Raw genomic sequence first — 225,964 nt, forward strand, 5'->3', positions numbered from 1 at the left:
GACCCGGAGATGCTCCTGCTAGCCTGCACCAAGATCGGCGTAGCACCGGGCGAAGTCCTGTTCGTTGGCGACGACCTGCGCGACATCGAGTCCGGCCGCGCCGCCGGCTGCAAGACCGCCGCGGTCACCTACGGCTACATCCACCCCGACGACAACCCGCGCAACTGGGGCGCCGACGTGGTGGTGGATCATCCACTGGAGCTGCGCACGGTCCTCGATCGCGCCCTGTGCAGCTGCTGACGCACCAGCACCCGATACCTGGCCAACTCAGCGGCCATCCGTTTTATTGACGCTCGCAGCCAAGGCCTGCAGCGCTGCAAGGAGTTTTCCATGTTCGACTACCAAGCCCGCCCCGACCTGCTGCAAGGCCGTGTGATTCTGGTGACCGGTGCCGGCCGCGGCATCGGTGCCGCCGCCGCCAAGGCCTTCGCCGCCCATGGCGCTACCGTGCTGCTGCTGGGCAAGACCGAAGCCAACCTCAGCGCGGTCTACGACGAGATCGAAGCAGCCGGGCATCCGCAGGCCGCGGTCATTCCGTTCAATCTGGAAACCGCCTTGCCGCACCAGTACGACGAACTGGCGGCGATGCTGGAAAGCGAGTTCGGCCATGTCGACGGCGTGCTGCACAACGCCGCCATCGTCGGCCCGCGCACGCCGCTGGAGCAGCTCTCCGGCGACAACTTCATGCGGGTCATGCAGATCAACGTCAACGCCATGTTCATGCTCACCAGCACCCTGCTGCCCCTGCTCAAACTCTCCGAAGACGCCTCGGTGGTCTTTACCTCCAGCAGTGTCGGTCGCAAGGGGCGCGCCTACTGGGGCGCCTACGGCGTATCCAAGTTCGCCACCGAAGGCCTGATGCAGACGCTGGCCGACGAAGTCGACGGCATCAGCAACGTACGCTCCAACAGCATCAATCCAGGCGCCACGCGCACCTCCATGCGCGCCATGGCCTATCCCGGCGAGAACCCGCAGAACAACCCGGAGCCGGAGGCGATCATGCCGGCCTACCTGTACCTGATGGGCCCTGACAGCAAGGGCGTCAACGGCCAAGCCTTCGACGCCCAGTAAGGTCTGTCAGCGATTCGCCGGTTTTCCGGCGAGTCGACCCGACGGGCGGCATCAGATTGCCATCAGCGCGCCAACTAACCGGCAAGGCGTTGCCACCAAAGCCCGAAAAAACGCCACAAGCAGCTGATATGAAAGGCTTTTAATTAGTTGGCACGAAACTCGCTCAACCACCTTCGTCAAAGCGCACCAGCGCCAGAGGTTGAGCACCATGGTCCCGAAGAATCAGTCCAACACCATCGATTTCGATGCAGCCAAGCTGCAACGTCTTGGCTACGCCAGCCGTGCCCAGCAAACGCTGAAGCCGGTCAGCCTGGTCCAGCTGCGTCAGCAACTGAGCCTGCAACTGCAGACGTCGCTCGAGGTCGATCGCATCCTCGGCCTGTTCTTCAAGGAAGTGCAGCGCCTGGTGCCGCTGAACAACCTGAGCTACCAGCTGATCGGTGGCGACCTGCGCCTGGACCTCGGCGAGCGCGCCAACCATTCGGCGGGCTACCGCCTGAGCCACGAAGGTGAGTACCTCGGCGAGCTGATCTTTCGTCGCAACCAGCGTTTCAGCGAAGACGAACTCGGCCAACTGGAGTCGCTGCTCGGCAGTCTGCTGTTCCCGCTGCGTAATGCCCTGCTCTACCGCGCTGCCCTGCAGACCGCCCTGCGCGATCCGCTGACCGACACCGGCAACCGCATCGCCATGAACCAGGCCCTGCAGCGCGAAGTCGACCTGGCCAAGCGCAACCTGCAGCCGTTGTCGGTGCTGATGCTCGACATCGACCACTTCAAGCGCATCAACGACACCCACGGCCACGTCACCGGCGACGAAGTGCTCAAGGCCGTGGCCAACGCGCTGAAGAAAAGCCTGCGCAACATCGACATGGTGTTCCGCTACGGCGGTGAAGAGTTCATGGTGCTGCTCTCCAACACCAACCGCGAAGCCGCGAGCATGGTTGGCGAGCGCCTGCGCATGGCCGTTCTGGAGCTGCAGTACCTGATCGAAGGCCGCGCCGTCGACCTGTCGATCAGCCTCGGCTGCGCCACCCTGCTCGCCGGCGAGTCGGTGGACAGCCTGCAACGCCGCGCCGACAGCGCCCTCTACGTATCCAAGCGCGAAGGCCGCAACCGTCTGTCCATGGCTGGCTGATGGTCGCGCCATAAAAAAGGGGCTCTTTCGAGCCCCTTTTTCGTTTCTGCGGATCAGCGCTTGCGGCCAAACCCCGGACGCTGGCCATCGCCACCTGCCGGACGCTTGCCCGTCGACTTGCCCGGACGCTCGGCGATACCGACAGCCGGACGCGGCTTGCGTGCCGGGCGATCGGCCAGCTCCACTGCCGGGCGCGGCGCGCGCTTCTTGCCACCTTCGGCCGGGCGCTCGCCCGCCGGACGGCCACGACCACTTTCGCGGCGCTCGGCCGGATCGCGACGCCCATCACGCGGGGCGCGCTCGGTGGAGTCCTTGCGCGGACCCCGTTGCGGACGCTCGGCGGAATCCTGACGCGGGCTGCGCTGCGGGCGCTCGCCGCCCTCGGCACGCGGCGCACGACTCGGACGCGGCGCTTCGCCCGCCTCGCCGACCGGACGCAACACGCGCTTGGGGCGCTCGCCCTTGCCCAGCGGCTTGGCCGACTTGCGCTGCAGGCGATCGAGCTTGTCGCGCAGTTTGTCCTTCATTGCCGGCAGGGCGACCGGCTTGAGGCCGACCTCTTCGCTGAGGATGTCGACTTCGCGCTGGCCCATTTCACGCCAGCGCCCCATCGGCAGGTCGGAGGTCATGAACACCGGGCCGAAACGCACGCGTTTCAGGCGGCTGACCACCAGGCCCTGGGATTCCCACAGGCGACGCACTTCGCGGTTGCGGCCTTCCATCACCACGCAGTGGTACCAGTGGTTGAAGCCTTCGCCGCCGGGCGCTTCCTTGATATCGGTGAACTTGGCCGGGCCGTCTTCAAGCATCACGCCGGCCTTGAGCTGTTCGATCATTTCTTCGGTGACTTCGCCGCGCACACGCACCGCGTACTCGCGGTCCATCTCGTAGGACGGGTGCATCAGGCGGTTAGCCAGTTCACCGTCGGTGGTGAACAGCAGCAGGCCAGTGGTGTTGATGTCGAGGCGGCCGATGTTGATCCAGCGCCCTTCCTTCGGCCGCGGCAGGCGGTCGAAGATGGTCGGCCGGCCATCCGGGTCGTCACGGGTGCAGATCTCACCCTCGGGCTTGTTGTAGATCAGCACGCGGCGGACGTTTTCCGCCAGCTCTTCGCGCTTGAGCAGACGCCCGTCGACGCTGATCGCGTCGTGCAGGTCGACCCGTGCACCGAGGGTGGCGACGGCGCCGTTGACCTTTACGCGGCCCTGGCTGATCCACTGTTCGATATCGCGACGCGAGGCCTGCCCCATACGGGCGAGGACTTTCTGCAGCTTTTCGCCGCTTGGCGGAATCGTTTCGCTGTCGACTTCTGACTCATTCATGCTCGGCACCTCCCGGTGTGTCTATTGATGAGCGGCGTCAGGCCCGGAACGTACCGGCCCACGCCAAAAGGGTCGCGCATCATACGCGGATCGCCTGACCCACGCACGTAAACAGGTTCTTAGCCTAGCGTGATTTACGCCGCCCGGTGGCCTGCAGTGCCAACAGGCGCAGATCCGCCTCGGCCAGCAGGACACGCCGCTCGTCCTTGCCAAGCTTCTTCCAGGCCTTTATCTCGCGCTTGCTACGCCCGCAACCGACACAGATGTCATCACTGAAGCGGCACACCTTGATGCACGGATCCTTCTCGCTCATGGCAGATCAACTCCTGGCGAGTGACGGCTCAGTGGCGGTCGAATTCGGCATCCGTGTCCGGGGCTTCCATCGCCTCGGCTTCGTCTTCCGGCTCGGGCAGGTCGTCGAAGTCGGTCTTCAGGCCCTGCTCCATGGAATCGAGTTCGGCCAGCAGACTGCGGAAGCTGGTTTCGTCACGCGCCTCGCCAGGCTCACCCGGCTCGCCCTGGGCATCGGCCAACGCCTGCAGGTGCGCCGGCACCGGGGCATCGTCTTCCAGGGCCAGCACCGGCTCCGGTTCCAGCTCGCGCAGTGCAGCCAGGGTCGGCAGCTCGTCGAGGTTCTTCAGGTTGAAATGGTCGAGGAACTGGCGGGTGGTGGCGAACATCGCCGGCTTGCCCGGTACGTCGCGGTAACCGACCACGCGAATCCACTCGCGCTCCATCAGCGTCTTGACGATCTGGCTGTTGACCGCCACGCCGCGGATGTCCTCGATCTCGCCACGGGTGATCGGCTGGCGGTAGGCGATCAGCGCCAGGGTTTCCAGCATCGCCCGCGAATAGCGTTGCGGGCGCTCTTCCCACAGGCGCCCGACCCACGGCGCGAAGCGCTCGCGGACCTGCAGGCGGTAGCCGGACGCCACCTCCTTCAGCTCGAAGGCGCGCCCCTCGCAGGACGCAGCGAGAATGCTCAGGGCATCGCGGATGCGCGCCAGCTCGGGCCGCTCGTTTTCCTCGAACAGCTCGCTGATGCGCTCCAGCGACTGCGGCTTGCCGGAGGCCAGGAGGAAGGCTTCGAGCAGAGGGGCCAGGTCTTTCGGGTCGTTCAGGTTCATTTATTCCGCTCGCGCACGCACGTGGATCGGGGCGAACGCCTCGTTCTGCACCAGCTCCACCAGGGATTCCTTGATCAACTCCAGCACGGCCATGAACGTCACCACCACACCCAAACGCCCTTCGCTGGCGCTGAACAGCTCGACGAACGGCACGAAGGCGCCGCCCTTGAGGCGCTCCAGCACCTCGCTCATGCGTTCGCGGGTGGACAACGCCTCGCGCGTCACCTGGTGGCTCTCGAACATGTCGGCGCGGCGCAGCACTTCGGCCATCGACAGCAACAGTTCTTCCAGGCTGACATCCGGCAGCAGCTTGCGCGCCCGTGCCTCCGGGGCATCGAGCTTGGGCACGGTGAGGTCACGACCGACCCGCGGCAGGATATCCAGGCCTGCGGCCGCTGCCTTGTAACGCTCGTACTCCTGCAGGCGGCGGATCAGCTCGGCGCGCGGGTCACCCTCTTCCTCCTCGGCATCAGCCGAGCGCGGCAGGAGCATGCGCGACTTGATCTCGGCGAGCATCGCCGCCATCACCAGATACTCGGCGGCCAGCTCCAGGCGCACCGACTTCATCAGCTCGACGTAGCCCATGTACTGCTTGGTGATTTCCGCCACCGGGATGTCGAGGATGTCGATGTTCTGCTTGCGAATCAGGTAGAGCAGCAGGTCCAGCGGACCCTCGAAGGCCTCGAGGAAAACCTCCAGCGCGTCCGGCGGGATGTACAGATCGAGCGGCAGCTCGGTGACTGCCTGGCCGTAGACCAGGGCGAAGGGCAGTTCCTGCTGGGCACCCGCCTGGGCATCGACGACCGCCTCGCTCATGCCGCGCCTGCCGAAAAGGGCGAAGGATCTCCGCAACCGACGCGGATCACCTCGGGCTCGCCGTCGGCCAGGTTGACCACCGTCGAGGCCTCGATGCCGCCGTAACCGCCATCAATGATCAGATCGACGTGGTGTTCGAGCACCTGACGCATTTCGTACGGGTCGTTCATCGGCAGGTCTTCACCCGGCAGGATCAGGCTCACGCTCATCAGCGGCTCGCCCAGCTGCTCGGCCAGCGCCAACGCCACCGGGTGCGCCGGCACGCGCAGGCCGATGGTGCGGCGCTTGGGGTGCAGGAGCATGCGCGGCACTTCGCGGGTGGCGCTGAGAATGAAAGTGTAGGAGCCCGGTGTGTGCGCCTTGAGGATGCGGAACGCGGCAGTGTCGACCTTGGCGAACAGGCCGATCTGCGAGAGGTCGCTGCACACCAGGGTGAAGTTGTGCTTGTCGTCGAGCTGGCGCAGACGGCGAATGCGCTCCACCGCGCTCTTGTCACCGATCAGGCAGCCGATGGCGTACGAGGAGTCGGTCGGGTAGACGATCACGCCACCACTGCGGACGATCTCCACGGCCTGCTTGATCAACCGCGGTTGCGGGTTTTCCGGGTGAACCTGGAAGAACTGACTCATGACCTCTCCCTGCTCAGAGGGCAGAATGGCTGTGGACATGGCTGAAACGCTCCCACAAAGGTGGCAGGTCCTCGGGTAACGGCCGGTACATGCCCAGCTCCGACCAATCCCCCGGCGCATGGAAATCGCTGCCGACGCTTGCCAGCAGGCCGAACTCGCGCGCCAGGATCGCCAGCCCGCCGACCTGCTCGGCCGGCTGCAACCCATTTACCACTTCCAGCGCCTGGCCACCTGCCGCGATGAAATCGGCAACCAGTCGACGACGTTTGCTGCGGGTGAAATCGTACTGCCAGGGATGCGCCAGGCTGATCCAGGCCCGCGACTCGCGCAGCGTGCCAACGGTCTGTTCCAGGGTCGGCCAGTGCTGCTTGACGTCCCCCAGCTTGCCCGAGCCGAGCCATTTGCGGAACGCCTCGGCGTGATCGCGCACATACCCGGCGCGCACCAGGAACTCGGCGAAGTGCGGGCGGGCCGGCGCGTTGCCGCTGTCGCCCAATGCCTGCTGGATGGCGCGCGCGCCGTCCAGTGCACCGGGCATGCCCTTGGCTTCCAGACGCCGCGAGATTTCCTCGGCACGCAGCCAGCGCCCCTGGTGCAGGTCGGCGATCGCCGCTTGCAGCGCCGGGGCATCTGCAGCGAAAGCATAGCCAAGCACATGGATGGTCGCCCCACCCCAGGTGCAGGACAGCTCGATGCCGTTGACCAGGCGCATGCCCAGCTCGTCGGCGGTGCGACGTGCCTCGTCGAGGCCTTCGAGGGTGTCATGATCGGTCAGCGCCAACAGCTCGACACCCCGCTCGTGGGCGCGCGCAACCACCACGGCCGGGGCGAGAACCCCGTCCGATGCGGTGCTGTGGCAGTGCAGATCAACTTTCATGACGCTGCTTTCGCTGGGAATGATGTTTGTTATTATGCCGTGACATCCCGCTTCTGGCTGCCGCCGTGAAACAATTCATCGACTTCATCCCGCTCATCCTGTTCTTCATCGTTTACAAGCTCGACCCCCGCCCTCTCTCCATCGCCGGCCACAGCTTCGAACTCGGCGGCATCTTCAGTGCCACCGCCGTGCTGATCATCAGCTCGGTGCTGGTCTACGGCGCCATGCTGGTGCTGCAGCGCAAACTGGAAAAAGGCCAATGGTTGACCCTCATTGCCTGCCTGTTGTTCGGCGGCATGACCCTGGCCTTCCACAGCGAGACCTTCCTCAAGTGGAAGGCGCCGGTGGTCAACTGGCTGTTTGCCCTGGCCTTCGCCGGCAGCCACTTCATCGGCGACAAGGTGCTGATTCAGCGCGTCATGGGCCACGCAGTGAGCCTGCCGCAGCAGATCTGGACACGACTGAACATCGCCTGGATCGTGTTCTTCATCTTCAGTGGCTGCGCCAACCTGTTCGTCGCCTTCACCTTTCACGACATCTGGGTCGACTTCAAGGTGTTCGGCAGCCTCGGCATGACCGTGCTGTTCCTGGTCGCCCAGGGTGTCTATCTGGCGCGCCACATGCACGACGACGTCCCCCAGCAAAGCAAGGAATGACATGCTCTACGCCATCATCGCCAGCGACGTTGTCGACTCGCTGGAAAAACGCCTCGGTAGCCGCCCCGCACACCTCGCCCGCCTGGAACAGCTGAAAAGCGAAGGCCGCCTGATCCTCGCCGGCCCACACCCGGCCGTGGACAGCAACGACCCAGGCCCGGCCGGCTTTTCCGGCAGCCTGATCGTCGCCGAATTCGACTCACTGGCCGCGGCACAAAGCTGGGCCGATGCCGATCCGTACCGCGCCGCCGGCGTCTACGCCGAGGTACGGGTGAAACCGTTCAAACACGTTCTGCCCTGATCTGCCGCTAACAACAAACAGGAAACCGGAGTTCCTCTATGCGCACAGGCTCGTTGTCGTTGCTCCTCGCTACGCTGCTGTTCACCACCGGGCTTCACGCTGAAGAAGAGACCTCCACACCGACACCTGCGGCGCCCGTAGCAGCACCGCAGGTCAGCGCGCCAGCGCCGGTAGCGGCCGAGCCCGTGCAGAGCGCGCCACGCGAAGACCTCGCGCAGGCTGAGGAACAGGGCAGCGCGCAGCTCAGCCGCCTGCGTCAGGAAAACCAGCGCCTCAAGCTGCAGCTCAAGCAAGCGCTGGCCCAGCAGCCACCGCGCCTGCTCAGCGAGCAGCAGATGTGGTTCGCCATCGGTGCCGGCACCACCCTGCTGGCATTCCTCATCGGCATCTTCTCCGGCGGGCGCCGCAACAAGCGCCAGAGCCAGTGGGCCTGATCGACGACCATGAGCGAACTGCTGCTGATCGACGATGACCAGGAACTCTGCGAACTGCTGAGCAGCTGGCTGCAGCAGGAAGGCTTCCAGGTCATCGCCAGCCATGACGGCGTGAGCGCCCGGGCCAACCTGGCCAAACACACGCCGGCAGCGGTGATTCTCGACGTGATGCTGCCCGACGGCAGTGGCCTGGAACTGCTCAAGCAGTTGCGCGGCGAACACCCGGACCTGCCCGTGCTGATGCTCTCGGCCCGCGGCGAGCCGCTGGACCGCATCCTCGGCCTGGAGCTCGGCGCCGACGACTACCTGGCCAAGCCCTGCGACCCGCGCGAGCTCACCGCCCGCCTGCGTGCCGTACTGCGCCGCAGCGTGGCACCGACACCGTCGAGCCGCGTCGAACTGGGCGACCTCAGTTTCAGCCAGGCCCGCGGCGTGGCCACCATCGGCGAGCATGAGATCAGCCTGACGCTCTCGGAAAGTCGCGTTCTGGAAGCGCTGCTGCAGCAACCGGGCGAACCGGTCGACAAGCAGGTACTGGCGCAACTGGCCTTGGGCCGCAAGCTGACCCTTTACGATCGCAGCCTGGACATGCACGTGAGCAACCTGCGGCGCAAACTCGGCAACCACGGCGACGGCCGTCCACGCATCGTCGCCCTGCGCAGCCGCGGCTACTACTACAGCACCTGAAACCGGCAAGCCTGCCGCGACATAGCGCGTTTCGCAACGCGATGCCGCAGCCAGCGGCGCCAGCTCTTTACCCAGCCTTTACCGACGCCTGACAGCACTTGACCTTGCCCTCCCTAGACTGAGCTCATCCGGTAACCCACCGGTTTCGAGACAAGGAGATAGACCATGCGCAAGACCCTCATCGCTCTGCTTCTCGCCAGCGCCCTGCCGACCCTCGCCATGGCCGCACCGGGTGACGATCATCGTGGCCGCGACTGCAACAAAGGCCCGCATGGCGAACACCCGCGTGGCGGCAAGATGTTCGACGGCCTGAATCTGACCCCTGAACAACGCGAGAAAGTCGGCAAACTGATGCGCGAGCACAAGGACGACCCGCGCGAGATCACCCGCAAGTACCTGGATAAACTCCCCGAAGCCGAGAAGGCGGCCATGAAGAAAGAGCTGGAAACCGCTCGCCTGGAACACGACAAGGCCTTCAACGCCATCCTCACGCCGGAACAGCAGAAGGTGTTCGCCGAGCACAAGCAGAACATGGAAAAACGCCGCGCCGAACGTGAAGAGTTCGAAGCCTGGAAGGCCCAGCGCGACCAGAAAGCCCAGTAACCCGCCGTCACCAGAACCCGGCCCGCTCAGGCGCGCCGGGTTTTGCTCATTCGAGGAAAGCCCATGCGTTCTCTGTTCTGGCGCATCTTCGCCAGCTTCTGGCTGGCCATCGCCCTGGTCGCCGGGCTGTCCATCCTGCTCGGCCACGCGCTGAACCAGGACACCTGGATCCTCAGCCACCACCCGGCCGTGGAGGGCCTACCGGAAAAGTGGGCGCAACGCTACGAACAGAAGGGTCAGGGCGCCGCCCAGCAGTTGCTGGAGATGCGCAAGCGCCGTTTCCACCTCGACACCCAAGTGCTCGGCGACAACGGCGAACCACTGGTACAGGGCACGTTTCCACCGCGAGCCGCCGCCTTCGAGGCACGCCAGAACAACGAGAAGCGCCTGCCCTGGCGGCGCATGACCACCGAATACACCAGCCCGACCACCGACGAAACCTACCTGTTCATCTACCGCATTCCGCACCCGGAACTGGCCGAATGGCACCGCGACAGCCTGCTCTGGCCGCTCAGTGCGCTGGGCATCGCCCTGGTGGTGCTGACCCTGCTCAGCGTGCTGCTGACACTCTCCATCACCCGCCCGCTGGGACGCTTGCGCAGTGCGGTGCATGACCTCGGCCAGACCGCCTACCAACAGCACAGCCTGGATCAGCTGTCCGGGCGCGGTGATGAGTTTGGCGTGCTGGCCCGCGACTTCAACCGCATGGGTGCGCGCCTGCAGGACCTGATCGGCAGCCAGCGCCAGTTGCTGCGCGATGTCTCCCACGAGCTGCGCTCGCCCCTGGCGCGCCTGCGCATCGCCCTGGCGTTGGCTGAACGCGCAGGCCCGGAAGAACGCGAAAAGCTCTGGCCGCGCCTGTCGCAGGAATGTGATCGCCTGGAAAACCTGATCAGCGAGATTCTCGCTCTCGCCCGCCTGGATGCCGACCCCGGCGCGCCCAGCCCCATCGACCTGCCCAACCTGCTGGTCAACCTGAAGAGCGACGCGACCCTGAGCGATCCGCAGCAGCAGGTGCACATCCACCTGAATGCCTCGCCGTCGCCGCTGCAAGGCTGGCCGGACATGCTCGCCCGCGCGCTGGACAACCTGCTGCGCAATGCCCTGCGCTTCAACCCGCCGGGCCAGCCGATCGACCTGCAGGTCAGCGAGCAGCCGGGCTGGCTGCGCATCAGCGTGCGCGACCACGGCCCCGGCGTGCCGGTGCAGTTGCTGGAGAAGCTTGGTGAACCGTTCTACCGCGTGCCCGGGCAGAGCGCCGCCGGGCATGGCCTGGGGCTGGCCATCACGCGGCGCGCAGTGGAGCGGCATGGCGGGCGACTGCTACTGGCCAATCACCCGCAGGGCGGCTTCATCGCCACCCTCGAACTGCCACAAGGCAACGCGCTGAAGGATTAAATCCTTCAGCGCGGCCAGTCGCTGACGAAATCAGCCGTGGCCAGCGGCAACGGCTGGCGCCGCTCGCCTTCCACCTGGCCGAGGTAGATGAAACCGACGATGCGCTCGTTGTCGGCCAACCCCAGCCCAGCCATGACGTGCGCGTCGTAGGCCAGATCGCCCGTGCGCCAGATGGCGCCCAGGCCCTGAGCATGCGCCGCAAGGACGATGCCGTGGGCCGCGCAGGCTGCCGCGAGCAATTGTTCCTCGGCCGGCACCTTGAAGTGGTCATGCAGGTGAGCGATGGCCACCACCAGCAACGGCGCCCGCTGCGGCATGCCACGCGCCTTGCTCAGCGCCTCGGGCTTGGCGTCCGGATTGCCAGCCAGCAGCGCAGCGGCGAACAGCTCGCCCAACTGCGCGCGCCCTTCACCTTCGACACAGAGAAAACGCCAAGGCCGCAATTGGCCGTGATCAGGCGCGCGCAGGGCGGCGCGGAACAGCAGCTCACGCTGTGCGGCATCGGGTGCCGGCGCATGCAGGCGCGCTACGGACACACGGTTGAGTAGCAGGTCGAGGGCTTGCATTGGCCATCTCCACGGGAACAGGCAGGCATTCTAGTGCCCGGCTCCGCGGTTTTGGCAAAAAATGCCGCACGCAGACGCTATTCAAGGGAGCGGCCAGCGCAGGTAGAATGCCCGGCCGGTCGATGCTGCTCCGCCGGCAGGCAACTGCCAATGGCGCATCAAGAACAGGCGCCAGCGCGTTGCGCGCCGAGCCCACCTAGACTCAGCTCTTCACCTTGCGGAAATTTTCTTAATGTCTGTGCCGACCCTGCGCATCATCGCGTTCATCAACGGCATCTTCCTGATCACCCTGGCCATCAGCATGATGGTCCCGATCGTCACCCTGCTGGTCTTCGAGCGCCCGCAGGACATCAACTCCTTCCTCTGGTCGAGCCTGATCACCTTCATCGCCGGCCTGGCCATGGTGATCCAGGGCCGCCCGCAGAATTCGCAGCTGCGCCCGCGCGACATGTACATGCTCACCGTGTCGAGCTGGGTACTGGTGTCGATATTTGCCGCCCTGCCCTTCGTCTTCACCCAGCACGTCAGCTACACCGACGCCTACTTCGAGAGCATGTCGGGCATCACCGCCACCGGCGCGACCATCTTCACCGGCCTGGACAGCATGTCGCCGGGCATCCTCATGTGGCGCTCGCTGCTGCACTGGCTCGGCGGCATCGGCTTCATCGCCATGGCCGTGGCGATCCTGCCGATGCTGCGCATCGGCGGCATGCGCCTGTTCCAGACCGAATCCTCGGATCGCTCGGACAAGGTCATGCCGCGCTCGCACATGGTCGCCAAGTACATGGTGGTGGCCTATGTCGGCATCAGCAGCCTGGCGGTGCTGGCCTTCTGGCTGGCCGGGATGAACCTGTTCGACGCGATCAACCACGCCATGTCGGCGATCTCCACCGGCGGTTTCTCCACCTCCGACGCCTCGCTGGCCAAGTGGCAGCAGCCGGCGGTGCACTGGGTCGCGGTGGTGGTGATGATCCTTGGTAGCCTGCCGTTCGTACTCTATGTCTCGACTCTGCGCGGCAACTACAAGGCGCTGATCCGCGACGAGCAGGTGCGCGGCTTCATTTTCATCCTGCTGGCCTGCTGGCTGGCGCTGGGCACCTGGTACTGGGCGACGACCAACCTGCACTGGCTCGACGCCGTGCGCCACGTGGCGGTAAACACCACCTCGGTGCTCACCACCACCGGCTTCGCCCTCGGCGATTACACCCTGTGGGGCGGTTTCGCCGGCATGCTGTTCTTCTACCTGGGCTTCATCGGCGGCTGCTCGGGCTCGACTGCCGGCGGGCTGAAGATCTTCCGTTTCCAGGTCGCCTACATCCTGCTCAAGGCCAACCTGCAGCAGCTGGTGCATCCGCGCGCGGTGATCAAGCAGCAGTACAACCGCCACCGCCTGGACGAGGACATCGTCCGCTCGATCCTGACCTTCTCGTTCTTCTTCACCATCACCATCGCCACCCTGGCGCTGGCCCTGACCCTCTGTGGGCTGGACTGGATCACCGCGCTGTCCGGCGCGGCCAGCACGGTCTCCGGCGTAGGGCCGGGCATGGGCCCGATCATCGGCCCGGCCGGCAACTTCTCCAGCCTGCCAGACGCGGCCAAGTGGCTGCTGACCTGCGGCATGCTGCTGGGGCGGTTGGAAATCCTCACCGTATTGGTGCTGTTGCTACCCGCCTTCTGGCGCCACTGAGAAAAAGCCGCTCGGACCTACTGCGCACACCCCAGTCGCGTGCGGGCAGTGCTCGCAATGCTCATGGACAGACAGTCCACTGCGCTTGCTGCGCGCTGGCCGCACGCGACTGAGGCGCGCTCGCTACGGTCGGAGCGGCTTTTTCGGCGCAGGAAACGATCGCTCCCTACAACTTCGCGCGGTACTCGCCCGGCGTGCTGTCGAACCAGCGGCGGAACGCGCGGAAGAAGTTGCTCGGGTCGGCGAAGCCCAGCAGGTAGGCAATCTCCAGCAGGGTCAGGTTCGGCTGGGCGAGGTACTGCCCGGCGAGCTCGCGACGGGTGTCGTCGAGCAGGTGCTGGTAGCTGGTGCCCTCATCCTGCAGGCGGCGCTGCAGGGTGCGCTCGGACAACAGCAGCGCCTGGGCCACCGCTTCGCGCTTGGGCTCGCCTTGGGGCAGCAGGCGGCACAGCACCTGGCGCACCTGGTGGGTCACGCGGCTGTCGGAGAAACGCGCCAGGTATTCGCCGGCAAAACGGTCGTGCAGCTGCGCCAGTGCCTCGTTGGCGGAAGGCAGCGGAGCGTCGAGATCGGCGCGGTCGAAGATCATCCCGTAGCGCTCGGCATTGAAGCGCAGCGGCGCCTGGAACACATCGCGATACGGCTGCAGGTTCTCCGGCGGCGGCCCCTGGAAAGTGACCTCGCGAACGCGGATCGGCTTGCCGGTGAGCCAGCGGCAGAACGCCAGGGTATAGGCCAGGGAAGCCTCGGAGCTCTGCCGCGCCGGTGGCAGTTGGTCGCCATGGATGGCGAAGATCAGCTCGTAGCCATCCAGCGTGGGATGAAAGCTCAGGTCCGAGCCCTCGCCGATGATGCGCTGATAGCGCACCAGGCGGGTGAAGCCCTCCTGCAGATTGCGACTGGACATCAGCGCGTAGCCGACCACGTGGAACGCCATGGGCCGAACCGACAGGCGCGCCATGTTCAGGCCGATGGCCGGGTCGCCGGACGCCTCCACAGCGCAGCGCCACAGGCGGGTCATGCCGTCCTGCGGGAAGCGCGCCTCCGGATCGTCGAGGGCGGCGTAATCGAGGCCCAGCTTGGCAAAGATGGCGCGGCAGTCGACGCCGCCCAGCTCCAGAGCCTGGACGATGCTGGAAGCCCAGCTGGAGGATGTGGTGCGTTCGCTCATGGGCGTCTTCTTGTTGTGGTGAATCACGGGCAGGCGGGCCAAGGATACTAACCCACGGCAAAAGATGACAGACCGCACAGGAATGCGGGTTGTGGCCTGCCAGCACGGCTCGCCAAGGGCGAAATGCCGGATAAATGACACCAACATGTCCGAACGTCGGTTTTACGCCTCTCTCCCGAACCAGCCCGGCAAACGAAGTGTCACAAGAGTCCTGTTCAATGAATCGTGCGCGCCCTTCAGCGCTCACCAGAGGATGACACCATGCCCGTTTCGACCATTCAGCCTGTGACCACCTCCCACGCCACCAAGCAAATCGAGCGTCCCGTTAGCAAGCCGTTCGACAATGGCGGCCATATATTCCGCGGCGTACGCACTGATCGCGGCGGCGACTGGCGCACCGGCGGCACGCTCTCCGGTGGTGGCCGTTGAGCCCTGCAGCACCGCGCTAGCGCAGCACCCCGCCTATCCGCGCAGCTGCAGGCGTCCTGCCTGTAGCGCGTGGAGCCTCACCGCCCCCCTCTCCCTATACCTGCCAACAGCCGACCCTGATCGTCAGCCGGTCTCTCCTTGCGCGCCAATCTGCGCATAGTGGAGACAGTCGCCGCGTGCCATTCACGGCCAATTTCGTGCGCCCAAGGATACTAATCTGGCGCCGTATGCCACTGGCCGCCACGGACCGCCGTCCTACACTGAGCGCGACAATGACAGGAGGTACGCCATGAGCGCCGAAACCACCGAACGCTTCAACAGCTTTGCCGAGTTCTACCCCTACTACCTGCAGGAGCACAGCAACGACGTGTGCCGCCGCCTGCACTACGTGGGTAGCCTGCTGGTCCTCAGCATCTTCGCTTACGCCGTGGTCACCCAGCAGTGGCTGTGGCTGCTGGCCATGCCGCTTGCCGGCTACGGCTTCGCCTGGGTCGGCCACTTCATCTTCGAGAAGAACAAGCCCGCGACCTTCCAGTACCCGCTGTACAGCCTGATGGGCGACTGGGTGATGCTCAAGGACGCCTTTACCGGGCGCATTCGCTTCTAAGCCCTTGCGACCGGCTGCACGTCGGCCATAGGCATTGGCAGTGGCCTCAGGGCGCTAGAAATCTGCCTTGCCCGGCTTGCAAGCTCGCATCCCTATGCAGTCCCGATACATAACAAGAGGACGCCTGATGAACGCTCACGCTCGCTTCACCCATATGGAAGACGGCAGCGCCGAGGACTGGGCCATCATCGCCCAGGATTTCGCCGCCTACGCCAAGCAGTTGCCGGACCGCATCCTCGCTCACCTCAAGTTGCTCGACGGCGACTTCGGTGGCTTTCCAGTGGACCGCCTGACCCATTCCCTGCAGACCGCCACCCTCGCCCACCGCGACGGCCAGGACGAGGAATACGTGATCTGCGCGCTGCTGCACGACATCGGCGATACCCTGGGCAGCTATAACCACCCCGATATCGCCGCGGCCATCCTCAAGCCCTTCGTCAGCGCCGACAACCTGTGGATGGTGGAGAAGCACGGCATCTTCCAGGGCTACTACTTCTTCCATCACCTGGGCATGGATCGGCACCTGCGCGAGCAGTTCAAGGACCACCCGCAGTTCCAGCGCACCATCGAATTCTGCGCCCGCTACGACGCCGCGGCATTCGACCCGCAGGCCGAAACGCTGCCGCTGGCATTCTTCGAGCCCATGCTGCGCCGCGTGTTCGCCCAGCCCAAGCAGTCGATCTACAAGGCCGCCATGGAGCGCCAGGCCAGTTGATCCATCCGTGATTCCTCGCCGTTCGGCGGTCGTGCTTGGCCGCCGACGGTGCCCGTGGTTATGATCCCCCACCCGCCAAGGCATTGGCTCAGGTCTTGCAGACCGTCCAGGCGCTCAGCAGAAGCGCCAGATAAACATCAGGGATCGCTCCAATTCAATGAAGTCCGCCGCTCAGGAACCATCCAGGGTTCAGCCTGCTCCGTTGCTGCGTGAGTACTACTCGCGCGTTCTGGCCTATATCGCCACTGCCGCCAGCATCGCCGCCGGAACCTATTCCCAGCACTTCAGCTACGACATTCTGTGGCTGGTGCCCTACGCCCTCCTCTACCCGCACCTGGCCTACCACCTGGGCAACCGTTTCAAGCGCGATCATCCAGAGAAGACCGGCCTGGTGCTGCTGTTCATCGACGCCGCGCACGCCGGCATCGCCGCGGTGATGATGGGCTTCTCGGTAGTGCCGGGGCTGATGTGCCTGCTGATCTTGAGTTTCAGCGCGATGATCTCCGGCGGCCTGCGCCAGGTCGGCCTGGCCCTACTGATCGCCGCCGGCGGCATGGCCCTGACCACCGCCCTGGTGCATCCGCCGGTGCGCGCGGCGACGCCGATCCTGGTCTCGCTGGTGAGCATCCTGCTGAGCATTCTCTACATCGGCATCACCGCCTACTTCGTCCACGAGCAGGGCAAGCGCCTGGCCCTGGCCCGCGGCGAGATAAAGAAGGAACAGGAAAAGGCCGCGCGCCTGGCGCGCAACCTGGCCAAGTATCTGTCGCCGCAGGTCTGGGAAATGATCTTCAGCGGCAAGCGCACCGTGCGCCTGGAAACCCAGCGCAAGAAGCTCACCGTGTTCTTCTCCGACATCAAGGGCTTCACCGAGCTGTCCGAAGAGCTGGAAGCCGAGCAGCTCACCGACCTGCTCAACACCTACCTCACGGAAATGTCGAAGATCGCCCTCAAGTACGGCGGCACCATCGACAAGTTCGTCGGCGACAGCGTGATGATTTTCTTCGGCGACCCGACCACCCAGGGTGCCAAGAAGGACGCGGTGAACGCCGTGTCCATGGCCATCGCCATGCGCAAGCACATGAAGGTCCTGCGCCAGCAATGGCGCGCCCAGGGCATCACCAAGCCGCTGGAAATCCGCATGGGCCTCAACACCGGCTACTGCACGGTGGGCAACTTCGGCGCCGACACGCGCATGGACTACACCATCATCGGCCGCGAAGTGAACCTGGCCAGCCGCCTGGAAAGCTCCTCCGAGGCCGGCGAAGTGCTGATCTCCCACGAGACCTACTCGCTGGTGAAGGACGTGATCATGTGCCGCGACAAGGGCCAGATCGCGGTCAAGGGCTTCAGTCGCCCGGTGCAGATCTACCAGGTGGTCGACTTCCGTCGCGACCTGGGCGCCAAGTCCAGCTACGTCGAACACGAGCTGCCCGGCTTCTCCATGTACCTGGATACCACCGGCATCCAGAACTACGACAAGGAAAAGGTCATCCAGGCGCTCAACCAGGCCGCCGAGAAACTGCGCGACAAGGTCATCCTCTAGCAGCGAAGACAGCGAAACGAAGAAGCCGCCGAAAGGCGGCTTCTTCGTCTGCGGCGTCGCGTACTACACCTGCAGTGCAGGGGCCGCGCCGACCGCCACCAGCTCGCCATCGAGCAATGGCTGGCGAGCGAGGAACTCCAGCGCCGAGGCGCGCCAGGATTGCCGCGCTGCGCGCTCTGCGCATACCGCGCGATCCAGCTGCAATGCTGCCAGGCACGCCCGGCCCAGCTCCTTGTCCATCACCCCGGTCACACCCGGCTCCAGCACATCCAGTGGTCCGGCCACCGGAAATGCCGCCACCGGCGTACCGCAGGCCAGTGCCTCGAGCATGACCAGGCCGTAGGTGTCGGTACGCGAAGGAAACACCAGCACGCTGGCGGCGGCGAAAGACTGCGCCAGAACCTCGCCCTGCTGGTAGCCGAGGAATTGCACCTGCGGATAGTCCTGCTGCAGCTGCGCGCGCTGCGGGCCATCACCAACCACGCGCTTGACGCCCGGCAGGTCGAGGTCGAGGAACGCCGGCAGGTTCTTCTCCGCCGCCAGACGCCCGACATAGAGGAATACCGGCGCGCTCGGCGCCACGCCGCGAACATGGAACAGCCCGCCATCCACGCCCTTGCGCCACACCTGCACGCGGCGCACGCCCTGGCTGACGAACTCGTCGCGCATGCGCTCGGTGCTCACCAGCACCGCCTGGCTGGCGCGGTGGAACGCCCGCAGGAAGGCATACCCCCAGCTCAGCGGAATCGCCGGCCAGCGGGTGTTCACGTACTCCGGAAAGCGCGTGTGGATGGCACTGGAAAACGCCAGACCGCGGCGTTTCAGCCAGCGCCGGGCGGCCCAGCCGAGCGGCCCCTCGGTGGCCAGATGCACGCAGTCGGGGCGAAAGCCGCGGATCGCCGGGCCCACGCGCCACAAGTCCCAGGCCAGCGGGATCTCCGGGTAGCTGGGACATGGCAGGCTGCGAAAATCCACCGGTGACAGCAGCTTCACCTGATGGCCGAGGCCGCGCAGTTCGTCGATCAGCGCCTGCAGGCTGGTGACCACACCGTTGACCTGCGGGTGCCAGGCATCGCTGACGATGAGAATCCTCATGCAGCCTGGCCCACGCGAGCCAGCTGCTCTTCGCGCGCCTGTTCCTCGGCCAGGCGGAACAGCTGGATGCTGCCGTCCAGGTGTTCGATCAGCGCCGAGCAGGACTCCACCCAGTCGCCGCAGTTGAGGTACTCGACCTCGCCGACCTTGCGGATCTCGGCGTGGTGGATGTGCCCGCAGACCACACCGTCGAAGCCCCGGCGCGTGCACTCGTGGGCGATGGCTTCCTCGAAATCGCTGATGAAGCTGACCGCCGTCTTGACCTTGTGCTTGAGGTACGCCGACAGCGACCAGTAGCCGTAGCCATAACGCTCGCGCCAGTGGTTGAGCCAACGGTTGAGCACCAGGGTGAAGCCGTAGGCCGAGTCGCCGAGAAACGCTAGCCAGCGGTGATAGCGGGTGATCACGTCGAACTGATCGCCGTGGATCACCAGCAGCTTGCGACCATCGGCGGTGACGTGCTCCGCTTCGTCGACCAGCTGGATGTTGCCAAGGATCAGCTTCGAGTAGCGGCGCAGGAATTCGTCGTGGTTGCCGGTGACGTAGATCACCTCGGTGCCGCGCTTGCTCATGGTCAGCAGGCGGCGGATGACGTTGGTGTGCGCCTGCGGCCAGTAGATGCCGCCGCGCAGTTTCCAGCCATCGATGATGTCGCCGACCAGGTACACACGGTCGGCCTGGTAGCGCTTGAGAAAGCCCGACAGGCGCTCGGCCTGGCAATCGCGCGTGCCCAGGTGCACGTCGGAAATCCACAGGGTGCGAACACGTTGCTTGCGGCTGGGTGTGCTGCGCTCGGCGATGCTCATCGTTTGCCTCCGGCTCTGTTTTGCCGAGCTTGCGCGCCAGCGGTGACGCGTTTGTGACAGCCTCGCGTCGATCCGATGACAGCCCACCCACCGTCATGCGCGGTGTAGACTGCAGCCCTTGCCTCCGGAGCCCGCCATGCACTCGGTCCTCTCTCTGCGCCACTACAGCCAGGAAATCGCCCACAGCCACGACCACGCGCAGCTGGTGTTTGGCCTGTCCGGGCGGCTGGATTTCGAGGTCGCGGGGCGCGGTTGCCAGGTGTTCAACCAGAACCTCGCGGTGGTTCCGCCTGCCGCGCACCACGCCTGCGCCAGCGTGGCCGGCAGCCAATGCCTGGTGCTCGACGTGCCCTCCGATGACTGGCTGCGCCAGCGCCTGGGCGCTCACGCCGATGCCAGCCGGCGCCTGCTCGACCGCCCGGGCAGCCTGCTGCTGAATGCCGCGCAGAGCCAGTTGGTCAACTGGCTGGCGGCGAGCCCGATCAACGACGAGGTGATCGCCCAGCAAGGTGCGGCCCTGCTGCTCGCCAGCCTGAGCACCAGCCCGGCGCCGCTGCCGCGGGAGCGCCTGCACCTGCCGACGCTGGACGCCCATATCGACCGCCACTGCGCCCATCCGCTGCAGGTCGCGGACCTGGCGCGGGTCTGCGGTCTGTCGGTGGCGCGCTTCCACGCCTGCTTCCTCGAACAGACCGGGCAAACGCCGATGGACTACGTGCGGGCGCGCCGCCTGCGCCTGGGCCGCGAGCTGCTGCTGGCCAGCGATCTGGCGGTCGGCGAAGTCGCCAGCCGCGTCGGCTATGCCTCGCAGAGCGCCTTCACCGCAGCCCTGTCGCGCGAGCTGGGCAGCACCCCGCGTCAGCTGCGCCGCGAGTTGCGCGACAAACACCGCGAGTAGCGCGACAGACCGCGCGAGGGTGGCCTGCCTAGACTCGCTCGGTACTCAGGAGCTCACTATGCACACCATCGAATGGCAGGACTTCGAGCGCGTCGAATTGCGCGTCGGCACCCTGCTCAGCGCCCGCCTCAACGAGAAGGCGAACAAGCCGGCCTACGTCCTCGAAGTCGATCTCGGCGAACTCGGGGTGAAAACCTCCAGCGCCCAGCTCACCGCCCACTACACAGCTGAACAGCTGCTCGGCCGCCAGGTGCTCTGCGTCTGCAACTTCGCCCCCAAGCACGTGGCCGGCGTGCGCTCCGAGGTGCTGGTCACCGGCGTCTACGACAGCGACAACCGGGTGGTCCTGGCCAGCTTCGACCACCCGCTGCCCAACGGCGCACGCCTGGCATGAACCGGCGTTCGGCACTCTTCGCCCTGCACCTGGGCGCCGTCCTCTTCGGCCTTTCCGGGATCTTCGGCAAGCTGGCGCTGGCCGCACCGATCGTGATCGTCTTCGGCCGCGCGCTGTTCGCCGTGGCCGCCCTCGGCGTGTTTTCCCGCACCGGGGACAACGACCAGCGCCCCAGCCGCATGCGCCTGCTGGCCCTGGCAGGTGCCGGCCTGCTGCTCGGTGGCCACTGGTGGAGCTTCTTCATCGCGGTGAAGGTCGCCGGCGTAGCGGTGGCGACCCTCGGCTTCGCCAGCTTCCCGGCCTTCACCGTGCTGCTCGAAGGGCTGCTGTTCAAGGAGAAGATTCGTCGCAGCGAATTCGCGGTAATCGCTCTGGTCTGCCTCGGGCTGATCCTGGTTACCCCGCATTTCGACTTCGGCAGCGAAGCGACCGTCGGCCTCGGCTGGGCGATTCTCTCCGGCCTGCTGTTCGCCCTGGTGTCGGTGTCCAACCGCGCCACCACGCGCGGCCTGAACCCGGCGCAGGCGGCACTGTGGCAGAACGTCAGCATCCTGCTGTGCAGCCTGCCCTTCGCCTGGAGCCTGCTGCCGGATGTACGCGCCTTGGACTGGCTGTGGATCGGCCTGCTCGGCCTGCTCTGCACGGCGCTGGCACACAGCCTGTTCGTCGCCAGCCTGCGCGTGCTCAATGCACGCAGCGCCTCGGTGGTGTTCGCCCTGGAGCCGGTCTACGGGATCGCCTTCGCCTGGTGGATATTCAATGAACAGCCGGGCCTGCGCATGCTCGTCGGCGGCGCGCTGATCCTTCTGGCGACGGTGATTTCCGCACGCCTGAGCAAACACAGCCCGAGCGTCGACGACCTCAGTTGACGCCGTAGCCGCGCCCGCTCAGGCGGGCACCGGGTGCGCAGCTCAGCGGTCGTTGTGGCCGAGATCGCGCGCCGGGTCGATCAGGTCGCGCACGCGCTGCTTGAGCACCTTGGCTTCGGGAAAACCGCCATCGGCCTTGCGCTCCCACACCTGCACACCGTCACAGGTGATGCGGAACAGCCCGCCGCTGGCCGGCTCGAGGCTGACCTTGCCCAGCTCGTCGCTGAACGTACTGAGCAGCTCCTGGGCCAGCCAGGCAGCGCGCAGCAGCCACTGGCACTGCGTGCAATAGCTGATCACCACTTCGGGTTTGTCGGACATGCTGGGCGTCTCCTCTGTGTCGCGCGCTGCGGATGATAGCGCCGCACAAACGAAAACGCCGCGGCATCGGCCGCGGCGTTCGTCGTGGTGCAGCGGTCAGGCGATCTGCGCGAGCAACTCCCGCGCACGGGCCTTCTCGTGCTCGTCACCCTCGCTGATCAGCTCGTTGAGGATGTCGCAGGCACTGCCGATGTCGCCCTGGTCGATGTAGGCCAACGCCATGTTCAGCGTCACCAGGTGCTCACGGTTACCCGCCAGGTGTTCCAGGTCGGCCTTGAGCGGTTGCTCGGCGAAGGCGTCGACGAACTCCTCGTTGAGCAGCTCCTCGCCGAACGGGCTGGACTCGTGATGTGCCAGCTCCTCGACCTCCGGCAGCTCGCGCAGGTTGGAGCGGAACGCCGGGTCGAATGCCGGCGGCGTGATGACCTTGCCGCGTACCGGCGGAACATCCTGCTTGAACGGGCTGACCAGGTCCCAGTCGGCATCCAGCGACAGGTCGTCGAGGTTGAGCTGGAAATCGTCCGCCACCACTTCACTGGCTGGCGCGGCAGGTTCGTCGAGTTGCAACACCGCATCGGCCAGCGGCTCGACGGGCTCGGCTACCGGCTGCACGTGGCTGTAGCGCGCGCGGATCTGCTCAATCTGCACCGGATTGGCACCCAGCTCGCGGGCACGCTGCTCCTCGTCGGCGAATCCCGTGGCATCCCCCAGCTCGCCCAGCACCTCGAGCAGACGCAGGCGCAGATCCAGGCGAGCCGGCTCGTGCTCGATGGCCTTGCGCAAGGCATTGCGCGCCTCGCCGAAGCGGCCGTAGGCGATATAGATGTTGGCGCCTTCCAGGGCGTCCGAGCTGAACGTCGGCGTGCGCGGCATCAGCGGGGCCGATGCACTGGCGACAACCGGCGCCACGGGCTCGGGTTGTACGGCAGCGACGGCCGGCGGTTGCGCCACGACCGCGGTCACGGGCTGGTGTACTGGCTCGGCAGGTGCCACGACAACCTGGCGCCGACCGCGCAGGAAGAACCCGGCCAGCAGACCCAGCAGCAGCGCCAGCCCACCCAACCACAGCGACCAGTTGCCGAACGAGGATCCAGCGGTCGGCGGAGCAGCGTCGCTGGCAGTTGCCGACGGCGTCGCCACTGCCTGGGCTTCTTCTGCGGGCACGACCGCGGCAGGCGCGCTGGCCGGCGGCGCCTCATTGATCAGCGGCTCCACCGGCACGGCAGCCTGGCGCTGCTGTTCGAGCTGGGCGCTGATGGCTGCCAGTTGCTCGTCCTTCTCCGCCATCTGCGTTTGCAGTTGCAGCAACTGCGCCTGCAGATCGCCGATCAGGGTCTGCAGTTGCTGGTTCTCGGCGCCCTGGCTGGCCACCTGCAGATCCAGCTCGCGCTGGGTCGCCTGCAGTTGCTGGGTTCCCGGCGTTTCCTGCGGTGCGGGCGCGGCGGGCGCAGAGACACTCTGCTCGGCGGCAACCGCTGCCTGTACCGTACCGCCGCCGGCAACGGCGCTGTCCGGCAGCAGCAGGTCGGCATTGGCTTGCAGGCGATTGCGATCACCGCCGCTGAATGCCTGCGGGTTGAGGGCATGAATATCGGCCATCAGCGCATCACGCGATGCCGTGCTGCCGGCTGCCTGCAGGCGCCCGGCAATGGTCCACAGGCTGTCGCCGCTGCGCACCTGATAACGCTGACCGCTGCTGGCGCTCGGCATCGGACGCGGCTGCGCGGGCTGGGCCGCAGGTGCACTCTGGCGCACGGGCGCCTGCAACTGCTCGTTGGACGCCGCCACGGCGGTGTACGCGGCCGAGCCCGGCGGATCGATGAGCAACGTGTACTCGCGCAGCAGATTGCCACCCGGGCGGCTCAGCTCAACGATGAAATTCAGATAAGGCTCACGCACCGGCTTGCTCGACACCACACGAATCAGCTGCTTGCCGTTGCGCATGATCGGCGAGAAGCGCAGATCGTTGAGAAACATGAAGCGGTCGACCCCGGAACGCTCGAAGTCCTCGCTGGAGGCCAGCCGCACACGGATCTCGTCCGCCGTCAGGTCACTGGCCTGGATCAGCTCGATATCGGCTTCCAGTGGTTGGTTGAGTGCAGAGTGCAGGCTGATGTCGCCCAGGCCCAGCGCCGGCGCCATGCCGGAATACAGCGCGGACCCTGAGGCCAGCGTCAGCAGAATATGACGAAAACGAGCCATTGGCCCTCCCCCGGAATGTCCGGTACGCGTGAGTAGTCAGCAGTCTCGCGACAGCGAGTATCCCTGGCATGAGAACGACGCGTGATGCATCTCGGGAGGGCTTTCCCTGTCGACCCGGTATCGTTTCGCTCGTCCTTTCTGCAGCCGTATCGGGTACGACAGGCAAAAAAGGCAAAGGCATATAGCCAGCATATGAGAGCGTCAGAAAAATGCCAACCAGCTCTCACTAAATAAACGACGGAGGGAGGCGTCGGAAAACCGTTATGGGTCAATCCACTAGGTCAATCTTTCTCGAGATTGCAGAGAATCTGCGCATGCACCTGCTGGCACCGCTGGATGTCGGCATCGCTGATGCCTTCGAACAGTTCCCTGCGCAAGCCCTGGGCGATGCTCTCGATCTGCTCGATCAGCGGTCGCGCCTGGGGGCTGAGGACAACCTTCTTGGCCCGGCGATCTTCCGGTACGGCCTGGCGCTGTACCAGGCCCTGGGCTTCCAGTCCGTCGAGCAGGCGTGCCAGGGTCGGGCCCTCGACACCCACGGTTTTCGCCAGCTCGCGCTGCGTGGGTGCTTCTTCCAGCAGGGCCAGGTGCAGCAGCACCAGCCAGCGTGCCTGGGACAGCCCCAGGCCAGAGAGGCGGCGATCCAGCTCGGCGCGCCAGGCGCGGGACAACTGGGCCAGCTGCATGCCAAAACTGTGTTGCGCGAACATTTGCATGGGTACGTATGACCGTTTGCTTGGCTTTTCGCTGCGGCTTGCCTTCCCCACTCTCGGGCAAACAGCAGAAAAACCTAATTATTAGTCACCTAACCATAACCCGTACCCCTGCATCCGCCAACCCCGCCGTTACCATTTGACGTACTGGTCCTCGACGAAGCCCCAGAGATTGTCGATCCCCACCGGCGCTCGGCCCGGCGGCCGCAAGGTGCCCTGGAAACAACCGAACACCTGCTTGAAGTTGCTGGCCAGCACGACGAGGTTGAGGTGCTCGCGGTGCAGGCCGTGGCCACGGAAACTCAGCTCGACCTGGCCGTCGCCAGAGTGGATCTGCCAGGGCTGCAGCGGCAGGTCGCGGTCGAACTGGAACTGCACGCCGCCGACCGGCAGCAGTTCGCCATCGAGCCAGTAGCAGTTCTCGCTGAAACTGGTTTCGTTGACCCCGCAGGACAGGTTCAGGCCGACGCGCAGCCCCGCCACTTCGCCAGACAGGCACGCCCAGTTCCAGTGCGTCTCCGGGCGCATGTAGCCCGCCGACCAGTCGTGGTGGGCGAAGGCACCGATCTCCCCCAGGTCGAAATCGCCCAGCGCGCTGCGCACCGAACCCTGGCAGCGCACGCCGGCGACCTTCTGCGCGTAGACCCAGCCATTGACCGCCGTGGGCGTGCAGATGTGCATGGGCTGAAAGGCCGGTTGCTGCTCGGAGAACTGCGCATCGATCCGCGTGCCGTCATCCAGTTCCACCAGCAGATGCTTATCGCGCGTCGCGCGGTGGTTCTCCAGGCGCAGCAGGTTGCCGCCGCTGCGCAGCTCGCAGACGCCCTCGTCCGGCTCCTGGCAAAAACGGCTGCCGAAACCCAGCGGCATGCGCACCTGGCGCTCGATCATGCGTCCGCTCGCCGGGTGGAACAGGTAAACGAAGCCGACACTCAGCAGGCTCAGGTTGGCCAGCGCGCAGCCGCCGATCAGCTCATCGCTGACCAGGCCGAAATACTGGAACTGATGAAAGCGCCGCCACTTGGCCAGCGCACCAAGGCGTCGCCCCATGGGCGAGCGAAAGTCGAAGTCGCGGTAGTTCACCTGCCGCGGCGCGGCGGGAAAGATGCCGTAGTGCGGCTGACCGTTGGCCTGAATCAGTGACTCCATGAGGCGACCGCTCCTTAGCTGGGGAGCGGCGATGCTAGCACCCGCGCGTCACGCGCCAGCACGCCATACGCGCCAAAAATGCGGCCTTGCCGTGCCGCTCGCGCAGGTGCGGGTCAGACCTCGAACTCGGCCTGTAGCGCGGCTCGCACGCAATGCAGCACGCCATCGTCGACCCGGCCAACGAAAGCCTCGGCGATGGCCGATACGGGCGGCAGTTCGCCTTCGCCGTCGAGGAAGGCATCCTGAATCTCGCCGAGCAGATCCTCGGGCAAATCCAGTGCCTGCTCCAGGCTCAGGTGTTGGCGGCCGATGGCTTCGGCCAGCAGGCTGTAGACGTTCTTCTCGGTGCATTTGAGCTGTGCGGCGATCTGCAGCGGCGTCATCCCGGCACGGGCCAGGCTGACCAGCTCGTGGCGCAGGTCGACCACTGCCGCTTCGCTGCGCGCACCGTTGAGCACCTCGAGAAACGCCTCGCCATAACGCTCCAGCTTGCGCGCGCCAACGCCGCTGACCTGGGCCATGTCGCTCATCGAGGCCGGCTTGCTGCGCAGCATTTCCAGCAACGTGGCGTCCGGGAAGATCACGTAGGGCGGTACGCTGTGCTCTTCGGCCAGCTTGCGCCGCAGCGTGCGCAGGGCTTCCCACTGCTCGCGCTCGTCCTGACGCACCAGTTGGCTGGCGCTGCTGCCGGAGGCCTTGATCGCCTGCTGCGGTTTCAGGTCGCGGCGCAGCTCCAGGCTGACCTCGCCACGCAACAGCGGCCGGCAACTGTCGGACAGGCGCAGGCCGCCGTAGCCGTCGAGGTCGACATCGGCCAGGCCACGCGCCACCAGCTGGCGGAACAGCGTGCGCCAGTCGCCTTCGCTGAGTGCCTTGCCCATGCCGAACACCGCCAGGTGCTGGTGCCCGGAAGCACGAATCTTGTCGTTCTCGCGGCCGAGCAGCACATCGACCAGATGACCGACGCCATAGCGCTGGCCGCTGCGGTAGATTGCCGACAAGCCCTGTCGCGCCGGCTCGGTGGCGTCCCAGGTCTGCACGCCGTCGACGCAGTTGTCGCAGTGGCCGCACGGGTTGGGCAGGTCTTCGTCGAAATAGGCCAGCAGCGCCTGGCGTCGGCAGCGGGTTTCCTCGCACAGGGCGAGCATGGCATCGAGCTTGTGCTGCTCGACGCGCTTGTGGCGCTCGTCGCCCTCGGAACTGGCCAGCATCTGCTTGAGGAAAATCATGTCCTGCAAGCCATACGCCATCCAGGCATCGGCCGGTAGGCCATCACGACCGGCGCGGCCGGTTTCCTGGTAATAGGCTTCCAGCGATTTGGGCAGGTCGAGGTGGGCGACGAAGCGCACGTTGGGCTTGTCGATGCCCATGCCGAAGGCGATGGTCGCGACCATGATCAGACCTTCCTCGTTGAGGAAGCGTTTCTGGTTATAGGCCCGCAGCTCGCTGGGCAGGCCGGCGTGGTACGGCAGCGCCGGGAAGCCCTGCTCGCTGAGGAAGCCGGCGACCTCCTCGACCTTCTTGCGCGACAGGCAATAGACGATGCCGGCATCGCCCTTGCGCTGGGCGAGGAACGCCAGCAACTGCTTGCGCGGCTGATCCTTGGGCACGATGCGGTAGAAGATGTTCGGCCGGTCGAAGCTGGAGAGGAAACGCTCGGCATTCTGCAGGTGCAGGCGCTGGACGATCTCCTCGCGGGTGCGCATGTCCGCCGTGGCGGTCAGGGCGATACGCGGCACTTGGGGGAACAGCTCGGCCAGCTGGCCCAGCTGCAGGTATTCGGGGCGGAAATCGTGGCCCCATTGCGAGACGCAGTGCGCCTCGTCGATGGCGAACAGGCCGACCTGCACGCGCTGCAGGAAATCCAGCATGCGCGGCTGCACCAGGCGCTCGGGCGCCACGTAGAGGAACTTGATCTCACCGCGACGAATGCGCTCGGCGATGCTGCGCTGCGCCTCGGCATCCAGCGTGGAGTTCAGCGCCACCGCGGCCACGCCGAGTTCGTCGAGCGTGGCGACCTGGTCGTCCATCAGCGCGATCAGCGGCGACACCACCACGGTCAGACCGTCACGCAGCAGGCCCGGTACCTGGAAGCACAGCGACTTGCCGCCGCCGGTGGGCATCAGCACCAGCGCATCGTCCCCCGACGCCACGCGCTCGATGATCGCGGCCTGGTTGCCGCGGAAGGCGTCGTAGCCAAAAACGTCTTTGAGGATGCGTTGAGCCTGGTCGAGCATGCGGGTCTCCGTTTGCAGCGGCGCAGTATACGCGAGCACCGGTCCGAATAAGTCCAACGCCTGTCGCCCTGCGCAAAGCACCGCGGCAAACGGCCGCCACACAGCGCGGGCCGTGCTTTTGCCGGCGCAGGGGGCTAGAATCCGCTCTGATCTTTCCTCAAGGTAGTCCGCAATGTCCTTTGCCGAGCAACTGTCCCGCCTGCAAGCTTTCCTCGATGCCGATGAACTGCACGAGGAGGCCCTGGACTACGTCGCCGCCCACGGCTACCTGACCGCCCTGGCCATCTGCCCCGAGCAGGTTCCCGAGCGCGAGTGGATCGACGCCCTGTTCGCCGAGCCGCCGCACTACCGCAGTGACGCCGAGCGCGAGGAGATCGAAGCCACCCTGATCCAGCTCAAGGCCCACATCGGTCGTCAGCTGGCCAGCGACGACGAGCCGGAATTCCCCTGCGACGTCGACCTCGGTGAAGATCCGGACGACTCCGACCTGCGCGGCTGGTGCATCGGCTTCATGGAAGGCGTGTTCCTGCGCGAAGAAATCTGGTTCGTAGACGCCGAAGACGAAGTCAGCGAGCTGCTGCTGCCGATCATGGTCGGCTCGGGTCTGTTCGACGAACAGCCGGAGTTCACTGAAATCGCCCGCGACCGCGATCTCGTCGACACCATGATCGACCAGATCCCCGAAATCCTCACCGCACTGTTCCTGCTCTGCCAGGCGCCGGAAGAGAAGCCGGCACTGCTCAAGCCGCGCCACCACTAACACCCTGTCGAGACGTGCTCGCACTCGCCCGCACCGCGTCGAAAGCAGCCTCGCAGCGCTCGCTCGCACCACGTGAACCGCGTACTGCAGGCTGTCGCTTGCACAGCGGCGCTGCGCCGAAGGGCACCGCGCCGAGCAGCGAGGCCAAGTACTGATGGCGCACCGTGACATTCGCCGCAGCCGCCATCGCAGCGTGCGCTACCTGCTGCTCGCAGTCGGCTGGCTCAGCGTGGCGCTCGGGGTGATCGGTATTTTCGTCCCAGTGCTGCCCACCACGCCCTTTCTTCTGCTCGCCGCCGCCTGCTTCGTGCGCAGCTCCGAACGCTTCTACCACTGGCTGGTGGACCACCCGCGCCTCGGCCCGTGGATCCGCGATTACCTCGAAGGCAACGGCATTCCGCTCAAGGGCAAGGTCTACGCGATCGTCAGCATGTGGCTGAGCATCGGCGTGTCCTGCTACCTGGTACCGATGCCCTGGGCGCGTGGTTTCATGTTGACCAGTGCGGTGCTGGTGAGCCTCTATATCCTGCGTCAGAAAACCCTCCCGCCGCGCTGAAAAAATACCTCACCAGAACGCCTGGAAATCCGGCAGCCCGGACAGACGCCGCCTAGACTTTGCGCACTTCCCACGAAGATCTCGCCATGCAGCGACGGCAGTGCACTCACGGATGGTCAGCGCGCCTGCCGGCAACCCGGCACGTGGCCGGCTTGCTGTTGTTTTCACTGATCGTGCTGGGCGCCGCCCAGGCCAACTGGGACTTCGACCAGATCCTGCAGAACGCGGAAAAGCGCTACGGCAACCTCGGCCTCGGCAAAGGTCGCATCGAGGCCTGGCGCGAGCTGATCGACAGCAGCGACACACTCGCCGAACGCGACAAGCTGGTCACCGTGAACCGCTTCTTCAACCGTCAACTGCGCTTCTCCGCCGACCAGCAGAACTGGCAGCAGGAGGACTACTGGGCGACGCCGATCGAGGCGCTGCTCAAGGGCGCGGGCGACTGCGAGGACTACTCGGTCGCCAAGTACTTCACCCTGCGCCGGCTGGGCATTCCCAGCGAGAAGCTGCGCATCACCTACGTCAAGGCACTGCGCTACAACCAGGCGCACATGGTGCTGACCTATTACGCCGAGCCGGGTGCACCGCCGCTGGTGCTGGACAACCTGATCGGCGAGATCCGCCCCGCCGCCGAGCGCAAGGACCTGCTGCCGGTTTACTCATTCAACGCCGAAGGCCTGTACCTGCCGGGCTCGGTGAGCAAGAAGAGCGATGCCAAGAAGCTCTCACGCTGGCAGGAATTGATGAAGAAGATGCGCGCCGAAGGCTTTGCCATCGACGAGGGTTGAGGAGAACGCTATGTCTCTTTTGAAACAGCTGTTCCTGGCCATCTGCCTGTTCCTGGTCGTGGCCTTCACCGGCAGCTTCATCGCCGGCATGGAAACCTCGCGCGAGCAGATGCTCAGCCAGTTGCGCTCCCATGCCCAGGACGCCGCCACCGCGCTGGGCCTGTCGATGACGCCGCACGTCGACGATCCGGCGATGCTCGAGTTGATGGTCAGCTCGATCTTCGACAGCGGCTATTTCGCCACCATCCGCGTGGTGCGCATCCCCGATGAAAAGATCATCGTCGAACGCAACACCAGCGCGGCGGCCGACAATGTGCCGGCCTGGTTCGTCAGGCTGGTCAACCTCGAGCCGCAAGGTGGTGATGCACTGATCATGCGCGGCTGGGACCAGGCCGCTCGCGTTGAAGTGCTCAGCCATCCCCAGTTCGCCCTGGCCAAGCTCTGGGACGGCGCCATCGGCAGCCTGCTCTGGCTGTTGCTCTGCGGCCTGGTCAGCGCGGTGCTTGGCGGCTGGCTGCTGCGCACGCAGCTGCAACCCCTGGACAAGATGGTGCAGCAGGCCCAGGCCATCACCCGGCGCGAATTCCTCACCCTGCCCCGCGTACCGCGCACACCGGAACTGCGCCGCGTGGTCACGGCCATGAATCAGATGGTCGAGAAGCTCAAGGCGTTGTTCGCCGAGGAAGCGGCCCGCAGCGAAAAACTGCGCGAGGAGGCCTACCAGGACAGCCTCACCGGCCTCGGCAACCGGCGCCTGTTCGACATCAAACTGGCCAACCAGCTGACAGTGAGCGAACAGCACACTGCCGGCTACCTGATCTTCCTGCGGGTCAACGACCTCGGCGGGCTCAACCAGCGTCTGGGCAGCCAGCGCACCGACACCCTGATCCTCGGCATCGGCGAACTGCTGCAGCGCCTGCTGGAACAGCGTGGCACGCCGGACTGGACCGCCTCGCGCAGCCGCGGCGGCGAATTCACCCTGCTCGCACCAGGCCTGGTTGGCGAGGACGCCGACCGCCTTGCCAGCGAGCTCATCGAGGGCCTGGAAAGCCTGCGTCAGACCGGCGCCAGCGATTGCACACCGGTCGCCCACCTGGGCATCGCCGCCTTCAGACCGGGCGAACACGCGGGTGCGGTAATCAGCCGTGCCGATCAGGCCCTGGCGCAGGCGCAGAGCACACCCGGCAAGTCGTGGGAACGTCTGGACGACTTCAATGCCCTCCCCGGCCAGGGCCTGCACGACTGGCGCCAATGGATCGATGCGGCGCTCAGCCAGAGCAAGCTGCAGCTGTACTTTCAGCCGGTGGCGCAATGCGCGGATGTTCAGCACATCCTGCACCGCAAGGTGCTCGCGCGCCTGCTCGACCCACAGGGCGACGCAATCGCCGCTGGGCGCTTCCTGCCCTGGATCGAACGCCTGGGCTGGGCCTCGCGCCTGGACCTGGCGATGCTCGAACACAGCCTGGCGCACCTGGCCGAACACCCGCATCCACTGGCGCTGAGCCTATCCGCCGCGACCCTGCGCGAACCGGCCAGCCTGGCGAAGATGCTTGGCATCCTGCGTGAGCACCCGCAACAGGGCAGTCTGATGATCCTGGAGCTGGACGAACGCTACCTGCCACCACCGAGTGAACTGGAAAGCCTTAGCCAGGCGGTTCGCGAGGCCGGCTATCAACTCGGCCTGCAGCACTTCGGCGGGCGTTTCAGCCTGATCGGCAACCTGACGCGCCTGGGCCTGGCCTACCTGAAGATCGATGGCAGCTACATCCGCGCCATCGACAGCGAGAGCGACAAGCGTGTATTCATCGAGGCCATCTTCCGTGCTGCCAACAGCATCGACCTGCCGCTGATTGCCGAGATGGTAGAGACCGAGGGGGAGTTGAGCGTGCTCAACGAGCTGGGCATTCACGGCGCCATGGGTCGCCTGATCGGCGCGCCATCACCCTGGCAGAGCTAACGCCTGCCGTCCTGCAGGTGGGCTGCAGCACGGCAGCGTACGCGCGCCTGTCGACGCGCTCAGTACGGCAGCTTGCTCTCGTCCTTGACCAGCCCACCCAGACCCTCGACCTGTACACGCGCCTGCGCACGTTGCTGGAGCTTGTTGCGCGCAGCATCGGGCAGGTCGGTGTAGCGCATCACGCCGCGATCAACCAGCACCCCGACCAGGTCTTCGATGACCCGCACCAGCTCCAGATCGGAGTGCTGCAGCGACATCAGGTGCTCATGGAGCGAACGACTGGCCAGCCAGCTCTGCACCTCGGGATCGGCGGCCGGCATGCTGTGGGTCATGCTGTCGAAGGGCTCTTTCTCTACCCGCAGAACCCTTCCCTTCTCATCGCGCTGCACATAGACCATGAATCACTCCCGAATCATGTCGCACAAAAAAGCCCGCCACCGGGAAGGTGGCGGGCCGCCTTAGTTGAAGAGCTTAGACGTCTACTTTCAAGCTGCCATCGCCCAGCATGCCGGTGATGACACCGCCCGCATCCATCGCTCCGTAAGACGCCTGCAGGTTGATGCCATCGAGCACGATGGTTGGCCCGGCCGATCCACCAGTAGCACCATTGGCATCCACCGTGATGGTGGTGCTGGTGCCGAAGCTGAAGGTCAGGTACTGGCTCAGGCTGCCCACATTACTGTGCTCACCGGAAAGCAGTTGGGACAGGTCCAGCGCGTCCACACCCTTGGTGAAGTCGGTGATATGGCTGGTACCCGTTTCGCCGGCCAGCCACTTGAAGGTATCTGCACCGCCTCCACCAGTCAGGGTATCGTTGCCTCCATTTCCGCTCAGCGTATTGCTGCCACTGTTCCCAATCAGCACATCGTCGAAGCGCGAGCCAATCAGGTTCTCGATGCCTGTCAGGGTATCGTTACCTGCACCCAGGGTATTCTGAGCGCCACTGATGGCCAGGCTTACTGTGACGCCGGATGTAGCATCCACATAGCTGGCGGTATCTATACCCGCACCACCGTTGAGGGTGTCATTACCCGCACCGCCAACCAGCAGGTCGTCACCATTGCCCCCGTTGAGGGTATCGTTGCCAGCACCGCCGATAAGCACATCATTACCGCTGCCTCCCGACAGGGTGTTGCCCGCATTAACTCCGGTACTGTTGTCGATGATGATCTGGTCATAGCTGGCACTTGAGTTGCCGATCACACCACTGTTGTCGCGATCGACGTTCACGGTTGCCGATGTACTGACCGCACCCAGCTCATCCTTGGTGGTGTAGGTGAACGCCCCCCCCCTTATCAACCCCGAGTCAGTGAAGGTTGTAGTGTCCGTACCGCGTGTAATCGAGCCGCTACTGGCACTTCCAGCGGTGTTCACTGCGAAGTCATTGCCCTCGGCATCGCGGTCATTCCACAGCAAGGCCCAATCAGGCACTACAACCGACGCCGCACTGTAAGCCACCACGTTGTCGGCATTGGTTGTCGGCGCATCATTGACGGCATTGACGTGTACGTAGGCGACGGCAGATGCACTGTCGGCGCCGCCATTGGAAGTACCGTCGCCATCCTTGACGGTGAAACTCACAGTGCGATCCGCAGTGGACGGATTGTCAGAGGTGTTGGCGTAGGCGATCTGCTGGATCAGTGTCTGGACTACCGCAAGCGTCGCCAGGTTACTGGTGAAACTGACCGTCAGCGCCGCACCATTGGCACCACCTGAGAGGGTACCGATGGTGGTACTCCCCAGGCGCAGGTTGCTACCGCTCACATTGAGCTGCCCACTGCCAGTTCCCTGATTGATGATCGACAGCTGATCAGCAACCGTGCCGTTTGCAGTGAATGCCACCACCAGTGAGCCACCGTTGAAGTTGGCCGAGTCGATATCGCTCAGCGTCACACTGCTATCGATGACTTTCGCACTCGCGTTCTCGGTGTAGTTCAGCGTACCGCCCATCCCACTCAACACCGGTGCATCGTTCACCGGTGTGACATTGAAGGTGATGGTGTTCGGATTCGGGTCGAGGTCAACCCCACCGTTCGCCGTTCCGCCACTGTCCTGTACCTGGAAGGTGAACGTGGCGTAGCCATTGGCATTGGCCGCCGGGGTGAAGATGAGCTTGCCCGCATTGATATCCGCCACCGACACCAGAGTGCCCGCACCGATCGCACTGCCGTTCAGGGTGAGCTGGCCAGCGGTAGGCAAGGTCGTGATCTTCACCGCTGCCAGGGTGTTGCCCTCGGCATCGGAGAAGCCGAAGCTGCTCGCGCCAAGCACATGGCTGGTGTCCTCCAGCAGGCTCAGCGTCGCATCGGCGCCTGCCGGCGGGCTGTTGGCATCGATCACGTTGACCGTCAGGGTCGCCGAATCGCTGGTACCGTCGGCATCCACCAGGCTGTAGCCGAACTGCTCGGTCACATTGCTGGTGATCCCGTCAGGCGCGACATAACTCCAGGCTCCGGTTGCGAAGTTGAAGGTCAGCTTGCCATGTTGTGGCGTCTCGATAGCGGTCAGCACACTGCCGGAGATGGCAGGACCCGTGCTCGGCGTGATGGTCGAAGTACCGTTCCAGGTGTAGGTGACGGAGCCGATGGTGAACGACTTGATATAGCCGGCGCCGTCCACCCCGAAGCTGTCGTCGTCAGCGGTGCCGGCGATGCCGTCACTGCCCCACAGCACGTTGCCGGACACATCGCCACCAACGACCTGGCCGAGTAGCGCATCCACCAGCTGACCGAAGCCTGCCACGTTGAGTGGCGAACCCTGCCCATCGAGATCAACATCCTGCAAGCGGACATTGTTGATGCCGTTACCGATGCCCACGGTGGTGACGTTGATGTCGTTGCCATTGACGAAGGTATTCCACGCTGTTGCTGTGGAGTTGGCCAGGGAGTTGCCGTTATTGCCGGTCTGCTCGTTGGGGTTGCCGTCACTGATGAACACCACCTGATTACTCCAGCCGGTGATCGGCTGGTAAGACGCCATGGTTTCCTTGATGGCATCGGTAAAGTCGGTATTGCCATCGAATGGGCGAGTGCCGCCCTCCGTTGGATTCAGGCTGGAAATCAGCGAGCTGAACGCCTCGACACTAGTGACCGGTGCGTAGGCCTTGGCCGTCGAGGAGAACGCCACGACCTGTAGCTGCACATGGCCCGAGGTGCCATCGAACAACGCGGCACCGGCCTGCCGAACCGCAGCGAGCATCTGGTTCAGCTCGGTGTTGTCGATACTGCCGCTGAAGTCGAGGACGAAGACCACGTTGAAGTCCTGGCCATGACCTTCGACCACGGTCGCCACATCGTTCTTGGCATCCGGCCCGTTGTCCACCGCAACCACGTTGATCTTGGTGCTCGCGACATTGGAGTTCGTGGTGCCGTCGTTGACCACCACGGTGACCGTACGGGGCGTGGTACTCGGCGTGCTGCTGGTGTTGCCGAAGCGGATCGCCTCGATTGCCGTTTCGTACTCCGCCTTGCTAGCCACGCCAGTAAGAGTCACGGTGATCTTGCCAGCCACGCTGGTATCCACCACACCGCTGATGCCGCCAAGCAAGCCGCTGGCAGTCAGCACATCACCGGCCTGGGCGTTGGTGAGCACGATCTTGGCCGAGGCGATGGTGCTGTTGTCGATGTCGGTGACCAAGGTGTCGATGTCGGCGATGGCCACCGCCGACGAACCTTCGGTGAAGGTGGTCTGGTAACCCGTACCCACCACGCCGGCGCTGTCATTGCCGTCCAGGTCGAGCAGCGGCGCATCGTTGACGGCCGACACGTTGATGGTGACGGTCGCGATATTGCTGTAGAGGCTACCGTCGCTCACCTGGTACTGGAAGGTTGCGTAGGGTGCGCCGTTCTCATTGCTGTCAGGCACGAAGGTCAGCTTGCCAGCATTGATATCCGCAATGCTGATCTCCTGGTTCAGACTCACATCCACGCCGTTGAGTTTGAGCACACCATCGGTGGCCAGCTGGGTCACCCTGATGCCGGTAAAGCTGCTCGAGTCGACGTCATAGTCGTTGTTAGAACCTGTGCCATCGGCACCAAACAGGCCATTGTAGGTAATGGTTACGGCATTGTCTTCGCTGGTAGTGAAGGTATCGTTGACCGCCACTGGCGCATCGTTGGCCGGCGTAACATTGATGGTCACGGTGGCGATGTTGCTGTAGCTACTGCCGTCACTGACCTGGTACTTGAAGGTCGCGTACGGCGCGCCGTTTTCATTGCCATCCGGTACGAACACCAGCTTGCCGGCGTCGATATCGGCCTTGCTGACCTCCTGGTTCAGGGTCACGTTGACGCCGTTGAGCTTGAGCACACCGTCGGTGGCCAGCTGGGTCACCTTGATGCTGGTGAAGCTGCCGGAATCGCCGTCGCTGTCGTTCAGCGGCCCGGTGCCATCGGCCCCGAACAGACCGGCACTGGTGATGGTGACCGAGGTGTCTTCGCTGGTGCTGAAGGTGTCGTTGATCGCGATGGGCGCTTCGTTGAGCGCAGCGATGTTGATGGTCAGCGTCGCACTGGAGGGATCGCCGTCAGCATCGACGATGGTGTAGTCGATCTGCTCCACCTTGTTGCCAGTCAGCCCGCCCGGCGCCGTGTAGCTCCAGGCGCCGGTCGCGAAGTTGAAGATCAGCTTGCCGCCCAGGTCGGTGGTGATGGTGAGGCTCGCGGTGGCATTGCTGCCATCCCAGGTATAGGTATCGCCGTCGATCGACAGGGAACGGATGCCGCCCTTGCCATCGGCACCGAAACCATCATCGTCGCTATTGCCGGCGATACCGTCGCTGCCATGCAGCACATTGCCGGAGACCTGGCCGGTGCTGACCTGGCTGAGCAGGGTATCCACCAGGTCGTCGAAATCGCCGACCCGAATAGGCGAGCCACTGCCGTCCAGATCGACATCCTGCAGGTTGTCGTTGTCGATACCGTTACCAACGCCAATGGTGGTGACGTTGAGGCCGTTGTCGTTGATGAACTGCTGCCAGTCGGCCGCCGTCTGATTGGCCAGCGCATTGTTGGCCTGGGTCTGCTCATTGGGGTTGCCATCGCTGATGAACACCACCTGGTTGCTCCAGCCCGGCAAGGGGGAGAAAGCATCCATGGTCTTCTCGATCGCCGCCGTGAAGTCGGTGTTGCCGTCGTAGGGGCGATGACCGCCCTCCTCCGGATTCAGCGAGTCCAGCAGGTTCTCGAATGCCGCGAAGCTGGTGACCGGGGCATAGGATTGCGCTTGGCCGGAGAACGCCACGATCTGCAGTTGCACATCACCTGGATTACCCTGGAAAAGCGCTTGGCCTGCGGCTTTTACCGCGGACAGCATCTGATCCAGCTCGCTGTCGCTGATGCTGCCGCTGAAATCGAGCACGAACACCATGTTGATATTCGGTGCCACGCTCTCGCTGACACTGGCCACGTCGTGCTGCGCCACCGGGGTGTCGTCGTCGACGTTGATCTCCAGGGTGCCATTGGCCTTGTCGCCATCCTTGTCGGTGACCTGGTAGGTCAGGGTAAAAGCCTGGTTATTTTCATCATCGCCATTGGCATGCTTGATCGGCGCGTTCTGTTTCACCTCGTAGGCGCCGTTGGCGCTGTTCAGGGTGACGGTCAGGACCGTGGTGGCGCCCTGCTTGATCAGCAGGTCGCTACCGGACTGCACGTAGGTGAAGCCCTGCGGTGCGCCGGTATAGGTCCACTGGATAGAACCGGCGCCATCATTGCCATAGGCGTGATTGAGCGTGCCGCTGACAAAGGCGGCGTTATCGTCATCACCATCACCACCGGGGATGCCTTTGGCCAACGCATCATCGTCCAGTTGCACCACCTGGTTCGGCGTGGCGCTGGGGCCGTCGTCCTTGAAGCTGATGACCTTGCCGATATCGATGCTGGCGCTGGCCTTGTCGCCATCGCTATCGGTCACGGTGGCACGCAGGCCGACATGACCGGAGCCGAGGAACTTGGCCTCGTCCGGATCACCAGTGGGATGCACGATGGAACGGATCTGGTCGAGGGTTACGGTGCCACCTGCATTCACCGACAGGGTGAACACCAGCTGGTTGCTCACCGCAGTACGCCCTTCCACCACTCCGGCGCCATTGACGCTGAGGATCACCGCCTGGTTGGTGGCGGTATCCACCAGCCCGCTGTTGGCGTTCTGCACGGTCAGGTCGTAGGCCATGCTTTTCAAGCCATCGGCACCGGGCTGAACGTTGAACACACCACTGAAATTGGCCGTGGCGTCGATGGCGAAGTTCGATTCGTCAACCTGCAGCGACGAACCCCAGGTGATGCTGGTGCTGACATCGTTGTAGTCGTAGTCGGAGGTATCGGTCTTGTCTTCCCAGTTCTGGTTACCGGCGACGCCGGTGTCCTGCAGGTGCGAGCCGCCAGGATTGAGAGCCGCATCGCTGAACAGTACATTGGCGCCATCGGCACCGGTCAGCGGGTTGGCCCCGAGGAAGGCCGTCCACTTGCCACCGACCAGTTGGAAGGTCAGCTCGGCCCCATTGGTCAGACCGGCATTGGCACCACCGTTGGGAATGATGAAGAAGCCGACGCTGTTGGGGTCCAGCCCGTTCAGGTCCGCACTATCACCAGTGCCCTGGTTATGCACGTTGGCCCAGATCACCTTGCCGCCGACAGGCGAGCCATCCGGCCCTTTCTCGTAATAGCCGTAGGTGTTGGAGTAGCCCGCGTCGGTACCGTGGAAGGTGACATAGGAGCCGGTGTCGATATTGCCGGCCTGGATGGTCGGCGTGTCGTCATCGATGGTCACCACCAGCGAGCCGTTGGCGCTGTCACCGTCCTTGTCGGTCACGGTGTAGTCGACGTTCAGGGTGATGTCATCCTCGGTGCCACTCTCGGGGTGCATCAGCGGCTTCAGCAGATTGACGGTATATGCGCCGGTCGCGGGATTGGTCAGCACCACCGTCATCAAGTCGCCACGGATGGCATTGCTGATGGTCAGGGTGTTGGTTGCTGCGTTCCAGGTCGAGGTAACGGCTTCGCTACCCAACACGCTCGGGCCGCTGAGGACGATGCTCTGCAAGCCATCGGCACCCGCACTGTAGGTCAGCGAACCGCTGGTGCTGATAGCGGCGCCATTGGTATCGGCAGGGCCGCCGTTGATCCCGCCGGACAGGCCTTCGTCATCCAGAATCGCTGGCGCGATTACCTGGCTGGCAGTCGGTGTATCGTCATTGACGCTGATCTGCAGGGTGCCATTGGCAGTGTCGCCGTCCTTGTCGGTGACCTGGTAGTTGAGGGTGAAGTCGGCGTTGTTTTCATTGCCACCGCTAGCGTGCTGGATAGCGGCCAGCTGAGTGACGGTATAAACCCCGGTTGCCGTATTCAGCGTTACGCGCAGCACATCGGTTGAGCCCTGTTTGACCAGCAGGTCGTCACCGTCCTTCACGTAGCTGAAGCCCGAAGGCGGTGTGCCGGTGGCGAGCAGCTGGATATTGCCGGCACCGTCATTGCCGAAGCTGTGGCCGAGGGTACCGGTGAGATTGACCGCATTGTCGTCGTCGCCAGTGCCGCCGGGGTTGCCGCCAGGCAATACATCGTCGTCCAGTTTCACCAACGCGTTGCTGCCAGCGCTCGGTGCATCGTCGCGGAAGCTGATCACGGCACCAAGGTCAACACTGGCACTGGCCCTGTCACCATCGTTGTCGACGACCGTGGCATTGAGCTTGATGTGACCGAGGCCGAGGAACTTGGCCTCGTCCGGGTCAGAGGTTGGGTGGACGATGGAGCGCGACTGGTCGAGGGTAACCTTGCCAGTCGCATCCACGCTGACGGTGAACACCAGCTCGTCACTGCCAGCGGTACGCCCCTGGATCACGCCACCAACGACGCTGAGCAACACAGCCTGATTGGTGACGGTATCCACCAAGCCGCTATCGGCATTCTGCACGCTGAGGCTATAGGTCAGGCTCTGCAGGCCATCTGCACCAGGCTGTACGTTGAACACGCCACTGAAGCTGGCAGCGGCATCAATGCTGAAATCGCTCTCATCGACCTGCAGCTGCAGGCCTGTACCCCAGGTGACACTGGTGCTGAGGTCGTTGTAGTCGTAGTCGGAACCGGTCGTGACATCCTCCCAGTTCTGATTGCCGATGCCGGCATTGTCCTGCAGATGTGAACCACCCGGGTTCAGTGCCGCATCGCTGAACAGCACGTTTGCGCCACCCTCACCCGTCAGCGGAGTGCCGCCGAGGAAGGCCGTCCACTTGCCGCCAACCAGTTGGAAGGTCAGTTCGGCACCATTGCCCAAACCAGCGTTGGCACCACCATTGGGAATGATGAAGAAGCCGGTGTGTGCCGGGTCCAGTCCGCCCAGATCGGCCGTATCGCCAGCAACCTGGTTATGCACATTGGCCCAGATCACCTTGCCACTCTGCGGTGTGCCGTCTTCACCCTTGACGTAGTAACCGTAAGTGTTGGCATAGCTGGCATCGGTGCCATGGAAGGTCACGAACGAATCCGGGGACAGATTGCCGGCCTGGATGGTCGGCGTGTCGTCGTCGACGGTCACGACCAGAGAGCCCTGGGCGGAGTCGCCATCCCCGTCGGTCACGGTGTAGCCGACATTGAGGAGGATATCGTCCTCGGTATCGACAATCGGATGCATCAATGGCTGCAACAGGCTGATCTTGTAGGCACCGGTAGCCAGATCGGTCACCACCACGGTGACCAGCGAACCGCGCCCGCTGCTGATGGTCAGCGTGTTGCTGGCACTGTCCCAGGTCGACGTCACAGCCTCCGAGCCCAATGTGCTCGGGCCACTGAGAACGATGGATTTCACACCATCGACGCCGGCATTGAAGTTGAGGGTGCCAGTGACACTGGTGTTGTTGCCGGGCGCATCATCAGGGCCACCATTGATGCCGCCCGACAGGCCTTCGTCATCCAATGTGCCTGCATCGCTGCTGCCCGCGGAGGGGCCATCGTCCTCGAAGCGGATGGCATTGCCGACGCCAACCTTGTCGACGGCCACATCACCATCGCCGTCGGTAACGGTGACAACCGCACGGATCTTGCCAGCCAGGCTCAGCGCCTCATCGTGACTGTTCGGATCGGGGTGCTGCAGGGATACATATTGAGCAATGCTGAGGGTGCCATCGGCACCGATGGCAACCGCGAAGGCCGCTTTACCGGTATCGCTACCATCGGCAATGCGCCCGACCACCAGGCCATTTTCAAGCGTCAGCACAATGCTGTGCCCATCGGTGGTCTGCAGTCCCGAATCAACCCCGTCACCACCCACCACTTCCAGACTCAATTCGGTGGTTGCGCCTTCCTGGTCCTGCCCGGCATCACTGCCGGCCACGCTTACGACTGCACCATTGCTCTGGGCATAACCGGCCGGTGATAGATCGCTACCCGCGCCAGATACGCTGGCGAACAACGCAACGACGCTCGGATTGCTGGTGTCATTGTCATTGGCATCGCTGCCGGGTGTCGGCGTTGCAGAACCATTCTGCAGACCTGCACTTTCGTCATGAACGACACGTACCCCTTCGATCAGCTGAATGCTGGCAGTGGGGCCGTCATCCTCAAAGCGAATGGCGCCACCGATACCCACCTTGTCCACCGCCACATCACCATCGCCATCGATAACCGTAACCACCGCCTGGATCTTGCCAGCCAGGCTCACGGCTTCGTCATAGCTACTGGTGTTGCCATGTTGCAGAGAAACGTACTGGGCCACGCTGACCGTACCGTCGGCACCGATGGCGATGGCAAAAGCAGCATTGCCCGCCTCCGGCCCTCCGACGATACGACCGACGACCAGACCATTCTCGACAAAGAGCGCAATGCTGTTGCCCTCGGTGGTTTTCAGACCGGAGTCCGCGCCGTTGCCGCCGACTACTTCCAGGCTCAGTACGGTGCTCGCACCCTCCTGGTCCTGCCCGGCATCACTACCAGTCACACTGACCAGCGGACTGCCACTCTGGGCGTACCCGGCTGGAGACAGGTCGCCAGCCACGTCACTGACGCCAACGAACAAGCCGGCAACATCTGCGCTGTCGGTGTCGTCGTCATTGGCATCGCTGCCAGGGACAGGAGTCGCCGAACCATTCTGCAACCCGGCACTTTCGTCATGAACGACACGTACGCCTTCGTTCAGCGAAATACTGGCGGTGGGACCGTCATCCTCGAAACGGATCGAGCCGCCGATGCCGACCTTGTCCACAGCAATATCGCCGTCACCATCAGTCACCGTGACCACCGCCCGAACCTTGCCGCCAAGGTCGACGGCATCGTCCGGGCTGCCAGTATCCGGGTGATACAAGGACACATACTGCGCCACGCTGATCGACCCATCGGCGCCAATAGCGATGGCGAAAGCGGCGTTGCCCGCCTCCGGACCACCCACGATACGGCCGACCACCAATCCGTTTTCGATAGAAAGAACGATGCCGTTACCGCCGGTGGTCTGCAGACCTGAATCGGCGCCGTCACCGCCTACGATTTCCAGGCTGAGGACGGTGCTTGCACCTTCATTGTCCTGTCCGGCACTGCTGCCGGAGATATTGACCAGCGACCCATTACTCCGGGCGTAGCCGGCGGGTGAGAGGTCACTGCCGACATCTGCAACGCCTGCGAACAGATTGGCGACAGCTGGGTCGGCCGTGTCGTTGTCATTGGCATCGCGCGGTGGCGTCGGTGTGTCTGTGCCGTTCTGCAAGCCGGCAGTTTCATCATGCACCACACGCGCGCCTTCATTCAGCGAAATGCTGGCGGTGGGGCCGTCATCCTCGAAACGAATCATCTGGCCGATATCGACACTGCTCACCGCCTTGTCGCCATCACCATCGGTGACCGTCAGCACAGCCTTGACCAGCCCCGCCAGGTCGATCGACTCATCATCGCTACCGGTATCCGGGTGACGCAGGGACTCGTACTGCACCACGCTGATGACGCCCGTGGCCGCATCAATGGAGATCGCGAACACGGCCTGTCCGTCACTGCCGCGACCGACAATGAGACCGTTCTCCAGCGTTAGCGAAACCGGATCGCCATCCGTGGTAGTCAGCGTGTTCAAGGCCAGGAAACCGAACTGTCCCTCGCCTTCACCTTCACCCTCGTCGGTGTTCAGCTCCAGGCTGTAAACCACCGTGGCGCCGGCTTCATCGGCACCTGTTTCGAAGTTGGCAATCACGACCGGACCTTTGCCGACGGCATAACCCAGCATGTCAGTCGACACATTGGTGACGCCCGCAAAAACGTCGAGTGGGCCCTCGACATCATCGCTATCGGGTTGCAGACCAGCGCTCTCGTCCACCACGACCGAACCGCCTTCTTCCGAGAGGGAAAGCGCTGCGGTCGGCCCATCGTCGTTGATCGCGATGGTCAGCGGTACAGTTGGCGATACATCGTTGTCGAGGTCGAACACCCGTACGCTGAAGTTATCGAACAACTGATCGTCTGCACCGGTGGCATTGGGGTCAGTGTGATCCAGGGTGTTGTCGGTAAGCGTATAGGTCCAATTGCCCGCCGCGTCGAAGGTGAGGACGCCGTAGGCACCCTGTACCACACCGCCGCCAGTGACGTTGACCCAGACACCATTGTTGCCGAGCACCTCGATGCGACCGATACCATCAGGCGAGTTGATGATCAGCGCGCCTGAGGTGGTTTCGGCATTGCTTCCCGGATTGGTGCCCGGCTGGCCGCCGCCATCGGGCCCGCCGTTGAGGGCTTCTTCATCGACCACACCGGGGCCGGTGACGACATTTCCATTGTCATCAAAGAAAACGATGTCGAGTTCAGGGCTGAAATCCGCAATGGCGAAAATTTCCGCCTCCGGGAATTCCGGGCCGGCATTCAAGCCAGCGGTAGGGAAACCGATCACCGGGTCCAGCGCCCCAGCGGTTTCGCCCAGCAATACGAAGGAATGACCACCACCCACGCCGCCGGCACCACCCGCACCGCCAGCACCCGGGCCGGCAGCCGTGGCTTCACCCGCCTGGGTTGGGTCCACACCCGCCTCGATGGCTGCCTGCAATTGCTCGACATCGGTCAGGTCGGCATCGCTGGGGGCATCAGACGCGGTCTCTTGCGCATTGGCAGCGGAGTTGTCCTGGTTGCCTGCAAGCATCTGCTGATCGAGCGCCAGTGTGCTGTCGCGCCCCAGGGTGAGTTCGCCTCCGCCGCTCAGGGCAATCGCGATCGCCCCGGCTGCGCCAGTCTGCAACTGCTCGCCGGCATACACCCGATCGCCTTCTATCAACGGTCGGCGCGATCCATCGCCCGCTACTGCAAAGACCTCGCCGACAACCTGACTGACGACACCAATCAACGTAGCCATGATTCCTTCCTCCGCACTACAGCTGCCGACCACCGTCGACACGTTTCAAAAGGGCCAAAAACACCTTCCGAACCAAGGCATTTGCGAAGAAATCTGCGTGAAATGGCACTGTGCTATCAGAAAACTTTTTAAATGCGACAAAAAAGTGTCGCTCCAACTGCACCGACTCACTACACCAGAAACAACTCCCCGCCCTTATGCTCCAAATCGCTCTTGACCCACCATTTCTGCCGCAAAAAGGCTTCTAAGGCCCGATTTCTGCGGGAGTACGGAAAAAACAATGTGCTCGTTTTCACAGAGTGCATAAGACTTTTTCCTCATAAACCTTGTGAAAAAAATTTCTTAGCTAAGTCAAAAGTTGTTCTTAGCTGTGATGTTACAAACCTGAAACGTTTATTCAGGATAAAACGCCATAAAAATGGCGACGTAACAAAGAGCATCGACACAAGGAGAAGTACCCCATGCGCGTTCTAGCACCGCTCTACAGTGGCATTGTGCTGGCCATTGCCTGCTCTCAGGCCCATGCCATTACCCTTTCGGAAGCCATTCAGAGCACCCTGGACAACCACCCCGAACTGCATGCCAGCATGAATGACCGCCTCTCATCGGATGAGGAAGTGAAGATTGCCAAGGGCGGTTACCTGCCGACCGTGGACCTGCTGGTTGGCTATGGCCGGGAAAATACCGACAGCCCCAGCACCCGGGCCCTGGGTGACCATAACAAGGAGACCATGAACTACCGTGACGCCGAGCTGCGTCTGCGGCAGATGCTGTTCGACGGTTTCAATACACCGAACGAAGTGGCACGTACCGAGGCAGTGGTGAACTCCAAGGCCTACTACGTACTGGGCACCTCGGAAGGGCTCGCCCTGCGCACCGTCGAGGTGTACCTGGAGGTGCTCAAGCGCCGCGAGCTGGTGAGCCTGGCGCAGAACAACCTGCAGGCGCACACGCGCATCCATGACCAGATCGGCATGCGCAGCGAACGCGGCGTCGGCAGCACTGCCGACTTCGACCAGGCCGAAGCACGCCTGGCCCTGGCGGCGAACAACCTGTACACCGAACAGGTCAACCTCGCCGACGCCGAAGCCAACTTCTTCAGCGCCGTCGGCCGCCTGCCCGACCAGCTGGAAAGCCCGGTCACGGTGAAGGGCGAAATGCCGGCCGATCTGCTCGTCGCACGGCAGACCGTGATCGACAACAACCCCTACCTGAAGTCGGCGCAGGCCGACGTAAATGCCGCCGAAAAGCAGTACGAAGTCGCCAAGTCACCCTTCTACCCACGTTTCGACGTGGAATTGGCGACCTCCGCAGACGACAACGTGCAGGGCGACGAAGGCCACTACAACACTTGGCGAGCCGCCGTGGTGATGAACTACAACCTGTTCAACGGCATGCGCGACAAGGCCCGCCTGCAATCGGCGGCGCACCAGATCAACCAGTCGATGGACATCCGCAACAACGCCCTGCGGGTGATCAACGAAAACCTCTCCCTGGCCTGGAACGCCATGGAAAACGCGCGCCTGCAAACGCCCAAGGCGCGCGACTACGCCGACTACACCTCGCGGGTGCGCGAGGCCTACCAGCAGCAGTTCGGTCTCGGCCAGCGCACCCTGCTCGACCTGCTGGACAGCGAGAACGAACTGTTCACCGCCAATCGCCGTTACAGCGAGGTGCGTTACACCGAAGAGTTCTCCATGTACCGCGTGATCTCTGCCATGGGCGATCTGCTGAAGAAGCAGAACGTCGTAGTCCCGGCCGAAGCTGTAGCCCTCACGGAAGTGAAGAGCGAGGCGCGTCTGCCGGAAATGAAGTAGTCCCGGCGAAGAAGCTGCCCGGCAGACGCTGCCCACCAGCGTCTGCCGGCCTGTTTCTCTGGAGTAGTGAACGTGACGACCATGGAACGGAGCCTTACCGACGATCAGCGGCAGAGTCATGACGACCCGCTGCTGGACGGCCTGCTGATTCTCTGCAAGCTGCACGACTGCGTAGCCAGTCGAGCCAGCCTGAGCGCCGGGCTGCCAATGCCCGATCAACGCCTGAGTGCCGAGCTGCTGCCCCGAGCCGCAGCCCGTGCAGGCCTGCAGGGGCGCATCCTGCGCCGCGAGCTGCCGGCTATTTCCTCACTCAACCTGCCCGTGCTGCTCCTGCTCAAGGACGGCCGCAGCGCCGTACTGCGCAAATACGGCCCCAAAGGCAAGGCGCTGATCCTGCCGTGTGAGGCCGAAGGTGGCGAACAATGGGTCGAGCTCGCCGAGCTGACCAAGGAATACAGTGGCCGCGCGCTCTTCGCCCGTCCGCGTCATGAACTGGAAGACGCGCGCGTCCCGCTGCTGCCCCGCGTGCAGTTCTGGTTCCGCGACACCCTCAAGCTGTCCCGCTGGCTGTATACCGACGCGGTGCTCGCCAGCCTGCTGATCAACCTGCTCGGCCTGATGGTGCCGCTGTTCGTCATGCAGACCTACGACCGCGTGGTGCCCAACCAGGCTACGTCGACGCTGTGGGTACTGGTGATCGGCTTGCTTATCGGCAGCGGTTTCGAACTGCTCCTGCGCGTGCTGCGCGCGCACCTGCTGGACGTTGCCGGCAAGAAGACCGACGTGGTGCTCTCCGCCACGTTGTTCGAGCGCATCACCGGTATGTCGCTGAAAGCCAAGCCGGCCACCGTTGGCGGCTTCGCCCAGAGCATCCATGACTTCCAGGGCCTGCGTGAATTCCTCACCGCAGTCACCCTGACCAGCCTGATCGACCTGCCCTTCTCCATCCTCATGCTGGTGGTAATCGGCCTGCTCGGCGGTTGGCTGGTGGTGATTCCGCTACTGGCATTTCCGATCACCGCCGTCTTCGCCCTGATCATCCAGTCGCGGCTGCGCGACACGGTGCAGAAGAGCCTCGCCTTGGGTGCCGAACGCCAGGCCCTGTTGATCGAAACTCTCGGCGGCCTGGAAACCCTCAAGGCGTGCAGCGCCGAAAGCGAGCGCCAGCACCACTGGGAAAAAACCCACGGCGCCCTCACCCGCCTCGACAACCATGCGCGCTTCCTCGCGGCGTTGGCCACCAACGGCACCCTATTCCTGCAGCAGTTCGCCGGCATGGCGACTATCGTCGCCGGGGTCTACATCATCATCGCCGGCAAGCTCAGCGTCGGCGCCCTGGTCGCCTGCTACATGCTCGGCAGCCGCGTGCTCTCGCCACTCGGGCAGATCGCCGGTTTGATCACCCGCTACCAGCAGGCGCGCCTGACCATGACCAGCACCGATGCGCTGATGGCCCTGCCACAGGAGCGCGAAGCCAAGCAGCGGCCGCTGGACAGAACCCAGCTCAAGGGCGCGTTCGACATCCGCCAGGTCAGCTTCGCCTACCCCGGCCAGAGCGGTGCGGCGCTGAGCAAGATCAACCTGCGCATGAAGGCCGGCGAGCACATCGGCATCATCGGTCGCAGCGGCTCGGGCAAGAGCACCCTCGGCCGCCTGGTAATGAACTTCTACACCCCGGATGACGGCCAGCTGCTGCTTGACGGCCTTGACCTGCGCCAGCTCGATGTCGCCGACCTGCGCCACCAGATCGGCTACGTCGCCCACGACCTGCCGCTGCTGGCCGGCAGCCTGCGCGACAACCTGACCCTTGGCGCGCGCTACGTCAGCGACGCACGCATGCTCGAAGTCGCCGAACTTACCGGCGTATCGGAACTGGCGCGGCAGCACCCGCAAGGCTTCGACCGCCCGGTGGGTGAACGCGGCCAGCTGCTCTCCGGCGGTCAGCGCCAGGCCGTGCTGATGGCCCGCGCCATGCTGCTCGACCCACCGATCCTGCTGCTCGACGAACCTACCAGCGCCATGGACAACGCCAGCGAAGACACCCTGCGTAATCGCCTGCACACCTGGACCCAGGGCAAGACCCTGCTGCTGATCACCCACCGCGCCTCGATGCTCAGCCTGGTCGACCGACTGATCGTGCTGGACAACGGCCATGTCGTCGCCGACGGCCCCAAGGACGCTGTGATCGAAGCCCTGCGCAAGGGCCGTGTCGGCCCCGCATCGGTCTAGCCAGGAGAAGCGCATGGAATTCACACAATCGGTTCGCGATTACTTCGGCAGCCTGCGTACACGCCGGCAGGACACCGAGTTCATGCCGGAAGTCGATGGCGTAGTCCGCGAGGATTCACCCTGGCTGGCCCGCGCCACCGTCTGGTCGGTCAGCGCCTGCCTGCTGGTGGCGCTGATCTGGGCCAAGTTCGCCGTGCTCGAGGAAGTCACCACCGGCGAAGGCAAGGCCATTCCATCAAGCAAGGTGCAGGTGATCCAGAACCTGGAGGGAGGCATCGTCACCGAGATCTTCACCCGCGAAGGGCAGGTGGTGAACAAGGGCGATGTGCTGCTGCGCCTGGACGCCACCCGGTTCATGTCCAACAAGGGCGAAACCGAGGCCGACCGCATGGCCCTGGTCGCGCGCGTGGAACGCCTCAGTGCAGAAGCCGAGGGTCGCCCATTGGCCTTGCCCGATGATCTGGTCGCCAACGTGCCGCAACTGGCCGAAGATGAAATGGCCCTGCACCGCTCGCGCCTGCAGCGCCTGGAAAGCGAACAGAACACGCTCAACGAGCAACTGCGGCAGAAAACCCAAGAGCTGGCGGAGTTTCGCGCCAAGGCCCAGCAATACCGCTCGGCGCTCGGCCTGATCCAGCAGGAACTGAACATGTCGCAGCCGCTGGTAGCATCGGGCGCGATCTCCGCAGTGGAAATCCTGCGCCTCAAACGCAGTTCGGTGGAAATGCGCGGCTCGCTGGACGCCACCAACTTGGCGATTCCACGGGCCGAATCGGCGATGCAGGAGATCAAGAGTCGGCTGGAAGAGTCGACCCTGGTGTTTCGCACCGATGCGCTGAAAGAACTCAACGAGATCCGCACCGAACTGACCAAACTGACCTCGACCAGCGTCGCCATCGAAGACCGGGTCAGCCGCACCACCGTGGTGTCGCCGGTGCATGGGGTAATCAAGCAGCTCAAGGTCAATACCATCGGAGGCGTGGTGCAGCCCGGCAGCGACATGCTGGAAATCGTCCCATTGGAAGACAACCTGCTGATCGAGGCCAAGGTCCGTCCGCAGGATGTTGCCTTCCTCCATCCCGGGCAGAAGGCGATGGTCAAGTTCACCGCCTATGACTACACCATCTACGGCGGCCTCAAGGCCAACCTCGAACTGATCAGCGCCGATACCATCACCGACGAGGAAGGCAACAGCTTCTACCTGATCCAGGTGCGCACCAACAAAAGCCACCTGGGTACCGATGAACACCCGCTGCTGATCATTCCCGGCATGGTCGCCACGGTGGACATCATCACCGGCGAGAAGAGCGTGCTCGACTACCTGCTCAAACCGGTGCTCAAAGCCCGCGCCGAAGCCCTGCGCGAACGCTAGGACCTGCCACACAAACTAGCGCTGGTGATTGCGCTGGAACGTCTCGCTGCCCATGGCCTCGATCTGCCCGTCGATCAACGCCTCGAACGGCCTCAACAGGGTATCGAAGCGCGCGGGCGCCTCCTGCAGCTCGAGCGCGGCGACGATTGCCTCGATGGTCGCCAACGCGACTTCCCCCGGTGCCTTGCGCAGGCGATAGCGCGACGGCAACCCCACCGGCAGGCTGACGCGTGGCAGCCCTGCCAGCAGTGGATTCAGGTAGATCAGCTTGCGCGCCTTGCGCCAGGTGCCATCGGGTACCACCAGCAACAGCGGCCGCGAATCCTCGCCATCACTCAGCGGCAGCGTCTGTGCGCCATCGCCGGGAAACAGCAGGCAGGCACGGTACTCGTCGCTCAGCCAATGCGGCAGATCGGGGAAATGTTCGCCAATCTTCAGCTCGGCATTCTGCAGGCCCAGCGCGGCCAGCCGCGCGGTGTTCAGCGCATGCCTCACTTCGTCCGGGTGCTGCAGGATGAGCACGCGCGTGCGGCTCGGCAGGCTGGGAATCAGCGAGCACAGACAATGGCCGAGCGGGCGACAGCAACGCGGGCAGACGGGGCGAGGCATAGGATCTCCTGAGGCCCGGCAGTTTGCCACAGGCGAGTGTCACTGGCCGCCTCGAGCACCATCAACGTCGGTACGTCCGCCAGCATGCAACGGCGATATCCGCGTTACCTGTTGCGAAACCCGATTGTTTCCCTGCCCTAACGTGAAAGCTCGATGCAGGGACGCACCACGTCCCTCAGACGCGGAGCGTCTGTAACGGCGTTCCCACGCAGAGCGTCGGAACGATCATCGTACGCAGGGCCACACTGCTCGAAACGGCTGACGCATCAGCGGTTGAAGCGCTCCGCCAGGCTGTGCAGGTACTCGGCCATCTGTTCCAGCTCCTGGCTGATCGCCGCGCCCTGCTGGGCCTGACCGGCACTGTGGTCGGAGAGCTGGGCAATGCGGGTGATCTGCCGGCTGATGTCCTCGGCCACATGGCTCTGCTGCTCGGACGCCGCGGCCATCTGCTGGCTCATGCCGGTGATGCGCGTCACCGCGCTACTGATGCCCTCAAGCGCCTGGCGCACGGCCTCGACGCTCTGCACGCTTTCCCGGGAAATCGCGTCGCCCTTGCTCGCCGTGTGCACCGCCTTGTCCGCGCCGCTGCGCAGCGAGGAAATGATGTGGTGGATCTGCTCGGTGGACTCGCGCGTGCGCGCCGCCAATGCACGCACTTCGTCGGCGACCACGGCGAACCCCCGGCCCTGCTCGCCCGCCCGTGCCGCTTCGATGGCGGCGTTGAGCGCCAGCAGGTTGGTCTGTTCGGCAATCGAGGTGATCACGTCCGCCACGCTGCCGATCGACTGGGTGGAATTGGCCAGCTCGTTCACCGCCTGGCCGATCTCCTGCACCGCATCGGCCATATGCTGCATCGCCTCGAGGCTGCCACCGGCAAGCTGGCGGCCGTCGCTGGCGAGACGGTCGGCCTCCTCCGCGGCATGCGAGGTGCTCTGCACGTTCTGCGCGACTTCCTGAATCGTCGCAGCCATCTGGTTGATCGCCGTCGCCGACTGGTCCGTCTCGCTGCGCTGCTGCTCCAGAAGTTCGGCACCGGAGCGCGACAGCTCGGCGGACTGCGCCGCGCGCTGGCGTACGTTCTCGCCGGCGTCTTCGAGCCGTGTGAGCGCCGTCTGCAAGCGCGCTTCCTCGCTGATCATGGCCATGTCGAGCAGTGCCTGGGCGCCACGGTTGTCGCTGTAGGTCAGCGCCACCAGAGAGCTGGTGAAGGCCTTGGGATGCTCGGAAAGGGTTCTGCGGATCAGCTGGCGCTTGCTGTAGAGCTGATAGGAACCCAGGGCGAACATGACCACCAGGATGAACGCCGCCAGCCACAGATCACTGAGCACCATATGTGCACCCAGAATCACCAGCCCGGCGAGGATCAGCGGCCAGGAGCGGATCAGGTCGTAAGTCAGCTGATCAATCTTCGGGATTGGCGGTTTGCCCGCCCGCAGCCTGGCATACAGCGCCTCGGCCCGACGCTTCTGCGCGTCGGTCGGCAACGAGCGCACCGACTCGTAGCCGGCCATCTGGCCGTTCTCGTAAACCGGGGTGACGTAGGCGCTGACCCAGTAGAAATCACCGTTCTTCGAACGGTTCTTGACCACGCCCATCCACGGTTTGCCCTGTTTGATGGTTTCCCACATGTGGCCGAACACCGCCGGCGGCATGTCCGGGTGGCGAACCATGTTGTGGGGCTGGCCGATCAACTCTTCCCGAGTGAACCCACTGATCTCGACGAAAGCGTCGTTGCAGTAGGTGATCTTGCTGTGCAGGTCGGTGGTGGAAATCAGGCGTTCGTCAGCGGGAAAGGTTCTTTCGCGCTGGCTGACAGGGAGGTTCTGGCGCATCGGCGAGCCGTCCTTGGATAGTGGGTGGGCGTGGAATTCCTGACCTTGTGCTCAATAGGGTTTAGCACACTCGTGCCAACCTGGCCCAAAGCCATCCACACCCGCACACCCAATGGCTCAGATCGCCTGGTCACCCTTGCGTCGATAGGGGAACACGTCGATTACCTTGCCGGCGCGAATCGCCTCCTGCAGGCCCTTCCAGTACTCGGCGTCGTAGAGGTCGCCATGCAACTGGCTGAACAGCCGGCGCTGGCCGATATCGGCGAACAGGAACGGCGGGAACTCCTCGGGGAAGACGTCCAGCGGCGCCACCGAATACCACGGCTCGGACGACATTTCGTCCTCCGGGTAGCGCGGTGGCGGGATGCGCCGGAAGTTGGCCTCGGTCAGGTAGCAGATCTCGTCGTAGTCGTAGAACACCACGCGACCGTGGCGGGTGACGCCGAAGTTCTTCAGCAGCATGTCGCCGGGGAAGATGTTGGCGGCCGCCAGCTGCTTGATCGCCAGGCCGTAGTCTTCCAGGGCCTCGCGCACCTGCGCCTCGTTGGCGCTTTCCAGGTAGATGTTCAGCGGGATCATCCGTCGCTCGGTCCAGCAGTGGCGGATCAGCACGGTGTCGTCGTTCTCGATTTCCACCGTCGACGGCGCCACTTCCAGCAGCTCTGCCAAGCACTCGGGCTCGAACTTGCTCTTGGGGAAGCGGAAGTCGGCGAATTCCTGGGTATCGGCCATGCGCCCGACGCGGTCGACGCTCTTCACCAGGCGGTACTTCTCGATCACCGTGGCGCGGTCGACATTCTTCGACGGTGAGAAACGGTCCTTGATGATCTTGAACACGGTGTTGAAGCCCGGCAGGGTGAACACACTCATGACCATGCCGCGCACGCCGGGGGCCATGATGAACTTGTCATCGGTGGTCGCCAGGTGGTTGATCAGCGCGCGGTAGAACTCCGACTTGCCGTGCTTGTAGAAGCCGATCGAGGTGTACAGCTCGGCGATGTGCTTGCCCGGCAGGATGCGTTTGAGAAAGCCGATGAACTCGGCGGGAATTTCCACCTGCACCATGAAATAGGAGCGGGTGAAGGAGAAGATGATCGACACTTCCGCCTCGTCGGTGATCAGCGTGTCGATCTGGATGCCGCGCCCCTCGCGGTGCAGCAGCGGAATCACCAGCGGCCACTGCTCGTCGCGGGTGAAGATGCGCCCGACCAGGTAGGCGCCTTTGTTCCGGTACAGGGTCGAGGAGAACAGCTCGATGCTCAGCTCCGGGTCCTTGCACACCCAGTCCGGCAGGCTGCTGCGCAACTGGCTTTCCAGGCGCGCGATATCACGCTCCAGGTCTTCGTAGGCGACATCGAAACCGTAGTCGGTGAAGACCTGCTGCAGGGCGCCGTGCAGATCGCCCAGCGGCAGGTAGCTGCGCGTCTGCGGCAGGCTGGCGTGCGGGCGCAGCGAAGGCCGCGTGGTGTGGATGAACATGCAGCCGTCGCTGATGCAATCGTGGCTGAACAGGCCGCAGAAGATCGAGTTGAACCAGGTTTCCGCCAGTTCGTCGTCGAAGCGCTGGTCGATCAGGGTGATGTAGGCGCTCTTCACCAGCGGCCAGAGTTCGACATCGAGGAGGAATTCGTCGCTGAAGCTCTGGCGCAGACGCCCGCTGACTTCGGCGACCTTTTCTTCGTAGAGGTTGATCCGCGCCGCAGAGGCGGCCTGCGCCTCCTGCCACTGCGCCTGCTCGAAACGCGCGCGGGCGCCATCGGTGATCTCACGGAAGTGCGCACGATAGTCATCGAACCCATCGAGGATCAGACGGGCGATATCGGCGGCTGGCCGTTGCTGCGCCATGGGAAAGCCTCTGCTGCGAATACGGAACCGCGAGCTTAGCCAGAGCCGGGCGCGAGGGAAAGTCGCAAACGCATGCGCCATAGGTCGCAGGAAACGGCCGGAAAAAAACAAGGCGATGAATCGGGACGCTTCATCGCCTTGCCAACCAGCCTGATCGAGGCGTGTCTAGATCAGTGCCAGGTACACCTGATAGGCCACCCAGCCGAGGGCGGCACCGGCCGGCAGATCCGCCAGGTAGTGCTGCTTGGTAAACGTGCAGGACAGCGCGATCAGCAGCGGAAAGAGGAACACCCATGGCCCCAGCGAGCCCAGGGCCAGCAACGCAGTCAGTGTGGCGACCGAGACGTGCATGCTGGGAAAGCAGTTGGACGGCGCATCGAAGCGCTGGACGAACAGCAGGAAGCGCTCCGACCAGCTGCTGCCGGTGTTGACGCTGCGCCAGTGCTCGGGCGTGGACACCGGGAACACCGAGAAGAAGAACATCTGCATCACCAGCAGCACGATGTAGGTGAACGCGGTGATGGTGAAATGCCGCGAGTCCTCGACCAGCCAGTTGATGTAGAGAATTGCCGGGTAGTAGAGAAAGCTGTAGATCCATGACCAGGACGGCCAGAACGGCATCTTCTCATCCAGGCGCGAATTGAAGATGCGCACCTCGGTCAGGGTGTAGCGCTGGGTGAAGAAGTAGAACTGGTAGACCCCGACGATCAGGATGACGCTGAGGATCAGGTTGATGAAGAAATCATGCACGGCCATCGCACCACCCTCCCCGAGACAGGCGAGAAGACGGGCGAAGCGGTAGAGCGGGCACGCGGTAACGTATCGACATGGCATCCATTCCAGAGTCGGTTTGCGGGGCGCCCATTAAGCCGATTCGTCGCACAGCTGTCGCGCCCTTCGCCAACGGCCTGTGAAGTACGTCGAAAAACCGCGGCCCGCCAAACCGCGGCCAGGCTATTGAAAAAGCGCGCAAAAAAAAGCCCGTCAACGAGGACGGGCCATAAGGTGCCGCCCTGTCGCTAGGGCGGCGGAGAACGCGGTATCAGGCTGGCTTGTGTGCGCCTATTTCCGTTTCCGACAGGGCGCTACCGCCACTGGCCAGTTCCTGCTGCAGGGTGGTTTCGTCGAGCTGCTTGCACCACTTGGCGACCACGATGGTGGCGACGCCGTTGCCGATCAGGTTGGTCAGCGCGCGGGCTTCGGACATGAAGCGGTCGATACCGAGGATCAGCGCCAGGCCGGCAACCGGCAGGTGGCCGACGGCGGACAGGGTGGCGGCCAGCACGATGAAGCCTGAACCGGTGACGCCCGCCGCGCCCTTGGAGGCGACCAGCAGTACCAGCAGCAGGGTGATCTGGTGGGTGATATCCATCGGCGTGTCGGTGGCCTGGGCGATGAACACCGCAGCCATGGTCAGGTAGATCGATGTGCCATCAAGGTTGAACGAGTAGCCGGTCGGGATCACCAGACCCACCACCGACTTGTTCGCCCCGAGCTTTTCCATCTTCGCCAGCATGCGTGGCAGCGCTGACTCGGAGGACGAGGTGCCGAGCACGATCATCAGCTCTTCACGGATGTACTTGATGAACTTGAGGATGCTGAAGCCGTGGGCACGGGCGATACCGCCGAGCACGATCAACACGAACGCCACGCAGGTGATGTAGAAGCACGCCATCAGCTGGCCGAGCTGCACCAGCGAGCCAACGCCGTACTGGCCGATGGTGAAGGCCATGGCACCGAAGGCACCGATCGGCGCGAGCTTCATGATCATGTTGATGATGCCGAACATGACGTGAGCGATGCGGTCGATGAACTCGAGCACCGGGCGACCGAACTCACCCATGCGTTGCAGGGCGAAGGCGAAGATCACCGAGAAGAACAGCACCTGGAGGATGTCGCCGTTGGCGAAGGCACCGACCACGGTGGCCGGAATCACGTTGAGCAGGAAGCCAATGGTGCTCTGCGCCTCGCCCGCCTGGGCATACGCGGCGATCTTGCTGGCATCCAGGGTTGCCGGATCGACATGCATGCCGACGCCAGGCTCGACCACGTTGACCACGACCAGGCCGATGATCAGCGCGACGGTGGACACGATCTCGAAATACAGCAGCGCGTAGCCGCCGGTCTTGCCCACCGCTTTCATGTCCTGCATGCCGGCAATGCCGCTGACCACGGTGCAGAAGATGATGGGGGCGATGACCATTTTGATCAGTTTGACGAAGCCATCACCGAGCGGCTTCAGCGCAACGCCAGTTTCCGGATAGAAATGGCCGAGGGCGATACCGATGGCGATGGCCACCAGCACTTGAACATAGAGGCTCTTGTAGAGCGGTTTGCGGGTCATGGCAGATCCTCACTTGCTGCGTCGACCCAACAATCCCTTTGACGTCGCACAGCCGCTTTATTAGCGCTAACCCTCCTGCACTGGAGGATTTTGTTTTGGGCTCCACTCGGGAGCTGCAACGCCAATTGCACGGCCTGTGCCACAACCGAAAAATTAACAAATACCCTTCAATTACAATAACTTAAAACAAATACAACAAGCCTTTACCCCGGCCAATTTGGCGGGTTCCCGCCAAGCACGCGGCGGGTTTCCCCCGCCTTCTGGTGGGAAACGACGCCGCTGCGCATCACTCGTCCCCATACCCGCTCGCACGCCTGCGGCTTGTTCGCAGATGGTTGCCCGGCCTACCATCCGGCCAGTATTGTCACGAGTCGGGTCATGCGCGAACGCACCATCGCCAGTCACTTCGTCCGCGCCGCCTTGCGCGGTGCCGAACGCATGGGTCAGGACTACAGCGGCCTGCTGCGTGAACTGGGGATCCAGCCGGCGCTGCTCGACGAGCCGCGCGCACGCCTGGCGCCCGAGCAGTTCACTCGCCTGCTGCAGGGGCTGTGGGCGCTGCTCGACGACGAATACATGGGCTTCGGCCCCAGTCGCAGCCGGCGCGGCACCTTCGCCATGATGTGCCATGCGATCATCCACTGCCGTTCGCTGGAGAAAGCCTTGGTACGCGGCATGCTGTTCTACGGCCTGTTTCCCGATGCCCCTGGCGTGCGCCTGGAGCGCGAGGGCGAGATGGCCCGGCTGAGCATCGACAGCGCGGCGCTATGGGACCCGGACCACTTCCTCACCGAGAGCCTGCTGGTGATCTGGCACCGCCTCGGCAGCTGGCTGATCGGCCAGCGCATCCGCCTCGAGGAAGCCACCTTCGACTATCCCGAACCGGCGCACATCGGCGAGTACGACCTGCTGTTCCCCTGCCCCCAGCGTTTCGCCGCCGGCGGTACCAGCCTGCTGTTCCATGCGCGCTACCTGAACATGCCGCTGCTGCAGGACGAACGCACGCTCAAGCAGTTCCTCGACCACTCCCCAGCCGACCTGCTGGCTCGCCCCGACGGCGGCGACAGCCTGATCAGCCGCATCCGCCGCCTGCTCGGCCGCGACTGCGCCAACTGGCCGGACCTGGAACAGGTCGCCCAGCAGCTGCATATCAGCCCGCAGACCCTGCGCCGCCACCTGCGCGAGGAAGGCAGCAGCTTCCAGGAACTCAAGGATCACCTGCGCCGCGACCTGGCCATCTACCACCTGGGCCGCGACGAGCTGTCGATCCAGACCCTGGCCGAGCAACTGGGCTTTTCCGAGCCGTCGGCATTTCACCGCGCATTCAAGAAATGGACCGGGCTCACCCCTGGCGCCTACCGCGCGCAGGAGAACTGACGTGTTCTACGGTTTCTGCTCACGCTTCATCAGGTGCAAGGTCAGGATGAACCGCGCCGGCACCAGCGCCAACAGGCCGAGCATGCCCAGCAAGGCGATCAGGGTGATGCCCCGTGGCGTCTGCGTCAGCTCGCTGAAGAAGCCCAGCAGCACCGCCACGAGCAACGCCGCCAGGCCGAACCACTGGGCCAGTTGCGCCCAGCGAAATATGGCCGAATGCTGCACCCGCTCGAGATTGTCCCTTGCTTCGCTCATGCTCTCGCCCCTGTCGACCGCTGCCCAGGCATCAGCCTAGCCAGCCATGCGCAACCCGCCCACACGCCAGCCCAACGGACGCCCACCCATGTTCAAACGCAGCTTCAATTCTCTGCTCGGCACCTGGCTCGCCGGCCTGCTGGTGCTCCTGCCGCTGGCCCTGAGCCTGGCGCTGCTCGGCTGGGTCGCCAGCCTGCTGAACCGCCTGATCGGTCCGACCAGCTTCGTCGGCCGGCTGTTCTCCGAAGTCGGCCAGCCATTCGTTACCAGCCCGATGCTGGCCTGGGCACTCGGCACCCTGCTGTTGCTGGCGGCGCTCTACCCCATCGGCCTGGCCGTGCAGCTGGGTCTGAAGGAGCCGCTGAGCCGGCTGATCGACCTGACCCTGCGGCGCATCCCACTGTTCGGCAAGCTGTACAGCCTGACCGACCGCTTCGTCGGCCTACTGGACCAGAAGCAGGACGCCGACCTCGCCGCCATGAGCCCGGTCTGGTGCTTCTTCGGCGGCGACGGCACCGCCGTGCTGGCCCTGCTGCCGAACCCGCAACCGGTGGAGATCGATGGCCGCGCGTACCACGCGATCCTGGTGCCCACCGCGCCTATCCCGGTCGGTGGCGGGTTGCTCTACGTGCCGGTGGAATGGGTCAAGCCGGCCGAGATGGGCATGGACCGGTTCACCAGCATCTACGTCTCGATGGGTATCACGCCGCCGACGCCAACCGCGGCCGCCCTGGCCAAGCCATCCCTTCTACAACCGTAATCCGCCACAACAAGGAGCAAGCCGATGGGCTATTTCGAAGGACTGACAGACGCCGTGTTCAAGCAGGACAGCAACGGCGACAGCGTGTTCTACCCCTGGGGCGCGCTGGGCAAGGGTCGCGTAATCAAGGACCCGGCCACCCGCGAGCAACTGCGCAATTTCATGCTGTTCTACTACAAGATTTCGTTACCGCTGGTGATCGTGATCGCGGTATTCCGCCAATGGTGGCTACTGGGTGTGGTGGTGGTCGCGCTGACGGCCTGGTTCCTCATCAAGAGCCGCGTGCTGCTCAAGGACTGCCCGGTGAGCACGGAACGCCTGACGCTCAAGGAGGGCTATCGCAACTCCGCCGCCAGCCACAACACCTTCACCCTGTGGCTGCTGCTGATCGTGTCGCTGCTGTTCAGCGTGCTCGGCGCACTGATGCTGGCCCTCGGCGAGCCGCTGCCGGGGATACTCGTGCTCGCGCTGTTCGGCACCTGCAGCGTGGCCTTCGGCTACATGCTCAAGAGCAAATCCGCCGCACGCGGTTGATCACAGCTTGCGCGCGCTCCACGCGGCCAGGCCGAACACCGCGGCCAGGGTCGCCAGCAGCGCGCCCCAGCCGGCGTGCTGCCAGACCCAGCCCGCGGCATAGCCGATCAGGCTGGAACCCAGGTAGTAGGCGCACAGGTACAGCGCCGAGGCCTGGGCGCGGGCCTGGGTCGCACGCTGGCCGACCTGGCCGCTGGCCACCGAATGGGCGGCGAAAAAGCCCAGGGTGAACAGCCCCAACCCCAGCGCCACCGCCGCCAGCCAGGGCAGCGCACAGAGCGCAAGGCCCAGCAGCATCAGGCCGATACCACTCTGCAACACCTGTCGCGCGCCGAAGCGCGACACCAGGCGCCCGGCCCATCCGGCGCTGAAGATACCGCCCAGGTAGACGACGAACAGCAAGCCGATGACCGTCGACGACAGCGCGAACGGCGGCGCCGCCAGGCGAAAGCCGATGTAGTTGAACAACGCGACGAAGCCGCCCATGAGCAGGAATGCCTGGAGGAACAGCCGGCGCAGCTGCGGGTTGCCCAGATGCAGGGCGAAGTTGCCGAGCACGCCGCGTAGCGACAGCGGCTGCGCCTGGAAATGCCGCGAAGGCGGCAGCAGCCAGAGGAACAGCAGCAGGCTGAGCAGCCCCAAGCCGGCGATACCCGCCAGCGCCAGATGCCAACCGCCGATGTCCGCCAGCAGGCCGGCGAGCAAACGTCCGAGCATGCCGCCCAGTGCCGTGCCGCCGATGTACAGGCCCATCGCTGCCGGCAGCGAGCGCGGGTCGAACTCTTCGCCGACATAGGCCATCGCCAGCGCCGGCAATCCGCTCAACGCCAGGCCCAGCAGCGCGCGCAGCACCAACAGCGCCGGCCAGGCATCGACGAAGGCGCAGGCCAGCCCGAGCAAGCTGGCGAGGCCCAGCGCCGCGGCCATCACCGGCTTGCGGCCCCAGCTTTCCGCCAGGGCCGCGGACAGCAGCAGGCTCAGTGCCAGGCTCAGGGTGGTCAGCGACAGTGCCAGGCTGCTGCTCGCGGCCGACACGGCGAAGTCCGCGGCCAGCAGCGGCAACAGTGGCTGGACGCAATAGAGCAAGGCGAAGGTGCAGAAACCGGCACAGAACAGTGCCAGAGTGGCCCGCCGGTAAGCAGCGGTGCCTTGCAGCAGATGGGAGTCCATAGATCGAGTGAACGGCGAGTCGACAGCGGAACGGATGGTCAGGCTATCACAACACGCTTAGCTGGCTAACTGTTTGCCGAAAACCACCACAGAAACTCTCCCGTCGCGAGCAAATGCATCAATACTGTCCGCTCCACAGCCATTTCTGGAGAGAGGTGCCATGTACAAGATTCTGTTCGGCCTGCTGCTGTGTTGCAGCACCCTGGCCCACGCCGCGGTACAAACCCGCGAGATTCCCTACACCGGCCCGGACGGCACGCAGCTGATCGGCTACCACGCCTGGGACGATGCGGTCAGCGGCAAGCGCCCGGGCGTCATCGTCGTGCATGAGTGGTGGGGGCTGAACGACTACACCAAGCGCCGCGCCCGCGAACTCGCCGCCCTCGGCTACAGCGCCCTGGCCATCGACATGTACGGCGAAGGCAAGAACACCACCCACCCGAAGGACGCCATGGCCTTCATGAACGCCGCACTGGCCAATACCGATGCCGCCAAGGCGCGCTTCGAGACCGGCCTGGCGCTGCTCAAGGCGCAACCGCAGACCGACCCGCAGCGCCTGGCCGCGATCGGCTACTGCTTCGGCGGCAAGGTGGTCCTGGACATGGCGCGCCAAGGCGTACCGCTGGCCGCGGTGGTCAGCTTCCACGGCGCGCTGGTCACCGCCACACCGGCGACCAAGGGCAGCGTCAAGGCCAAGGTGCTGGTCGAGCACGGTGAAGCGGACAGCATGATCACCGCGCAACAGGTCACCGACTTCAAGGCCGAGATGGACGCGGCCGGTGCCGACTACCAGTTCGTCTCCCTGCCCGGCGCCAAGCACGGCTTCAGCAACCCGGATGCCGATGCGCACAAGGGCCACGGCCTCGACCTCGGTTACCAGAAAGCCGCCGACGAGCGCTCCTGGGCCGACATGCAGGCGCTGTTCAAGCAGGTGTTCTAAGCCGCTAAAACCCGCAGAACCATAGGGTGGATCACGACTCACCGATCCACCAGGCGAAGCCTACCGTGTGAAGCTGAGGCGCCGGCTAATGCGATCTGAATGCCGCCCGTCACCATGCGCGGGCGGTGCGCACGGCGCACCCTACGACAGCAGATGCGCACGGCTCGTGGCTCAAGCCGCCTTTCTACCCCGCAAAAAAAAACGGGAGCCCAATTGGGCTCCCGCACTCGATCAGTAGAGCAAAACCGCAGCAGCGCATTTTCCGCCGCGGCTAAAACCTCACCAGCGTTCAGTGGAACGCTGGTGCCAGTCTGGCAAAAACCAAGCGGTTGCTCTGTAGCGCTTCGTTATCGCCGTGCAAAGAAATGTAAACGGCTGGTCCGCCTCCCGGCGACGCGGCAGAATACCGACCCATGACATCCGCCCCGCTCCCCGCCTTCTGCAGCCCCTTCGACACCACCTGGCCCGCGCCGCTGGCACTTGCCGGGGCGCACCTGCTGCGCCTGCGGTTCGACCCGGCGCAGTGGCAGGCCGAGGACTCGGCACGCTGCGGCATCACGCCGGTGCCAGGCGTGGCCAAGCGCCAGAGCGAACACCTGGCCGGACGCCTGTGCGCCCGTGAAGCGCTGCGCCAACTGGGCGAATCCGGCACACCCGGCCGCGACGAAGACGGCGCGCCGCGCTGGCCTGCTGGCACGCTCGGCTCGATCAGCCACGGCGCGGGCCAGGCTGCCGCCCTCGTCGCCCACAGCAGCCAATGGCAAGGCCTGGGCCTGGACCTGGAAAAACGCCTGAGCGTCGAACGCGCGCGCAAGCTGGCCGGGGAAATCCTCACCCCAGCCGAGCTGCAACGCGCCGGCGACCTGCCCAACGAGGGCTTCGCCCTGCTGGTGACGCTGACCTTCTCGCTCAAGGAAAGCCTGTTCAAGGCGCTCTACCCACTGGTGCGCCAGCGCTTCTATTTCCACGACGCCGAACTGCTGGCCTGGGCCGACGACGGCAGCGCCCGCCTGCGCCTGCTCATCGACCTGTCGCCCGCCTGGCATAGCGGTCGTGAGCTGAACGGCCAGTTCGCCCTTTACGACGACCGCCTGCTGAGCCTGGTCGCCATTCCCGCCTGAGCGGATAATCCGTGCCTCGCACGCTCGCAGCAGACTGAGACCCCATGAAGAAGATCCTGATCATCGGCATTGGCGCCGGCAACCCCGAGTACATGACCATCCAGGCGGTCAAGGCGCTCAACACCGTCGACGTGTTTTTCCTCATGGACAAGGGCGCGAGCAAGGGCAAGCTGATCGACCTGCGCGTTGAGATCTGCGAGCGCTTCATCACCGAGCGCGAGTACCGCTTCGTCGAGGCCACCAGCCCGGAACGCGAACGCGGGGGCGGCGACTACACCGCGGCGGTGGTCGACCTCAACCTGGCCAAGCAGCAGACCTTCGAGCGCCTGATCGGCGAGGACATGGCCGATGGCGAATGCGGCGCCTTCCTGGTCTGGGGCGACCCGGCGCTGTACGACAGCACCATCCGCATCCTCCAGGCCGTGCTCGCCGAAGGCCGCCTGCAGTTCGAGTTCGACGTCATCCCCGGCATCAGCAGCGTCCAGGCCCTCGCCGCGCGGCACAAGGTGCCGCTCAACCGCATCGGCCGCCCCATCGAGATCACCACCGGCCGCCGCCTGGCCGAGCGCCTGCCGGACACCGACAGCGTGGTGGTGATGCTGGATGCCGAGGACAGCTACCAGCACCATGTCGACCAGGACCTGGACATCTACTGGGGCGCCTACATCGGCACGCCGGACGAACTGCTGATCGCCGGCAAGCTCAAGGATGTCGCCGACCAGATCGAACGCGTGCGCAAGCAGGCCCGCGCCGACAACGGCTGGATCATGGACACCTACCTGATGCGTCGGCGCGAGGGCGAGGATTCCTGAGCACGCTGTAGGAGCCAGCTTGCTGGCGATGCTCGTTGTGCAAGCCCGCTGATCGCCAGCAGGCTGGCTCCTACGAAAAGCCCCGAATCAGGCCAGTTCGCTGCGTAGCTGACGCGCGGCCGCCACCATGTTCACCAGCGCCGCTTCGGTTTCCGGCCAGCCGCGGGTCTTCAGTCCGCAGTCCGGGTTGACCCACAGGCGCTCGGCCGGCACACGCTGCGCCGCCTTGCGCATCAGGCGCACCATCTCGCCGGTGTCCGGCACGCGCGGCGAGTGGATGTCGTACACGCCCGGGCCGATCTCGTTGGGGTACTCGAAGGCCTCGAAAGCATCCAGCAGCTCCATGTCCGAACGCGAGGTCTCGATGGTGATCACGTCGGCGTCCATGGCAGCGATGGACTCGATCACGTCGTTGAATTCGCTGTAGCACATGTGGGTGTGGATCTGCGTCTCGTCACGCACGCCGGAGGCGGTCAGGCGGAATGATTCGGTGGCCCAGTCCAGGTAGCCCTGCCATTGCGCCTTGCGCAGCGGCAGGCCTTCGCGGAAGGCCGCTTCGTCGATCTGGATGATGCGGATGCCGGCGGCTTCCAGGTCCACCACTTCGTCGCGAATGGCCAGGGCCAGTTGCCGCGCCTGCTGCTCGCGGGAAATGTCGTCACGCGGGAACGACCACATGAGCATGGTCACAGGACCGGTCAGCATGCCCTTCATCACCTTGCGAGTCAGGGTCTGCGCGTAGCGGATCCACGCCACGGTCATCGGCTGCGGGCGGCTCAGGTCGCCGTAGATTACCGCCGGTTTCACGCAGCGCGAACCGTAGCTCTGTACCCAGCCGAAGCGGGTGAAGGCATAGCCGTCGAGCTGCTCGGCGAAGTATTCGACCATGTCGTTACGCTCGGCTTCACCGTGCACCAGCACGTCCAGGCCAAGCTTTTCCTGCACATCCACCGCGTGGCGGATTTCGCTGTGCATGGCTTCGGTGTACTCGGCCGCGCTCAGCTTGCCCTGCTTGAACGACTGCCGCGCCAGGCGAATCGCCGCGGTCTGCGGGAACGAACCGATGGTGGTGGTGGGGAATGCCGGCAGGTCGAGGTGCGCGCGCTGCAAGTCGATACGTTTGACGAACGCCGACTGACGCTGGCTGTCGGCCTGGGTGATCGCCGCGAGGCGCGCCTGCACCTGCGGTTTGTGGATGCGCGGCGACTGCGCGCGGCTGGCCTGCACGGCGCGACTCTGCGCCAGCGCGGCCTGCACCTTGGCGTTCTGCGGGTCGCTCAGGGCGGTGGCGAGCACGGCGACTTCCTCGCACTTCTGCACGGCGAAGGCCAGCCAGCTCTGCAGTTCGGCGTCCAGCTTGTCTTCCCGGCCCAGGTCGACCGGGCTGTGCAGCAGCGAGCAGCTCGGCGCCACCCACAGGCGATCACCGATGCGCTCCTGGGCCTGCTGCAGGATGTCCAGCGCCTTGTGCAGGTCGGTGCGCCAGACGTTGCGGCCGTTGACCACGCCTAGGGACAACACCTTGTAGGCCGGCAGGCGGTCGAGGATGCTCGGGAACTGCTCCGGGGCGCGCACCAGGTCGATGTGCAAGCCATCCACCGGCAAGCCCGCGGCCAGGCCGAGGTTGTCTTCCAGGCCAGAAAAATAGGTGGCGACCAGCTTCTTCAGCGGTTCGCGCTGCAGCAGGTTGTAGCCGCGCTCGAAGGCATTCTTCCAGTCCTGCGGCAGGTCGAGGGCGAGGATCGGCTCGTCGATCTGCACCCATTCGACGCCCTGGGCGGCCAGGCGCTGGAGGATTTCGCCGTAGACCGGCAGCAAACGCTCGAGCAGGTCCAGGCGGTTAAAATTCTTTGTTTCAGAAGCAACCCCGCCCTTCTCCTTGCCCAGCCACAGGTAGGTCAGCGGGCCGATCAGCACCGGCTTAACGGTGTGGCCGAGGGCGCGGGCTTCCTCGACCTCCTCGAACAGCTGCTCCCAGCTCAGGGCAAACTGCTGGTCGGCACTGAACTCGGGGACCAGGTAGTGGTAGTTGGTGTCGAACCACTTGGTCATTTCTTGTGCATGGGCGCTGCCGCAGCAGCTGTGCTGGCTGCTCTTACTTCCAGAAACACCGCGCGCCATACCGAACAGAGTGTCCAGGGTCGGCTTGCCACCGTGGGTGTGGAAGCGCTCGGGGATCACGCCGAAGGTCAGCGAGTGGGTCAGCACCTGGTCGTACCAGGCGAAGTCGCCGACCGGCAGCAGCTCGATGCCGGCGTCCTTCTGCACCTGCCAGTGACGAGCGCGCAGCTCGCGGCCAACGGCACGCAGGCCGGCTTCGTCCAGTTCACCCTTCCAGTGGGCTTCGAGGGCTTTTTTCAGTTCACGGTCGCGACCGATGCGGGGAAATCCTAGGGTGTGGGCGAGCGCCATGGGTCCGTCTCCTGGTAAGTGGATGACGGCTATTCTCGACACCCGACCCCGCATGAGACAAACTCAACCTATTCGTGATGATCTACGATTTCGCTCATGATCAAACGTGAGGGTCTTTCGTGGGTTTCACCCGTTCCAGACAATGCATGATCACCAAAAGCTGGATAACGCTGCGCTTATCCACCGCCAAACCGCACACGCTCAATGGATGAACAGGCGTCATCCACCCTATATGCCGAGGCTCGCATGCTCGAAATCCGCCACCTGAAGACCCTGCATGCGCTGCGTGAAGCGGACAGCCTGGTCGACGCCGCCGACCGCCTGCACCTGACGCAATCGGCCCTGTCCCACCAGTTCAAGGAGCTAGAAGAGCGCCTGGGCATGCAGCTGTTCGTGCGCAAGACCAAGCCGGTGCGCTTCACCAGCGCCGGCCTGCGCCTGCTGCAACTGGCCGACAGCATGCTGCCGCAGCTGCGCGGCGCCGAGCGCGACCTGGCGCGCCTGGCCGGTGGTACCGCCGGGCGCCTGCATATGGCCATCGAATGCCACAGCTGCTTCCAGTGGCTGATGCCGACCATCGACCAGTTCCGCGATGCCTGGCCGGAAGTGGAGCTGGACCTGGCCTCGGGCTTCTCCTTCGCGCCGCTGCCGGCCCTGGCCCGCGGCGACCTCGACCTGGTGGTGACCTCCGACCCCGTCGACCTCGCCGGCATCACCTACGTGCCGCTGTTCACCTACGAGGCGCTGCTGGCCGTGGCCAACCAGCATCCGCTGGCGAGCAAGCCCTACATCGTTGCCGAAGACCTCGGCAGCGAAGTGCTGATCACCTACCCGGTGGACCGCGACCGCTTGGACATCTTCACCCGCTTCCTCGAACCGGCCGATATCGAACCGGCACAGGTGCGCACCTCTGAGCTGACGGTGATGATGATGCAACTGGTCGCCAGCGGCCGCGGCGTTTGCGGCCTGCCCAACTGGGCGCTGCACGAGTACAGCTCGCGCGGCTACGTCACCGCCCGCCGCCTGGGCGAGAAAGGCCTGTTCGCCACCCTCTACGCCGGCATCCGCACCGACATGCTCGACGCACCGTTCATGCGCGATTTCCTGCTGACGGCCAAGGACACCTCGTTCGCCAACCTCGAAGGGGTGAGCGTGGCGCGCTAGCGCTTCCCGCCCGGCAACCCAGTGAGCACGCCATGCTGAAAGTGATCGCCCAAGACTTCATCAAGCCAGAGTTCATCGACCGGGTCCTGCCGCTGTATGCGCAACTGGTGGAAAGCACCCGGCGCGAAGAGCGCTGCATCGCCTACGAGCTGTTCATCGACCAGAAAGACCCCGGCCACTTCATCTTCATCGAGGAATGGCCCGACCGGGCCGCACTGGATTTTCACTGCCAGACCGAGCACTTCCGCGCGCTGGTGCCACAGATCAACCAGTACCAGCGCCAGGAAGGCACGTTCCTGCTGATGGATGCCTTCGCCCCGCCGAGCTGACCCAGGCATCAATGCGGCGGCGATCAGGGCCACGCAATCCTGGCCGCCTCCGCGTTCAGCGGTTAGGCTCTGAGCACCTGTTTCGGATCGCCGGCAGGGTACGCCGGGCCGCCTGGTCCATGCGCACCCTATATGGGGCCTTACCGACCTGTAGAGTCGGGGTTGCCAGGTGACGTGAATGACCCGCGAAGGTCGCAAACAGGTACCAACCGTCCTTCCGCCCGGAGCCGTGCATGAGCCTGTCACTGCTGAACCGTTACGCCTTTTTCGCGTTCTGTGTGTTGTTCACCCTGCTCAGCCTGCCGTTTCTCGGCGCCCATGAATGGCTGTGGGCCCTCACCCTGCTCAGCGGCGTGCTGAGCCTGGTCGGCATCAACGACCTGCTGCAGAAGCGCCAGGCGGTACGGCGCAACTACCCGATCCTCGGCAACATCCGCTACCTGGTCGAGGGCATCCGCCCGGAGATCCGCCAGTACCTGCTCGAGGCCGATGGCGACAAGCTGCCGTTCTCCCGTGCCGAACGTTCGCTGGTGTACGCGCGGGCCAAGAACGAGAGTGCGGACAAGGCCTTCGGCACCCTGGCCGATGTCTACCAGAGCGGCTTCGAGTTCATCGGCCACTCCATGCTGCCGGCCGATCACTGCGACCCCGCCAGCTTTCGCGTCAGCATCGGCGGGCCGCAGTGCACGCAGCCGTATTCGGCCTCGGTGTTCAACATCTCGGCGATGAGCTTCGGCTCGCTCAGCGCCAACGCCATCCGCGCGCTCAACCAGGGCGCCAAGCTTGGCGGCTTTTACCACGACACCGGCGAAGGCAGCATCAGCCCCTACCACCGCGAATACGGCGGCGACCTGGTCTGGGAGCTGGGCAGCGGCTACTTCGGCTGCCGTGACGAGCAGGGCCGTTTCAGCCCGGAACGCTTCACCCAGCAGGCACTCAGCCCACAGGTGAAGATGATCGAGATCAAGCTCAGCCAGGGCGCCAAGCCGGGCCACGGCGGTATCCTGCCCAAGCACAAGGTCACCGAGGAAATCTCCCAGACCCGCGGCGTACCGATGGGCGTGGACTGCATCTCGCCGGCACGCCACAGCGCCTTCTCCACGCCGATCGAGATGCTCCAGTTCATCGCGCAACTACGTCAGTTGGCGGGAGGAAAGCCGGTCGGCTTCAAGTTCTGCCTGGGCCACCCGTGGGAGTTCATGGGTATCGCCAAGGCCATGCTGGAGACCGGCATCCTGCCGGACTTCATCGTCGTCGACGGCAAGGAAGGCGGCACCGGCGCCGCGCCCGTGGAATTCACCGACCACATCGGCGTGCCGCTGCGCGAGGGCCTGCTGTTCGTGCACAACACCCTGGTCGGGCTCAACCTGCGCGACAAGATCCGCCTGGGCGCCAGCGGCAAGATCGTCAGCGCCTTCGACATCGCCAGCGTGCTGGCCCTGGGCGCAGACTGGGCCAACTCGGCACGCGGCTTCATGTTCGCCATCGGCTGCGTTCAGTCGCAGAGTTGTCACACCAACAAATGCCCGACCGGGGTTGCCACCCAGGACGGTCTGCGTCAGCGCGCTCTGGTGGTGCCGGACAAGGCCCAACGGGTGCAGAACTTCCACCGCAACACGATGCGCGCGCTGAGCGAAATGCTTGCCGCCGCCGGCCTCGATCACCCCTCGCAGGTGCAGGCCAAGCACCTGGTGCGGCGCATGTCGGCCAGCGAGATCAAGCTGTTCTCGCAGCTGCACGTGTTCCTCAAACCCGGCGAGCTGCTCAGCGGCGAGATTTCCGGCGAGTTCTATGCGCGCATGTGGGGCATGGCGCGGGCCGACAGTTTCGAGGCCAACACGCTGTAGATTCACGGCCCGTCCCAGGGCGCGCCGCGTCTGGCCGGCACTCGTCGAGCGCGCGGACTTTTCCCCGGGCGACCTGTTCACTCACCGGATGGCGGCGCATAATCCGCGCCGTCATCGCCCCGCCCGCCCTGGATACACCCCCGACATGATCGTTCGTCCGCGCCCCAGCGCGCTGCAGCTGTTCTTCATCCTGCGTGGTTCCATCTTTCCCGATATCGCCGCCAAACTGTTCACCATCACCGCGCTGTCATGCCTGGTGGTCGGCCTCTACGAATTCGGCTGGCTGAACTGGCTCAGCCACCTCAGCGCCCCGCCCTTCTCCCTGCTCGGCCTGGCCCTGTCGGTGTTCCTCGGCTTTCGCAACAGCGCCTGCTACGACCGCTGGTGGGAAGCGCGCAAGCAATGGGGCGAACTGATCATCCAGGCCCGCGGCCTGGCCCGGGAAAGCCAGGCGCTGCTGATCGCTGACGAACTCACCCCGCTGCGCCGACGCACGGTGCGCCGCTGCATCGGCTTCGCCCACGCCCTGGCCGCTCACCTGCGCGACCAGGACACGGTGGCCGCCAGCGCCGCCTGGATCGAGGCCAACGAAGTCGAGCAGCTGCGCCAACGGCGCAACGTGCCGGAAGCGCTGCTCGGCTGGATCAACCAGGATTTCGCCAGCTGCGTGCGCCAGCAGCACCTCAGCGACGTGCTCTACCGCAGCCTGGAACAGCGCCTGGACCGCATGGCCACCATCCAGGCCGTGTGCGAGCGGATCAAGAACACGCCGACCCCCTTCGCCTACTCCCTGCTGCTGCACCGCACCGCCTGGCTGTTCTGCCTGCTGCTGCCGTTCGGCCTGGTCAGCTCCCTGGAGCTGCTTACGCCGGTGCTGGTGACGATCATCGCCTACACCTTCTTCGGCCTCGATGCCCTGGGTGACGAGCTGGAAGAACCCTTCGGCCTGAGCGACAACGACCTGCCACTGAACGCCATGGTGCGCAGCATCGAGATCGATCTGCTCGACGCCCTCGGCGAGCCGCTGCCGGCGCCGTTGCAGCCCCAGGGCTACCTGCTCAACTAGGCAACCGATCCAAGACTCGGCGGTCACCGCGCCGGCCACTACACTGGCCGGCCTTCCACCGACCGCGAGCCGCCGATGCGTACCCTCTACCAGTTCCCGATTTCCCATTACTGCGAAAAGACCCGCTGGCACCTCGACCACAAGGGCCTCGACTATCAGGTGGATGACCTGTTCCCCGGCCTGCATCGCCTCAAGAGCAAGCGCCTGGCTGGCATCGTCACCCTGCCGATCCTGCAGGATGGCGCCAAGGTGGTCGGCGACTCGACCGACATCGCCCTGTACCTGGAAGCGCAGTACCCCGACCGCCCGCTGCTGCCCGACGACCTCGCCGAGCGCGCCGAGGTGCTGGCCCTGGAAGAACGCTTCGACCGCATGGGCGTGCACGTGCGCCGCTGGCTGTATGGCCAGATCAGGCAGTGGGACAGCGTGATGCACGCCATGCTCAAGGTCTATCGCCCGCTGTTCGGCCTGCGCGACCTGATGAAGCCGGTGCTGATCAACGGCGTGCAGAAGCTCTACGGCGTCACCCCGGAGCGGGTGGCCAAGTCCCAGGCCGAACTGCTGCTGGGCCTGGAGCTGATCGAGGAGAAGATCGGCGGCGACCCGTCGCGCTACCTGGTCGGTGAGCGCCTGAGCCTGGCCGACATCGCCGCGGCCTCGCTGTACGCGCCGATGTTCACCCCGGCCGGTACACCCTGGGCTGACATCGCCGGGCACGACGCGCAGACCCAGGCCTTCCTCGACGAGGTGTTCGCCCGCCCTGCCGGCCAGTGGATCCTGCGCCGCTACGCCGAGGACCGGCAGCGGCGCACCTGAAAATCATGAGCAGGTTCTGCGCTCCAGGAGACATAAGTGGCCTTCTGGGGCGCGGCAGCTTGGACCCTGCTTTACCACCTGTGCGGGTCACCAGTGGCCTGCGCCGATGCTCCACGTAGGGTGCGCCATGCGCACCGGCCAGCCCGCAGATGCCTTGTGGTGCGCATGGCGCACCCTACGGAAGCTACGAAATTCCGCCGTCGTCCACTGTCAGCGGGCATTACCCAAATCGCTGCAGACTCTGTATCGCCTCCAGCCTGGTCCATACGTCGCCGCACAGATGACCGCTGGTCACGCCAGCGGATCGTCCGCAATCGTCACGCAGTCTCACCGAATAGACCCGCTGCGAATCCTGCAGGCCTGGCGCCCCTCCCGGCGCGGTGGCCCGCGGTCGCGGCGGGTCGATGCGTATGCCAAGCCGTCGGAGCGGTTCCCTCGGCCCCAAGCGAGTAAGCCAGCATGCCGCAGACCGGACGCGACCTACGTATCGACCTCTTCCGTGGTTTGGCATTGGTGTTCATCTTCTGGGACCACATCCCGGGGAACCCTCTGGGCCAGGTCACGCCACGCAACGTCGGCCTCAGCGATGCCGCGGAAATCTTCGTTTTCCTCGCCGGCTACGCCGCCGTGCTGGCCTACGGCAAGCTGCTGCGCCGCGACGGCTATCTGGTCGCCTGCCTGCGCATTCTGCGGCGCGTGTGGGTGCTGTACGTGGCGCACATCTTCCTGCTGGCGGTGCTGATGGGCATCGTGTTCTTCACCAACAACCATGTGGAGCAGAAGGACTTCGTCGGCGCCATGGGACTCGACTACTTCCTCGCCCACCCGCAGCAGGCGGTCACCGACGAGCTGCTGCTGCGCTTCAAGCCCAACCTGATGGACCCGCTGCCGCTGTACATCGTGCTTCTGATGGCGCTGCCGGTGATCCTGCCGCTGCTGCTGCGCGCGCCGCTGCTGACTGTGGCGCTGTCGAGCGTGATCTACCTGCTCGCACCGCTGCCGCAGATGAACTTCGCCGGCCCGCAGGGCAGCGAGTGGTTCTTCAACCCGCTGGCCTGGCAGTTGCTGTTCGTCCTCGGTGGCGCCGCCGCGCTGCACGCCCAGCAGCGCCCGGCCGATGCACCGGAGCCCCGCGCGAGCAGCCCGCTGTTCATCACCTGCGCGGTGTACCTGGTGGTCACCGGCCTGCTCGCGCTGTCGTGGAAATGGCCGCAGCTGCACGACACCTGGATGCCGGAAGCGGTGAAGGCGGTGATCTACCCGATCGACAAGACCGACCTGTCGCCACTGCGCCTGTTGCACTTCCTCGCCCTCGCCTACTGCGTGGCCGTGCTGCTGCCCAAGGGTGACTGGCTGGAGCGCTGGCCGGCGCGGGAAATGTGCCGCATGGGCCGCTACTCGCTGGAAGTGTTCTGCCTCGGCGTGCTGCTCGCCCCGCTGGCAGACGCCGGCAACGCATTGCTGCAGGACCGCTGGCCGGCGCAGATCGGCACCGCCCTGCTCGGCCTGCTGCTGATGATGGCCCTGGCCGGCTGGCTGGACTTCATCAAGCGGGTCGGCGAACGCAAGGTCGAACGCCAGCAGGCCATCCCGAAAAGCAGCCTGAAGCTGCGCCCCAGCCCGGCCTGATCGTACATGCATGAAAAAAAGGAGCCGCTTGGCTCCTTTTTTCTTCAGTGCGGTCCGGTTCAGGCAGCCGGTTCGCCCGCCACCGGGGCGAGGTTCTTCGGCGACAGCTTGAACACGTGGTACAGCACCACCAGCAGGGCGAGGAACGCCGGGCCCACGTAGAGGGCGATGCGGGTATCCGGGAAGTACGCCATCAGCCCGACCACCAGCACCAGGAAGGCCATCGCCAGGTACGAGCTGAGCGGGAACAGCCACATGCGGAAGGTCAGCTTGTCGCGCTGCGCCGGGGTCAGGCTGCGGCGGAACTTGAGTTGCGCCAGCAGGATCATCGCCCAGGTCCAGATCGCGCCGAAGGTGGCGATCGAGGTCACCCAGACGAACACCTGCTCCGGTACCAGGTAGTTGAGCAGCACGCCGAACAACAGCGCCACGCCGGAAACCAGCAAGGCGCGACGCGGCACGCCGTTGGAGGTGACGGCGAAGGCACGCGGCGCCTGGCCTTGCTGCGCCAGGCTGTAGAGCATGCGCCCGGTGCTGAAGATGCCACCGTTGCAGGAGCTCAGCGCGGCGGTGATGACCACGAAGTTGATGATGCCGGCGGCGGTCTTGATGCCCATCGCCTCGAAGGTCATCACGAACGGGCTGCCCTGGGTGCCGATCTCGTTCCACGGGTAGATCGACATGATCACGAACAGCGCGCCGACGTAGAACAGCAGGATGCGCCAGAACACCGAGTTGATCGCCTGCGGAATGGTCTTCTGCGGGTTCTTCGCTTCACCGGCGGTGAGGCCGATCATCTCCACGCCGAGGTAGGCGAACATCACCATCTGCAGCGACATCAGCACGCCCTGGATGCCGTTGGGCATGAAGCCACCGTGGCTCCACAGGTTGCCAATACCGGTGGCGACGCCGTCGTTGCCGAAGCCGAACATGATCATCCCGGCACCGGCGACGACCATGGCGATGATGGTGACGATCTTGATCAGGGCGAACCAGAACTCGAACTCGCCGAAGGCACGCACGGCAATCAGGTTGACCGAGCCCATGCTGATCAGCGCAGCCAGCGCCCAGATCCAGCGCGGCACGTCGGGGAACCAGATCTGCATGTAGATGGCCACGGCGGTGATTTCCGCCACGCAGGTCACCAGCCAGAGGAACCAGTAGTTCCAGCCGGTGAGGAAGCCCGCCAGCGGGCCGAGGTAGTCCTGGGCGTAGCGGCTGAAGGAGCCGGCGACCGGGTTGTGCACGGCCATTTCGCCGAGCGCGCGCATGATCACCAGGATGGCCAGGCCACCGATGATGTAGGACAGCATGATGGCCGGGCCGGCCATCTGGATGGCTTTGGCCGAGCCGAGAAACAGACCGACGCCGATGCAGGCGCCTAGCGCCATCAGGCGGATGTGCCGCTCACCGAGATCGCGGTGCAGCGTTTCATGCTGGGGTTGGTTACCGACAGACATGCAGCGATACCTCATTTTGTATTTATTGGGAGGATTCGGCCGCAAGCGCGGAAAAACGCGGCGGATAGCCACGTGAACCGGACTCTGCTGCTCGCCCCGATGGGGGCCGGACAGCCAGGCTGAAGTCGTTGGGACCGAGATCGGCGGCGAGTCTTGCACAAAGATGGGGCAGCGTCATGCCCCGTGCCAGAGCGGTTGCGTCGGATTTGGCAACCCGCGCGCGGCTTTACCGCGACGCCTGGCCCGGCCGCAGCAACATCTGCTGACATTTGCCCTAAAAACAGAAAAACATCTTAAATTTCAGTTATTTGTCAGAAAGGCGACATTCGTCGGCAAGCCGCGTCCACTGTCGATCAACCTGCGGCACGCATCACCAGCAACAACGAACGCGGCATACCCTGCGCATCGCTCGGCTCACGCAACGAACACAGGCTGAAACCAGCGGCGCGCAGCACCTCCAGCCAGGACTGCAGGGTGCGGAAATACCAGGGCATCGGCGCGGCGAAGCCGTCACCGAAACCGGCGAAGGTCTCCAGCCGCCAGCCATCGCGGTAGCCCTGCTCACCGCTGGCCGTCCAGGGGTGAACGGTCTGGATCAGCAGGTGTCCGTCGGGCTCGAGCAGGGCGTGCAGTCCCAGCAGCAATGGCAGCAGCGCCTCGTCGAGCAGCGCGAAGTTGGCCACCAGCAGATCGAAACGCCCCAGCTCGCCGCGCCCGGCGGCCAGGTCGGCGTAGCTGCACACGCGATAGTCCAGTGCCGACACCTGCCGCGCGGCCTCGACCAGCGCCGCACAGGCGTCTACACCCAGCGTGTCGACGCCCTGCTCGGCCAGCACGCGACACAGCCAACCCTCGCCGCAACCGATGTCCAGCACCCGCCGTGGCGCCCGCTCGGCGATGGCCTCGAGCAACGCGGCATCGGTGATCTGCCGGCTGGCGATGCGCCGCTCGCGCACCGCGCGGGTCCAGCCGGCAGCGTTGCACTGCCAGCTGTGCATCAGCTGGGTCTGGGTGTCGCCGCTCACGGTCATCGTCCCCCGCCGTGGAGAAAAGCCTGCAGCCTCGTGCCTGGCGGCTAAGCTTTCCACAAGAGCAAGCTTCGCGTGTAGCCAGGCCATCACTATGGGCGCTTTATGGCAGTCAGACACACCGCAGACCGCGCTCCCGGTGAGCGGACCCGCTCCGCTTTCGCCGAAAACTCCGTCGTCGCGCCTGCGTACCCGGATCATCGCCTCACTGGCCGTGGTGCTGATCCTTCTGTTGCTCGGCCTGCTGGCCCTGCACGAATTCAACAGCGCCACCCTGCAGGCACGCGAGTTCAGCCGCTATGCCGCCACCCTCACCTACCAGGTACAACCCGGCCCGAGTGACGCCATCCACTTCCCCGGCAACGGCCCCTTCGACAAACGCCTGGGCTATGCCCATCTGCCCTTGCTGCTGGAGCGCCTGCAGCAGCGCAACTACCTGATCCGTCAGCAGGCGCGCTTCTCCCCGGCCCTGCTCGACTACACCGCGCGCGGCTACTTCGCACCATTCACCGAGAAGCTGCAGAGCGGCCTGAGCATCGGCGACTGCCGCGGCGAGCCGCTGTACCAGTTTCGCTACCCGCAGCAGCTCTACCCGCGCTTCGACAGCATTCCACCGCTGGTGGTGAGCAGCCTGCTGTTCATCGAGAACCGCCACCTGCTCGACAGCGACCAGCCGACCGCCAACCCGGCGGTGGACTGGCCACGCTTCGCCAAGGCGGCGCTGTCGCAGGTGGGCAAGAACTTCGCCGTACAGGAACAGTCGGCCGGCGGCAGCACCCTGGCCACGCAACTGGAGAAGTACCGCCACTCGCCGGATGGCCTGACCCTGTCGGCGATGGAAAAGCTGCGGCAGATGGTCTCCGCCAGCGTGCGCGCCTACCAGCAGGGGCCGCAGAGCTTTGCCGCGCGCCAGGCCATCGTGCGTGACTACCTCAACAGCGTGCCGCTCTCCGCCGCGCCAGGGCACGGCGAGGTGCACGGCCTGGCCGACGGCTTGCGCGTCTGGTACGGCGCCGACTTCGCGCAGGTCAACGCCCTCCTCGACCCGCAGCGCACGCCCCGGGCCAGCCTGGCCGAACGGGGCCGCGCGCTGCGCCAGGTGCTGTCGCTGATGATTGCCCAGCGCCGGCCGTCCTATTACCTCTCCCACAAACAGGGGCGCGAGGAACTGGCAGCGCTGACCGACAGCCATATCCGCCTGCTCGCCAGCGGTGGCGTGATCGACGCGCAGCTGCGCGAGGCGGCCCTGGCGCAGCACCTGGCGTTCCGCGACCTGGAGCAGCAACCGGCAATCCAGCCGGTGCGCAGCAACAAGGGCATCGCCGCTGCCCGCACGCGCTTGTCCAACCTGCTCGACATGCCGCTGTACGACCTCGACCGCCTCGACCTCAGCGCCAGCAGCACGCTCAACGCCGACTTGCAGCAGCAGGTCAGCGACTACCTCGCACGCCTGGCCGATCCCGCGTTCGCCGGGCAGATCGGCCTGTTCGGCGAGCGCCTGCTCTCGCCCGAGAAAACCGCCGAGGTGCGCTACAGCTTCACGCTGTTCGAGCGCACCCCCGATGGCGCCCGCGTGCGCGTGCAGACCGACAACACCGAGCAGCCGTTCGACATCAACGAAGGCAGCAAGCTGGAGCTGGGCTCCACCGCCAAGCTGCGCGTGCTGACCACCTACCTGCAGGTGATCGCCGAGCTGCACCAGCGCTATGCCGGGCAGCGTGCCGAGGAGCTGCGCAAGGTCGAGGCGGCCGAACAGGACCACCTGACCCGCTGGGTCATCGACCAGTTGCTCGCCACACCGCAGCGCAGCCTCGCCGAACTGCTCGACGCCGCGCTGGAGCGTAAATACTCGGCCAGCCCCTACGAACGCTTCTTCACCGGCGGCGGGTTGCACAGCTTCAGCAACTTCCGCCGCGAGGACAACGGGCGCATCCCGACCCTGCGCGAGTCACTGCGCGAATCGATCAACCTGCCCTTCATCCGCCTGCTGCGCGATTTGGTGCGCTACAGCACCTACCACGGCGAGAGCAACAGCGCCGAGCTGCTCAAGGACGATCATCACCCGCAGCGCGCCGACTACCTGAGCCGCTTCGCCGACCGTAAAGGCACCACCTTCCTCCTGCGCTTCTGGCGCAAGTACCAGGGCAAGAGCGCCCAGGAGCGCCTCGACACCTTCCTCGATGGCCTGCGTCATACGCCCACCCGACTGGCCGCGGTGCACCGCTACCTGATGCCGGAAGTCGACGAAGCCACCTTCGCCGCCTTCCTCGAGGCACACCTGCCGGCGGAAAAACTCAGCGAGAAACGCCTGCAGGCGCTGTACCGCGACTACGGCCCGGGGGCCTGGAGCCTGCCCGACCAGGGCTACATCGCCCGCGTGCACCCGCTGGAGCTGTGGCTGCTCGGCTACCTGATCGAACACCCGCAGGCGAGCTTCAAGGACGCCGTGGCCGCCAGCGTCGACGAGCGCCAGGAGGTCTACGGCTGGCTGTTCAAGACCCGCCACAAGAGCGCGCGCGACAGCCGTATCCGCAGCATGCTGGAGGTCGAAGCCTTCCTCGACATCCATCAGCGCTGGCAGCGCCTGGGCTATCCGTTCGATCACCTGGTGCCGTCGCTGGCCACCGCCATCGGCAGCTCCGGCGACCGCCCGGCCGCGCTCGCCGAACTGATCGGCATCATCCAGAACGACGGCATCCGCCAGCCCAGCGTGCGCCTCGACACCCTGCACTTCGCCGCCGGCACGCCCTACGAAACGCTGCTGCAGCAGGACACCGAGCGTGGCCAGCGCGTACTGCCGAGCGAAGTCGCCGCGGCGCTGCGTGGTGCCCTGGCGCAGGTGGTCGAAGCAGGCACCGCGCGGCGCCTGCACGGCAGCTTCAACCTGGCGGATGGCACGCCGCTGACCGTGGGCGGCAAGACCGGTACCGGCGACAACCGCATCGAGAGCGTCACCCGTGGCGGCCACGTGCTCAGTTCACGGGCGATGAACCGCACGGCGACCTTCGTCTTCTACCTGGGGCCCAGGCACTTCGGCACGCTGATCGCCTTCGTCCCGGGGCGCGACGCGGAGGGGTTCCGCTTCACCTCGGGGCTGCCGGTGCAGGTGCTCAAGGGCATGGCGCCGATTCTCTCACCCTACCTCGAACCTGGTAGCCAGAGCGGCTGCGCGGCAGCGTCGAGCACAGCGCAGTAGCGCCGGTTGCCTGGTGTGGCGGATTACTGCCTGGCGCGCATCGCCACGAACAACGCCTCGACCTGCTCGCGCGCCCAGGGCGTCTTGCGCAGGAAGGTCAGGCTCGAGTTGATGCTCGGGTCATTCTTGAAGCAGCGCACGTCGATACGCGCGGCCAGGCCGTCCCAGCCGTACTGGGCGACCAGCTCGGTAAGCAGCTTTTCCAGGGTGATGCCATGCAGCGGGTTCTTGGCTTGTTCGGTCACGACGGGCCTGCGTGTAGGGGTAACGGCGGGGTCGCCACTTTAACGCAACTTGGCGCGAGCGGCTGCGCTCAGCCGAGCAGCGCGTCGAGCAAGGCGCGCCCCTGCGGCCACTCGCCCAGGCCACTGTCGCCGTTGATGTGTCCGGCGGCGCCGATGCTCTGCCAGCGGCTGCCCCAGCTTTCGGCCAGGGCACGGGTGTACGCCACACTGGCGTAGGGATCGTCGTCGCTGGCGATCAGCAGGCTGGGGAACGGCAAGGTCGCACGCGGCAACGGCGCAAAGCCCTGCAGGTCCAGTTCAGCAGCCGGGCCGTCAAGATCCGGCGGCGCCACCAGCAAGGCGCCGCGCACGCTCAGGCGCGTCTGCTGCGCCCAATGCGCCACCAGCGGGCAACCGAGGCTGTGCGCCACCAGCACGGTATCCGGCCCACTCTGCGCCACCGCCTGCTCCAGCTGTGCCACCCACTCGCTGCAACGCGGGTGCAACCAGTCACGCTGCTCGACCCGCCGACAGCGCGGATCGTTCAGCCACAGGCTCTGCCAATGACGCGGCCCGGAATCGCCGTAGCCGGGAATGATCAGGTAGGTGGTATGCATGGGAGCCTCGTTCCAGAGCGTTCGCTGCAGGTTAACCCGCCGTGCTCTGAAAATTGAAGACACGCCAGGCGCCCTGTTCGTCGCGGCGCAGTTCGATACTCAGCGGACAGGGATTCGCCGCACCGTCGTAACGCACCGTCACGCTCGGCATGTCCACCTCGCGCCCGGCCAGCCAGCGCCGCAATCGATTGCCCCGCGACTGCGGCGGGTGCGTCCACAGCGCCTGCCAACTGCCACGGCCACAGAGCTGCCGCGCGCTGATCCGGGCGAAGCTCGCCAGGTCCGCACCGAGCAGGCTGCGCTCGCGCAGCGTCAACGCGTAGGCGCCCTCGACGCGCCCCTGCTCCAGCTGCAGGAGAAACGCGTCGGCCACGGCAATGGCCTCCTCGTTGGCAGGTGTTGCCTGCAGCCAGATGCCAATGCCAACGCCGGCGACCATTAGCGCCACCGCAACGAGCGCAGCGACTCGCCAACCACGCGGGCTCACGGTTCACCCTGCTCGCACAATAGTCGCGACTGAGAGCAAAACAGCATGTGATCCATGAGCATCTCCGCGGTTGACAGTCCACACAGCATGGACTTCAGAAAGGCGATCATCCAAGTCTGCTCAGCAACTCAATCAGCGTGGCGATAGGGCAACAGGCTGCGTGCCTCGTCGGCGTAGGCGAGGATGCCGGCGGTTTCGTCTTCGAGAAAATCCGCTACCGCACCGCGCAAACCAGAGTGCAGCAGGTAGTGCCAGGAGCGGGTGATCACCGGTTCGAAGCCACGGATCAGTTTGTGCTCGCCCTGGGCGCCGGCATCGAAGCGACGCAGCCCGTGCGCCAGGGCGTAGTCCAGGCCCTGATAGAAGCAGGTCTCGAAGTGCAGGCGGTCGAAATCGCCCAGGCAGCCCCAGTAGCGGCCATAGAACGTATCGCCATCGACCAGGCTCAGGGCCATGGCCACCGGCTGCGCACCCTGACGGGCAATGACCACGCGAACCATCTCGGGCATGCGCTCGGCGAGCAGGCTGAAGAACGCGCGCGTCAGGTACGGCGGCCGCCGGCGCACGTGGTAGGTGTTGGCGTAGCAGGCGTAGATGAAATCCCACTGCGCCTCGCTCAGTTCGTGCCCGTTGTACCAGTCGAACGCGATGCCCTGCCCGGCCACCTGTCCACGTTCCTTGCGCAGTTGTTTGCGCTTGCGCGAGGTCAGCGCGTCGAGGAAATCCTGGAAGTCGCGGTAGTCACGGTTGAACCAGTGGTACTGGCAGCCGATGCGCGGCAACCAGCCTTCGCGGCCGGCGAGCAGCACATCGGCCTGGGCGTCGGTGAAATTGATGTGCAGGCTGGACAGGCCCTCGTCATCCAGGCCCGACGTGAGCACATCGAGCAGCTGCCCGGCAGCCTCCGGACTCCCCAGCAGGCGTGGCCCGGTGACCGGGGAAAACGGTACCGCACCGAGCAGCTTCGGGTAGTAGGCGATGCCCGCCCGGTGGCAGACGTCGGCCCAGCCCATGTCGAACACGTATTCGCCGTAGGAGTGGCTTTTCAAATAGGCCGGCAATGCCGCCACCGGCTGCCCCTGCGCATCCAGCCACACGCGATGGGCCGGCTGCCAGCCACTGTGCGCGGCCACGCTACCGCTGTCTTCGAGGGCGCTCAGAAAGGCGTGGCGCAGGAACGGTTGCGCCGCGGGCAGCAGGGCGTCCCAGGCGGCGGGGGCGAGTTGGTCAAGGCTGGAGAGAACGGTCATCGGCATGCCGCCAGTCTGGCGGTTTGCTTCGCCGAAAAAAAGCGTCGGCGTCTGTTGGATGCTGCGCCTGCGGTCTCGGCGGGCCCAGCATCATCGGCTCACCTGGACGAGTCACGTGCAAGCTGGTGCGCGCGCCACACCCGGCGGTCAGCACAACGGCGGGCAAAAAAAGAAGCCCGCGGGGCAGCCGGTGATGGCCATCGCGCAGGCAAAAAAAGCCCCGCATGGGCGGGGCTTGAGAGGAGCATTACGGATTTACAACATACGCAACCGGTCCACCGCCAAGGCTGTGGACTGGCTGTCTGGAACTTAGAACGCGTACTGGGCGCGGACTACGAAGCCATCACCACTGTCGTCGCCGGCAGCAACGCTGTTTTGAGCGTTGTCGACCTTGGCCTTGATGTAGGCACCAGAGATCTTGACGGACTCGTTGGCGTACCAGTTCACGCCCAGGTTATGCACCTTGGCTTCGACGTCGTCGGTCACTGCGATACCGCCAGCGGTGTCGTCTTCTACGTTCAGGCTGTCGTAGCGGTAGAACACTTCCCAGGCACCGATCTGCTTGTTGCTCGGCTTGAGGGAGTCGAACTTGCCGAGTTTGTAGCCGCGGGCTTCACCGGTCAGGGTGTAGGCCAGTTGCACGTAGTAGCCATCGGCATCTACGTCGTCATAGCCAGCACGCTCGGAGTCCATGCTGCGAGATACATATTCGCCCTGTACGGAGAACGGACCAGCAGCCCAGGCCGCTTCCAGACCGAAGGCAGCGTCGTCACCGTAGGCGCCCGAGTTAGCGCCGGTCACGCTACGGCCACCCAGCAGCAGACGGTTACCGTTGGTGCCGGCATCCTGGCCACCGTCGGTGCTCACGCCACGCATGCCCAGACGGCTGCGGATACGTGCATCGATAGCGGAGTCGGAGAGGTCACGGTAGGCGTAGTTCAGACCGAAGTGCAGAACGTTGCCAGCCTCGTGCATCGGTGCGAACACACCGCGCAGGTTGTACTGCTTGACGCTGTCGCCGTCTTCAGTCTGGGTGTCGACAGTGGTGCCGTCCTTGACGGTGATACCGGCAGAACCGTACAGACTGGAGCCTACGGAGCCGGAAAGCTGGATGCCCAGGCCGCCGTTGTGGCCGTTGGTCCAGTCAACCAGGTCATAGGCAGCGGTACGCTCAGGAGCAGTTACCCACTTGGAGCTGGTGGCTTTTTCCAGACCGAATTCCGGGTCGAAACGACCAACTTTGATCGCCAGCGGCTTGAAGCCGTTGTAGGTCAGGGACGCTTCGTCGAAGTAACCGTCGGAGCTGCGCTCGTCGCCACCGGAGTTGTGCGACAGGTCGTAGTTCACCTGGTAAGCCCAGTCAGTGAACATCACACCGCCGACTTCCAGGAAGGCGCGGCGGAAGTAGCCAGCGTCAGCGGTGTCGCCATTGACGGTGTAGAAGCCGTCGAAGCGGCTGTAGTCGGCCTGCACACGGCCGCCGATCTTGAAGCTGAACTCTTTGTCGGTGGTAGCGACTTCCAGACCGCCTTTGGTCTTGATCACGATATCGGCGCCGTCAGTAGTGACAGCACCGGCGAAAGCCTGGGCGGAGATGGCCAGAGCCAGGGCGCTGGCGGCAAAACCGGCGAAGTGCTTACGGATCATTCGAAGATTCCCCTAATTGGTCTTTAGCGTTGAAACACGCGGCAAGTGCCAGCGGTGTTGGAGGGGAATCTTGGCGGGGGGTTATTTCAGCTCAGTTGCTTTTAGATGAAAGTTAGATGACAAAGGAACTTTTTTACTTCAATCAGAAATAAGAGGCGCGAGGCTTTAGCCCGCGACTTTCAGCCTATCCAACCGATGTCGGGGCTGGCGATCGAGCCCAGTCGGGCTGTAATGAAACCATCGCATGACTTTTTGCTGGCCCTCGACACAACACCAGCGGGATACTGGCCCGGCAGCGTCGCCGCCCCCGCTCTTCGCCGATCTGCCCGGGAGTTCGTATGTTGCATTTCCTGCGCCTTCTCGCACTGAGTCTGTGTCTACCCGTTAGCGCCATGATCCAGGCCGAAACGCTGATTTTCGGCGACGAGAACTACCCTCCGGTTATCTACCTGAATGCCGATGGACAACCGGCCGGGCTGCTGGCCGAGGTGCTCGGCCACTTTGCCGCGCTCAGCGGCGAACCCGTCAACCTGCGCCTGTACCCGTGGAAGCGCGCCTACGCTAGCGCCTTGAGCGCCCAGGGTGGTGTCATCGGCCTGTCGAAGACCGACGAGCGTCTGGCGCTGTTCGACTACTCCGCGCCGATCTACGACGACAACATCAACGTGGTGGTGCTCAAGGGCCGCGAATTCGCCTTCGCCAGCCTGGAGGACCTCGCGGGGCGCAAGATCGGCGTACAGCTGGGTGCCAGCTACGGTTCGCAGGTCGATGCCGCAATCGCTGCCGGGCAGATCGTCGTCGAAACCGACCAGACCCACGTGGCGCGCATGCGCAAGCTGTTGCACGGACGTGTCGATGCGGCCTTCCTCGGCAACGGCAAGCTGGGCCTGCAGACATTGCTGAAAAGCGACCCGGAGTTGGCCGCGCACCAGGATCGCTTCGTCATTCTTGAGCGGCCCCTGGTGCACGATTCGCTGTACCTGGGTTTTGCCAAGTCGATGAACAAGCGCGCGTTCCTCGCCGAATTCAACCGGGCGCTGGAGGACGCGCGAATCCGCCAGGGCCTCTCCGGTCTGATCGACACCACCGCGCAGCCCTGAATCATTCGCGCGCAAACAAAAACGCGGAGGCATCTGCATGCCTCCGCGTCCGTCGTGCTCGTCGTGCGAATCAGTGCTTGCGCAGGATCACGCTGCCGATCGAGTAGCCGGCGCCGAACGAGCTGAGCACGCCCAGGGTGCCGCTCGCCAGGTCGTCCTGGTACTTGTGGAAGGCGATCACCGAACCGGCCGAACTGGTGTTGGCGTAGGTGTCGAGGATCACCGGCGCCTCGTTCGGCTCGGCATCGCGGCCGAGCAGCTTGCGCGCGATCAGCAGGTTCATGTTGAGGTTGGCCTGGTGCAGCCAGAAGCGCTTCACGTCGGCCACATCGAGCTGGTTCTCCTGCAGGTGCGCGGCGATCAGCTCGGCGACCATCGGGCAAACGTCACGGAACACCTTGCGGCCTTCCTGCACGAACAGCTTGTCCGGCGCCCCGATGCCCTCTTCCGCGGCGCGGTTGAGGAAGCCGAAGTTGTTGCGGATGTTGTTGGAGAACTGGGTCAGCAGCTTGGTGCCGACGATGTCCCACTGGTAAGCCGAGGTGGCCTGGTCGGCGCGCTCGATGATCACCGCAGTGGCGCCATCGCCGAAGATGAAGTGGCTGTCGCGGTCACGGAAGTTCAGGTGGCCAGTGCAGATCTCCGGGTTGACCATCAGGATCGCGCGGGCCTGGCCGGTCTGGATCGCGGTGGTCGCCGCCTGGATGCCGAAGGTAGCCGAGGAGCAGGCCACGTTCATGTCATAGCCCCAGCCCTGGATGCCCAGGGCCGCCTGCACTTCGATGGCCACGGCCGGGTAGGCACGCTCGAGGTTGGAACAGGCGACGATCACGCCGTCGATGTCGGCGACGGTACGGCCGGCACGCTGCAGTGCCTGCTTGGCGGCCTCGACGGCCATCTGGCAGAGGATGCCCCACTCTTCATTGCTGCGCTGCGGCAGGCGCGGGGTCATGCGCTGCGGGTCGAGAATGCCGGCCTTGTCCATCACGTAGCGGCTCTTGATGCCGGATGCCTTCTCGATGAAGGCCACGCTGGACTCGCTCAGCGCCTCGACTTCACCGCGCTCGATGGCGGCGGCGTTGTCGGCGTTGAATTGCTGAACGTAAGTATTGAACGACTGCACCAGCTCCTCGTTGGAGATGCTGTTTGCCGGGGTATACAGGCCAGTGCCACTGATTACGGCTTTGTGCACGGGGCGTTCCTCTTGTTCTGGGTCGGCAGGCGACCAGCTAGGCGTTGGCCCGCGCCGAGCGGCGGCAGGCGGAAATTCGTTGGCAAGCAAACGGCAGGGACCTGACAGTGGCACGCCGCGCGTCGAGCCGCAGAGTTTGCCACAGGCCAGTGGCTCGCGTCCGCCCGTCAGACAAGCGCGAGCCCCGGTGTCCCGTTGTTAGAAGAAGATGTCGCTCGCGCTGACAAAGGCACACAACACGTGGAAGAAAGTGGCGATCTGGCCGCCAAGTTCGCCGACAAGGCCGCGAAGTCTGGCGCTCTCGGAGCGTCCTTTCAGGCGCGCCAACGTGTCGCAGCGCGGGGGCGGCCACCGCAGGGCTGTAATAGGCCGGCGAGTCGGATTACAGTCGGGCCTCCTCCACGTCGGTAACGCGTCCATGGCCCTGCACACCTGGCTCATCTATCTCACCGCGGTTCTCGGCCTGTCGCTGACGCCCGGGCCCAACGGCCTGCTCGCCTTGACGCATGGCGCAATCTACGGGCACCGCCGCACGCTGTGGACGGTCAGCGGCGGGATGCTCGGTTTCGTGCTGCTGATGGCCTTGTCGATGTTCGGCATCGGCGCCCTGCTCAAGGCGTCGGCCCATGCGCTGGTGGTGCTCAAGCTGTGCGGCGGCGCCTACCTGATCTGGCTTGGCATCCAGCTCTGGCGCTCGCCACCGCTGCACCTCAGCGCGCCGACCGACAGCCCGCTGCGCTCCGGTCCCGCGCTGTTTCGCCAGGGCCTGCTCTCGGCAATTTCCAATCCCAAGGTGATCCTGTTCTTTGGCGCCTTCCTGCCGCAGTTCCTCGACCCCAGCGGCGACCTGCTCCTGCAGTTCCTGATCATGGCCGGCACCTTCGCCGTGGTCGAAGGCCTGGTCGAATACCTGCTGGCACGCCTGGCACATCGCGTACGGCCCTGGCTGGAACGCAGCGGCAAGGGCTTCAACCGCTGCTGCGGCAGCCTGTTCGCCCTGATGGGCGCGGCCCTGCCGATGACGCGCTGATGCGGCTGCTGCCGCTGATCGTCCTGGCACTGAGCGCCCACGTCACGGCCGAGGAACGGCCCCTGCGCTTCTCCGTGACCGAGAGCTGGGCCATGCCCATGATCCGCATCGAGAACGGTCAGGCCACCGGCGGCATCCTCTACGACCTGCAGCACCGCCTGGCGCAGAAGGTCGGCCGACGCGCCGAACTGCAAGTGATGCCGCGCATGCGCGTGCAGCAGATCATGGTGCGCGGCGAGATCGACGTGCGCTGCTACGTCAACCCGGCCTTCCTGCAGGAGTCGCATTACCAGTACATCTGGAGCGTGCCGTTCATGAACCAGCGCGACGTGCTGGTCAGCCGCAGCCAGCCACCGCAGGACCTGCACCCCGAGCAATTGCCCGGCCATGCCATCGGCACCGTGCTGGGCTTCACCTACCCGCGGCTCGAGCCGCTGTTCGCCCGTGGCGATTTGCGCCGCGACGATGCGCGCACCCAGCACCTGGTGCTCGACAAGCTGCTGGCGCACCGCTACGACTATGCGGTGAGCAACGACAAGTCGCTGGAGTGGTACAACCGCCACCAGCCGCCCGGGCAGCGGCTTTACGAAAGCAGCGAGCTGGGCAACGACCTGATGTCCTGCATCGTGCGCAACGAGCCGGACGTGCCGACCATGCAGCTGCTGCGCGCCATGGTGCGGATGAAGGAAGACGGCGAGTTCGACGAGATCCTCTCGCGCTACCGCTGACGCGCCGCCCTTGCGCGTTGCCGAGCCACCCGTTCCGGCGCACCGCTCATTTCGGAATTGGCGCATCCACCGGCAGGATGCCCTCCTCGCGCAACGCCAGCCAGAACTCCAGCGGGATCGCCGCACCGAGCTGCTCCATGTACTGCGCCGGACGCTCGGCCGTGGCGGTGCCGGGAATCACCGACACCACTACCGGATTGGCCAGGCAGAACTGCAACGCCGCGGCGCGGGTGTCGATCTGGAAGTGCTGGCACAGGGCTTTCAACCGCTCGGTCCTGGCCCGCACGTCGTCCGGGATGCTGCCGTATTCGTAATGCCCGCCACCGGCCAATACACCGGAGTTGAACGGCCCGCCGACGACGATGCCCACGCCACGCTCCAGGCACTGCGGAAACAAGGTGTCGAGCGCCTCGCGATGGTCGAGCACGGTGTAACGCCCGGCAAGCAGGACCACGTCCGGGTCCGACTGCTGCAGCGCCAGGCGACAGGGCTCGACCAGATTCACCCCAAGTCCCCAGCCCTTGATCAGCCCCTCCTCGCGCATACGCGTCAGCTCACTGGCCGCGCCCTGCATCGCCTCGGTGAAGTACTCGCGCCACTGCGGCCCGTGCTGGTCCTCCGACACGTCATGGATGAACACCACATCGAGTCGCTCCACGCCCATGCGCTGCAGGCTGTCTTCCACCGACCTGCGCGCGCCGCTGGCGGAGTAATCGAGGATGCGCCGGTTGGGCAACTCGTCGACGAAGGGCTTGGCGTTCTCCGCCCGTTCGGCCGACTCCAGCAGGCGGCCGACCTTGCTGCTGAGCAGGTACTCGTCACGCGGCTTGTCGCGCAGCAGGTGGCCGAAGCGCTCTTCGGCCAGGCCCGCGCCGTAGTGCGGCGAGGTGTCGTAGTAGCGGAAGCCGGCGCTCCAGGCAGCCGCCAACGTGGCATCGGCCTGTTGCTCGCTGACCGGGTGGAACATGTTGCCGAGCGGTGCACCGCCCAGACCGATACGGGGCAATTCGATACGCATGGCGCCTCCTCCGGCATCCGTGACTGTCTTTCAGGTGACAGGGCCACGCCGGGGTTGGTTTAGGCTCGCGGAGTGAAGGACGACTGCCGCCGAGGCGCGGCCCTTGATTACCGGCTCCTGCAGGGCGATGCGTCTAGCGCGCCGGCTGGCGCCATACCGGCGGAATGCGCGGGGAAATCGCCTGAACTTGCCGCGCGCCGGCCTTCTCTACAGCTCTGTAGAGGCGCCTGCCTCATCTGCCTGGAGAGACCCATGAACAAGTTCCTGTTGATCGGCGGCCTGACCGCCTGCCTGCCCCTGCTGGCCACGGCCGACGAAGACATGCACAAGGAGTTGAACGGCCTCAATATCGAGACCTCGCTGAGTGCGGTCGCCTCGGCGAACAACACTGGCAGCACCACCGCCAGCGGCGACGGCACCCACGTGCTCAAGGTAACCAACCACAGCGACCAGGTGGTCGAGTGCCACGTCCAGCCTGGCCCCAGCGACAGCCCCGACCCACTCGGCGAGCGCGCCACGCTGCAACCGGGCAAGGGCGCAACCCTGCGTGTGGACGCACGCTCCACCGGCAACAGCATCGACGCCAAGCTGGTCTGCGTCCCTGCACACACGATGTGACCACACGGCATCCGCCCCGCGCGAGCGGATGCCGTCCCAAGTCCTCGACTGCCCCGTGCACTGGCCGCGTGCCTATCGACCCTGGTGATGCTTACTAGCAGGCGCATCGATTTTTTCCGGCTGCCTGGCGATGTTCTTATTGGCCCCGTGAAGAGCGACACCGCGCAAGCCTGCCGCAGCGACCCGCCCTCCGAAATGGAGTGGCCCCTCCGCTGCCAGCGCTCGCGCAATCACGCCCCAATGGATTTCGCCGAGGACCTGACCATGAAAATCGCATCGATCGTTTCTGCCGTAATTTCCAGCCTCGCACCGATGGCCTTCGCCGACGACATCGGCAAGCCGGGCGCAGGCGTAGCCGCCGTCGACTACCACTACGGCATGCAACTGGACATCCAGAAAGTCCTGCACCGCACCGACAACTCGGACAAGACCGGCGTCGTGCCAACCGTCGTGGTCTACCAGGACGCCGACGGCGACGTACACAAGGTGCGCTTCCTCGAGTGGGGCGGTAAGACCAGCCAGCAAGGCTGAGGCTGAAACGAAAAAGGGCTCGCCATGCGAGCCCCCTGGTTGCCTGCCCTCATCAGCGCGACAGGGTTTTCTCCGGCAGGATGTCGAAGCCGGAACTGTTGCTGCTCTCGATGCGGAAGAAGTATTCCCCGCCAGCCTGCACCGGCACCGCCAGTTCGCGTCGCAGCCGGCCCATGCCGCACAGCGTGTCATCCTGCTCATCGATACCGATGCCCACCACACGCGTGCCCACCGGCACCTGGAAGCGCGCCGCCTCGCCCATGCCGATACGCGCCGCCACCTTGTAGTCGACCTTGAAGGCGATGTAGCAACCAGCGCCCATGCCGCCGAAGTCGCGTTCGATCGCCACCGTGCCGCCCTTCTCCAACGGTTCCTGATAACCGAGCAGGCGATCCGCCGGCACCGGCTTCAGGTGCTCCGGGTCTGCCGGGAAGGACGAGCAGCCAGTCAGAACCAGCATCGGCAATAGTGCACAAATCAGTCGCATGAAGCCCTCCTTGGGCAGATGACGGACGCCTGAGTATTGGCGCTGCGGCCACGATCAACAAGTCGTCGAAAGAAACACGCAGATGGGAGCGCAAGCGACCGCGGCAAGTTCCAACTCTCAGCCACTGATGTTCTTCGGCCGGCCGATCAGGCCGCTGTCGAGGAAGCGCACCAGTGCCCGTGCCACGTCCGCCACACTGGCCTCGGGATGCTCACCGCAATAGGCGCTGATCCACAGGCGCCGCTGGCCTTCATCGAACTCCTGCAACAGGTCGTCCTCGCCCGCCAGCTCTTCCCGGTAGTCATATAGATAGCCCTCGACCCACAGCGCCACGGCATGCACCTGGGGCGAGTCGGGTCGCTGGATCTGGTCGATGGTGCGGCATTGCAGGCCGGCGAGCGCCGAGGGTTCGCCGGCGAGAACCGGCTGGGCGAGCAGCGAGGCAAAAAGCAGAGGCAGGAGCAGTTTCATGGCAGCGCGATCCGTGGCAAACGGGAGCGACGCCGACGGCGCGCCGCCCCATGTGGACAACGAAATCGGCCAAGGTTCTGCGCAGCGGCCAGCAGTGTTTGCGCCCGCGACCACAGCGCCATGCCGCGAGGGCTCTAGCCTCGGCTCCGCCCCGTAATCGACGACCGTCGCGAAAGGGGCAGCACGGCTTAGCCGTTGATACGTTTCACCAGCCGCGCCTGGAGCTTTTCCAGCTCCGCCGGGTCGGCCTTGCTGCTGGCATGCATGCCCAGCTGGTCGCCGTCGAAGCGCGGCACGATGTGCATGTGGATGTGGTACACCGTCTGGCCCGCCGGCGCGCCGTTGAACTGCGCCACCTGCACCCCGGCCGGCTGCAACTCGTCGACCAGCACGCGAGTCAGCTTCTGCACCGCCAGCACCATCTTGGCCAGCGCGTCCGGGTCCACCTCGAGGATGTTGCGCGCCGCGCTGCGCTTGGGGATCACCAGCGTGTGGCCGAAGGACTGCGGGAACACATCGAGGAAGGCGAGCACATCGTCGTCCTCGTACAGCGTGTAGCAAGGGGCCTCGCCACGAATGATCTTGGCAAAGATGTTCTGCGAATCGTAATCGCCGAGCAGGCTCATCAGGGTTCTCCGTTACCGATTTGTCGTGGGCGAACCATACCGGCTCCGGCGTGGCTTGCAACAGGGCACGGTTGATCGGAGCGCCGCCCCGCAGCGAAATCGGCTACGGCTCATCAGTTGAAGGCCGCCGCCTTCTTCTTCCACAATGCGGCCTGTTGCTTGTCGACCGGCAGCCCGTGCATGCCGAATTCATAGCCCAGGCTCAACGCTGTCATTGCCGGGCCGAAGCCATGATCGGCCGACTGGCGGTAGAGGGCCTCGGCTTGCCCGCTCTTGTCATTGGCAGCCAGGAAGTACTCGCCGATTCCCGAACCGCCATCAGCCCCCCGCTGGTAGAAGTCCAGGGCGCTCGCCAGGTCCTTGGCCGGACCGTACTGACTGAAGTGACCGAGCAGCGAAATGGCATCCGGATCACCCAGCGCGCCGTCGCTTCCGGCCTGCGCCGCTTCGCGTAGCAGCTGGGTGCCGCGCCCTTCCCGCAGATCGACACCACCACGCTGGAAATACAGAATTTCGCCCACCAGTGAACGGGCATAACGATTGCCGCTGGCAACGGCCGGCTCCAGCGACTCGATGGCCTTCTCGTGCGCCCTGCCAAAACCCTTCTGGCCTTTCAGCGAGAGCCTGGCCAGCACGACCTGGGCCCTGACGTTGCCAGCTTTCGCGGCCTTCTGTGCCCAGCTCCGCGCCTGCTCGAGGTCAGCGGCGGCGCCCCAGCCGTGGTAGAAGAAATCGGCGATGGCCCCGCTACCGTCCATATTTCCCGCTGCGGCAGCCTTGCGGTACCAGTCCAGCGCCTTGCCCCGATCGTGACTGACACCTATCGCGGATTCATAGCGGTAGCCGAGTTGATACATCGCCTTGGCATCACCCGCCTCGGCCTGCGTGCGCAATTGGCCGGTGGCCTGTTCCTCGGCCAGCCTGGCCTGGGCCACACGCTGACGCTCCACCTCGGCCTGCTCCCGCGCCGCGGCCTCGCGCTGCGCTGCGGCCTGCTGTTCCTGCTTCTGCCGCTCGGCCTCGCGCTGCGCGGCCAGTGCCGCTTCCTGGCGCTGACGCTCCGTCTCCAGCTGGCGTTGCTGTTCCTGCTGCTTGAGGGCATTGGCATTCAGCTGCGAGCTGCCGAACTCGACATCGATGCGTTTGGCCGTGCCAGCACCAAGGCGCAGCGTCTTCTCGAACACGCGCTCACGAGCACTGTTCACGACCTTGACGACACGAAGCTCGACCGTGCCTGCGGCAACCTCGGCATCCAACGAGCACTCGCCCTTGAACTGGCCATTGATGTACACCTCCGCGCCGTTGCCCTTATCGTCGCAACTGATGCGCAGCAAGGCCGTATTGGCGGCCTGCAGGTCAGCGGATAGCAGAAGGCTCAGGCTGGCAAAGCCAAGCAGTGAGGTGATGCCGACGGATGTGCGCATGGTGTCGTGATGTTCCCAAAGTGAGTGGGTTTCAGCGGCTGGAGGTCGGGCGCCTCTTTCCGGTGTCCGCTGCCTGGTAGTAGGTCAAGCAACCCCAGCTGTACTGGTTATTGGACGTGCCACAGATACAGTCGGTCCTGGCCGTGACGGTTACATACCCCCGCCCCTCTTCCTCGGCCAGCTTGGTCGTCTGCCGGTCTTTCGCGATAGCGCACGCCTGTGTCCGCGTTTCCCCCGTGCCACTACCAGACCCCATCCAGGGTGCGATGACATGCCCCCAGCTCATGACGCTGTCGGGATACTGTTCGTAAGGGTTGCGTTCGGTGATGTCCGCTTTGCTCTCTTGCCTCGTCGGCTCCACCGCCTTGACGGGGGTGGTCGTGGAGCGAAGGGTGAGCGCGGGCTGCTGCCGTGCCTCGCTAAGCGATGCCTCGCCCTGCTGGAACGTTTCAGCCTGCTGACGCGCACGCTGTTCGTCGAGCCGCTGCTGACGGCGGCGCTCGGCTTGCGCGCTGACATCCGCCTGCAGCTGCGCCTGACGCTGCTCCAGCGCCATCCGTTGCTCGGCGTATTGCTGCTGCCTGTCGGCCACGACAGCAGCCAGCTCTGCCTGTTGCTGCTGAGCCTGGGCAATACGGTCATTGGCCGCCTGCTGCTCGGCCAGCTGGTTGGCCAGAGACTGATTCAGCAAGGCACCGAACAAGGCGATGTTCTGCGCCGTGCTGGCACCGCTATCGCTGTCCTGGTACGCCAGTTGCTCGGCCTGCCTCTGCGCAGCTTGCAGGCGCTCCTGTTCCTGTTCGATTTCGCGCTCGCGCTGGGCCAGCAATGCCGACTCTTCACGGGCCTGCTCCTGCTCGGCCAGCAGGTCAGCCTGCACCCGTTTCACGATCGCCTTGTCAGTCGGGGTATTGGCTCGCCGCGCCGCCAGCTGAAGCCGCTGCTCCACGCAGCTGTAGTCGCGGTTGATGATGCAGGTTTCCGCCTTGTCGATGGCCTCGTCGAAATCCATCTTGTCCAACCGGTCGAGCTGGTCGGCCAGGCGCCGCAGATCGGTATCGGCATGGGCAGGCAGCACCAGGCAGGTTGCAGAGAAGAACAACGCGGCGGGCAGGTGCTTCACGAACGGTTTCATCCGAGTCCCTGGAGAGCAGAAATGGCAGACGGCCATCATGCCCTAGTTCATCGGCCGGAGCGACGCCTGAAGCACCGACAAACAGGGTGGTTCCGGGCATGCGTCAGACGTCTCGCCATCCCCGGCAACGCCTTCAAAGCCATCCCGCTCACGCTTGTCGCACAAGCCGCGGCGCACGCCACAGTGACCAGCCCAGGGTCATGCCGGCTGCTGCCAGCAGGATCGCGGCAATACCGAGCAGTTGCAGTGCCTGCAGGTGGTGGTCGAAGGCCAGGTAGTCGACCAGGATCGCCACCACCGGGTAGATGAACGACAGCGTGCCGGTCAGCGCGGTCGGCAGCTTCTGGATCGCGCCGTAGAGCAGGATGTACATCAACCCGGTGTGCACCACGCCCAGGGCGATCAGCATGGCCCAGGTGCCGGCGTCGCAGGGCAGGCTGCTGAAGTTGGCGAACGGCGCCAGCATCAGTGTGCCGACACAGACCTGGATAAGTGCGATCAGGTGCGGCGGCGTGCCCTTGAGCTGCTTGGCCACGATGGCCGCCAGGGCATAGAAGAATGCCGCGCCGAAGGCCAGCAGCATGCCGCTGAGCGGGTCGCTGCCGCCCGTGCCGTGGCCGGGTTTGGCCTGCACGATCAGCAGCACGCCGATGAAGGCCAGCACCAACCAGGTCAGCTTGCTCGCGGTCAGGCGCTCGGCGAAGAACAGCGCGCCCAGGCCAACCAGAATGAACGGCTGCGTGTTGTACACCGCCGTGGCGATGGAGATCGACGCGCGCGGGTAAGCGGCGAACAACAGCAGCCAGTTGCAGACGATGGCTACGCCGCCCAGCGCGGCCAGGCCGAGCAGGCGCGGCGTCAGCGTACCGCGCAGCAAGCCGAGGGCGGCGCAGACGGCGAGCAACACCGGCGCGCCGATCAGGCAGCGCCAAAACACCACGTCCATCACCGGTTGTCCGGACATCACCACGAACCAGCCGATGGTTCCGGAAATCACCATGGCAGCGGTCATCTCGACCGTGCCGCGCGCCGTGCTGTTCATTGAATACCCTCCTGCGTGAATCAGGTGGATAAATTATTCTGTGGCGCGCGGCTTTTACATGACCTAAAAAAGGCACAGCGATAAATAAACCTAATTTCCTTAGCCAGATCGGCGAATTTTCGGAGAATCGAAAAATGCTCGACGATACCGACCAGAAAATCCTCGAAGTGCTGCTGGCCGACTCGCGCGTGTCGCTCAAGGAACTGGCGCGCCAGGTTGGTCTGTCCTCGCCGAGCGCGTCCGAGCGCCTGCGTCGGCTGGAGGAGCGTGGGGTAATCCGCGGCTTCACCATCGAGATCGATCCGCGCGCACTGGGCTATCAGCTGCAGGCCATCGTGCGGATCAAGCCGCTGCCGGGCATGCTGCACGTGGTGCAGAAGCTGATCGAGGACACCCCGGAGTTCTGCGAGTGCGACAAGGTCACCGGTGACGATTGCTACATCGTGCGCCTGCACGTGCGCAGCATCGACCAGCTCGACCATATCCTCGACCGCATCGCCGACAAGGCGCAGACCAGCACCGCCATCGTCAAATCCCAGCCGATCAAGCGCCGTCCGCCGGGCATCGGCCAGCGCAGCGCCAAGGCACCGGGACGCTGACAGCCGCAGCGGCGACAGGGGAACTGGCCCTGGCGCGCGCGATTCCTTACTATCCGCAGCCTTTCCGCCCTGCCCGTCCGCGCCTCGCCCGCCGCGCCGGGGCACAGCCGCTTTCGCCTCAGGTACTCCATGAAAATCGCCCGTCTGCGTGCCGACATCCTGGCCGGACTCACCTCCTCCTTCGCCCTGGTGCCCGAATGCATCGCCTTCGCCCTGGTGGCGCAGCTCAATCCGCTGATGGGGCTGTATGGCGCGTTCATCATCTGCACCATCACCGCCCTGTTCGGCGGCCGACCCGGAATGATCTCCGGCGCGGCCGGCTCGATGGCGGTGGTGATCGTCGCGCTGGTGGTGCAGCACGGCGTGCAGTACCTGTTGGCCACAGTGCTGCTCGGCGGGCTGCTGATGATCCTGTTCGGCGTGCTGCGCATGGGCAAGCTGGTGCGCATGGTGCCGCACCCGGTGATGCTCGGCTTCGTCAACGGCCTGGCCATCGTCATCGCCCTGTCGCAGCTGGAGCACTTCCATGAGGGCGAAGGCTGGCTCAAGGGCACGCCGCTGTACTGGATGCTCGGCCTGGTGGCCCTGACCATGGCGGTGGTCTACCTGCTGCCCAAGCTGACCCGTGCGGTGCCACCGGCGCTGGTGGCGATCCTCGGCGTCGGCCTGCTGGTGCACTTCCTCGACCTGCCGACCCGTACCCTCGGCGACATGGCGCAGATCGCCGGCGGCCTGCCGCAGTTCGCCCTGCCGGACATCCCGTGGAACCTGGAAACCCTGCGCATCATCGCGCCGTATGCGGCGCTCATGGCCCTGGTCGGCCTGCTGGAAACCCTGCTCACGCTCAACCTCACCGATGAGATCACCCAGAGCCGTGGTCACACCAACCGCGAGTGCGTGGCCCTCGGCGCAGCCAACGTGGTGTCCGGCGCGTTCGGCGGCATGGGCGGTTGCGCGATGATCGGCCAGACCGTGATCAACCTCAGCTCCGGTGGCCGAGGCCGGCTGTCCGGCGTGGTCAGCGGGGTGATGATCCTGCTCTTCGTGCTGTTCCTCTCGCCGCTGATCGAACTGATCCCGCTGGCCGCGTTGGTCGGGGTGATGTTCGTGGTGTCGCAGCAGACCTTCGCCTGGGGCTCGCTGCGCGTGCTCGGCAAGGTGCCGGCCAACGATGTGCTGGTGATCGGCGCGGTGACGGTGATCACCGTGCTCACCGACCTGGCCACCGCCGTGCTCTGCGGCATCATCGTCGCCGCGCTGAACTTCGCCTGGCACCACGCCCGCGAGCTGTACGCCGACACCGACGAACAGGCCGACGGCAGCAAGCTGTACCGCGCCCACGGCACGCTGTTCTTCGCCAGCACCACGCCCTTCCTCAATCTGTTCGACGTGGCCAACGATCCGCAGCAGGTGACCCTGGACTGCCGCCACCTGAGCTTCGTCGACTACTCGGCCATCGCCGCGCTGAAGACCCTGCGTGAGCGCTACGAACGCGCGGGCAAGCACCTGCGCGTGGTGCACCTGTCCGAACGCTGCAAGCAACTGCTCAAGCGCGCCGGCGCCCACGACTGAGGCGATAAGCGCCTTCGGATCAACGTTGCGCGCGCCGCCGTAAGGTGCGCCAGGCGCACCAGCAAGCCCGCAGATGACCTCTGCTGCGCACTGCGCCCGGCAGGTGCTACACCCAGCCGTCGTTGCGCTTGCGCCGCACGCGCAGCATGGTTGGCAGGACCAGCCCGAGCAGCAGGCCGGCGCCACCGATGCTGCTGCCGTAGACCATATAGCGCATCAGCACCTGCTTGTTCTCGTCGCCCAACTGCGCCTGGGCCTCGCGCAGGTCGGCCTGGGCCTGGGTGAGCTGGCTGTCCAGGTCGCTGCGGGCAGCCTGCAGCTCGTCGATCAGCGCCTTGCGCGAATCCAGCGTCTCCTGCATGCCCTGCACGCGGGTCTTCCAGGTGTCGTCGATGCCCTTCAGCTCGGCGCCCAGGTCGGCGGCCTTCTGCTCCAGCTGCGGCAGACGCTCGGCCTGGCCGGGCACGCTTTGCAAGTCACGGGTGGCAATCCACACGCTGTCACCGTTCTCGCTGCGCACCTGGCTGTAGTCGCCTTGGCTGCGCAACAGCTCGACCTTCTGCCCGGAGGCGAGCGAGCCGACGATGCGGTAGCCATCGGTGGGGCCGCTGCGCACGTAGGTGGTCAGGCTGTCGCTGATCCAGCGCACCTCCTCGGCACTGGCGTCGGTCGTCCACAGCGAGCCCAGCATGCAGGCCGCTAGTACGGGGTAACGCAGGGTGAAGCGAGAAACAGAAAACGGGCGAAAAACAGGCATGGGGCGATCTTCACTAATACAGAGGAATGAAGCCCGCAACACGGGCGTGATGGCCGCCGGCCACCTCACGCGGTAGGCAAAACGCCCCGACCGGGCCGACTGCTGACAGACCCTGCATAACCAGCAGAGTTCAGCGACCGCCCCGCGCGCCGACCACTAGCGCCAGTACCTGCAGCCCTTCCGCAGCGCGGCCCTTCTGCACAAATGTTCTAAACCCCAGGCCCCGGATCGCGCTAAGGTCACAGTCCCTTCCCCCGCCCGGAGCGCCCCGTGAGCACACGCAACTGGATCGACTTCACCCAGGATGCCGACACCGGCATCGAGTCGATCCGTGCCCACTTCGAGGGCCACGCCTACGACCCGCACTGGCACGACAGCTACCTGGTCGGCGTCACCGAACAGGGCGTGCAGCAGTTCAATTGCCGGCGCGAGAAGCACCTGAGCACGCCGGGCAAAGTGATCCTCCTTGAACCGGGGGAGATCCACGACGGCCATGCGCCGACCGAGGAAGGCTTTACCTACTCGATGCTGTACATCGACCCGCAGTGGCTGGAGCGCGAGCTGCACGCGCTGTTCGAGCATGCGCCGGCGGACAGCACGCCGAGCTTCGCTAGCATCCTCAACAGCGACAGCCGCCTGGCCGGCGCCATCTTCCGTGCCTTCCAGACCCTGCACGAAGGCGACCTGCGCATCGTGCGGCAGACCGCAATCGACGACCTGCTCGGCACCATGACCAGCCGTCTGCAGTGGCGCAAACGGACGAATCCGGACCCACGCCTGCCGCTGGTGGCGCAACGCGCGCGTGATTACCTGCACGCGCATTTCGACCAGGACATCGGCCTCGACGACCTGGCGGCGGCCTGCGGGGTGGATCGTTTCCGTCTCAGTCGCGCCTTCAAGAGCGCCTTCGGTCTGGCGCCGCACGCGTACCTGATCCAGCTGCGCCTGGCCAAAGCACGCCAGCGCCTGGCCCGTGGCGACAACCCGGCGGATGTCGCCAGCGCGCTGGGCTTTGCCGACCAGAGCCACCTGGGCCGCTGGTTCCGCCGCGCTTACCGGCTCACTCCCGCCGACTACCGTCGCCGCTGCTCAAAGCTTCCAGACTGACCCGCCGGCGCAAGGGAACATGGCGCATCCCCAACCGGAGACGCCACACCATGCAATCGCTCTTACCCTTCCTGCTGTTCGCCTTCGTCGCCACCATCACGCCGGGGCCGACCAATATCCTGGCGCTGAGCCACGCCGCGCGCTTCGGCCTGCGCGCCACCTGGCCGCTGGTGCTCGGCGCCTGTATTGCGGCGGCGCTGATCGTGATGCTGGTCGGGCTGGGCCTGGGCGAGGCGCTGCTGCGCTACCCACGCGTGCAACTGGCGATGAGCTGGCTCGGCGCACTGTGGCTGAGCTGGCTGGCCTGGCAGCTGTGGCGCAGCGCGGCCACGCCGCTGAACACCGAGGCCGGCGGCCAGCGTGAACTTGGGCCGCTGGGCGCGGCGCTGCTGCAGCTGGTCAACCCCAAGGTGTGGATGATGGCGGTCGCGGTGGTCAGCGTGTTTGCCGCCGACAGCCCGGACAAGGCTGCTCGGGTAGCACAGCTGTCGCTGATCTTCCTGCTGATGGCATTGCCGAGCATGAGCGCCTGGGCCCTGCTCGGTGTCGGCAGCGCGCGGTTGCTGCAGTCACCCAAGCGCATGCAGTGCTTCAATCAGGTGCTGGCGCTGCTGCTGTTCGTTTCGACCTGGTTGGCCCTGCTGCTCTAGGCGTGCCCTGACGACCCGCCGAGAGCAACCGCAGCGCTCAGCTGGCGCACCACCTCGGCTTCAACCACCCCTTCTTGTTCATCCGTGGCGAACACCGCGCAGGTGGCCGTGCGCTCGCCCTGCGTGCAGTGGTACACCGCCACCACGCTGCCCGGCCCGCAGCCGGTGTGGCCGCTGAGCAGCAGGCCATCCTCCGCGGGGCCTTGCATCAGGCCGAGGGCATAACCCGGAGCGGTCCACGGTCGCCCGGGAATCGGCCCGCCCAGCACACGGACGCTCTGCATCTGCTGCAACAGGTCGTCCGGCAGCAGGTCGCCACGCAGCAGGCAGTCGAGGAACACCGCAGCCTCGCCGAGCGGCCCAACCAGCAGGCCGTGGTAGACCCAGCCGGGGTGATAGCGGGCAGCGCTGCCCATGTTCACGGTCTGCAGATCAGCCGACGTGCGCGCCAGGCGCACCTGCGCCAGGCCGAGCGGGGCGAACGCTCGCTGCTGCAGCGCCTGCTCCAGCGCCAGGCCGGTGCTGCGTTCGATGAGCCGTACCACGTACAGGTAACCGACATTCGAATAACGCCAGCCATTGCCCGGCTCGTAGCGCAGCCGCGTGGCATCGAGGCGCTGCAGCATGCTCTCGGCCGACCAGGGCGGGTCGTGCCGGGCGACGGCAGCATGGTAGTCGGCCAGCTCGCTGTAGTCGGCCAGGCCGGCCTCATGGCGCAGCAACTGGCGCAGGCTGAACGGCCCTTCGGCGAGTGGTTCGTCGAGGTCGAGCAGGCCATCACGCACCAGTGTCAGCGCCGTGCTGGCCAGCACCGTCTTGGTGAAGCTCCACCATGGCACCCACTGCGCAGGCGACGTGGCGGGCAGAGGGCAACCATGGGCGATGAGGGAAATGTGCATGCTCGGCTGACTCGACAGAGCGTTGGAAGGTGGGCGCCGACTCAGGCGCCCGTCTGCTTCACGGCGTCCAGCCACTCGCCCTCGAGCCGGTTCTGCTCGGGGTCGAGCCCCAGCGCCAGCATCGCCTCGCGGTGCTCATCGATCTCGCGAACCATCTGGCTCAGCTCGCTGGTGTTGCCGTCCAGCAGGTGCATCTGCGTCACGCCCAGGTGGTAGAAGCGCAGCAGCTTCATCGCCGCCGGGTCGCCAGCCGCCACACCGGTTTTCACGTGGTGCATGACGTTGGTCACGCGCATCAGGCTGCGCTTGAGGCGCCAGCCGTACACCGCCGGCGCCATGAACGGCCGCGGCCACAGGTACAGGCGCACCACCGCGACGGTCGTCGCCAGGCCGGCGAGCACGCCGATCAGGTTCCAGCGAAAATTGTCGCCGCCCGGCGTGCCGAACAGCTTCACCGTGACGGTGGACAGCAGCAGGGTGAAGAGGATGAAACCGGCGGCGAGGCACAGCGTGATGCGGCGCGTCTGCTGGCGGTAGGTTTCGGGATTCGTGGGCTGGATTTCGAACAGGCTGGTCATGGCGATCCCGGCGGATAACGGAAGGTCGCCACCATGCCTGATCAGGCCCGGTGGGTCGAGCCCGGTGACGGCAAACCTTGACGTGCATCAGTCACGACGCCGCGCCCATTCAGTCGCCTTCACGGGTCGTCGCGATCAGCTCGACATGCCTGGCACCGGGTTCGACGCCAAGGCCCGTATCGCCGAACAGGTGCCAGTCGTCACCGAAGGTTTCCACTGGGTGCATGGTGCGCTCGGCGCCGTTGCCACAGGCCAGCGAGCCGACCGGGCAATACAGGTCGCATCCCCAGCAGATGCGCTCGGGATGGGCCGGATGCAGGGGGAATTTCTTGGCCATGCTGCGCCTCGTGCAGGCTGCGATGGACACAGCCTACGCCGCGCGCTGGATCGGCCCTTGATCTGGATCAGCCGCCGGCCAGCACATGACCTGCAACGGGCGCTTAGTGCACTTCGATGCGGTCGCGGCCGTTTTCCTTGGCCTTGTACAACGCACGGTCGGCGCGATCGAGCATGCCCTGCGGGCTTTCATCGCCGCAGAACTGGGTGATGCCGAAACTGGCGGTCTTGCGCAGCACGGTGTCGAAGTCGAACTGACGGATGCGCTCTTGCAGGGTGATCGCCGCCGCGCGCGCCTGCGTTGCGTCGATTTCCGGGAGGATGATGAGGAATTCCTCGCCGCCCAGGCGACCGACCTTGTCGATGCTGCGCACGTTGTCGCGCAGCAGCCGGGCGAACTGACGCAGCACGCTGTCGCCCACGGCGTGGCCGTGCTGGTCGTTGACCAGTTTGAAGTGATCGATGTCCAGCAGGATCACCGAGAACGGCGTGTCGTAGCGCTGCGCGCGGGCGATTTCCTCGGCGAAGAACTGGTCGATGCGCACGCGGTTCCACAGCCCGGTGAGGCCATCGAGACTGGCGCTCAGGGCCAGCTGGCTCTGGTGCAGGAACATGACCTTGTGCGCCTTCTCCATGACCAAGCCGCACAGCAGGCCGAAGGAGAACGCCGCGAGAATCCACAGGAAGTGCAACTGCTCCACCACCGCCTGCATCACGCCGGCCAGCGTGACGGCGAGCAGGACCAGCACGGAGATCGACGCTGTCACCAGGGCCTGGCGCAGGGTCAGGCCGGAGACGGTGAAGGTCCACATCAGGTTGAGGTACAGCTCGGGAACGAAGTGGGCGAAATCGGGATTGCCGGCGTTGAACCCCAGGTTGGCGATCACCGCGCTCACCGGCGCCACGCCCAGCAGCACCAGCATCCAGCGCTGCGCACCCTCGTAGAAGCTCATCAGGCCCACGGCGAGCAGCGCCAGCGGCACCAGCACGCCATGCACCAGCAGGCGCAGGTCGTGGTGATCCGGCGCCACCCGCTGCTCGATGGCGGCGTAGATGAAATACAGCACCGTGGTCAGGAAGGCGACGGAGCGGATCTGCGGCAGTTTGGCCTGCCGGTACCAGCGGGCAAATTCCTGGTGCGTCGCCACGGGCAAGCCGTGCAACGGGTCCAGCGACCGCATCAGCCTATCGATCACACTCACCGGGAACTCCTGTCCAGTGGCCAGATACATACCGTTCAGGGACGGTTCATCCATATCGGCCGTTAGCGCCCAGGCATGAGCTCAAATTGCCATCACAGCGCATGACGTGTCGCAACAAGCTGCACCTACCGCACTCAGACTGGCACGCCACACAGGTATTTTTCGATATCGAGTTCGTCGATCTGCTCGGGCCGCAGATGGCGCTGCGCATAGCGCAGAGGCAGGCCACTGCGCAGGAACAGGGCAAACAGGTCGGCGTCGATATGCCCCTTGTCTCGCAGGTTGGCGAGGATGCCCACCGACTCGGACAGGGTCTTGGCCTTCTTGTAAGGCCGATCGGAAGCGGTAAGTGCCTCGAAGATGTCGGCAATGGCCATGATCCGGGCGGGAATCGACAGGCTGTCCCGGTCCAGCTTGCGCGGGTAGCCGGTGCCGAGCAGGGTCTCGTGGTGGGTGCCGGCGTATTCCGGCACACGCTTGAGGTTGGCCGGCAGCGGCAGGTATTCGAGCATGACGATGGTCTGGATGATGTGCTCGTTGATCTTGAAGCGTTCCTCCGCCGTCAGCGTGCCGCGGCTGACACTGAGGTTGTAGAGCTCACCAAAGTTGTAGAGGTGTTCCGGCACGCTGATCTGGAAGCCGTACTTCGGATCGAGCGCCTTGCTCGGCGGGCGCGGAAAGATGTGCTGCGGCTTGTCCGCCAGTAGCCGTTCAGTCGCCGGCAGCGGCACCGGCGGCAGATTCTGGATGCGCATGGTCTCGTCCTGGGACAGGCCCAGTCGATCGTCGAAATGCCGCTGCCAGGTGTGCTCGCCAATGCGTTGCAGCATATCGATGCGCTCTGGCGCCATCAGCTCACTGCCGATATTGCAGTCGGCAACGAAGGCAAACTCGTCCTGCAATTGCTGGAACCGGCGCTGGTACTCGGCATCGGCAACGGCCTCCGGGACACCGTCTCGGACGGCCTGCAGGCGGGCAATCTGCGCATCGCGCAGGAGCACCTCGAAGCGCATACGCACTTCGTGGATACGGTTGTAGATGGTCTCCAGCTTGGTGGCCTTGTCGACCACGTGCTCCGGGGTGGTGATCTTGCCGCAGTCGTGCAGCCAGGCGCCGATACGGAACTCCCGCCACTCGTCCGGCGTGTTGAAGCGGAATTCCGCCAGCGGCCCCTCACTGACTTCACAGGCCTCCTCGGCCAGCATCAGCGCGAGTGCCGGCACCCGCTCACAATGGGCGCCGGTGTAGGGGCTCTTGGCGTCGATGGCACCGGCGAGGATCTCGATCATTGCGTCGATCAGCGCATTCTGCGCATCCATCAGGTTCTGGTTTTCCAGGGCCACCGCAGCCTGGGATGCCAGGGCCTCGATGAAAGACAGTGACTGCTCGGAGAAAGCCACGACCTCACCGCTGTGCGGGTCCAGGGCGTTCATGAACTGCAGCACGCCGATGACGTCATCGTGGCGTGCCGCCAGCGGCACGGTGATCATCGATACGGTGCGATAGCCGGATTGGGCGTCGAAGTGGCGCGTGCCGCTCAGGTCGAAACGCGCTTCGGCGTACACGTCGTCGATCACCACGGTGCGGTTGTGCAGTGCGGCATAGGTGGAAACGTGGGCTTCGTTGGGCGCACCGCTGAGGGGATCGTGTAGCGCGATCTCATCGGCCGGCAGCGTGTCATCCATGGAACGCAGGGCGAAACGCAAGGTGCCGTGACCGGTCTTCAGGTACATGGTCGCGGCTTCGGCGTTGCAGATCCGCTTGCCCTCCATGAGGATGTGCCGGAACAGCGCCTCGCGGTCACGTTCGGACGACAGCAGCAGGCCGTTTTCCACCAGGCTGGAGAGCTTCGACTGCGACTCTTGCAACGCCTGGGTCTGGCGCTGCAACGCGGCTTTCATGCTGCCGTGATTGCGGCTCAGGCAATCGACTTCGTAGAACACCGAGCCGCCTGGCGCGGGGCCGGAGAAATCCAGTTCACGGATGCGTCGGGTATCGTCGGCCAGGCTATCGAGGGTGGCATTGATGTTCTGCAGACAGGCCAGGGCCAGCGGCAGTGTGCACAGCAGGATGAGGATGCTGAGATACAACACGTGCAGGGGCGCCCAGCCAAATACCAACGCCAGTGCAGGCAGCAGTTGCATCACGAAAAACGTGGCGAGGACGATTGTCCAGTTCTTCAAGCGCAGCTTGAGAGGTCCCGAGGTCATACAGCGGCCTGCCTTAAATTCCTTTTTGATCGAAATAGTGGCAATTCATGACGTTTGGATCTTGTATAACCATATCGTGCAGAATTTGACGTCAATTCACCTACGGAATCGATGCCAGCAGGGAGATTACTATGTTTGCTTTGAAAAGAATCGGCTTCTATCTGTTCGCCAGCCTGCTGATGTCGCCCGCCCTCTCGGCTGCAGAGCAAAAGCCGATCATCGGCTATGTGATGAAAGTGCAGGGGGAAGCCTTCGTCCAGGAAAATGGCCAGCTACAACCCGCCGTCGTGGGCACCCCCCTGCACCTCGGCAGCCTGCTGAAAACCGGACCAACGGGCTCCATGGGCGTGACCCTGGAAGACAGCACGGTGATGTCCGTCGGGCCCCAAAGCGAGTTGTCCATCGACGCCTACGCGTTCGAGCCCAGCCAGGACTCGTTGCAGCTGAGCGCACGAATCACCCGCGGCACGCTCAACTACATCTCCGGCATCATCGCCAAGCTCAAGCCCGAAGCCGTGCAAATCAACACTCCGACCGGAACCATCGGCGTGCGGGGCACTCACTTCCTGGTCAAGGTCAGCTGAGTTAGACGCCAAGCATGCTCCGGTCCTTCCAACGCGGGTTGTTCCTGCTGTTCTTCGCCCTGCTCGCCTCCGGCTGCGCGTCGAGCAAATCCTATGTGGTGCTGATGGAAAGTCCGGACGGCAGCACCGGCGCGATCGTCGTCGAGACGGCCAAGGGCGTGACGCGCATCGACAAGCGCCAGCACGGCGTGGCACTGGATGGCGCGGACATGCAGACCTTCGCAGTGGAGCGCCCGCGCATCGACAAGGATTTTGCCGCAGCCATGGCGGCGCAGCCGGCCTTACCAAAAAGCTACCAGCTGTACTTCAAGACCGGCGGCACCGCACTGACCGAGCAGTCGCAGATCGCCGTACAGGATCTGTTGCAGACCTTGCGCGACCGCGGCCCCTCGGCCGTATCGGTGATCGGCCATACCGACACCACCAGCGGCAGTGCCTGGAACGAAAAGCTCGGGTTACGCCGCGCGCAGCATATCGCCACGTTGCTGCAAGCCGCCGGCCTGCAGGCACTGGAGCTGATCGTCACCTCGCATGGCGAAAGCAACCTGCTGATCCCCACTCCCGATGAGACGCCGGAACCGAAGAACCGTCGGGTGGAAGTCACCATCCGCTAGCGTTTTGCGGGCATCTACTTGCGGGTCATGACGAACGAATCGCCCCGCTCCCCGGCACGCAGGCGCCCGGTATGGAAGGCCACCAGGCCATCATCGGGGCGCTGCTCATGCAGAAGCTCGAATGCCTCACGGGCACCTGCGGCATCGTCCGCCAACAGGCGGTAAGCCGCCTCGTAGAGGTCGTCCCGTTCACCGCCGATGCCCGCAGCCTGCAGCGGTTCGAACACCCGCAATGGTTGCCGCTTGCCCTTGAGCAGCACCTTGCCGACCGGCCGCATCGGCACCTGCGCGCACTGCTGGCGAATCACCTCGGAAACGCACAGGGCCGTGCCGATATGGGCGTTCAGGCCTTCGATGCGCGAGGTGGTGTTGACCGGATCACCGAGCGCGCGGTAGTCGAAAATCGTCGAACCGCCGAAGTTGCCCACCACCACCTCGCCGCTGTGCACGCCGATGCGCGTCTGTCCAAAGCGGACACCACGCGCCTGCAACTCGGCCGCATAGCGACGGGCGAAATGATGGATTTCCAGTGCACAGGCCAGCGCCCGCGCACAATGGTCCGGCTGCGCCAGCGGCGCGGAAAACATGATGGCCACCGCATCGCCAACGATACGGTCGAGCGTGCCTTCATGGCGAAACGCGATGGCGATGACTTCGTCGAGGTAGGCATTGAGCAAACTGACTACCGCTTCCGGCTCCTTGCGCTCGACCATTTCGGTGAAATCGGTGAGGTCGGTGAAGACGAAGCTGCAGGTCTGGCGTTGGCCGCCCAGAGTCAGCTGGCCGGGGTTCTCGACCAGGTGCTTGACCAGGTTGGGTGACACGTAGCGCGAGAACGCCTGACGGATCCAGCGCTGCTCCCGTTCGGCCGCCATGTGGCGGATCAGGCTCGCGGCGATGAAGACCAGCGCCAGGCCGAGCGCCGGGGTGAACAGGTCGAGCAGCAGGCGTTGACTGCTGAAGGCATACCAGGCCGCGGCGTTGAGCCCGACGAGAAGACCGAGGACGAGCAGTGCCGAAGCCAGCGCCTGCAGACGTAGCGCCAGCAGGCACACCAGCAGGCCGCCCAGAACCAGGCTCAGCGCTTCCACGGCGATGGCCCAGCCCGGCCGCTGCAGGTAACTGCCGGTGAGGATCTGCTCCAGCGCCTGGGCATGCACCTCGACACCGGGAATGATCCCGCCGAGCGGGCTGAAACGCAGGTCCTGCAACCCTTGGGCGGAGGTACCGACAATCGCGATGCTGCCCGTCAGCGCCGCTGGTGCCTGCCCTGCCAGCACCTGCCAGGCGGGCACCGTGCGCGGGCCGTGCGAGCGGCTGAAATGCACCCAGAGTTCGCCCTCGGCGGTAGTCGGGATACTCAGGCGACCAATATCGATGCGTTCGACGCCCGCCGCGCCGGTCAAGGTGCGGTAGTGCGCGGCTCGCTGTTGCAAGCGCAGGGCCTCGGCAACCAGGGAGGGGCGAACAGCCTGGTCGACGCCGACGAGCAGCGGCACTCGACGCACCACGCCATCGCTATCGGGTCGGAACGTCAGCGTGCCGCTGCCGCTGGCCGCCTGCTCGAGCAATGACAATGGCCGGATCGCCCCCTGGAATGCGGGGAGATGACCGAGTACCGGGCCGCCTAGTTCGACCAGGCCGAAGCGGCTCAGCGGCAAACCGGCAGACGACGGTTTACGTTCGAGGGCGAAGCCCAGCACCACCTTGCTGCGCGCGATGGCCGCAGCAAGGCGGGCATCATGACGGGGCAACGCGGCAAGTTGCTCCACGAGAGCGGCTGGCAGGTCGTCGCTGCGCATCAGCGCCTCGGGCGAGGTGCGGTCGGCCTCGGCGAAGAGCACGTCGAAAACGATGACTGCGGCGCCCGCTGCCTGCAGATGTTCCACCAACGCGGCGACCTGGGTGCGCGGCCATGGCCACTGGCCAATGCGCTGCAGGCTCTGCTCGTCGATATCGATGATGCGCACCGGCACGTCCTGATGCACCCGTGGCTGCCAGCGCTGGTATTGGTCGAACAGCGCGGTACGCAGGTTTTGCAACGGCAACGGTTGCCAGAGGAACACCGCCAGGCAAGCCAGCACAACCGTCAGGCATATCAGTACATTCGGCATGGAAGGTCGTGAATGGGGCACGGGGTCGTCGGCTCCGGCGGGACGGAACACGGCGCCTGACGAGCAGGCGCCGCGGTTGCGCCACCATACGAGAAGGCACGCGGGCAAGGCAATCATGGCGGCCGCAGGGTGCGGCCGCTACCAACGATCAGCTCTCCACCGCACTCCACTGCTTGCTCAGGCGCTTGTCGGACACCGCCAGTTTCGTGCCCAGTTGCTGGGCGAACAGCGACACGCGGTACTCCTCGAGCATCCAGCGGTACAGCGCCAGGTTGGCGTCGCGCTTGCCCTCCTGGGCGTGCTTGGCCAGGCGCGCCTGGTACTGCTCCCAGTAGCCGGCCAGCTCGCCAGCCCAGACGCGGTCGCGCTGTACCTGGCTGCCGATCTTGTCCAGGCGCTGCTCGATGGCCTTGAGGTAGCGCGGCACTTCCTTGAGCCATTCGGCCGGGGTTTCGCGGACGAAGCCGGGATACACCAGGTTGGCCAGCTGCGCCTTGATGTCATTGAGGGCCATGGCCTGGGCCAGGTCGATCTTGCCCTTGAAGCGCTTCTGCAGGCCGTGCCACAGCTTGAGGATATCCAGGGTCAGTTTGGCCAGGCGCTCGGCGTGATCGGCCCAGGCGCCGCGCTTTTTCTCGGCCAGGGCAGCCAGGGCGGCACCATCGCGCGGCAAGGTCGCCTCGCCGTCGAGGATGCAGCTGTCCAGGCTGGCCAGGAGGATGTCCTCGACCAGTGCCTCGACGCGGCCCAGGTCGCGGTAGAGCAGGCCCAGGTCGGTCAGCCCTGGCAGCTTGTTGCGCAGGAACTTCGCAGGCTCGTTGAGCTGTTGCAGCAGCAGGCGCTGCAGGGCGCGGCGGTGCTGGTACTCGGCTTCGGCCTGGGTCGGGAAGCGCCCTTCCTTGACCACCCCGCCCTCTTCCACCAGCGCCGGGAACACGGTCATGGAGAGCCCGGCAATCTTCTGCTGGGTCTTCTCGGCGACTTCGGCGAAGGCCTTGGCCTGCACCGGCTGCTGCGCCTTGTCCGTCTGGGGGATGGCCAGCGCGGCCTGACTGGCTTCGGCGAAGCGCGCACACAGCTCGGCCAGGTCGCGGCCTTCGCCGAGGAACTTGCCCTTGGCGTCGACCACTTCCAGGTTCATCTTCAGGTGGCTGTCGAGCTGCGCAGCGGCCTCGACCCAGGCTTCCTCGGAAACCCGCGCACCAGTCATGCGCTGCAGCTCGCGGCCGAGGCTGTCCGGCAGGCTGCCCTGGCCGAAGGTGAGCTTGCTCAGCGCAGCACCGACGAAGTCCGGCACCGGCACGAAGTTCTTGCGCAGCGCCTTGGGCAGGTTGCGCACCAGGGCGATGGCCTTGGCTTCCAGCAGGCCGGGCACCAGCCATTCCAGGCGCTCGGGCGGCAGTTGCGGCAGCAACGGTGCTGGCACGCGCAGGGTCACGCCATCGCGCGGGTGGTTGGGCTCGAAATGGTAGGTGAGCGGCAGTTGCAGCTCGCCGATGTGCAGGATGTCCGGGTACTGCTGGGCGGTGACTTCCTTGGCGTCACGGGCCAGCACGTCTTCCTCGCGCATGATCAGCAGCTGCGGGTTCTTCGCGCTCTCGCTCTTGTACCAGTGCTCGAAGGTGGCGGCCTGGTTGATCTCGGCCGGGATGCGCGCCTCGTAGTAGGCGAACAGGGTTTCCTCGTCGGCGAGGATGTCGCGGCGCCGCGCCTTGGCCTCCAGCTCGTCGAGCCGTTCCAGCAGCAGGCGGTTGGCGTTCAGGCACTTGGCGCGGCTGTTGATTTCGCCGCGCACCAGGCCTTCGCGGATGAACAGCTCGCGCGAGGCCACCGGGTCGACCGGGCCGTAGTGCACCGGGCGCCGGCCGACCACGATCAGGCCGTACAGGGTGACCTGCTCGAAGGCCACCACCTGGCCGCGCTTCTTCTCCCAGTGCGGCTCGAAGTGGTTCTTCTTGATCAGGTGGCCGGCCAGCGGCTCGATCCAGTCCGGCTCGATCTTGGCCACCTGACGGGCAAACAGCTTGGTGGTTTCCACCAGTTCGGCAGCCATCACCCAGGTCGGCTTCTTGCGCCCGATCACGCTGGAGGGGTGAATCCAGAAACGCCGCTGGCGCGCGCCGAGGTAGTCGCCGTCCTCGGTCTTCTGGCCGATCTGGCTGAGCAGGCCGGACAGGATCGCCTTGTGCACCGCGGCGTAGCCCTTGGCGCGCTGCGCCGCTTCGCTGGCCTCGGCCTGCTCGCGAAGGATCACGTTGACCTTGGTGTCGGTGGTCGGTTGCTCTGCTGGTGTGTAGGAGCCTGCTTGCTGTGGTGCGGCATCCCGACGATCCTGCCCGCTCGGTGCCTGACCGACACCACGCTGATCGCGAGCAAGCTCGCTCCTACGGGAAGCGGGTTCGGCGTTGGCGGTCTGGCCCCGTTTGCTCTCCGCCAGCTGCAGCTCGCGGGCGATCAGCACCAGTTGGCGGTGCGAGTCGCGCCATTCGCGCAGGCGCATGTAGTTGAGGAAGTTCTTCTTGCACCAGTTGCGCAGCGGGCTGCTGCCCAGCTCCTGGCGCTTCTCCTCGAAGCCGCGCCACAGGTTGATCAGCGCGGCGAAGTCGGAATCCACGTCCTTCCACTGTGCATGGGCCTGGTCGGCGGCCTGCTGGCGCTCCATCGGCCGCTCGCGCGGGTCCTGTACGGACAGCGCCGAGGCGACGATGAGAATCTCGTCCAGGCTACCGAGCTTGGCCGCTTCCAGCACCATGCGCCCCAGGCGCGGGTCGATGGGCAGGCGCGCCAGCTGGCGGCCGAGCGGGGTGAGCTGGCTCTCGCGGTTGACCGCCGAGAGCTCCTGCAACAGGTTGAAACCGTCGCTGATGGCCTTGCCATCCGGCGGCTCGATAAAGGGGAAATCCTCGATGGTGCCCAGGCGCAGATGGAGCATCTGCAGGATCACCGCGGCCAGGTTGGTACGCAGGATTTCCGGATCGGTAAAGGCCGGGCGGCCAAGGAAATCCTCCTCGCTGTACAGGCGCACGCAGATACCCGGCTCGACGCGGCCACAACGGCCCTTGCGCTGATTGGCGCTGGCCTGGGAAATGGCCTCGATGGGCAGGCGCTGGACCTTGGCGCGGTAGCTGTAGCGGCTGATCCGCGCGGTGCCGCTGTCGATCACGTAGCGGATGCCCGGCACGGTCAGCGAAGTCTCGGCGACGTTGGTGGCCAGCACGATCTTGCGCCCGCTCATGGGCGCGAAGATCTTCTGCTGCTCGGCCGGGGTCAGTCGCGCATACAACGGCAGCACTTCGGTGAAACGCAGGTTGGCCTTGCGCAGCACTTCGGCGGCATCGCGGATCTCGCGTTCGCCGGGCAGGAAGATCAGCACGTCGCCGGGGCGCTTGCCCTCGGCCTTCTCATGGGCAGCGATCTCATCCAACGCAGCGAGGATGCCCTGGTCGACGGTGAGGTCGTCGAGCAGGCTCTCGCCCTCCTCGTCCACTTCGGCGGCCAGCGGACGGTACCAGGTGTCCACCGGGTAGGTGCGCCCGGAGACCTCAACAATCGGCGCCCCATTGAAGTGTTTGCTGAAGCGCTCCAGGTCGATGGTCGCCGAGGTGATGATCACCTTGAGATCGGGCCGGCGCGGCAGCAGGGTCTTCAGGTAGCCAAGGAGGAAGTCGATGTTCAGCGAACGCTCGTGGGCCTCGTCGACAATGATGGTGTCGTATTTTTCCAGGTAGCGGTCGTGCTGGGTCTCGGCCAGCAGGATGCCGTCGGTCATCAGCTTGACCAGCGTGCTGTCCTTGCTCTGGTCCTCGAAGCGCACCTGGTAGCCGACCAGCTCGCCGAGCGGCGTGCCGATTTCCTCGGCCACCCGGGTGGCGACGCTGCGCGCGGCCAGACGGCGCGGCTGGGTGTGGCCGATCAGGCCATGCACGCCACGGCCGATCTCCAGGCAGATCTTCGGCAGCTGGGTGGTCTTGCCCGAACCGGTTTCGCCGGCGATCACCAGCACCTGGTGTTCCTGCAGCGCCTTCTTGATCTCGTCGCGTTTGGCAGCGATTGGCAGGCTGTCGTCGTAGCGCATGGCCGGCACGCTGCGCTTGCGCGCCTCGACCTTGGCCACGGAAGCCTGGAAGCGCTCCAGCCACTGCGCCAGCTTGGCCTCGTCGGCGTGGCCGGCCTTGTGCAGCTCGTGCAACTGCCGGCGCAACCGATGGCGGTCGGCCAGCAGGGTCTGCGAGAGGTTCTTCAGGAGGGGGTCGATGGCGGGAACGGCGTCGGTCATCTGGCGGCTGGCAATCGTGGCAAAGGCGCGATTGTCGCAGATTTCCCCCGGCCGCGGCGCCTGGTCGCCGTGCCGCCCGGAGCGGTGCCCGGGCGGTTGGCTGTGGCGCTTAGCGGGTGGCCTGAATGCCCGCCGCGGCGAGTTCGGCCGGTACGGTGCGCAGGGCCACGTCGAGCGACTGCAGGGAGTTCCACGCCACCTGCTGCAGGTCAGCGGCCTTGGCGCGTTCGAAACGCGCGGCCTGGGCCGCCGACGGCGCGGGCGGCTGGGTGCCGTAGATCAGCGCGTAGAACACCGAGGCGGTGAGGTACGAGCCGGTGTACGACGGGTGGCTGCCGTCATCGATGAACAATGCCGGCTGCGGCTGGCTGGCCAGGGCCTTCTGCCAGGCCTGGCCGACCGGCGCCAGCAGCGCGTGGGTCTCGCTGGCCAGGCCGGTATAGACGCTGTCCAGCTGGGTCTGCATGGCCGGGTTGTTCTGCCGCGCCCAGGTCAGGTAGAGGATCGGCTGGGCGCCGGCCTTGCGTGCCGCGGCGCTGACCAGGCGCACGTACTGGCGGGTCAGCTCGGGGTTGTCCACCGGCATGGTGCTGAAATCCTGGATCACCACGTAGTCCCAGTGCTGGCTGGCGATGGTCTTCTGCACCTCGCCACGCTGCCAGTGGGCCTGCAGGCTGGCACCGCCGAAGGTGACGTCCTTGACCTGCAGCGGGCGCGCCTGGCCGGCGTCGACGGACATCTGCTGCACCATCTTCGGCAGGTCGTTGTAGAAGGTGTAGCTGTTGCCCACGAACAGCACGCTCAGCGGCTTGCCCTGTTCGGCCTGACCGAGCACGGACTGGGCCACGGGGTTGTGCTGCAGGGTGGGCTGGGTGAACGGTGCTTCGGCCGCAAGGACCAGGGCCGGCGCCGAGAACAGGCAGGCCAGCAGGATGTTACGAACATGATTTCGCATCGATGCACTCGCAGTGGCGGGTTGACCGTAACCGGGTACGGCAAACCTGACGCCCCGCATGACAGGCGCGATTATGCGAAATCGACGTGACGACACCAGAGCCCGGACGGCCAATCGACGAAAGGCAGGTCATTTTTCGACCAACGGGCCCTTCGCACTGGCCAGCCGCCAGCATGCGCCGCCAACCCGCACGCTAAAGATCGGCGCCACTCATCCGCTACAGTAAGCAGGGGTCTTTTGCGTCATCTTGATTGGAGTCAATGCTGCGCTGGCAGCATCCGGGCAAGCTATGGCCAAATGCCAGTCAATTACCCAAAAAGAAGTCAGATATGGGCACTTGGATCCGCAACCTTTCGCTGAAGTACAAATTCTGGGCCGTCAATCTGGTGGTCTTCGTCATCACCCTGCTGCTGGTGCTGTTCGCCATCTGCCAGGAACACAGCGGCCGCCTCGACGCCGCCCGTGAGGCGACCAAGACCCATGGCGCCCTGCTCGCGTCCTGGCCGGCACAGAGCCCGCTGCCGCGCAACGCCGACCTGATCAGCTTCGCCAAGGGCAGCCGCCCGAACGTGAGCGGTGTCGATACCGCCGCCCTGGGAACGGGCAGCGGCTTCGTCGAGCTGCAGCCCGACAGCCTCTGGCAGGACGACGCTGCGGTCGGCGCCTGGGTGCAGGATGCTGCCGACGGCCAGCGCCTGGCCCTGCTCGCCCGCGCACCCAGCCCGTGGCAGATCTTCCAGGAACGCGCTGGTGCCTACGCCGTAGCCGTCGCCGTGCTGATGCTGTTGCTGCTCGCCGCCTCGCAGCTGCTGATCCGCTTCATCCTCAGCCACCTCAATTCGCTGAAGGACATCATGCTCCACGTCGAGCGCAGCGGCGACCTCTCCGCCCGCGCGCAGAGCGACAGCCTCGATGAAGTCGGGCAGATGGCCGGCGCCTTCAACGCCATGCAGGGTGGCTACCAGCGCGTGGTCAGCACCGTGGCCCAGGCCGCCGCACGCCTCGACGAAGGCGCCAAGCGCCTGGCCAGCAGCATGGACGAAGTGCGCCACGGCATGCTCGGTCAGCAGAGCGAGACCGACCAGGCCGCTACCGCGATCAACGAGATGTCCGCCACGGTGTTCCACATTGCCCAGCACGCCGCCGATACCCGTGACCAGTCCACCGAGGCCGACCGCCTCAGCGGCGCCGGACGTGAAGTGGTCGACCGTGCCGGCCATGCCATCGCCAGCCTCTCGCAAGGCGTGCAGCAGACCGCGGAAATGGTCCAGCGCCTGGCCGAAGACAGCCAGACCATCGGCGGCATGGTTGACACCATCCACGGCATCGCCGAACAGACCAACCTGCTGGCGCTCAACGCCGCCATCGAAGCGGCACGCGCCGGCGAGATGGGCCGTGGCTTCGCCGTGGTCGCCGATGAAGTACGCAACCTGGCCAAGCGCGTGCAGGAGTCGACCAACGAGATCACCCGCATGATCGGCAACCTGCAGGCCGGCACCCGCGACGCGGTGGACTTCATGCATGAAAGCTCGATCAAGGCTGACCAGTGCGTGCAAGAAACCGGCGCCACCGGCGAGGCCCTGGCGACCATCGCCCACGCAGTGGCGCTGATGCGCGAGAGCAACACGCAGATCGCCGTGGCCGCTGAACAGCAAAGCCAGGTGGCCGAGGAGATGACCCGTTCCATCGTCGGCATCCGTGATGTCACCGAACGCACCGTGCAACAGACCCTCGACTCGGCCAACACCAGCGCCGAGCTGGTCGGCCTGGCCAGCGAGCTGAGCAAGGCCATCGGCCAGCTCAAGCTCTGAGCCAACCCGGCGCGTCGCCAGCAGGCGGCGCGCCCTCTTCGCCTCACGACATCCGCCGTCTCTTGCACACCGTCCGCAGGGTGGATGACGCTCTGTTCATCCATCACAAGCACTGATTGGTGCGCCGTGCGCACCAATCACCTATGCGGTGACTGCGGTGCGCATGGCGCACCTTACGTCGATATCCGCCACGCTATTCACCCACCACACTAGGTGGCGTCCGCGCTCTGGTTCGGACGGCGCTCGGCCAGCGGTTGCTGCGCCTGGCAGCCATCGTCGTTGCAGGCCAGGCCGTCGACGGTGGCCGCGGTATCGACCCGCGCATCCACCGACATGCCGACCCGCAGGTGGCCGATCAGCGGCTGGTCCGGGTCAAGCACGATCTTCACCGGGATCCGCTGCACCACCTTGGTGAAGTTGCCGGTGGCGTTGTCGGGAGCAATGGCCGCGAAGGTCACCCCGGTCGCCGGCGCCAGGCTCTGCACATGGCCACGCAGGACTTCGTCGGGAAAGCTGTCGACGCGGATGCTGACGACCTGGCCGGGGCGCATGTGGTCGAGCTGGGTTTCCTGGAAGTTGGCCACCACGTAGGCCTGCTCCAGCGGCACCACGGCCAGCAGCACATCGCCCGGCTTCACGTAGGCCCCGACGCGCACCGCGCGGCGGCCGACCATACCGGCCACCGGCGCGCGCAACTGGGTGTGCGACAGGTCCAGTTCGGCCCGTTCCTGATTGGCCAGGGCGCGCTGCAGGGCGGCACTGGCGGCGTCGCGCTGGGCGGCGAGAATGTCGGTCTGCTTCTGCGTGGCCAGCAGGCCGGCCCGGTTTTCCTGCTGCTTGGCGCGGGCACTGTCGTAGCGGCTCTGCGCCTGCTGCGAATTCTGCACGGTGCCGGCGCCGCGCCCGACCAGGCGTTCGTAGCGTTCGCGCTCGCGCTCGGCGAACAGCACTTCGGCGCGGTCGGCCTGCAGGGTGGCGTGTACCTGGTCGATCAGCGACTGCTGGCGGTCCAGGGTGGCCTGGGCATTGGCCAGTTGCGCCTGGGCGCTGGCCACTTCGGCGCGCGCACCATCCAGCGCGGCGCGGTAGTCGCGGTCATCGATGCGCGCCAGCAACTCGCCGGCCTTGACCCGCTGGTTGTCCTGCACCAGCACCTCGTCGATGAAGCCCGAGACCTTCGGCGCCACCAGGGTGTAGTCGGCGCTGACGAAGGCATCGTTGGTGCCCTGCTCATGGCGCTCGGCCAGCAGCAGGTGCCAGACGCCCCACACGCCGAGGCCGAGAAGCAGCGCCAGGCCGGGCAGCAGGACGGGGTTGGATGGGCGCGAGATGGAATCGCTCATGACGGTCTCCGGTTCAGGTAACGGCGCGCGGCGGATAGATGCGCGTGGGCACGAAAGGAATGATCAGGATCAGCACGACAGCCAGCAGCGCCATGCTCAGGTAGAGGTCGGACGAGGTCAGCACCACTGCCTGCTGGTGCACCCGTGCGGCCAGGCTGACGCTGTCGTCGAGCAACGGTGTGTTGCCGAGGCGGTCGACCAGGCTGGTGGAATGGAAATGCAGGCGCGCGGTGCTCAGCACGTCGAGCAGCGCACCGGCCAGTACCGCGGCGAAGCCCTTGACCGAGTTGAACCAGGCCGAGGCGAACGGCCCCTGCGCCGGCACGATGCTGCCGGTGGAGAGCATCAGCAACGGCAGCACCGCCATCGGCTGGCCGAAGATCTGCAGCGCCTGCACCAGGTAGAAATCGTCGCGAATCCACGCCGAGGTGATCTGCGAGCCGAGCACGCAGGAGCCCGCCAGCAGCGCCAGGCCGGTGGCCAGCACCCAGCGGCAATCGACCCCGCGCAGGTTGCATAGCGCCGCCACCAGCGGCAGCGCCAGCAACTGCGGCAACGCCACCGTGAGCATCACCGGCGAGGTCTGCAGCGGCCGGTAGCCCTGCACCTGAGCCAGGTAGCTGGACGGAATCAGGCTCGACGCCAACAGCACGAACAGCACCCCGCCCAGGGCGAACAAAGCAAAGCTGAGGTTGCGCAGCTTGAGCAGTTGCAACTTGAAGAACGGCAGCGGATGCGACCACTCGTTGATCAGAAACAGCACCAGCAGCGCCGCGCCACCGCCGAGCAGCACCGTGATCAGCGGCGAGGCGAACCAGTCCAGGCGCTCGCCCTGAACCAGGCCGATCACCAGCATGCTGATGGCGGGAAAGCCGAGCAGCAGGCCCTGCCAGTCGAACTGGGCGAAACGCTCCAGGCGCAGCGGGTCCTGCGGCAGGCCCCAGGCGACGGCGGCCATGGCCAGCAGGCTGCTGGGAATGATCTGCCAGAACGCCCACTGCCAGCCGACGTACTCGACCCAGAACGCCGCCAGCGGCGTGCCCAGACTGGGGCCGAAGGTGGCGGTCAGGGCGTAGCTGGCCAAGCCATAGAGCTTGATGTTGGCCGGCAGGAAGCGCAGCGCCACGGTCATCAGCATCGGCGGCAGCGCGCCGCCGGCCAGGCCCTGCAGGGCACGCAGCAACATCAGGCTACGCTCGTCCGGGGCGAACGGGCTGAGCAGGCCGAGGACCATGAAGGCGGCGATGGCGCACAGGGTGAAACGGCGCAGTGACAGGGTCACCGCGAACCACGGGGCGAAGGCCATGGCGCACACCGACGGCGCGGCATACAGGGCGATCAGCCAGCTGCCTTCATCATGGCCGATGCCCATGGCGCCGCGAATATCGGCCAGGGCGACCTTGGTGACGTTCTCGTTGAAGCCCGCGACCAGCACCGCCAGCAGTACCCCGAGCAGGCCGACGATAATGCGCGGGCCGAGCGTAGCCACTGGCGGCGCGGCCACAGGCGCCTGGGCAGGCGCGAGTTGGGCAGCCAGCGCAGCGCTCATCGGGCATGGACCCTGGCGGTGAGTGAAACGAATAGCGACATGCGACAAACCCGGACAATGGTGAGTGCGCAAAGTCTATGGGTCGCCGGCAATGCCGAAAATTGCAATATTTCAAATCAATACATGCGTGAAACGCACGCCTGACAACTAGCTGCGCAGGCCCTCCTCGCAGCACTGCTTGATCAGGCCACGCAGCCAGCGGTGACCCACATCGTTGTCGAACCGCGGGTGCCACGACTGGCGCACCGGCACCGGTTGCAGCGCCAGGGGAATCTCGAAGCGGCGTAGCGGCAGCCCGAGGCGCTGGCAGGTGGTGGCGACGAGGTCCGGCACCGGCAGGATCAGGTCCGACTCCATCAGCGCCAGCACCGCGGAGAAAAAGCTCGGCGAGATCAGCACCACGCGCCGGGTCAGCTCCAGCTCAGCCAGGCGCTGGTCGATGGGCCCACGCGCCAGGCCGCGGCGGGAAATGCTGATCTGGTCGAAACGGGCGAAACGCTCGGGGCTGATGGGCTCGTCGAAGATCGGGTGATCCTGGCGCGCCAGACCGACGAAACTCGCCTCGAACAGCCCCTGGGATTTGATTTCTGGCGTCAGGCTGCTGGACGCTCCGACGATCAGGTCGATGCGCCCTTCGCGCATGGCATCGTCGTCGCCGTCGATCTCCGGCACGAAGCGCAGCACCACGTTCGGTGCCTGCTGGTGCATACGCTCGACCAGCTGGCCGCCGTAGCAGACCATGAAGATGTCGTTGGTGCGCACGTTGAAGTGGCGCTGCAGAGTCGGCAGGTCGACCTCCGAGGAGCGAAACAGCCCGGCGGCCTGCTCGACCACACCACGCACCTGCTCGCGCAGTTCCAGCGCCCGCGGCGTCGGCACCAGGCCGCGCCCGGCACGCACCAGAATCGGATCGCCGACCGCCTCGCGGATACGCGTCAGGGTGCGACTCATGGCCGGTGCGCTGAGGTGCATGCGCCGTGCGGCGCCGACCACGCTACCCTCGTCGAGCAGGATATCCAGGGCCACCAGCAGGTTGAGATCCGGCAATTGCATGTGACGCACCCTCCCATTGCAACGATTGCAGTGGGCGCAACTGTATAAGCCGGAGGCGTTGGCGTCGATCTGCTCAAGGGTGGGCCAGGAGAGCTGGCCTCACGCCCTCTGGGGAGAAGAGGACTCGCGTTACAGGAGGCTCCGAGTGGGGCTTCCCTCACCCCGGCCCTCTCCCGGAGGGAGAGGGGGCTAAGAGCCAAACGTGCTTGGCAGTAGTGCGTAGGAGCCAGCTTGCTGGCGATCCGGTCTTGCGTACATAAGCATCGCCAGCAAGCTGGCTCCTACAGCAATCGTGGACCGCGAAACATAGCCTGGCGCCTTGGAAAGCCGTCATAACCGCGGCATGTTCTTGGTCACGCAGTGGATGCCGCCACCGCCGCCGGCGATCGGGTCGATGTTCACCTGCACGATGGTGCGCCCCGGATAGAGCCGGGTAAGCAGGTCCTTGCAGTACTTGTCCGCCGCCGCGTCGCCGAACTGCGGGGCGATCACCGCGCCGTTGATCGGCAGGTAGTTGATGTAGCCGGGGGCGAAGTCCGGGTTGTTGCGGGTGTAGACGTTGCTGCGCACCTTGAGGGGCGGCGGCAGGGTGTGCACCACCAGTTTGCGGCCGTCGGCATCGGTAGCCGCCTTGAGGATGTTCAGGTGGGTGCGGGTCACCGCGTAGTCGTAGGACTTGGGGTCGTTGTCCAGGTTGGCGATGACCACACCGGGGCTGACGAAGCGCGCATAGAAGTCGACGTGAGCGTCGGTGATGTCCTTGCCCTTGATGCCGGGCAGCCAGATGATCTTGCGTAGGCCGAGGCTGGCCTTCAGCTCGGCCTCGATCTGCGCGCGGCTCATGCCCGGATTGCGGTTGCCGTTGACCCAGCAGCTCTCGGTGATGATCGCCGTGCCGTGGCCATCCACTTCGATCCCACCGCCCTCGCCCACCAGCTGGCTGGAGATGTAGCTGGCATCCAGCTCGTAGCTCAGGTTATCGGCAACCTGGGTGTCGTTGCTGGCGCGCTGCTTGCCGCCCCAGCCGTTGAAGTTGAAGTCGACCAGGCCGCGCCCGCCTTCGCCGTCGACCACGAAGCAGCCGCCATAGTCGCGCACCCACACATCATCCAGCGGCATGCTGAGGAAGCCGATGTTATTGGTGCCGCACTTCTGCCGGGCCTGGGCCAGCTGGTTGGCGCGGCACAGCACAGTCACCGGCTGGTACCTGGCGATGGTCTTGGCCAACAGCGCGATGCAGTCGTTGACCGGCGTGGTCCAGTCCTCCCAGACCGCCGAGGACGCGGCGAACGCCAGGATTACCCGTTCCTGTGGGCCGTGCTCGTCGGGCATGTACCAGTTGCCGGCCAGGGCCGCACGCACCCGCGGTGCGCCGACACCCAGGCCCAGGGAGGCGACGGCACCGAGGCTGGCAGCCATCGTCAGGTGTTTCATGAAATCGCGACGGGTAGACATGCGATGTCCCTCTTCTCGTGGGGTGGTGATGGGCGCGCGGCCGTCATCAGTGGCTGGCGGTCTTGAAGCTGGTCCAGGCGCGCATGCGCGCACGCATCTCGCGCTGCGGGATGTCCTTGCCGGGAATCAGTCGCGCATAGGTGGCTTCGTCGACGTAGATCTCCGGGTTGTTGCGCATGTCGGCGTCGACCATCGGCCGCGCCTTGACACTGGAGGTCGGGTAGCCGGTGAAGTTGCTGATCGCCGCCATGTTTTCCGGACGCATGACGAAGTTGATGAAGGCGTAGGCGTATTCCGGGTTCTTCGCATCCACCGGGATGGCCATGGTGTCCATCCACACCGTGGTGCCCTCGCGCGGGATGTGGAAGCGGAAGTCCGCCGGCTTGCCGGCACCACTGGCGGCGCGCTGGGCCTGGGTGACATCGCCGCTGTAGCCGAGCGACAGGCACAGGTCGCCGTTGACCAGGTCGGTGACCGGTTGCGACTGGAACTTGCGGATGTACGGCTTGATCGCCAGCAGCAGCGCGCTGGCCGCCTTCAGGTCCTGCGGCTCGGCGCTGCGCGGCGAGCGACCGAGGTAGTTGAGCGCCACGGCCATGACCTCGTCCGGCGAGTCGATGATCGAGATGCCGCAGTCGGCGAACTTGGCCGCGTGCTCCGGTTTGAACAACAGGTCGAGGCTGTTCACCGGGGCATCCGGCATGCGCTTGCCGACCATCTCGGCGTTGTAGGTGATGCCGATGCTGCCCCAGGTGTAGGGCACGGTGGCGTGGCGCGAGTACGGGTACTTGGTCTGCAGGGTGCGCAGGCCAGGCTCGATGTCGGCCAGGTGCTGCAGCTTGTCCGGGTCGAGCTTCTGCAGCGCGCCGGCACGCATCAGGCGCTCGGCTACGGTGTCGCCGGGGAAGATCAGGTCGTAGCCGCTGCCACCTGCCATCATCTTGGCCTCCAGCGTCTCGCTGCCCTCCATGACGTCGTAGATCACCTTGATGCCGGTCTCCTTGGTGAAGTTGGCGAGGGTGTCCTCGGCGAAGTAGTCGGCCCAGTTGTACAGGCGCAGGGTCTTCTCCTCCACGGCAGCCGAGGCCTGGGCACAACACAGCGCCAGGGCGGCGAACAGCAGGCTTTTCTTGTGGCTCATGGTCAGGCTCCCCGAGGGTTCCAGTGGCTATGCAGGTGGCGGCCATCCAGGCCCAGCAGCGCTCCGTACATCTCCGGGCGACGGTCGCGGTAGATGCCCCAGGTCAGACGGTCCTCGCGCATGGCGGCGAGGTCCAGCTCGCGCAACAGCACGCCGCTGGTGTCGCGATCCGCCTCGGCGAGCAACTTGCCCTTGTGGTCGGTGATGAAGGACGAGCCGTAGAAGCTCATCTGCAGGCCCGGATCGGTGGTCGCCACTTCGCGGCCGACGCGGTTGGCGGCGATCACCGGGACGATGTTGGCGGCGGCGTGGCCGCGCTGGGTCAATTGCCAGTGATCGCGCGAATCCAGCGCGGCGGCACCTGGCTCTGAGCCAATGGCAGTAGGATAGAGCAGCACCTCGGCGCCCTGCAGGGCCAGGCAGCGCGCGGTCTCGGGGAACCACTGGTCCCAGCAGATACCGACGCCGATGCGCCCGACGGCGGTGTCCCAGACGCGGAAGCCGGTATCGCCGGGACTGAAGTACTCCTTCTCCTGGTAGCCGATGGCGTTGGGGATGTGGGTCTTGCGATACACGCCGAGCAGGCGGCCGTCGGCGTCGGCCACGGCCAGGGAGTTGAAGTAGGCGTTGCCGGCCTTCTCGAACCAGCTCAGCGGCAGCACTACGCCCAGCTCGCCGGCCAGCGCGGCAAAGCGCTTGAGCAGCGGGCTGGCGCTGTATTCCTCGGCCAGGGCCAGGTGCTTGTGGTCCTGCTCGATGCAGAAGTACGGGGTGGCGAACAGCTCCTGCAGCAGGATCAGCCGCGCGCCGCGGGCGGCGGCGTCACGCACCAGCTGTTCGGCGCGGTCTAGGTTCTGCTTGAGGTCCCAGCTGCAGGCGAACTGGGTGGTGGCGACGGTCAGTCTGCTCATGGCATCAACCCTTCAGCGGCCACAGCGGCTGCTGCTGGGTGATGCAATGCACCCCGCCGCCGCCGTGGGCCAGCTGGTTGATGCGCACCGGTACCACCTCGCGGCCGGGGAAGGCCATGCGCAGGGTGTCCGCGGCCACCTGGTCGGCGGCGATGCCGTAGGCCGGCATGATGATGGCGCCGTTGCAGATGTAGAAGTTGGTGTAGGAGGCGCAGAACACCTCGGCCTCGGTGTCCACCGCATCGCTGGCTTCGTACAGTTCGAGCAGCTCGAACTGGCGGCCCTTGGCGTCGGTGGCCAGTTCCAGGGCGCGGCGATTCTCGCGCACCACCTCGGCGTACACCGAGCCGTGGTCATGGGTAGCGTCGACCAGCAGCGCGCCGGGCTTGGCGAAGGCGCATACGCCGTCGACGTGACCGTCGGTCATGTCGCCGGTGACGTACTTGGGGTCGCCCGGCAGCCAGATGGTCTTCTTCACCCCGAGCAGGCGGGCGAAGATTTCTTCCATCTCGGCCTTGCTCATGCCCGGGTTGCGGTTGGGGTTGAGCAGCACCGACTCGGTGGTGATCAGCGTGCCCTCGCCGTCCACGTGGATGGCGCCGCCTTCGTTGGAGAGCGGCGTGCCGAAGCATTCCAGGCCTAGGCCGTTGAGGATGCGCCGCGCCAGGCCCTCGTCGAGGCTGTGCTCGGACTTGCCGCCCCAGGCGTTGAAGCGCCAGCTGACACCGGCCAGGCCCATCTGCGGATGGCAGACGAAACTCGGCCCGGAGTCGCGGCACCAGCTGTCGTCCACTGCCAGTTCGATCAACTCGACACCCTTGCCGCACAGTTCACGAGCACGGAACGCCGCCGACGGGTCGACCACCATCTTCACCGGCTCGAAGCGGGCGATGGCGTTGGCGACACGGGCGAAGTCGACCTGCACCTCTTCCAGGGTCACGCCCCAGCCGGACTCCCACAGCGGCTGATTGTGCGGCCAGACCATCCAGGTGGCAGCGTGCGGGGCCCATTCGGCGGGCATGAACCAAGCGTTCGAAGCGACGGCGTTCTGTTGCATACAAGTGCCTTCAGTTAAGTCTTTGTTATCACTGAAAACCGCAGATGCGGTGATGGCTTGCATGCTAGGCCTGTGAAAACGGCGCAACAAACGATAGATTTTGCGTAATTCTGATTAGCTGGACTTATCGATCATGTTGAAACACTGGCCTCCGCTAAACGCCCTGCGCGGCTTCGAAGCCGCCGCCCGCCTGGGTAGCTTCCACAAGGCCGCCGAGGAGCTGCACCTCACCCAGTCGGCCATCAGCCAGCAGATTCGCAGCCTGGAAAGCTTCCTCGAACAGCCGCTGTTTTTCCGCAACGGCCGCAGCGTGGCACTGACCGATGCCGGCTTCGACCTGCTCAGCACCACCCAGGCCCTGCTGCAGCAACTGGCCGTGGGCATCCGCCGCCTGGAGCAGTACCGCAAGCCCAACCAACTGGTGGTCAACACCACGCCGGCCTTCGCCCGCCACTGGCTGGTGCCGCACCTGGGCGACTTCCATCGGCGCTATCCGCAAGTGGATCTGTGGCTGTTCACCAGCGACGAGGTGCCGGACATGAGCAGCCAGACCATCGACATCGCCGTGCGCGACGACCTCAGCGCCCAGGCCGAATGCAGCTTCCGCGTGCTGCTGGAGGACCGTCTCTACCCGGCCTGCCACCCGCGCGTACTGGCCACACCGGCAAGCGAGCGCACCACTCTGCACGGCGAGCGCGAGATGGACTGGGCCCACTGGCAGGTACAGGGCGGCGCCGATATCGGCCAGCACAGCCAGGGGCTGAACTTCTCCGACCCCGGCCTGCTGCTGGACGCCGCCAGCCAGGGCCTGGGCATCGCCCTGGTCAGCGAGCTGCTGGCCTCGTCGGCTTGCGCACAGGCGCTGCTGCAACCGCTCAGCGAACAGCGGGTGCGCGGCCCGCGCTGGACCTGGCTGGTGCACCGCGACAGCGAGCACGACCCGCTCACCCGCCAGTTCTGCGACTGGCTGGAACAGCGCCTGAGCCCTAGTGCCGGCACCTGAAAGCCTGCGGCAGCCGTTATGATCGCGGCATCACTTACCGGATCAAGCAGGCACGGACCAGTCATGCCCTTCACCACTAGCCGCACCGTTGTGTTTGGCGATTGCGACCCCGCCGGGATCGTCTACACGCCGCGCATCGCCTACTTCGTCATCGAGGCGATCCACGAATTCCTCTCCCATCGACTGGGTGGCGAGGGGCTGCGCAAGCTCTTCGCCATGGGCATCCTGCCGCCGGCGCGGGCGCTGTCGATCGAGTTCCTCTCGCCCATGACCTGGGACGAGGTGATCCACATCGAGGTGCGCAGCGAAACACCCGGCGCCACCTCGTTCAGCTTCGCCGTGGAAGGTCGCCAGACATCGGGCGAGGTGACCTTTCGCGCCTCGATGACCCAAGTGTGCATCGACCCCGAGAGCAAGCAGCCGACCGCTCTGCCCGATGCGCTACGCCAAGCTCTACTGCCCGAATAGAGAACCGCAGGAACGAAAAAGCCCCGCCGAAGCGGGGCTTTTTCACGCTGAAGAAGATCAGGCCTTGGCGGCGATCTTCTTCAACTCCTCGTCACGCAGCTCGCGACGCAGGATCTTGCCGACGTTGGTGGTCGGCAGGCCTTCGCGGAACTCGACGAAGCGCGGCACCTTGTAGCCGGTCAGGTTCGCACGCATGTGCTCCATGACCTGCTCCTTGGTCAGGCTCTCGCCCGGTTTGACCACGACGAAGACCTTGATCGCCTCGCCCGAACGCTCGTCCGGCACGCCGATCGCCGCGCACTGCAGCACGCCCGGCAGGGTGGCGAGCACGTCTTCCAGCTCGTTCGGGTACACGTTGAAGCCGGACACCAGGATCATGTCCTTCTTGCGGTCGACGATGCGCATGTAGCCGTCTTCCTGAATCACGGCGATGTCACCGGTCTTCAGCCAGCCTTCGGCATCGAGCATCTCGTCGGTGGCTTCCTGACGCTGCCAGTAGCCTTTCATCACTTGCGGGCCCTTGACGCACAGCTCGCCACGCTCGCCTTGCGGCTGCTCCTTGCCGTCGTCGTCGATGACCTTGCACAGGGTCGACGGAACCGGGATGCCGATGGTGCCGATCTGGATGTTCTGGAACGGGTTGACCGAGACCACCGGGCTGGTTTCGGTCATGCCGTAACCTTCGCAGATGGCGCAACCGGTGACTTCCTTCCAGCGCTCAGCCGCCGCCAACTGCAGGGCCATGCCGCCCGACAGGGTCAGCTTCAGGGCGGAGAAGTCCAAACGACGGAAGTCTTCGCTGTTGCACAGGGCGACGAACAGGGTGTTGAGGCCGACGAAGGCGCTGAACTTCCAGTTGCCCAGTTCCTTCACGGTGCCCGGCAGGTCACGCGGATTGGTGATGAGGATGTTGTGGTTGCCGGTCAGCATCATCGCCATGCAGTGAAAGGTGAAGGCGTAGATGTGGTACAGCGGCAACGGGCAGATGACGATCTCGCTACCTTCATTGAGGTTGGAGCCCATCAGCGCCTTGGATTGCAGCATGTTGGCGATCAGGTTGCGGTGGGTCAGCATCGCGCCCTTGGCCACGCCGGTGGTACCACCGGTGTACTGCAGCACGGCGACGTCGCCATTGCTCGGGCTGGCCTCCTTGACCGGCTTGCCGCGGCCCTTGGCCAGCGCCTCGTTGATCTTCACGGCCTGCGGCAGGTTGTAGGCCGGGACCATCTTCTTCACGTGCTTGACGACGAAGTTGACCAGGGTGCGTTTGAGCACCGGCAGCAGGTCGGCCACTTCGGTGATGACCACGTGCTTGATGCCAGTCTTGGGCAGCACTTCCTCGGCCAGGTGGGCCATGTTGGCCAGGCACACCAGCGCCTTGGCGCCGGAGTCGTTGAACTGGTGTTCCATTTCCCGCGCGGTGTACAGCGGGTTGGTGTTGACCACGACCAGGCCGGCACGCATCGCACCGAATACCACGACCGGGTATTGCAGGACGTTGGGCAGCTGCACGGCGATGCGGTCGCCAGGCTGAAGGTCGGTGTGGTTCTGCAGGTAGGCGGCGAACGCGCCGGAGAGCTCGTACAGCTCACCGTAGGTCAGGGTCTTGCCCAGATTGGTGAATGCAGGCTTGTTGGCAAAGCGTTGGCAGGATTGTTTCAGTACCGCCTGGATATTGGGGTACTGATCGGCATCGATCTCGGCAGCGATCCCGACAGGATACTTATCCTTCCAGAAGTTTTCGGTCATGAAAGCCTACTCCTGAGCTACAGCTTATTTACCCGCGCAATGGCGGCTATTTGTTGTGATGGTGTGCTTTTGAGGCCGACGGATCGGCAAAAAAACCGCGCCGAGAGTAGCAGCTTTGCCAGATAGCGCCTAGCACCAAACATGGCCTTGCCGGTCATAAAAATGACCGATCATTGCTGATCGGTCATACTTTTATCATCCCTTCGAGCGACTTGCCGAACCCTGTCCGGCAGGGCTTCAGAACCTGCTCAAAGTCTCGCGAGCTAGAGCCAGGCAAAGCGAAATTGGGCAAAGAAGCGCAGTTTACGAATGGTAAATGAGCATTCTGAGACGCCGTGTCCCGACCCAATTTCAACGCAGCATGGCCGACGCGCAGCAGACTTTGAACAGGTGCTTAGGCGATGTCGCGCAGCTCGCGGCGCAGGATCTTGCCGACCGGGGTCATCGGCAGCGATTCCCTGAGGACGATATGCTTGGGCACCTTGTAACCGGTGAAATTCTCCCGGCAATAGGCCTTGAGCTCTTCCACCGTCACGCCACCTTCACGCGGCACGACGAACAGCTTGACCGCCTCGCCGGATTTCTCGTCCGGCACGCCGATGGCTGCACAGCTGGCGACCTTCGGGTGAGCCATGACCACATCCTCGATCTCGTTCGGGTACACGTTGAAGCCCGAGACGATGATCATGTCCTTCTTGCGGTCGACGATGCGTACGTAGCCGTCCGGGTCGATCACCGCGATGTCGCCGGTCTTGAACCAGCCTTCGGCGTCGAGCACTTCGGCGGTCGCCTCTTCGCGCTGCCAGTAGCCCTTCATCACCTGCGGGCCCTTGATGCACAACTCGCCCCGTTCGCCGAGCGGCTGCTCGAGGCCATCGTCGTCGATCACCTTGAGCGTGGTACCCGCCACCGGAATACCCACGGTACCCAGGCGCGCCAGTTCACCGTAGCAGTTGGTAGTGGCGACCGGCGAGGTTTCGGTCAGGCCGTAGCCCTCGACGATGGCGCAACCGGTGACTTCCTGCCAGCGCTCGGCGGTGGCCTTGACCAGCGCGGTGCCGCCGGAGTTGGTCAGCTTGAGGCGGGAGAAATCGAGGTTCTTGAACTCCGGATTGTCCATCAGCGCGACGAACAGGGTGTTCAGGCCCAGCAACGCGGAGAACTGCCACTTGCCCAGCTCTTTGACGAAGCCGGGAATGTCGCGCGGGTTGGTGATCAGCACGTTGTGGTTGCCGCTGACCATCATGCACATGCAGTTCGCGGTGAAGGCATAGATATGGTAGAGCGGCAGCGGCGCGATCATGATCTCGCCGCCCTCCTTCATCAGCGGCATGCCGTCTTCGCCGGTCTGCTGCAAGCAGTTGTGCACTTGCTGCATGTTCGCCACCAGGTTGCCGTGGGTCAGCATCGCGCCCTTGGCCACGCCGGTGGTGCCGCCGGTGTACTGCAGCACGGCGATGTCGTCGAGACCGACCTTGACCGGCTTGAGCCCGTGGCCCTGGCCCTGACGCAGCACGCTCTTGAACGACAGTGCCTGGGGCAGATGGTAGTCCGGCACCATCTTCTTGACCTTCTTCACCACGGTGTTGACCAGCCAGCCCTTGAGGCTCGGCAGCATGTCACCGAGGCGTGCCTCGATCAGGTACTCGATCTCGCTGTCGGGCAGGGCGTCCTGCACCGATTTGCCGAACGTATTGAGGTACACCAGGGCACGCACGCCGGCGTCCTTGAACTGGTGACGCATCTCGCGCACGGTGTACAGCGGGTTGGTGTTGACCACGATCAGGCCGGCGCGCATGGCACCGAACACCGCGATCGGGTACTGCAGGATGTTGGGCATCTGCACGGCGATGCGGTCGCCGGGCTTAAGATCGGTGTTCTTCTGCAGCCAGGCGGCGAATGCTCCGGAGTAGCGCTCCAGCTCGGCGTAGGTAAGCGTCACGCCGAGGTTGCTGAAGGCCGGGCGATCGGCGAATTTCTTGCAGGAGCGCTCGAAGACTTCGACCACCGAGCGGTAGGTGGAAAAATCCAGTTGGCTAGCGACGCCGGCCGGGCGCTTGTCGTCCCAGAAGTCAGGTTGCATTGTTCTTGTTCCCCTTGACCTGAATGTGTCTGAAGCTTCCCGTCTGGCGGGAAAAGCTTTCCCGAACTTAACAGCTATGCGGTGTCAGGCAAATAGTTCGGGGCGCGTCATTGATACCGTGAATTTCAGAGCTGCCGCCGACCGTGCCAACAGGCAGACTAGGCGGGTCGTGATGCCCTGTGCACAATGCACGGACTTTTCATGCAGGGATGTCTTCACATGCGCCAAGAGGCCTTCTGGTTGCCCGCCAGCGACGGGACCCAGCTGTACGTCAACCGCTGGTTCGCCGACACCGCGCCAAAGGCGGTGGTGATGATCGCCCACGGCATGGCCGAGCACAGCGCGCGCTACGCCCGCGTGGCCGAGGCGCTGGTCGCCGATGGCTTCGAGGTGTACGCCCACGACCAGCGTGGCCATGGCCGCACGGCCGAACACGGCACGCTCGGCCACTACGCCGACGCCGATGGCTGGGCCAAAGTGGTCGACGACCTCTCCAGCCTCAATCACCTGATTCGCCAGCAGCACCCGCAGGCGCCGATCCTCCTGCTGGCGCACAGCATGGGCAGCTACATCGGCATGGCCTACCTGATGCAGCACAGCTGCAGCCTGCAGGGCGTGATTCTCTCCGGCTCCAACTACCAATCCATCGGCCTGTACAACATCGCCAGGCAGCTGGTGCGCTTCGAACGCTGGCGCCTGGGGCCGAAGGCGCCCAGCACGCTGATCGATTTCCTCTCGTTCGGCTCGTTCAACAAGGCCTTCAAGCCCAACCGCACCGATTTCGACTGGCTCAGCCGCGATCCGGCCGAAGTCGACAAGTACGTCGCCGACCCGCTCTGTGGTTTCAGCTGCAGCACCCAGCTGTGGTGGGACCTGATGGGCGGCTTCCAGCAGATCACCCCACTCGACAACCTGGCGCAGATCGACAGCGAGCTGCCGCTACTGGTCACCGGCGGCGACTGTGACCCGGTCAGCCAGGGCAAGCGTCTTGCCGATCTGGCCGATGCATTGCGCACGGCCGGCATGCGCCATGTCGATCTGAAGATCTACCCGCACGCCCGTCACGAGCTGCTCAACGAGAGCAACCGCGACGAGGTCACCCGCGATCTGCGCGACTGGCTCAACGCGGCGCTCAGCCGCAGCCGCTCGTGCCCCACACCTGCCGAGGAAACCCCATGACCCAGGTCACCAACATCCCATACGAAGCCCTCGAAGTCGGCCAGCAGGCGAGCTTCGACAAGCTCGTCGAAGAGCGCGACATCCAGCTGTTCGCCGCGGTCTCCGGCGACAACAACCCGGTGCACCTGGACGCCGCCTTCGCTGCCGAGACGATGTTCAAGGAGCGTATTGCCCATGGCATGTTCAGCGGCGCGCTGATCAGTGCGGCCATCGCCTGCCGCCTGCCTGGGCCGGGCACCATCTACCTGGGTCAGAGCCTGAAGTTCACCCGCCCGGTGAAGCTCGGCGACAACCTGACGGTGAAGCTGGAAGTGCTGGAAAAGCTGCCCAAGGGCCGCGTGAAACTGGCCACCCGCGTGTTCAACCAGAACGGTGAGCAGGTGGTCGACGGTGAAGCCGAAGTGCTCGCCCCGCGCGCCGAACAGACGGTGACCATGCCGGACATGCCCACCGTCGCCATCGGCTGATCACCCAGGCGCCCTCGCCTAGCGGCCGAGGGCACGCGCCGCTCAGTGCGGCGCGCCTGCGTCCTGCGCCGACTCCGGCGCCGCCTGTAGCGCACCGACCTTCACGCTCGCGGTCATCCCCGCACTCAGTGGCAGGTGCTGCGGCTTTTCGTCCAGACGAATGCGCACCGGGATGCGCTGGGCCAGGCGCACCCAGTTGAAAGTCGGTTCGACGTTGGCCAGCAGTTGCCCGTCCGGGCTGGCGTTGCGGTCGGTGATGCCGCGACTGATGCTTTCCACCGTGCCGGCCAGCGGCTCGCCGCTGCTCATCAGCCACACCTGCACCGGCGCGCCGACGGCGATGCCGGGCAGCTTGGTTTCCTCGAAATAGGCCTGCACGTAGAACGACTGGTCGTCGACCAGCGCCATCACCGCCTGCCCGGCCTGCACGTAGTTGCCCTGGGCCAGGTGCAGATTGGTGATCTGCCCGGCACGCGGCGCGCGCACCTCGCTGCGTGCCAGGTTGAGTTCGGCGATCTTCTGTTCGGCCAGCGCCTCACGGTACTCGCCACGGGCGACATCGGCGGTGATCTGCGCGTTCTCGCGCAACTCCGCGCTGATCGCCTGCGGACCGAGGTGGGCACGGCGCGAGGCCTCGTGCTCACGCAGGCGCAATTGATGGTGACGGGTTTCGGCCAGCGCCTTGGCCTTGTCCAGCGCCGCCTGGTAGCGCTCGCGGTCGATGCTCATCAACACCTCGCCCTTCGCCACCTGCTGGTTGTCGTGCACGCGCAGCTCGACCACCCAGCCGGACACATCCGGGGCGATGGTCACCACATCGGCGCGCACCCGGGCGTCGCGGGTCCAGGGCGACAGCATGTAGTGCTGCCACAGCCAGTAGCCGGCCAATATGGCCACGGCAACCAGGCTCAGGGTAATCACGACTCGCAGGGTCGCTCGCATCATTCTCTCCTCACCAGGCGGACAGCAACGCCACCAGCGCCGCCAATACACAGACGTACAGGGCGCAGTCGAACAGCGCCTCGTGCCAGATCCAGCGCGCCACGCCGAGTTGCTGCAAACCCAGGCGCAGCACGCCGGTCAGCAGCAGGGCGAGCAGCGCATACAGCAGCATCGGGCTGAGCAGCACGCCGCCCAGCGCCCATTCACGCAATGCCATGCAGTTCTCCTTGTCGTTCACACCACTGCCGCCAGCCATTGCGCAGCTGCAGCAACGCGGCCTGGGCCAGTCGCACTTCCACGGTATTGGGCTGCGCCTGGAGGGCGTTGAGCAGTTCTTCGGCCGTGTGTTCCAGGGCGTCTATCTGCGCCAACTGCGGCCCGGCGCGCAACGCCTGCTCCAGGCTGCGCCAGAAACGCTGCTCGGCTTTGCCCAGCGGCACCTGGGCGACCGCCAGGCAGCCACGCAGGTGCAGCAGCTCGTCACCGAGGTCGAGGCTGGCCACGCCGTCATCCCAGCGGCTGCGCGTTTCGCTCGGCAGGATCGGGTAATGCCGCGCCAGCTGCAGCAGACGGTCGGCGATACGCCCGCCAAACCAGTTGTCCGCGCCATGCAGCGAGCGCGAGGTCAGCCGCGCCAGGTCATCCAGGGTCGCGCGCAGCAGGCGCCGGCCGTGCCACACCGGGTTGCGCAGCACTACCAGGCGGAAGGCCAGCACCGCGCAACCGACGCCGAAGAGCATGGCCAGCGACTCATTGAGGAAGAAGGCCACGTCGTAGCGCATTTCGTTCTGCGGTGCGCAGAGCACGATCATGTGCAGGCAGAACGCCGTCGCGGTGCCGGCGATCTGCGGCTTGACCATGCCCAGCGCGCCGAAGAACAGCGGCACGCCCAGCGCCAGGCACAGCAGCGGAAAGCTGCTCAGTTGCGGCAGCAGCAGTTGGCCGACGACGAACGCCACCGGCACCGCGTAGAGAATCCCGCGCAGGAAGCTGAAGCCGATCTGCTCGGCGTTCTCACGGCTGGCGAACAGGCTGCAGACCACGCTGGCCAGCAGCAGCGCGCCACTGGCGGCAGGCCAGCCGGTGAGCAGCCAGAAGGCGGACAACACGACGAAGGTCAGGGCGCTGCGCAGGCCATACACCGCGGCGGTCTGCGGATCACGGTGCCAGGACAGCGCCGGTGGCGCATCCACCGGCGCCACGCCCCGCTCCACCGCCAGCATCGCCTCGCGCGCCTGTTCGAAGCGGCTCAACAGCAGCGCCAGACGCGCCAGACAGAACTGCCGCGCCGGCGGATGGCGAGCGTCCTGCGACTCGGCCTGCAAGCGCTCGCGCAACGGCTGCACCTGAGCGGTATCAGGCTCCAGCAGCGCCGCCTGCACTTCGCTCAGCCAGGGCGCCAGACCCAAGGCCTCGATGGGCGACAGCTCACGCCATTGCCGTGCCACCCCACGCGCCAAACGCAGCAGGCCGAGCAGATCGCGGGTCAGCACACGCAGGGCACGGCCGCGCTGGCGACCACGCTCGCCCTCGAACCAGGCGTGTTCACGCTGGGCATCCACCGCGACGATGCGCCCAAGCACTTCCAGCAACCCCTGACGCCCCTGCGGCGCACCACTCAGCGCGCCGCTGACCGACTGCATGCCGGCCTGCCAGGTGGCCCGCGCCTGCTGCGCCAGTTGGTGCTCCACCCGTTGCGGCCAGAGCAGCGCACTGGTCGCCGTGGCACAGAGGATGCCCAGGCAGATTTCCGTGCAGCGCGCCACCGCCTGGTCGAACACCGTCAGCGGCTGACTGATCGCCGGCAAACAGATGATCGCCACCGTGTAGCCGGCGAGCACGAAGGCATAGGCCCAGGCACTGCGCAGCAGCGTCGAAGCGGCCGTGCACAGCCCCAGCCACAGCGCCATCACCAGCAGAAACAGCCAGGGCGCCTGATCCAGCACCCCCATGAACAGCACCGACATGAAGGTGCCGACCAACGTGCCCAGCAGCCGCGCCAGGCCCTTCTGCACCACCATGCCGGACAATGGCTGGGCGACGATGAACGCCGTCATCAGCGCCCACTGCGGTTGCTCCAGACCGAAACGGAACGCACACCACAACGCCAACCCGCCGCCAAGCAAGGTCTTGCAGGCGAATTGCAGGGCGGCACGGCTGGGGGCGAAGAAGACCGGCAAAAACTCACGCACGGCGGTTACCTGAGGATGTCCTATCTGAACATAGCGGGTTCTGCGAAGAAATTTACAACCATAGCTAATTATTAGCAAGCTAACATAAATCCCGAAAAACGCAGACCGATCAACGGCGGTTGAAATTAATTAACTAAGTAGTTAATTATCTGGACATGACGACATCAAACCCTTCCAGCAGACCTTCACGCGCCCCTGGCCGTCCAACCGGCGATACCCAGGCGCAGCGCCAGCAGCTGCTCGACATCGCCACCGAGCGCTTCGCCCACCACGGCATCCAGGCCACCAGCCTGCGCGCCATCGCCGACCAGGCCGGCGTTACCCCCGCCCTGCTCAACTACTACTTCGGCAACAAGCAGAAGCTGGTCGATGCGATGGTCGAGGAGCGTTTCATGCCGCTGGTACTGCACGCCTCGGAAAGCTTGGCGCAGGCCGGTGACGATCCCCATGCACTGGTCGCCGCCTTCATCCGCGACATGAGCCGCACGGCCGTCGAGCACCCGTGGATTTCCCAGCTGTGGGTGCGCGAAATCCTCTGCGAAGGTGGCCTGCTGCGCGAACGCCTGATGCAGCGTGTGGCGCCGCTGGTCCCGCTGTTGCTGGCCCAGCGCTTCGCCGAAGCCCAGGCCCGCGGCGCACTGAATGCCGATCTCGACCCACGCCTGATGGTGGTGTCACTGATCGGCCTGACCATCCTGCCCTATGCCGCCGCGCCGATCTGGCGTGGCGTGTTCGCCAACCCGCAGATCGGCGACGACGCGCTGATCACCCACACCCTCGCCCTGCTGCGGCAGGGCATGGAGCCCTGAATGCGCACTGCCCCGATACTCCTCGTGCTACTCGCCGCTCTCGGCGGTTGCAGCGGCACCGATGAAGAACTGCTCGGCAGCCTGGAATGGGACCGCGTCGGCCTGCCCGCCGAAGCCTCGGAAACCATCCTCGCCTGGAACGTGGCCGAAGGCGACGTGGTCGAGCCCGGTCAACTGCTGCTCGAACTCGACCCGCGCCGCCAGGACGCGCGCATTGCCCAGGCCCAGGGCGAGGTGGACCAGGCCGTGGCGCGCCTGGCCGAACTGAGCAACGGCGCCCGTGCCGAAACCATCGACGCGGCCCAGGCCACCCTGGCGCGCAACCGTGCCGAACAGCGCGATGCCGAGCGCAACTTCCAGCGCATCGCCGCCCTGTACCAGCGCGGCCAGGTGGCCATCGCCGAACAGGACCGCTCGCGCGCCGCCCGCGACCAGGCCAACGCCGCCACGCGCAATGCCGAGGCGCAGTTGCGCGAGTTGACCAACGGCACGCGCCCGGAGCAGCTGGAACAGGCCGCCGCCGCGCTGCAGAGCGCCCGCGCCAACCTCGCCCACCTGCAGGTCAGCCGTGACCACCTGAGCCTGCGCGCGCCGCGGGCCGGGCGTGTCGACTCGCTGCCGTTCAAGGTCGGCGACCAACCGCCAGCCGGCGCCGAACTGGTCAGCCTGCTGGTTGGCGAGGCGCCCTACGCACGCATCTTCATCCCCGCCAGCGTGAGGGCGCAGATCCGCATTGGCGATGCCATGCGTGTGCATGTCGAAGGCGTCGACGAGCCGTTCACCGCCCGCGTGCGCAGCGTGCACAGCGAGGCCAGCTTCACGCCCTACTACGCCCTGACCGGCAACGACGCCAGCCGCCTGATGTACCGCGCCGAGCTGATCATCGAAGACCAGGCCGCACGCCAGCTGCCCGCCGGCCTGCCCCTGCACGCCGAGCGCATCGCCCGCGACGATGAGCGCGACAGCACCCCGACCCAGGATCGCCAGGTGAGCCATGAACAGCCCTGAGGCCGTCATCCAGGCTCGCGGCCTGAGCAAGCGCTTCGGTGCGCTGACCGCGGTCGACCACCTCGACCTCACCGTGCGCCGCGCCGAAGTGTTCGGCTTTCTCGGCCCCAACGGCTGCGGCAAGTCGACCACCATCCGCATGCTCTGCGGCCTGCTCTTGCCCAGCGAAGGCGAGATCGAAGTGCTTGGTTGCCAGATTCCGCGAGACGCCGAAGAGCTGAAACGGCGCATCGGCTACATGACGCAGAAGTTTTCCCTCTACGAAGACCTCAGCGTCATCGAGAACCTGGAGTTTCTCGCCACCGTGCAGGGCCTGAACAAGCGCGACGCGCGCCAGCGCATCGAGGAGCTGCTCGAGCGCTACTGGCTGGACGACCGCCGCAAGCAGATGGCCGGCACCCTCAGCGGCGGGCAGAAACAGCGCCTGGCGCTGGCCGGCGCCGTGCTGCACAAGCCTGACCTGCTGCTGCTCGACGAGCCGACCAGTGCCGTCGACCCGCAATCGCGCCGCGAATTCTGGGACTCGCTGTTCGAGCTGGCCGACGCCGGCACCACGCTGCTGGTGTCCACCCACTACATGGACGAGGCCGAGCGCTGCACGCGCCTGGGTATCCTCGACGCCGGCCGCCTGGTCGCCGACGGCAGCCCACAGGAGCTGATGGACGCCCTGCCCGGCCATCCGCTGCTGATCCACTGCGCGCAACCGCGTCAGGCCCAGCGCGCCCTGGAAGGCAACCCGGAGGTGGTGGCGATGGCGCAGATCGGCGCAGCCCTGCGCGTACTCTGCGCCAGCAGCGAGGCACGCGGCGTGATTGGCCAGAGCCTGCAGCAAGCTGGCATCCAGGCCGACATTGAAGACAGCAGCGCCAATCTGGAGGACGTCTTCGTCAGCGTCACCCGCAACCCCGTGCAGGCCACGCCATGAACCTGCGTCGCCTGGGCGCCATCGTCCTCAAGGAGCTGCGTCAGCTGCGCCGCGACAAACTTACCTTCGTCATGATCGCCGGCGTGCCGCTGTTGCAGCTGGTGCTGTTCGGCTATGCGATTAACACCGACATCCGCGGCATGGACGCCGCGGTGCTGGACCAGGCCAACACCGCCCATTCACGCGAAGCCGTGGCCGAGATCGCCTCCAGTCAGGTGCTCAACCTGCGCTATCACCTGAACACGCCGCAGGAAATCGACCACCTGCTGCGCCAGGGCAAGATCAGCGCCGCACTGGTGGTGCCGACCGACTTCGAGACACGCCTGCAGCGCAAGGACCGTGCGCCGCTGCAGCTGGTGGTCGATGGCTCGGACCAGAGCGTACAGTCCTCGGCGCGCCAGCTGGCAGCCTACCCGCTGCCCGGCTGGGGCGCATTGCAAGGCGTGGAGGTGGTCAACTTCTACAACCCGGAACGCCTGGCGCCGCTGAACACGGTACCGGGGCTGATCGGGGTGATCCTGACCATGACCATGGTGATGTTCACCGCCGTGTCGCTGGTGCGCGAACGCGAGCACGGCAACCTGGAGATGCTCATCGCCACGCCGCTGTCGCCCTGGGAGCTGACGCTGGGCAAGGTGCTGCCCTTCGTCGGCATCGGCCTGGCGCAGGTCACAGTGATTCTGGTGGTGGGCCACTGGATCTTCGGGGTACCGGTGCGCGGCTCGCTGGTTGAGCTGTACGGCGCCTCGCTGCTGTTCATCACGGCCAGCCTGGCGTTCGGCGTGTTTCTCTCGACGGTGGCGACTACGCAGTTCCAGGCCATGCAGCTGGCGTTCTTCAGCTTTCTGCCGCAGATCCTGCTGTCCGGCTTCATGTTCCCGTTTGCCGGCATGCCGAAACTGGCGCAGTGGTTCGCCGAGCTGATGCCGCTGACCCATTATCTGCGTCTGGCACGCGGCATCATGCTGCGCGAGGCGACGCTGGTCGAACTGTGGCTGGAGATGCTGGTTCTGCTGCTGTTCTCGGTGGTGCTGCTGGCCATCGCCGTCACCCGCGTGAGCAAGCGGCTGGACTAGGCGTGCACAGGATTCTGCAGGCAAAAAAAGGGGCGACCGAAGTCGCCCTAAATGCCTTGCGTGCTCGTGAATCCGGAAGGATCAGGATTTGCGTTTGTGCGAATCCTTCCAGATGAAATAGGTAAAGCCGCCAAAGAAGACGAACATCAATGCCACTGTGCCGATTCCGGCGAGAACCACTGTATCGACGAACATGGCAGCCTCCTGCGCTAAGCCTGTCTGGGATGGCTTCAAGGTACGCGCAGAGGTGCAGGGGGATATTGACCGGGGTCAATGGATAGGCGGGAGCACTGAACGGAGAGGAAAAAACGCCGACTCAGCGCTTCTTCGGCTTGCTCTTGGTCTTTTTCTTCGGCTTCAGCGGCAGCGCCTGCTCGAAGGCCTGGCGCATCTCGTCGAGCTTCTTCTCATGCAGGTCATGGATGCGCTTGCCGCGCTCGGCATTGAAGTCGATCAGCTTTTCATCGTTGCTCATGGTTAGGGTCTGCTCCCGTTTCGTTCGCGAACCGCGTTGCTGGGCAAAATTGTGCCAGGCAAGGCGCGGGACGCAGGGAATGGTGATCCCTTGCCAAGTCCCGCAACGCCGCATGGCGCAATTTTGCACGCAACCCGAAGGGACGGGCCAGCATTTGCGCGGAACGTCGTTACTCGACGGCTCATTTGGACGACCAAACCACGCGTCTCGTGCCCAGTTCCGCGCAAATACTGGCTCCGTCGCGGCCGCGAACGAAACGGGAACAGACCCGAAGAACCTGTTCACGATCTTCTGAATTAGAGTCAGACAAGGGCTAGGCGCCCCCGCAAAAACGGCGAGGAAGCGGAGTTTACGAGTTGTAAATGAGCATTCCGACTGGGCTCGCATCCGAGGCCGTTTTTAACGCGGTATGACCGACAGTCAGAAGATCGTAAACAGGTTCTAAGCCCGGATCAGACGAAACGTGAGGTTGATGCGTGGCGCCACCGGCTTGCTGGTTTTCGCCACCTGATGCTGCCAATGATGCTGGGTTGCACCGCGCATGACCAGTAGCGCACCGTGCGCCAGCTGCAACGAATGCTCGATGCGGCTGGCGCCCTTGCGGCGCAGATCGAAACGCCGCGTGCCACCGAGGTTGAGCGAGGCCACCAGCGGGTTGCGCCCCAGGGTCGCCTCCTCGTCGCTGTGCCAGCCCATCGAATCATTGCCATCGCGGTAGTAGTTGAGCAGCACGCCGTTGAGCGGCTGCCCGGCAACCGCTTCGACCTGCGCACGGATCTCGCTGAGCAGCGGCGTCCACGGCTGCGGCGGATGGACCAGGCCGGAATACTGATACGCGGTATCGCCGTACCAGGCGAGCAGGCGCGGCACCGGGTAGTGACGGCCATGCAGGAACACCTGCGGCTGCTCCCAAGGCGTTTCACGCTGCAGCTGCTCGAACCACTGGTCGGCGCACGCCGGGGTCAGCCAGTGCGGGCGAAAGTCCAGCTCGGCGTCGGCGAGTTGCAGGGGGATGTCGGCGAAAAGGTCCACAGGCGTCGGCATAACATGGGGAGAGAAAGGGTCAGGCACAGTCTGCCGGGTTCACACTTCGACATCCACCCACAGGCCCTGGCGGGGAATTTCCTCGAGCAGCGGCTCGTCTTCCTCGGCCACTTCGCCCTCGGCCAGCTCCTCGGGGGTATAGCCGTGACGCTGCTGACGACGCTGCTGCTCGCGCATCAGTTCTTCGGCTTCCTGCGGGTGCCGCCGATCGAGCTCCACCGCGCTTTCGTTGGAGCTTTGGTTGACTGGCGTCACCGGTGGAATGTCCGGGCGCGGCTTCATGACGTCCGTTTGGGCGGTGACGGGGGCCAGGCTGTGGGGGATGGGCGGCAGCATGAAATTTCCTCTCGCTTAAGGCTGCTGTCGGCCGGACGGCCATCAACTTGAGCAGGCGCTCGCTACACTTTCGACTCGACGCGCGCGTTTTGATTCATCCAAAGCGGGGTTCGCCGTCGCTCTGCGCGCGGCGTTCCGTTACCATACGCGGCTTTTTTCGCAGCTGGGGCAATTCATGGCAAGTAGTGGCACTGTGCAGCAATACCAACCGGGGCAACGCTGGATCAGCGACAGCGAGGCAGAACTCGGCCTGGGCACCATCCTCACATCGGACGGCCGCCTGCTCACGGTGCTCTACCCGGCGACCGGGGAAACCCGCCAATACGCCCTGCGCAACGCGCCGCTGACCCGCGTGCGCTTCGCCCCGGGTGACGAGATCACCCATTTCGAGGGCTGGAAGCTCACCGTGCAGGAAGTCGAGGATGTCGACGGCCTGCTGGTCTACCATGGCTTCGACGCCCAGCACGCGCCTTACAGCCTGCCGGAAACCCAGCTGTCCAACTTCATCCAGTTCCGCCTGGCCAGCGACCGCCTGTTCGCCGGGCAGATCGACCCGCTGCCGTGGTTCTCCCTGCGCTATCACAGCCTCGACCACCAGAGCCGCCTGCTGCAGTCCACCCTCTGGGGCCTGGGCGGCGCACGCGCGCAACCGATCGCCCACCAGTTGCACATCGCCCGCGAAGTCGCCGACCGCGTCGCCCCGCGCGTCCTGCTGGCAGACGAAGTCGGCCTGGGCAAGACCATCGAAGCCGGCCTGGTGATCCACCGCCAGCTGCTCTCCGGCCGCGCCAGCCGCGTGCTGATCCTGGTCCCGGAAAACCTCCAGCACCAGTGGCTGGTGGAAATGCGCCGGCGCTTCAACCTGGAAGTCGCGCTGTTCGACGCCGAGCGCTTCGCCGAAAGCGATGCCAGCAATCCGTTCGAAGACACCCAGCTGGCCCTGGTCTCGCTGGAATGGCTCAAGCGCAGCGAGAAGGCGCAGGACGCCGCGTTCGCCGCCGGTTGGGACCTGCTGGTGGTCGACGAAGCCCACCACCTGGTGTGGCACCCGGAAAAGGCCAGCGCCGAGTATTCGCTGGTCGAGCAACTGGCCGAGGTCATCCCCGGCGTACTGCTGCTCACCGCGACCCCGGAGCAATTAGGCCTGGAAAGCCACTTCGCGCGCCTGCGCCTGCTCGACCCCAACCGCTTCCATGACCTCGCCGCGTTCCGCGCCGAGAGCGCCAACTACAAGCCGATCGCCGAAGCGGTGCAGGAGCTGCTCGACGAAGGCCGCCTGTCCGAGAAGGCCCACGCCACCATCAGCGGCTTCCTCGGCAACGCAGGCGAAGCGCTGCTGGCTGCGGTCACCGATGGCGACAGCGACGCCGCCGCACGGCTGATTCGCGAGCTGCTCGACCGCCACGGCACCGGCCGCCTGCTGTTCCGCAACACCCGCGCCGCCGTGCAGGGCTTCCCCGAGCGCGAACTGCACCCCTACCCGCTGGCCAACCCCGTGGAATACATGGAGCTGCCAGTGGGCGAGCACGCCGACCTCTACCCGGAAGTCAGCTACCAGTCGCAGCAGGATAGCGAGACCGAGCGCTGGTGGAAGTTCGACCCGCGCGTGGACTGGCTGATCGACACCCTGAAGATGCTCAAGCGCGTGAAGGTACTGGTGATCTGCGCCCACGCCGAAACCGCGATGGACCTGGAAGACGCCCTGCGCGTGCGCTCCGGCATTCCGGCCACGGTGTTCCACGAGGGCATGAACATCCTCGAGCGCGACCGCGCCGCCGCCTACTTCGCCGACGAAGAGTTCGGCGCTCAGGTGCTGATCTGTTCCGAGATCGGCTCCGAAGGCCGCAACTTCCAGTTCAGCCATCACCTGGTGCTGTTCGACCTGCCGGCGCACCCGGATCTGCTCGAACAGCGCATCGGCCGCCTCGACCGCATCGGTCAGAAGCACGTCATCCAGCTGCACGTGCCGTACCTGGAAAACAGCCCGCAGGAACGCCTGTTCCAGTGGTACCACCGCGCGCTGAACGCCTTCCTCAACACCTGCCCGACCGGCAACGCGCTGCAGCACCAGTTCGGCCCGCGCCTGCTGCCGCTGCTCGAAGACACGGACGACGGCGTCTGGCAGGCCCTGCTCGACGAAGCCGAAAGCGAGCGCAAGCGCCTCGAAGGCGAACTGCACAGCGGCCGCGACCGCCTGCTGGAACTCAACTCCGGCGGTGCCGGCAACGGTCAGCAACTGGTCGAGGACATCCATGAGCAGGACGACCAGTACGCCCTGCCGATCTACATGGAAGAGCTGTTCGAGGCCTATGGCATCGACAGCGAAGACCATTCCGAGAACGCCCTGGTGCTGCGCCCGAGCGAGAAGATGCTCGACGCCAGCTTCCCGCTGGGTGACGACGAAGGCGTGACCATCACCTACGACCGCAACCAGGCGCTGGTGCGCGAAGACATGCAGTTCCTCACCTGGGAACACCCCATGGTGCAGGGCGGCATGGACCTGGTGCTGTCCGGTTCAATGGGCAACACCGCCGTGGCGCTGATCAAGAACAAGGCACTGAAACCCGGCACCGTGCTGCTCGAGCTGCTCTACGTCAGCGACGTGGTCGCCCCGCGCGCCCTGCAGCTGGGTCGCTACCTGCCGCCGGTGGCCCTGCGCTGCCTGCTCGACGGCAACGGCAACGACCTGGGCAGCAAGGTCTCGTTCGAGAAGCTCAACGAACAGCTGGAAACTGTGCCACGCGCCAGCGCCAACAAGTTCGTGCAGGCGCAACGCGAGGTGCTGACCAAGCAGATCAACGCGGCCGAAGCCCTGGTGATGCCGCGCCACACGGCACGCGTGGACGAGGCGCGCCGCCGCTTCAGCGCCGGCCTGGACGAGGAAATCGCCCGTCTCACCGCGCTGCAGGCGGTCAACCCATCGGTACGCCCGGCGGAGATCGAAGCGCTGCGCAAACAGCGTGAAGACGGCCTGGGCTACCTGGAAAAAGCGGCAATGCGCCTGGAGTCGATCCGCGTACTGGTCGCTGGCTAAGCCCCGCCAACGCTGTGCGCCGCGCAGGGTGGATCACGCTGCAGCGGTCCACCTGCCAAGGTTCGGCATAGCACGGTTGGGGGGAAGACGAAAACGACAAGGGCAGCCTGGGCCGCCCTTGTTGCATATGCACCGCGCCGCTGGCTCAGGCCGGCGTGTTCTTGCTGCGCATCTTCTCGCACATGCGGGTCATCTCGTCGTAGATCACCTGCGGATTCTGCTGCTTGATCTGCCAGGCCATGCGGCCCTGCTCGTGCGGCAGGATCATGAAGGTGCCTTTGCCCACTTCGTCATAGATGTAGTCGGCGATTTCCGCGGCGGTGATCGGGCTGGACTCCAGCAGCTTGCCGACTTGTTGCTTCATGGTCTGGTTCGGGCCACGGAAGGAGTCGAGCAGGTTGGTCTGGAAGAACGACGGGCACACCACGTGCACGCCCACACCTTCCGGGGTCAGCTCTGGCAGCAGGCTTTCCGACAACGCCACCACGCCGGCCTTGGCCACGTTGTAGTTACTCATCGCCGGGCCCTGCATCAGCGCGGCCATGGAAGCGATGTTGATGATGCGGCCCTTGCTCTTCAGCAGCAGTGGCAGGAAGGCCTTGCAGCCCTTGATCACGCCCATCAGGTTGATCGACAGCTGCCAGTCCCAGTCTTCCAGGCTCAGATCGCCGAAGAAACCACCCGCCGCCACACCGGCGTTGTTGACCAGCACATCGAGGCCGCCGAAACGCTCCTCGCAAGCCTGTGCCACGGCAGTCAGTTGGCTGTAGTCGCGTACGTCGCAGCGCATGGTGAAGCCGTCACCGCCGGCTTCGCGCACCAGCTTCAGGGTTTCCACCAGGCCCGGCTCGCTGACGTCGGCCAGCGCCAGCTTCCAGCCTTCACGGGCCCAGCGCAGGGCTATTTCACGTCCCAGGCCGGAACCGGCGCCGGTGATCATCATGCGATTTTGCATACTGCTTGCCTTGTTGTTTAGTGAGGGTGCGCCGAGTGTAGCCAAGGACGTTGGCCCTGCCCCGCAGCATCAGGGCGCTGAATGACGACCAAGAAAGGCGCCCCTAGGACGCCGCCATCCGACGTGCGGCAACACGCGGAAGCAGCGACGGCTACAGCGCTCAGCGCCGCCACCGGCGCCGCAGCAACATCCAGTAGACCAGCAGGTTGATCACCAGCACCACACCACCCAGCCAGAGCTGGATCTGCGGTGTGAGGCCGGCCGGATAGATCAGCGGGATCAGGTAGTGCTCGATGAAGCCACCGTCATAACCGGCCTGCCCCGCCGTCTGGCGCAGATGGTTTTCCAGTGGCGTAAGCGGGCAGTACAGGTGCAGTACCTCGACCGCAAACCCCCAGGCCGCGGCCGGCAGATGCAAAAGCATCAGGCGCGGCCAGCGCAGCACCAGCAGGCCACCGAACAGCACGAACAGGATGAACGCCAGGTGCACCAACACCACGCCATCGGCGGCAAGACGCCAGATCATCGCGCCCCCTGGTGCACGTGCAAGCGACGCGCGCGAGGCATGCTGCAACGTACTCGAAACGTGCCGTTATCGGCTGCAATCACTCTCATTGTCTTCCTCGTCGCGGATCATGCATTCCAGGGCGCAATTATTTTTCACCCGCTCGATCTCGAAGCAACTCCAACGCACCAAACTTTATATATTCAATTCAATGATTTAGCGCCAAGACGCGGAAGCTAAACATTCTTATTTATATTAATTTTTATATATAATTCAATAACTTATGTTTGACCAAAATAACTTGCCAGCGCAAACTTGCGACCTATATCCACCGCTTACTCTCGAGGCGCGTCATGAAAGGCGACAAGCAAGTCATCCAACACCTGAACAAGATCCTCGGCAATGAGCTGGTGGCGATCAACCAATACTTCCTGCATGCCCGCATGTATGAAGACTGGGGCCTGAGCAAACTCGGCCAGCACGAGTACAAGGAATCCATCGACGAGATGAAGCACGCTGACAAACTGGTCAAGCGCATCCTCTTCCTCGAAGGCATTCCAAACCTGCAGGACCTCGGCAAGCTGATGATCGGCGAGAACACCAAGGAAATGCTCGCCAGCGACCTGCGCCTCGAGCTGCAAGCCGTACCGGACCTGAAAGCCGCCATCGCCTACTGCGAAAGCGTCGGTGACTACGGCAGCCGCGAACTGCTGGAAGACATCCTTGAATCCGAGGAAGAGCACATCGACTGGCTGGAAACCCAGGTCGGCCTGATCGACAAGGTCGGTCTGGAAAACTACCTGCAGTCGCAGATGGAAGAATAAAACCAGCCCCAATAAAAAAGCCCCGCAATGCGGGGCTTTTTTATTGCAGGCGGATTACTCGGCGCTGGCTTTCTGCGCGGCATCCTTGATCAGGGTCTGCAGCTCACCCTTCTCGAACATCTCGGTCATGATGTCGCTGCCGCCGACCAGCTCACCACCGACCCACAGTTGCGGGAAGGTCGGCCAGTTGGCGTACTTCGGCAGGTTGGCGCGGATTTCCGGGTTCTGCAGGATGTCCACGTAGGCGAACTTCTCGCCACAGGCCATCACCACCTGCGCGGCGCGCGAGGAGAAACCGCACTGCGGCGCGTTCGGCGAGCCTTTCATGTACAGCAGGATGGTGTTGTTGGCGATCTGCTCTTTGATGGTATCGATAATATCCACGACTCACCTCATCTAACTTCCCCGGACCAGTGCCGGGCGGGATGGCGCGATTGTAACCGAAAAACCTAGCGGTGGGCTCGGGCTTGCGCCGTCACCCATCTCGGTTTCAGGCTGCTTCGACCTTCACCGGCACGCCGTTGAGGGCGGCATTGCCGGAGACTGCGTCGAGTTGTCGCTCGTCGGTCAGGTCGTTGGCACTGGCACCCGGCTGCGCACTGGCGATCCCCATCTGTACACCCGGACGCGCATGGCCCCAGCCGTGTGGCAGGCTGACCACGCCCTGCATCATCTCGTCGCTGCCCTGCACTTCCACCTCGATCATGCCGACCCGCGATTGCACGCGCACGCGCTGACCATCGCTGAGGCTGCGCCCGGCCATGTCCTGCGGGTGCATGAGCAACTGGTGACGCGGCTTGCCCTTCACCAGACGCTGGTAGTTGTGCATCCAGGAGTTGTTGCTGCGCACGTGGCGGCGACCGATCAGCACCAGCTCGCCTTCGGCCGGTTGCGGCTGCGCAGCGAAACGCTGCAGATCACCCAGCAGCTGCGCCGGCGCCGCTTCGACCTGTTGCGAGGCGGTCTTCAGGCGCTCGGCCAGGTTGCTCTGCAGCGGCCCCAGGTCGATGCCATGGGGATGCTCGCGCACGACCGCGAGGTTGAGCTGGCGCTCGGACTTGTCGCCGTAGGGGCCGAAGCGCAGGCCCATGTCGATCATCTGCTGCGGCGGCACGGTGCTCTTGAGCTCCTGTCCGGTCTTCTCGGCGAAGGCCTTGGCCAGGCCGATGAAGATTTCCCAGTCGTGCAGCGCACCGTCGGGCTTGTCCAGCACCGCTTCGTTGAAGCGGGTGACATTGCGCACGGCGAACATGTTGAAGGTAGTGTCGTAGTGATCGTGCTCCAGCGGCGCGGTCGGCGGCAGGATCAGGTCGGCGTAGCGCGTGCTCTCGTTGATATAGAAGTCGACGCTGAGCATGAACTCCAGGCCATCCAGTGCTTCTTCCAGCTGCCGGCCATTGGGCGTGGACAGTACCGGGTTGCCAGCCACGGTGATCAGCGCGCGCACCTGGCCTTCGCCGGCAGTAAGCATCTCTTCGGCCAGCGCCGCCACCGGCAGCTCGCCGGCATACTCCGGCAAGCCGGACACACGGCTCTGCCAGCGGTTGAAGTTGCCACCAGAGCTGCTCGCCACCAGATCGATGGCTGGAGTGGTGCACAGCGCACCACCGGGTTGGTCGAGGTTGCCGGTAACCAGGTTGATCAGCTGGATCAGCCAATGGCAAAGGCTGCCGAAGGCCTGGGTCGAAACGCCCATGCGCCCGTAGCAGACTGCCGACGGCGCCGCGGCAAACTCGCGCGCCAGCAGGCGAATGGCCTCGGCCGGTACACCGCAGCGCGCGCTCATCGCCTCGGCGCTGAAGCCGGCGATAGCCTCGCGCACGGACTCAAGACCGGCCACCGGAAGATGACTGGTACGAGTCAGGTTTTCCTCGAACAGGGTGTTGAGCAGGCCCAGCAGCAGCGCCGCGTCATTGCCGGGGCGGACGAACACGTGCTGGTCGGCCATGGCCGCGGTCTCGCTGCGCCGCGGATCGACCACCACCAGTTTGCCGCCGCGTGCCTTCAAGGCTTTCAGGCGCTTCTCCACGTCCGGCACGGTCATGATGCTGCCGTTGGACGCCAGCGGGTTGCCACCGAGGATCAGCATGAACTGGGTGTGGTCGATGTCCGGGATCGGCAGTAGCAGGCCGTGGCCGTACATCAGGTAGCTGGTCAGGTGATGGGGCAACTGGTCGACCGAGGTGGCCGAGTAGCGGTTGCGCGTCTTCAGCTGACCAAGGAAGTAGTTGCTGTGGGTCATCAGCCCGTAGTTGTGCACGCTCGGGTTGCCCTGGTACACGGCCACGGCGCTCTTGCCATGCTCCGCCTGGATCGCCGCCAGGCGCTCGGCGACCAGGACGAAGGCGTCGTCCCAGCCGATCGGCTGCCACTCGTTGCCGATGCGCCGCATGGGTTGGCGGATGCGATCGGGATCATGCTGGATGTCCTGCAGGGCCACCGCCTTGGGGCAAATGTGGCCGCGGCTGAAACTGTCCAGTGGGTCGCCCTTGATCGACAGGATCTGCTGGCTACCGTCGTCCAGGCGTTCGGTTTCGATGTTCAGGCCGCAGATGGCTTCGCAGAGATGGCACGCACGGTGATGGAGGGTCTTGGTCATGGCCTAGCCTCTTATGGTGTTCGAGACGACCGGTCGGGTCGTGAACCCTGACTATGGCGGCAGACCCTGCGCGGCGCCAGAGTAGTCAGCCGCGTGAATCGAGCGCCATCATGCCCGGCGATGCAGCCTGCCGGCTGGCAGAAAACGGCTCTGATTCAACCGCTTGCGGGCCATCAATTTGCTCCTGTGCGACATTAGCGGATAAGATCCGCCTTCCCCGTTTGTCGCCCCCACGCGGCTCCAGCCGCTGTCCGGTCTGCTTTTTTCCATTGTTTCCTGCTCCCGGAACGGCGACTCGTTGTTGAATTAAGGTAGTTAATGATGAGCGCTAGACACTTTCTCTCGTTGATGGACTGTACTCCCCAGGAACTGGGCAGTCTGATCCGTCGCGCTATCGAGCTGAAGGATCTGCGCAAGCGCAGCGTGCTGTTCGAACCGCTGAAAAATCGTGTGCTGGGGATGATCTTCGAGAAGGCGTCCACCCGTACCCGGTTGTCCTTCGAGGCCGGCATGATCCAGCTTGGCGGCCAGGCCATCTTCCTCTCGCCGCGCGACACCCAACTCGGCCGTGGCGAGCCGATCGCCGACAGCGCCAAGGTCATGTCACGCATGCTCGACGCGGTGATGATCCGTACCTTCGCCCACAGTACCCTCACGGAGTTCGCCGCCCACTCGCAGGTGCCGGTGATCAACGGCCTGTCCGATGACCTGCACCCCTGCCAGCTGCTGGCCGACATGCAGACCTTCATCGAGCAGCGCGGCAGCATCGCCGGCAAGACCGTGGCCTGGGTCGGTGACGGCAACAACATGTGCAACACCTATATAGAAGCGGCGCAGCAGTTCGACTTCCAGCTGCGCATCGCCTGCCCACAAGGCTACGAGCCCAAGGCCGAATTCCTCGCCGCCGCAGGCGAGCGCGTGCGCATCGTGCGTGACCCGCGTGAAGCCGTGGCCGGCGCGCACCTGGTGAGCACCGATGTGTGGACCTCCATGGGTCAGGAAGAGGAAGCCGCCGAGCGCCTCGCCCTGTTCAAGCCCTACCAGGTCAGTCGCGCCCTGCTCGATGCCGCCGATCCGTCGGTGATCTTCCTGCACTGCCTGCCCGCCCACCGCGGCGAGGAGATCAGTGAAGACCTGCTCGACGACCCGCGCGCCCTCGCCTGGGACCAGGCGGAAAACCGCCTGCACGCGCAGAAGGCGCTGCTCGAACTTCTCGTTGAACCGGCGTACCACCACGCATGAGCCATTCGATGCTTCTCAGCCTGCGCGGGCTCGCCTGCGGCTACCACGAACACCGCGTGGTGCAGCAGCTCAACCTGCACCTGAACGCCGGCGATATCGGCTGCCTGCTCGGCCCGTCCGGCTGCGGCAAGACCACCACGCTGCGCGCCATCGCCGGCTTCGAGCCGGTGCACGAGGGCGAGATCCAGCTGGCCGGGGAGGTCATCTCCCGCGCCGGTTTCACCCTCGCCCCGGAGAAACGGCGGATCGGCATGGTGTTCCAGGACTACGCCCTGTTCCCACACCTGACCGTGGCCGAGAACGTCGCCTTCGGCATCCGCAAGCACCCACAGCGCGAGCAGGTCACCCATGAGCTGCTGGAACTGGTCAACCTCGCCCAGCTCGGCAAGCGCTACCCGCACGAGCTGTCCGGCGGCCAGCAGCAGCGCGTCTCGCTGGCCCGCGCCCTGGCGCCGGAGCCGCAGCTGCTGCTGCTCGACGAGCCCTTCTCCAACCTCGATGGGGAACTGCGCCGGCGCCTCAGCCACGAGGTGCGCGACATCCTCAAGGCGCGCGGCACCAGCGCTATCCTGGTCACCCACGACCAGGAAGAAGCCTTCGCCGTCAGCGATCAGGTCGGCGTATTCAAGGATGGCCGGCTGGAGCAGTGGGACACGCCCTACAACCTCTACCACGAGCCCGCCACGCCCTTCGTCGCCAGCTTCGTCGGCCAGGGTTACTTCATCCGCGGTCAGTTGCTGACCCCGGACACGGTGCAGACCGAGCTCGGCGTGATCCGCGGCAACCGTGCCTACACCTGGCCGGAAGGCAGTGCGGTGGACGTGCTGCTGCGCCCCGACGACATCGTCTACGCCCCGGACAGCCCGCTGCAGGCGCAGATCGTCGGCAAGACCTTCCTCGGCGCCGCCACCCTGTACCGCCTGCAACTGCCGACCGGCACCCAGCTCGAGGCAATCTTCCCCAGCCACGCCGACCACGCGCCCGGTCAGCACGTTGGCATTCGCGTCGCCGCCGACCACCTGGTGGTGTTCGCCGCCCAGGGCAGCGTCGCTGCGCAGGTCAGCCTCAAGGAATCCGGCGTCCGCCGCTACAGCGGCAGCTGAGACAGGGCGGCGTTGGCCGCCCATTTTCTTTCAGATGAACAGCGTTCCGCTGCTGACCAGCACGGCATGGCCGGCGATCTTCACCCGCTCGCCCGCCAGCCGGCAATGCAGCTCGCCGCCGCGTGCCGAGCACTGGTAGGCGAGCAGCTCGCTCTTGCCCAGGCGCGCCGCCCAGTAGGGAATCAGCGCGCAATGGGTCGAACCGGTCACCGGGTCTTCGTTGATGCCGATACCCGGGGCGAAGTAGCGCGACACGAAATCGTGCGCCTCGCCCGGCGCAGTGACGATCACCCCCAGCCCCGGCAACTGCGCCAGCGCCACCAGATCCGGCAAGCAGGCACGCACCGCCTGCTCCGATTCGAGCACCGCCATCAGCTCGGCGCCCTGCTGCACTGCCACCACGCGCTGCCCGAGAATCCGCTCCAGTTCGGCGGTGACCGGCGCATCCGTCAACCTGGCCGTGGGGAAATCCAGCACCAGACGGCCTTGCTCGCGAGTGACGCTGAGCGCGCCGGACTGGCAGATGAAGTCCAGGCGCTCGCCCGGCTCGCGGTAGATCTCGAACAGTGCATGGGCGCTGGCCAGGGTGGCATGGCCACAGAGCGGCACCTCGGCGGCCGGGGTGAACCAGCGAATGTGCCAGCGTGCACCGTCGCGCACGACGAAGGCGGTTTCCGCCTGGTTGTGTTCGGCAGCGATCTGCTGCATCAGGCTGTCGGCCAGCCAGGTGTCGAGGCGGTAGACCACCGCGGGATTACCGCTGAAAGCACGCTGGGTGAAGGCATCGATCTGGTGGAATTCGAGGGGCATGGACGAGGCATTCCTGTTGCAGATGAAGACCGTCAGCATGCCAGCTTGGCGACCCGCCCCGCGCCATACAGTCCGCCGCGATTACGCCATAACACTCACTTTTTCACGCCGTACTCGACCAGCAACGCCTGCAGGCGGCCATTGGCGCGATAGCGCTGCAAGCCGCGCTCGAACAGGTCGACATAGCGCTTGCTGTGGACATGGGTCGGCGAGAACGCCAGGTAGATCGGCACGTCCGGCTCGCGGCAACCGGCCTCACGCAGCGGCTCGTGCCCGGCACTGGCCAGGGTCGATTGCATCACCCAGCTGTTTTCCAACACCACGTCGAGCCGCCCGCGCTGCAACTTGCCGAGGTTCAGCTCCAGGGCGTTGTCGCCGGCCACGGCCTGCACCTGATCGGTCTTGCCGTGCTTCTTCACGTAGGCGTTCAACTGCTCGCCGTAGCTGTAGTCGTTGATCACGCCCAGGCGCTGGCCGGGCAACGACGTCACGCCACGGTAATCCCAGGTCGAGTCCGTGCGCGTGTAGAAGCAGTAGCGCGACTGCGCCACGGGCGTGGGCGTGAAGAGAAAGTCGGGGGCGTCCTCGACACCGGCGCCGATCGCCGCATTCAGTTCACCGGCGCGCACCTCGCGCAGGGTGCGGGCCCAGTTGAGGGTTTGGTACTGCACCTGAATACCGGCCTCGGCGAAGATCTCCTGCGCCAGCTCGACGAAGATGCCGGGCTGCGCCGAGCCCGGCACGCAGTTCACCGGGCACCAGATGTCCCCGGCGATGACCAGGGTTTCCGCCTGCGCGGCGCCGAGCAGGCCGGTACTCAGCAGCATTCCCTGCAGGCTGTTACGCAGGCGTCTCGAAGCACTTCGATTGGGCATGCGTGCGTCCTCCGTTCCGTGAAGCCGACGATCTCTACCGTTGTACAGCCATCACGCCTCGCTGCGCACCCTCTTTACCGCATCCAGCCAACCCTCATAGAGGCGAATGCGATGAGCGGCGTCAATCCGCGGGGTGAAGCGGTGCTGACGGTGCCAGTGACTGGCGATCTCTTCCAGGTCGCGGTACAGCCCGGCCTGCAGCCCGGCCAGGTAGGCCACGCCCAGTGCCGTGGTCTCGGTGACCTGCGGGCGCTCCACCGGCACGCCGAGAATGTCGGCGAGAAACTGCATGACCCAGTTGTTGACCACCATGCCGCCGTCCACGCGCAGCGCACTGGGCTCGGCGGCGCCGTCCTGGCGCATGGCTTCGAGCAGGTCGCGGGTCTGATAGCAGACCGACTGCAGGCCGGCGGTGACGATTTCCTTGATCCCGGTATCGCGGGTCAGGCCGAAGATCGCGCCGCGCGCCTTGGGGTCCCAGTACGGCGCGCCGAGACCGGTGAACGCCGGCACCAGGTATACGCCGCAGGAGTCGCCGGTCTGCTCGGCCAATGGCTCGGTGTCGCGCGCATCGCTGATCAGCTTGATGCCGTCGCGCAGCCACTGCACCGCGGCGCCGGCGACGAAGATGCTGCCCTCCACGGCGTAGGTGACTTCGCCCTTGAGGCGATAGCCGACGGTGGTCAGCAGGCGGTTCTTCGACACCACCGGCGTGCTGCCGGTGTTCTGGATCATGAAGCAGCCGGTGCCGTAGGTGCTCTTGACCATGCCGCGGCTGAAGCAGGCCTGGCCGATCAGCGCAGCCTGCTGGTCGCCGGCCATGCCCAGCACCGGAATTGCCGCGCCGAGCAGCTCCGCGTCGGTCACGCCGAACTCGGCGGCGCAGTCGAGCACCTCGGGCAGCAGGCTGCGCGGGATGTCGAACAGCGCCAGCAGGTCGTCGTCCCATTGCTGGCTGTGGATGTTGAACAGCAGCGTGCGCGAGGCGTTGCTGGCGTCGGTGCGGTGCACCTTGCCGCCGGTCAGGCGCCACAGCAGGAAGCTGTCGACGGTGCCGAAGCGCAGTTCGCCGCGCTCGGCCCGCTCGCGGGCGCCGGGCACGTTTTCCAGGGTCCAGCGCAACTTGGTCGCGGAGAAGTACGGGTCGATCAGCAGGCCGGTGCGCTCGCTGACCAGGTCTTCATGGCCGGCATCCTTGAGCGAGGCGCAGTAGTCGGCGGTGCGCCGGTCCTGCCAGACGATGGCCGGGTGGATCGCCTCGCCGGTCTTGGCATCCCACACCAGCGTGGTCTCGCGCTGATTGGTGATGCCGATGGCGCGGATGTCCGTGGCCTTGACGCCCTGCTGGGCCAGCGCCTGGCGGCAGACCTTGAGCGTGCTCAGCCAGATCTCCTCGGCGTCGTGCTCGACCCAGCCGTCCTTGGGGAAGTACTGCTTGAACTCCTGCTGCGCGCGCGCCAGGGGCAGGCCCTGGGCACTGAAGACGATGGCACGGGAACTGGTGGTGCCCTGGTCGATGGCAAGCAGGTAGTGGGTCATGCAGGTTTCCTTGTTGTTATGGGGTGGCATTCAAACCGTGCGGGCCTCGCGAGCGGCCCGGCAGTCGATCATGTGCAAGCGCAGCCGGCGTCTACACCGTCAGCCGCGGCCGATATCGGCGAAATGGCCCTGGGTGTGCTGCGCCAGCACCTCGGCGGCCAGTTCCACCTCCAGGCCGCGCCGGCCGGCGCTGACATGGATGGTCGGGTACTGCTGCGCCGAGGCGTCGATGAAGGTACGCAGGCGCTTCTTCTGCCCCAGCGGGCTGATGCCACCGACCAGGTAGCCGGTGGCCCGCTGCGCGGCCTGCGGGTCGGCCATGTCGGCCTTCTTGATTCCCGCCGCCTGGGCCAGGGCCTTGAGGTCGAGGGTGCCGGCCACCGGCACCACGGCGACCAGCAGCTCACCCTTTTCGCTGGCGGCGAGCAGGGTCTTGAACACCCGCTGCGGCTCGATACCGAGCTTTTCCGCCGCTTCCAAACCGTAGGACGGCGCCTTGGGATCGTGCGCATAACTGTGCACGCTGTGTACGGCCTTGGCCTTCTTCAACAGATCGATGGCTGGAGTCATGTTCGAATGTGAAAATTGTTCGATGAATTGCGCTACCTTAGCGGAAAAAACTGCCAGGAGCAGTTTTTAACGTCGTACCGCGACGGCCATAGCGTAACGCCTAACGGCCGGTCACAAGAATCGTCAGCCGACCACACCTCGCTATAATGCCGCGCGACAGACCAAGGACCGCCCATGAGCCTCCCGCCCCGCCAGCACAGCATCCTCGAACGCACCCGCGAACGCGGCTACGTCAGCATCGACGAACTGGCCGCGGCCTTCGCCGTCACCCCGCAGACCATTCGCCGCGACATCAACCAGATGGCCGAACTGGGCCTGCTGCGGCGTACCCACGGTGGTGCCGCCAGCGATGGCTCGAGCACGCAGAACACCGCCTACGCCATGCGCGCCGGGCTGATGCGCGACGACAAGCAGCGCATCGCCGAAGCTATCGCCGCGCAGATCCCCGATCACGCCTCGCTGTTCATCAACATCGGCACCACCACCGAATCCATCGCCCGCGCCCTGCTCAACCACAAGGGCCTGAAGGTGATCACCAACAACCTGCACGTAGCCGCGCAACTCAGCACCAAGCCGGATTTCGAAGTGCTGGTGGCCGGCGGCACGGTGCGCAGCGACGGCGGCGTAGTCGGCCAGGCGGCGGTCGATTTCATCAACCAGTTCAAGGTCGACTTCGCCCTGGTCGGCATCAGCGGCATCGACGAAGACGGCAGCCTGCTCGACTTCGATTACCAGGAAGTGCGTGTCTCCCAGGCGATCATCGACAACGCACGACAGGTCTACCTGGCCGCCGACTCCAGCAAGTTCGGCCGCAACGCCGTGGTTCGCCTCGGCCCGATCAGCCTGGTCGACCGCGTCTACACCGACGCCCCACCCTCGCCCGCCCTGGCGCGCCTGCTCACCGAGCGGAAGATCCAGCTCAACGTCGTCTGACGGCGCGTTCACGGCGCCCGAATCCCTGGGACGATCTGACGTGCGGCCCGCTTTCGGGGTGGCGCGAGCAGCTGGCTTCGACTAGCATATTTTCGGAAACGAACATTAATGTTCATTTTAAAACTCTCCGGTGCTTGCCATGCCCCTCAGCCAAACGCCTCCCATCGCTGAAATCTATGACCTCGCCGTAGTCGGTGGCGGCATCAACGGTGCCGGCATCGCCGCCGATGCTGCCGGGCGCGGCCTCTCGGTGTTCCTTTGCGAACGCGACGACCTGGCCAGCCACACCTCGTCGGCCAGCAGCAAGCTGATCCACGGCGGCCTGCGCTACCTTGAGCACTACGAATTCCGCCTGGTGCGCGAGGCGCTGGCCGAGCGCGAGGTGCTGCTGGCCAAAGCGCCGCACATCGTCAAACCCATGCGTTTCATCCTGCCCCACCGCCCGCACCTGCGCCCGGCGTGGATGATTCGCGCCGGCCTGTTCCTCTACGACCACCTCGGCAAGCGCGAGAAACTGCCCGGCTCCAACGGCGTGCGCTTCGGCGCCGGCAGCCCGCTCAAGGCGGAGATCGGCCGCGGCTTCGAATACTCTGACTGCTGGGTCGACGACGCACGCCTGGTGGTGCTCAACGCCATGGCTGCGCGCGAACGCAACGCGCACATCCACACCCGCACCCGCTGCGTCAGCGCGCGGCGCAGCAAGGGCCTGTGGCACCTGCATCTGGAACGCAGCGACGGCAGCCTGTTCTCGATTCGCAGCCGCGCCCTGGTCAACGCCGCCGGCCCTTGGGTGGCGCGCTTTATCCAGGACGACCTCAAGCAGAAGGCGCCCTACGGTATCCGCCTGATCCAGGGCAGCCATATCGTGGTGCCGCGCCTGCACGATCAGGAGCAGGCCTACATCCTGCAGAACGAGGACCAGCGCATCGTCTTCGTCATTCCTTGGCTGGAGCGTTTCAGCCTGATCGGCACCACCGACCGCGAATACCAGGGCGACCCGGCCAAGGTGGCGATCAGCGAGGAAGAGACCGATTACCTGCTCAAGGTGGTCAATGCCCACTTCAAGCGCCAGCTCGTCCGCGATGACATCGTGCACACCTATGCCGGCGTACGCCCGCTGTGCGACGACGAATCGGACGACCCCGCCGCCGTGACTCGCGACTACACCCTGGCGCTCAGTACCCAGGCCGGCGAAGCGCCGCTGCTATCGGTGTTCGGCGGCAAGCTGACTACCTACCGCAAGCTGGCCGAGTCGGCGCTGACGGAACTGGCACCGTACTTTCCACACCTGTGCCCGCCCTGGACCGCCGAGGCGCCATTGCCCGGCGGCGAACAGATGAGCAGCCGCGAGGTGCTGGTCGAGCAGCTGTGTTCCCGGCATGGCTGGCTGCCGCGCGAACTGGCCCAGCGCTGGGCCGGCACCTATGGCAGCCGCGCCTGGCGCATCGTCGAAGGCGCGCGACAGATCGGCGACCTCGGTGAAAACCTCGGCGCCGGCCTGTATGCCCGCGAGGTCGATTACCTGCGCGAGCAGGAGTGGGCAGTCGAGGCGGCGGACATTCTCTGGCGGCGGACCAAGCTCGGCCTGTTCATGACACCCGGCCAGCAGACCCGTCTGCGCGACTACCTGAGCAATTCACGCCAGGTGCTCCCGGCTAGCGCCTGATCGCGCAATCGCCGCAGGGTGCGCCGTGCGCACCACAAACACATCGTGGCGTCCTAGTGCGCGTGGGGCGCGCCTACAACGGCTGCGGCCCGGCATCCCCCATCTGCGCCAGCTGCTGCTCGCCATCCAGGCGATGGGCGCGCAGGTGCGGCAGCACTGCGGCCAGCAGCGGCGCCTTGAACGCCGGCTGGAAGCGATGGGCCAGGCCCGGGATCAGTTTCAGCACACTGCCCTTTATATGCGCCGCCACGTGCACGCCATGCATCACCGGCAGCAACGGGTCGGCCGTGCCGTGCACCACCAGGGTCGGCACGCGCAGGCGATTGAGCAGGTCGACCCGGCTCGGCTCGGCGAGGATCGCCATGATCTGCCGCTGCACGCCCTGCGGGTTGAACGCGCGGTCATAGGACAGCGCTGCTTCGTGCAGCAAACCGTTACGGTCGCTGGCGATGCTCGGGCTGCCGAGCGCGGCCAGCAGGTCGGCCTGCTGGGCGATGGCGGCGTCGCGGCTCGGCGCCTCGCGGCGAGCCAGCAGCTCCAGCAGCGCGGCGTGCGGTGCGGGCAAACCAGGCGCGCCGGAGCTGGTCATCAGCAGGGTCAGGCTTTCCACCCGCTGCGGGGCGATATCGGCGACGTGCTGGGCGATCATCCCGCCCATGCTCGCGCCCAGCAGATGAAAGCGCTGCACGCCGAGGGCATCCATCAGGCCCAGGGTATCGCCGGCCATGTCGCGCAGGCTGTAAGGCGCGCTGACGCTCAGCCCCAGGCGGTAGCGCACTGCCTCGTAGGCCAGGCTCGGCACCGGCGGCGAGGCAACCCAGCTGGACAGGCCGACGTCGCGGTTGTCGAAGCGCACCACGCGAAAGCCCTGCTCGCACAGGCTGCTCACCACCTCGTCGGGCCAGTGAATCAGCTGCCCACCGAGGCCCATCACCAGCAGCAGCACCGGGTCGCTGTCGCGGCCGACACTCTGGTAGGCCAGGCGCACGTCGCCCACCGGCGCGGTCGCCACCGGCACGTTCACATCACAACGGGAGGCCGCAAAGGACGGCAAGCCGCACAACAACGCAGCCAACAGAAAAAACGCACGCATCACAAAATACCCGGAACGCAGAACCCCAATGGAGCAGGAGTCTGCCGTCATCCGTAGACGCGCGCTGCCACACAACCGTGACAGTTTGATGAAGCCTGCCGAACGGTCGAGCTGGAGCCTTCGCTGGGCAAAAAGTGAAGGGGCGGGCTGGAAGCTGGTCATAGGAGCGCGCCCCTCACCCTAACCCTCTCCCGGAGGAGAGGGGATAAAAGCGGAAGCGCGAAGCCCTCTAGAACGACGTTCCCTCGGGCTGCGTGCGTGGCCAGACCAGGCTGAACTGCGCGCCGGCGAGAGCGGTGCTGCGGCCGATGTGTGCACGACCGGCGTGCCAGTAGATGATCCGCCGCACGATGGACAGGCCCAGGCCGTGGCCACCAGAGGCCCGCGTACGGCTGTCATCCAGGCGCAGGAATGGCGCGAAGATGTGTTCCCAGTGGCTTTCCGGCACGCCGGGGCCGTCATCCTCGACATCGATACGGCAACGCTTGCGGCCGATGCGGTAGGACAGCCGTACGCGCGAGTCGGCATGGCGCAGGGCGTTGCTCACCAGGTTCTGCAGCGCGCGGTGCAGATAGCGCGGCTCGGCCTCGACCAGCGTGCTGCCGTCGGGCGCACTCTGCGAGGCGGCGAACTCGACGCGCACATCCGCGCGCAACGGCGCCAGTTCGGCGATCACCTGCTCGAGCAGCGCGCGCAGGTCGACCATCTGGTAGCTCAGCGCCGGCGAGCCCTGCTCCAGGCGGGCATAGACCAGCATCTCGTCGACCAGCTTGTCCAGCTCCTGAATGTCGCTGTCCATGCCGGTCATGTACTTCTGCCGGGCCTGGTCGGTCTCGGCGTCACCGATCATCTCCAGGCCGAAGCGCAGGCGTGCCACCGGCGTGCGCAGCTCGTGAGAGACGGCGCGAACCATCTCGCGCTGCATGCTCAGCAGGCGCTGCAGCTGCTCGGCCATGGCGTTGAAGGTCGAAGCCAGGCGGCCTACCGAGTCGGCGCCGAGGGTCGGCACGCGGGTTTCCAGGTGGCCACCGGCAATCAGCGCGGCGGCCTGCTCCAGGCCCTGCAGGCGGCGCTCCAGGCGGCGCACCAGGAGATAGAGGATCAGCCCGGTGAGGCTCAGGCCGAGCACGCCGATCAGCACCAGCAGTTCGGTCGGGTACGGGTTCATCTGGAACAGCGGGCCGACTTCCAGCACCCAGGGCGTGCCGACCATGCCGGCGATGACGCGGATCGAGTCGCCGCCCTTGCCCAGCGCCAGCACGGTATCGCCCTCGTCCACGCGGCGGCGCTGATCGTCGTCGAGGTCGACCTTTTCCAGGGTGACCAGGCGCAGATCGAAACCGAACTGCTTGGCCTCCTTCAACTCGGCCAGGCGTCGCGGCTGCTCGACAATCGGGTAGCGCACCAGTTCGTCCATCAACAGGTACACCGTGGCGCGCGCCAGCTGTTCGCTGATCTGCTCGACCTCGGCGGTGAGCACCAGTTGCTGGTCGCTGCTGACCAGGCTGTAGACCCTGGCCGCGTGCGGCCCGGTCTGTTCCACCAGCACCTGGCCGCGCAACAGCTGGCCGCGGGCGCGGCCATCCAGCGGCTCGCTGTACAGCGGCTCCAGTGCCAGCGGCACGCCGAGCAGGCGGCTCCAGGTGACCAGCGCGCGGCGGCGGTCGACCTCCTCCATGCGCTCGAGGTTATCGGCCATCAGGCGGAAGGTGCCGCGCGCCAGCAGCTCGCGGTACTGGTCGCTGCGCAGCTCGTTGGTCAGCTGCAGGGCGCCGACGCCGAGCAGCGCCACCAGCACCAGCGCGGCGATGATGCCGCCGTAGATGCGCAGGAAAATCGTGTTCATGGATGCCAGTCCGGGCGCAGCAGGCCGTAGTTGTCCAGATCGTTGAAGCGCCCGTGCTTGAGTTCGCACTCGCGGCGCGTGCCTTCGTGGACGAAGCCCAGGTGCTCCAGCAGACGGCAGCTGCCTATGTTCTGCGGCACCACCACCGCCTCGACGCGGTGCACGTTCATCACCGTGAACGCGTGTTCGATCACCGGCGCCAGGCATTCGCGCATGACGCCATCGCCCCAGAACTCCGGCAGCAGCCAGTAGCCCAGCTCGATACGCCGGTGCGCGCGCTCCCAGTCATTGACCCCACAGGCACCGATCAGCGTCTGTGGCGCGTCCGGGCGGCAGATGCCCCACCACAGGCCTTCCTGTTCTTCCTGCAACTGGCGGTACCAGTCCATCTGCGTCTGGGTGGCCAGCAGCGAGTCGTAGGACACACCGTAATGCTCGACCACGCGCGGGTCCGACAGCCCTTTATAGATGGCATCGATATCCGCCTGAAGGATTTCACGCAGGACGAAGCGCGCCGTGGTAAAGGTCGGGAACATGGCTCAGGCCAGCTCTTCGGCGGCTTCGGCGACGAACAGGTAGCCCTTGCTGCGCACGGTCTTGATCAACCGCGGGTGCATCGGGTCGTCACCGATCTTCGGGCGGATGCGCGAGATGCGTACGTCGATGGAGCGGTCCTGGCCGTCATATTCGATGCCGCGCAACGCGGTGAAGATCTCCTCGCGCGAGAGGATGCGCCCGGCGTTGGCCACCAGCAGCCAGAGCAGGTCGAACTCGGCGCTGGTCAGCTCGATGCTCTGCTCGCGCAGCCAGGCTTCGCGCAGGGCGCTGTCGATCACCAGTTGGCCGAACTGCAGGCGCCGCTGGGTTTCGCTCGGCGCCTCGCTGCTCTCGCTGCGCCGCAACAGGGCGCGGATGCGCGCCAACAGCACGCGCGGGCGCACCGGCTTGCACACGTAGTCGTCGGCGCCCATCTCCAGGCCAAGCACTTCATCCATGTCGTCGGTGCGCGCGGTGAGCATCAGGATCGGGCCGTCGTACTGGCCGCGCACCTTGCGGCAGATGGACAGGCCATCCTCGCCGGGCAGCATCAGGTCGAGCACCACCAGGTCGGGCTGCTCGCGCAGGATGCGCGCCGCCGCCTTGCCGCCATCGGACTCGATCGCCACCTTCAGGCCGTTGCTCTCCAGGTACTCCTGGGTCAGCTCGGCCAGCCGCTGGTCATCCTCGACAATCAGGATCTGCCAGGCTTCCTGTTCCACACGCCCTCCTACCTATCTATATGCCGCTCGAAGCAGGCGGCGATTGTAGCAATACGCACTCCTGCACGGCGCGCTTGCACGGCCCTGCACCAACTCTGGCCAGGGCGCCGGCAGGCTACTCCAGACGGCAGATTCAGGCATGCACAAAGACCCTACATATTGTGTCTGTTGCGATGAGACAAAAGAGCTTCGCGCGTGCTGAAAAAAACCGTCAGGCACCTCGACGAACGGCTTACCCGGGCTCATCCCAGTAATCGCGGGGGCTTGGCAAAGTTACCCCAAAGTAACCCACAGATTTATCCACAGGCATTGGTGTTTTGTCAGCTTGCCTTCGCCAGCACACCGCACTATCTTGTATCCCCATCGCAGCAAACACCTACATGTTGGGTTTTGCACGGAAAACCCCACAAGCACATTTGCACGCTTTCGGTCCACACCCCGAACCAAAAAAGTGCAGATGAACGCCAGCAAAGACGATCCAGCTTCACCGATTTCGAGCAAGCACCCCAGCAACGCCAGCAGAGCGATGGGGACTTGATCACGCTCCGGCCCTTCGGGGATGGAGCCACAACATCTAGTGGTGCTAGCGTAACTGCCAGCACAAGACTTCAAGAGCCAGGAAGGCGCTTTAGTCGTACCTTCCCTGCCCTGATTGCAAGTCCCCATGCGTACAGCCACGTGCTGTCCGTCTGGCGTTGTCGATACGGAATGAACGGTGGTACGGCGCGGCACTCAACTGCCTTAGCGTCCAACTAAATAAAGAAAAACACGGAGACCCGATCCCCATGCATACCGACACAACTCGCGAGAACCCGCAGGCCGTGGCGCCGCAGGCTGCCGAATCCAACCAGGATCTGGCTGCCACTGCCCCCGGTCAGCTGCGCGTGATCAAGCGGAACGGCACCGTCGTGCCGTACACCGATGACAAGATCACCGTTGCCATCACCAAGGCGTTCCTTGCAGTTGAAGGTGGCACCGCTGCCGCCTCGTCGCGTATCCATGAAACCGTCGCGCGCCTGACCGAGCAGGTCACTGCCACGTTCAAGCGTCGCATGCCGTCGGGCGGCACCATCCACATCGAAGAAATCCAGGACCAGGTCGAACTGGCCCTGATGCGCGCCGGCGAGCAGAAAGTCGCCCGTGACTACGTGATCTACCGCGACGCCCGTTCCAAGGAACGCGCCACCCGCAGCGGCAGCGACGTTGCCCAGCCGCACCCGAGCATCCGCGTGACCCACGCCGACGGCAGCGTAGCGCCGCTGGACATGGGCCGCCTGAACACCATCGTCACCGAAGCCTGCGAAGGCCTGGCCGAAGTCGACGGCGACCTGATTCAGCGCGAAACCCTGAAGAACCTGTACGACGGCGTGGCCCAGAGCGACGTCAACACCGCCCTGGTGATGACCGCCCGTACCCTGGTCGAGCGTGAGCCGAACTACTCCTACGTCACCGCGCGCCTGCTGATGGACAACATCCGCGCCGAAGGCCTGGGCTTCCTCGGTGTCGCCACCAGCGCCACCCACCACGAGATGGTCGACCTGTACGCCAAGGCGCTGCCGGCCTACATCGCCAAGGGCATCGAGTTCGAACTGCTCGACCCGAAACTGCAATCCTTCGACCTGGAAAAACTGGGCAAGGCGATCGATCACGAGCGCGATCAGCAGTTCACCTACCTGGGCCTGCAAACCCTGTACGACCGCTACTTCATCCACAAGGACGGCACCCGCTTTGAACTGCCGCAGGTGTTCTTCATGCGCGTGGCCATGGGCCTGGCCATCGAAGAGAAGCAGAAAGAAGACCGCGCCATCGAGTTCTACAACCTGCTCTCCTCGTTCGACTACATGTCGTCGACGCCGACCCTGTTCAACGCCGGCACCCTGCGCCCGCAGCTGTCCAGCTGCTACCTGACCACCGTGCCGGACGACCTGTCGGGCATCTACAGCGCCATCCACGACAACGCCATGCTGTCGAAATTCGCCGGCGGCCTGGGCAACGACTGGACCCCGGTGCGCGCGCTGGGCTCCTACATCAAGGGCACCAACGGCAAGTCCCAGGGCGTCGTGCCGTTCCTCAAAGTGGTCAACGACACCGCCGTGGCGGTCAACCAGGGCGGCAAGCGCAAGGGCGCTGTCTGTGCCTACCTGGAAACCTGGCACATGGACATCGAAGAGTTCATCGAGCTGCGCAAGAACACCGGCGATGACCGTCGCCGCACCCACGACATGAACACCGCCAACTGGATTCCGGATCTGTTCATGAAGCGCGTGTTCGACGACGGCCAGTGGACCCTGTTCAGCCCGAGCGAAGTGCCGGACCTGCACGACCTGACCGGCAAGGCCTTCGAAGAGCGCTACGAGTACTACGAAGCCCTGACCCAGTACGGCAAGATCAAGCTGTTCAAGACCATCCAGGCCAAAGACCTGTGGCGCAAGATGCTCTCCATGCTGTTCGAGACCGGCCACCCGTGGCTGACCTTCAAGGATCCGTGCAACCTGCGCAGCCCGCAGCAGCATGTGGGCGTGGTCCACAGCTCGAACCTGTGCACCGAGATCACCCTGAACACCAACAAGGACGAAATCGCCGTCTGCAACCTGGGCTCGGTCAACCTGCCGAACCACATCGTCGACGGCAAGCTCGACCTGGCCAAGCTGGAAAAAACCGTCAAGACTGCTGTGCGCATGCTCGATAACGTCATCGACATCAACTACTACAGCGTGCCGCAGGCGAAGAACTCCAACTTCAAGCACCGCCCGGTCGGCCTCGGCATCATGGGCTTCCAGGACGCCCTGTACCTGCAGCACATCCCGTACGGTTCCGACGCCGCCGTGCAGTTCGCCGACAGCTCCATGGAAGCGGTCAGCTACTACGCCATCCAGGCCTCCTGTGACCTGGCCGACGAGCGAGGCAGTTACGAAACCTTCCAGGGTTCGCTGTGGAGCAAGGGCGTTCTGCCGCTCGACTCGCAGCAGATCCTCATCGAAGCGCGTGGCCAGAAGTACATCGACGTCGACCTGACCGAGTCCCTGGACTGGGCCCCGGTGCGTGCTCGCGTACAGAAAGGCATCCGCAACTCGAACATCATGGCCATCGCACCGACCGCCACCATCGCCAACATCACCGGCGTGTCGCAGTCGATCGAACCGACCTACCAGAACCTGTACGTGAAATCGAACCTCTCCGGCGAATTCACCGTGATCAACCCCTACCTGGTTCGCGACCTCAAGGCCCGCGGCCTGTGGGACCCGGTCATGGTCAACGACCTGAAGTACTACGATGGTTCGGTACAGCAGATCGAGCGCATCCCGCAGGACCTGAAAGACCTGTACGCCACCGCGTTCGAAGTCGACACCAAGTGGATCGTCGATGCCGCCAGCCGTCGCCAGAAGTGGATCGACCAGGCGCAATCGTTGAACCTGTACATCGCCGGCGCCTCGGGCAAAAAGCTCGACGTGACCTACCGCATGGCCTGGTACCGTGGTCTGAAAACCACCTACTACCTCCGTGCCCTGGCCGCGACCAGCACCGAGAAGTCGACCATCAACACCGGCAAGCTCAACGCCGTTTCCAGCGGTGGCAACACCGAAGGCCTGCAGGCCGCTCCGGCGGAATCGGCAAGCCTGCAGGCAGCCGGTCCGGCGCCCGTACCGAAGGCCTGTGCCATCGACGAGCCAGACTGCGAAGCCTGCCAGTAAGCGTGAACGCGCGTAGCTAAACGGCGCGCGCGTTGTTGCCCGGCAAGTCGGCCCCCATCACGTACAGGCGTACGCTCAGGGGCTCCGACTCACCGGGCGCCTAGCGCTCACTCGCTCAGCTCCACGCGAGAAAGCGCCCAGGATTTGCACAAGCGCAGCGAATGCTGCGCTTGGGATGGGCAAGACAGCGCCCTCCCCTACAGATTTTCGTTTTTGCGTGCACACCCAACGCAACCCATATTCATGACCGGCCCGAGCCGGCACCCGATCAGGAGGAAACCACCATGCTGAGCTGGGACGAATTCGACAAACCCGAAGAGAACGCTGCCCCATCCAAGCCGGGCAACGCCGCTGCACAACAGGCCAACGTGGAAGCCGGCCTGGACAAGCTCGACAGCGAAGCTGCCGGCTCCGTCGAAGAAGCACGTGCCGTCGACGCCAACGACTCCGCCGCCGTCGCCCGCGCCAAGCAGGCCCTGAACGACCTCGACATCCAGGAAGGCCTGGATGACCTGGAAGGTTCGGCAGCACGCGTGCAGGTCGGCGACAAGCAGATGATCAACGCCCGCGCCGACCTCAACCAGCTCGTCCCCTTCAAGTACGACTGGGCCTGGCAGAAGTATCTGGATGGTTGCGCCAACCACTGGATGCCGCAGGAAGTGAACATGAACGCCGACATCGCTCTGTGGAAGAGCAAAGACGGCCTCAGCGACGACGAACGCCGCATCGTCATGCGCAACCTCGGCTTCTTCTCCACCGCCGACAGCCTGGTTGCCAACAACTTGGTGCTGGCCGTATACCGCCTGATCACCAACCCCGAGTGCCGCCAGTACATCCTGCGCCAGGCCTTCGAGGAAGCGATCCACACCCACGCCTACCAGTACTGCATCGAATCGCTGGGCATGGACGAAGGCGAGATCTTCAACATGTACCACGAGATCCCGAGCGTGGCGAAGAAGGCCTCCTGGGGCCTGAAATACACCCGCTCGATCTCCGATCCGAAGTTCGAAACCGGCACCCCGGACACCGACCGCCAGTTCCTGCGCAACCTGATCGCCTACTACTGCGTACTGGAAGGCATCTTCTTCTACTGCGGCTTCACCCAGATCCTCTCCATGGGCCGCCGCAACAAGATGACCGGCACCGCCGAGCAGTTCCAGTACATCCTGCGCGACGAGTCCATGCACCTGAACTTCGGCATCGACGTGATCAACCAGATCAAGATCGAGAACCCGCACCTGTGGGATGCCTCGATGAAAGACGAAGCCACCCAGATGATCCTTCAGGGCACCCAACTGGAAATCGAATACGCGCGTGACACCATGCCGCGCGGCGTACTGGGCATGAACGCAGCGATGATGGAGGACTACCTCAAGTTCATCGCCAACCGCCGCCTGACCCAGATCGGCCTGAAGGAAGAGTACCCGGGTACTTCCAACCCGTTCCCGTGGATGAGCGAGATCATGGACCTGAAGAAGGAGAAGAACTTCTTCGAGACGCGGGTTATTGAATATCAGACTGGTGGGGCGTTGAGCTGGGATTGATGGCCAGCTGACATCAGCGTAGATTGACCCTACACCTGCCATGGATGTTGGGGAATAAAAAAAGCCCCGCCTTGTGCGGGGCTTTTTGCTACATAAAGTGTCTCAAAAGGAACTGCTATGACTACTGATGTTGAAAGCCACAAACTGAATCTCCAATAGCTCTTCCCAAAACTACAAAAGCAAAACAACCTTCGACGAAAACGAATAAGACGAAGCCGCTACCTAAAGCCAGCACCGCGAAAAAAACGCCTCCTGCGCGTAAAAAATCTGCTGCGGCAAAGTCCGGAAAGGCGGCGAAATTCCCGCGTCAGGCATTGAGCAAAGTTCTACGTATTCCAAAAGCAATACTTGATCAGAATGCTGGTCAATCCTGTTCCGAAAGGGAGGCCGCCAAATTTGTTGGTGTCGGATTCGGGGGGCCTTTTCAAGTTGAAGTCAGCTCAGCATTAAAATATGGAATTTTGAAAAGACTTGCTCCCGGACAAGTAGCCGTTACAGACCTAGCCAGAAAAATAATCAGACCACAGCAGACAGAAGATGAAATTATCGGCCTAAGGGAAGCAGTTCTGCAGGCACCAGATTTTGGAGATGTTTATCAACACTACCGCGGAGAAAATTTGCCTGACCCTCAATTTTTCAGAAACGCGCTGGTAGACAAATTTAAAATTCCAGAAGACAAAGTTTCAGAGTTTGAAACCATCTTTCTTGAGACAATCCGTGATGCAAGCTTATTGGATGAGCATAGCGGAAAAAGAAGAATACTAGATGTAGCTCATGAAGCCTCGACCAACACAAGCGATGATCGAATAAAAAAACTAGGCCGGCAGGTATCTTTTAAGAGCTCAGACACATGCTTTGTAATGATGCCTTTTGCCAACCCAGTAGGCGCATATTACTCCGCCATATACGAACCAGCCATACAAAAAGCAGGTTTAACTCCAATACGAGCCGACGCAGACATATTTGGTACCGGAAAAATAATTGATCAGATATGGCAAGGAATAAACAGCTCAAAAGTGCTTGTCGCAGAGCTTACAAATAGAAATCCGAATGTTTTTTACGAATTAGGTCTAGCACACGCACTGAACAAACCAGTCGTTCTAGTCTGCTCAAACGAGTCAGACGTACCCTTTGACCTCCAACATATTCGTGTTATTTACTACGATGTAACCGACCCATTTTGGGGCAGCAAACTCATTGAAAAAATTGCAGAGAACATATTATCTGCACTACGCAATCCTGAGGAAGCAGTATTCAAAGCAGCTTTGCAAAATTAGTTCGTTAGCAAGCAAATAGCCTGGATGTGCACGGCGGAAAACGCTTCGCAGTTTTCCACCCTACGAACAGGTCGGCTTTTGTAGGGTGGACAACGCGAAGCTTGTCCACCATCGGAGTCACAAAAAACTTCGAGTTCTTATCCCCTCACCCCGGCCAAACCGTCTATTTGATATCGCAACACTTTCTTCGGCTTCCGGCTATAGGTTTCGCCTCGCACGGCGAGTCACTTTCTCTTTGCGCGCGCAAAGAGAAAGTAACCAAAGAGAAAGCGCGCCCGACATCCGGGTTTCGCTACGCGAAACTTCCCTCCCTCCGGTGCCGCTCCGGGGGCCGGCTTACAAGGGCCGTCCCTGGCCCTTTAAGCCTCTCGCCGCATCCATGCGGCTCGTCCCCCTACGCAACACCTACGCTCGGCCTCCTGACGGGGTTTGATCGTTCCCACGCTCTGCGTGGGAATGCAGACCTCGACGCTCCAGCGTTCACCTGCCAGCACTACGCGCCGAAAGCCACGGCGCGACGCAGAGCGTCGCGGGCTTGCTACCACGCTGGAGCGTGGGAGCCATCGGATCGTCAGGCAACTTCAATCGCCCCTTTCAGGAGGCCGAACGGAATCGTTGCGTAAGGGGTTGAGCGACATGGATGTCGCGAGAGCCGCGATGGGCCAGGGATGGCCCTTCGCGGCGGGCCCCTGGAGCAATGATGGAGTGAGGGAACCCCGCCGCAGGCGGGGCCGGATGCAGGGGCGCAGACCTTTTGGTTCCTTTTGGGGCGTTTGCCAAAAGGGACTCGCCGTGCAAGGCGAAATCTGTAGTCCCTGCCGAGGAAAGCGCCGCGTTTGCACTCAAAACCGAGAAGCCGCAACAGGCGGCAAGCAAATTGGATATCCACGGTAGATCGCTCCCACGCTCCGCGTGGGAATGCAGCCTTCGACGCTCCAGCGTCCACCTGCCAGCCACTACGCCCCGAAAGCCACGTTGCGACGCAGAGCATCGCGGGCTTGCTCCCACGCTGGAGCGTGGGAGCTATCGGGGATTGAAGGCCGCGCGCTGCACTGATCGTTTTGATCGTTCCCACGCTCCGCGTAGGAATGCAGCCATCGACGCTCCAGCGCCCACCTGCCAGCAACTGCCCGCCAGAAGCCACAATGCGACGCAGAGCGGGATAGTCGCGAGATCGGCAGGCATCTGCTGCGGTATGTGGCTACCTGTCATATCGGCATTTTTTTAGGTTTCTCCAGTACAGCAATCCCTGCAACTCATCGGTGCACAACCCTGCTTGTCGATGTGCGCCTGAACGGTCCCGAGATCAGGCAGTCAGCTATAACGACTACCTTAATGACGGAGAAACCTATGAGCGCATTATTCGACAAGACCGCCCCGCAGAACGTCCACGGCTTGGAGCGCGCAGCTTCGGTGGCTGGCGGTTTGATATTGCTGAGCAAAGGTGTTCGCCGTGGCGGCCTGGGCGGTCTGGTGCAGATCGCCATGGGCGGGATGGCGCTTGCGCGGGGGATGACAGGTCGCTGTGAAACCAAACGAATCCTGGCGGAAAACAATGAACAACCGTTGCCGCATATCGCGCGCTACAGCCACATGCCGATGGATTCAGAAGTGCATAGCCCCGATTTCGAGGACCCCGAAGTCACGCTGCCCGATACCACACCGATGGGCCATGAAACACACTCGCCGCTCAGTGGAATCAAGAGCTGACCTAGCGGGCTGCGCTTGTTAAGCCAGACACCTGAGATAAAAACAAAGGTGTCGTCATGGTTGATCGGCGACGATCGCTCCCGCGCCACTATGGGAATGCAGCCCTCGACGCTCCAGCGTCCACCTGCTAGCAACTACGTGCCGGAAGACATGTCGCGACGCAGAGCATCGCGGGCTTGCTACCGCGCTGGAGCGTGGGAGCTATCGGGGATTGAAGGCCGCACGCTGCTCTGATCGTTCCCACGGCCTGCGTGGGCATGCAGCCCTCGACGCTCCAGCGTCCACCTGCCAGCAACTACGCGCCGGAAGACACGTCGCGACGCAGGGCATCGCGAGCTTGCTCCCACGCTGAAGCATGGGAGCTATCGGGGATTGAAGGCCGCGCGCTGCTCTGATCGTTCCCACGCTCTGCGTGGGCATGCAGCCCTCGACGCTCCAGCGTCCACCTGCCAGCAACTGCGCGCCGGAAGACACGTGGCGACGCAGAGCGTCGCGGGCTAGGCTGCCACGTGGAGCGTGGGGGCCATCGGGGATAGGAGGCAGCCTCTCTCCAATCCACACCACAACCAGCCGATTCAAGGAAGAATCCAATGGGCCGCAGCCGCTACGTCATCAGCGAACCTGAAAAGCCGCATTTCCTCACCTGCACGGTGCTGGAGTGGCTGCCGTTGTTCCCCCGCCCCGCTCTGGTCAAGATCCTGCTCGACTGCTGGCGCTATCAGCAGGCCAACCAGAACTTGCGCCTCTATGGCTACGTCGTGCTGGAAAACCATCTGTACTTCGTTGCCCAGGCGCCTGACCTGGGCAAATGTGTCAGCAGCTTCAAATCCTTCACGGCGCGCCGCATCATCGATCAGCTGCAAGAGCGAGGGGCGGAACGTTTGCTGCAGCGGTTACGTTTCGCCAAGCGTGCGCACAAGGATGATCGGGTGTACCAGCTCTGGCAGGAGGGTTCGCATGCGGAGCTGGTATACAGCGCCGAGGTGATGCGGGAGAAGCTCGATTACATCCATCACAATCCACTCAAACGAGGGTATGTGGACCGTGCGGAACATTGGCGATATTCCAGTGCCAGGAACTATGCGGGACAGGTGGGATTGATCGAGGTGGACCGGTGGGATTCGTGACGCGGAGCATCACGGGCTGCATGCCCACGCGGAGCGTGGGAACGATCAACGCATAGCGTGGGAACCATCACCAAACGACTTACAGCCGACCACTGTCGCCTGCGCATAAAAAACCCGGCGCTGAAAGCCGGGTTTTGCGTAACGGGATGCTATCAGGCCTTGTCGATGCCTTTCTTGATCGCATCCTTGGCGTCACCCTTGAGTTGCTGGGCTTTGCCCTTCACCTGCTGGGCGTCGCCTTCGCCTTCAAGACGAGGATTGTCGGTCGCTTTACCGACGCCCTCTTTGACTTTACCGATGGCTTCGTTGGCATTGCCTTTGATCTTGTCTGTCGTGCTGCTCATGTGACACCTCATTTTCAGTGGGTTACGGAAAATGGAGCCCAGCCTGGCGCAATCGTTTCGTATTTCTGACGAGTGAATGGCTGGGGAGGCAAAGACACGCTCAGCAAATAGCCAGTGTATTCACGGTGGAAAACGCTTCGCGGCTTTCCACCCTACGGCTCAGGTCAGCACGGCTACGGCTACGGCTACGGCAACGCCATATCCTCGCCCGCTGCCTGCATCTGATCGAACACCTCATCCATCTTCTGCAATAGCAGCGGCGCGTCGTAGCTCTTGCGGGACACGACCAGGCGAATGGGCAGGTTCTCCACGGTGACGTAGGGCAGCGGCGGCTGGCCCGTCCTCTTGAGCACCTGGTCGATGGGCAGCTGGTAATCCAGCAGATAGTCCCCGCGCTGGCGGCGCAGCAGCTCCAGCGCCGATTCGCGATGGTGGGTGCGCAGCTGAACGATTTCCCGCGCCGGGTCCAGTAGCAGGTCGCGGGTATGCGGCCAGTAGCTGTAACCGCTGAGCATGATCATCACCTTGCCGGCCAGGTCATCCGGCACCTTGGGCGCAGGGGTGTCGGGGCGGTAATACAGGTTGAGCCGGACCTCGGCCAGCGGGCGGTCCGACTCCAGCACATGGCCCTGGAGTTCCTGCTTGTGGGGCGCGCCGGCCCAGAGGTCGACGCGCCCTTCGCGCAGCTCGTTGTACAACCGCGCGATCGGCATGGCCCGAAACTCCGGCGTGTAGCCCGCGCGATGCAGCATGCGTGTCAGCAGGTCGAAAAGAGGCCCCTGTGTGCGTCCCTCGGGCGTGGTGTAGATGGACGGCGGGAAATCGTAATAACCCACGGTCACCACGGGCATATCGGCACGGCAAATACCGCTGACCAGAACAGCCAGCAGCAATGAATATCTGAGTATCAACATACGTCCCGCACCTTGGTTCTAGGTCTTATTTTCAGGGGGGTGTCACATCCATCACCGCGTGGACCGGCTGGCAGCCAAGCGCTTCGCCCAACGTGAACAACTGGCGCAGACTCCACAGGCATGGAACATACGCGCACGTTCTGCCCTGCGACAGCCACACGGCATGACCAGCAAGTCATGCGCGTTCGATCCTCCCACAAGTCTGCGGAGGCTGCCACTCGATGGGCTGAAAATGGCCTCGACGACGCAAGCGGGACGGCGCAATTTCGGCCGAACGGAACACAAGCCCACACGAACGTGGAAGTCATTAGATGGGGACGACACCTCGCACGCACTCCCAGCCCACACGCTTGGCTCCGCCATTTTGCGTCACCGGTCACCCAGCCTCGCGAGCAGATGCTCTACCCTGCGCCTAGCCACGGACAAGCAGACAACCATGAGCGACGGCAGCCACCTGATTCTCTTCCTCGTTACCCAGTTCCTGCTGCCACTCGGCCTGGCCTACTTCTATTGCCGGAGCACAGGCATTCCCAGCCAATCCTGGCGCGCGGGCGGTGTCTACCTGATTGCCCTGTCTGCCGCGATGCTGTTGTTCACCGGCCTGCTCGGTCTGCCAACCCATGTGAAGAACGTCGGCTTCGTCACCCACCGGCCCATGGGGCTGATCTGCGGCGCCGTCGGTATCATCGGCGGTATCGTGATGGGCCTTCTCGCACAACGCGTCGAGGGCCGCTCAGACAACCCGAGCTGACGACGCCCTGCACCAGCCCGCATTCCAACCACGCCATCCGCTACCGCGCCGGCATACCCAGCGCCCCGCCCAGCCCAAGGAACACGCACCATGTACTACCCACGAGAGGAGAAAAGGGATTTTCTCCACACGCTCTCCACGCTGGCGCTGATCGCCATACTGCCGCTTGCCGTGCTGGCGCTGCTGAGCGGCCAGGGCGCGACCGTCACCCTCATCGCCGCGAGCAAGGTCCAGGCGCAGGCCAACGTCACGACGCTCACTGAATTCCCCGACCAGGGCGTGAACCTCCTCAACTACGACTACAGCGTCGACGGCAAGTATTTCTCCGGCACCTACGCCCAACTCACGAAGAAAGACGCCGCGAAATACAGGCCAGGCGACACGCTCGCCATCGTGCATTCCGCCTTTTTCCCGAGTGTCGATCTGCCCGAGGCGAGCTATGCAGCCGGGCAAACGGATGGGCGGATGTTCACCGGCTGCGTCGGCGGAAGCCTGTTGCTGCTCGGGGTGTCGTTCTTCGCCCTGGTGCGCCAGCGCAAGCACGCGGCAGAAGACGCTTACTACTGAGCGGGCAGGCGCAAGCCCGCCAAACACACCACTGGCAGGATCGGGAAATACTACGCATGGATGTCCGCCTACTGACCTTTCTGGAATTCAGCAACGTCCATTTCTACCGCGTCATCACCCTCGCCATCCTGCTGCCGGTGTGTGGCTTGAGCCTGATCAACCTGATCAACACCGGCCAGACTGACGCCCTGCTGATGTCTATCGGTGCGTTCATCCTGATGGCGCGTTTCAGCGTGGAGTGGCGACGGGTCAGGCAGAGCGCGCCGGCATTCCTCCATGAAGACGAACTGATCATTTCCAGGGCTGACGGCCATCGCCGTATCCCGCTGGCCAGCATCCGCTCGGTCCGCTCCCGGCACAGCCTGTTCATGGTTCGCCGCTACCGCTCCTGGAGCGATCACCTGGCGTTTCTGCAGTTCACGCTGAACAACGGCGAGCGCCTGCACACGCTGGCCGAAAGTGCCGTGCTCGAGTTTCCCGCGGGTAAGAAAAGCCTCAGCGCGATCCGCGCAGCCGTGCTCGCCGCCAAGACCCGAAGCCTCGCCGTGCACCAGCAGAACACCCTCCGCTGAGCGTGCCCACACCGCGCCTGGAAATGCCTGCCAATTCACCCGGCGAAACGTAGAAACGAGCGATACCCCGCCAATGGCCCGCGTGCTATACCGGCTCAGCGAGCGACCGCGCCCTCACCGCCGCACACTGCGCCGGCAATGCGCGCCACCCATTGAGCCGGACAACAACAAGGACAGAGCCGATGAACTACTCCGCGATAGATTGGCAGGTCGACGATGGCCTGCTGAAGTTGACCCTCAACCGCCCCGAGCAGATGAACGCCTTCACCGTCGAGATGGCCAACGAACTGGAGCACGCCTTCAACCGCGCCAGCTTGGACGACAGGGTGCGTGTCATCCTGGTGACCGGGGCCGGCAAGGCGTTCTGCGCCGGCATGGACCTGTCCAAGGAAGGCAACGTCTTCGGCCTGGACGAAACCCTCACCCCGAGCCTGGCCGACCTGCACGAGCGCTTCGAGGCGGCGGACATCCACAATGGCGTGCGCGACACCGGCGGCCGGGTGACCCTGGCTATCCAGGCCTGCCGCAAGCCGGTGGTAGCGGCCATCAACGGTGCCGCGGTCGGTATCGGCGCAACCATGACCCTGGCCATGGATTTTCGCCTGGCCTCGGAAAAGGCCCGTTTCGGTTTTGTGTTCGGTCGCCTGGGCATCGTTCCCGAGGCCTGTTCGAGCTGGTTCCTGCCGCGCATCGTCGGCCTGCAGCAGGCGCTGGAATGGGTCTACACCGCCGACATCTTCGACGCCCAGGAAGCCCTGCGCGGCCGCCTGGTGCGCTCGGTGCACTCGCCAGAAACCCTGCTGGAAGAGGCGGAAGCCTTCGCCCGCCGCCTGGTGCAGGATCGCTCGCCCGCCGCTATCGCCCTCAGCCGCCAGATGCTTTATCGCAACAGCGCGCAGGCCCACCCGCTGGAGGCGCACCGCATCGAATCGCTGGCGATGTTCTACACCAGCATCGGCGACGGCAAGGAAGGCGTGGCCGCATTCCGTGAGAAGCGCCCGGCCCGGTTCAGCGGTAAAGCCTCCGAGCTGCCGGCGTTCTATGACGAGTGGACGGCCGCCAGCGGAAAGCAGGACTAATCCCCGCAGATCATTCCCACGCTGCGCGTGGGAATGCAGCCCTCGACGCTCCGGCGTCCACCCGCCCCATTGCGCTCCTGAACGATCAGACACAGCCAACGACACACGGGAACGCTCGACCCGAGCCGGCGCTACAATGCCGCCCTACCGATCCGCCAGGCACGCCCGGAGCCCCTCGATGTTCACCCTCGCCCACCTGAGCAACCCACCGCCCGAATCCCTGAAAAGCCAGGTGCTGCAGATGGTGGTGGACTATTTCAGTGACATCAGCCCGGTGCCGCTGACGCCCAGCAACCCGCTCTACCAGCTGTACCAGTACGTGATCGGCTACGAGGTGCACCTGTACCTGCAGGCCATGGACAGCGCACAGGAGAGCACCGCGCAGCTGATCCTGGCGCTGGACGATGAAGACCCGTCCCAGGTACTCGGCTTCGCCCTCTACCTGCCGAGCAGGGACGACCCCGACGCCTGCACCCTGGCCTACATGGCCGTGCAGGCCAGCCATCGTCGGCGCGGCATCGCCCGCGCCATGCTGCAGCACATGATCGCCCGCCACCCGCACGCCGAACTGGCCTGCGCAGCAGGCAAGGTGCCGACCTTCGAGGCCCTGGGTTTTCAGGTGCTGGCCGCCCGCGGGCCGCAGGTGCTGATGAACACCCGCGACCACAGCTCGGACGGCATGATCGCGGTGCAGGACCTGACGCCGATCTTCCAGTCCATCGAAGTCCGGCAGATCCACGCCTACCTGCTCAAACAGAACGGCAACAAGGCCATGAGCGACGCGGAGCGAAACCGCGACTACCTGCTCGATCAGATGGAGCGGCAGGCAGAGGCACTGGTGAAAGAACGCCTGATCAGGCACTGATTCAGTCCGGGGCGCGTCAGCCCTGTAGGGTGGACAACCCGAAACTTCTCCACCGTTCACCTCCAACACCACCCGGCACCTCAAGGTGCCACCCTCCCCCTCGCCGGCTACAATGCGCGCTTGCCGTGTCACGCCTGATAAAAGAAGAAAGCCCATGTCCTTGCCCAAACACCATCTGGAATTGCTCAGCCCTGCCCGCGATGTGCACATCGCCCGCGAGGCCATCCTGCATGGCGCCGATGCCGTGTACATCGGCGGCCCGAGCTTCGGCGCGCGGCACAACGCCTGCAACGAGGTGAGCGATATCGCCCAACTGGTGGAATTCGCCCACCGCTTCCACGCGCGGGTGTTCGTCACCATCAACACCATCCTGCATGACGACGAGCTGGAGCCGGCGCGCACGCTGATCCACCAGCTGTACGACGCCGGGGTCGACGCGCTGATCGTGCAGGATCTCGGGGTGATGGAAATGGACATCCCGCCCATCGAGCTGCACGCCAGTACCCAGACCGACATTCGCACCCTGGAACGGGCCCGGTTTCTCGATCAGGCCGGCTTCTCCCAACTGGTGCTGGCCCGCGAGCTGAACCTGCAGCAGATCCGCGCCATCGCCGATGAAACCGACGCCGCCATCGAGTTCTTCATCCACGGGGCGCTGTGCGTAGCCTTCTCCGGCCAGTGCAACATCTCCCACGCGCAGACCGGGCGCAGCGCCAACCGCGGCGACTGCTCGCAGGCCTGCCGCCTGCCCTACACCCTGAAGGACGACCAGGGCCGCGTGGTGGCCTTCGAGAAGCACCTGCTGTCGATGAAGGACAACAACCAGGCCGCCAACCTCAGTGCCCTGGTCGATGCCGGCGTGCGCTCGTTCAAGATCGAGGGGCGCTACAAGGATGTCGGCTACGTGAAGAACATCACCGCTTACTACCGCCAGCGCCTGGACGGCATCCTCGAAGGCCGCCCCGACCTGGCCCGTGCCGCCAGCGGCCGCACCGATCACTTCTTCGTGCCGGACCCGGACAAGACCTTCCACCGTGGCAGCACCGACTATTTCGTCACCGACCGCAAGATCGACATCGGCGCCTTTGACACGCCGACCTTCACCGGCCTGCACGTGGGCCAGGTGGAAAAGGTCGGCAAGCGCGACCTGATCGCCGTTACCCATGAACCGCTGTCCAACGGCGACGGCCTCAATGTGCTGGTCAAGCGCGACGTGGTGGGCTTTCGCGCCAACATCGCCGAGCTGAAAAGCGAATTCGAAGAAGACGGCGAAAAACGCTACCGCTACCGCGTCGAGCCTAACGAAATGCCCGAGGGCATGTTCCGCCTGCGCCCGAATCACCCGCTCTCCCGCAACCTCGACCACAACTGGCAGCACGCGCTGCAGAAAACCTCGGCGGAGCGGCGCATCGGCCTGTACTGGCAGGCGACCCTGCGCGAGGAGCGCCTGCAGCTGACCGCCACCAGCGAGGAAGGTATCAGCGCCAGCGTCAGCCTGGACGGCCCGTTCGGGGCGGCGAACAAGCCCGAGCAGGCGCTGGAGCAACTGCGCGACCTGCTCGGCCAGCTCGGCACCACCATCTACCATGCCGAAGCCGTGGAGCTGGATGCGCCGCAGGCGTACTTCATCCCCAACTCGCAGCTGAAATCCCTGCGTCGCGAAGCCATCGACGCGCTGACCGAGGCCCGCGTCGCCGCCCACCCGCGTGGCGGGCGCAAGGCCGTCAGCGTGCCGCCGCCGGTGTACCCGGAGGCGCACCTGTCGTTCCTCGCCAACGTGTACAACCAGAAGGCCCGCGACTTCTACCACCGCTACGGGGTGAAGCTGATCGACGCGGCCTACGAGGCCCACGAGGAGCCGGGCGAAGTGCCGGTGATGATCACCAAGCACTGCCTGCGCTTCTCCTTCAACCTGTGCCCCAAGCAGGCCAAGGGCGTCACCGGTGTGAAGACCAAGGTTGCGCCGATGCAGCTGATCCACGGCGACGAAGTGCTGACCCTGAAATTCGACTGCAAGCCGTGCGAGATGCACGTGGTCGGCAAGATGAAGGGCCACATCCTCGACCTGCCGCTGCCGGGCAGCGCCGCCACCCAGGTGGTCGGCCACATCAGCCCGGACGACCTGCTCAAGACCATCCGCAACAAACCGGGCTACAGCCACTAAGGTCGCTTTCGTAGGTGGGTCGCGCCTCATCGACCCACCGGGCGAAGCCTCAGTGGATGAACTATCTGCCATCCACCTCGGCGCCAGGTGCTGCAACGTGCCGGTCTTCGGTGCGCACGGCGCGCCCTACGACGGCATCAACGTCGCTGCCAGATACAACCCCGCACCGAACACCAGATGCGTAACCAGGCTGCGGACCCGCGCCTGAGTGGGATGCGCCGTGCGCGAAGCAGCGATGCCCATGCCAAAACCCGGTTGCATCAGCAGAAATGGCGCGGCAACGGTAACCGCACCGAACGCCAGCGCAGGCCATAACGTCGGCTGCTGCAACCAACCGCCGCCCACCAGCAGCACGAATACCGCCGCAAACGCCAAGCCGGTCAGGTAGTGGAAAGCCCAACCGAGCATTTTCTCGCCGTACACCGCCGGCGCCTTGCCGATTGCCGTGTGGCGAAACTGGCCGTGGCGCATATGCCCGAGCCAGCGCCCGACCAGTGCATAGTCGAGCACGGCGATGCCGAACAGCCGGCGGCGCAGCAGCCCCCAGCCATCCATCAGCAGCGTCGCGCCAAGGCCCAGAGTCATCACCCGCAGGATCATCTCGACTGTCATACCCATCTCCCTCTACCCTCTGTGAAAGGCCGTTTTCAGTAGCCTGCCAGTTCAAGTCGACTTGAGGTCAAGCATGAAAGAGATGGATATCGGCAAGGTCGCGCGCTGGTCCGGGCTGCCGGCCTCGACCCTGCGCTACTACGAGGAGAAGGGGCTGATCCGCTCCATCGGCCGCAACGGCCTCAAGCGCGTGTTCAGCGAAACAGTGATCCAGCGTCTGTCGCTGATCGCCCTGGGGCGCACGGCAGGCTTCTCGCTGGATGCCATCGCCGACATGCTCGCCACCGATGGCGAACTGGCCCTCGACCGCGAACGGTTGCTGCAGCAGGCCGATCAGGTCGACCAGACCATCAAGCGCCTCAGCGCCATCCGTGACGGCCTGCGCCACGCAGCGTCATGCTCGGCACCCAGCCACCTCGATTGCCCCAAGTTCCAGCGCCTGATGAACCTCGCGGCCAGAACGGCGGCAAGTGAACGACCGCAACGAGCCAAGCCGGGCCGAGGCAGTACGCCATCGGCCGCGACCGCCTCCTGAGTGCAAGGTAGCCGCGCTTATGGCGCGCCGAACAACGCGGTCCAGTAGATGCCCGCGTCGCTCTTCGGGTCGAGCGCGTGGGCCGCGCCCAGTTCGCTGAACTGCGTGCTCATCAGGTTGGCGCAATGGCCGGGGCTGGCCAGCCAACCGGCCACCACCTTGTCGGCACTGTCCTGCCCGGCCGCGATGTTCTCGCCGATGTTGCCGCCGCTGTAGCCGGCCAGCTCCGCGCGGTCGCTCGGGGTGCGACCGTCACGGTCGCGGTGGTTGAAAAAGTTACCGTTGGCCATCGCCCGGCTATGGGTTTGCGCGGCACTGGCCAGCGCCGCATTCCAGGCCAGCGGTGCGGCTGCGGCGAAGGCTTGCGCGCCACACTGGCGAGCCTGCGCACGTGCCGCGTTGATCCGTTCGAGCAGCTTCTGCCCCTCCGCCGCACCATCACCCAGGCCGCGCCCCAGCAGCGGCCGCGCCAGGACGATTCGCCAATCACGACCATCGCGGCTGACGCCGATATCGACGAACTGCGGGTCGAGCACCACCTTGCAGAAACTCTCCTGCAGCGCGGTCATCGCCGACTGCGCATCGCGCGGCCCGGACAGGCTGATGGCCTGCACGTTGACCAGCGGATAAGCGGCACGCGCCAGGGCCTGCTGCAAGTCTTCCCCCCCGGCGACCGAGAGCACCAGACGCGGATCGGCAGCCAGCGGCGGCAACTCCTCGGAAACCTTGTCGGCACAACGCTGAACCTGGCTGCGGTAGGTGTTGATCGACTCGATCAGCTGCGTTTCTTCAGCCGCACCCGCGGTGGCGGCGACCAGCAAGCCGAGGGATAGCGCAGCGGGACGCAGAACGGATGTGATGCCCATGAACCTCTCCTTGATCTGACTGCGCCCATGATGCGCGATTGCGCGCCCGCCTGGCACTCCGGCGTGCGCAACACGCGCCTGCATATCGCGCCAGACAAACGACCCGGCACGGCACGAAGTAGTTCCGACCCTGCCTGGCGCAGCCACCGCAGGGCGGGCAGTATGGAAGTCGATGCTCGAAAGCTGGATACGGACATGCCCACCCCGCCCCCTACCCTGACCACCCCACGCTTGGTCCTGCGCGCCCTGGAGCTGAGCGACGCGCCAGCGATCCAGGCGATTTTCCCGCAGTGGCAAATCGTCGAATTTCTCGCCAACCGCGTGCCCTGGCCCTATCCCGAGGATGGCGCATTGGCGTTCGTGCGTGATGCCTGCCTGCCGGCGATGGCGCGTGGCACGCAGTGGCACTGGACGATTCGTCGGCGCGAAGAGCCCGAGCAGCTGATCGGCACGATCAACCTGCTCGACGAGCCCGGCAACAACCGTGGCCTGTGGCTCGACCCGCAGTGGCAGGGCCGTGGCCTGATGCAGGAAGCCTGCGACGTGGTCACCGGCTACTGGTTCGAGGTGCTGCAAAAGCCGCTGTTACAGGTGCCCAAGGCCGTGCCCAACGTGCGCTCGGTACGCCTCTCCGAGCGCAGCGGCATGCGTCTGGTCGGCAGCACGATGAGCGATTTCGTCTCCGGGCGCTTCGAGTCGCAGCTGTGGGAAATGACTCGCGAAGATTGGCTGCAACGCAAGTCCCGCGCGCTGTCGGAATGACTCGGCAAGTCATTCCGACTCGCCAGTGCGGCATGTCGAAATGACATCAAGCGCGCCAAGCGACTGATTCACAAGCACTTCTCAACTGGCACGTTTCATGGACCGCTCAGGGCAACCCAAACCGACCCTGAGGTGAATGAAATGCTGCTCGTCCGCGCCAGCCGCTACCGCCACGCCCTGACCGAAAACCACGCGCTGCAGGCACGCCTGGATGCCGCTGAGAAGACCATCGCCGATCTGCAGCAGGCCCTCGCCGCACAGCGTCAGGAGCCGCAATGCCAGGCCGACCTGGCCTTCTACCAGGGCCTGGCCGGCAACATGCTCAAGTTCGGTCGCTCCATTGGCCATGTCGGCGACTCGTTCAGCTACCTCAACGCCCGCCTGGAGGACAACAACCAGCGCGCGCAGAGCGTGGCCGCCGCGGCGATCAACAACAAGTTGAAGTTCAGCGAGCTGCAGGACCAGTCGCAGCTGATGGAGGACGGTCTGGGCACGCTCAATGCGCGGATCTCCGAGCTGGTCGAGCGCGCCGGCGAGATCGACCGCATCGTCGGCCTGATCAGCACCATCGCCAGCCAGACCAACCTGCTCGCCCTCAACGCTGCCATCGAGGCGGCGCGGGCCGGTGACTCCGGCCGCGGTTTCGCCGTGGTCGCCAGCGAGATCCGCAACCTGGCGGAGAAGACCGCCAGCGCGACCAAGGACATCGTCAGCGAAACCGCCGACATCCAGAACGTGATCCGCGAGGCGCAGCGCTGCATCCTCGACCACGTGAAAACCGCGCACACCTTCCACGGCATGACCACCGAGGCCAGCGCTGCGATGTTCGAGGTGTACAGCCTGGCGCAGCGCATGCACCTGGAGATCAACCGTTCGTTCTTCCGCTCCGGCATCGAGCTGGCCAACCTCGCCGAGCTGTCGCTCAAGGCCTCGGTCTACGAGGGCATTCTCTCCGGCGCGGCCGATACCCGGCTGGTCAGCGAGGAGGAATGCCTGTTCGGCCGCTGGTACTACGGCGACGGCAACGCCGCGCTCAAGGGCAGCCGCGAGTTCGCCCTGATCGAACACCCGCACGAACAGGTGCACCAGTCCGGCAGCGCCGCGCTGGCTGCGTTCGGCAGCGGCCAGCTGATGGCGGCGCTGCAGCACCTGGCGGTGATGGAAGACTCCAACGTCGAGGTGATGCGCATCGTCAAGAAGGTCCTGGCCGAGCACGAGAAGGGGCTCAGCGTGCACCCGCAGGATCGCCTCGCGGCCTGACCGTTGCGGGCTACTCGCCTACGGACCGACTCCGAGCAGCCGAGCGGTGCGGAACTCGCACGGCCTGGCGGACCCAAACCTGTATCCGCCACCGCGCAGGAGCGCCCCGCATGGCCGACGACGACCAGCCCGAAGACGACGCCATCGACAGCGAGCCGAAGGCCCACGACCTGCCTGAGGAGGTATTGGAAAACCTCAAAGAAGTCGCCCCGCTGCCCGCACCGATTCCCGAACCAGGCCCGCTGTAGCACTTGCCTGACAGAATCTCCCCACGCCGCGCCCTGTAGTGCGACGTGCGTGTGCCTACACGACAAACGGCAGGTCCGTTCGTCCCTCATCGCTTAAAGCTCCCGGCCAGGTGCCGATAATCCTCTCGCGTGCCGAACCACCGCCCTTGCTGGCGGCCCTCGCGAGCGGAGACTCGATGCCGCCTTGATGCGCCCGTCGTGGACGGGCGTTGTCCGTAGTCCGCGCCTTCCGGGATCGCCATGAAGAAGACGTTTTTCGCTCGCCACCGCCGTTCGCTCGGCGTGATCACCCTGTGCATCCTTCTGCTCGCCGTTGCCGCCGGCAGTTTTTGGTACGCCAGCCAGCCGAAGGCCACGCCGCCGGGCGACGCCTCGGCCGCCATGCTCCAGCAACTGCAGCAGTCCAGCGACGCCTGGACCGCCAACCGCCGCGACCTCTCGACCCTGGTCGGCGACATGCGTGACGGGCGGATCGCCAGCGCCGCGCTGAGCGAGGACGCGGTGTACGTCACCACCACCGACGGCCAACACTACTGGCTGGCAGACCAGTCCGGGCGCATCGGCGAAATGATCCTGCGCGACTACAGCAGCGCCAGCGGCAGCCTGTTCCCGGTCAGCCTGTTCGACACCGATGGTGAAGCGCCCTGGTACAGCAAGCTGCTGGCCCAATGGCCGCTGCTGCTGTTGCTGGTTGCCGGCGCGGCGTTCGTCGCCTGGAAACTGCACCCGCCGCAAACCCTGAAGCAGCGCACCGGCATTCGCTTCGCCGACGTGATCGGCGCCGGCGAAGCCAAACTCGCTCTGCAGGACGTCACCGCCTACCTGCGCGACCCGGCTGCCTTCGCTGCCCTCGGCGCGCGGCCGCCGAAGGGCGTGCTGCTCACCGGCGAGCCTGGCACCGGCAAGACACAGCTGGCCAAGGCCCTGGCCAGCGAGTGCGACGCGCACTTCATCCAGGTCACCGGCAGCGACTTTTCCTCGATGTACTTCGGCGTTGGCATCCACAAGGTCAAGGCGCTGTTCCGCACCGCGCGCAAGCATGCGCCGTGCATCGTGTTCATCGACGAGATCGACGGCATCGGCCGCCGTGGTGAGCAGAGCCGCTCGAGCGACGCCGAGGGCAACCGCATCGTCAACCAGTTCCTCACCGAACTCGACGGCTTCGCCGCCGACAGCGGTGTGCTGGTGCTGGGCGCGACCAACTTCCCCAACTCGCTGGACCCGGCGCTGGTGCGCGAAGGCCGCTTCGACCGCAGCATCGCCGTCGGCCTGCCAAGCCTGGCCGAGCGCGAGCAGCTGTTCCGCCTCTATGCCGGCAAGGTCAAGGCCAGCGGCACACTCGACTTCGCCCAGCTGGCGCGCAACAGCGTCGGCCTGACCCCGGCGGCGATCGCCTACATCGTCAACCACGCCGCCCTGCTCGCCGCCCGCAGCCAGCAGACCGAGGTGGTCATGCAGCACTTCGTCGACGCGCTGGAAACCTGCCGCATCGGCGAGCAGCCGCTAGGCGCCAGCGCGCTGTCGGAAACTGACCGCACGCGCATCGCGGTGCACGAGGCCGGCCACGCCATCGTCGCTGCCGCCCTGCATTGCGGGCGCGTGGAGAAGGTCACCATCCTGCCGCGCGGCCAGGCCCTCGGCGTGACCCTGGTGACGCCGGTGGAAGACAAGCGCCTGCACCTGGAATCCGAGCTGCGCGCACGCATCCAGATGCTCCTCGCCGGACGCGTCGCCGAGCAGCTGTATTTCCATGAGGTGTCGTCCGGTGCCGGGCAGGACCTGCACGAGGCCAGCAAGCTCGCCCTGTCGATGGTCGGCGCGCTGGGCATGGGCCCGAAAGGCTCGCTGCTGAGCCTGCAGGCCGTGCGTGACGCGCACCTGGACAGCGACCCACGTGAAGCGCTGCAAGCTGCCGATGACCTGCTGCAACAGCTCAACCGCACCTGCACCAAGTTGGTGGAGCGGCTCAAACCGGCACTGGACCAGATCAGCCAGCGCCTGCTGGAAGAGGAAACCGTGCCCGGTGAAGACGTGGTCGCGGCGGTCGAAGCGCTGATGCACGAATCGCTCGGCAACGTCAGCGTGCTGCCCGGCCACACGCCGCACATGGAGCGCGTGGCTGCCAGTGCCTACGACGGCTTCGATCCGCTGTTCGACCTGGCCCTGGTCGACGAGGTGAGCGACGAGCAGACGGCTGGCCCCGGCATGGCCTGATCCGGCCGGCGGCGGTTTGAATGAAAGGGGGTTTCCGGTAGGCTGCCCCCCTCACTCGAAAGGAGCTACTCCCATGGCCAGAGCCACTGCCCGTCACATCCTGGTTGCCAGCGAAGCCAAGTGCAACGAACTCAAAGCCGCCATCGAAGGCGGTGCCGACTTCGCCCAGGTCGCCAAAGACAATTCCACCTGCCCGTCCAGCCGCCAAGGCGGTGACCTGGGTTCCTTCGGCCCGGGCCAGATGGTCAAGGAGTTCGACACCGTGGTGTTCAGCGCGCCGGTCAACGTCGTACAGGGTCCGGTGAAGACCCAGTTCGGCTACCACCTGCTCGAAGTCACCAGCCGCCAGGACTGATCCTGACCGCTCCCGCGCGACGCGCGGGAGCCTGCGGCCGGCGCTGCTGGCCGCGCCCCTCTCTGCCACTCAGCCAGTAAACCAGCAGGAAACCGGGCAACCGGTATACTCGCGCGCCTCTTCCTCCTCTCGGCTCGCCGCGGACTGCTCATGACCTCCCCCGATACCCTCGACCTTCCGCTCGCCGACGCCCTGCCCGCCGACGTCAGCCCCGCTGTCGATGCGCCTGTGGCCAACCCGGAAAAAGCCGCGATCCCGGCCTTTCGCTTCCCCTTCTCGCCCGCCACCTACGCGCCGAACAAGAACGCCGGCCAGGCCTGGCACCAGAAAGGCAGCAACGCCAGCCACGAGAAGAAGATCGGTCCGGCCCCCAGCGGCACGCGGCGCTCGATGGGCAAGCGCTGACACCTCACCCTGACTGACCAGCTCCCCGCAGGAGCGCCCAGATCGTTCCCACGCTCCGCGTGGGAATGCCGTTGCAGACGCTCTGCGTCTGTGGGACGCAAAGCGTCCCGGGCCGGTTTCCACGCAAGAGCCGGTGTTCTAGACACGATCAGGGGAGCATTCGCGCGTTTGTGTCGGTCTTCTGCTTAGACCCACGAAAAGGGCGCGGGCGGCAGCCGTCGAATGCCGTCTCTCAGCGCCCTTCGTCTCAGATGAGGGATTCCCCATGACGCCACGCCCGCTGCCCTACCTCTTCGCCGCCCTGTTCAGCGTCTGCGCCGGCCAGGCGGCCGCCGCCGAACCCGTCGACGGCTCCGGCGACATCACCGATGCGCAGTACAACCAGGTGCTCGCCGGTGACTGGCGCGCCCCGGAAAACCGCGCCCGCGATGTCTACCGCCATCCCATGGACACCTTGCGTTTCTTCGGCCTCTCACCTGGCCAGACGCTGATCGAAGTCAGCCCCGGCGCTGGCTGGTACAGCGAAATCCTCGCTCCGCTGCTGCGCGACAAGGGCCAGTACATTGCCGCGGTGAATGGCGCGAAGGGTGCCGAAAGCCTGCGCAAGAAATTCCACAATGACCCGCGACGCTACGCCAAGGCGCGCATCGCCGAGTACGACCAGACCGCACCGGTACTCGGCGAGCCGAACTCGGCCGACGCTGTGGTGACCTTCCGCAACGTGCACAACTGGGTGAAAACCGACACCGCACCGGCAATGTTCAAGGCCATGTTCGAGGTACTCAAGCCGGGCGGCAAACTCGGCGTGGTCGAGCACCGCGCCGCCAAGGACACCGCCCTGGACGCGGTGAAAGACACCGGTTACCTGCCGACCGAGTACGTGCAGAAACTCGCCACCGACGCCGGCTTCGTGTTCATCGAGGCCTCGGAGGTCAACGCCAACCCGGACGACACCAAGGACTACCCCGAAGGCGTATGGACCCTGCCGCCGGAGCTGCGCCTGGGTGACAAGGACAAGCAGAAGTACCTGGACATCGGCGAGTCGGACCGCATGACGTTGAACTTCGTCAAACCGGCGCACGACAAGCCGAAGCCCTGATCACCCGGCCTGCGTGAGCGGCGCAGGCGGCCTTTCTATTGATCTGCAGCATGCCGCGGCGCGTTGCGACACCCTGTCGCACGCGCCGCTTCTGCGTCTGGCCCCAGGCCCTGAGGGGCGCGGCCTGCAGCGCTCAAACGCCACCCGGCGAATTATCGCGACAACCTCTAAACCGCTCTAGAACGCGACCTACACGATCTAACCGGGGCTAGGCCGCCTGCGGTCAATGGTCTATACCCTTTGGGGTCCATGGTCAGGACGGCATGGATAGTGGCTCATAAGGAGCCGCGCGGGCAGCCCGATCACGGCTGCCATTGTGCCCGCCCGACTGGAGGTCCGCGTTCATGAATCCGTTGAAGATTGCCGCCAGCGATACCGCCCGCGACTGTTTCCACGCCACCCGCGCCATCGTTCCCCTCGCCCAGACCGACTACACCGACGTGGCCGTTGCCGTGGTCTCGGTGGCCGACGTGCTGGGCGGCGCCCTGGAAGTCATCCAGCGCACCGGCTTCAACATTCCCATCTTCATCGTCGTCTCGGTCGAAGGCACCCACGGCGCGGAAGTCATCCCGCACCTGCGCGAGCTGCTGTTGCAGGTCAACGGCGTGTTCGACCCGACCCGCGACAACGCCGAGCATTACGGCCACCAGCTGGAAACCGCGGCCAAGGCCTACGAGGCGACCCTGCTGCCCCCGTTCTTCGGCGCCCTCAAGCAGTACACCGAGGCCGGCAACTCGACCTTCGCCTGCCCCGGCCACCAGGGCGGGCAGTTCTTCCGCAAGCACCCCGCGGGCCGACAGTTCTTCGATTTCTTCGGCGAGACGCTATTTCGCGCCGACATGTGCAACGCCGACGTCCGCCTCGGCGACCTGCTGATCCACGAAGGCCCGGCCCTGCAGGCGCAGAAGCACGCGGCCAAGGTGTACAACGCCGACAAGACCTACTTCGTGCTCAACGGCACCTCGGCCTCGAACAAGGTGGTAACCAACGCCCTGCTCACCCCCGGCGACCTGGTGCTGTTCGACCGCAACAACCACAAGTCCATCCACCAGGGCGCGCTGCTGCAGGCCGGCGCCACGCCGATCTACCTGGAGACCGCACGCAACCCCTACGGCTTCATCGGCGGCATCGATGCGCACTGCTTCGAGGAGGTCTACCTGCGCGGGCTGATCAGTGAAGTGGCGCCGCACAAGGCCGAGCAGCCACGGCCGTTCCGCCTCGCGGTGATCCAGCTGGGCACCTACGACGGCACCATCTACAACGCGCGCCAGGTGGTCGATCGCATCGGCCACCTGTGCGACTACATCCTCTTCGACTCGGCCTGGGTCGGCTACGAGCAGTTCATCCCGATGATGAAGGACTGTTCGCCGCTGCTGCTGGAGCTGAACGAGCACGATCCCGGCATCTTCGTCACCCAGTCGGTGCACAAGCAGCAGGCCGGTTTCTCCCAGGCCTCGCAGATCCACAAGAAGGACCGCCACATCAAGGGCCAGGCGCGCTACTGCAACCACGCGCGGCTGAACAACGCCTTCATGGCACATGCCTCGACCAGCCCGCTGTACCCGCTGTTCGCCTCGCTCGACGTCAACGCGCGCATCCACGGCGGGCGCAGCGGCCCGCGTCTGTGGCACGACTGCGTGAAGTTCGGCATCGACGCCCGCAAACTGGTGCTGGAAAACTGCACGATGATCCGCCCCTTCGTGCCGGACACCATCGACGGCCGCGACTGGCAGGACTACCCCACCGAGGCCATCGCCAACGACATCCGCTTCTTCCGCTTCCACCCGCAGGACCGCTGGCACGCCTTCCCCGGCTACGCCGACAACCAGTACTTCATCGACCCCTGCAAGCTGCTGTTCACCACCCCGGGCATCGACCCCATCGACGGCAGCTACACCGACTTCGGCATCCACGCCGGCATCCTGGCCAACTTCCTGCGCCAGAACGGCATCGTCCCGGAGAAGTGCGACCTCAACTCGATCCTGTTCCTGCTCACCCCGGCCGAGGACACGGCGAAGATGAGCCACCTGGTGGCGCAGATCGCCCGCTTCGAGCGCTTCATCAGCGATGACGCGCCGATGAGCCGCGTGTTGCCGGGCATCTACGAGCAGTACAGCGAGCGCTACCGCGACTACAGCATCCGCCAGCTGTGCCAGGAGATGCACGACCTCTACCGCAGCCGCAACGTGCAGCAGCTGCAGCGCGACATGTTCCGCCACAGCCACTTCCCGACCATGGCCGTGCTGCCGCAAGCGGCGCAGATCGAGTACACCCGCGGCAATGTCGAGCTGATCCCGCTGGAACAGGCCGCCGGGCGCATCGCCGCCGAGGGCGCGCTGCCCTATCCACCGGGCGTGCTGTGCATGGTCCCCGGTGAGGTCTGGGGCGGCGCCGTGCTGGAGTATTTCCTCGCGCTCGAAGAAGGCATCAACCGCCTGCCCGGCTTCACCCCGGAGCTGCAGGGCGTGTACCTCAAGCAAGACCAGGGGCGCATCCGCGCCTACGGCTACGTGCTCAAGGGTTGAGCCTCACGCGGCCCGCTGCGGCGGGCCGCGCCTTCCGTGCTGTGGTCGCAGCCGGGTGTGACGGGGCGCTCGGTTGCCCCCTACCCAAACGCGCGCGTTATGGAGAAACTGCGCGCCCTCTTCCGGCAATCAAGGATGTGCCTGCTCCATGCAATCGCTCACTCGCGCACGCGGCGCCCAGCCGCTGCCCTGGCTCGGCCTGCTGCTCTACGGTCTGTCACTGCTGCTCGCCGCCGTCGCGGCCTTCGGCTTGTGGTCGAGCCTGCCGCAGTTCAACGAGCTGTTCGCCAGCTTCGGCGCAACCCTGCCGCTGCCGACCCTGCTGCTGATCGAATACCCGCTGGGTATCTGGAACCTGCTGCGCGGAGGCCTTCTGCACGTGCTGGCCTGGCTGCTGATCTGGGCCGTGGTGCGCCAGCGCTGGGCCCATCGTGGCGTGCTGCTGGCGACCGTGCTGGTCTGGCTGGCAGTGGCACTGTTGATCGTCGCGCTGTACCTGCCGCTGGTGAGCATGGCGGTCTGAAGCGGCTGCGTCAGAGTGCCGAGAAGCGCTTGTCCAGCCCCTGGGCGCGGAACTGCTCGACGACGAAATCGACGAACACGCGGGTCTTCTGCGGCAGCAGTTTCTGCGCGGCGAAGTGGATGGAAATGATCCCGGTGTCCACGTACCAGCCCGGCAACACCCGCTGCAATGCACCGCTCTGCAGGTGCGGCAACGCATGCGGCATGCTCACCAGGGTGATGCCGAGGTTCATCAACGCCGCCTGACAGGACGCTTCCGGATCACCCAGGGTCATGCGCACCTGCAGGTCGATCGGAGCCTGCAGGCCCTCGCGGTTGCGCAGCATCCACGGGCGCACGCGGCCGGTTTGTGGTGAGCGGATGAGGATACCGGCGTGGCCGTGCAGCTCGTCCGGTGTGCGTGGCTCACCGTGCTGTTGCAGGTAGGCCGGCGAGGCCAGCAGCACCCGATGCGCCGGCGCCAGTTCACGCGCCACCACGCCGGGCGACAGCTCGAAACCACCGCCAATGGCAGCATCGAAGCCTTCGGCGATCAGGTCCACGGGGCGGTTGTCGAAGTGCCAGTCCGGCTGCACGGCCGGGTAGCGCTGCAGGAACGCCTCCAGCAGCGGCAGGATGTAATAGCGCCCGAATGCCAGCCCCATGCTCACCTTGAGCACACCCGCCGGCTGGCCCTGCGCACTGGCCAGGTTGGCGATGGCCGCCTGCAGGCTGAGCAGGCCCGGCGATGACTCCAGTAGAAAGCGCTCGCCGGCTTCGGTCAGGGTCAGGCTGCGCGTACTACGCTGGAACAGCCGCACACCCAGACGCGCCTCCAGGCTGGCCACGTTCTTGCCTACCGCCGCCGGCGTCAGGCCCAGGCGCCGCGCGGCTTCGGCAAAGCTGCCAGCCTCCGCACTGCGAACGAAACAGTCGATGCAATTGAGGGTATCCATGGCCCGACTATAAACCGTTGCGATCTAAAGAAACCACAAATTAACGGCTAATCAAGCACGAATAACCGGTAGATACTCACTCCCGTCAAGTAAGCAAATCCGTTCGGACTACCCCACTACTTTCTGGAGACGACCATGACCACTTCCCTGTCCCTGAGCAACAAAGTCGCATTCATTCAAGGCGGTTCGCGCGGCATCGGCGCCGCCATCGTCAAACGCCTGGCCCGTGAAGGCGCCGCCGTGACCTTCACCTACAGCCAGTCCGCCGACAGCGCCAATGCGCTGGTCGCCGAAGTTCAGGCCGCCGGCGGCCGTGCCCTGGCGATCCGCGCCGACAGCGCCCAGGAGCAGGACATCCGCGCCGCCATCGGCGAAGCGGTGCGCACCTTCGGCCGCCTCGACATCCTGGTCAACAACGCCGGTGTGCTGGCCATCGCGCCCATCGAGGAATTCAGCATCGACGACCTCGACCGCACCCTGGCGGTGAACGTGCGCAGCGTGGTGATCGCCAGCCAGGAAGCCGCCCGGAACATGAACGACGGCGGGCGCATCATCAGCATCGGCAGTACCAACGCAGACCGCATGCCCTTCGGCGGTGGCGCCGTGTACGCCATGAGCAAGTCCGCTCTGGTCGGTTTGACCAAGGGCCTGGCGCGCGACCTCGGCCCGCGCGGCATCACCGTCAACAATGTGCAACCGGGCCCGGTGGACACCGACATGAACCCGGACAACACCGACTTCGCCACCTCGCTGAAGCCGCTGATGGCGGTCGGGCGCTACGGCCAGGTCGAGGAAATCGCCAGCTTCGTCGCCTACCTGGCCGGTCCGGAAGCGGGCTACATCACCGGCGCCAACCTGCTGATCGACGGCGGTTTCGCCGCCTGATTCACCAGGGCCGGCAGGCGGCGGGGAGGTTTATCCCCGCTGCCTGCGTTACCGGTCTATGCTGCCTGCAGTTCATCGACATCTCTTTGCGCCGGCTGCAACAGCCAGGAGGTGGTAATGGCCAACGAGCATTTACCCATCCACATACCCCGGAGGTGACCATCGTGAGCAAAGGCATGGAATCGCGCAAAGAGGCGAAGAAGAAACCGCAGAAGACCGCCGTGGAAAAACGTGCGGCCAAACGCGACAAGAAATCCGGCGGTACGCCGCTACTGGGCAGCCACGGCATCCACTGACCCGCCCCCTCACCGGCAGCCCATGCCGGGCATGCAACAACCCTCCCACAGATCGGCTCGCACCCCGCACAGCATGCGTACGGGGTGCCTGCGCGCGCGCGACCGGCTAGAATCTGCCGCCTTAATCCGGATCAGCCGGACAGACTTCCATCCGCAGCAAGCGAGAGAACAACATGGGCGCACAGTGGAAAGCCAAACCGAAAGAAGCCGCAGCCAACGCCAGGGGCAAGATCTTCGGCCGTCTGGTCAAGGAGATCATGGTCGCCGCGCGTAACGGCGCCGACCCGGATACCAACGCCAAGCTGCGCGTTGCCGTACATGCGGCCAAGAAAGCCTCGATGCCCAAGGACACCCTGGAGCGCGCGATCAAGAAAGGCGCCGGCCTGCTTGGCGAAACCGTCAACTTCGAGCGCACCACCTACGAAGGCTTCGCCCCGCACCAGGTGCCGGTGATCGTCGAATGCCTGACCGACAACGTGAACCGCACCGTTGCGGAAATCCGCGTGCTGTTCCGCAAGGGCCAGATGGGTGCTTCCGGTTCGGTGACCTGGGACTTCAACCACGTCGGCATGATCGAAGCCTCCACCGACAACGGTGCCGACCCGGAGCTGGCGGCCATCGAAGCGGGCGCTCAGGACTTCGAGCCAGCTGAAGAAGGCGACACCCTGTTCGTCACCGAAATCACCGACCTCGACGCCGTGTGCAAGGCCCTTCCCGAGCACGGCTTCACCGTCAACGCGGCGAAGATCGGCTACATGCCGAAGAACCCGGTCAGCAGCCTGAGCGAGGCGCAGATGGAAGAGGTCGAAGCCTTCCTCGAAGCCCTCGACAACCACGACGACGTACAGAACGTCTACGTCGGCCTCTCCGGCTGATCGCCCGGCCGTGAGCCGCAGCGCGTTCCACCAGCAGCAGGCGGCGCGCGCCTGCGCCGAGGCCGAGCGCCTGCTCCAGCAGCGCGAGGCCCTCGGCCCGCGCTGGCTGAGCTGTGTCGCCGGCGAGCTTTACCAGCTCACGCCCGCCGAGTACGCGGCCATGGTGCGCCGCGAACTGCAGCGCCTGAGCACGTCCTGAACGTCGCTGGCAATCGCCGGCACGACATCGGCTCCATCGACAAAGCCAATCGGCCAGTTCGCGCCTCGGCGGCTATGCTGCCAGCACGCACCGACCACTGGCCCAAAGGAGCTGAGCATGAGCACGCCACACCCCGTCTCCCCTTCCAGCGAACCCCTCGACGATGAAACCCTGGCGTTCGCCGAGCGGGTCTTCGACTGCGCGCGCAACGGCGCCAGCGAGGAACTGCACACGCTGCTGGCCCAGGGCCTGCCCGCCGACCTGCGCAACCACAAGGGCGACAGCCTGCTGATGCTGGCCAGCTACCACGGCCATGTCGACACCACGCGCCTGCTCCTGCAGCACGGCGCGACGCCGGACCTGCGCAACAACAACGGCCAGACGCCGCTGGCCGGCGCTGCCTTCAAGGGCGACGTGGCGATCATCGAACTGCTGCTGGAGCACGGCGCCGATGTCGAAGGCAGCACCCCGGACGGCAAGACCACACTGATGCTGGCCGCGATGTTCAATCGCGTCGAGGTGGTCGAACTGCTGCTGGCCCACGGTGCCGACGCCAAGCGCCAGGACGCCAGCGGCCTGACCGCCCTCGCCGCGGCCCAGCACATGGGCGCCGTGCAAGCCGTCGAGCGCCTGCGCAGCGCCGTCTGAAGCCCCTGTCACACACGCCCGCTCCGGTTCATTGATCCGGAGCAAGGCGCGCTTCACCTCGCCCGGTAGCATCCTTGCCAGATAGCAGAGGCCGCAAAGGCCCACCCCGCACTGCGTGCGGCCCCTGACCGTGGTCACGACAACTCACGCGCGAGGTTTACCCATGAGCATCACATCCACCCAGATCTGCGAAGCAGCCGACCAACTGCGCGGCTTCGTCGGCTTCAACGGCAAGACCGGCCACTACATCGTGCGCTTCAGTGAAGACTCCTTCGGCCTGGATGTCGCCGACACCAGCATCACCCCCACCTGCGAATTCGTCTGGCGCCCGTTCGATGGCGAGCTGATGAACCTCAGCCGCGAGCGCCTCCAGCTGCTGCTGGAGCAGAACATCGACGACCGTCTGAATATCAGCGAACCGCTGCGCGTGTACATGCGCCGCCACGACCTGCCGGAAATCACCGCGCAGCGTGCCCTGCTGCCAGCCGGCTGAACAGGGAAACGGACACAGGCCGCGTTCTCGGCCGGTGTCGGTCGTGCTTTGCCGACGCTCCGGGCATAATGCTCGCCCCACAACAGGGCAGCATTGTGGCCCGGGACATACGCAAAGGATGCTATCGAGATACCTGACGCCAGGGTTGGCACTGGCAGGCCGGCTGATCGCCCTGCTGCTTTGCACCACGACCCTCGCCAGCGCGGCCGATGTGCTGCGCTATCCGCGTGCGCCCGCCGGTGAGGAATACCGCCAGACCTACGCCCTGGCGCAGTTGCAGCTGGCCCTGGATAAAGCCGACAGCCCGCTGCGCCTGGAACCCTCCGAATTCGCCATGGAACAGGAGCGCGCCCTGCTCAGCCTGGAAGAAGGCCGTGCGGTGGATGTGGTGTGGACCATGACCAGCGTCGAGCGCGAGCGCCGCCTGTTGCCCGTGCGCATCGGCATCGACAAGGGCCTGTTCGGCTGGCGCGTGGCCTTGCTGCGTCAGGACCGCCCCGACCTGTTGCGCGAGGTGCGCAACCTGGCCGACCTGCAGAGCCTGCGCGCTGGCCAGGGCCACGACTGGCCGGACACCGACATCCTGCGCTGGCAAGGCCTGCCGGTGGTGGTCACCGCCAGCTACGACAGCCTGTTCCGCATGCTCGCCGCCGGGCGCTTCGACTACTTTCCACGCTCGGTGCTGGAAGCCTGGGACGAAGTGCAGCACAACCCCCAGGCAGGCGCGGTCATCGACCCGCACCTGGTGCTGCGCTACCCGACCGCCTGCTATTTCTTTTTCTCGCCGCGCAACCCGCAACTGGCCGCAACCGTGCGCCGCGGCATGGAGAAAGCGTTGGCCGACGGTTCGTTCGACCGCCTGTTCCTGCAGCACTACGGCCCACTGTTGCGCCAGGCGCGCCTGGACCAACGCCAACTGATCGAACTGCACAACCCGCTGCTGCCTGCGGCCACGCCGCTGCAACGCAAGGCGCTGTGGTTCAGCCGCGACGACCTGCGCGCACTGCCGCGCCCGTAGGCGAATTCAGAACAGCGTCAGGCCGAGCGCGATCAACAGGCCGACGACCAGCACGCCAATCAGCAGCGGCAGCATCCGGTTCACGGTCGCGGCGGCCTCCACCGGCGCCACTGGCGCGGCCTGCGCTGTGGCGCGCAGCGGATTGAGGTTACCCGGCTGCGCGGCTGCCGGCGCCTTGCTCGGCGGCGGCAGGTCGATGGCGCGCATGAACACCGTGGCGTCCTCGTCTTCGGCCTGGGCCACCTCGACCTTCGGCCCGATCACCAGTAGCAGCACCGAACCCATGCGCACCTGGTCGCCCGGTTGCAGCACGGCGGTGGCGGCTTTCTGGCCGTTGACGAAGACACCGTTGGCCGAGGCCAGGTCCTTGACCTCGAGCACATCGTCCTTGAGGAAGAACTCGCAGTGGCGACGCGACAGTTCGGCGTCGCCGAAGCACAGCTCGCACTTCACCGACCGGCCAAAGGTCATCGAGCCGTGCACGTGGAATTTCTTGCCCTCGTGTTCGCCCTTGAGCACCTGCAGGAACCAGCGCGGCACCACCTCGGCGCGGGCCTTGCTGCGCGCCGGGTCGACCAGTAGCAGCTCCAGCGAACCGAGGCGTACGCGGTCCTCGGAACGCAGCTGGTAGCGACTGCCGATGCGCTCGTCGTTGACGAAGGTGCCCCCGGCGCTGTCGCAGTCGCTGAGGTAGTACTGGCCATTTTCCTGGCGCACTTCGGCGTGGAAGGCGCTCAAACCACTGTCGTCGACGGCCAGGTTGTTGCGGCTGTCCTGACCGAGCGTGAAACGCTCTTCAACCAGCCAGATGGGAGCCTGGCGGTTATCGACGAAGTGAATTCTGAGCATGGCTGCTGCTACCTCGAATGGGTTCTTCTTGTGGCCGGTATGTGGCCGGTGTTCGCTGTGACCTATTCGCCGATCAGCCGGTTCCACATACGTTTGATCGGGTTCTGCGGGCGCGACTCGGCGCCCGTGGCCGCAGTCGAACCGGCGCTGGAGCCAGCGCCGGTATTGGCATTGGCCTTGGCTCTGCTACGGCGCTTGGCCTCCAGGCTGGCGACCCGCTGCTCATGGTGGTCGAGCCGTTCCAGCAGCCCCGCATCGCTCGGCTCGACCTGCAACCCCTGCTGGATATAGGCCAGGGCCAGGCTGTATTCGCGGCGCTTGTAAGCCTCCTCGCTCAACTCGGCAAAACGCTGCACCACCCGGGCCAGGCCGACCAGCGCCTGTTCCTGCGCCGGTGCCCAGCCAAGCACCTGCTGGTAATGGAACACCGCGCTGTCGTCCTCGGGCAGCAGCAGGCGATCTTCACCGAGCGCCTGTTCGGCCTGCTGCAGGGCGCGAGCGATGCGCGCATCGAGCAGGCGCTGCAGGCCGGCGAGCACCTGCGGCGCGTCCGCGTCGAGCTGCTGGGCCTGGCGCAGGAAGTGATCGGCGTTGTCCAGCGCCGGCTCGATCAGCTTGCCCTCGCCCAGGCGCTTGTCAGCCTCGGCGACCAGGTTGTCGATGCGCTGCTGCAGGTAGGCGTTGTAGCCGAGCATGCCGGCAGTACCCGCCAGCAGCAGGCCGAGTAGCAGCCAGACCCAGAGCACCGCGCCGCGTCGCTCGACAGCGCCGGCCTGGCGTTCGGGCAGCACGGCCGCCGGGGCAATGCGCGTGCTGTCGAGGTCGACGGTATCCGTCACGGTGGCGCTCTGCGCCCCATCCAGGGCGGCCAGCAGCTCGCGGCAATCGGCGAAGCGCTGCTGCGGGTCCTTGGCTAGCATGCGCTCCAGCAGAGGCTGGTAGGCGACGAGCGAGGCCGGCAGCGCGGGCGGCGTCTGCTGCACATGATTCATCACTGTCTGCGTGTAGTTGGCGCCGCGAAACGGGTTATGCCCCAGAAGCATTTCCAGAAGGATCACGCCCAGGCTGTAGATGTCGGTGCGCGCATCAAGATCCAGGCACTGCGCCTGCTCCGGGCTGCTGTAGGCCGGGCTGCCGACGGCGATGCCGAACTGGGTCAGCTCGCTGTCCAGCTCCAGTTCCTTGGCGATGCCGAAGTCGGTGATCACCGCCGTGCCATCTTCGCGAAAGAGGATATTCGCCGGCTTGATGTCGCGATGCACCAGCCCGCGCTCGTGCACCACGGCCAGACCGCTGGCGACCTGGCGGACGATGTCCAGAGCACGCGACGGCGCGAAGGTCTCGCCGCGCTGCTGGGCCAGATCACCACCGGCAACGAACTCCATGGCCAGGTAATAACGGCCATCGGCGAGCCGGTCGATGTCGTGGATGGTGATGATCGACGGGTGGCTGAGCGAAGCGACGATGTGCGCCTCACGCACGAAACGCCGGCTGAACGCCTCGTCGTCGGCACTGCGCAGCACCTTGATCGCCACCTTGCGGTGCAGCGACTCCTGAGTGGCGAGGTAGACCTCGGCCATGCCGCCCTTGCCCAATTCGCCATGCAGTCGGTAACCGGGAATCTCAAGCACGTTGTCGCTCATAGCGGAGGGGCGCCGATGGGGTCAGAAGCTAACGGGATTTCAGCCAACGGCTGAGAAAAGTAGGCGGCTTGGCGGCGATCTCCGGTAATACCGGCGCGCCAAGGCCAAGCACGACACAACTGATATTGTCCTTGCCGCCCGCCTGATTGGCCAGCCCTATCAGCTGTTCGACCAGCTCATCGAGGGTGCTGGCGGCGTTGCAGCAGGCATGTATCTGCGCATCGTCGAGTTCGCCGGTGAGGCCGTCGCTACACAACAGGAGCAGCTCACCCGACTCCAGCGTGCCGCGTAGCAGGCCGACCTCGAGTGCCTGCTCGCCCTGCCCCAGGCACTGCAGCACCACGTTGCGCCGCGGATGCTGACGTGCCTCCTCGGGCGTCAGCTGGCCGGCGTCGATCATCATTTGCACCCAGCTGTGATCGCGGGACAACTGCTCGATACGCCCAGCGCCGACGCGGTAGGCGCGGCTGTCACCGACCCAGGCCAGCTCGAAAGCGGCGCCCTGCATGCGCACAGCCACCAGGGTGCTGCCCATGCTGCGACCTTCGCCGTCCTGCCCGGCAGCGATGATCGCCTGGTTGGCCGCCTGCACTGCCGCCTCCACCGCATCCCCTCGCTCAATGCGCTCGCGCAGCACCTGCAAGGCCAGCGCACTGGCCACCTCACCCCGCTGGTGCCCGCCCATGCCATCGGCCACCGCCCACAGCCCCAACTGCGGGCAGCACAGCAGCGCATCTTCGTTATGCGCACGCACCTGCCCCGCCGACGTGTGCGCGGCGAACAACAGGGGAACAGGGAGAGGTGTTGAAGACATGCCGAAGGGATCATCCACTGACTGATTCGCCAGGCATGATGCGACCGACGCAGGCGGCTGTCAGCCTCGCACCGCGTTTTTCCAGCGAAGTGTTAAGCAGTCGCGATGATCGACACTCAGCGGTTGCGCTGGATCTCGTAGCTGTTCTGCCCGGGGTAACGCTGCACTTCATGCCCGTTCGGGTAGACGATGGTCTGGCGTATGCCACCGTGCTGCTGCATCTGCGAACTGCCGTAGGAATGGCTGCGCGTGCTGCTGCGATCGCTGGGCACCCGGTAGCCGCCGTAGACGTCGTAGCGCTGGCTGGAGCTGGATGAGTCGACACCGCCCGAGGCACCGGGACTGACGTATTCGATGGGCACGCTCTGGATCGGCCGACGCACCGGCTCGCCAGCGAAGGCCTGGTTCGCCGTAGCGAACCCCAGCAGGGCAATAAGCGGAAGTAGACGCATGGGGATGTCCTCGCGTATGGCGCTATAGCCGTTCGACAACAACTACGGCGGTTAAGTCGTCCGGCAGTCCGGTTGGCGGCTTGGCAAGACGGACGGCTACGGTATCATCCCGCGCTTTTTTCGGGATGCTGCCGTCATGCACCTGCGCTGGACTCTCGCCGTACTGCTGTTAGCGCTCGCCTGCACCGGCATCCAAGCCGCCCCACCCCGCACCTTCGTCGAAGCCAAGAAAGTCGCCCGGGCGCTGTATGCCGCGCAATCGGTGGAGTTCTACTGTGGCTGCGCGTACAGCGGCAACCGGGTCAACCTGAAAAGCTGCGGCTACGTCCCGCGCAAGAACCCGCAACGCGCCGCGAGCATCGAGTGGGAGCACATCGTCCCGGCCTGGGTGATCGGTCATCAGCGCCGCTGCTGGCAACACGGAGGACGGCGCAACTGCACGCGCCACGACAAGACCTTCCAGCGCGCCGAGGCGGACCTGTTCAACCTGGTGCCGAGCATCGGCGAACTGAACGCTGACCGCAGCAACTACAGCTACGCCTGGCTGCCGCAACGTCCCAGCCAATATGGCGCCTGCCCGATGGTGGTCGACTTCAAGGCGCGCAAGGCGATGCCGCGCGCGACGGTACGCGGTATGGTCGCACGCACCTACTTCTACATGAGCGATCGTTACGCGCTGCGCCTGTCAGGTCAGGAACGCCGCCTGTTCGAGGCCTGGCACAAGCAATACCCGGTGCAGACCTGGGAACGGCAGCGCAATCAGCAACTGGCCTGCGTGATGGGTTGGGGCAACCCGTATGTCGGTAAAGTCGATCCGAGCCGCTGCAACTCACGTCAATAGTACGCAGCAAAGTGGCCGGAGAAGCCGCGCCCCACTTAGCAGATAAATCAAAAAGCATTAGGAAATCAGCGCTTATCCCTGTAGGGTGGTCGGACTGTGCTGCATGTGTCACCGCAAATCGACTGTTTAGATTTCGATCCAACTTTCATCGGTTTCTTTACTCTTTGCACTCAGTCATGGCCTGGGCTGTTCCAGTGTCATGTTCACTTTGTTCAAGGAGATATCCCATGTCCGATCGTCAAACTGGCACCGTCAAGTGGTTCAACGATGAAAAAGGCTTCGGCTTCATCACCCCGGAAAGCGGCGCTGATCTGTTCGTTCACTACCGCTCGATCCAGAGCGCTGGCTTCAAAAGCCTGCAGGAAGGCCAAAAGGTCTCCTTCGTGGCTGTAAAAGGTCAGAAAGGCATGCAAGCTGACGACGTCCAAGTAATCTAATTACTCGACGCGTCATAAAAACCGGCCCACGGGCCGGTTTTTTTATCGCCGTCATTTCACCTACCGCAGCACTGCGGCATTAATTCCTACAGAGAGGAGCAACCATGCGAGTCAAAGGATCCAGCCAGAAACCCAAGCCGCAACCGGCCGTGGAAACCAGCGAATCCATCGAAGCCCAGGTCGCCGCCTTCCTGAAATCCGGTGGCGAAATCCAGCAGATCGCCAAAGGCGTCAGCGGACAGTCTCTCACCCCGAGCCGACACATCACCATCAGCAAGAAGTGATGACCTGAGCGGCCTCTCCAGGCCGCCATCGCTCGGCACCCACTACGCCGACGGCTTGCATCCAGCCTCCTCTTGCCCGCCCTGGCAAAGCTCTGCATCCTTGTCCTAGAAAAACGACAAGAAGCGCCTCAGGCGCCGGGGACCTTCGCCGATGTTCAAGCGGCTCAGAAAAGACTTCCAGCTGTCCATCATCACCCTGATGGGCTTGTTCGGCGTGCTCGGTATCTCGCCCTACGCGATCTATCGTCTGCTGCACGGCAACTATCTGGTCGGCACGTCCGACGTGATCATCGTCCTGTCCACCGTGCTCGCCGTGGTCTACGCCTGGCGCACTGGCGATACGGTCAAGCCGGGCATCTACCTCGCCAGCGTGTTCTCCGTGGCCGCCACGCTGATCGCCATCAACCTGGGCGTCAACGGTCTGTTCTGGATCTACCCGCTGATCCTGTTCAACTTCTTCATGGTCTCCCCCGGCAAAGCCATCGCCGCCACCCTGCTGGTGCTGGTCGGCCTGGTCATCCACGCGTTCTGGACACCGGGCAGCGTGTTCGACAGCCACTACCAGATGATCTCGTTCCTGGTGACCAACGTGATGGCCGGCGTACTGACCTTCATCTTCGCCTACCGCACCCGCAGCCAGCGCGACCAGCTGCAGATACTCGCCATCCAGGACCCGCTCACCGGCGCACGCAACCGGCGCAGCATGAACGACGAGCTGCGCATCGCCGTGTCCAGCAAACGCCGTCACGGCACTCCTTACGGCGTGCTGGTGATGGACCTCGACCATTTCAAGCGCGTCAACGATCAGTTCGGCCATCACGCCGGCGACAAGGTACTGATCGATTTCGTCGAATTGATAAAGCGCCACTGCCGCGAGGAAGACCGCCTGTTCCGCTTCGGCGGCGAAGAGTTCCTCCTGCTGCTGCCTGGCACCACACCGCAAGGCCTAAAGGCAGCGGCGCACAACCTGCAAACACAAGTGCGCGCAGCCCTACACGGCCCCGGCGGGCCGGTGACGACATCGATTGGCGGAGCGATGCTCGGCGACGGGGAGAACTGGGACAGCTGGCTGCAGCGCGCGGACAAGTGCCTGTACCGCGCCAAGGGTGCTGGCCGCGACTGCATCGTCATCGACGGCGATAGCACCGTCGACAGCTAGCAGGCCTGGCTGGGCACTACTCAGCCACGGCCGGCAGCGGCGACGATCAACTGCTTCATCTCAGCCACGGCGCCCTTGAAACCGACAAACAGCGCATGGGCGACGATGGCATGGCCGATATTCAGCTCATGCACGCCCGCGATGGCCGCCACCGGCTCGACGTTGTGGTAGTGCAAGCCGTGCCCCGCATTGACGATCAGGCCATGGGCAAGGCCGCAAGCCACGCCGTCACGAATCCGCGCCAGCTCACGTGCCGTCTCCTCGGGGGCAACGGCATCGGCGTAGCGGCCAGTGTGCAATTCGATCGCCGGCGCACCGATGCGCCGAGAGGCTTCGATCTGCCGCTCGTCCGCATCGATGAACAGTGACACCTCGCAACCCAGGCGCGCCAGACGCTGCACTGCCGCCTTGATACGCTCCTCCTGCCCCGCCACGTCCAGACCACCCTCAGTGGTCAGCTCTTGGCGCGTTTCCGGCACCAGGCAGATGTGTTGCGGGCGCACGCTTTCGGCGAAGTCCAGCATGAAATCGGTGACACCCATCTCGAAGTTCATACGCGTTTGCAGCACGTCCTTGAGCAGGCGCACATCGCGCTCCTGAATATGCCGACGGTCTTCGCGCAGATGCACGGTGATGCCATCGGCACCGGCCTCCTCGGCATCCAGCGCAGCCTTGACCGGGTCGGGGTAGCGCGTGCCACGCGCCTGGCGCAAGGTGGCCACATGATCGATGTTCACCCCGAGCAGGATGCGGTTTGCTTCAGTCACGTGCGGACTCCTTGAGATTCATGAACAGTTCGCGGCTGACCAGAGGCCGACCGCCAAGATGAGGGGCGAGTGCCTGACGCATCAAGCGCTTGGCCGCAGCCAGCGCACCCGGTGACGTCCAGTCGGCATTGGCCATGGCCAACAGGTCAGCGCCCTGGAACAGCCCCGGCTGCAGCTGGTAAACAGGTTCCAGACCAGCATCCGGCTGCAGGCGATAGAGGCCATCGGCGAGCACGGGCTGACCAGCCAGATCGCTATCCAGGGCGAAACCATAGCCCAACTCGTCGAGCAGCCGCCATTCGAAGGCACGCAGCAACGGCTCCAGCGGCGGATTGCCAGCCAGCGCCTGCAATGTCAGGGCGTAATGATCGAACAGTGCCGGATGCGGGTCTTCAGCGGGCAGCAGACGGATCAGCAGCTCGTTCAGGTAGATACCACTGAACAGTGCCGCGCCGCTGAGCAGGTTGGGAATGCCGCCGGCTTCGAGGCGGGCGATGTTCTTCAGCTCGCCATGCCCGCGAAACTCGGCTTCGAGCGGCACGAATGGCCGCGCCAGCGTACCCGCCTTGCCCCGCGCGCCACGCAATACCGCGCGAAAGCGTCCTTGCGGGGTGAACACGTCAACCAGCGCGCTGGTCTCGCGATAGGCACGGCTGTGCAGGACATAGGCCGATTGCGCGCTGGCCTGCATGGGTCAGATGTCGTTATAGCCCAGCGAGCGCAGTGCACGCTCGTCGTCGGACCAGCCGCCCTTCACCTTGACCCAAAGATTGAGCATAACCTTGGAGTCGAACAGCACCTCCATGTCCTTGCGCGCCTCCTGGCCGATACGCTTGATGCGCTCGCCCTTGTCGCCAATGATGATTTTCTTCTGCCCGTCACGCTCGACCAGGATCAGCGCATGGATGTGCAGAATGCGTCCTTCCTGCTTGAACTCTTCGATCTCGACGGTGATCTGGTAGGGCAGTTCGGCACCCAGCTGGCGCATGATCTTTTCACGCACCAGTTCGGCGGCAAGGAAACGGCTGGAGCGATCAGTGATCTGGTCTTCCGGGAAGAAGTGCTCGCCTTCCGGCAGGAAACTGGCCACGAGCCGCTCCAGCGAATCAAGGTTATGCCCCTGCTGAGCGGAAATCGGCACGATTTCCGCTTTCGGCAACTGCTGCTGCAACCATTCCAAGTGCGGCATCAGTTCGGCCTTGTCCTCGACGCGATCGGTCTTGTTGATCGCCAGGATCACCGGCCCCTGCACATACTGGATGCGCTCGAGGACCATCTGGTCCTCGTCGGTCCAGCGCGTGCGGTCAACGACGAAGATCACCACGTCGACGTCCTTCAGCGCTGCCGAGGCCGTCTTGTTCATGTAGCGGTTGAGCGCCTTGTCACTGTTTTTGTGCAGGCCTGGGGTATCGACGTAGATCGCCTGGACCTCATCCTCGGTCTTGATCCCGAGCATATTGTGTCGGGTGGTCTGCGGCTTGCGCGAGGTGATCGCGAGCTTCTGCCCGAGAATATGATTGAGCAAGGTGGACTTGCCCACGTTGGGGCGCCCCACGATGGCGACATAGCCACAACGCGGCACGGATGCATCAGTCATGGCCATTCTCCACACCTAGAGCCACCAGCGCTGCCGCTGCGGCGACCTGCTCGGCAATGCGCCGACTGGCGCCCTGCCCTTGAGTCCTGTCATTTAACAGCGCGACATCGCACTGCACGAAAAAGGTTCGGCAATGCGGCTCACCCTGAATATCCACCACCTCGTACCGAGGCAGCTCGAGAGCCCGCGACTGGAGGAACTCCTGCAGCCGGGTTTTCGGGTCCTTGTTGGTATCGACCAGCGTCAGACCGTCCAGCTCGTTGCTCAACCAGGCCAGTACACGCTGGCGTGCCACATCCATGCCTGCGTCCAGGTAGATCGCACCGATCAGCGCTTCGAGTGCATCGGCCAGAATCGAGTCGCGACGAAAACCGCCGCTCTTCAGCTCACCAGAACCCAGACGCAGGTACTCACCGAGGTCGAACCCGCGGGCCAGCACAGCAAGCGTCTCACCCTTGACCAGACGTGCGCGCAAACGCGACAGCTGCCCCTCGCGCGCCTGCGGAAAACGCTCGAACAGCGCCTCGCCGGCAACGAAATTGAGGATGGCATCACCAAGAAACTCCAGACGCTCATTGTTGCGACCGGCAAAACTGCGGTGGGTCAGAGCCAGAACCATCAGGTCCTGGTCTTTGAAAGTGTGACCGAGCTGACGCTCAAGACGAGCTAGGGAAGCACTCACGGCATGCGTACGCGGAATTCTTTATCGAAGCGGGCGACTAGGTCGAGGTTTTGGATCAGAGGTTCGCGAGTTTCATAGCTCAGATGTGCCCTAAACTCTCCGCCCTCAACCTTAACATCCAAGATATCTCTAATATTAAGGTCTCTCATACCATTAACTTCCATCCCCTTAGCCATATGGACATAGAAGTCATTCACGCTACGAACATCCTGCGACGGCTCCGTCTCAACTGAAGTTATCATTTTCTCCAGCGTCATATAATCCATGTAATGTGGAAGCATTTTAAAAATCATGCTGGCAAAAAATGCACTTATCGCAATAAGGACCATCCAACTAAGAACAGATATACCAATCTGCGAACGGTAAAATTTATAGTCCCCCACAACACACCTCACGAATAAAAAACCGATGAATTCAGTTGATCAAACCTACACGCGAAAAATTCGGCACACTGCGCAACTTCGGATCGGGCCAACTCATCCACACCGCAAACGCCTTCCCAACGATATTGCGATCCGGAACCATCCCCAAGAACTCCTTGGGAATGTTCTTGTCGTTCCAATAGCGACTATCATTGGAGTTGTCACGATTGTCGCCCATCATGAAGTAGTGCCCCTGCGGAACCAGCCACTCGCTACCGGGCTCGCGACGATTGCGCTGCAGCTCCTTGCGAATCAGGTGCTCGACCTCACCCAGCTTCTCCTTGTACAGCGCAGCGCTGCCTAAGCTACCCGCCTCTTCACCGAGGAACGTTTCAGCAATCGGCTGCCCGTTAACCAGCAGGTGCTTACCATTGGTATAGCTGATTCTGTCTCCAGGCAAACCGACAACGCGCTTGATGTAGTTGATATTCGGGTCGCTCGGGTAACGGAAGACCATGACATCGCCACGCTGGGGATCACCCACTTCGATGATCTTGGTGTCGATAACCGGAAGACGAATGCCGTAGGCAAATTTGTTGACCAGGATGAAGTCACCGATATCCAGTGTCGGCTTCATTGAGCCGGACGGAATCTGGAACGGTTCCAGCAGGAACGAACGCAATACCAGCACGATAGCCAATACGGGAAAGAACGATTTGCCGTACTCAACCAGTACCGGCTCGCGATTCAAGCGCTGCAGCACACTCTCATCAGGTTGACTGACCTGCCCTTCATAGGCAGCAATAGCGACCCGACGGCGTGGCGCCAGCACCAGCAAATCCAGAAGAGCGAGTGCACCGCACACCGCAACGGCGATAACCAGAATCAACGGAAAATTGAACGACATAGTTCTCAGCTATCCACTTTGAGTACGGCCAGGAAGGCTTCCTGCGGAATCTCCACGCTGCCCACCTGTTTCATCCGCTTCTTACCGGCCTTCTGCTTTTCCAGCAGCTTTTTCTTACGGCTGACGTCGCCGCCGTAACACTTGGCCAGTACGTTCTTGCGCAACGCCTTCACAGTAGTTCGCGCAACGATCTGCCCGCCGATGGCCGCCTGGATCGCTACATCGAACATCTGGCGCGGAATCAGTTCTTTCATCTTCTCGGTCAATGCACGGCCTTTGTAATGGGCCCTGTCGCGATGCACGATAAGTGCCAGTGCATCGACTTTTTCCGAGTTGATCAACACGTCCAGCTTGACCAGATTGGCACTCTGGAAGCGATCAAAGCTGTAGTCCAGGGACGCATAACCGCGACTGACCGATTTCAAGCGATCGAAGAAATCCAGCACCACTTCATTCATCGGCAGGTCGTAGCAAACCTGAACCTGGCTGCTGAGGAACTGCATATCGCGCTGCACACCACGTTTATCGATGCACAAGGTGATGACGTTACCCAGGTGCTCCTGAGGTACGAGAATATTGGCGCGAACGATCGGCTCACGCATGTCCTCCACGGACGAAAGATCCGGCAGCCTGGACGGGTTATCGACGTAGATCGTCTCACCGTTCTTCATCACCACTTCGAAGACCACGGTCGGTGCAGTGGTAATCAGATCCAGGTCGTACTCGCGCTCCAGACGTTCCTGGATGATCTCCATGTGCAGCATGCCGAGGAAGCCGATACGGAAGCCGAAACCAAGCGCCTCAGAGCTTTCCGGCTCATATTGCAAGGCCGCATCGTTGAGCGTGAGCTTCTGCAATGCTTCGCGGAAGTCTTCGAAATCGTCGGAGCTGACCGGAAACAGGCCAGCATAAACCTGCGGTTTAACTCGCTTGAAGCCAGGTAATACGTCGACATCAGGAGTATTGGACAGGGTCAGGGTGTCACCCACCGGTGCACCATGAATGTCCTTGATCCCGGCGATGATGAAGCCAACCTCACCCGCTTTGAGGTCTTCGGTGGCGGTATGCTTCGGCGTGAAAACGCCCACGCTGTCGACCTGGTGGACCTTGCCGGTCGACTTGACCAGCACCTTGTCACCCTTCTTGATCCGACCATGACGGACGCGCACCAGGGAAACCACACCCAGGTAATTGTCGAACCAGGAATCGATGATCAGCGCCTGCAGCGGCGCTTCGATATCACCCGTAGGAGCCGGGATCACCTCGACCAAGCGCTCCAGCACCTCGTCCACGCCCATGCCGCTCTTGGCACTGCAGGCAACGGCGTCGGTGGCGTCGATACCGATGATGTGCTCGATCTCGTCCTTGACCTTCTCCGGGTCGGCCTGCGGCAGGTCCATTTTGTTAAGCACCGGCATGACCTCGAGACCTTGCTCGATGGCGGTGTAGCAGTTGGCGACCGACTGCGCTTCCACGCCTTGCCCAGCATCGACCACCAGCAACGCGCCCTCACAGGCAGCCAGAGAACGGCTGACCTCATAGGTGAAGTCTACGTGCCCGGGCGTATCGATGAAGTTCAGTTGATAGGTTTTGCCGTCCCGCGCCTTGTAGTGCAGGGTCACGCTGTGCGCCTTGATCGTGATGCCGCGCTCACGCTCCAGGTCCATGGAGTCGAGCACCTGGGCTTCCATCTCGCGCTCGGACAGGCCGCCACACATCTGGATGAAGCGGTCGGCCAGGGTCGATTTGCCGTGGTCGATGTGGGCGATGATGGAGAAATTGCGGATATGACTCAGGTCACTCACGGATCAACACTCAAAGAAGCCGCAGGCAGGCTGCCCGCCGAAAATAGCCGAGCATTCTACCTGATCGCCCCGCCTGGCGTTAAGGCATATCACGGCAGACACAAAAAAGGGGCGGATATCCGCCCCTTTTTTCGACTGAAGGGTTACTCAGATAGCTTGAAGGTGATGAAGCTGGCTCGCCCCTGGCGCAATACGCGCATGGAGACCGAGCGATCCTTCGGCAACCCCTGAGCCACCTCCGTGAAAGTTTTAGCGGAATCGATGGCGCGGTTGCTCAGGTGCGTGATCACATCACCCGGGCGCAAACCGATCAACGCCGCCGGGCCATCCTGCACTTCCTTGATGACCACACCACCACGCAGGTCCAGCGACTTCTTCTGCTCAGCACTGAGATCGGCGACCGAGACACCCAGACGATTGCTGCTGCGCTCGCTTTCCGGAGACGCGCCCGCTGCGACTGCACCTTCTTCCGGCAGCGCACCGATGGTCAACTCGAGTGTCTGCCGCGCACCTTCACGCACCACATCCAGCTTGATCTTGCTGCCAGGCTTGAGACCACCCACGAGATGAGGTAGATCCGCCGACATCACGATCGGCAGACCATTCATGCTCAGGATCACGTCACCAACCTGCAGGCCGCCCTTGGCCGCAGGCCCCTCTTCCAGCACCTGCGCCACCAGCGCACCGGCTGGACGCTCGAGACCGAATGACTCGGCGAGATCCTTGTTGACCTCCTGAATCACCACACCCAGCCAGCCGCGGCTAACCTTGCCCTCGCTCTTCAGCTGATTGGCCACATCCATGGCCACATCGATCGGAATGGCGAACGACAACCCCATGAATCCACCCGAACGGGTGAAAATCTGCGAGTTGATACCCACTACTTCACCATCCAGATTGAACAGGGGACCGCCGGAGTTACCCGGATTGATGGCAACATCCGTCTGGATGAACGGCACGTAGTTTTCGTTAGGCAGGCTGCGCCCTTTCGCACTGACGATACCCGCGGTAACGGAATGATCGAAGCCGAATGGCGAGCCTATCGCCAACACCCAGGCACCGACCTTCAACGACTCGGACTTGCCGAGCTTGACCGTCGGCAACCCTTTGCCTTCGACTTTCAGCAAGGCCACGTCAGTGCGTGGGTCCGCACCGATAAGCTTGGCCTGCAGCTCGCTGCGATCGGAGAGACGCACGATGATTTCATCGGCATCGGCAATGACATGGTTGTTAGTCAGCACATAACCATCAGCCGAGATAATGAACCCCGACCCCAGGGACTGCGCCTCACGCTGACGCCCACCCGGCCCACGTGGCGCCTGGGGGATGCTGCGCTCGAAGAACTCACGAAGCATCGGCGGCAGCCCTTCAAGATCAGGCATCTGCCCCTGAACCGATGCATCGCGGGTCGGCAGGTTCTGCCGAGTACTGATATTCACCACGGCAGGAGACGCTTCCTCCACCAACCCAGTGAACTCAGGCAACTCGGCACGCACCACTGCCGCCTGCCCCAACACCAGCAAGGCGAGCAGATACGACATCGAGGACTTCAGGCTAAACATCGATTAGCACTCCCACAAACAAGTTTGATCCAGCAGATAACAAAGACGGCACCTAAGTGCCGTTCAGAAAATCATTGTAGATACGCTTAATGGGTTGCATCGGCCGCAGCGCTATCAGGAATGGCCTGAGCAGGCTGCATGGATAACGCCACTCGCTCTGCGGTTCCCAAAGGCACTTCGCCGACCACGGTGACCATCATGTCGCCATCTGTCGTGCTCATTCGACGAGAAACCACAGCAGTAGGACCAAGTTGACTGCGGGCGTCATCGACGACCACGCCATGTAACGGTTCGAGAAACACCGAAAACCTGGCCAGGCCATCGCCGTACATCAAGCAGGCGACTGGCTCCGCAGAGGCAGGGCTACGACGCAGAACCGACTGATCCAACGAGAACCCGGGCGGCAACCAGCCCGCTCGCCAACTTTGCGAGGGGTTCTTTTCCAGGGCAACGAAATTGACCGGACGACATTCGGCACCCGCTTGGAGAACATCATCGGCAAGAGGTTTGGAAGTATCCAGGGTAATGAACTGAAAACGCTCAAGCAGTGCGCCTTTTTCGCTGATCAGCAGCGACTTCAAGGGCAGAGCGGTTTCTTTATCGAGGTGCAGCTCGAGCGCATAACGATGCTGATCTCGCGGCACGAATGCCAGAACAACCGCATCACGATTGGCAACGCGAGAGTCGCCGACCACCTGCATGTCATATCGCTGCGCCAGCTCTTCAGGCTTGAGCAACGGTGCCGGCCACTTTACGTCGCCGAGCTGGTCGGTTAGACCACCACTGACGCATTGTGGGCGGCCGTCCACGCGAACGGTTTCATTGGCTGCACCATCAAGTTGAAGCAGCCGCTCCTTCACCGCACCAGCTTGCGCCTCGTGCCAGATTCCGTGAGTGGAGAAGCTACCATTGCGTTCGTACACAAACGCGCCTTGATAGGTATGGTTTTCGGCTTGTGCCAGACGGCTTAGCCAGTCCTGGACATCGGCAGCATGGGCGGGAAGAACCGCCCAGCTACCGAGCAACGCGATATAACGCAACGCGCGCATGACTTTCCTCAGCGGCTTTCTTCCAGACTGGCAGCTCGTGCATAAGGGAGAGCTGCATCCGCACCATTAGCGGTTGCTTGTTGCGCATGCTGGCGCAGATACGCCGGCAGTCGCTGTTCATGCCACTCGGAACCCAGTTGCTGAGGCTGAGCGTTCAGCTGTGGGCCTTGGCGCATGGCATCGGCATCTTCGGTGTAACCCGCGAGTACAGCCGGGCCTTGAGTCTGAGGCGCAGTCAATACAGGCTGAGCACCTTGCTGTGCAAGTTGAGCACCAGCCAGATCGTCCTGATTGAAGAAACGTACGCCAGCCAGAACAGCCACGGTAACCGAAGCAGCTACTGCCACACGACCCAGACCACGCCATGGGCCACGTACTGCTTTTGCCGGCACGGCCTCATCGGCCAGAGCCGCAGAAACCGCAGCAGCGATATCCAGGCGAGGCTCAAGCAGCTCTTTGTGCATCACCGCACGAGCCAGTTGATAACGCGACCAGGTGGCGCGCAGTTCTGGTTCTTCGCTGGCAGCAAGCACCCGGCGCAGTTCCAGTTCGTCCGCTTCGTTATCCATCACCGCGGACAGCGATTCCTGCAGGGTTTCACGACTCATGGTGGTTCCTCTCTTGGCTGTCGCCGCTGTCTTAGGCATCCTGCAACAAAGGTTGCAGGGCTTTATCTATAGCCTCGCGCGCTCGGAAAATTCGCGACCGCACGGTACCAACCGGACACTGCATCACGCTCGCAATGTCTTCGTAACTAAGACCATCAAATTCACGCAGAGTTAGTGCCGAGCGTAAATCTTCTGGTAATTGCTGAATGGTCCGATGCACGGTGGCTTCGATTTCATCCCGCAACATTGCGCGTTCCGGTGATTCGATGTCCTTGAGGGCGTGATCGCCATCGTAGAACTCTGCATCCTCGGCACTTACATCATTGTCTGGTGGCCGACGACCACGCGAGACCAGATAATTCTTCGCCGTGTTGATGGCGATTCGATAAAGCCATGTATAAAACGCACTATCACCACGGAAATTACCAAGGGCGCGATACGCCTTGATAAAAGCCTCTTGCGCGACATCCTGGGCTTCGTGGTTGTCGTGCACGAAACGCACGATCAAACCGAGAATCTTATGTTGGTACTTGAGCACCAACAAATCGAAGGCCCGCTTGTCGCCGCGCTGGACTCTTTCGACCAGCTGCTGATCGTCTTCCTGCGTTAGCATGGATACTCCTCTTGGGTTCCGGAGGAGTTCTGCGCCGGCCAGTGAATCGGTCTGCCAAGATAGACTCGGGCGTTAAGCAAAAGTTCTCCCCTCCGTACAAGCTTTCTGCAGCGCCTGATGCGCTGACACGAAATTACGCAGCAGAGCCGCCTGCCCTACTGCTGGATAATCTTCCCTAACGGACCAAACCCGCCAAACCGGCCTTGTTCGGTACTGTTCCGTTATTCGTGACTGGTATTGAACGTGGCCGCTCGAGAAAAGTTCATTCTCGATTTTGCAGGGCCATGTGCGCCTATTGTGACGCCGACCCCACCTATATACTAGGCGCCGCCCTTTTGCGGAAACCCCCAGTCAATGAGCCAACATTACCAACACGACGTCCTGGTCATCGGCAGCGGTGCTGCTGGTCTCACGCTGGCGCTCACCCTGCCGGCGCACTTGCGCATTGCCGTGCTGAGCAAGGGTGACCTGGCCAATGGCTCAACCTACTGGGCGCAGGGTGGCGTGGCTGCGGTTCTCGATGACACCGACACCATCGATTCGCACGTGGCGGACACTCTCAACTCCGGTGCCGGCCTGTGCCGCGAAGATGCCGTGCGCTTCACCGTCGAACACAGCCGAGAAGCCATCCAGTGGCTGATCGACCAGGGCGTCCCCTTCACCCGCGACGATGAGCACGAACGCGAAGACGGCGGTTTCGAGTTTCACCTGACCCGCGAGGGCGGCCACAGTCATCGCCGCATCATTCATGCGGCCGACGCCACTGGCGCGGCGATCTTCAACACCCTGCTGCAACAGACTCGCGAGCGCGACAATATCGAGCTGCTCGAACAGCGCGTGGCCGTCGATCTGATCACTGAGCGCAAGCTGGGCCAACCGGGCAACCGCTGTCTGGGCGCCTATGTGCTGAATCGGCAGACCGGCGAGGTCGACACCTACCACGCGCGCTTCGTGATCCTCGCCACGGGCGGCGCAGCCAAGGTCTACCTCTACACCAGCAATCCGGATGGCGCCTGCGGCGACGGTATCGCTATGGCCTGGCGTGCCGGCTGCCGGGTCGGCAACCTGGAGTTCAACCAGTTCCATCCCACCTGCCTGTACCATCCGCAAGCCAAGAGTTTCCTCGTCACCGAAGCGCTGCGCGGTGAGGGCGCGCTGCTCAAACTGCCGAATGGCGAGCGCTTCATGCCGCGCTTCGACCCGCGCGAAGAACTGGCCCCGCGCGACATCGTCGCCCGCGCCATCGACCACGAGATGAAGCGCCTGGGGGTGGACTGCGTGTACCTCGACATCAGCCACAAGCCGGCCGAGTTCATCAAGGCGCATTTCCCCACCGTGTACGAGCGCTGCCTGGGTTTCGGCATCGATATCACCCAACAGCCGATTCCCGTGGTGCCTGCGGCGCACTACACCTGCGGCGGTGTACTGGTCGACCAGCACGGCCACACCGATGTGCCCGGCCTGTATGCCATCGGCGAAACCAGCTTCACCGGCCTGCACGGCGCCAATCGCATGGCCAGCAACTCGCTACTGGAATGCTTCGTCTACGCGCGCTCAGCGGCGGCGGACATCGTTCGCCAGCTGGACCGTGTGCAGATGCCGCTCGACCTGCCGACCTGGGACGCCAGCCAGGTGACCGACTCGGACGAGGACGTGATCATCGCGCACAACTGGGATGAACTGCGGCGCTTCATGTGGGACTACGTCGGCATCGTGCGCACCAACAAGCGCCTGCAGCGTGCGCAACACCGCGTGCGCCTGCTGCTGGGCGAGATCGACGAGTTCTACAGCAATTACAAGGTCAGCCGCGACCTGATCGAGCTGCGCAACCTGGCCCAGGTCGCCGAGCTGATGATCGACTCGGCCATGCAACGCCACGAAAGCCGCGGCCTGCACTACACCCTCGACTACCCGGGGCTAAAAACCGAGGCGCGCGACACTATTCTGGTGCCGCCCATCTACGCCGACTGAACTGCAGGCGCACACGCAGCCGCCGGTGCGCCTCGCGCGGCAACGCGTCACACGGGATGCACAGGCCGCGTGCCCAACGCTCGCCCGGTACGCGGACGTGCAACAGCACGACCAGCGGCAGGGCCACGCTGTCGCGGCGCAACTGCACCGCCTGCCAGCCGTTCGCCTCGCTCCACAACTGCCAGCCACTGTCGTCGCGGCGCAAGCCACGAAACGCCTGTGGATGCCTGCAGGTGATGTGGCGCGGCACCACCCATCCGGCATGCAGCGCGCAACCGAGCACGCCCAAGCCGGCGAGCCAGATCGGGAGTGGCAGAATTGTCAGGGTGATCAGCGCCAGCAGCTGCGCCAGGCCATACAGCGTCGCCAGCAGCAATGAGGCCTGCCAGCGACATTCGAAGTGATTACTTGGGCTGGACACGATCCAGAATCATGCGAACCATGCGGCGCAGATCCTCGTCCTGCGGCTCTTCGCGCTGCATGAACCAGCCGAACATGTCCTGATCCTCGCACTCCAGCAGCTTGCGATAACGCTCTTGGTCCTCGGCCTCCAGGGTCGCGTAGACCTCGCGCACGAAGGGCACCAGCAGTACGTCCAACTCCAGCATGCCGCGGCGGCTGTGCCAGTAGAGTCGGTTCAGTTCGATATCGTCGGCCATAAATCGGCTCCTGTAAGAAGGTGCGCAGTATAACCAGCGATGCCCTGCTCGGCACCCGCTGACAAGCCGGCGGACCGGCTCTATGATGAGTCCCCGGACTCTCCTACCTGCGATAGCCAATGGCCGACTCTGCTTTTTTCTGCACCCTGACCCATGAATCCCTGCTCGCCGTGCGTGGCGCGGACGCCGCCAAGTTTCTCCAGGGCCAGCTGACCTGCAACCTCAACTACCTCAATGAAGGCACCAGCAGCCTCGGCGCGCGCTGCACGCCCAAAGGCCGCATGCTGTCGAGCTTTCGCGTCGTGGTGGAGGGCGATGGTTTCCTCCTGGCGATGGCCAGCGAGCTGATCGAGGCGCAACTGGCGGAACTGAAGAAGTACGCCGCCTTTTCCAAATCCACCCTCAGTGACGAAACCGTTCGCTGGGTGCGCTTCGGTCTGAGCGACGGCGATGGCGTACTGGTCAGCCTCGGTCTCGACCTGCCGGCCGGCACCGACAGCGTGACCCGCGCCCATGGCCTGATCGCCCTGCGCCTGGCCGACGGCCGCGCCGAACTCTGGGCCCCGGCCGAGCAGGCCGACACCCTGCACGCACGCCTGGCCGCACAACTGCGAGAAGCACCGCTCAACGACTGGCTGCTGGCCCAGGTCCGCGCCGGCATTGGCCAGGTGTTCGGCGCCACCCGCGAGCAGCTGATTCCGCAGATGATCAACCTGCCCGCCCTCGGCGGCGTGAGCTTCAAGAAGGGCTGCTATACCGGTCAGGAAATCGTCGCGCGCATGCAGTATCTCGGCAAGCTCAAGCGGCGTCTCTATCGCCTGAGCCTGAGCAGTGCCGAACTGCCGGCCATCGGCAGCCAACTGTTCTCACCGGTCCACGGTTCCAGCGTCGGTGAAGTGGTGCTGGCGGCCCAGGATCAGGAGCAGATCGAGGTGCTCGCCGTGCTCCAGGAAGACGCGGTGAACGACGGCCGCATCGCCCTCGGCGCCGTGGACGGCGTACCACTCAGCCTGCTGACGCTGCCGTACGCAATAGACGTGGATCGCGAAATCCAGCGCTGACGCAAAAACTGGATGCATGGCCCGGTGGAAACAAGGTACAACCCGGCACAATCTGACCAATGATCGCTTCGGCACCATCCGCGGCGAAAACGCTACACGAGAGCCGAAATGAGCAAGCTTGCCGAAAAAGTCCAACAGGAACTGATCCACGCCATCGAAAACGATGAGCTGGTGTTGCCGACCCTTCCCGAAGTGGCGCTGAAGGTCCGCGAAGCGGCAGAAGATCCGAACATCAGCATTCCGGATCTGGCCAAGGTGATCGGCAACGACGCGGCGCTCACCGCGCGCATCGTCAAGGTGGTGAACAGCCCGCTGCTGCGCACCAACAAGGAAATCACCGATATCCAGATGGCGGTCAGCCGCCTGGGCATCAACTACACCTGCAACCTGGCCACTGGCTTGGCCATGGAGCAGATGTTCCAGGCCACGTCCGACGTGATTGACCGCAAGATGCGCGAAGTGTGGAACAAGAGCACGGAAATCGCCGGCATCTGCCACGTTCTGTGCAAGCACTACACCCGCCTGATGCCGGACCAGGCCACCCTCGCCGGCCTGGTGCACCAGATCGGCATCCTGCCGATCCTGACCTACGCCGAAGAGCACAGCGAGCTGCTGGCCGACTCGATCAGCCTCAACCACGTGATCGAGCGCATCCACCCGATCATCGGCGACAAGATCCTGCGTGCCTGGGAGTTCTCCGAGCAGATCGCTGCGGTGCCGGGCCAGCACCTGGACTTCACCCGCGACTCGGCCAAGGTCGACTACGTGGACATCGTCCAGGTCGCCACCTTGCAGAGCTACCTGGGCAGCGAACACCCCTATACCCAGCTGGACTGGAGCACCATTCCGGCCTTCGCCAAACTCGGCCTCGATCCGAACGTCGACATGCAGCAGGACGAAGACCTCTCGGCCGCCATGGAAGCTGCTACCAGCATGCTGCAGTAAGCAGCCCTTCGATTCCGCACTACGCTATGAAAAGTCCCCGGCAGTGACAGCGCCGCCGGGGTACCGCGCGAAGGTCACCTGACCTTGTATTCCGCCTGGTGAAGGAATCCCGTTATGCGTCTGCTGTTACTCCTCGCCGTAGCCCTCGCACTCCCCGTACACGCCGAAACCATTCGCCTGACCAATGGCGAATGGAGCCCGTACATGGGCGAAAAACTGCCGCACCAGGGCGTGGCCTCGCGCATCGTCAGCGAGGCGTTCGCCAGCGAAGGCATCGAGGTGCAGTGGATGTTCTACCCCTGGGCCCGGGCCCTGCAGAGTGCCGAGCTTGGTAAAAGCGCCGGTGCAGCCGTGTGGCGACACAATCCCGAACGCGAACAGGCGTTCTTCGTCAGTGATGCGGTGGTCGAGAGCAACTACTACCTGTTTCACCGCAAGGATCAGCCCTTCGACTGGCAGACCGTCGACGATTTGCAGGGTCGACGTATCGGTGCGGCCATCGATTACGATTACGGCGCAGACTTCCAGGCCGGCGAGCGCAGCGGGCACTTGCAGGTCAAACGCCTGAGCAACGAGGAACAGGGCCTGCGCATGCTGCTAGCCGGGCGCCTGGACGTGATGCCAATGGACAAGGTGGTGGCCTTCGACCTGCTGCGCGGCAACTTCAGCCGTGAAGAACGCGCACAGCTGACCTTTCACCCGCAGTCGCTGCGCGACGACAGCCTGCACCTGCTGCTGTCACGCCAGGCGCCAGGCAACGAAGCCATGCTGGAGCGCTTCAACCGCGGCCTGAAGACATTGCGCGACAGTGGCCGGGTGTCCCAGTACCTGCTCGACGTGCAACAACCGCTCAGCGCCCTGCCCTGACGCCCAGTTTCAACGCAACGACGGAAACGCCACGCGCACCAGCAGGCCGCCAAGCGCGCCTTCTTCCAGCTCGATGGACGCCCGGTGCGCACGGCACACCTCGCCGACGATGGCCAGACCAAGCCCCGCGCCACCACGCTGCTGCGAGCGCCGGTAGAAGCGCTCGAAGACCTTGTCCCGCTCCTCCCGGGGAATCCCCGGCCCGTCGTCCTCGACTTCGAGAATGCCCGGCGCCAGCACGCGCATGACCACGTTGCCGTCCTGGGGCGTATGCGCCAGGGCGTTGTCGACCAGGTTGTAGATCAGCTCGTTGAGCAGCGTGGTTTCACCGTGAATGGACACGCCCTCCTCGGCCTCCAGCGCCAGAGCAATGCCACGCTGGTGCGCCAGCGGCGCCAGCGCCAGGCCCAGTTCACGCACCAGCGAGCCGAGGTCGACGCGCTCGGCGCCGCCCTCGGCGATGGCCCGCGCGCCGCGCTCGATGCGCGCCAGCGACAGCAGCTGGTTGGCCAGATGGGTCAGCCGATCCGTGCTCTGCGCGGCTTTTTCCAAGGTGCTGTGCCACAGCGCCGGCTCGCGTTCGCGCAGGCCCAGTTCGATCCGCGCTTTGAGCGCAGCCAGCGGCGTGCGCAATTCGTGGGAGGCATCGGCGATGAACTGCGCCTGGCGCTCGAACTGCTGGCGCAGGCGTTCGGTGAAGTGGTTGAGCGTGGCCACCAGCGGGCGCAGCTCATCCTGCGCGGCGACCATCGGCAATGGTCGCAGGTCATCCGGCTGGCGCTCCTCGACCGCCGTGCGCAAGCGCTCCAGCGGGCGCAACGCAGCGCTCACCGCCAGCCACACCAGGGCCAGGGTGATCAGCGCCAGCAGGCCCATGCGCCACAGCGTGTCGAGCAGCAGGCTTCGCGCCATGCGCTCGCGGGCGCCCTCGGTTTCCGCCACGCGGATCTCGGCCATGCCGTTCATGTCTGGCTCGCTGACCGGCTGCAACAGGCTGACCACGCGCACGTCCACGCCGTCGTACTCGCCATCGTAGAAACGTGCCAGCGCCGGGTAATCATTGGTGCGTTCGGTGCCGGGCGGCGCTGCCGGCAGGTTGTCGTAACCGGAGACCAGGCGCCCCTGCAGGTCGAGCACCTGGTAGAAGATGCGCCCGCTGCTGTCGTAAGCGAACACGTCCAGCGCCACATAGGGCACGTCGGCGCGCAGGGTGCCGTCTTCGGCGTACAGGCCGGCAGCGATCGTGCGCGCCGAGGCCAGCAGCGTGCGGTCGTAGGCCGAGTCGGCCACTTCCCGACCATTCCAATAGGCGCTGACACTGCCGATCAGCAGCGGAATCGTCAGCAGCGCGGCCAAGCGCCGCAGCAGGCGCCCACGCAGGCTGCCGGCACGCGGCTCAAGCATTGACCGCTTCCAGCAGGTAGCCCAGGCCGCGGAAGGTGACGATGCGCACCGTGTCGCCCTCCAGCTTTTTGCGCAGACGGTGGATGTAGATCTCGATGGCGTCGGCGCTGGCCTCCTCGTCCAGGCCGAACACCTGGTCGGCCAGTTGCTCCTTGCTCATCACCCGGCCGGGACGGGCGATCAGCGACTCCAGCACCGACTGTTCGCGCGAGGTCAGGCTGAGCACCTGATCGTCGAGGGTGAAGCGGCGCGTGCCCAGGTCGTAGACCAGCGCGCCGCAGCGTTGCTGGGTTTCGCCGCCGAGCACGCTGCGCCGCAGCAGCGCCTTGACCCGTGCTTCCAGCTCGGACAGCTCGAACGGCTTGGCCAGGTAATCGTCGGCACCGAGGTTAAGGCCGTGCACGCGGTCCTTGACCTCGCCACGGGCAGTCAGCATCAGCACCGGCAGCACCTTGCCGCGCTCGCGCAGGCGCGCCAGCACCTCGAAGCCATCGAGCCGCGGCAGGCCGACATCGAGCACCGCCAGGGCGTAATCCTCACTGGCCAGGGCATGCTCGGCGGCCACCCCATCGTGCAGCACATCGACGTTGAGACCCGCGCTGCGCAAGGCCTGGGCCACGCTTTCGGCGAGGGGCAAATGGTCTTCGACGAGCAGGACGCGCATGGCAGCAGACTCCGCAAAAGCATGTTCTTGTGGGCTGATTGTAACGACGGAACGGGCTCCGAAAACTTTCTTTCACGCTGAAAGGTTGGCGAAAGCTTGGCGTCCTAGCATCGCTCCAGGGTGGCTAGAACCACCCATAAATCGCCGGTCGCGTGGTTGCGCCGGGGAGACAAAAACAAGAATTGGAGACCACAGATGCGTACTGCCATCCGGCAGGCGTTGCCGCCTGCACATCGCCTCAGCCTTGCCCTGCTTGCCTGCTCCCTCGCCCCGGCCACCCAGGCCGCGTTCATCGAAGACAGCAGCGCTACCCTCACCGCCACCAACATCTACCTCAACCGTGATTTCCGCGAAGGCGACGGCCAGAACAAGCGCGAAGAATGGGGCCAGGGTTTCCTCCTCGACATCCAGTCCGGCTACACCGAAGGCACCGTCGGCTTCGGCGTCGACGCCCTCGGCATGCTCGGTATCAAGCTCGACTCCGGCCCCGGCCGCAGCGGCACCGACCTGCTGCCGGTACACGATGACGGCAGCACCCCGGACGAATACAGCAAGCTCGGCCTGACCGCCAAGGTCAAGGTCTCCGAAACCGAGCTGCGCTACGGCTCGCACGTGCCCGAACTGCCGGTGGTCAAGGCCAGCGACAGCCGCCTGACCCCGCAAGTGTTCGAAGGCGGCCTGCTGACCTCCAGCGAGCTGCAGGGCCTGACCTTCACCGGCGGGCGCCTGGACAAGGTGATCGACCGCGCGTCGACCAACTCCGAAGACATCGCCCTGAACAACAAGAACCGCCGCTTCGCCCGTGCCGCCACGGGCGACCACTACGACCTCGCCGGCCTCGACTACCAGTTCGCCAAGGGTTTCACCGGGCGCTACTTCTTCGCCGAACTCGACGACGTTTACCGCCAGCACTTCTTCGGCCTGCTCGCCAGCCAGCCGCTGGGCAGCGGCACGCTGTCCGCCGACTTGCGCCTGGCGCTGAGCGACGATGTCGGCGCGGCCAACGCCGGTGAAGTCGACAACCGCGCGCTGAACGGTATGGTCAGCTACGCCCAGAGCGGGCACAAGTTCGGCCTCGGCTACCAGCACATGAGCGGCGACACCGGTTTCGCCTACCTCGACGGCAGCGACCCGTTCGTCGTCAACTTCGTGCAGATCAACGACTTCGCCAACGCTGACGAGCGCTCTTGGCAGGCCCGTTACGACTACGACTTCGCCGCCCTCGGCGTGCCCGGCCTGAGCTTCATGACCCGCTACATCAGCGGCGACAACGCACAGATCACCGGCAGCGACGAGGAAGGCCGCGAGTGGGAGCGCAACAGCGAGTTCAAGTACGTGGTGCAGAGCGGGACCTTCAAGGACCTCTCCGTGCGCCTGCGTAACGCCAGCTTCCGCTCCAACATTGCCCGCGACGCCGACGAAACCCGTGTGATCGTCAGCTACAGCCTGGCCATCTGGTAAGCCACAATAAAAACTCCAGTGGAGAACGCCTCATGAAAGCCCTGTCCCGAATTGCCCTGCTTACCTGCGGTGCGCTGCTGTCCAGCCAGCTGATGGCCGAACCGAAACGCCCCGAGTGCATCGCCCCGGCTGCCCCTGGCGGCGGTTTTGACCTGACCTGCAAACTGGCGCAAAGCGCGCTGATGGAAGCCAAGCTGCTGAGCAAGCCGATGCGCGTCACCTACATGCCCGGCGGTGTCGGCGCGGTAGCCTACAACGCGGTGGTCGCCCAGCGTCCGGGCGACGCCGGCACCATCACCGCCTGGTCCAGCGGCTCGCTGCTCAACCTAGCCCAGGGCAAGTTCGGCCGTTTCGACGAGAATGCCGTGCGCTGGCTGGCCGGCATCGGCACCAGCTACGGCGCCATCGCCGTGCGTAACGACTCGCCGTACAAGAACCTCGATGACCTGGTGAAGGCGCTCAAGGCCGATCCGGGCAAAGTGGTGATCGGCTCTTCCGGCACCGTCGGCAGCCAGGACTGGATGCAGACCGCGCTGCTGGCCAAGGCCGCCGGCATCGACCCGCGCAACCTGCGCTACGTCGCCCTGGAAGGCGGTGGCGAGATCGCCACGGCGCTGCTCGGCGGGCACATCCAGGTCGGCAGTACCGACATTTCCGACTCCATGCCGCACATCCTCGCCGGCAACATGCGCATCCTCGCCGTACTCTCCGAAGAGCGCCTGCCAGGCGAAGACAAGTCGAACATCCCCACCGCCAAGGAACAGGGCTACGACATCAACTGGCCAGTGGTGCGCGGTTTCTACCTCGGGCCGAAAGTCAGCGACGAGGACTACGCCTGGTGGAAGGCTGCCTTCGACCAGCTGCTGGCCTCCGAGGAGTTCGCCAAGCTGCGCGACCAGCGCGAGCTGTTCCCCTTTGCCATGACCGGCGAGGAACTGGACACCTACGTGAAGACCCGCGTTCGCGACTACAAGCAGATGGCCCAGGAATTCGGCCTGACGCAGTAAGCCTCAACGCCGGCTGAGCACTCCGCCAGCCGGCCCTCCGCGCCCCACTCCGCGAGGATCTCACCATGCTTTTTCAACGCCTGTTCAGTCTGGGCTGGCTCGTCGCATGCCTGGTTTTTACCGTGCTGGCCTGGGATTACCACGCCGCGTTCTCCTACGAGCCGGTCGGCCCGCGTGCCTTTCCCCTGCTGATGCTGGGGCTGATGGGCGCCGCGCTGCTCTGGCTGACCCTGCGCCCCACGCCCATCGAGCACACGCACGACGAGCAACCGCTGGACGCCGCCACCTTGCGCAAGGTCGGCGCCTGCATCGCCCTGCTGCTGGTCTACGCCGCCTTGTTCGAGCCATTGGGCTTCATCCTTTCCAGCAGCCTGGCCGGCGTGTTCATGGCGCGTCTGTACGGCGGCCGCTGGCTGCCCAGTGCCATCGCCGCGCTGCTGATCAGCGTCGGCCTGTACCTGCTGTTCGACAAGACCCTCGACGTACCGCTGCCGCTGGGCGCCCTCGACTTCCTGGAGTAATCACATGGACACTCTGAGCTACCTGGGCCAGGGCTTCGGCGTTGCCCTCTCCCCGTACAACCTGATCACCGCACTGGTCGGGACCCTGATCGGCACCGTCGTCGGCCTGCTGCCGGGCGTCGGCCCGATCAATGGCGTGGCCCTGCTGATCCCGGTCGCCTTCGCCCTCGGCCTGCCACCGGAGTCGGCGCTGATCCTGCTTGCCGCCGTGTACCTGGGCTGCGAATACGGCGGGCGCATCAGCTCCATCCTGCTCAACATCCCGGGCGAAGCGTCCACCGTGATGACCACCCTCGACGGCTACCCGATGGCCCGTCAGGGCATGGCCGGTGTGGCCCTGTCGCTGTCCGCCTGGAGTTCGTTCATCGGCGCGTTCATCGCCACCTGCGGCATGGTCCTGTTCGCCCCGCTGCTGGCCAAGTGGGCGATTGCCTTCGGCCCGGCCGAGTATTTCGTGCTGATGGTATTCGCCATCGTCGCCCTCGGCGGCATGGCCGGCGACAAACCGATGAAGACCTTCATCGCCGCCCTGCTCGGCCTGTTCCTGTCGACCATCGGCATCGACGCCAACAGTGGCGTGTACCGTTTCACCTTCGACAGCATCCATGTCGCCGACGGCATCCAGTTCGTCGTGCTGGTACTGGGCCTGTTCTCGGTCAGCGAAATCCTTCTGCTGCTGGAGAAAACCCACCACGGCCATGTCGCGGTACAGGCCACCGGGCGCATGCTGTTCAACTTCAAGGAAGCGGCGTCGGTGTTCGTGGTTAACATCCGCTGCGGCCTGCTGGGCTTCATTCTCGGCGTGCTGCCGGGCGCTGGTGCAACCCTGGCCAGTGCCGTGGCCTACATGACCGAGAAGAAGCTAGCTGGCGACAAAGGCAAGTTCGGCAAGGGTGACATGCGCGGCCTGGCCGCCCCGGAAACCGCCATCGGCGCGTCCGCCTGCGGCGCCATGGTGCCGATGCTGACCCTCGGCGTACCCGGCTCGGGCACCACCGCGGTGATGATCGGCGCACTGACGCTGTACAACATCACCCCCGGGCCGATGCTGTTCCAGAACCAGCCTGACATCGTATGGGGCCTGATCGCCTCGCTGTTCATCGCCAACATCATGCTGGTGATCCTCAACATCCCGATGATTCGCCTGTTCACCCGCATCCTCAACGTGCCGAACTGGGTGCTGGTGCCGGTGATCGCGATCATCACCTCGATCGGCGTCTACGCCGTGCACGCCACCACCTTCGACCTGTTCCTGATGGTCGCCATCGGCATCTTCGGCTACATCCTGCGCAAGCTCGACTTCCCGCTGTCGCCGCTGCTGCTGGGCTTCATCCTCGGCGGGCTGATGGAGCAGAACCTGCGCCGCGCGCTGTCGATCTCCAACGGCGAGCTGGGCATCCTCTGGTCCAGCCCGATCGCCATCGGCACCTGGGCCCTGGTGCTGGTGATGCTGGCCGTGCCGCTGGTGCGCATCTGGCGTCGTCGTGCCAAACAACCCCAGGAGCTGGCCGATGCCTGACGGCTGGCGCGCCTGGTGGCCAACGCCCCTGGTGGGCGCGGTGGGTGGGCTGCTCGCCAGCCTCGCCCACTGGCCGCTGCCGTGGATGATCGGCGCGCTGGTGGCGGTGATTCTGTTCCGCTGCAGCACGCCTTGGCTGATCCGTGATCTGCCGGGCGGGCGCAAGACCGGGCAATGGATCATTGGCATCGGCATCGGCCTGCACTTCTCCCCCGCCGTGGTCGAGCAGGTGCTGGCGCATTTCTGGCTGATCCTCTTCGGCGCGCTGTTCACAACGCTGTCCAGCGCCATCGCCGTATGGCTGTTGCGGCGTACCGGCGAAGACCCGGCCACCGCATTCTTCTCCTGCATGCCGGGTGGATCGGGCGAGATGGTCAACCTCGGCCAGCGCAATGGCGCCAACGCTGCGCGCGTGGCCGCGGCGCAAAGCCTGCGCGTGGTCGCCGTGGTGCTCTGCGTGCCGGCGGTATTCAAGCTGCTGCTCGGCGATGGCCCGGCGACGCACCCGGAGGTGCCGGTGGACTGGCTCTGGCTGGCCCTGCTGGTTCCCGCCGGCGGGCTGCTGGCTCTGCTTTGGCAGCGCCTCAGGCAACCCAACCCCTGGCTGTTCGGGCCGCTACTGGTCAGTGCCAGCGCCAGCATTCTCTATGACCTGCACAGCGGTCTGCCGCCAGGCGCCAGCCAGGTCGGCCAGTTGCTGATCGGCAGCGGCCTGGGCTGCCACTTCGACCGCGCCTTCTTCCGCCGCGCGCCGTCCTTCCTCGCCCGCACGCTGCTCGGCACCGCGCTGATGATCGGTGCCGCCACCGCCTGCGCGCTGGGCCTGGGCTGGCTGACGCAGCTGGATATCCGCTCGCTGACCCTCGGCATGATGCCCGGCGGCATCGCCGAAATGAGCCTGACGGCCGAGACGCTGATGCTCTCCGTGCCGCTGGTCACCGCCCTGCAGGTGTTGCGCCTGCTGCTGGTGCTGTTTCTCGCCGAACCGCTGTTCCGTCTCTGGCAGCGGCGCAGCGGTTGACCCACCTGATTGTTCCTCGACCCACGTTTGACCCGCCTCGCGCGGGTCTTTTTTTGCCGTTTTTTTTGTAGGGTGCGCCGTGCGTAGCGGTATTGCCGCTCGGTCTCGCCCGCGGTGAGCGCGACGCACCCTACGGCACTTGGCCGTCTGCCTGGCGAAGGTGTGACCGGGCATGTCGCGGGAACACCAGGCCCCTCGCGCTGCTCTATCTTCTTACGACAGCCACTCTGCGAGCCCGCCATGCGCCTGCGTCAATGGACCCTTCCCCTGCTCTGCCTGTGCCTGTTTCTGGGCGCCTGCAGCCGCCTGGACGTGGGCTACCGCAACCTGGACAAAATCATTCCCTGGTCGCTGAGCGACTACGTCGCCCTCGACCGCGAGCAGAAAGGCCTGTTCAAGCCGCGCCTCGAAGAGCACCTGCGCTGGCATTGCAGCACCCAGCTGCCCAGCTATTCGTCGTGGCTGCAGCGCACCCAGGAGCTGGCCGCGCAATCCCACGTCGAACCCCAGCAGTTCGAGGCGCAGTTCGACGAATTCCGCGTGGCGGTGGACGCCATCGCCGAGCAGATCACCCCCACCAGCATCGAGCTGCTGCAGACGCTCAGCGACAAGCAGGTGGACGAGTTGCAGGCGCGCTTCGCCAAGGAGCGCCAAGAGATGACCGCCGACTATCTGGAAATTCCGCTGCAGGAACAGATCGACGAACGCGTGGAGCGCATGGAGGACCGCCTGCAACCCTGGTTCGGCAAGCTGTCGCCGCTGCAGCAGGCACGCGTGGAACTGTGGTCACGCAATCTCGGCGAACAGAACCGCGCCTGGCTGGACAACCGCTGGCACTGGCGCGATCAGTTCATCGCCGCCCTGCGCGCGCGTAACGAAGCCAGCTTCCCCACGCGCATCACGCAACTGCTGCAACAGCGCCACGAGCTGTGGACGCCGGCTTATCGCCAGCAGTTCGACAACGCGCAGACGCAACTGGCGATGCTCTTCGCCGACTTGATCAACAACGCCGACGCGGCCCAGCGCGACAAGCTACAGGCCAGCCTCGGCGGCCTGCGCAAGAACATCGCCGAACTGGCCTGTGCTAAGCCGGCAGCGCCGGCAGTTGCCAGTCGATTGGAGTGAGGCCGCACTGCTCCAGGTACTTGTTGGTGCGACTGAAGTGGCCGTTGCCGAGGAAGCCGCGATAGGCCGACAGCGGTGACGGATGTGCGGACTTCAGCACCAGGTGACGAGTGGCGTCGATCAGCTTCTGCTTGCTCTGCGCATGGGCGCCCCAGAGCAGGAACACCAGGTTGCCCGGCCGCGCATTGACCGCCTCGATCACCTTGTCGGTGAACGGCTGCCAGCCCTTGTCGGCATGCGAGCCGGCGTTGGCTTGCTCCACGGTCAGCGAGGTGTTGAGCAGCAGCACGCCCTGCTCCGCCCAGCGCTGCAGATAGCCGTGGGCGGGAATGGGCAGGTTCAGGTCGCGGTGCAGCTCCTTGAAGATGTTCACCAGCGACGGCGGCGCCGGCACGCCCGGCTGCACCGAGAAGCACAGGCCGTGGGCCTGGCCCGGCCCGTGGTACGGGTCCTGACCGATGATCACCACCTTCACCTGATCCAGCGGTGTGGAATTCAGCGCATTGAAGATCATCGGTCCCGGCGGAAAGATCACCTTGCCGGCCGCCTTCTCACGCCGCAGGAAATCGCTCAGTGCCGTCATGTAGGGCTTGTCGAACTCGTCACGCAGGGCATCTTTCCAGCCCGGTTCGAGTTTGATGCGGTCGTCGGCGCTCATGGGCGTTCCTGCTGAAAAAACGAAAGCGGCACGCTAGGCAAGGCGCCAGAACAAGTCAAGGCGCAGACCGCGAAACCACGTCAGCACCACTGCACGTCCGCCCCGCCCTGCTGATGCCCGGCCATCACGCCTGTGGATGCGCATGGCAGGCGGATGAAAGTCGGCCAAGACTGCAGGCTCCCTGTCTGGAGCACACCGCATGAGCACTGCCACCGGTATCAGCCGCGAACGCCTGGAACAAGCCCTGGAGCACTCCACCTTCGCCCAGCTACTGGGCGCCGAACTGCTCGACTTTGCGCCAGGCAAGGTCAGCCTGCAGGTTCGCAGCCGCCCCGACCTGTGCCAGCACCACGGCTACATGCACGGCGCAGTCGTCGGCTTCATGGTCGACAGTGGTTGCGCCTGGGCAGCGGCCTCGATGGTCGGCGATGTGGTCACCAGCGAGTACAAGCTCAACCTGCTCGCCCCGGCGCTCGGCGAACGCCTGGTCTGTCGCAGTGAGGTGCTCAAGGCCGGGCAGCGCCAGGCGGTGTGCCGCGCCGATGTGTTCGCGGTCAAGGATGGCGTGGAAAAGCTCGTCGCCACAGGCCTGGCGACCATCGCAAGGGTCTGAGCGAGGCTCAAGTACGCCGCCTCTCGGGGAGCGTCCGTCAGACTGACAGTCGCCACGGACAAAAGCGCTCTACGCTTGTCCTGTGAATCGCCCCGAGGCCTCAGGCATGGAACAGCGCAACGAAAGCCTTAAATTCTCCCTCTACTTCAGCTTTCTGCAAGGCAACGCCAAGGTCCCGCAAATGCCGGAAACCTCGTTGCGCCTGCGCAAGCTGCTGGCCTCAGAGCATGTGTCGCTGGAGCAGGTGGTGCGCCTGCTGCACAGCAATCCGCCGCTCGCCGCCTACCTCCTGCAATTTGCCGAAAGTCCGCTGCTGCGCGGTGCGCGTCAGTCCGGCGGCCTGCAGGAAGTGGTCTCGCGGCTCGGCATGCAGCGGCTCAACAACCTGGTGATGATCTTCACCGTGCAGCACCTGTTCACCAAGCAGGACCCGGGGCTGATCAAGGTCTTCCGAGCCCGCTGGAACGAGGCCCTGCTCTGCGCCGCCTACAGCGCCTGCCTGGCCCAGCAACTGACCAAGCTGCCACTGGAGGACGCCATGCTCGGCGGCCTGGTGCAGGATATCGGCAGCCTGTCGCTGCTCGAGGAAGTGGAAAACTGGTTCGAGCAGACGCCTTCGGAAGAGGAGCTGCAGGCCCTGTGCAACCAGCTCTCCGGCGATGCCGGGGTGATCGTCCTGAGCACCTGGAAATTGCCCGAACTGTTCATCGACTGCGCCCGCTATCGCTCGGACTGGACGCGCCAGCACAGTGGCCCGGCCGACTTGCTGGACGTGGTGCAGGTCGCCCGCCAGCTCAGTGACAACAGCCTCGACGATGCCCTGCTGCTGCGCCTGCCGGCCTGGCACAACCTGTTGGGCGAACGCGCCGAGGAACTCGGCC

General features: G+C 64.7%; 208 protein-coding genes and 4 pseudogenes (2 of these 212 running past the window's edge). 109 read left to right on the forward strand and 103 right to left on the reverse strand.

Going from position 1 to position 225,964, the window contains the following annotated elements:
- From mupP to IB229_RS16805, 3 genes are all read left to right on the forward strand, one after another.
- Window positions 1-240, forward strand: the final stretch of a protein-coding gene (gene mupP, locus IB229_RS16795) for an N-acetylmuramic acid 6-phosphate phosphatase MupP (RefSeq protein WP_192331034.1). It extends 432 nt beyond the left edge of the window; 240 of the gene's 672 nt are visible here — the last part of the coding sequence; its start codon lies off the left edge, out of view; it ends in the stop codon at window positions 238-240.
- A 90-nt stretch (window positions 241-330) separates the two neighbouring features.
- On the forward strand, window positions 331-1,071 hold the full coding sequence (locus IB229_RS16800) for a YciK family oxidoreductase (RefSeq protein WP_192331036.1): 741 nt from the start codon (window positions 331-333) through the stop codon (window positions 1,069-1,071).
- Window positions 1,072-1,279: 208 nt separating this feature from the next.
- Entirely contained in the window at window positions 1,280-2,206 is a 927-nt protein-coding gene (locus IB229_RS16805; protein ID WP_192331038.1) for a GGDEF domain-containing protein, read from the forward strand.
- Window positions 2,207-2,259: 53 nt separating this feature from the next.
- Here the strand turns inward: IB229_RS16805 and rluB are convergent, their stop codons facing one another.
- The 6 genes from rluB to IB229_RS16835 form a co-directional block, all read right to left on the reverse strand.
- Window positions 2,260-3,528 (reverse strand): 23S rRNA pseudouridine(2605) synthase RluB, encoded by a 1,269-nt coding sequence (gene rluB / locus IB229_RS16810; RefSeq protein ID WP_192331040.1) that lies wholly within the window; start codon window positions 3,526-3,528, stop codon window positions 2,260-2,262.
- Between the two features lie 124 nt (window positions 3,529-3,652).
- Window positions 3,653-3,841, reverse strand: coding sequence for a DUF1289 domain-containing protein (locus IB229_RS16815; RefSeq protein ID WP_192331042.1), 189 nt, complete (start codon window positions 3,839-3,841; stop codon window positions 3,653-3,655).
- A gap of 28 nt (window positions 3,842-3,869) precedes the next feature.
- A complete protein-coding gene (scpB, locus tag IB229_RS16820) occupies window positions 3,870-4,655 on the reverse strand; it encodes an SMC-Scp complex subunit ScpB (protein WP_192331044.1) in 786 nt (261 codons plus the stop codon).
- Window positions 4,656-5,354, reverse strand: a complete 699-nt coding sequence (locus IB229_RS16825) for a segregation and condensation protein A (protein ID WP_192331600.1) — start codon at window positions 5,352-5,354, stop codon at window positions 4,656-4,658.
- Between the two features lie 113 nt (window positions 5,355-5,467).
- Window positions 5,468-6,100, reverse strand: coding sequence for an L-threonylcarbamoyladenylate synthase (locus IB229_RS16830; protein ID WP_192331046.1), 633 nt, complete (start codon window positions 6,098-6,100; stop codon window positions 5,468-5,470).
- A 13-nt stretch (window positions 6,101-6,113) separates the two neighbouring features.
- Window positions 6,114-6,977 (reverse strand): PHP domain-containing protein, encoded by an 864-nt coding sequence (locus IB229_RS16835; RefSeq protein WP_192331048.1) that lies wholly within the window; start codon window positions 6,975-6,977, stop codon window positions 6,114-6,116.
- A gap of 65 nt (window positions 6,978-7,042) precedes the next feature.
- Here IB229_RS16835 and IB229_RS16840 point away from each other — a divergent pair, with 65 nt between their 5' ends.
- The 6 genes from IB229_RS16840 to IB229_RS16865 all read left to right on the forward strand — a co-directional run bounded on the left by IB229_RS16840 (window position 7,043) and on the right by IB229_RS16865 (window position 11,056).
- Window positions 7,043-7,633 (forward strand): septation protein A, encoded by a 591-nt coding sequence (locus tag IB229_RS16840; protein WP_192331050.1) that lies wholly within the window; start codon window positions 7,043-7,045, stop codon window positions 7,631-7,633.
- Window position 7,634: 1 nt separating this feature from the next.
- Window positions 7,635-7,934, forward strand: a complete 300-nt coding sequence (locus IB229_RS16845) for a YciI family protein (protein ID WP_192331052.1) — start codon at window positions 7,635-7,637, stop codon at window positions 7,932-7,934.
- A gap of 38 nt (window positions 7,935-7,972) precedes the next feature.
- Complete coding sequence (locus IB229_RS16850; RefSeq protein WP_192331054.1) at window positions 7,973-8,368, forward strand: translation initiation factor 2; 396 nt, start codon at window positions 7,973-7,975, stop codon at window positions 8,366-8,368.
- A 9-nt stretch (window positions 8,369-8,377) separates the two neighbouring features.
- The gene (locus tag IB229_RS16855; protein WP_192331056.1) at window positions 8,378-9,055 is read left to right on the forward strand and encodes a response regulator transcription factor; all 678 of its coding nucleotides are present in this window, start codon (window positions 8,378-8,380) and stop codon (window positions 9,053-9,055) included.
- A 165-nt stretch (window positions 9,056-9,220) separates the two neighbouring features.
- Window positions 9,221-9,658 (forward strand): Spy/CpxP family protein refolding chaperone, encoded by a 438-nt coding sequence (locus IB229_RS16860; protein WP_192331058.1) that lies wholly within the window; start codon window positions 9,221-9,223, stop codon window positions 9,656-9,658.
- 63 nt (window positions 9,659-9,721) lie between these two features.
- A complete protein-coding gene (locus IB229_RS16865) occupies window positions 9,722-11,056 on the forward strand; it encodes a sensor histidine kinase (RefSeq protein WP_192331060.1) in 1,335 nt (444 codons plus the stop codon).
- 5 nt (window positions 11,057-11,061) lie between these two features.
- Here IB229_RS16865 and IB229_RS16870 read toward each other — a convergent pair whose 3' ends face one another.
- Window positions 11,062-11,622, reverse strand: coding sequence for a nitroreductase (locus IB229_RS16870; RefSeq protein WP_192331062.1), 561 nt, complete (start codon window positions 11,620-11,622; stop codon window positions 11,062-11,064).
- Between the two features lie 232 nt (window positions 11,623-11,854).
- Here IB229_RS16870 and IB229_RS16875 point away from each other — a divergent pair, with 232 nt between their 5' ends.
- Window positions 11,855-13,309, forward strand: coding sequence for a TrkH family potassium uptake protein (locus IB229_RS16875; RefSeq protein WP_192331064.1), 1,455 nt, complete (start codon window positions 11,855-11,857; stop codon window positions 13,307-13,309).
- 166 nt (window positions 13,310-13,475) lie between these two features.
- Here IB229_RS16875 and IB229_RS16880 read toward each other — a convergent pair whose 3' ends face one another.
- On the reverse strand, window positions 13,476-14,480 hold the full coding sequence (locus IB229_RS16880; protein ID WP_192331065.1) for an AraC family transcriptional regulator: 1,005 nt from the start codon (window positions 14,478-14,480) through the stop codon (window positions 13,476-13,478).
- Window positions 14,481-14,741: 261 nt separating this feature from the next.
- Between IB229_RS16880 and IB229_RS16885 the strand changes: the two genes are divergently transcribed.
- From IB229_RS16885 to IB229_RS16900, 4 genes are all read left to right on the forward strand, one after another.
- The gene (locus IB229_RS16885; protein ID WP_192331066.1) at window positions 14,742-14,909 is read left to right on the forward strand and encodes a hypothetical protein; all 168 of its coding nucleotides are present in this window, start codon (window positions 14,742-14,744) and stop codon (window positions 14,907-14,909) included.
- A gap of 289 nt (window positions 14,910-15,198) precedes the next feature.
- A complete protein-coding gene (locus IB229_RS16890; protein ID WP_192331067.1) occupies window positions 15,199-15,516 on the forward strand; it encodes an Mpo1-like protein in 318 nt (105 codons plus the stop codon).
- 127 nt (window positions 15,517-15,643) lie between these two features.
- A complete protein-coding gene (locus IB229_RS16895; RefSeq protein WP_192331068.1) occupies window positions 15,644-16,231 on the forward strand; it encodes an HD domain-containing protein in 588 nt (195 codons plus the stop codon).
- Between the two features lie 157 nt (window positions 16,232-16,388).
- Window positions 16,389-17,777: an adenylate/guanylate cyclase domain-containing protein gene (locus IB229_RS16900; RefSeq protein ID WP_192331069.1), complete on the forward strand. Its 1,389-nt coding sequence runs from the start codon at window positions 16,389-16,391 to the stop codon at window positions 17,775-17,777.
- A gap of 63 nt (window positions 17,778-17,840) precedes the next feature.
- Here the strand turns inward: IB229_RS16900 and IB229_RS16905 are convergent, their stop codons facing one another.
- Both IB229_RS16905 and IB229_RS16910 read right to left on the reverse strand, forming a co-directional pair.
- Window positions 17,841-18,872, reverse strand: a complete 1,032-nt coding sequence (locus IB229_RS16905) for a glycosyltransferase family 4 protein (RefSeq protein ID WP_192331070.1) — start codon at window positions 18,870-18,872, stop codon at window positions 17,841-17,843.
- Entirely contained in the window at window positions 18,869-19,678 is an 810-nt protein-coding gene (locus tag IB229_RS16910) for a UDP-2,3-diacylglucosamine diphosphatase (RefSeq protein WP_192331071.1), read from the reverse strand. Before IB229_RS16910 ends, IB229_RS16905 begins: the two co-directional genes overlap by 4 nt.
- Before the next feature lie 136 nt (window positions 19,679-19,814).
- Between IB229_RS16910 and IB229_RS16915 the strand changes: the two genes are divergently transcribed.
- The 3 genes from IB229_RS16915 to IB229_RS16925 are packed head-to-tail and all read left to right on the forward strand — an operon-like array spanning window position 19,815 to window position 21,839.
- Window positions 19,815-20,576: an AraC family transcriptional regulator gene (locus tag IB229_RS16915; RefSeq protein WP_192331072.1), complete on the forward strand. Its 762-nt coding sequence runs from the start codon at window positions 19,815-19,817 to the stop codon at window positions 20,574-20,576.
- 58 nt (window positions 20,577-20,634) lie between these two features.
- Window positions 20,635-20,970 carry a tRNA-binding protein gene (locus IB229_RS16920; RefSeq protein ID WP_192331073.1) on the forward strand — a complete coding sequence of 112 codons (336 nt, stop codon included), beginning with the start codon at window positions 20,635-20,637 and terminating at the stop codon, window positions 20,968-20,970.
- Window positions 20,967-21,839 carry a DMT family transporter gene (locus IB229_RS16925; RefSeq protein WP_192331074.1) on the forward strand — a complete coding sequence of 291 codons (873 nt, stop codon included), beginning with the start codon at window positions 20,967-20,969 and terminating at the stop codon, window positions 21,837-21,839. Before IB229_RS16920 ends, IB229_RS16925 begins: the two co-directional genes overlap by 4 nt.
- A 42-nt stretch (window positions 21,840-21,881) precedes the next feature.
- Here IB229_RS16925 and IB229_RS16930 read toward each other — a convergent pair whose 3' ends face one another.
- The 5 genes from IB229_RS16930 to recQ all read right to left on the reverse strand — a co-directional run bounded on the left by IB229_RS16930 (window position 21,882) and on the right by recQ (window position 28,461).
- Entirely contained in the window at window positions 21,882-22,160 is a 279-nt protein-coding gene (locus tag IB229_RS16930) for a SelT/SelW/SelH family protein (RefSeq protein ID WP_192331075.1), read from the reverse strand.
- A gap of 96 nt (window positions 22,161-22,256) precedes the next feature.
- Window positions 22,257-24,362: a FimV/HubP family polar landmark protein gene (locus tag IB229_RS16935; RefSeq protein WP_225579163.1), complete on the reverse strand. Its 2,106-nt coding sequence runs from the start codon at window positions 24,360-24,362 to the stop codon at window positions 22,257-22,259.
- 281 nt (window positions 24,363-24,643) lie between these two features.
- The gene (slyA, locus tag IB229_RS16940; protein WP_192331076.1) at window positions 24,644-25,078 is read right to left on the reverse strand and encodes a transcriptional regulator SlyA; all 435 of its coding nucleotides are present in this window, start codon (window positions 25,076-25,078) and stop codon (window positions 24,644-24,646) included.
- 129 nt (window positions 25,079-25,207) lie between these two features.
- Window positions 25,208-26,224, reverse strand: a complete 1,017-nt coding sequence (locus tag IB229_RS16945) for a DUF2804 domain-containing protein (protein ID WP_192331077.1) — start codon at window positions 26,222-26,224, stop codon at window positions 25,208-25,210.
- Between the two features lie 113 nt (window positions 26,225-26,337).
- Window positions 26,338-28,461 (reverse strand): DNA helicase RecQ, encoded by a 2,124-nt coding sequence (gene recQ / locus IB229_RS16950; protein WP_192331078.1) that lies wholly within the window; start codon window positions 28,459-28,461, stop codon window positions 26,338-26,340.
- 172 nt (window positions 28,462-28,633) lie between these two features.
- Here recQ and IB229_RS16955 point away from each other — a divergent pair, with 172 nt between their 5' ends.
- From IB229_RS16955 to lapD, 4 genes are all read left to right on the forward strand, one after another.
- Complete coding sequence (locus IB229_RS16955; protein WP_192331079.1) at window positions 28,634-29,221, forward strand: YecA family protein; 588 nt, start codon at window positions 28,634-28,636, stop codon at window positions 29,219-29,221.
- 154 nt (window positions 29,222-29,375) lie between these two features.
- Window positions 29,376-29,777 carry a YbaN family protein gene (locus IB229_RS16960; RefSeq protein ID WP_192331080.1) on the forward strand — a complete coding sequence of 134 codons (402 nt, stop codon included), beginning with the start codon at window positions 29,376-29,378 and terminating at the stop codon, window positions 29,775-29,777.
- Window positions 29,778-29,863: 86 nt separating this feature from the next.
- Window positions 29,864-30,565, forward strand: coding sequence for a cysteine protease LapG (gene lapG, locus IB229_RS16965; RefSeq protein ID WP_192331081.1), 702 nt, complete (start codon window positions 29,864-29,866; stop codon window positions 30,563-30,565).
- A 10-nt stretch (window positions 30,566-30,575) separates the two neighbouring features.
- Window positions 30,576-32,522 carry a cyclic di-GMP receptor LapD gene (gene lapD / locus IB229_RS16970; RefSeq protein ID WP_192331082.1) on the forward strand — a complete coding sequence of 649 codons (1,947 nt, stop codon included), beginning with the start codon at window positions 30,576-30,578 and terminating at the stop codon, window positions 32,520-32,522.
- A 59-nt stretch (window positions 32,523-32,581) separates the two neighbouring features.
- On the opposite strand, the gene IB229_RS16975 is transcribed toward lapD, so the two are convergent.
- Together IB229_RS16975 and IB229_RS16980 are read right to left on the reverse strand one after the other, a co-directional pair.
- Entirely contained in the window at window positions 32,582-32,920 is a 339-nt protein-coding gene (locus tag IB229_RS16975; RefSeq protein ID WP_192331083.1) for a tryptophan synthase subunit beta, read from the reverse strand.
- 73 nt (window positions 32,921-32,993) lie between these two features.
- Entirely contained in the window at window positions 32,994-44,825 is an 11,832-nt protein-coding gene (locus tag IB229_RS16980) for a retention module-containing protein (protein WP_192331084.1), read from the reverse strand.
- A gap of 461 nt (window positions 44,826-45,286) precedes the next feature.
- Here IB229_RS16980 and IB229_RS16985 point away from each other — a divergent pair, with 461 nt between their 5' ends.
- From IB229_RS16985 to IB229_RS16995, 3 genes are all read left to right on the forward strand, one after another.
- Window positions 45,287-46,642, forward strand: coding sequence for a TolC family outer membrane protein (locus tag IB229_RS16985; RefSeq protein WP_192331085.1), 1,356 nt, complete (start codon window positions 45,287-45,289; stop codon window positions 46,640-46,642).
- Between the two features lie 72 nt (window positions 46,643-46,714).
- Window positions 46,715-48,871: a type I secretion system permease/ATPase gene (locus tag IB229_RS16990; protein WP_192331086.1), complete on the forward strand. Its 2,157-nt coding sequence runs from the start codon at window positions 46,715-46,717 to the stop codon at window positions 48,869-48,871.
- Between the two features lie 13 nt (window positions 48,872-48,884).
- Complete coding sequence (locus IB229_RS16995) at window positions 48,885-50,243, forward strand: HlyD family type I secretion periplasmic adaptor subunit (protein WP_192331087.1); 1,359 nt, start codon at window positions 48,885-48,887, stop codon at window positions 50,241-50,243.
- Window positions 50,244-50,258: 15 nt separating this feature from the next.
- On the opposite strand, the gene IB229_RS17000 is transcribed toward IB229_RS16995, so the two are convergent.
- The 6 genes and pseudogenes from IB229_RS17000 to IB229_RS17020 all read right to left on the reverse strand — a co-directional run bounded on the left by IB229_RS17000 (window position 50,259) and on the right by IB229_RS17020 (window position 56,873).
- Window positions 50,259-50,852 (reverse strand): tRNA-uridine aminocarboxypropyltransferase, encoded by a 594-nt coding sequence (locus IB229_RS17000; RefSeq protein ID WP_192331088.1) that lies wholly within the window; start codon window positions 50,850-50,852, stop codon window positions 50,259-50,261.
- A gap of 266 nt (window positions 50,853-51,118) precedes the next feature.
- Window positions 51,119-52,099: pseudogene (locus IB229_RS22325) on the reverse strand (methyl-accepting chemotaxis protein); the annotation flags it as partial.
- A 306-nt stretch (window positions 52,100-52,405) separates the two neighbouring features.
- A pseudogene (locus IB229_RS22330) lies at window positions 52,406-52,684 on the reverse strand (PAS domain-containing protein); the annotation flags it as partial.
- Window positions 52,685-52,801: 117 nt separating this feature from the next.
- Window positions 52,802-54,529: a bifunctional isocitrate dehydrogenase kinase/phosphatase gene (gene aceK / locus IB229_RS17010; protein WP_192331090.1), complete on the reverse strand. Its 1,728-nt coding sequence runs from the start codon at window positions 54,527-54,529 to the stop codon at window positions 52,802-52,804.
- Window positions 54,530-54,694: 165 nt separating this feature from the next.
- Window positions 54,695-55,285 (reverse strand): phosphatase PAP2 family protein, encoded by a 591-nt coding sequence (locus IB229_RS17015; RefSeq protein ID WP_192331091.1) that lies wholly within the window; start codon window positions 55,283-55,285, stop codon window positions 54,695-54,697.
- A gap of 286 nt (window positions 55,286-55,571) precedes the next feature.
- Window positions 55,572-56,873: a dicarboxylate/amino acid:cation symporter gene (locus tag IB229_RS17020; RefSeq protein ID WP_192331092.1), complete on the reverse strand. Its 1,302-nt coding sequence runs from the start codon at window positions 56,871-56,873 to the stop codon at window positions 55,572-55,574.
- Between the two features lie 378 nt (window positions 56,874-57,251).
- Between IB229_RS17020 and IB229_RS17025 the strand changes: the two genes are divergently transcribed.
- Window positions 57,252-58,250, forward strand: coding sequence for an AraC family transcriptional regulator (locus IB229_RS17025; protein WP_192331093.1), 999 nt, complete (start codon window positions 57,252-57,254; stop codon window positions 58,248-58,250).
- A 6-nt stretch (window positions 58,251-58,256) separates the two neighbouring features.
- On the opposite strand, the gene IB229_RS17030 is transcribed toward IB229_RS17025, so the two are convergent.
- Entirely contained in the window at window positions 58,257-58,505 is a 249-nt protein-coding gene (locus IB229_RS17030) for a hypothetical protein (RefSeq protein ID WP_192331094.1), read from the reverse strand.
- 88 nt (window positions 58,506-58,593) lie between these two features.
- On the opposite strand from IB229_RS17030, the gene IB229_RS17035 reads away from it, so the two are divergent.
- On the forward strand, window positions 58,594-59,265 hold the full coding sequence (locus IB229_RS17035) for a DUF502 domain-containing protein (protein WP_192331095.1): 672 nt from the start codon (window positions 58,594-58,596) through the stop codon (window positions 59,263-59,265).
- Between the two features lie 24 nt (window positions 59,266-59,289).
- Entirely contained in the window at window positions 59,290-59,799 is a 510-nt protein-coding gene (locus IB229_RS17040) for a hypothetical protein (protein WP_192331096.1), read from the forward strand.
- Here IB229_RS17040 and IB229_RS17045 read toward each other — a convergent pair whose 3' ends face one another.
- Window positions 59,800-60,969 carry an MFS transporter gene (locus IB229_RS17045; protein WP_192331097.1) on the reverse strand — a complete coding sequence of 390 codons (1,170 nt, stop codon included), beginning with the start codon at window positions 60,967-60,969 and terminating at the stop codon, window positions 59,800-59,802.
- A 160-nt stretch (window positions 60,970-61,129) separates the two neighbouring features.
- Between IB229_RS17045 and IB229_RS17050 the strand changes: the two genes are divergently transcribed.
- The 3 genes from IB229_RS17050 to cobF all read left to right on the forward strand — a co-directional run bounded on the left by IB229_RS17050 (window position 61,130) and on the right by cobF (window position 63,842).
- Complete coding sequence (locus tag IB229_RS17050; protein ID WP_192331098.1) at window positions 61,130-61,909, forward strand: dienelactone hydrolase family protein; 780 nt, start codon at window positions 61,130-61,132, stop codon at window positions 61,907-61,909.
- Window positions 61,910-62,322: 413 nt separating this feature from the next.
- A complete protein-coding gene (locus tag IB229_RS17055) occupies window positions 62,323-63,030 on the forward strand; it encodes a 4'-phosphopantetheinyl transferase family protein (protein WP_192331099.1) in 708 nt (235 codons plus the stop codon).
- Between the two features lie 44 nt (window positions 63,031-63,074).
- On the forward strand, window positions 63,075-63,842 hold the full coding sequence (gene cobF / locus IB229_RS17060) for a precorrin-6A synthase (deacetylating) (protein ID WP_192331100.1): 768 nt from the start codon (window positions 63,075-63,077) through the stop codon (window positions 63,840-63,842).
- Between the two features lie 87 nt (window positions 63,843-63,929).
- On the opposite strand, the gene metE is transcribed toward cobF, so the two are convergent.
- Window positions 63,930-66,254, reverse strand: coding sequence for a 5-methyltetrahydropteroyltriglutamate--homocysteine S-methyltransferase (metE, locus tag IB229_RS17065; protein WP_192331101.1), 2,325 nt, complete (start codon window positions 66,252-66,254; stop codon window positions 63,930-63,932).
- 246 nt (window positions 66,255-66,500) lie between these two features.
- On the opposite strand from metE, the gene metR reads away from it, so the two are divergent.
- The 6 genes from metR (at window position 66,501) to IB229_RS17095 (ending at window position 73,105) form a co-directional block, all read left to right on the forward strand.
- Entirely contained in the window at window positions 66,501-67,418 is a 918-nt protein-coding gene (gene metR / locus IB229_RS17070; protein ID WP_192331102.1) for a transcriptional regulator MetR, read from the forward strand.
- Between the two features lie 32 nt (window positions 67,419-67,450).
- Window positions 67,451-67,747: a putative quinol monooxygenase gene (locus tag IB229_RS17075; RefSeq protein WP_192331103.1), complete on the forward strand. Its 297-nt coding sequence runs from the start codon at window positions 67,451-67,453 to the stop codon at window positions 67,745-67,747.
- Window positions 67,748-67,980: 233 nt separating this feature from the next.
- Window positions 67,981-69,594 carry an FMN-binding glutamate synthase family protein gene (locus IB229_RS17080; protein ID WP_192331104.1) on the forward strand — a complete coding sequence of 538 codons (1,614 nt, stop codon included), beginning with the start codon at window positions 67,981-67,983 and terminating at the stop codon, window positions 69,592-69,594.
- Window positions 69,595-69,739: 145 nt separating this feature from the next.
- On the forward strand, window positions 69,740-70,660 hold the full coding sequence (locus IB229_RS17085; RefSeq protein WP_192331105.1) for a bestrophin family protein: 921 nt from the start codon (window positions 69,740-69,742) through the stop codon (window positions 70,658-70,660).
- Between the two features lie 75 nt (window positions 70,661-70,735).
- A complete protein-coding gene (locus tag IB229_RS17090; RefSeq protein WP_192331106.1) occupies window positions 70,736-71,476 on the forward strand; it encodes a glutathione S-transferase family protein in 741 nt (246 codons plus the stop codon).
- Window positions 71,477-71,935: 459 nt separating this feature from the next.
- Window positions 71,936-73,105 carry an OpgC family protein gene (locus tag IB229_RS17095; protein ID WP_192331107.1) on the forward strand — a complete coding sequence of 390 codons (1,170 nt, stop codon included), beginning with the start codon at window positions 71,936-71,938 and terminating at the stop codon, window positions 73,103-73,105.
- Window positions 73,106-73,164: 59 nt separating this feature from the next.
- On the opposite strand, the gene IB229_RS17100 is transcribed toward IB229_RS17095, so the two are convergent.
- Together IB229_RS17100 and IB229_RS17105 are read right to left on the reverse strand one after the other, a co-directional pair.
- Window positions 73,165-74,565, reverse strand: coding sequence for an amino acid permease (locus IB229_RS17100; protein ID WP_192331108.1), 1,401 nt, complete (start codon window positions 74,563-74,565; stop codon window positions 73,165-73,167).
- 353 nt (window positions 74,566-74,918) lie between these two features.
- Window positions 74,919-75,590: a class I SAM-dependent methyltransferase gene (locus IB229_RS17105; RefSeq protein ID WP_192331109.1), complete on the reverse strand. Its 672-nt coding sequence runs from the start codon at window positions 75,588-75,590 to the stop codon at window positions 74,919-74,921.
- Between the two features lie 97 nt (window positions 75,591-75,687).
- On the opposite strand from IB229_RS17105, the gene IB229_RS17110 reads away from it, so the two are divergent.
- Window positions 75,688-78,789, forward strand: a complete 3,102-nt coding sequence (locus IB229_RS17110; protein WP_192331110.1) for a transglycosylase domain-containing protein — start codon at window positions 75,688-75,690, stop codon at window positions 78,787-78,789.
- A 23-nt stretch (window positions 78,790-78,812) separates the two neighbouring features.
- On the opposite strand, the gene IB229_RS17115 is transcribed toward IB229_RS17110, so the two are convergent.
- The 5 genes from IB229_RS17115 to IB229_RS17135 form a co-directional block, all read right to left on the reverse strand.
- On the reverse strand, window positions 78,813-79,034 hold the full coding sequence (locus IB229_RS17115) for a VF530 family DNA-binding protein (protein ID WP_192331111.1): 222 nt from the start codon (window positions 79,032-79,034) through the stop codon (window positions 78,813-78,815).
- Between the two features lie 68 nt (window positions 79,035-79,102).
- Window positions 79,103-79,630, reverse strand: coding sequence for an RBBP9/YdeN family alpha/beta hydrolase (locus tag IB229_RS17120; RefSeq protein ID WP_192331112.1), 528 nt, complete (start codon window positions 79,628-79,630; stop codon window positions 79,103-79,105).
- A gap of 31 nt (window positions 79,631-79,661) precedes the next feature.
- Window positions 79,662-80,069, reverse strand: coding sequence for a hypothetical protein (locus IB229_RS17125; RefSeq protein ID WP_192331113.1), 408 nt, complete (start codon window positions 80,067-80,069; stop codon window positions 79,662-79,664).
- 176 nt (window positions 80,070-80,245) lie between these two features.
- Window positions 80,246-81,373, reverse strand: a complete 1,128-nt coding sequence (locus IB229_RS17130; RefSeq protein WP_192331114.1) for a GNAT family N-acetyltransferase — start codon at window positions 81,371-81,373, stop codon at window positions 80,246-80,248.
- 303 nt (window positions 81,374-81,676) lie between these two features.
- A complete protein-coding gene (locus IB229_RS17135; RefSeq protein ID WP_192331115.1) occupies window positions 81,677-83,014 on the reverse strand; it encodes an OprO/OprP family phosphate-selective porin in 1,338 nt (445 codons plus the stop codon).
- A 338-nt stretch (window positions 83,015-83,352) separates the two neighbouring features.
- Here IB229_RS17135 and IB229_RS17140 point away from each other — a divergent pair, with 338 nt between their 5' ends.
- A complete protein-coding gene (locus IB229_RS17140; protein WP_192331116.1) occupies window positions 83,353-84,114 on the forward strand; it encodes a substrate-binding periplasmic protein in 762 nt (253 codons plus the stop codon).
- Window positions 84,115-84,184: 70 nt separating this feature from the next.
- Here the strand turns inward: IB229_RS17140 and IB229_RS17145 are convergent, their stop codons facing one another.
- Window positions 84,185-85,306, reverse strand: coding sequence for a beta-ketoacyl-ACP synthase III (locus IB229_RS17145; RefSeq protein ID WP_192331117.1), 1,122 nt, complete (start codon window positions 85,304-85,306; stop codon window positions 84,185-84,187).
- A 418-nt stretch (window positions 85,307-85,724) separates the two neighbouring features.
- Here IB229_RS17145 and IB229_RS17150 point away from each other — a divergent pair, with 418 nt between their 5' ends.
- Together IB229_RS17150 and IB229_RS17155 are read left to right on the forward strand one after the other, a co-directional pair.
- Window positions 85,725-86,336, forward strand: coding sequence for a LysE family translocator (locus tag IB229_RS17150; protein ID WP_192331118.1), 612 nt, complete (start codon window positions 85,725-85,727; stop codon window positions 86,334-86,336).
- Complete coding sequence (locus IB229_RS17155; protein WP_192331119.1) at window positions 86,336-87,064, forward strand: substrate-binding periplasmic protein; 729 nt, start codon at window positions 86,336-86,338, stop codon at window positions 87,062-87,064. Before IB229_RS17150 ends, IB229_RS17155 begins: the two co-directional genes overlap by 1 nt.
- Before the next feature lie 46 nt (window positions 87,065-87,110).
- On the opposite strand, the gene IB229_RS17160 is transcribed toward IB229_RS17155, so the two are convergent.
- The gene (locus IB229_RS17160; protein WP_192331120.1) at window positions 87,111-88,082 is read right to left on the reverse strand and encodes an aldo/keto reductase; all 972 of its coding nucleotides are present in this window, start codon (window positions 88,080-88,082) and stop codon (window positions 87,111-87,113) included.
- A 252-nt stretch (window positions 88,083-88,334) separates the two neighbouring features.
- Here IB229_RS17160 and IB229_RS17165 point away from each other — a divergent pair, with 252 nt between their 5' ends.
- Both IB229_RS17165 and IB229_RS17170 read left to right on the forward strand, forming a co-directional pair.
- Window positions 88,335-88,700, forward strand: coding sequence for a hypothetical protein (locus tag IB229_RS17165; RefSeq protein WP_192331121.1), 366 nt, complete (start codon window positions 88,335-88,337; stop codon window positions 88,698-88,700).
- 264 nt (window positions 88,701-88,964) lie between these two features.
- A complete protein-coding gene (locus IB229_RS17170) occupies window positions 88,965-89,231 on the forward strand; it encodes a DUF2790 domain-containing protein (RefSeq protein ID WP_192331122.1) in 267 nt (88 codons plus the stop codon).
- A gap of 52 nt (window positions 89,232-89,283) precedes the next feature.
- Here IB229_RS17170 and IB229_RS17175 read toward each other — a convergent pair whose 3' ends face one another.
- The 6 genes from IB229_RS17175 to IB229_RS17200 form a co-directional block, all read right to left on the reverse strand.
- Complete coding sequence (locus IB229_RS17175) at window positions 89,284-89,718, reverse strand: 3-isopropylmalate dehydratase (RefSeq protein WP_192331123.1); 435 nt, start codon at window positions 89,716-89,718, stop codon at window positions 89,284-89,286.
- Between the two features lie 117 nt (window positions 89,719-89,835).
- A complete protein-coding gene (locus IB229_RS17180; RefSeq protein WP_192331124.1) occupies window positions 89,836-90,189 on the reverse strand; it encodes a hypothetical protein in 354 nt (117 codons plus the stop codon).
- Between the two features lie 188 nt (window positions 90,190-90,377).
- A complete protein-coding gene (locus IB229_RS17185; protein ID WP_192331125.1) occupies window positions 90,378-90,815 on the reverse strand; it encodes an HIT family protein in 438 nt (145 codons plus the stop codon).
- Between the two features lie 113 nt (window positions 90,816-90,928).
- Window positions 90,929-92,239, reverse strand: coding sequence for a tetratricopeptide repeat protein (locus tag IB229_RS17190; protein ID WP_192331126.1), 1,311 nt, complete (start codon window positions 92,237-92,239; stop codon window positions 90,929-90,931).
- Window positions 92,240-92,270: 31 nt separating this feature from the next.
- Window positions 92,271-93,374: a hypothetical protein gene (locus tag IB229_RS17195; RefSeq protein WP_192331127.1), complete on the reverse strand. Its 1,104-nt coding sequence runs from the start codon at window positions 93,372-93,374 to the stop codon at window positions 92,271-92,273.
- A 148-nt stretch (window positions 93,375-93,522) separates the two neighbouring features.
- On the reverse strand, window positions 93,523-94,416 hold the full coding sequence (locus IB229_RS17200) for a DMT family transporter (protein ID WP_192331128.1): 894 nt from the start codon (window positions 94,414-94,416) through the stop codon (window positions 93,523-93,525).
- Window positions 94,417-94,550: 134 nt separating this feature from the next.
- On the opposite strand from IB229_RS17200, the gene IB229_RS17205 reads away from it, so the two are divergent.
- On the forward strand, window positions 94,551-95,015 hold the full coding sequence (locus IB229_RS17205) for an Lrp/AsnC family transcriptional regulator (RefSeq protein WP_192331129.1): 465 nt from the start codon (window positions 94,551-94,553) through the stop codon (window positions 95,013-95,015).
- 129 nt (window positions 95,016-95,144) lie between these two features.
- On the forward strand, window positions 95,145-96,587 hold the full coding sequence (locus tag IB229_RS17210; RefSeq protein ID WP_192331130.1) for a SulP family inorganic anion transporter: 1,443 nt from the start codon (window positions 95,145-95,147) through the stop codon (window positions 96,585-96,587).
- Between the two features lie 106 nt (window positions 96,588-96,693).
- On the opposite strand, the gene IB229_RS17215 is transcribed toward IB229_RS17210, so the two are convergent.
- Window positions 96,694-97,344, reverse strand: a complete 651-nt coding sequence (locus tag IB229_RS17215; RefSeq protein WP_192331131.1) for a TIGR04211 family SH3 domain-containing protein — start codon at window positions 97,342-97,344, stop codon at window positions 96,694-96,696.
- 270 nt (window positions 97,345-97,614) lie between these two features.
- On the opposite strand from IB229_RS17215, the gene IB229_RS17220 reads away from it, so the two are divergent.
- A complete protein-coding gene (locus tag IB229_RS17220; RefSeq protein ID WP_192331132.1) occupies window positions 97,615-98,451 on the forward strand; it encodes an AraC family transcriptional regulator in 837 nt (278 codons plus the stop codon).
- A gap of 50 nt (window positions 98,452-98,501) precedes the next feature.
- Window positions 98,502-99,101, forward strand: a complete 600-nt coding sequence (locus IB229_RS17225) for a LysE family translocator (protein ID WP_192331133.1) — start codon at window positions 98,502-98,504, stop codon at window positions 99,099-99,101.
- Here IB229_RS17225 and IB229_RS17230 read toward each other — a convergent pair.
- From IB229_RS17230 to IB229_RS17250, 5 genes are all read right to left on the reverse strand, one after another.
- A complete protein-coding gene (locus IB229_RS17230; RefSeq protein ID WP_192331134.1) occupies window positions 99,098-100,000 on the reverse strand; it encodes a serine hydrolase domain-containing protein in 903 nt (300 codons plus the stop codon). The genes IB229_RS17225 and IB229_RS17230 overlap by 4 nt on opposite strands.
- 41 nt (window positions 100,001-100,041) lie before the next feature.
- Window positions 100,042-100,578: a DUF3087 domain-containing protein gene (locus IB229_RS17235; protein WP_192331135.1), complete on the reverse strand. Its 537-nt coding sequence runs from the start codon at window positions 100,576-100,578 to the stop codon at window positions 100,042-100,044.
- Window positions 100,579-100,687: 109 nt separating this feature from the next.
- The gene (locus tag IB229_RS17240) at window positions 100,688-100,915 is read right to left on the reverse strand and encodes a DUF3079 domain-containing protein (RefSeq protein ID WP_192331136.1); all 228 of its coding nucleotides are present in this window, start codon (window positions 100,913-100,915) and stop codon (window positions 100,688-100,690) included.
- Between the two features lie 103 nt (window positions 100,916-101,018).
- Window positions 101,019-102,116, reverse strand: coding sequence for a GGDEF domain-containing protein (locus IB229_RS17245; protein ID WP_318652118.1), 1,098 nt, complete (start codon window positions 102,114-102,116; stop codon window positions 101,019-101,021).
- A gap of 134 nt (window positions 102,117-102,250) precedes the next feature.
- A complete protein-coding gene (locus IB229_RS17250; RefSeq protein ID WP_192331137.1) occupies window positions 102,251-104,326 on the reverse strand; it encodes an HD domain-containing phosphohydrolase in 2,076 nt (691 codons plus the stop codon).
- A gap of 131 nt (window positions 104,327-104,457) precedes the next feature.
- On the opposite strand from IB229_RS17250, the gene IB229_RS17255 reads away from it, so the two are divergent.
- Window positions 104,458-104,910 carry a FecR domain-containing protein gene (locus IB229_RS17255; RefSeq protein ID WP_192331138.1) on the forward strand — a complete coding sequence of 151 codons (453 nt, stop codon included), beginning with the start codon at window positions 104,458-104,460 and terminating at the stop codon, window positions 104,908-104,910.
- A gap of 14 nt (window positions 104,911-104,924) precedes the next feature.
- Entirely contained in the window at window positions 104,925-105,524 is a 600-nt protein-coding gene (locus IB229_RS17260; protein WP_192331139.1) for an OmpA family protein, read from the forward strand.
- Between the two features lie 14 nt (window positions 105,525-105,538).
- On the opposite strand, the gene IB229_RS17265 is transcribed toward IB229_RS17260, so the two are convergent.
- The 3 genes from IB229_RS17265 to IB229_RS17275 form a co-directional block, all read right to left on the reverse strand.
- On the reverse strand, window positions 105,539-107,638 hold the full coding sequence (locus IB229_RS17265) for a CHASE2 domain-containing protein (RefSeq protein ID WP_192331140.1): 2,100 nt from the start codon (window positions 107,636-107,638) through the stop codon (window positions 105,539-105,541).
- A gap of 148 nt (window positions 107,639-107,786) precedes the next feature.
- A complete protein-coding gene (gene hrpA / locus IB229_RS17270; protein WP_192331141.1) occupies window positions 107,787-111,914 on the reverse strand; it encodes an ATP-dependent RNA helicase HrpA in 4,128 nt (1,375 codons plus the stop codon).
- A 109-nt stretch (window positions 111,915-112,023) separates the two neighbouring features.
- Window positions 112,024-112,869: an SGNH/GDSL hydrolase family protein gene (locus IB229_RS17275; protein ID WP_225579166.1), complete on the reverse strand. Its 846-nt coding sequence runs from the start codon at window positions 112,867-112,869 to the stop codon at window positions 112,024-112,026.
- A gap of 779 nt (window positions 112,870-113,648) precedes the next feature.
- Here IB229_RS17275 and IB229_RS22335 point away from each other — a divergent pair.
- Both IB229_RS22335 and IB229_RS22340 read left to right on the forward strand, forming a co-directional pair.
- Window positions 113,649-113,810, forward strand: a pseudogene (locus IB229_RS22335) (HAMP domain-containing protein); the annotation flags it as partial.
- 114 nt (window positions 113,811-113,924) lie between these two features.
- A complete protein-coding gene (locus IB229_RS22340) occupies window positions 113,925-114,680 on the forward strand; it encodes a methyl-accepting chemotaxis protein (RefSeq protein WP_412547806.1) in 756 nt (251 codons plus the stop codon).
- Between the two features lie 209 nt (window positions 114,681-114,889).
- On the opposite strand, the gene IB229_RS17285 is transcribed toward IB229_RS22340, so the two are convergent.
- The 7 genes from IB229_RS17285 to IB229_RS17315 form a co-directional block, all read right to left on the reverse strand.
- Complete coding sequence (locus IB229_RS17285) at window positions 114,890-116,023, reverse strand: HlyD family secretion protein (protein WP_192331143.1); 1,134 nt, start codon at window positions 116,021-116,023, stop codon at window positions 114,890-114,892.
- Between the two features lie 13 nt (window positions 116,024-116,036).
- A complete protein-coding gene (locus IB229_RS17290) occupies window positions 116,037-117,572 on the reverse strand; it encodes an MFS transporter (protein WP_192331144.1) in 1,536 nt (511 codons plus the stop codon).
- A 147-nt stretch (window positions 117,573-117,719) separates the two neighbouring features.
- Entirely contained in the window at window positions 117,720-118,625 is a 906-nt protein-coding gene (locus IB229_RS17295; RefSeq protein ID WP_192331145.1) for a LysR family transcriptional regulator, read from the reverse strand.
- 330 nt (window positions 118,626-118,955) lie between these two features.
- Window positions 118,956-120,080 carry an agmatine/peptidylarginine deiminase gene (locus IB229_RS17300; protein ID WP_192331146.1) on the reverse strand — a complete coding sequence of 375 codons (1,125 nt, stop codon included), beginning with the start codon at window positions 120,078-120,080 and terminating at the stop codon, window positions 118,956-118,958.
- Between the two features lie 46 nt (window positions 120,081-120,126).
- Window positions 120,127-121,221, reverse strand: coding sequence for an extracellular solute-binding protein (locus IB229_RS17305; protein ID WP_192331147.1), 1,095 nt, complete (start codon window positions 121,219-121,221; stop codon window positions 120,127-120,129).
- Between the two features lie 2 nt (window positions 121,222-121,223).
- Window positions 121,224-122,132 carry an N-carbamoylputrescine amidase gene (aguB, locus tag IB229_RS17310; protein ID WP_192331148.1) on the reverse strand — a complete coding sequence of 303 codons (909 nt, stop codon included), beginning with the start codon at window positions 122,130-122,132 and terminating at the stop codon, window positions 121,224-121,226.
- Window positions 122,133-122,136: 4 nt separating this feature from the next.
- The gene (locus tag IB229_RS17315) at window positions 122,137-123,189 is read right to left on the reverse strand and encodes an agmatine/peptidylarginine deiminase (RefSeq protein ID WP_192331149.1); all 1,053 of its coding nucleotides are present in this window, start codon (window positions 123,187-123,189) and stop codon (window positions 122,137-122,139) included.
- Window positions 123,190-123,322: 133 nt separating this feature from the next.
- Here IB229_RS17315 and IB229_RS17320 point away from each other — a divergent pair, with 133 nt between their 5' ends.
- Both IB229_RS17320 and IB229_RS17325 read left to right on the forward strand, forming a co-directional pair.
- The gene (locus IB229_RS17320; RefSeq protein WP_192331150.1) at window positions 123,323-124,192 is read left to right on the forward strand and encodes a LysR substrate-binding domain-containing protein; all 870 of its coding nucleotides are present in this window, start codon (window positions 123,323-123,325) and stop codon (window positions 124,190-124,192) included.
- Between the two features lie 63 nt (window positions 124,193-124,255).
- Window positions 124,256-124,660, forward strand: coding sequence for an acyl-CoA thioesterase (locus IB229_RS17325; RefSeq protein WP_192331151.1), 405 nt, complete (start codon window positions 124,256-124,258; stop codon window positions 124,658-124,660).
- Window positions 124,661-124,717: 57 nt separating this feature from the next.
- Here the strand turns inward: IB229_RS17325 and fadD1 are convergent, their stop codons facing one another.
- The gene (fadD1, locus tag IB229_RS17330; protein WP_192331152.1) at window positions 124,718-126,409 is read right to left on the reverse strand and encodes a long-chain-fatty-acid--CoA ligase FadD1; all 1,692 of its coding nucleotides are present in this window, start codon (window positions 126,407-126,409) and stop codon (window positions 124,718-124,720) included.
- 394 nt (window positions 126,410-126,803) lie between these two features.
- Window positions 126,804-128,492: a long-chain-fatty-acid--CoA ligase FadD2 gene (gene fadD2 / locus IB229_RS17335; RefSeq protein ID WP_192331153.1), complete on the reverse strand. Its 1,689-nt coding sequence runs from the start codon at window positions 128,490-128,492 to the stop codon at window positions 126,804-126,806.
- 219 nt (window positions 128,493-128,711) lie between these two features.
- Between fadD2 and IB229_RS17340 the strand changes: the two genes are divergently transcribed.
- On the forward strand, window positions 128,712-129,671 hold the full coding sequence (locus IB229_RS17340; protein WP_192331154.1) for an alpha/beta hydrolase: 960 nt from the start codon (window positions 128,712-128,714) through the stop codon (window positions 129,669-129,671).
- Complete coding sequence (locus tag IB229_RS17345) at window positions 129,668-130,138, forward strand: MaoC family dehydratase (RefSeq protein ID WP_192331155.1); 471 nt, start codon at window positions 129,668-129,670, stop codon at window positions 130,136-130,138. The genes IB229_RS17340 and IB229_RS17345 overlap by 4 nt, the downstream gene beginning before the upstream one ends.
- 42 nt (window positions 130,139-130,180) lie before the next feature.
- Here the strand turns inward: IB229_RS17345 and IB229_RS17350 are convergent, their stop codons facing one another.
- From IB229_RS17350 to IB229_RS17360, 3 genes are read right to left on the reverse strand one after another with little or no spacing between them, the layout of a single operon-like run.
- A complete protein-coding gene (locus IB229_RS17350; protein ID WP_192331156.1) occupies window positions 130,181-131,080 on the reverse strand; it encodes an efflux RND transporter periplasmic adaptor subunit in 900 nt (299 codons plus the stop codon).
- 10 nt (window positions 131,081-131,090) lie between these two features.
- Window positions 131,091-131,297: a DUF1656 domain-containing protein gene (locus tag IB229_RS17355; protein ID WP_192331157.1), complete on the reverse strand. Its 207-nt coding sequence runs from the start codon at window positions 131,295-131,297 to the stop codon at window positions 131,091-131,093.
- The gene (locus IB229_RS17360) at window positions 131,284-133,272 is read right to left on the reverse strand and encodes an FUSC family protein (RefSeq protein WP_192331158.1); all 1,989 of its coding nucleotides are present in this window, start codon (window positions 133,270-133,272) and stop codon (window positions 131,284-131,286) included. Before IB229_RS17360 ends, IB229_RS17355 begins: the two co-directional genes overlap by 14 nt.
- Before the next feature lie 155 nt (window positions 133,273-133,427).
- Between IB229_RS17360 and IB229_RS17365 the strand changes: the two genes are divergently transcribed.
- The 4 genes from IB229_RS17365 to IB229_RS17380 are packed head-to-tail and all read left to right on the forward strand — an operon-like array spanning window position 133,428 to window position 137,090.
- Complete coding sequence (locus IB229_RS17365) at window positions 133,428-134,081, forward strand: TetR/AcrR family transcriptional regulator (RefSeq protein WP_192331159.1); 654 nt, start codon at window positions 133,428-133,430, stop codon at window positions 134,079-134,081.
- Window positions 134,082-135,089, forward strand: a complete 1,008-nt coding sequence (locus IB229_RS17370) for an HlyD family secretion protein (RefSeq protein ID WP_192331160.1) — start codon at window positions 134,082-134,084, stop codon at window positions 135,087-135,089.
- A complete protein-coding gene (locus tag IB229_RS17375; protein ID WP_192331161.1) occupies window positions 135,076-136,014 on the forward strand; it encodes an ABC transporter ATP-binding protein in 939 nt (312 codons plus the stop codon). The genes IB229_RS17370 and IB229_RS17375 overlap by 14 nt, the downstream gene beginning before the upstream one ends.
- The gene (locus IB229_RS17380; protein ID WP_192331162.1) at window positions 136,011-137,090 is read left to right on the forward strand and encodes an ABC transporter permease; all 1,080 of its coding nucleotides are present in this window, start codon (window positions 136,011-136,013) and stop codon (window positions 137,088-137,090) included. The genes IB229_RS17375 and IB229_RS17380 overlap by 4 nt, the downstream gene beginning before the upstream one ends.
- A gap of 81 nt (window positions 137,091-137,171) precedes the next feature.
- Here IB229_RS17380 and ccoM read toward each other — a convergent pair whose 3' ends face one another.
- The 4 genes from ccoM to IB229_RS17395 form a co-directional block, all read right to left on the reverse strand.
- Complete coding sequence (gene ccoM / locus IB229_RS22110) at window positions 137,172-137,285, reverse strand: cytochrome c oxidase subunit CcoM (RefSeq protein ID WP_318652119.1); 114 nt, start codon at window positions 137,283-137,285, stop codon at window positions 137,172-137,174.
- 121 nt (window positions 137,286-137,406) lie between these two features.
- A complete protein-coding gene (locus IB229_RS17385; protein WP_192331163.1) occupies window positions 137,407-137,565 on the reverse strand; it encodes a hypothetical protein in 159 nt (52 codons plus the stop codon).
- Window positions 137,566-138,006: 441 nt separating this feature from the next.
- Window positions 138,007-138,597, reverse strand: coding sequence for an alpha-ketoglutarate-dependent dioxygenase AlkB family protein (locus IB229_RS17390; protein WP_192331164.1), 591 nt, complete (start codon window positions 138,595-138,597; stop codon window positions 138,007-138,009).
- A gap of 51 nt (window positions 138,598-138,648) precedes the next feature.
- A complete protein-coding gene (locus IB229_RS17395; protein WP_192331165.1) occupies window positions 138,649-138,945 on the reverse strand; it encodes an aspartate-semialdehyde dehydrogenase in 297 nt (98 codons plus the stop codon).
- 175 nt (window positions 138,946-139,120) lie between these two features.
- Here IB229_RS17395 and rapA point away from each other — a divergent pair, with 175 nt between their 5' ends.
- A complete protein-coding gene (gene rapA, locus IB229_RS17400; protein WP_192331166.1) occupies window positions 139,121-141,979 on the forward strand; it encodes an RNA polymerase-associated protein RapA in 2,859 nt (952 codons plus the stop codon).
- 145 nt (window positions 141,980-142,124) lie between these two features.
- On the opposite strand, the gene IB229_RS17405 is transcribed toward rapA, so the two are convergent.
- Together IB229_RS17405 and IB229_RS17410 are read right to left on the reverse strand one after the other, a co-directional pair.
- The gene (locus tag IB229_RS17405; protein ID WP_192331167.1) at window positions 142,125-142,934 is read right to left on the reverse strand and encodes an SDR family oxidoreductase; all 810 of its coding nucleotides are present in this window, start codon (window positions 142,932-142,934) and stop codon (window positions 142,125-142,127) included.
- Window positions 142,935-143,094: 160 nt separating this feature from the next.
- Window positions 143,095-143,460: a DUF2784 domain-containing protein gene (locus IB229_RS17410; RefSeq protein ID WP_192331168.1), complete on the reverse strand. Its 366-nt coding sequence runs from the start codon at window positions 143,458-143,460 to the stop codon at window positions 143,095-143,097.
- Window positions 143,461-143,792: 332 nt separating this feature from the next.
- On the opposite strand from IB229_RS17410, the gene bfr reads away from it, so the two are divergent.
- On the forward strand, window positions 143,793-144,263 hold the full coding sequence (bfr, locus tag IB229_RS17415; protein ID WP_192331169.1) for a bacterioferritin: 471 nt from the start codon (window positions 143,793-143,795) through the stop codon (window positions 144,261-144,263).
- A 54-nt stretch (window positions 144,264-144,317) separates the two neighbouring features.
- Here the strand turns inward: bfr and grxD are convergent, their stop codons facing one another.
- On the reverse strand, window positions 144,318-144,647 hold the full coding sequence (gene grxD, locus IB229_RS17420) for a Grx4 family monothiol glutaredoxin (protein ID WP_192331170.1): 330 nt from the start codon (window positions 144,645-144,647) through the stop codon (window positions 144,318-144,320).
- A 106-nt stretch (window positions 144,648-144,753) separates the two neighbouring features.
- Window positions 144,754-146,862: a molybdopterin oxidoreductase family protein gene (locus IB229_RS17425; protein WP_192331171.1), complete on the reverse strand. Its 2,109-nt coding sequence runs from the start codon at window positions 146,860-146,862 to the stop codon at window positions 144,754-144,756.
- 321 nt (window positions 146,863-147,183) lie between these two features.
- On the opposite strand from IB229_RS17425, the gene argF reads away from it, so the two are divergent.
- Entirely contained in the window at window positions 147,184-148,104 is a 921-nt protein-coding gene (gene argF, locus IB229_RS17430; protein ID WP_192331172.1) for an ornithine carbamoyltransferase, read from the forward strand.
- Window positions 148,101-149,207, forward strand: a complete 1,107-nt coding sequence (locus tag IB229_RS17435) for an ABC transporter ATP-binding protein (RefSeq protein ID WP_192331173.1) — start codon at window positions 148,101-148,103, stop codon at window positions 149,205-149,207. Before argF ends, IB229_RS17435 begins: the two co-directional genes overlap by 4 nt.
- 30 nt (window positions 149,208-149,237) lie before the next feature.
- Here the strand turns inward: IB229_RS17435 and IB229_RS17440 are convergent, their stop codons facing one another.
- The 4 genes from IB229_RS17440 to ybaK form a co-directional block, all read right to left on the reverse strand.
- Window positions 149,238-150,017 carry a PhzF family phenazine biosynthesis protein gene (locus IB229_RS17440; RefSeq protein ID WP_192331174.1) on the reverse strand — a complete coding sequence of 260 codons (780 nt, stop codon included), beginning with the start codon at window positions 150,015-150,017 and terminating at the stop codon, window positions 149,238-149,240.
- A gap of 95 nt (window positions 150,018-150,112) precedes the next feature.
- Window positions 150,113-150,892 (reverse strand): substrate-binding periplasmic protein, encoded by a 780-nt coding sequence (locus IB229_RS17445; protein WP_225579168.1) that lies wholly within the window; start codon window positions 150,890-150,892, stop codon window positions 150,113-150,115.
- Between the two features lie 51 nt (window positions 150,893-150,943).
- Window positions 150,944-152,431, reverse strand: a complete 1,488-nt coding sequence (gene glpK, locus IB229_RS17450; RefSeq protein ID WP_192331175.1) for a glycerol kinase GlpK — start codon at window positions 152,429-152,431, stop codon at window positions 150,944-150,946.
- Window positions 152,432-152,530: 99 nt separating this feature from the next.
- On the reverse strand, window positions 152,531-153,001 hold the full coding sequence (gene ybaK, locus IB229_RS17455) for a Cys-tRNA(Pro) deacylase (protein WP_192331176.1): 471 nt from the start codon (window positions 152,999-153,001) through the stop codon (window positions 152,531-152,533).
- Window positions 153,002-153,175: 174 nt separating this feature from the next.
- Between ybaK and IB229_RS17460 the strand changes: the two genes are divergently transcribed.
- Both IB229_RS17460 and glpD read left to right on the forward strand, forming a co-directional pair.
- The gene (locus IB229_RS17460; protein ID WP_192331177.1) at window positions 153,176-153,934 is read left to right on the forward strand and encodes a DeoR/GlpR family DNA-binding transcription regulator; all 759 of its coding nucleotides are present in this window, start codon (window positions 153,176-153,178) and stop codon (window positions 153,932-153,934) included.
- Between the two features lie 139 nt (window positions 153,935-154,073).
- On the forward strand, window positions 154,074-155,600 hold the full coding sequence (gene glpD / locus IB229_RS17465; protein ID WP_192331178.1) for a glycerol-3-phosphate dehydrogenase: 1,527 nt from the start codon (window positions 154,074-154,076) through the stop codon (window positions 155,598-155,600).
- Window positions 155,601-155,673: 73 nt separating this feature from the next.
- Here the strand turns inward: glpD and IB229_RS17470 are convergent, their stop codons facing one another.
- From IB229_RS17470 to IB229_RS17485, 4 genes are all read right to left on the reverse strand, one after another.
- On the reverse strand, window positions 155,674-156,693 hold the full coding sequence (locus IB229_RS17470; protein WP_192331179.1) for an alpha/beta fold hydrolase: 1,020 nt from the start codon (window positions 156,691-156,693) through the stop codon (window positions 155,674-155,676).
- A 229-nt stretch (window positions 156,694-156,922) separates the two neighbouring features.
- Window positions 156,923-158,539 carry an ATP-binding protein gene (locus IB229_RS17475; RefSeq protein ID WP_192331180.1) on the reverse strand — a complete coding sequence of 539 codons (1,617 nt, stop codon included), beginning with the start codon at window positions 158,537-158,539 and terminating at the stop codon, window positions 156,923-156,925.
- Window positions 158,536-159,075 carry a GNAT family N-acetyltransferase gene (locus IB229_RS17480; RefSeq protein WP_192331181.1) on the reverse strand — a complete coding sequence of 180 codons (540 nt, stop codon included), beginning with the start codon at window positions 159,073-159,075 and terminating at the stop codon, window positions 158,536-158,538. The genes IB229_RS17475 and IB229_RS17480 overlap by 4 nt, the downstream gene beginning before the upstream one ends.
- Window positions 159,076-159,078: 3 nt before the next feature.
- Window positions 159,079-159,798 carry a response regulator gene (locus IB229_RS17485; protein WP_192331182.1) on the reverse strand — a complete coding sequence of 240 codons (720 nt, stop codon included), beginning with the start codon at window positions 159,796-159,798 and terminating at the stop codon, window positions 159,079-159,081.
- A 785-nt stretch (window positions 159,799-160,583) separates the two neighbouring features.
- Here IB229_RS17485 and IB229_RS17490 point away from each other — a divergent pair.
- The 5 genes from IB229_RS17490 (at window position 160,584) to IB229_RS17510 (ending at window position 169,148) form a co-directional block, all read left to right on the forward strand.
- A complete protein-coding gene (locus IB229_RS17490) occupies window positions 160,584-163,490 on the forward strand; it encodes a ribonucleoside-diphosphate reductase subunit alpha (RefSeq protein ID WP_192331183.1) in 2,907 nt (968 codons plus the stop codon).
- 284 nt (window positions 163,491-163,774) lie between these two features.
- Window positions 163,775-165,034 (forward strand): ribonucleotide-diphosphate reductase subunit beta, encoded by a 1,260-nt coding sequence (locus IB229_RS17495; protein WP_192331184.1) that lies wholly within the window; start codon window positions 163,775-163,777, stop codon window positions 165,032-165,034.
- Window positions 165,035-165,348: 314 nt separating this feature from the next.
- The gene (locus IB229_RS17500) at window positions 165,349-166,311 is read left to right on the forward strand and encodes a nucleoside 2-deoxyribosyltransferase (protein ID WP_225579169.1); all 963 of its coding nucleotides are present in this window, start codon (window positions 165,349-165,351) and stop codon (window positions 166,309-166,311) included.
- A 1,350-nt stretch (window positions 166,312-167,661) separates the two neighbouring features.
- Complete coding sequence (locus IB229_RS17505; protein WP_192331185.1) at window positions 167,662-168,021, forward strand: YgaP-like transmembrane domain; 360 nt, start codon at window positions 167,662-167,664, stop codon at window positions 168,019-168,021.
- A 590-nt stretch (window positions 168,022-168,611) separates the two neighbouring features.
- The gene (locus tag IB229_RS17510) at window positions 168,612-169,148 is read left to right on the forward strand and encodes an REP-associated tyrosine transposase (RefSeq protein ID WP_192331186.1); all 537 of its coding nucleotides are present in this window, start codon (window positions 168,612-168,614) and stop codon (window positions 169,146-169,148) included.
- A gap of 152 nt (window positions 169,149-169,300) precedes the next feature.
- On the opposite strand, the gene IB229_RS17515 is transcribed toward IB229_RS17510, so the two are convergent.
- Both IB229_RS17515 and IB229_RS17520 read right to left on the reverse strand, forming a co-directional pair.
- A complete protein-coding gene (locus IB229_RS17515) occupies window positions 169,301-169,492 on the reverse strand; it encodes a CsbD family protein (protein ID WP_192331187.1) in 192 nt (63 codons plus the stop codon).
- A gap of 185 nt (window positions 169,493-169,677) precedes the next feature.
- A complete protein-coding gene (locus IB229_RS17520) occupies window positions 169,678-170,406 on the reverse strand; it encodes a substrate-binding periplasmic protein (protein WP_192331188.1) in 729 nt (242 codons plus the stop codon).
- 436 nt (window positions 170,407-170,842) lie between these two features.
- Here IB229_RS17520 and IB229_RS17525 point away from each other — a divergent pair, with 436 nt between their 5' ends.
- The 6 genes from IB229_RS17525 (at window position 170,843) to IB229_RS17550 (ending at window position 176,404) form a co-directional block, all read left to right on the forward strand.
- On the forward strand, window positions 170,843-171,157 hold the full coding sequence (locus IB229_RS17525) for a hypothetical protein (protein ID WP_192331189.1): 315 nt from the start codon (window positions 170,843-170,845) through the stop codon (window positions 171,155-171,157).
- Between the two features lie 90 nt (window positions 171,158-171,247).
- A complete protein-coding gene (locus IB229_RS17530; protein ID WP_192331190.1) occupies window positions 171,248-171,724 on the forward strand; it encodes a hypothetical protein in 477 nt (158 codons plus the stop codon).
- A 56-nt stretch (window positions 171,725-171,780) separates the two neighbouring features.
- Complete coding sequence (locus tag IB229_RS17535; RefSeq protein ID WP_192331191.1) at window positions 171,781-172,296, forward strand: hypothetical protein; 516 nt, start codon at window positions 171,781-171,783, stop codon at window positions 172,294-172,296.
- 182 nt (window positions 172,297-172,478) lie between these two features.
- Window positions 172,479-173,375 carry a crotonase/enoyl-CoA hydratase family protein gene (locus IB229_RS17540; protein ID WP_192331192.1) on the forward strand — a complete coding sequence of 299 codons (897 nt, stop codon included), beginning with the start codon at window positions 172,479-172,481 and terminating at the stop codon, window positions 173,373-173,375.
- A gap of 178 nt (window positions 173,376-173,553) precedes the next feature.
- Window positions 173,554-174,240, forward strand: a complete 687-nt coding sequence (locus IB229_RS17545) for a GNAT family N-acetyltransferase (protein WP_192331193.1) — start codon at window positions 173,554-173,556, stop codon at window positions 174,238-174,240.
- Between the two features lie 154 nt (window positions 174,241-174,394).
- Window positions 174,395-176,404, forward strand: a complete 2,010-nt coding sequence (locus IB229_RS17550; RefSeq protein ID WP_192331194.1) for a peptidase U32 family protein — start codon at window positions 174,395-174,397, stop codon at window positions 176,402-176,404.
- Between the two features lie 126 nt (window positions 176,405-176,530).
- Here the strand turns inward: IB229_RS17550 and IB229_RS17555 are convergent, their stop codons facing one another.
- On the reverse strand, window positions 176,531-177,016 hold the full coding sequence (locus tag IB229_RS17555; RefSeq protein WP_192331195.1) for a DUF2938 domain-containing protein: 486 nt from the start codon (window positions 177,014-177,016) through the stop codon (window positions 176,531-176,533).
- 73 nt (window positions 177,017-177,089) lie between these two features.
- Here IB229_RS17555 and IB229_RS17560 point away from each other — a divergent pair, with 73 nt between their 5' ends.
- A complete protein-coding gene (locus IB229_RS17560) occupies window positions 177,090-177,551 on the forward strand; it encodes a helix-turn-helix domain-containing protein (RefSeq protein WP_192331196.1) in 462 nt (153 codons plus the stop codon).
- Window positions 177,552-177,568: 17 nt separating this feature from the next.
- Here the strand turns inward: IB229_RS17560 and IB229_RS17565 are convergent, their stop codons facing one another.
- On the reverse strand, window positions 177,569-178,417 hold the full coding sequence (locus tag IB229_RS17565) for a CAP domain-containing protein (protein WP_192331197.1): 849 nt from the start codon (window positions 178,415-178,417) through the stop codon (window positions 177,569-177,571).
- 195 nt (window positions 178,418-178,612) lie between these two features.
- Between IB229_RS17565 and IB229_RS17570 the strand changes: the two genes are divergently transcribed.
- The 10 genes and pseudogenes from IB229_RS17570 (at window position 178,613) to IB229_RS17610 (ending at window position 187,808) form a co-directional block, all read left to right on the forward strand.
- The gene (locus tag IB229_RS17570) at window positions 178,613-179,179 is read left to right on the forward strand and encodes a GNAT family N-acetyltransferase (RefSeq protein WP_192331198.1); all 567 of its coding nucleotides are present in this window, start codon (window positions 178,613-178,615) and stop codon (window positions 179,177-179,179) included.
- 558 nt (window positions 179,180-179,737) lie between these two features.
- A pseudogene (locus tag IB229_RS22345) lies at window positions 179,738-179,974 on the forward strand (methyl-accepting chemotaxis protein); the annotation flags it as partial.
- 57 nt (window positions 179,975-180,031) lie between these two features.
- Window positions 180,032-180,439 carry a CZB domain-containing protein gene (locus IB229_RS22350; protein ID WP_225579242.1) on the forward strand — a complete coding sequence of 136 codons (408 nt, stop codon included), beginning with the start codon at window positions 180,032-180,034 and terminating at the stop codon, window positions 180,437-180,439.
- A 110-nt stretch (window positions 180,440-180,549) separates the two neighbouring features.
- Window positions 180,550-180,687, forward strand: coding sequence for a hypothetical protein (locus IB229_RS17580; protein ID WP_192331634.1), 138 nt, complete (start codon window positions 180,550-180,552; stop codon window positions 180,685-180,687).
- A 240-nt stretch (window positions 180,688-180,927) separates the two neighbouring features.
- Window positions 180,928-182,901: an AAA family ATPase gene (locus tag IB229_RS17585; RefSeq protein ID WP_192331200.1), complete on the forward strand. Its 1,974-nt coding sequence runs from the start codon at window positions 180,928-180,930 to the stop codon at window positions 182,899-182,901.
- 73 nt (window positions 182,902-182,974) lie between these two features.
- Complete coding sequence (locus IB229_RS17590; protein WP_192331201.1) at window positions 182,975-183,256, forward strand: peptidylprolyl isomerase; 282 nt, start codon at window positions 182,975-182,977, stop codon at window positions 183,254-183,256.
- A 150-nt stretch (window positions 183,257-183,406) separates the two neighbouring features.
- Window positions 183,407-183,661 (forward strand): hypothetical protein, encoded by a 255-nt coding sequence (locus IB229_RS17595; protein ID WP_192331202.1) that lies wholly within the window; start codon window positions 183,407-183,409, stop codon window positions 183,659-183,661.
- A gap of 265 nt (window positions 183,662-183,926) precedes the next feature.
- Window positions 183,927-184,760: a class I SAM-dependent methyltransferase gene (locus tag IB229_RS17600; RefSeq protein WP_192331203.1), complete on the forward strand. Its 834-nt coding sequence runs from the start codon at window positions 183,927-183,929 to the stop codon at window positions 184,758-184,760.
- 344 nt (window positions 184,761-185,104) lie between these two features.
- Window positions 185,105-187,285 carry an ornithine decarboxylase SpeF gene (gene speF / locus IB229_RS17605; protein WP_192331204.1) on the forward strand — a complete coding sequence of 727 codons (2,181 nt, stop codon included), beginning with the start codon at window positions 185,105-185,107 and terminating at the stop codon, window positions 187,283-187,285.
- Between the two features lie 148 nt (window positions 187,286-187,433).
- Window positions 187,434-187,808, forward strand: coding sequence for a hypothetical protein (locus tag IB229_RS17610; protein WP_192331205.1), 375 nt, complete (start codon window positions 187,434-187,436; stop codon window positions 187,806-187,808).
- Window positions 187,809-187,818: 10 nt separating this feature from the next.
- Here IB229_RS17610 and IB229_RS17615 read toward each other — a convergent pair whose 3' ends face one another.
- Window positions 187,819-188,742, reverse strand: coding sequence for a LysR family transcriptional regulator (locus tag IB229_RS17615; protein ID WP_192331206.1), 924 nt, complete (start codon window positions 188,740-188,742; stop codon window positions 187,819-187,821).
- Between the two features lie 135 nt (window positions 188,743-188,877).
- Between IB229_RS17615 and IB229_RS17620 the strand changes: the two genes are divergently transcribed.
- The 7 genes from IB229_RS17620 (at window position 188,878) to IB229_RS17645 (ending at window position 193,156) form a co-directional block, all read left to right on the forward strand.
- Window positions 188,878-189,627 (forward strand): 3-oxoacyl-ACP reductase family protein, encoded by a 750-nt coding sequence (locus IB229_RS17620; protein WP_192331207.1) that lies wholly within the window; start codon window positions 188,878-188,880, stop codon window positions 189,625-189,627.
- 164 nt (window positions 189,628-189,791) lie between these two features.
- A complete protein-coding gene (locus IB229_RS22050) occupies window positions 189,792-189,923 on the forward strand; it encodes a hypothetical protein (protein WP_263864172.1) in 132 nt (43 codons plus the stop codon).
- A gap of 173 nt (window positions 189,924-190,096) precedes the next feature.
- The gene (locus tag IB229_RS17625; RefSeq protein ID WP_192331208.1) at window positions 190,097-190,798 is read left to right on the forward strand and encodes a YebC/PmpR family DNA-binding transcriptional regulator; all 702 of its coding nucleotides are present in this window, start codon (window positions 190,097-190,099) and stop codon (window positions 190,796-190,798) included.
- Between the two features lie 10 nt (window positions 190,799-190,808).
- Window positions 190,809-190,997 (forward strand): hypothetical protein, encoded by a 189-nt coding sequence (locus IB229_RS17630; protein WP_192331209.1) that lies wholly within the window; start codon window positions 190,809-190,811, stop codon window positions 190,995-190,997.
- Between the two features lie 117 nt (window positions 190,998-191,114).
- Window positions 191,115-191,645 (forward strand): ankyrin repeat domain-containing protein, encoded by a 531-nt coding sequence (locus IB229_RS17635; RefSeq protein ID WP_192331210.1) that lies wholly within the window; start codon window positions 191,115-191,117, stop codon window positions 191,643-191,645.
- Window positions 191,646-191,808: 163 nt separating this feature from the next.
- Window positions 191,809-192,138 (forward strand): DUF2025 family protein, encoded by a 330-nt coding sequence (locus tag IB229_RS17640; protein ID WP_192331211.1) that lies wholly within the window; start codon window positions 191,809-191,811, stop codon window positions 192,136-192,138.
- A 118-nt stretch (window positions 192,139-192,256) separates the two neighbouring features.
- Window positions 192,257-193,156 carry a substrate-binding periplasmic protein gene (locus IB229_RS17645; protein ID WP_192331212.1) on the forward strand — a complete coding sequence of 300 codons (900 nt, stop codon included), beginning with the start codon at window positions 192,257-192,259 and terminating at the stop codon, window positions 193,154-193,156.
- 6 nt (window positions 193,157-193,162) lie between these two features.
- Here IB229_RS17645 and IB229_RS17650 read toward each other — a convergent pair whose 3' ends face one another.
- From IB229_RS17650 to IB229_RS17665, 4 genes are all read right to left on the reverse strand, one after another.
- The gene (locus IB229_RS17650) at window positions 193,163-194,005 is read right to left on the reverse strand and encodes an FHA domain-containing protein (RefSeq protein ID WP_192331213.1); all 843 of its coding nucleotides are present in this window, start codon (window positions 194,003-194,005) and stop codon (window positions 193,163-193,165) included.
- Window positions 194,006-194,067: 62 nt separating this feature from the next.
- A complete protein-coding gene (locus IB229_RS17655) occupies window positions 194,068-195,648 on the reverse strand; it encodes a serine/threonine-protein kinase (RefSeq protein ID WP_192331214.1) in 1,581 nt (526 codons plus the stop codon).
- 28 nt (window positions 195,649-195,676) lie between these two features.
- On the reverse strand, window positions 195,677-196,462 hold the full coding sequence (locus IB229_RS17660) for a PP2C family protein-serine/threonine phosphatase (protein ID WP_192331215.1): 786 nt from the start codon (window positions 196,460-196,462) through the stop codon (window positions 195,677-195,679).
- A 116-nt stretch (window positions 196,463-196,578) separates the two neighbouring features.
- Window positions 196,579-196,914 (reverse strand): hypothetical protein, encoded by a 336-nt coding sequence (locus IB229_RS17665; protein WP_192331216.1) that lies wholly within the window; start codon window positions 196,912-196,914, stop codon window positions 196,579-196,581.
- A 136-nt stretch (window positions 196,915-197,050) separates the two neighbouring features.
- Here IB229_RS17665 and IB229_RS17670 point away from each other — a divergent pair, with 136 nt between their 5' ends.
- From IB229_RS17670 to IB229_RS17685, 4 genes are all read left to right on the forward strand, one after another.
- Window positions 197,051-197,755 (forward strand): endonuclease, encoded by a 705-nt coding sequence (locus IB229_RS17670; protein ID WP_192331217.1) that lies wholly within the window; start codon window positions 197,051-197,053, stop codon window positions 197,753-197,755.
- A gap of 227 nt (window positions 197,756-197,982) precedes the next feature.
- Entirely contained in the window at window positions 197,983-198,192 is a 210-nt protein-coding gene (locus IB229_RS17675; RefSeq protein ID WP_160080933.1) for a cold-shock protein, read from the forward strand.
- A gap of 104 nt (window positions 198,193-198,296) precedes the next feature.
- Complete coding sequence (locus IB229_RS17680; RefSeq protein ID WP_192331218.1) at window positions 198,297-198,476, forward strand: hypothetical protein; 180 nt, start codon at window positions 198,297-198,299, stop codon at window positions 198,474-198,476.
- Window positions 198,477-198,627: 151 nt separating this feature from the next.
- Complete coding sequence (locus tag IB229_RS17685; protein WP_192331219.1) at window positions 198,628-199,635, forward strand: GGDEF domain-containing protein; 1,008 nt, start codon at window positions 198,628-198,630, stop codon at window positions 199,633-199,635.
- Window positions 199,636-199,655: 20 nt separating this feature from the next.
- On the opposite strand, the gene pdxJ is transcribed toward IB229_RS17685, so the two are convergent.
- From pdxJ to rpoE, 11 genes are all read right to left on the reverse strand, one after another.
- Window positions 199,656-200,402, reverse strand: a complete 747-nt coding sequence (gene pdxJ, locus IB229_RS17690; RefSeq protein WP_192331220.1) for a pyridoxine 5'-phosphate synthase — start codon at window positions 200,400-200,402, stop codon at window positions 199,656-199,658.
- Window positions 200,395-201,093 (reverse strand): DNA repair protein RecO, encoded by a 699-nt coding sequence (gene recO / locus IB229_RS17695; RefSeq protein WP_192331221.1) that lies wholly within the window; start codon window positions 201,091-201,093, stop codon window positions 200,395-200,397. Before recO ends, pdxJ begins: the two co-directional genes overlap by 8 nt.
- Before the next feature lie 3 nt (window positions 201,094-201,096).
- A complete protein-coding gene (era, locus tag IB229_RS17700) occupies window positions 201,097-201,999 on the reverse strand; it encodes a GTPase Era (RefSeq protein WP_192331222.1) in 903 nt (300 codons plus the stop codon).
- Entirely contained in the window at window positions 201,992-202,681 is a 690-nt protein-coding gene (gene rnc / locus IB229_RS17705) for a ribonuclease III (protein WP_192331223.1), read from the reverse strand. The genes era and rnc overlap by 8 nt, the downstream gene beginning before the upstream one ends.
- A complete protein-coding gene (locus IB229_RS17710) occupies window positions 202,678-203,010 on the reverse strand; it encodes a DUF4845 domain-containing protein (RefSeq protein WP_192331606.1) in 333 nt (110 codons plus the stop codon). Before IB229_RS17710 ends, rnc begins: the two co-directional genes overlap by 4 nt.
- Window positions 203,011-203,095: 85 nt before the next feature.
- A complete protein-coding gene (lepB, locus tag IB229_RS17715; RefSeq protein WP_192331224.1) occupies window positions 203,096-203,950 on the reverse strand; it encodes a signal peptidase I in 855 nt (284 codons plus the stop codon).
- A gap of 5 nt (window positions 203,951-203,955) precedes the next feature.
- Window positions 203,956-205,755, reverse strand: a complete 1,800-nt coding sequence (gene lepA, locus IB229_RS17720) for a translation elongation factor 4 (RefSeq protein WP_192331225.1) — start codon at window positions 205,753-205,755, stop codon at window positions 203,956-203,958.
- Window positions 205,756-205,898: 143 nt separating this feature from the next.
- The gene (locus IB229_RS17725) at window positions 205,899-207,317 is read right to left on the reverse strand and encodes a DegQ family serine endoprotease (protein ID WP_192331226.1); all 1,419 of its coding nucleotides are present in this window, start codon (window positions 207,315-207,317) and stop codon (window positions 205,899-205,901) included.
- Between the two features lie 86 nt (window positions 207,318-207,403).
- Window positions 207,404-208,366, reverse strand: a complete 963-nt coding sequence (locus IB229_RS17730) for a MucB/RseB C-terminal domain-containing protein (RefSeq protein ID WP_192331227.1) — start codon at window positions 208,364-208,366, stop codon at window positions 207,404-207,406.
- An 8-nt stretch (window positions 208,367-208,374) separates the two neighbouring features.
- Entirely contained in the window at window positions 208,375-208,974 is a 600-nt protein-coding gene (locus tag IB229_RS17735) for a sigma-E factor negative regulatory protein (RefSeq protein ID WP_192331228.1), read from the reverse strand.
- Window positions 208,975-209,005: 31 nt separating this feature from the next.
- Window positions 209,006-209,587, reverse strand: a complete 582-nt coding sequence (rpoE, locus tag IB229_RS17740) for an RNA polymerase sigma factor RpoE (RefSeq protein ID WP_192331229.1) — start codon at window positions 209,585-209,587, stop codon at window positions 209,006-209,008.
- 354 nt (window positions 209,588-209,941) lie between these two features.
- On the opposite strand from rpoE, the gene nadB reads away from it, so the two are divergent.
- Complete coding sequence (nadB, locus tag IB229_RS17745) at window positions 209,942-211,558, forward strand: L-aspartate oxidase (protein WP_192331230.1); 1,617 nt, start codon at window positions 209,942-209,944, stop codon at window positions 211,556-211,558.
- Here nadB and IB229_RS17750 read toward each other — a convergent pair.
- Entirely contained in the window at window positions 211,527-211,979 is a 453-nt protein-coding gene (locus IB229_RS17750; RefSeq protein ID WP_192331231.1) for a protein YgfX, read from the reverse strand. The two genes, nadB and IB229_RS17750, sit on opposite strands and share 32 nt — an antisense overlap.
- A complete protein-coding gene (locus tag IB229_RS17755; protein ID WP_192331232.1) occupies window positions 211,963-212,217 on the reverse strand; it encodes a succinate dehydrogenase assembly factor 2 in 255 nt (84 codons plus the stop codon). The genes IB229_RS17750 and IB229_RS17755 overlap by 17 nt, the downstream gene beginning before the upstream one ends.
- Window positions 212,218-212,336: 119 nt before the next feature.
- Here IB229_RS17755 and IB229_RS17760 point away from each other — a divergent pair, with 119 nt between their 5' ends.
- The 3 genes from IB229_RS17760 (at window position 212,337) to IB229_RS17770 (ending at window position 215,090) form a co-directional block, all read left to right on the forward strand.
- Window positions 212,337-213,278 (forward strand): YgfZ/GcvT domain-containing protein, encoded by a 942-nt coding sequence (locus IB229_RS17760; protein ID WP_192331233.1) that lies wholly within the window; start codon window positions 212,337-212,339, stop codon window positions 213,276-213,278.
- A 108-nt stretch (window positions 213,279-213,386) separates the two neighbouring features.
- The gene (locus IB229_RS17765; RefSeq protein ID WP_192331234.1) at window positions 213,387-214,223 is read left to right on the forward strand and encodes an HDOD domain-containing protein; all 837 of its coding nucleotides are present in this window, start codon (window positions 213,387-213,389) and stop codon (window positions 214,221-214,223) included.
- 114 nt (window positions 214,224-214,337) lie between these two features.
- Entirely contained in the window at window positions 214,338-215,090 is a 753-nt protein-coding gene (locus IB229_RS17770) for a substrate-binding periplasmic protein (protein WP_192331235.1), read from the forward strand.
- A gap of 9 nt (window positions 215,091-215,099) precedes the next feature.
- Here IB229_RS17770 and IB229_RS17775 read toward each other — a convergent pair whose 3' ends face one another.
- Together IB229_RS17775 and IB229_RS17780 are read right to left on the reverse strand one after the other, a co-directional pair.
- Window positions 215,100-216,494, reverse strand: a complete 1,395-nt coding sequence (locus IB229_RS17775; protein WP_192331236.1) for a sensor histidine kinase — start codon at window positions 216,492-216,494, stop codon at window positions 215,100-215,102.
- Window positions 216,487-217,158: a response regulator gene (locus IB229_RS17780; RefSeq protein WP_192331237.1), complete on the reverse strand. Its 672-nt coding sequence runs from the start codon at window positions 217,156-217,158 to the stop codon at window positions 216,487-216,489. Before IB229_RS17780 ends, IB229_RS17775 begins: the two co-directional genes overlap by 8 nt.
- Before the next feature lie 195 nt (window positions 217,159-217,353).
- On the opposite strand from IB229_RS17780, the gene IB229_RS17785 reads away from it, so the two are divergent.
- The 6 genes from IB229_RS17785 to IB229_RS17810 all read left to right on the forward strand — a co-directional run bounded on the left by IB229_RS17785 (window position 217,354) and on the right by IB229_RS17810 (window position 223,812).
- On the forward strand, window positions 217,354-218,619 hold the full coding sequence (locus IB229_RS17785) for an OprD family porin (protein WP_192331238.1): 1,266 nt from the start codon (window positions 217,354-217,356) through the stop codon (window positions 218,617-218,619).
- Window positions 218,620-218,651: 32 nt separating this feature from the next.
- Entirely contained in the window at window positions 218,652-219,626 is a 975-nt protein-coding gene (locus tag IB229_RS17790; protein ID WP_192331239.1) for a Bug family tripartite tricarboxylate transporter substrate binding protein, read from the forward strand.
- A 65-nt stretch (window positions 219,627-219,691) separates the two neighbouring features.
- On the forward strand, window positions 219,692-220,147 hold the full coding sequence (locus tag IB229_RS17795) for a tripartite tricarboxylate transporter TctB family protein (RefSeq protein WP_192331240.1): 456 nt from the start codon (window positions 219,692-219,694) through the stop codon (window positions 220,145-220,147).
- Between the two features lie 4 nt (window positions 220,148-220,151).
- On the forward strand, window positions 220,152-221,666 hold the full coding sequence (locus IB229_RS17800; RefSeq protein WP_192331241.1) for a tripartite tricarboxylate transporter permease: 1,515 nt from the start codon (window positions 220,152-220,154) through the stop codon (window positions 221,664-221,666).
- On the forward strand, window positions 221,659-222,687 hold the full coding sequence (locus IB229_RS17805; protein ID WP_192331242.1) for an AbrB family transcriptional regulator: 1,029 nt from the start codon (window positions 221,659-221,661) through the stop codon (window positions 222,685-222,687). The genes IB229_RS17800 and IB229_RS17805 overlap by 8 nt, the downstream gene beginning before the upstream one ends.
- Before the next feature lie 240 nt (window positions 222,688-222,927).
- A complete protein-coding gene (locus tag IB229_RS17810) occupies window positions 222,928-223,812 on the forward strand; it encodes a DUF6279 family lipoprotein (protein WP_192331243.1) in 885 nt (294 codons plus the stop codon).
- Here the strand turns inward: IB229_RS17810 and ung are convergent.
- Window positions 223,772-224,470: a uracil-DNA glycosylase gene (gene ung / locus IB229_RS17815; protein WP_192331244.1), complete on the reverse strand. Its 699-nt coding sequence runs from the start codon at window positions 224,468-224,470 to the stop codon at window positions 223,772-223,774. The two genes, IB229_RS17810 and ung, sit on opposite strands and share 41 nt — an antisense overlap.
- 199 nt (window positions 224,471-224,669) lie before the next feature.
- Between ung and IB229_RS17820 the strand changes: the two genes are divergently transcribed.
- On the forward strand, window positions 224,670-225,083 hold the full coding sequence (locus tag IB229_RS17820) for a PaaI family thioesterase (RefSeq protein WP_192331245.1): 414 nt from the start codon (window positions 224,670-224,672) through the stop codon (window positions 225,081-225,083).
- Between the two features lie 106 nt (window positions 225,084-225,189).
- Window positions 225,190-225,964 carry the 5' portion of an HDOD domain-containing protein gene (locus tag IB229_RS17825; protein ID WP_192331246.1) on the forward strand. The gene runs 77 nt beyond the window's last position, so 775 of the gene's 852 nt are visible here — the first part of the coding sequence; it begins with the start codon at window positions 225,190-225,192; its stop codon lies off the right edge, out of view.

Source organism: Pseudomonas sp. PDM14 (assembly GCF_014851905.1).
GTDB lineage: Bacteria > Pseudomonadota > Gammaproteobacteria > Pseudomonadales > Pseudomonadaceae > Aquipseudomonas.

What these genes read in the sequence shown, in the direction of transcription:
- IB229_RS17405 (WP_192331167.1), bottom strand. Translation starts at nt 142,934, where the DNA reads ATGCAAAATCGCATGATGATCACCGGCGCCGGTTCCGGCCTGGGACGT.
- ybaK (WP_192331176.1), bottom strand. Translation starts at nt 153,001, where the DNA reads ATGACTCCAGCCATCGATCTGTTGAAGAAGGCCAAGGCCGTACACAGC.
- IB229_RS17795 (WP_192331240.1), top strand. Translation starts at nt 219,692, where the DNA reads ATGCTTTTTCAACGCCTGTTCAGTCTGGGCTGGCTCGTCGCATGCCTG.
- IB229_RS17340 (WP_192331154.1), top strand. Translation starts at nt 128,712, where the DNA reads ATGCGCCAAGAGGCCTTCTGGTTGCCCGCCAGCGACGGGACCCAGCTG.
- IB229_RS17325 (WP_192331151.1), top strand. Translation starts at nt 124,256, where the DNA reads ATGCCCTTCACCACTAGCCGCACCGTTGTGTTTGGCGATTGCGACCCC.
- IB229_RS17170 (WP_192331122.1), top strand. Translation starts at nt 88,965, where the DNA reads ATGAAAATCGCATCGATCGTTTCTGCCGTAATTTCCAGCCTCGCACCG.
- IB229_RS17515 (WP_192331187.1), bottom strand. Translation starts at nt 169,492, where the DNA reads ATGAGCAGCACGACAGACAAGATCAAAGGCAATGCCAACGAAGCCATC.
- IB229_RS17235 (WP_192331135.1), bottom strand. Translation starts at nt 100,578, where the DNA reads ATGACCAGCCTGTTCGAAATCCAGCCCACGAATCCCGAAACCTACCGC.
- fadD2 (WP_192331153.1), bottom strand. Translation starts at nt 128,492, where the DNA reads ATGCAACCTGACTTCTGGGACGACAAGCGCCCGGCCGGCGTCGCTAGC.
- IB229_RS16995 (WP_192331087.1), top strand. Translation starts at nt 48,885, where the DNA reads ATGGAATTCACACAATCGGTTCGCGATTACTTCGGCAGCCTGCGTACA.
- recO (WP_192331221.1), bottom strand. Translation starts at nt 201,093, where the DNA reads ATGCAGGCCAGCGCGCAATCGGCCTATGTCCTGCACAGCCGTGCCTAT.
- IB229_RS17305 (WP_192331147.1), bottom strand. Translation starts at nt 121,221, where the DNA reads ATGAGCCACAAGAAAAGCCTGCTGTTCGCCGCCCTGGCGCTGTGTTGT.
- IB229_RS17425 (WP_192331171.1), bottom strand. Translation starts at nt 146,862, where the DNA reads ATGACCAAGACCCTCCATCACCGTGCGTGCCATCTCTGCGAAGCCATC.
- IB229_RS16960 (WP_192331080.1), top strand. Translation starts at nt 29,376, where the DNA reads ATGGCGCACCGTGACATTCGCCGCAGCCGCCATCGCAGCGTGCGCTAC.
- IB229_RS17050 (WP_192331098.1), top strand. Translation starts at nt 61,130, where the DNA reads ATGTACAAGATTCTGTTCGGCCTGCTGCTGTGTTGCAGCACCCTGGCC.
- cobF (WP_192331100.1), top strand. Translation starts at nt 63,075, where the DNA reads ATGAAGAAGATCCTGATCATCGGCATTGGCGCCGGCAACCCCGAGTAC.
- IB229_RS17475 (WP_192331180.1), bottom strand. Translation starts at nt 158,539, where the DNA reads ATGAACACGATTTTCCTGCGCATCTACGGCGGCATCATCGCCGCGCTG.
- IB229_RS17530 (WP_192331190.1), top strand. Translation starts at nt 171,248, where the DNA reads ATGTACTACCCACGAGAGGAGAAAAGGGATTTTCTCCACACGCTCTCC.
- IB229_RS17445 (WP_225579168.1), bottom strand. Translation starts at nt 150,892, where the DNA reads ATGCCCAATCGAAGTGCTTCGAGACGCCTGCGTAACAGCCTGCAGGGA.
- IB229_RS17790 (WP_192331239.1), top strand. Translation starts at nt 218,652, where the DNA reads ATGAAAGCCCTGTCCCGAATTGCCCTGCTTACCTGCGGTGCGCTGCTG.
- IB229_RS17190 (WP_192331126.1), bottom strand. Translation starts at nt 92,239, where the DNA reads ATGCGCACATCCGTCGGCATCACCTCACTGCTTGGCTTTGCCAGCCTG.
- recQ (WP_192331078.1), bottom strand. Translation starts at nt 28,461, where the DNA reads ATGCTCGACCAGGCTCAACGCATCCTCAAAGACGTTTTTGGCTACGAC.
- era (WP_192331222.1), bottom strand. Translation starts at nt 201,999, where the DNA reads ATGACTGATGCATCCGTGCCGCGTTGTGGCTATGTCGCCATCGTGGGG.
- IB229_RS17505 (WP_192331185.1), top strand. Translation starts at nt 167,662, where the DNA reads ATGAGCGCATTATTCGACAAGACCGCCCCGCAGAACGTCCACGGCTTG.
- IB229_RS17495 (WP_192331184.1), top strand. Translation starts at nt 163,775, where the DNA reads ATGCTGAGCTGGGACGAATTCGACAAACCCGAAGAGAACGCTGCCCCA.
- IB229_RS16975 (WP_192331083.1), bottom strand. Translation starts at nt 32,920, where the DNA reads ATGGTCTATGTGCAGCGCGATGAGAAGGGAAGGGTTCTGCGGGTAGAG.
- IB229_RS17315 (WP_192331149.1), bottom strand. Translation starts at nt 123,189, where the DNA reads ATGCAACAGAACGCCGTCGCTTCGAACGCTTGGTTCATGCCCGCCGAA.
- aguB (WP_192331148.1), bottom strand. Translation starts at nt 122,132, where the DNA reads ATGAGCAGACTGACCGTCGCCACCACCCAGTTCGCCTGCAGCTGGGAC.
- IB229_RS17130 (WP_192331114.1), bottom strand. Translation starts at nt 81,373, where the DNA reads ATGCCGATGACCGTTCTCTCCAGCCTTGACCAACTCGCCCCCGCCGCC.
- lapD (WP_192331082.1), top strand. Translation starts at nt 30,576, where the DNA reads ATGTCTCTTTTGAAACAGCTGTTCCTGGCCATCTGCCTGTTCCTGGTC.
- aceK (WP_192331090.1), bottom strand. Translation starts at nt 54,529, where the DNA reads ATGGCGCAGCAACGGCCAGCCGCCGATATCGCCCGTCTGATCCTCGAT.
- IB229_RS17645 (WP_192331212.1), top strand. Translation starts at nt 192,257, where the DNA reads ATGCTATCGAGATACCTGACGCCAGGGTTGGCACTGGCAGGCCGGCTG.
- IB229_RS17550 (WP_192331194.1), top strand. Translation starts at nt 174,395, where the DNA reads ATGTCCTTGCCCAAACACCATCTGGAATTGCTCAGCCCTGCCCGCGAT.
- IB229_RS17555 (WP_192331195.1), bottom strand. Translation starts at nt 177,016, where the DNA reads ATGACAGTCGAGATGATCCTGCGGGTGATGACTCTGGGCCTTGGCGCG.
- IB229_RS17710 (WP_192331606.1), bottom strand. Translation starts at nt 203,010, where the DNA reads ATGGTCCTTATTGCGATAAGTGCATTTTTTGCCAGCATGATTTTTAAA.
- speF (WP_192331204.1), top strand. Translation starts at nt 185,105, where the DNA reads ATGAATCCGTTGAAGATTGCCGCCAGCGATACCGCCCGCGACTGTTTC.
- hrpA (WP_192331141.1), bottom strand. Translation starts at nt 111,914, where the DNA reads ATGACCGACGCCGTTCCCGCCATCGACCCCCTCCTGAAGAACCTCTCG.
- IB229_RS17015 (WP_192331091.1), bottom strand. Translation starts at nt 55,285, where the DNA reads ATGGCCGTGCATGATTTCTTCATCAACCTGATCCTCAGCGTCATCCTG.
- IB229_RS17535 (WP_192331191.1), top strand. Translation starts at nt 171,781, where the DNA reads ATGGATGTCCGCCTACTGACCTTTCTGGAATTCAGCAACGTCCATTTC.
- IB229_RS16955 (WP_192331079.1), top strand. Translation starts at nt 28,634, where the DNA reads ATGTCCTTTGCCGAGCAACTGTCCCGCCTGCAAGCTTTCCTCGATGCC.
- IB229_RS17635 (WP_192331210.1), top strand. Translation starts at nt 191,115, where the DNA reads ATGAGCACGCCACACCCCGTCTCCCCTTCCAGCGAACCCCTCGACGAT.
- IB229_RS17155 (WP_192331119.1), top strand. Translation starts at nt 86,336, where the DNA reads ATGCGGCTGCTGCCGCTGATCGTCCTGGCACTGAGCGCCCACGTCACG.
- IB229_RS17205 (WP_192331129.1), top strand. Translation starts at nt 94,551, where the DNA reads ATGCTCGACGATACCGACCAGAAAATCCTCGAAGTGCTGCTGGCCGAC.
- IB229_RS17035 (WP_192331095.1), top strand. Translation starts at nt 58,594, where the DNA reads ATGTTCAAACGCAGCTTCAATTCTCTGCTCGGCACCTGGCTCGCCGGC.
- IB229_RS17040 (WP_192331096.1), top strand. Translation starts at nt 59,290, where the DNA reads ATGGGCTATTTCGAAGGACTGACAGACGCCGTGTTCAAGCAGGACAGC.
- IB229_RS17780 (WP_192331237.1), bottom strand. Translation starts at nt 217,158, where the DNA reads ATGCGCGTCCTGCTCGTCGAAGACCATTTGCCCCTCGCCGAAAGCGTG.
- IB229_RS17215 (WP_192331131.1), bottom strand. Translation starts at nt 97,344, where the DNA reads ATGCCTGTTTTTCGCCCGTTTTCTGTTTCTCGCTTCACCCTGCGTTAC.
- IB229_RS17640 (WP_192331211.1), top strand. Translation starts at nt 191,809, where the DNA reads ATGAGCATCACATCCACCCAGATCTGCGAAGCAGCCGACCAACTGCGC.
- glpK (WP_192331175.1), bottom strand. Translation starts at nt 152,431, where the DNA reads ATGACCCACTACCTGCTTGCCATCGACCAGGGCACCACCAGTTCCCGT.
- IB229_RS17775 (WP_192331236.1), bottom strand. Translation starts at nt 216,494, where the DNA reads ATGCTTGAGCCGCGTGCCGGCAGCCTGCGTGGGCGCCTGCTGCGGCGC.
- ung (WP_192331244.1), bottom strand. Translation starts at nt 224,470, where the DNA reads ATGAGCGCCGACGACCGCATCAAACTCGAACCGGGCTGGAAAGATGCC.
- IB229_RS17355 (WP_192331157.1), bottom strand. Translation starts at nt 131,297, where the DNA reads ATGGCATTGCGTGAATGGGCGCTGGGCGGCGTGCTGCTCAGCCCGATG.
- IB229_RS17295 (WP_192331145.1), bottom strand. Translation starts at nt 118,625, where the DNA reads ATGCAATTGCCGGATCTCAACCTGCTGGTGGCCCTGGATATCCTGCTC.
- IB229_RS17120 (WP_192331112.1), bottom strand. Translation starts at nt 79,630, where the DNA reads ATGCATACCACCTACCTGATCATTCCCGGCTACGGCGATTCCGGGCCG.
- IB229_RS17810 (WP_192331243.1), top strand. Translation starts at nt 222,928, where the DNA reads ATGCGCCTGCGTCAATGGACCCTTCCCCTGCTCTGCCTGTGCCTGTTT.
- IB229_RS17590 (WP_192331201.1), top strand. Translation starts at nt 182,975, where the DNA reads ATGGCCAGAGCCACTGCCCGTCACATCCTGGTTGCCAGCGAAGCCAAG.
- IB229_RS17660 (WP_192331215.1), bottom strand. Translation starts at nt 196,462, where the DNA reads ATGTCTTCAACACCTCTCCCTGTTCCCCTGTTGTTCGCCGCGCACACG.
- IB229_RS17565 (WP_192331197.1), bottom strand. Translation starts at nt 178,417, where the DNA reads ATGGGCATCACATCCGTTCTGCGTCCCGCTGCGCTATCCCTCGGCTTG.
- metR (WP_192331102.1), top strand. Translation starts at nt 66,501, where the DNA reads ATGCTCGAAATCCGCCACCTGAAGACCCTGCATGCGCTGCGTGAAGCG.
- IB229_RS17175 (WP_192331123.1), bottom strand. Translation starts at nt 89,718, where the DNA reads ATGCGACTGATTTGTGCACTATTGCCGATGCTGGTTCTGACTGGCTGC.
- IB229_RS16925 (WP_192331074.1), top strand. Translation starts at nt 20,967, where the DNA reads ATGAACCGGCGTTCGGCACTCTTCGCCCTGCACCTGGGCGCCGTCCTC.
- IB229_RS17150 (WP_192331118.1), top strand. Translation starts at nt 85,725, where the DNA reads ATGGCCCTGCACACCTGGCTCATCTATCTCACCGCGGTTCTCGGCCTG.
- IB229_RS17195 (WP_192331127.1), bottom strand. Translation starts at nt 93,374, where the DNA reads ATGAAACCGTTCGTGAAGCACCTGCCCGCCGCGTTGTTCTTCTCTGCA.
- IB229_RS17185 (WP_192331125.1), bottom strand. Translation starts at nt 90,815, where the DNA reads ATGAGCCTGCTCGGCGATTACGATTCGCAGAACATCTTTGCCAAGATC.
- IB229_RS17240 (WP_192331136.1), bottom strand. Translation starts at nt 100,915, where the DNA reads ATGGCCAAGAAATTCCCCCTGCATCCGGCCCATCCCGAGCGCATCTGC.
- IB229_RS16845 (WP_192331052.1), top strand. Translation starts at nt 7,635, where the DNA reads ATGCTCTACGCCATCATCGCCAGCGACGTTGTCGACTCGCTGGAAAAA.
- IB229_RS17250 (WP_192331137.1), bottom strand. Translation starts at nt 104,326, where the DNA reads ATGACCTCGGGACCTCTCAAGCTGCGCTTGAAGAACTGGACAATCGTC.
- IB229_RS16860 (WP_192331058.1), top strand. Translation starts at nt 9,221, where the DNA reads ATGCGCAAGACCCTCATCGCTCTGCTTCTCGCCAGCGCCCTGCCGACC.
- IB229_RS17435 (WP_192331173.1), top strand. Translation starts at nt 148,101, where the DNA reads ATGAGCCATTCGATGCTTCTCAGCCTGCGCGGGCTCGCCTGCGGCTAC.
- lapG (WP_192331081.1), top strand. Translation starts at nt 29,864, where the DNA reads ATGCAGCGACGGCAGTGCACTCACGGATGGTCAGCGCGCCTGCCGGCA.
- IB229_RS17800 (WP_192331241.1), top strand. Translation starts at nt 220,152, where the DNA reads ATGGACACTCTGAGCTACCTGGGCCAGGGCTTCGGCGTTGCCCTCTCC.
- IB229_RS17255 (WP_192331138.1), top strand. Translation starts at nt 104,458, where the DNA reads ATGTTTGCTTTGAAAAGAATCGGCTTCTATCTGTTCGCCAGCCTGCTG.
- IB229_RS16830 (WP_192331046.1), bottom strand. Translation starts at nt 6,100, where the DNA reads ATGAGTCAGTTCTTCCAGGTTCACCCGGAAAACCCGCAACCGCGGTTG.
- IB229_RS17260 (WP_192331139.1), top strand. Translation starts at nt 104,925, where the DNA reads ATGCTCCGGTCCTTCCAACGCGGGTTGTTCCTGCTGTTCTTCGCCCTG.
- IB229_RS17765 (WP_192331234.1), top strand. Translation starts at nt 213,387, where the DNA reads ATGAGCAAGCTTGCCGAAAAAGTCCAACAGGAACTGATCCACGCCATC.
- bfr (WP_192331169.1), top strand. Translation starts at nt 143,793, where the DNA reads ATGAAAGGCGACAAGCAAGTCATCCAACACCTGAACAAGATCCTCGGC.
- IB229_RS17615 (WP_192331206.1), bottom strand. Translation starts at nt 188,742, where the DNA reads ATGGATACCCTCAATTGCATCGACTGTTTCGTTCGCAGTGCGGAGGCT.
- IB229_RS16855 (WP_192331056.1), top strand. Translation starts at nt 8,378, where the DNA reads ATGAGCGAACTGCTGCTGATCGACGATGACCAGGAACTCTGCGAACTG.
- IB229_RS17055 (WP_192331099.1), top strand. Translation starts at nt 62,323, where the DNA reads ATGACATCCGCCCCGCTCCCCGCCTTCTGCAGCCCCTTCGACACCACC.
- IB229_RS17665 (WP_192331216.1), bottom strand. Translation starts at nt 196,914, where the DNA reads ATGCGTCTACTTCCGCTTATTGCCCTGCTGGGGTTCGCTACGGCGAAC.
- IB229_RS17520 (WP_192331188.1), bottom strand. Translation starts at nt 170,406, where the DNA reads ATGTTGATACTCAGATATTCATTGCTGCTGGCTGTTCTGGTCAGCGGT.
- rpoE (WP_192331229.1), bottom strand. Translation starts at nt 209,587, where the DNA reads ATGCTAACGCAGGAAGACGATCAGCAGCTGGTCGAAAGAGTCCAGCGC.
- IB229_RS17395 (WP_192331165.1), bottom strand. Translation starts at nt 138,945, where the DNA reads ATGCTGCCGCCCATCCCCCACAGCCTGGCCCCCGTCACCGCCCAAACG.
- IB229_RS16935 (WP_225579163.1), bottom strand. Translation starts at nt 24,362, where the DNA reads ATGGCTCGTTTTCGTCATATTCTGCTGACGCTGGCCTCAGGGTCCGCG.
- IB229_RS17385 (WP_192331163.1), bottom strand. Translation starts at nt 137,565, where the DNA reads ATGAGCAACGATGAAAAGCTGATCGACTTCAATGCCGAGCGCGGCAAG.
- IB229_RS16835 (WP_192331048.1), bottom strand. Translation starts at nt 6,977, where the DNA reads ATGAAAGTTGATCTGCACTGCCACAGCACCGCATCGGACGGGGTTCTC.
- IB229_RS16905 (WP_192331070.1), bottom strand. Translation starts at nt 18,872, where the DNA reads ATGAGGATTCTCATCGTCAGCGATGCCTGGCACCCGCAGGTCAACGGT.
- IB229_RS17480 (WP_192331181.1), bottom strand. Translation starts at nt 159,075, where the DNA reads ATGTTCCCGACCTTTACCACGGCGCGCTTCGTCCTGCGTGAAATCCTT.
- IB229_RS17725 (WP_192331226.1), bottom strand. Translation starts at nt 207,317, where the DNA reads ATGTTTAGCCTGAAGTCCTCGATGTCGTATCTGCTCGCCTTGCTGGTG.
- IB229_RS17165 (WP_192331121.1), top strand. Translation starts at nt 88,335, where the DNA reads ATGAACAAGTTCCTGTTGATCGGCGGCCTGACCGCCTGCCTGCCCCTG.
- IB229_RS17090 (WP_192331106.1), top strand. Translation starts at nt 70,736, where the DNA reads ATGCGTACCCTCTACCAGTTCCCGATTTCCCATTACTGCGAAAAGACC.
- IB229_RS17595 (WP_192331202.1), top strand. Translation starts at nt 183,407, where the DNA reads ATGACCTCCCCCGATACCCTCGACCTTCCGCTCGCCGACGCCCTGCCC.
- IB229_RS17125 (WP_192331113.1), bottom strand. Translation starts at nt 80,069, where the DNA reads ATGGTCGCCGGCGTTGGCATTGGCATCTGGCTGCAGGCAACACCTGCC.
- IB229_RS17350 (WP_192331156.1), bottom strand. Translation starts at nt 131,080, where the DNA reads ATGCGAGCGACCCTGCGAGTCGTGATTACCCTGAGCCTGGTTGCCGTG.
- IB229_RS16875 (WP_192331064.1), top strand. Translation starts at nt 11,855, where the DNA reads ATGTCTGTGCCGACCCTGCGCATCATCGCGTTCATCAACGGCATCTTC.
- IB229_RS17470 (WP_192331179.1), bottom strand. Translation starts at nt 156,693, where the DNA reads ATGCGTGCGTTTTTTCTGTTGGCTGCGTTGTTGTGCGGCTTGCCGTCC.
- IB229_RS16980 (WP_192331084.1), bottom strand. Translation starts at nt 44,825, where the DNA reads ATGGCTACGTTGATTGGTGTCGTCAGTCAGGTTGTCGGCGAGGTCTTT.
- IB229_RS16850 (WP_192331054.1), top strand. Translation starts at nt 7,973, where the DNA reads ATGCGCACAGGCTCGTTGTCGTTGCTCCTCGCTACGCTGCTGTTCACC.
- IB229_RS17110 (WP_192331110.1), top strand. Translation starts at nt 75,688, where the DNA reads ATGGGCGCTTTATGGCAGTCAGACACACCGCAGACCGCGCTCCCGGTG.
- IB229_RS17525 (WP_192331189.1), top strand. Translation starts at nt 170,843, where the DNA reads ATGAGCGACGGCAGCCACCTGATTCTCTTCCTCGTTACCCAGTTCCTG.
- ccoM (WP_318652119.1), bottom strand. Translation starts at nt 137,285, where the DNA reads ATGTTCGTCGATACAGTGGTTCTCGCCGGAATCGGCACAGTGGCATTG.
- IB229_RS16895 (WP_192331068.1), top strand. Translation starts at nt 15,644, where the DNA reads ATGAACGCTCACGCTCGCTTCACCCATATGGAAGACGGCAGCGCCGAG.
- IB229_RS17490 (WP_192331183.1), top strand. Translation starts at nt 160,584, where the DNA reads ATGCATACCGACACAACTCGCGAGAACCCGCAGGCCGTGGCGCCGCAG.
- IB229_RS16880 (WP_192331065.1), bottom strand. Translation starts at nt 14,480, where the DNA reads ATGAGCGAACGCACCACATCCTCCAGCTGGGCTTCCAGCATCGTCCAG.
- IB229_RS17440 (WP_192331174.1), bottom strand. Translation starts at nt 150,017, where the DNA reads ATGCCCCTCGAATTCCACCAGATCGATGCCTTCACCCAGCGTGCTTTC.
- IB229_RS17730 (WP_192331227.1), bottom strand. Translation starts at nt 208,366, where the DNA reads ATGCGCGCGTTGCGTTATATCGCGTTGCTCGGTAGCTGGGCGGTTCTT.
- IB229_RS22340 (WP_412547806.1), top strand. Translation starts at nt 113,925, where the DNA reads ATGCTCGGTCAGCAGAGCGAGACCGACCAGGCCGCTACCGCGATCAAC.
- IB229_RS16930 (WP_192331075.1), bottom strand. Translation starts at nt 22,160, where the DNA reads ATGTCCGACAAACCCGAAGTGGTGATCAGCTATTGCACGCAGTGCCAG.
- IB229_RS17370 (WP_192331160.1), top strand. Translation starts at nt 134,082, where the DNA reads ATGCGCACTGCCCCGATACTCCTCGTGCTACTCGCCGCTCTCGGCGGT.
- IB229_RS17600 (WP_192331203.1), top strand. Translation starts at nt 183,927, where the DNA reads ATGACGCCACGCCCGCTGCCCTACCTCTTCGCCGCCCTGTTCAGCGTC.
- lepB (WP_192331224.1), bottom strand. Translation starts at nt 203,950, where the DNA reads ATGTCGTTCAATTTTCCGTTGATTCTGGTTATCGCCGTTGCGGTGTGC.
- IB229_RS17380 (WP_192331162.1), top strand. Translation starts at nt 136,011, where the DNA reads ATGAACCTGCGTCGCCTGGGCGCCATCGTCCTCAAGGAGCTGCGTCAG.
- IB229_RS17785 (WP_192331238.1), top strand. Translation starts at nt 217,354, where the DNA reads ATGCGTACTGCCATCCGGCAGGCGTTGCCGCCTGCACATCGCCTCAGC.
- IB229_RS17410 (WP_192331168.1), bottom strand. Translation starts at nt 143,460, where the DNA reads ATGATCTGGCGTCTTGCCGCCGATGGCGTGGTGTTGGTGCACCTGGCG.
- IB229_RS16985 (WP_192331085.1), top strand. Translation starts at nt 45,287, where the DNA reads ATGCGCGTTCTAGCACCGCTCTACAGTGGCATTGTGCTGGCCATTGCC.
- IB229_RS17545 (WP_192331193.1), top strand. Translation starts at nt 173,554, where the DNA reads ATGTTCACCCTCGCCCACCTGAGCAACCCACCGCCCGAATCCCTGAAA.
- IB229_RS17025 (WP_192331093.1), top strand. Translation starts at nt 57,252, where the DNA reads ATGCGCGAACGCACCATCGCCAGTCACTTCGTCCGCGCCGCCTTGCGC.
- IB229_RS17670 (WP_192331217.1), top strand. Translation starts at nt 197,051, where the DNA reads ATGCACCTGCGCTGGACTCTCGCCGTACTGCTGTTAGCGCTCGCCTGC.
- IB229_RS17045 (WP_192331097.1), bottom strand. Translation starts at nt 60,969, where the DNA reads ATGGACTCCCATCTGCTGCAAGGCACCGCTGCTTACCGGCGGGCCACT.
- IB229_RS17735 (WP_192331228.1), bottom strand. Translation starts at nt 208,974, where the DNA reads ATGAGTCGTGAAACCCTGCAGGAATCGCTGTCCGCGGTGATGGATAAC.
- IB229_RS17675 (WP_160080933.1), top strand. Translation starts at nt 197,983, where the DNA reads ATGTCCGATCGTCAAACTGGCACCGTCAAGTGGTTCAACGATGAAAAA.
- IB229_RS17375 (WP_192331161.1), top strand. Translation starts at nt 135,076, where the DNA reads ATGAACAGCCCTGAGGCCGTCATCCAGGCTCGCGGCCTGAGCAAGCGC.
- IB229_RS16915 (WP_192331072.1), top strand. Translation starts at nt 19,815, where the DNA reads ATGCACTCGGTCCTCTCTCTGCGCCACTACAGCCAGGAAATCGCCCAC.
- IB229_RS17085 (WP_192331105.1), top strand. Translation starts at nt 69,740, where the DNA reads ATGATCGTTCGTCCGCGCCCCAGCGCGCTGCAGCTGTTCTTCATCCTG.
- IB229_RS17760 (WP_192331233.1), top strand. Translation starts at nt 212,337, where the DNA reads ATGGCCGACTCTGCTTTTTTCTGCACCCTGACCCATGAATCCCTGCTC.
- IB229_RS17620 (WP_192331207.1), top strand. Translation starts at nt 188,878, where the DNA reads ATGACCACTTCCCTGTCCCTGAGCAACAAAGTCGCATTCATTCAAGGC.
- IB229_RS17095 (WP_192331107.1), top strand. Translation starts at nt 71,936, where the DNA reads ATGCCGCAGACCGGACGCGACCTACGTATCGACCTCTTCCGTGGTTTG.
- glpD (WP_192331178.1), top strand. Translation starts at nt 154,074, where the DNA reads ATGCCCCTCAGCCAAACGCCTCCCATCGCTGAAATCTATGACCTCGCC.
- IB229_RS16815 (WP_192331042.1), bottom strand. Translation starts at nt 3,841, where the DNA reads ATGAGCGAGAAGGATCCGTGCATCAAGGTGTGCCGCTTCAGTGATGAC.
- IB229_RS17650 (WP_192331213.1), bottom strand. Translation starts at nt 194,005, where the DNA reads ATGCTCAGAATTCACTTCGTCGATAACCGCCAGGCTCCCATCTGGCTG.
- IB229_RS17290 (WP_192331144.1), bottom strand. Translation starts at nt 117,572, where the DNA reads ATGAGCGCTGCGCTGGCTGCCCAACTCGCGCCTGCCCAGGCGCCTGTG.
- IB229_RS17365 (WP_192331159.1), top strand. Translation starts at nt 133,428, where the DNA reads ATGACGACATCAAACCCTTCCAGCAGACCTTCACGCGCCCCTGGCCGT.
- argF (WP_192331172.1), top strand. Translation starts at nt 147,184, where the DNA reads ATGAGCGCTAGACACTTTCTCTCGTTGATGGACTGTACTCCCCAGGAA.
- IB229_RS17610 (WP_192331205.1), top strand. Translation starts at nt 187,434, where the DNA reads ATGCAATCGCTCACTCGCGCACGCGGCGCCCAGCCGCTGCCCTGGCTC.
- IB229_RS17225 (WP_192331133.1), top strand. Translation starts at nt 98,502, where the DNA reads ATGCAATCGCTCTTACCCTTCCTGCTGTTCGCCTTCGTCGCCACCATC.
- IB229_RS17580 (WP_192331634.1), top strand. Translation starts at nt 180,550, where the DNA reads ATGGCCGACGACGACCAGCCCGAAGACGACGCCATCGACAGCGAGCCG.
- IB229_RS17265 (WP_192331140.1), bottom strand. Translation starts at nt 107,638, where the DNA reads ATGCCGAATGTACTGATATGCCTGACGGTTGTGCTGGCTTGCCTGGCG.
- IB229_RS17655 (WP_192331214.1), bottom strand. Translation starts at nt 195,648, where the DNA reads ATGAGCGACAACGTGCTTGAGATTCCCGGTTACCGACTGCATGGCGAA.
- IB229_RS17135 (WP_192331115.1), bottom strand. Translation starts at nt 83,014, where the DNA reads ATGATCCGTAAGCACTTCGCCGGTTTTGCCGCCAGCGCCCTGGCTCTG.
- IB229_RS16865 (WP_192331060.1), top strand. Translation starts at nt 9,722, where the DNA reads ATGCGTTCTCTGTTCTGGCGCATCTTCGCCAGCTTCTGGCTGGCCATC.
- IB229_RS17560 (WP_192331196.1), top strand. Translation starts at nt 177,090, where the DNA reads ATGAAAGAGATGGATATCGGCAAGGTCGCGCGCTGGTCCGGGCTGCCG.
- IB229_RS16910 (WP_192331071.1), bottom strand. Translation starts at nt 19,678, where the DNA reads ATGAGCATCGCCGAGCGCAGCACACCCAGCCGCAAGCAACGTGTTCGC.
- IB229_RS17100 (WP_192331108.1), bottom strand. Translation starts at nt 74,565, where the DNA reads ATGTCTGTCGGTAACCAACCCCAGCATGAAACGCTGCACCGCGATCTC.
- IB229_RS17755 (WP_192331232.1), bottom strand. Translation starts at nt 212,217, where the DNA reads ATGGCCGACGATATCGAACTGAACCGACTCTACTGGCACAGCCGCCGC.
- IB229_RS17275 (WP_225579166.1), bottom strand. Translation starts at nt 112,869, where the DNA reads ATGCGAAATCATGTTCGTAACATCCTGCTGGCCTGCCTGTTCTCGGCG.
- scpB (WP_192331044.1), bottom strand. Translation starts at nt 4,655, where the DNA reads ATGAACCTGAACGACCCGAAAGACCTGGCCCCTCTGCTCGAAGCCTTC.
- slyA (WP_192331076.1), bottom strand. Translation starts at nt 25,078, where the DNA reads ATGCAAATGTTCGCGCAACACAGTTTTGGCATGCAGCTGGCCCAGTTG.
- IB229_RS17230 (WP_192331134.1), bottom strand. Translation starts at nt 100,000, where the DNA reads ATGCACATTTCCCTCATCGCCCATGGTTGCCCTCTGCCCGCCACGTCG.
- IB229_RS17680 (WP_192331218.1), top strand. Translation starts at nt 198,297, where the DNA reads ATGCGAGTCAAAGGATCCAGCCAGAAACCCAAGCCGCAACCGGCCGTG.
- IB229_RS17020 (WP_192331092.1), bottom strand. Translation starts at nt 56,873, where the DNA reads ATGACCCGCAAACCGCTCTACAAGAGCCTCTATGTTCAAGTGCTGGTG.
- IB229_RS17510 (WP_192331186.1), top strand. Translation starts at nt 168,612, where the DNA reads ATGGGCCGCAGCCGCTACGTCATCAGCGAACCTGAAAAGCCGCATTTC.
- IB229_RS16920 (WP_192331073.1), top strand. Translation starts at nt 20,635, where the DNA reads ATGCACACCATCGAATGGCAGGACTTCGAGCGCGTCGAATTGCGCGTC.
- IB229_RS17075 (WP_192331103.1), top strand. Translation starts at nt 67,451, where the DNA reads ATGCTGAAAGTGATCGCCCAAGACTTCATCAAGCCAGAGTTCATCGAC.
- IB229_RS16945 (WP_192331077.1), bottom strand. Translation starts at nt 26,224, where the DNA reads ATGGAGTCACTGATTCAGGCCAACGGTCAGCCGCACTACGGCATCTTT.
- IB229_RS17625 (WP_192331208.1), top strand. Translation starts at nt 190,097, where the DNA reads ATGGGCGCACAGTGGAAAGCCAAACCGAAAGAAGCCGCAGCCAACGCC.
- IB229_RS17820 (WP_192331245.1), top strand. Translation starts at nt 224,670, where the DNA reads ATGAGCACTGCCACCGGTATCAGCCGCGAACGCCTGGAACAAGCCCTG.
- IB229_RS17080 (WP_192331104.1), top strand. Translation starts at nt 67,981, where the DNA reads ATGAGCCTGTCACTGCTGAACCGTTACGCCTTTTTCGCGTTCTGTGTG.
- IB229_RS17460 (WP_192331177.1), top strand. Translation starts at nt 153,176, where the DNA reads ATGAGCCTCCCGCCCCGCCAGCACAGCATCCTCGAACGCACCCGCGAA.
- IB229_RS17570 (WP_192331198.1), top strand. Translation starts at nt 178,613, where the DNA reads ATGCCCACCCCGCCCCCTACCCTGACCACCCCACGCTTGGTCCTGCGC.
- IB229_RS17000 (WP_192331088.1), bottom strand. Translation starts at nt 50,852, where the DNA reads ATGCCTCGCCCCGTCTGCCCGCGTTGCTGTCGCCCGCTCGGCCATTGT.
- IB229_RS17770 (WP_192331235.1), top strand. Translation starts at nt 214,338, where the DNA reads ATGCGTCTGCTGTTACTCCTCGCCGTAGCCCTCGCACTCCCCGTACAC.
- nadB (WP_192331230.1), top strand. Translation starts at nt 209,942, where the DNA reads ATGAGCCAACATTACCAACACGACGTCCTGGTCATCGGCAGCGGTGCT.
- IB229_RS22350 (WP_225579242.1), top strand. Translation starts at nt 180,032, where the DNA reads ATGCACCTGGAGATCAACCGTTCGTTCTTCCGCTCCGGCATCGAGCTG.
- IB229_RS16900 (WP_192331069.1), top strand. Translation starts at nt 16,389, where the DNA reads ATGAAGTCCGCCGCTCAGGAACCATCCAGGGTTCAGCCTGCTCCGTTG.
- fadD1 (WP_192331152.1), bottom strand. Translation starts at nt 126,409, where the DNA reads ATGACCGAAAACTTCTGGAAGGATAAGTATCCTGTCGGGATCGCTGCC.
- IB229_RS17140 (WP_192331116.1), top strand. Translation starts at nt 83,353, where the DNA reads ATGTTGCATTTCCTGCGCCTTCTCGCACTGAGTCTGTGTCTACCCGTT.
- IB229_RS17320 (WP_192331150.1), top strand. Translation starts at nt 123,323, where the DNA reads ATGTTGAAACACTGGCCTCCGCTAAACGCCCTGCGCGGCTTCGAAGCC.
- IB229_RS17030 (WP_192331094.1), bottom strand. Translation starts at nt 58,505, where the DNA reads ATGAGCGAAGCAAGGGACAATCTCGAGCGGGTGCAGCATTCGGCCATA.
- IB229_RS17160 (WP_192331120.1), bottom strand. Translation starts at nt 88,082, where the DNA reads ATGCGTATCGAATTGCCCCGTATCGGTCTGGGCGGTGCACCGCTCGGC.
- IB229_RS16800 (WP_192331036.1), top strand. Translation starts at nt 331, where the DNA reads ATGTTCGACTACCAAGCCCGCCCCGACCTGCTGCAAGGCCGTGTGATT.
- rapA (WP_192331166.1), top strand. Translation starts at nt 139,121, where the DNA reads ATGGCAAGTAGTGGCACTGTGCAGCAATACCAACCGGGGCAACGCTGG.
- IB229_RS16885 (WP_192331066.1), top strand. Translation starts at nt 14,742, where the DNA reads ATGCCCGTTTCGACCATTCAGCCTGTGACCACCTCCCACGCCACCAAG.
- IB229_RS16805 (WP_192331038.1), top strand. Translation starts at nt 1,280, where the DNA reads ATGGTCCCGAAGAATCAGTCCAACACCATCGATTTCGATGCAGCCAAG.
- IB229_RS17585 (WP_192331200.1), top strand. Translation starts at nt 180,928, where the DNA reads ATGAAGAAGACGTTTTTCGCTCGCCACCGCCGTTCGCTCGGCGTGATC.
- IB229_RS17345 (WP_192331155.1), top strand. Translation starts at nt 129,668, where the DNA reads ATGACCCAGGTCACCAACATCCCATACGAAGCCCTCGAAGTCGGCCAG.
- IB229_RS17685 (WP_192331219.1), top strand. Translation starts at nt 198,628, where the DNA reads ATGTTCAAGCGGCTCAGAAAAGACTTCCAGCTGTCCATCATCACCCTG.
- metE (WP_192331101.1), bottom strand. Translation starts at nt 66,254, where the DNA reads ATGGCGCTCGCCCACACCCTAGGATTTCCCCGCATCGGTCGCGACCGT.
- IB229_RS17210 (WP_192331130.1), top strand. Translation starts at nt 95,145, where the DNA reads ATGAAAATCGCCCGTCTGCGTGCCGACATCCTGGCCGGACTCACCTCC.
- IB229_RS17200 (WP_192331128.1), bottom strand. Translation starts at nt 94,416, where the DNA reads ATGAACAGCACGGCGCGCGGCACGGTCGAGATGACCGCTGCCATGGTG.
- IB229_RS17805 (WP_192331242.1), top strand. Translation starts at nt 221,659, where the DNA reads ATGCCTGACGGCTGGCGCGCCTGGTGGCCAACGCCCCTGGTGGGCGCG.
- IB229_RS16870 (WP_192331062.1), bottom strand. Translation starts at nt 11,622, where the DNA reads ATGCAAGCCCTCGACCTGCTACTCAACCGTGTGTCCGTAGCGCGCCTG.
- IB229_RS16890 (WP_192331067.1), top strand. Translation starts at nt 15,199, where the DNA reads ATGAGCGCCGAAACCACCGAACGCTTCAACAGCTTTGCCGAGTTCTAC.
- IB229_RS17180 (WP_192331124.1), bottom strand. Translation starts at nt 90,189, where the DNA reads ATGAAACTGCTCCTGCCTCTGCTTTTTGCCTCGCTGCTCGCCCAGCCG.
- IB229_RS17540 (WP_192331192.1), top strand. Translation starts at nt 172,479, where the DNA reads ATGAACTACTCCGCGATAGATTGGCAGGTCGACGATGGCCTGCTGAAG.
- IB229_RS17300 (WP_192331146.1), bottom strand. Translation starts at nt 120,080, where the DNA reads ATGTCTACCCGTCGCGATTTCATGAAACACCTGACGATGGCTGCCAGC.
- rluB (WP_192331040.1), bottom strand. Translation starts at nt 3,528, where the DNA reads ATGAATGAGTCAGAAGTCGACAGCGAAACGATTCCGCCAAGCGGCGAA.
- IB229_RS17285 (WP_192331143.1), bottom strand. Translation starts at nt 116,023, where the DNA reads ATGAGCGATTCCATCTCGCGCCCATCCAACCCCGTCCTGCTGCCCGGC.